This is a genomic window from Streptomyces sp. NPDC088746 (assembly GCF_044751065.1).
Classification (GTDB): Bacteria; Actinomycetota; Actinomycetes; order Streptomycetales; family Streptomycetaceae; genus Streptomyces.
The window spans coordinates 628,845-815,823 of sequence record NZ_JBIVLA010000003.1 but is presented as its reverse complement, the minus strand read 5'-3'; the positions used below and the strand labels follow the sequence as shown (position 1 = coordinate 815,823).

Here is a 186,979-nt window from a genome sequence, read left to right as displayed (position 1 = left end):
CGGCCGCCATGCCCGAGTGCAGCGCGATCCAGCCGGTGTGGCGGCCCATGACCTCGACGATCAGCACCCGCTGGTGCGACTCCGCCGTGGTCTTCAGCCGGTCCAGCGCCTCGGTCGCGACGCCGACGGCCGTGTCGAAACCGAAGGTCACGTCGGTGGAGGCGATGTCGTTGTCGATGGTCTTCGGCACACCGACGATGGGCAGACCGGCCTCGGAGAGCAGATTGGCGGCCTTCAGCGTGCCCTCGCCGCCGATCGGGATGATCGCGTCCAGGCCGAGATCCGCGACATGGCCCTTCGCCCGCTCCACGCCGTCACGCAGATGCGCGGGCTGGACACGGGAGGAGCCGAGGATCGTGCCACCACGCGCGAGGATGCCGCCGACCGCGTCGAGGTCGAGCTTGCGGTAGTCGCACTCGAGGAGGCCCTTCCACCCGTCGTGGAAGCCGATGACCTCGTCGCCGTGGTCGACGACCGCGCGGTGTACGACGGAACGGATGACGGCGTTGAGGCCGGGGCAGTCGCCACCGGAGGTGAGCACACCAATTCGCATTGCCCGGGAAACCTTTGCAACGTGGGCCGACGCCGGACCACGTCGTCCGGTTGGATCCCCGCCACCCTACCGGCGCCGGGTGGCCGGACCGAACCCACTGTCCGACTGCTGGACGTCCACCGGATGTACACCGGCCCGGCACCCGCGGACCGGCCCCCGGAGGGGCCGGCCCGTACGGGCCGCGTCAGGCGGGCTGGGTCGCCGCGGCGATCCGCTCCGCGCGCAGCGCCTCGTACCACCGGTCGTCGCTCGGCGGCAGGGCGTTGACGTCCAGGGCCAGCTTCAGCAGCAGGTCCGCGATCAGCGGGTTCCGCGCCAGGACCGGCCCGTGCATGTACGTACCGAAGACGGTGTCGTTGTACGCGCCTTCCGTGCCGTCGCCCGTGCCGTTGCCCCGGCCGAGACGCACCCGGGCGAACGGGCGCGCCGAGGGACCGAGGTGGGTGATGCCCTGGTGGTTCTCGAAACCGGTCAGCGGCGGCAGCCCGAGGTTCGGGTCGATGTCGCCGAGCACGTCACCGACGCACCGGGCGCCCTCACCACGGGTCGAGACGACGTCGAGCAGCCCGAGGCCGGGCTCGCGCTCGCCGAGGTCGTTGATGAACTCGTGGCCGAGGATCTGGTAGCCCGCGCAGACCGAGAAGATGATCGCGCCGTTCGCCGCGGCCCTGTTCAGCCCGCCGTCACGGCGCAGCCGCTCCGAGGCGAGCCGCTGCGGCCGGTCCTCACCGCCGCCGATCAGATAGATGTCGCCCGACGTCGGGATGGGCTGGTCGCTGCGCACGTCCACGCGCGCCACGTCGAGGCCGCGCTGGCGGGCCCGGCGCTCCACCACCAGGGCGTTGCCCTGGTCGCCGTAGGTGCTGAGGAGGTCGGGGTAGACCCACACCAGCCGCAGGCTGTTGTTGCTCATGCTTCGTCCTCTCCGGGGGTTGCCCGCGCGGGGGTCAGTTGCCGACACGACGGCGCAGATCCTGGAAGGCGGTGTAGTTGGCGATGACCTCGATGCGGCCGGGCGGAGCCATCTGGACGGCCTCGTCCAGGGTCTCGCAGACACGGAAGTCCAGTCCGGCCACCTCGAGCCGGACCGCGAGGTCCAGCTTGCGGTCACCGAGCACGAAGATCGGGTGACCGTAGAGCTGGGTGTAGTCCACGTCCCACAGCCAGGAGGTGTCCGTACCGTCGGCGCCACGGGCGTTCACCGAGAGGATCACCGGGGTGGGCGGCGGGTCGATCAGGGAGAACGTCTCGAGCCAGCCCGCCGGGTTCTTCGCCAGCAGGAGCCGGAGCTCACGGCCGAGGAAGGTGACGACGTCGTAGCGGCCCGCCACGGCCTGCACCTGGTACATGCGCTCCAGGGCGACCTGCGGCGGTACGCCGAAGACCGCGGCCACGGCGGCCGAGCTCGTGGCGTTGGCCTTGTTGGCCCGGCCCGGCAGCTGGAGGTGGATCGGCCACGCGGAACCGTGCGGGTCCAGGACGTAGTCGCCGTTCAGCGCCCAGCTCGGGGCGGGGCGGCGGAAGCCGCACTCGCCGCAGAACCAGTCGTCACCGGGGCGCTGCATGACACCGCCGCAGGACGGGCAGGACCAGGCGTCGTCCTTCCACGCCTGCCCCGCCGCGACCCACACGACATTGGGGGAGGAGGAAGCGGCCCAGACGATCAGCGGGTCGTCGGCGTTGGCCACGATCACGGCCTTGGAGCCCGACAGGCCCTCACGCCACTGCTCCGCCATCATCCGGGTCTCCGCGGCGCGGTCCAGCTGGTCGCGCGAGAGGTTGAGCAGCGCGATCACCTTCGGCGTCGTGTCGCGTGCCACGCCGGCGAGGTACTTCTCGTCGACCTCGATCACGCCGTACCGCGCGTCCGAGCCTCCTGCCAGCGCGGAGGTGATCCCCGCGGGCATGTTGGCTCCGAGCGCGTTCGACACGACGGGACCGGCGGCCGTGAGCGCCTCCGCGATCAGCCGGGTGGTGGTCGTCTTGCCGTTCGTCGCGGACACGAGGATCACGTCCAGGTGCTGCGCCAGCCGCCCGAGCAGGTCGGGGTCGAGCTTGAGCGCCACCCGGCCGCCGATCACCGATCCGCTGCCGCGCCCCGCAGCGCGCGACACCGCCGCCGCGGCCTTGCCCGCCGTCACGGCGAGCTTGGCCCGCGGCGACAACGGCTCCGTGTTGCCTGCCATCGTCCTAGATCCTCCTTGCGTAAGTCCGCGCCCAGCCTATCGATGTCCGGCGCGGCGGCCGCACCTCGGCACCACGGGGAACGTGGAGGTCACGTGGAACGTACGCTTCTCCCCATGCGAAACCGCCCGATCCCCGGCAGTACCGGACGCGTTCGCGCCATGACTCTGCTCGGCGCCCCGGTGCTCCACAGTCCGTGCGACGACGTCACCGAATTCGGCCCGTCGCTCGCCCGGCTGGTGGAGGACATGTTCGCCACCATGTACGCCGCGAACGGTGTGGGGCTCGCCGCGAACCAGATCGGCTTCCCCCTCAAGGTGTTCGTCTTCGACTGTCCGGACGACGACGAGGTCCGGCATCTGGGCCACGTCGTCAATCCCGTACTCGTCGAGGCGGACGGCATCACCGTACGCGGACCGGAGGGGTGCCTCTCGCTTCCGGGGCTCGAAGCCGCCACCCCGCGTTTCGACCACGCGGTGGTCGAGGGCCGGACGGTGACGGGGGAGCCGGTGCGGATCGCCGGCACCGGCTGGTTCGCCCGCTGCCTGCAGCACGAGTGCGACCACCTCGAAGGCTCGGTCTACACGGACCGGCTGACGGGGCTGCGCCGGGCCAGGGCGCTGCGCGCGGCCCGGCGGGCGCCCTGGGCGCGTACGGCGGCCGACGGCTGAGCTCCCGGGGCCCGGGAGCGGCTCAGAACCCCTGGCCGCCGGGGAGGTCGCCGGCTTCGGCGAGCCTGCCCCAGAGCAGGTCGGCGAGGCTGCGTACCAGCTGCTCCCGCGAGCACGGCCGGTCGCCCAGCCACCAGTCGCCGGCCGCGTGCATCATGCCGACGATGCCGTGACCCCAGATGCGGGCCATCTGCTCGCTGTCCGGACCGAGATCGACCCGCTCCGCGATCACCTTCCCCAGCTCCTCGCCGAGGCGGCGCAGCAAAGGCGCGGAGTGCCGGCCGACGTCGAAGCCCTGCTCGGGCGAGGGAGCCGCGTCGTCGGACGGGTGCATCAGGAAGCGGTAGACCTGGGGGCGCGCCTCGATCGCCGCGAGGTAGGTGTCCAGGGTCGCCTCGACCCGTTCACGCCGCTCGGAGGGGGCGTCGAGCGCGGCCCGCAGGGCGCTCAGCAGCGCGTCGGTGTGGCGTTTGGCGAGCGCACGGTAGAGGCCGCCCTTGTCGCCGAAGTGCCGGTAGAGGATGGGCTTGGTGATCCCGGCCTCCGCGGCGATCGCGTTCATCGACGCCTTCGGGCCGTCCCTGAGCACCACTCGGTCCGCGGCTTCGAGCAGCTCCCGGCGGCGGCGTTCGGCCGCTGTCCGCTGCCGTTCGGCCCCTCTTGTGGTCTCCATGTCGTTTCTCCCGCCCCACCCAACTGTCCTGCGATCTCGTCACGCTCGGGCAACGTAACACCCTGCGTGTGCCGTGCGCGGATCCGCAGCTGGCTGGTTGACAGAGGCTACTTGCTGGTAACAGACTGTTGTTACCGCTAGTAACGGGTTTTCCTGAAGTGCATGGAGGGAACATGGCCGAGTTCACGCTCGAGCTCAACGACGACCAGAAGCAGGTCCGTGACTGGCTGCACGGATTCGCCGCCGAGGTGATCAGGCCGGCCGCTTCGGAGTGGGACGAGCGTGAGGAAACGCCCTGGCCCGTCATCCAGGAGGCCGCCAAGGTAGGCATCTACTCCCTCGACTTCTACGCCCAGCAGTTCTTCGACCCTACGGGCCTGGGCATCCCCATGGCCATGGAGGAGCTCTTCTGGGGTGACGCGGGTATCGCCCTGTCGATCGTCGGCACCGGCCTGGCGGCCGTCGGCGTCCTCGCCAACGGCACCGAGGAGCAGATCGGCACCTGGATCCCGCAGATGTACGGGGACGCCGACGACGTGAAGGTCGCCGCCTTCTGCTCCTCCGAGCCGGACGCCGGTTCCGACGTCGCCTCGATGCGCACCCGCGCGGTGTACGACGAGGCCAAGGACGAGTGGGTCCTCAACGGCACCAAGACCTGGGCGACCAACGGTGGCATCGCCAACGTGCATGTCGTCGTCGCCGTCGTCGACCCCGAACTGGGCTCGAAGGGCCACGCCTCCTTCATCGTCCCGCCGGCCACTCCCGGCCTCTCGCAGGGCCAGAAGTTCAAGAAGCACGGCATCCGCGCCTCGCACACGGCCGAGGTCGTCCTCGAGGACGTCCGCGTCCCCGGCCACTGCCTGCTCGGCGGCAAGGAGAAGCTCGACGAGCGCCTCGCCCGGGCCCGTGAGCGCGCCAGGTCCGGCGGCGAGCGCGTGAAGAACGCGGCGATGGCGACCTTCGAGGCGTCCCGCCCGGCCGTCGGAGCCATGGCCGTCGGCACCGCCCGCGCCGCCTACGAGGTCGCCCTCGACTACGCGAAGACACGGACCCAGTTCGGCCGCCCGATCATCGACAACCAGGGCATCGCCTTCCAGCTGGCGGACATGCGTACGCAGATCGACGCGGCCCGGCTGCTCGTCTGGCGCGCCTCCTGGATGGCGAGCGCCGGCAAGCCGTTCACCGCCGCCGAGGGCTCGATGTCGAAGCTCTACGCGAGCGAGACGGCGAAGACGGTCACCGCCCAGGCCGTGCAGATCCTCGGCGGCAACGGCTTCACCCGTGAGTACCCGGTCGAGCGCATGCACCGGGACGCCGCGATCTACACCATCTTCGAGGGCACGAGCGAGATCCAGCGCCTGGTCATCGCCCGCACCCTGTCGGGCATGCCGATCCGCTAGCCGGGATCGTTCGTGATCGGCCGCCGGCTCCCGCCGGCGGCCGATCCGTCGTTGCCCGTGGTTCTGCGGCGCATGCGACCTCACTCGACGGTCACCGTTGTCCGCCACGCGCCTGGGGGCATGCCGACCCGATGGACGATGTACGCCTTGGCGGTGCGGCCGGTGGCGGCCGGTCCGCCGAGCAGCGCGTCGCCCACGGTTTGCCGCTCCACGCTGCGCCGATACCCGCAAGGTATCGGCGTGGGGGAATGGGTCTTGGACAGTCGCGGGGCCCTGGCGGTGCACTGGGAGCATGACCGGAGAAGCGAAGTGCAGCGCATCGCAGGCCGACCCCGCCGTGTCGGTGGTGGGTCCCGACGACGGCGAAACGATCGTCCTGGGCACCAGGCGCATGCGCGTCCTCGAAGACGGCATCCATACCGGGCACCGCCTCGGCATGGTGATGAGCCGCTACGCGACCGAACCCGCCTGACCTGAACTCAGGCCCGACCGGCGCCGCCGGGGTGTCCCCACCGCTCGGCTTCCGGATCACTCAGATCATGGCTCGGGTCTTCTCCACGGGCTGCCACGCGAAACAACGGGTCACCTGCGACCGGTGACCACAGACGGGAATCATGAACATCGCGTACTGGATCGTCGCCGGACTGCTCGCCCTCTTCTACGTCTACGCAGGCGCGATGAAGGTTCTCCGCAGCCGAGAGCAACTCCGCCCGATGATGGCCTGGGTCGATCGCATACCCCTGCCCGCCGTGAGGGCGCTGGGGACGGTCGAGATACTGGGCGCGACCGGGCTGATCCTGCCGCCACTGACCGGCATCGCGCCCTGGCTGGCACTGGCCGCGGCCATCGGGTTTCTGCTCCTGCAGATCGCTGCCATCCCCGTCCACCTGACCGGCGAAGACCGCCGGATCGCACTCAACGTCGGGCTCGTCGCCACTGCGGGCGTGGTCATCTGGCTGGCCGTCACCTGGCTGTGACCGAGCGCGGCCCCGACCGATGGATGCGGCTGCGGGGCCGGACCGTGCGCCGGTCCGGCCCCGCGTGTCGTCCGTTGCGGCTACCGCGGCAGCTGCGCCTCGACGGCTGCCACGACCTCGGGCGCCTCCGGCTCGGTGCGGGGGCGGATCCGTGCGACCGGCTCACCGGCCGGGGAGATCAGGAACTTCTCGAAGTTCCACTGGACGTCCCCCGCCGTGCCCTCGGCGTCGTCGAACTTCGTCAGCTCCGCGTACAGCGGGTGCCGGTTCTCGCCGTTGACGTCGATCTTCTCCAGCAGCGGGAAGCTGACCCCGTAGGTCGTCGAGCAGAACGTCTGGATCTCCTCCGCGGTGCCCGGCTCCTGGCCCGCGAACTGGTTGCAGGGCACCCCGAGCACGGTGAAACCGCGGTCCCCGTACTCCTTCTGGAGCCTCTCCAGGCCGGCGTACTGCGGAGTGAGCCCGCACTGGGAAGCGACGTTCACCAGCAGGACCGCCGAACCCTTGTAGGCGCCAAGGGTGGTCGGCTCGCCGCTGAGCGTACGGAGCGGAATGTCGTGCAGCGTCATGGGATCTCCTCTGTGGCGTGGCGTCCCCCTCATTGTGACGGCCCCTGTGCGGGAGCCTCCCTCGGGTCCAGCGCCCGGTAGTAGAACGTGGTCGCCCTGAGCGTGCCGTACGGGTCCGCCGCGTAATCCGGTACGGAGCCGCAGGGCGTCCACCCCGCCGAGCGGTAGAGCCTCTCGGCGTCGCTTCCGGTCTCGGTGTCCAGGACCAGCAGTGTCAGCCCCTCGGCGGCGGCGGACCGCTCGACCGCGGTGAGCAGGGCCCGGCCGACTCCCCGGTTCCGGGCCGACGGCCTGACCACGAGCTTCGCGACCTCCGCGCGGTGGCGGGCGTTGGGCAGGGCCGCCTTGACCAGGCCGATCGTGCCCACCAGCCGCTCGTCGTCCCGGGCGATCCAGACCTGGTGGCTCCCCGCCTCGACGGCGGCGGCCCGCTCCCGCCACCAGACGGCGGCCGCCGCGCGGTCCAGCGGGGCGAGGAAACCGACGGAGGCCCCGCCCTCCACCGCCTCGATCAGCAGGGCGGCGAGCTCATCGGCGTACGTGATCAGCTCGGGGCCGGACACGGAGACGATCTCGGTCATGAAGCGGGTCCTTTCACATTCACGGCAGGACGATCATCAGTGCGTAGCGGACGCGTTGCGGGCCCGGACAGCGGAAGTGCGAGGGGCCGTGCAGCCGGAAGCGCAGGCAGTCGCCCTCGCGCACGGTGTGCGTGGTCCCGTCGACCGTGATCTCGACCGTGCCCTCCAGCACCCAGATGTGCTGCTCCACACCGGGCACCGGTGCGTTCTCGTACGAGAGCGACGCGCCGGCGTCGAGTGTGCCCTCGATGACCTCGGCGCGCAGACCGGGGTGCGGCGGCGAGACGGAGCGGCGCACGAACCCGGACGGCTGGTCCCGCCACACCGGCTGTCGTGCGGCCGGGACCAGCTGCGGCGGCTCCGTCTCCACCTCCATCAGCAGCCGGGACATCGTGCGCCCGTAGACCGTGCACAGCTGTCCGAGCACCGCGGTGGTGGGACTCAGCTCCCCGCGCTCCAGTCGCGACAGGGTCGAGCGGCTCACACCGGCTCGCCGGGACAGCTCGTCCAGCGACCAGCCGCGTTCGGTGCGGAGCGTGCCCAACCGTGCCGCGAGGCGGTCGTCGACGCTGTCGGTCGGCACCTCGGGCTCTCTCATATGCGGGAGCATATCTCTGTTCTGAGAAGAGTGCCGATCGAGTGATGCCGTGTCAGGCTGATAAACGGAACATAAGCCGCGAAGCGACTCGATCGAGCCGCTCATCGGCTGGGAGCCGAGGAGGCCGACATGGCTGGAAGTGCTAGCGGAACGAAGGCGGGGCACGACACCGCCGGTGGGCGCGGAGCCCAGTCCGGCTGGACCGTGTTCGCGGCGGTGATGATGATCTTCGGTGGGGCCATGGCCATCCTCGAGGGGATCGCCGCCATCGCCAAGGACGACCTGTTCGTCTCGACGCGCAACTACGTGTTCCAGTTCAGCCTCACGGGCTGGGGCTGGGTGCACCTCATCCTGGGGATCGTCGTCCTCCTCGCCGGCTTCGCGCTCTTCAGCGGAGCCTTGTGGGCGCGCGCCGTCGGTGTCCTGCTCGCCGGGCTCCTGGTGGTCGCACACTTCCTGTGGCTCCCCTACTACCCGTTCTGGTCCCTGGTGCTCATCGCCATCAACATCTTCGTCATCTGGGCGCTGTGCGTGGGTCCTCAGAAGAGCGTTCGAACCTGAGCGTGAGGACGTACGACACCACCACGGAGACGATCACGAGCGGCATGACCGTGACGCCCTCGGACCCCAGCAGCAGCGTGGCGAGCAGCACCGAGGTCATCGGCAGCCTGAGCATCGCCACGCACATGGCCCCGATCCCCATCGCGAAGCCCGAGGTGGCGTTCAGGCCCGGCAGGTGCGAGAGCGCCAGCCCGCCCGCCGCGCCGAGGAACATCGACGGGAAGATGGGGCCGCCCCTGAAGGCGCTCAGCGAGGTCGAGTACGCGAGCGCCTTGCAGATGATCAGCACGAGAAGCGTTCCCACCGTGTACGTGGCGTCCTCGGCGAGCAGGCCGCCGAGGGCGTCCTGGCCCGAGTACAGCACCTCGGACGCGTTCCGCCCCGTGCTTTCGGCGTAGAGGAGCGCGAGTACACCGACCGTCAGGCCCATCACCACGGCCGCGATCACCCGCCGCCGCTCGACCCGGCCCTGCAAGGCCAGGGCGAGTCTCCTGATGCCCGTGCCCACGAGTGCGGCCGCGACCCCGAGCGCGAGGGCCCAGCCGAACTCGGCGACGGTGGGCTGGGGGGCGTGAGGGACGTGGGGGAGGGCCAGGGAGTACGTGCCCAGGCCGGTCCACGAGCCCAGACCGATGAAGATGAGCGACCCGATGCCGGAGGCGAGCAGCCCCGGCACGAGCACCAGGCCGAGCATCATTCCTGCGAGGCCGGACGCCTCCATCAGCAGGAACGCGCCGAGGAGCGGCGACCCCAGGAGGGCGCTGACCGCTGCGAAGCTCCCCGCCGCCGCCACCATCGCGGCCGCGCTCGGCTGGATGCCCGGCTTCAGCAGGCGCGCCGCGCAGACGGCCAGCCCTCCGCCGAGCGCGATGAGCGGGGCCTCGGGCCCGAGCACGGCTCCCAGGCCCAGGGACGCCAGCGCGGCGAGCGCGATCCCCGGCAGCTCCGCGGCGGTCGGCGCCCCCGTGTTCACGAACCCTTCGGCCGGCTTGTGGCCGCCCGTTCCCGGCAGGTGACGGATGGCCAGCCCCGTCAGCAGGCCCGCCACGGCGAGCAGCGGGACCGGCCACCACGACGGCGTGCTCCCGAAGCCCAGCGCGTGGGGCAGATCCTTGTAGGTCAGGGACTGGAGCTCGTGGACGAGCGCCAGGAAGCCGAACGCCGCCGCGGAGATCGGGACTCCGAGGAGCGCCACCATGACCAGCAGTACGGCGTATCCCCGGGTGCGCACCACGGTGAGAGGATCCGGGTGTTCGGTCCCGGGCGCTGCCCCGGGTTCGGCCGACATCGGCATGGTCTCCTCAGCGTCGGGTCCCTGCCGGAACACGCTGTCCCGCCGGGATCCACACGGTGATACCACGATGTGGCGTTCTGTCCGTGATGTACCCGCTGTCCACGCCCGGCGATTCGGGCCTCCGCTACCGCGCGTCCGCCCCGGCGGCGGGAAGAGCGCCCGCCGCCACCGCGTCGACCAGCGCCTGGTGATCCCGCTCGTTCCGGTCGGCGTACAGCTCGGCGAACCTCGCCAGTGCCCGGTCGAACACGTCGCCGTGCCCCAGATAGGCCGCGATGGCTATCCGGTCACCGGATCGCGCGTGGGCACGGGCCAGGGTCGTCCCGCACAGCTCGCCGAAGGCGGCCATCCCGCGCGGCACCATCAGTTCCGGTTCGGCGACGCCCTTCCAGTCGCGCAGCTGGCGTACGTAGAAGTCACGGCGCCGCCCGTCGATCCCGTCCACCCGCTCCCAGCCGAGGAAGATGTCACCGGCCGCCTGCATCAGGCGCTGGCCGGCCACCACGCGCTCGCCCTGGTTCCGGTACGCGCTCGGCCCCGCGAACGGCGCGAGTACCGAGGTGCCGGCCTCCTTGGCCTGCAGGAGGAGCGGATCGCCGCCGTCCCGGCCGAGCAGGAGGATGACCCAGCAGCGGGTTCCGACACTGCCCACCCCGACGACCTTGCGGGCCATGTCCACCGGGCGGAAGTCGGCGAGCAGGGCCCGCCGGTCCGACGGGAGGCTGCGGCCGTAGCGTCGCAGGAGTTTCCGGAACTGCCGCTCCGTGACATCGCGCTCGGCGTCCTCCAACAGGTCCGCGACCGGTACGAGCAGCGGCGGATCCGCCGAGAGCCGGAGCCGTCCGCCGGACACCTCGGTCAGCTTCTCGAACGCTTGCAGGCTGTCCCGGGTGCGGGCCTTCGCGGTCGCTCTGGCCAGGCGCTCGCGGCCTCCGGCGGCCAGTTTCCCGGCGCCCACGGCCCGGAGCCGGCCCTCGTCGATCCGCGTGTACCAGACATCGAGGTTCCGCATGCCCGCGAACCGGATCATCGACTCCCGGTACGACCGCACCGTGGCCCGTACGATGCGCTTCCGCTCGCGGTCCGTGAACCCGTTGGCCCGCCCCGCGATGACGAAGCTGGCCGCGAGGCGCTTGACGTCCCACTCCCAGGGCCCGGGCAGCGTCTCGTCGAAGTCGTTGATGTCGAACAGCAGGTGGCGCTCCGGGGAGGCCAGCAGTCTGAAGTTCAGCAGGTGGGCGTCACCGCACAGCTGGGCCCTGATCCCGGAGACCGGGGACCCCGCGAGGTCGGATGCCATGACGGCCGCGGCGCCGCGGTAGAAGCGGAACGGCGACTCCGTCATCCGCCCGTAGCGGATCGGCACGAGCTCGGGGACGCGGGCCGCCGACTGCGCCTCCAGCACCGTCAGCGGATCGGGCCGGTCCGGCGGCGGGTCGAAAGTGCCATGGCTCGAACGCGGCACCCTCCCGCGGGCCGCCCTGCCGAGAGCGGCCCGCTCCTCAGGCGTCGCTCCCGGTACGGCACGGAGTGGTGAAACGGCTTTCCGGGGCATGTCGGCCCTCCTGGCGCGAGCGGGGCCCTGCGGCCCCGCTTCCCATCATCCCGGGCCGACGGGGTTCCGGCCGCTCGGAACAGCCACTCCTCAGGTCCGCCCGCCGTACCGGGACCGGCCCAGACCCACCCTTCGCCAGATCGCGCGCTGGCACCTGAGCGCGACCGTCCCCACCACGATGAGCACCGTGATGTTGACCAGGAGCTGAATGAGGGAGCCCCGCGCCTCGGACCAGCTGCCGAAGGCCGTGGAGACGCTGATGGCCGCGGCGGCCGGGATCGTCGTCACGGAGATGAACACCCCGAGCAGGGCGCTCGTACGGGCCTCGGTGAGCGACACGATGCCCACGACGCCGGCCAGGGCGGCGACGGCGACGGAGAAGAAGTTCGGGGTGTTGATCAGATCGGACACCGGCCGCAGCCCCAGGTCGAAAGCCCTCGACTGCAGGCCGAATCCGCGGATGAGCAGGCTGAAGAGGAAAGTGACCGCGATCGTCAGCAGAAGGCCCGCGCACAGGGCGGACAGCCCCTTGCGCACCGTGGCCCGGTCCCCCCGGTCGAAGCCCAGCGCCACGGCGACGATCGCTCCGTACTCGGGACCGACGACCATCGCCCCGACGATCAGGATCTGGGAATTGGTGACGATACCGACCGAGCCGATGAGCCCCGCGACGACCAGGTACAGGTAGAAACTCGGCGCGTACCTGCCCTCGGACCTGATGCGCGCCTCCACCTGGTCCCAGACCGGAGCGTTCGCCAGCGCGCCGAGCCGGCGCGACGCACCCTCCGAGGCCCGTCCGGAGAACGCCATGTCGACCGGCTCGATGACGACGGAGCCCCGCAGGTCGATCTGGAGGTCCCGCAGGCCGCGCAGGACGTCGTTCGCCGCCCCTGTCAGCACGTCGCACGCGACGGAGTCACCGTCGGGGTTGCGCGCGGCGCCCCGCTGCACGATCAGGTTGAGGACGTAAGGATTGCCGCCCAGGAACTCCTCGGCCCGCCCGGTCAGGTCCGGCGGGCTGACGGCACGGACATGGATCATGTCCACTCGGCGCCTCCGCCCGGGCGGGAGGGCGGCCCGCCTGGGGCTGACGGGTAGTGGCATACGCGGGGGTATGCCGGATATCGGACGGTCATGGACCGATACCCTCCCATAGCGGCGCACGGTCTGGTGGGCGACCTGCAGACAGGCGCGCTGATCTCGTCGCAGGGGGCCGTCGACTGGTTCGCCGCCCGCGCTTCGACTCCCGGGCATCTTCGCCGCGCTGCTCGACCACGACCACGCCGACCGCTTCCGGCTGTCGCCCGAGGACCCCGAGAGCTCCCGCAAGCACCTCTACCACCCGGACACCGCCGTGCTGGTCACACGCTTCATGTCACCGAAGGCGTCGACGAAACGCTCGACCGGCAGCGGGACTGACCGTCAGTCCTTCGCGTCGTCCCACTCATTGCCGAGCAGCGGGCTGTCGAACGTGCGCAGCACGGCCATGAGCGCCGCACCCAGCCGCAGGTCGTACCCGGGCGCGTGCAGGTGCACCGTGTCTCCCTTCGACCTGAACTCCAGCGCGGCCCGCCCGCCCGCACGCCAGACGATGCGGCGGGGCCCCCGCGCCGCGTCACCGTCGCCGCTGAGCAGACTCGCCACGATGACCAACGTCTGCAGCGGGGAGAGCAGCCACCACACGCACCACCAGAGGATCCGGCCCTTGAAGCCCACCGCCTGCTGGCCGCCCGTCGGGGTCACCGTCCAGCGGGTACGCAGCCCCCTGCCCCGCAGCGCCTTCTCACGGACGACCGTGCCGACCAGCTCACCCCGCGCCCCGAGCACCTGGTAGGCCGCGACACCGCTCCCGGCGGACACCGTCACCAGGGTGGCCAGCCGCTCCCGGCGCTGCTCGTCCGCCCACAGGACGAAGGAGCGTGCACCGCTGCCCCGTGCCGCCCGGTAGGCGGGTATCCCGCCCGGGGGCAGTTCGCGCTCCACGTACGCCACCACGCTCTCCGGTGCCGGGCCGTCCGCGCACAGCACCTGGTGCCCCACCGGAGCGGCGCCGCTCCCGGCCGCCCCCTCGCCCCGTGGCGCGGGCACCATCCTCAGTACGCTGCTCACCGCTGTGCCCCTCCGTGGTGTGTCACACCGGCCTGAGAGGATCCGTACGTGGAACCCCCCGAGCCCTGTCCCGAACTCTTCCCCGGACCGAAGCCGGACGCCGGCCGTCGCGAAGGCCGGCGCCCGGTGAGGTGCGCCCTCTGCGGGCGGCCCCTCACCGGAGCGGAATCACGCCGCACCGGCCTGGGCCCCTCCTGCGACGCCAAGCTGCACCCGGCGGGCCCGGACATCCGGACCCGCCGCCACGAGGTCGACCAGGACCCGCTGCCCGGCACCTGACCGACCCCGTACGCAGGGTCTACGCGCCGTCGAGACGGCGGAACAGCCCCTCCTGCACCACGGACACCAGCAGCTGCCCCTGACGGTCGTAGATCCGCCCCCTTGCCAGTCCGCGGCCACCCGTGGCGATCGGCGACTCCTGGTCGTACAGGAACCACTCGTCCGCCCGGAACGGCCGGTGGAACCACATGGCGTGGTCCAGCGACGCCATGTCGAAGCCGCGCGGTCCCCACAGCGGCTCGACCGGGATCCGTACGGCGTCCAGCAGCGTCATGTCGCTCGCGTACGTCAGTGCGCACGTGTGCACGAGCGGGTCGTCGCCCAGGGGGCCGACCGCGCGCATCCACACCGCGCTGCGCGGGTCCGCGTCCCTGACCTCGTCCCGTGTCCAGCGCAGCCGGTCGACATAGCGGATGTCGAAGGGCTGGCGGCGGGCCATCCGCTCCAGCGCCTCCGGCAGACCGCCCAGGTGCTCGCGCACCTCGTCGGCGACCGTCGGCAGCTCGTCCGGACCGGGCACGACGCGGGCCGGCGGCAGCTGGTGCTCGAAACCGGCCTCCTCCGGGCGGTGGAAGGACGCCGTCAGATTGAAGATCGTCCGGCCCTGCTGCACGGCCGTGACCCGGCGCGTGGTGAAGGACCGGCCGTCCCGCACCCGCTCCACGTCGTAGACGATCGGCACGCCGGGACGGCCCGGACGCAGGAAGTAGGCGTGCAGCGAGTGGACGGGGCGGTCCCCGTCGGTCGTGCGGCCGGCCGCGACCAGCGCCTGGCCCGCGACCTGCCCGCCGAAGACCCGTTGCAGGGACTCGTCGGGGCTGCGGCCACGGAAGATGTTGACCTCGATCCGCTCCAGGTCGAGCAGATCGACCAGGCTGTCGGCGGGGTTCGTCATGCGGTTCTTCTCCACTCTCCTGGCCGGCGCGCCGTCACAGCTGGCCCACGGCCGTGACCCGGACGACCGCCCGGCCCTCCTCGTCGGAGGCCGCGAGATCGACCTCCGCACGAATTCCCCAGTCGTGGTCCCCTGCCGGGTCGGCGAAGGCCTGCCACACCCGCCAGAGACCGTGCTCCTGGTCCTCGTCGATCTTCAGCAGCTTCGGGCCGCGCGCGTCCGGGCCCGTCCCCAGCTCCTCGTGCGCTTCCCAGTAGTCGTCCATCGCCTCGCCCCAGGCGTCCTCGTCCCAGCCCGAGTCGGCGTCCAGCTCGCCCAGGTCGCGGACCCGGTCCAGCGCGGCCAGCTCGACCCGGCGGAACATCGCGTTGCGCACCAGCACACGGAAGGCACGGGCGTTGGCCGTCACCGGCTTGGCCTCGTCGGCCCGCTCCTGCGCCTGCTCGGCGGTCTCCACCTCCGGGTTGGCCAGCTGCTCCCACTCGTCCAGCAGGCTGGAGTCCACCTGGCGTACCATCTCGCCCAGCCAGGCGATCAGGTCCTCCAGGTCCTCGGACTTCAGGTCGTCGGGGATGGTGTGCTCAAGGGCCTTGTACGCGCTCGCCAGGTACCGCAGGACGATGCCCTCGGTACGGGCCAGCTCGTAGTTCGAGGTGAACTCCGTGAAGGTCATGGCCCGTTCGTACATGTCGCGGATCACCGACTTCGGCGACACGGGGTGGTCGCCGACCCACGGGTGGCTCGTGCGGTAGACGTCGTACGCGTGCCAGAGCAGCTCGCTCAGCGGCTTGGGGTACGTGACCTCCTGGAGCAGCTCCATCCGCTCCTCGTACTCGACACCGTCCGCCTTCATCCGCCCGATGGCCTCGCCCCGCGCCTTGTTCTGCTGCGCGGCCAGGATCTGCCTCGGGTCGTCCAGCGTCGACTCGACGACGGAGACCATGTCCAGGGCGTACGAGGGCGATTCGGCGTCCAGCAGGTCGAAGGCGGCCAGCGCGAAGGTGGACAGCGGCTGGTTGAGCGCGAAGTCCTGCTGGAGATCGACGGTGAGCCGTACGATCCTGCCCTCGGCGTCGGGTGTGCCGAGCTGCTCCACCACACCGCCGTCGAGCAGCGAGCGGTAGATCGCGATGGCCCGGCGGATGTGCCTCAGCTGTGCCTTGCGCGGCTCGTGGTTGTCCTCGAGCAGATGACGCATCGCCTCGAAGGCGTTGCCCGGGCGGGCGATCACCGAGAGCAGCATCGTGTGCGTGACCCGGAAGCGGGAGGTCAGCGGCTCCGGCTCGGACTGGATCAGCTTGTCGAACGTGGTCTCCGACCAGGCGACGAAACCCTCGGGGGCCTTCTTGCGGACAACCTTGCGCTTCTTCTTGGGGTCGTCGCCCGCCTTCTTGACGGCCTTCTCGTTCTCGATGACGTGCTCGGGGGCCTGCGCGACGACGAAGCCCGCCGTGTCGAACCCGGCCCGGCCGGCGCGGCCCGCGATCTGGTGGAACTCACGGGCGCGCAGTGTGCGCACCCGGGTGCCGTCGTACTTGGTGAGGGCGGTGAAGAGCACCGTGCGGATGGGCACGTTGACGCCGACGCCGAGCGTGTCCGTGCCGCAGATGACCTTCAGCAGGCCCGCCTGCGCGAGCTTCTCGACGAGTCGGCGGTACTTGGGGAGCATGCCCGCGTGGTGCACCCCGATGCCGTGGCGCACGTAGCGGGAGAGGTTCTGGCCGAACTTGGTGGTGAAGCGGAAGTTGCCGATCAGGTCGGCGATCTTCTCCTTCTCCTCCTTCGTGCACATGTTGATGCTCATCAGCGACTGCGCCCGCTCCACCGCGGCGGCCTGCGTGAAGTGCACGATGTAGACGGGCGACTGCCGGGTGTCCAGGAGCTCCGTGAGCGTCTCCGTGATCGGCGTCAGGCGGTACTCGTAGCTCAGCGGAACCGGCCGGGTCGCGGAGCGCACCACGGACGTCGGGCGGCCGGTCCGGCGGGTCAGGTCCTCCTCGAACATCTTGACGTCGCCGAGGGTGGCCGACATCAGGACGAACTGGGCCTGCGGAAGCTCCAGGATCGGGATCTGCCACGCCCAGCCGCGGTCCTGCTCCGCGTAGAAGTGGAACTCGTCCATCACGACCTGGCCGATGTCGGCGTACTTGCCGTCACGCAGCGCGATCGACGCGAGCACCTCGGCGGTGCAGCAGATGACCGGGGCGTCGGCATTGACCGAGGCGTCCCCGGTCAGCATGCCGACGTTCTCCGTGCCGAAGAGCTTGCACAGGTCGAAGAACTTCTCCGAGACCAGTGCCTTGATGGGCGCGGTGTAGAAGGTGACCTTGTCCTGGGCCAGCGCCGTGAAGTGCGCACCCGCCGCGACCAGGCTCTTTCCGGACCCCGTGGGGGTGGAGAGGATCACGTTGGCCCCGGAGACCACCTCGATCAGCGCCTCCTCCTGAGCCGGATAGAGGGTGATGCCCTGCGATTCGGTCCATGACGAGAAGGCCTCGAAGAGGGCGTCCGGGTCTGCGGTCGGGGGCAGCTGATCGATAAGGGTCACGCCCCCATCTTGCATGCCTCCGGCCCGGATGAGGGAACCGGAGGATCCGGCGAAGATCACGGACGATACGCTTCCCACTCAACTCGGCTGCCGCACACAGACGATGGCGGCCCGGCCTGGGCACACGGCCGAACCACGATGGGGGCGGGAACAGCCATGATGGGACCGGCACACTCTCTGTCAGGGGCAGCGGCCTGGCTGGGGGTGGGTGCCGCGGCCGCCGCCATGGGCCACACGATGCCCTGGCCCGTCCTGGTCGTGGGGGCCCTGATCACCGCCGGCGCCGCGCTCGCCCCGGACCTCGACCACAAGTCGGCCACCATCTCCCGGGCCTTCGGACCGATCTCCAAGGGCGTCTGCGAGATAGTCGACAAACTCTCGTACTCCGTCTACAAAGCGACCCGGGGCCCCGGCGACCCGCGCAGGAACGGCGGCCACCGCACCCTCACCCACACCTGGCTCTGGGCGGTGCTGATCGGCGCCGGAGCCTCGGCCGCCGCCGTCTTCGGCGGCCGGTGGGCGGTCCTGGGCCTCCTCTTCGTCCATCTCGTGCTCGCCGTGGAAGGCCTGCTGTGGCGTGCGGCCAGGGTCTCCAGCGACGTCCTCGTCTGGCTGCTGGGCGCGACCAGCGCCTGGATCCTCGCGGGAGTGCTCGACCAGCCGGGCAACGGCTCGGACTGGCTGTTCAACGCGCCCGGCCAGGAGTACCTCTGGCTCGGACTCCCGATCGTGCTCGGTGCCCTCGTCCATGACATCGGCGACGCCCTGACCGTCTCGGGCTGCCCGATCCTGTGGCCGATACCGCTGGACCGTAAGCGCTGGTATCCGCTCGGGCCGCCGAAGGCCATGCGGTTCCGGGCCGGCAGCTGGGTGGAGCTCAAGGTGCTGATGCCCCTCTTCATGATCCTCGGGGGAGTGGGCGGCGCGGCGGCGCTCAACGTCATCTGAAGCCCTTTCCGCCGGGCGCCGAGCCCGCCGCCGTAGCACCATGGCGGCATGCTGCTCGCCAGGCTCGCCCATGTGTCGCTGGAGGTCGCCGCGACGTCGGCCCGTACCCGGAAGACGGCCCTGCTGGCCGGACTCTTCCGGGAGGCGGGGCCGGACGACGTCCCGGTCGTCATCCCCTACCTCGCCGGGCGCCTCCCGCAGGGCCGGCTCGGTATCGGCTGGAGCGCCCTGCGCGACGACGTCACGCCCGCCGACACGCCCACCCTGACCGTCACGGAGACCGACGCGGAGCTGACGGCCATCGGAGCCCTCGGCGGCCCTGGCTCGCAGGCAGCCCGCAAGGAACGCCTCACCGGCCTCCTCGCTGCCGCCACCGCCGACGAACAACGCTTCCTGCGCGCACTGCTCACCGGTGAGGTGCGGCAGGGCGCGCTGGACGCCGTAGCCGTCGACGCCCTGGCCGACGCCGCCGGAGCACCGCCCGCCGACGTGCGGCGCGCCGTCATGCTCGCCGGGTCGCTCGGACCCGTCGCCCGTACGCTGCTCGCGGAGGGGCCCGGGGGCCTCGCGTCCTTCCGGCTCACCGTCGGCCGGCCCGTCCAGCCCATGCTCGCGCACACCGCCCGCTCGGTGACCGAAGCGATCGACCGGCTGGGGTCCTGCGCCGTCGAGGAGAAGCTGGACGGCATCCGCGTGCAGGTGCACCGCGACGGCGAGCGGGTCGGCGTCTACACCCGCACCCTCGACGACATCACCGACCGGCTCCCCGAACTCGCGGCGGCGGTGACCGGATTCCCCGCGGGCCGGTTCATCCTCGACGGCGAGGCGATCGCCCTCGGTGAGGACGGGAGGCCCCGGCCGTTCCAGGAGACCGCCGGCCGGGTCGGCTCCCGGCGTGACGTCGCCACCGCCGCGGGCGCCGTCCCTGTGGTCCCCGTCTTCTTCGACGTGCTGTCCGTCGACGGCCGCGAGCTCCTCGACCTCCCCTTCGCCGAACGCCACCGGGAACTGGCAGGGCTGGTCCCCGAGCCGATGCGCGTACGCCGCGTCGTCGTGGAGGACCCGGCGGACGAGACGCAGCGCGAGGCGGCCGTGGCGTTCTCCGAGGCCACACTGGCCCGCGGCCACGAGGGCGTCGTCGTCAAGGGCGACACCGCGGCGTACAGCGCCGGCCGCAGGGGCGCTTCCTGGCTCAAGGTGAAACCCGTGCACACCCTGGACCTCGTGGTGCTCGCCGCCGAATGGGGCCACGGGCGACGCACCGGGAAGCTCTCCAACCTGCACCTGGGGGCGCGCCGGGAGGACGGCACGTTCGCGATGCTGGGCAAGACCTTCAAGGGGCTCACGGACACCGTGCTCACGTGGCAGACCGAACGGCTCCAAGAGCTGGCCACCGGCGACGACGGGCACGTGGTGACGGTGCGCCCGGAACTGGTCGTGGAGATCGCCTACGACGGACTCCAGGCCTCCACCCGCTACCCGGCGGGCGTCACCCTGCGGTTCGCCCGTGTCCTGCGCTACCGCGAGGACAAGCGGGCCGAGGAGGCGGACACCGTCGACACGGTGCTCTCCCGCCGGACATGACACCGGCCCCGCCCCGCGGCGGGGACGGGGGCCGGGCGGGCGGTTCAGCCGCGGACGTCGGCGCCGGCCGTGTGCGCGCGGATCTCGTCCGGCGTGAGATACGCGTCCGTGTACTCGAAGTCGCGCAGGGTGGCCTGCTTCCGGGCCTGGAACCCCGTCCGCACGAAGTCGTCACCGGCGATCGCGTTGAGCAGCCAGTTGGTCATGACGCGCGTCTTCGCGACATTCGTCCGCAGTGCCGCCCAGTGGTAGCCGCGCGCCGCGGCCTGGGCCGGCAGGCCCTTCAGCTCGATACCCAGCGGTTTGGACACCGCGTCCCGGCCACCGAGGTCCACGACCAGCCCGAGGTCCTTGTGGACGTACGGCTGCAACGGGCGGCCACGCAGCGACGCGATGATGTTGTCCGCGAGCTTGCGGCCCTGGCGCATGGCGTGCTGAGCGGTGGGCGGGCAGATCGCCCCGTCGCCCTTGGCCAGGTCCGGCACCGCCGCCGCGTCGCCGAGCGCGAACACGCCGTCGCTGCCGGGCAGCGTCATCTCCGGCGTCACGGCGAGCCGGCCGCGCACCGTCTCGGCGTCGAGCGTGGCGACGAGCGGACTCGCCGCGACGCCCGCGGTCCAGATCAGCGTGCGGCAGGGGAGCACCCGGCCGTCCGTGAACGTCACCTTGTCCGGCCCGGCCTCGGCCACGGAGACACCGAGCGAGACCTCGATCCCGCGCTTGCGCAGGATCTCCAGGGCACTGAGACCGAGCTTGTCACCGAGCTCCGGCATGAGCTTCGGCGCGATGTCGATCAGATGCCACTTGATCAGCTTCGGGTCCAGCCTGGGGTAGTGCTTGACGGCGTTGGTGGTGAGCAGCTGCAGACACGCGGCCGTCTCCGTGCCCGCGTACCCGCCGCCCACCACCACGAACTGCAGCCGGGACGCCCTCTCCTCCTCGTCGTGACTGGCATCGGCCAGATCGAGCTGGGAGATGACGTGATCCCGGATGTAGGCGGCCTCGGCCAGGGTCTTCATGCCCCGGGCGTTCTCGACCAGCCCCGGGATGTCGAAGGTCCGGGTGACGCTGCCCGCGGCCAGCACGATGTAGTCGTACGGCTCGTTCACGATCTCGTCCGTGATCTTGCGGACGACACAGACTTTCGCCTTCGTGTCCACCCCGATGGCCCCGCCCGGCACGATCCGGGTGCGGTGACGCCGGCTGCGGCGCAGTGAGACGGCGACCGACTGGGGGGTGAGCACCCCGGAGGCGACCTGAGGGAGCAACGGCAGGTAGAGCTGGTACGAGAACGGGGTGACGAGCGCGATGTCCGCCTCGCCGGGCGCGAGGGTGCGCTCCAGCCGGCGCACGCACTCGACCCCGGCAAAGCCGGCGCCGACAACGAGAATCCTGGGTCGTGCCACGGTGTGCGTCCCTTCTCGGGTTTACGCGGTCATCGCTCGCCTGCCCCGTATCCGAGGCCAGTCACTCCCTCATCCTTACCGGAGGGGACCGAGTTCGCCTCTTGTGCGGCGGGGCCCTGCCGCCGGGACGGTGACGCGCGGCAGGACCCGGCCGGGACGCCGACGGCCGCCCGTGGCTCAGCCGTGCCAGGAGCGCCACAGCGACGCGTACGCACCCTCCGCGGCCACCAGCTCGTCATGGCTGCCCAGTTCGCTGATCCGGCCGTCCTCGACCACCGCGATCACATCCGCGTCGTGCGCGGTGTGCAGCCGGTGCGCGATCGCCACCACCGTACGGCCGTCCAGGACCTGCGCCAGCGACCGCTCCAGGTGCCGGGCCGCCCGCGGGTCCAGCAGCGACGTCGCCTCGTCCAGCACCAGCGTGTGCGGGTCCGCCAGGACGAGGCGGGCCAGAGCGATCTGCTGCGCCTGAGCCGGGGTGAGGGCCAGGCCGCCCGAGCCGACCTCCGTGTCCAGACCCGCGTCGAGAGCCTTCGCCCAGCCGTCCGCGTCCACCGCGGCGAGCGACGCCCACAGCTCCGCGTCCTCGGCGCCCGTACGGGCGAGCAGGAGGTTGTCCCGGAGCGAGCCCACGAACACGTGGTGCTCCTGGTTGACGAGAGCCACATGGGTCCGTACCCGCTCGGCCGTCATCCGGGACAGTTCGGCACCGCCCAGCGAGACCGAACCCGCCCGGGGCGCGTAGATCCCCGCCAGCAGCCTCCCCAGCGTGGACTTGCCCGCACCCGACGGACCGACCAGCGCCAGCCGCGTACCCGGGGCGACGTCCAGGGACACCTCGTGCAGGACGTCCACGCCCGCGCGGTAACCGAAGTGCACCTCCTGGGCCTTCACCTCCCGGCCGTCCGGCCCGACGAGATCGTCACCGGCGTCGGGCTCGATCTCCCGTACGCCGACGAGCCTGGCCAGCGACACCTGGGCGACCTGCAGCTCGTCGTACCAGCGCAGGATCAGACCGATCGGGTCCACCATCATCTGCGCCAGCAGCGCCCCCGTCGTCAGCTGACCGACGGTGAGCCAGCCCTCGATCACGAACCAGCCGCCGAGCATCAGCACCGCGCCGAGAATCGTCACGTACGTGGTGTTGATGACCGGGAAGAGCACCGAACGCAGGAACAGGGTGTACCGCTCCCACGCTGTCCACTCCGCGACCCGCCGGTCCGACAGCGCGACCCTGCGCGACCCCAGCCGGTGGGACTCGACGGTCCGCCCGGCGTCCACGGTCTCGGCGAGGGCGGACGCGACCGCCGCGTACCCGGCCGCCTCCGAGCGGTATGCCGAAGGCGCACGCCGGAAGTACCAGCGGCAGCCGACGACCAGCACCGGAAGCGCGATCAGGGCGGCGAGCGCCAGGGGCGGGGCGGTGACGGTCAGCGCGCCGAGCAGCAGCCCCGCCCAGACGACCCCGATCGCCAGCTGCGGCACGGCCTCCCGCATCGCGTTGGCGAGCCGGTCGACGTCGGTGGTGATCCTGGACAGCAGATCACCCGTACCGGCCCGTTCAAGGACACCGGGAGGCAGACCCACCGAGCGTACGAGGAAGTCCTCGCGCAGATCGGCCAGCATCTCCTCACCGAGGATCGCCCCGCGCAGCCGCATCGCCCGCGTGAAGACGGTCTGCACGACCAGCGCCAGGGCGAACACCGCGGCGGTGCGCTCCAGATGGAGGTCGGTGACACCGTTCGACAGGTCCTCGACGAGCCCGCCGAGCAGGTAGGGCCCGGTGATCGACGCGATCACCGCGACCGCGTTGGCGCCGATCAGCACCGCGAACGGTCTGCGGTGGCGCCGCAGCAGGGCACGTACATACGTCCGTACCGTCGTCGGCGTACCGACCGGCAGGGTCGTCGCCGACTGCGGTGCCGCCGGGTCGTACTCCGGTGTGGCCAGGCCGATCATGCCGTCTCCTCGATTTCCTCGGCCGCCAGGGCCGGCCGGAGGCCGCCGGTCGCGGCGATCCCGTCCCGCGCAGCGGCCTCGTCGTCGGTCTCACGGGTCACGACCGCGCGGTACCGGTGGTCGTCCCGCAGCAGTTCGCGGTGCGTCCCCGCCGCGACGACCGTGCCCCCGTGCAGGAGCACGACGCGGTCGGCGACGTCCAGCAGCAGCGGTGACGAGGCGAACGCCACCGTCGTACGGCCCCGGCGCAGCAGCTCGACACCGGCGGCGACCCTGGCCTCCGTATGGGAGTCCACGGCGGACGTCGGCTCGTCGAGCACGAGTGCCTCGGGATCGGTGACCAGCGACCGGGCCAGGGCCAGCCGCTGCCGCTGGCCGCCGGACAGGGACCTGCCGCGCTCGGTGATCCGGGTGTTCATCGGGTCTCCGTCCGCGTCGACGGACGCCTGCGCCAGCGCGTCCAGCACGTCACCGCACCGGGCGGCGTCGAGCGCGTCCTCGGCCGACACGCCGCCCGAGGACGGGACGTCCAGCAGCTCCCGCAGCGTCCCGGAGAGCAGCACGGGGTCCTTGTCCTGCACCAGCACCGCGGCGCGTGCCGTGTCGAGCGGCAGCTCGTCCAGCGGCACACCGCCGAGCAGCACCGAGGGGACCGGCCCGGAAGCGTCGTCGTCCGGCTCGGTGTGGCCGCCGAGCCGCTCCGCCAGCCGCCCCGCCTCGTCGGGATCGCCGCAGACCACAGCGGTGAACAGGCCCTGCGGTGCCATCAGTCCGGTCACCGGGTCGTACAGATCGCCCTGGGGAGCAGTGGTGTCCGCCGTCGGGGGACGGGTGGTGCGACGCAGGGACAGCACCCGGACAGCGCGCTGCGCGGACGGCCGCGAGAAGGAGTACGCCATGGCGATCTCCTCCACGTTGCGCAGAGGGAAGAGCATCAGGGTCGCCGCGCTGTACACGGTGACCAGCTGGCCGACGTCGATCCGGCCGTCCCGGGCCAGCGCCGCGCCGTACCAGACGAGCGAGATCAGCAGAACTCCCGGCAGGAACACCTGGATCGCCGAGATGAGCGCCCACATCCGCGCACTGCGGACGGCCGCCTCGCGGACCTCCTGGGACGCACGCCGGTAGCGGTCGAGGAACAGCTCCTCGCCGCCGATACCGCGCAGCACCCGCAGCCCGGCGACCGTGTCGGAGGCCAGCTCCGTGGCCCGGCCCGCCTTCTCACGCTGGAGATCCGCCCGGCGGGTGGCCCGGGGGAGCAGCGGAAGTACCGTCAGTGCGAGGACCGGGGTGGCGATCGCGACCAGCACACCGAGCGAGGGCAGGTAGAGGACCAGCCCGACGCAGATCAGCACGAGCGCGGTCGCAGCCGCCAGGAAGCGCGACAGCGCCTCGACGAACCATCCGATCTTCTCGACGTCGCCGGTGGACACGGCGACCACTTCTCCGGCCGCCACCCTCCGGGTCAGCGCCGAGCCGAGCTCGGCGGTTCGGCGCGCCAGGAGCTGCTGAACCCGCGCCGCGGCGGTGATCCAGTTGGTGACCGCCGTCCGGTGGAGCATGGTGTCGCCGAGGGCGATGAGGACGCCCAGGACGGTGAGGAGGACGCCGGCCCTCGCGAGGTCCCGGCCGGAACGGTCGATGACGGCCTCCACCGCCAGGCCGACGGCGAGCGGGAGGCCCGCGATCGCGCAGTGGTGGAGCAGTCCCCAGGCGAGGGACTTGAGCTGGCCCGCGAGCTGGTTTCGCCCGAGCCAGAAGAGGAAACGGGGGCCTGACCTTACATCGGGATCGCCGGGATCCGAGTACGGAAGATCGCGAATCTGCATGACGTCCCAAGGATCGGAAGCGGAGATCCGTGGAGGATCTCGTGGAACAGTGGGGGACCAAACCGTGCAAGGTTCGCTTCCTGACCCCGCCCGGGGCAACCGATTATTTTCGGTGCGGGGGACCGGGCCCCGGTGCCGGGGCCCGATCCGGCCTACTCGTCGGGCTGTTGGGAGTCCATGCCCGGGCGTGCTTTCCTCCACTCGCCGCGGGTGAAGTCCGGGATCTGCTGCGGGGCGCCCCCGGCCTTGATGGAGAGGTGGCTCAGCGGGACCGGCGCGGTCCAGGTGGCCGCGTCGTACACGTCGAAGTCGGGTACGAGCCCGAGGCGCATGCACTGCATCAGCCGGAACACCAGCATGTAGTCCATCCCGCCGTGACCACCGGGCGGGTCGGCGTGCTCCTTCCACAGCCAGTGGTCCCAGTCGGCGTACGCGGAGAAGTCCGCCCACTGGTCGTCGGTGTGATCGGGCTCCAGATAGATGCGGGCCGGGTAGTCCTCGAAGACGCCCTTCGTGCCTCCGAGGCTGTTGATCCGTGAGTAGGGGTGGGGCGTCGACACGTCGTGCTCCAGGCGGATCACCCGGCCCTTGGCCGTCCGGACGAGACTGATCGTCCGGTCGCTCTCGATATAGGTCTCCTTCCAGCTCGGGTCGCCCTTCGGCATGTGCTTCTCGCGGTACTCGGCGAGGCCGAGCGACGGCGAGCCGACGCTGGTGATGGACACCGCGCGGTCGCCGCGATTGACGTCCATGTAGTTGGCGACCGGCCCGAAACCGTGGTTGGGGTAGAGATCACCGCGCAGCCGGGTGTGCCACAGCCGCCGCCACGGGCCCTCGTAGTAGTCGGGGTCGAACATCAGCCCGCGCAGATCGTGGTTGTACGCGCCCGCGCCGTGCAGCAGATCACCGAAGAGGCCGGCGTGTGCCATCCGCAGCACCCGCATCTCGTTCTGGCCGTAGCAGCAGTTCTCCAGCTGCATGCAGTGCCGCCGGGTCCGCTCGGAGAGGTCGACCAGCTGCCAGAGCTGGTCGAGCCGCAGGGCGACCGGACACTCGACGCCGACGTGCTTGCCGTTGAGCATGGCGGTCTTCGCCATCTCGAAGTGGAAGTCCCAGGGCGTGGCCACGTAGACGAAGTCGATGTCGCCGCGCTTGCAGAGGTTCTCGTAGTCGTCCTCGCCGTTCGTGTACACGGCGGGCGTCGGCTGGCCCGCCGCCGTGACCTTCGCGGCGGCCCGTTCGGCCTTGTCCTTCACCGGGTCGCAGACCGCGACGACCCTTACCCCGGCCACGGCGAGGAAGAGATCGATCATGCTGCCGCCGCGATTACCGAGCCCCACGATGCCGACCCGCACGGTGGAGCGGCGGTCGAAGGGGACGCCGGCCATGGTGGCGCCCTTGCGGGCGGGGGAGGCGGCGGCCGGCACGTTCTCCTCCGCCGCCGCGGCGGTGCCGCTGCCGAGGGTTCCGAAGCCGAGTCCGACGCCGGCGATTCCGGCTGCCCCGGCTGTGGTGCGAAGCACGGAACGACGGCTCAGCGAGCCGTCGTCCGTGTTCAGAGGGTCCAGGTCCTGTGGTGCGTCGTCATTCATCGAGCCTCCAGAAAGGGCGATCCGACGGTGCGCAGACGAATCCGGGGGCCCACGACGAGGCGGGCGCCCGGACCTTGGTAAGGACCTTGAACGGTGGGGCTGTTGTTGTGCAAGGGATGCGATTGGACTCTCGCGCGTAAACCATGGACTTTGCTGCGGCCGTCAGCCAGGCGTCGGTGTGGACGGGCATGGGGGAGTGGCCGACGAGGCGGCGGCAGGCTGCCGGCTCCGCGGATCAGGGAGCGGACTGCGGGCGTGCGCCCGGGTTTCAGACGTGCGGGCGTGCGGGCGGTTCCGGCGTGCGGGCGTGCGCCCGGCGTCGGCGTGCGGGCGCGCGCCCGGCTTCAGAGGACCGGCCGTGTGGCCCGCTCCAGCTCGATCAGCGCCGAGCGGTAGGGGTGGCCGGTGGCCCGGTCCATGCCGATCTCGCACATCCGGTTGGCCGAGAGATACGCGTCGTACTCCCGGGCGCCCACCTCGGCACCCTCCTTGGCGGTCGCCGAGTCCGTGAGCTCCTTGTGCAGCATGCCGCGGTCGCCCGCGAAGGCGCAGCAGCCGGCGTCGTCGGGGACGACGACCTCCTCGGCGCACGCCTCGGCGACCGTACGCAGCTGTGCCACGTCGCCGAGATGCTGCATGGAGCAGGTCGGATGGAGTACGGCGGAGCCCGTCCTGCGGAACACGGTCAGGGCGGGAAGCAGCTCCTCGGCCGCCCAGACGAGCGAGTCGACGACGGTCAGCTCGCTGTGCAACTCCCGGTTGGCCTCACTGAGATGGTGCACCACCTCGTGCGCCAGGCCCAGGGTGCAGGAGGAGGCGTCGACCACCAGCGGCAGCCTGCCCCCGGCGGTCCAGCCCCAGGCGGCCTCCACGATGCGGTTGGCCATGACCGCGTCGGCCGCGTCGTAACCCTTGGAGTGCCAGATCGTCGCGCAGCAGGTCCCCGCGACGTCCCGGGGGATCCACACGGGCTTCCCTGCCCGCGCCGACACGGAGACCACGGCGTCGGCGAGCGACAGCGCGCCCTGGTCCTCGGGTCCGGCGAAGATGCGGTTCACGCAGGCCGGGTAGTAGACGGCACTCGCCCCCGCCCGCGAGGTCGGGGGGAGCCTGCGCGAGGCGGCGCCGGGGATCTCCGGCAACCACTCCGGCACGAGATCCGGCCGGACCGCCCGGCGGGCGAGCCTGGTCACGGCCCCGAGCGCCCGGTCACGGGCCGCTCCGGGCACGGCGTGGGCAGCGGCGACCGCGAGCCGTGCCGTGGTCTCCACCGCCGTGAAGTACTTCGCGGTGAGCACCGCGACCCGCTCCTCGCGGGCGGAGTGCCGCTGGTGGCGGAAGTCCTTCATCATCGCGCCGGTGTCGATGCCGACCGGGCAGGCCAGCTTGCACGTGGAGTCGCCCGCGCAGGTGTCCACGGCGTCGTAACCGTAGGCGTCCAGCAGGCCTGCCTCCACGGGGGAACGGTCCGGCTGGCGCATCATCTCCCGGCGCAGCACGATCCGTTGACGCGGAGTGGTCGTCAGGTCCTCGCTGGGGCACGTCGGTTCGCAGAAGCCGCACTCGATGCACGGGTCGGCGACCGGCTCGACCGAGGGGATCGTCTTGAGCCCGCGCAGATGTGCCTTCGGGTCGCGGTCCAGGACGATCCGCGGCGCCAGCACCCCCTCGGGGTCGATGACCTGCTTCGTGCGCCACATCAGCTCGGTCGCCTTCGGGCCCCACTCCAGCTCGAGGAACGGGGCGATGTTGCGGCCGGTGGCGTGCTCCGCCTTCAGCGACCCGTCGAAACGGTCGACGACCAGCGCGCAGAAGTCGTCCATGAACGCCGCGTACCGCTCGACGTCGGAGGGCTTCGCGGCGTCGAAGGCGAGCAGGAAGTGGAGATTCCCGTGTGCCGCGTGGCCGGCGACGGCGGCGTCGAAGCCGTGCACCGCCTGGAGCTCGAGCAGCGACTCGCAGGCCTCCGCGAGCCGGGACGGCGGCACGGCGAAGTCCTCCGTGATCAGCGTCGTGCCCGACGGACGGGAGCCGCCGACGGCCGTGACGAACGCCTTCCGGGCCGTCCAGTACCTCGCGATGGTCCCGGCGTCCCGGGTGAACTCGTTGGTGACGGAGACGGCCGGCACGACGAGGTCGAGACCGCTGACGACCGAGGCCGCCGCCTGCTCGCACGCCTCCAGCGCGGTCTCGTCCGGGGCGCGGAACTCCACCAGGAGCGCCGCCGTCGCCCGCGGGAGACCCGCCCAGTCCGCGGGAACGCCCTGGACCCTCACCGAGGCGCGCAGCGTGTTGCCGTCCATCAGCTCCACGGCGATCGCGCCCGCCTCGTTGAACCGGGGCACCGCTGCCGCCGCCGAGGCCAGGGAGGGGAAGAACAGCAGCGCGGAGGAGACGTGCCGGTCCAGGGGCAGGGTGTCGAAGACGACCTCGGAGATGAAGCCGAAGGTGCCCTCGGAACCGACCATCAGCCCTCGCAGGATCTCCACCGGGGTCGCTCCGTCGAGGAACGCGTCGAGGCGGTAGCCGTTGGTGTTCTTGATCTCGTACTTGGCGCGGATCCGGGCCGTGAGCGGGGCGTCCGCCTCGATCTCCGCCTTGAGAGCCATCAGCCCGTCGCACAGGCGCGGCTCCGCGTGGCGGAGCAGCTCGTCGGCATCGGGCTCGGCCGTGTCGACCACCGTGCCGCTCGGCAGGACGAAGGTGAGGGAGGAGACCGTGCGGTACGAATTGCGCGTCGTCCCCGCGGTCATCCCGGAGGCGTTGTTCGCGACGACCCCGCCGACGGTGCAGGCGATCGCGCTGGCGGGATCGGGGCCGAGTAGCCTGCCGTGCCGGGCGAGCGTGATGTTCGCCCGCATGACGGTGGTACCCGGGCGGATCCGGGCCCGTGCCCCGTCGTCCAGGACCTCGATCCCCGTCCAGTGCCGGCGTACGTCCACGAGGATGTCCTCGCCCTGCGCCTGACCGTTGAGGCTCGTGCCCGCCGCCCGGAAGACGACGTCACGGCCCTTGCCGTGCGCGTAGGAGAGGATCGCGGAGATGTCGTCGATGTCCTCGGGGACCACGACGACCTGCGGAAGGAAGCGGTAGGGGCTGGCGTCCGAGGCGTAGCGCACCAGGTCGGAGATCTTCCACAGGACCTTCTCCGCGCCGAGCAGGGCGGTCAGACCGTCCCGCAGCTCCGCCGGAGTCCCCGACGCCTTCCAGCCGGGCACCCGATCGGGGGACGGCGTGCGTGCCGTCCCAGGGCGCAGGGCTTCCGGCTCCGGCTCCAGCAGCGGCATGTCAGATCCCCTCGACGGCGCGGTGCGGTGGTCGCACCGCGTGCCTCAGCAGCGGCGGCGCTCCGGCATCCCGTCGACCAGAGCGGTGAGCAGTCCGCCGAGCACCTCACGCTGTTCGGCGGTCAATGGAGCCAGGATCTCCTCCGCGGCGGCCTTGCGCGCGTCGCGCATCGAACGGAGCACGGCGCGGCCCTCCTCGGTGATCTCGATACGGACCACCCGGCGGTTGGCCGGATCAGGGGCGCGCCGCACCCGGCCGCTCGCCTCCAGGCCGTCGACCAGAGTGGTCACGGCCCGTGGGACGACGTCCAGACGCTCTGCGAGATCGGCCATCCGTGGCGCGCCGTCGTAGTGCGCGGTCGTGCGCAGCAGGCGGAACTGGGCCGGGGTGATGCCGATCGGCTCCAGCTGCCGGCTCTGGATGCGCTGGAGGCGGCGGGTGAGCCGCAGCAGCTGCTCGGCGAGCATGCCGTCGGAGTCGGGGGAGTCCATGAGGGAACATTATCAGGACCTTGTTCATTGTGAATAGAGGTAACAATGAGCTAGGCTCTTGAAAGTTCGCCCTTCCCGTCAGCTCGGCCGGCCTCCGTGCGGGCTGACGGACGCACGGGCGTCCCCTCATTCGCACGCTCTCGAAGGAGCCCATGAAACCCGACGAACCCGTCTGGACACCTCCAGCCGCAGGCGCGGGGCAGCCGCCCGCCGAGCTGCGCCGCATCTTCCGGCTCTTCCGGCCCTACCGCGGCAGACTCGCCGTGGTCGGGCTGCTGGTCGGCGCCTCCTCCCTGGTGTCGGTCGCCTCCCCGTTCCTGCTCCGCGAGATCCTGGACACCGCGATCCCCCAGGGGCGCACGGGGCTGCTCACGCTGCTCGCGCTCGGCATGATCCTCACCGCCGTGATGAACAGCGTCTTCGGCGTCCTGCAGACCCTGATCTCCACGACGGTCGGCCAGCGCGTCATGCACGACCTGCGCACCGCCGTCTACACGCAGTTGCAGCGGATGCCGCTCGCCTTCTTCACCCGGACCCGCACGGGCGAGGTCCAGTCCCGCATCGCCAACGACATCGGCGGCATGCAGGCGACGGTCACCTCCACCGCCACCTCCCTGGTCTCCAACCTCACCTCCGTCATCGCCACCGTGGTGGCCATGCTCGCGCTGGACTGGCGGCTCACGGTCGTCTCGCTGCTCCTGCTGCCCGTGTTCGTCTGGATCAGCCGGCGAGTCGGCCGGGAGCGCAAGAAGATCACCACCCAGCGTCAGAAGCAGATGGCCGCCATGGCCGCCACGGTCACCGAATCGCTCTCGGTCAGCGGAATCCTGCTCGGCCGGACCATGGGCCGCTCGGACTCGCTCACCAAGGCCTTCTCCGAGGAATCGGAGCGCCTCGTCGACCTCGAAGTGCGCTCCAACATGGCGGGGCGCTGGCGGATGTCGACCATCGGGATCGTGATGGCCGCCATGCCCGCCGTCATCTACTGGGCAGCGGGCCTCACCCTCCAGTCGGGTGCGACGGCGGTCTCCATCGGCACCCTGGTCGCCTTCGTCTCGCTCCAGCAGGGCCTCTTCCGGCCGGCGGTGAGCCTGCTCGCCACCGGTGTCCAGATGCAGACGTCCCTCGCCCTGTTCGCGCGCATCTTCGAGTACCTCGATCTCCGGGTGGACATCACCGAGCCCGAGAAGCCCGTCCGGCTGGAGGAGATCCGCGGCGAGATCGCCTTCGAGGACGTCACCTTCAGCTACGACGAGAAGAGCGGCCCGACCCTGAGCGGCATCGATGTGACCGTGCCCGCCGGGACCGGCCTGGCAGTCGTCGGCCCCACCGGATCGGGCAAGTCCACGCTCAGCTACCTGGTGCCGCGGCTGTACGACGTCACGGGGGGTCGGGTCACCATCGACGGCGTGGACGTCCGCGACCTGGACTTCGACACCCTCGCCCGGGCCGTCGGTGTGGTCTCGCAGGAGACCTACCTCTTCCACGCCTCGGTCGCCGAGAACCTCCGCTTCGCCAAACCGGACGCCACCGACGAGGAGATCGAGGCCGCCGCCCGCGCCGCCCAGATCCACGAGCACATCGCCGGCCTGCCCGACGGCTACGACACCCTCGTAGGCGAACGTGGATACCGATTCTCCGGCGGCGAGAAGCAGCGGCTGGCGATCGCCCGCACGATTCTCCGGAACCCGCCCGTGCTGATCCTCGACGAGGCGACGAGCGCCCTCGACACCCGTACGGAACACGCAGTGCAGCAAGCCATCGACTCCCTTTCGAAGGGCCGCACCACGCTCACCATCGCGCACCGGCTCTCGACCATCAGGGACGCCGACCAGATCGTCGTGCTGGACGACGGCCGTACGGTCGAGCGCGGCACCCACGAAGAACTGCTCGCGCAGGACGGACGCTATGCCGCCCTGATCCGCCGCGACAGCCATCCGGTCCCGGCCGCCACCTGAGGGACGGGATCCGGCTGCGAAGCCGTCGGCGGGTGCGGCATGATCCCCACGCATGAGAGCACTGCTCGGGGTGGAACTCCCCGGATACCGGCCCCTGGACAGCGACGGCGGCGCCCAGGGCGAGGCCTGGATCAACGACGACGGCGATGTGCTGTCCCTGCACAACTTCGCACTGCCGCCCGACCTCCCGGCCGGCCTGGACGACGGCCCCGCGCTGCGGACCACCCTCACCCACTGGACCGCTCAGGCGGGCGGCGGACTCATCGAAGCGTCGGTGAAACAGCTCGGGGGCCTGCCCGCACTCCGGCAGATACTCAAAGTGCCACTGCCCCGGCAGCCCAGCGGGCAGGTGTTCATCGGCAGCTTCACGGTGCCCCGCCGGCAGTGCAGCACCGTGGTGAAGATCCAGGCACCCGAGCGCGGGATGACAGGGATGCGGGAAGCCGTCGTGATGGCCGAAGTCGGCCCCGACGCGTACTTCCGCCCGCACCCCTACGCACCGGATGTGCGGGGCGGCCTTCCCTTCCATGTGGCGGACCATCTCCGCTGGGACTCGAAGTTCCCCGACCACCCGCTCAGCCGGGTACGCCGTACGCTCGACGCGCTCACCGAGGCGGTCACGGTGGATCCGCGTTTCGCGGGCCTGCCCCCGTTCACCGGACCCACCGTCAGGGACCCCCGGTCCTGACGGAGCGGACACACGGAAGCGCCGCCGCTCCCGTGGGACGGGGAGCGGCGGCGCCGTGGTGCAGGAACGATCAGACGAGCCAACCCACGAAGTGGACGACGCCGGCAAGCAGGTTGGTCAGGAAGTTCATCTGGTGATTCTCCTTGTGCGTGGTGCATCTGTGGGACATGCGCGGTAGCGGTCTGCAGCCCGCTGTGTGCATGTAGTAATCGTCCGGTGTCGCGCAGTAGTTGAGCAACCAGATCCGGAACGACCACGCGTTCGAGCGAACATCCGATCCCGTGTTCGCGTGTTCTGCTCCTGGCGTGGCACCCGAGCGGGATCAGACCGGCACGCTGTCCAGGAGCCGGGTGACCGAACGGACGGCCTGCCGGCCGGCCCGGTTGGCGCCGACGGTGCTGGCGGACGGGCCGTAACCGACGAGGTGGACGCGTGGGTCCCGTACGGCCCGGGTGTCCTCGACGCGGATGCCACCGCCCGGTTCGCGGAGCTTCAGGGGTGCCAGGTGATCGACGGCCGCCCGGAAGCCGGTCGCCCAGAGGATCACATCGGCGTCGACGGTCCGGCCGTCGGGCCAGGCCACCCCGTCCGGCGTGATCCGCTCGAACATGGGGAGCCGGTCGAGCACACCCTGCTCGCGAGCGCGCCGGACCGCGTCGTTGAGCGGCAGTCCGGTCACGCTGACCACGCTCTGAGGCGGAAGCCCCCGGCGTACGCGTTCCTCCACCAGTGCCACCGCGGCCCGCCCCTCCTCCTCCCCGAACGGCCCGTCGCGGAACACCGGGGGGCGCCGCGTCACCCAGTACGTCTCCGCCGCGACCTCGGCTATCTCCATCAGGTGCTGGGTGCCCGACGCGCCGCCGCCGACCACGACGACCCGGAGGCCGGCGAACTCCTCCGGGCCCGGATAGCTCGCGGTGTGCAGCTGCCGCCCCCGGAACGTCTCCTGACCGGGATAGCGCGGCCAGAACGGGCGGTCCCAGGTGCCGGTGGCGTTGATCAGGGCCCGCGTGGCGTACGTACCCTCGGAGGTCTCGACCAGCAGCCGCCCGGCTTCACCGTCGCGCACGGCGCTCACCTCGACAGGCCGGTGCACCCGCAGGCCGAAGCGGCTCTCGTACGCGTCGAAGTACGCTCCGATCACCTCGGACGAGGGACGGCTGCCGTCGGCGCCCGTCAGCTCCATGCCGGGCAGGGAGTGCATGCCGTGCACCTTGCCGTACGTGAGCGAGGGCCAGCGGAACTGCCAGGCGCCGCCGGGCCGGGGCGCGTGATCCAGCACGACGAAGTCCTGGTCGGGGCGGAGTCCGGCACGGCGCAGATGATAGGCGGCGGACAGCCCCGCCTGCCCGGCGCCGATGACGACCACGTCCAGCTCACGTGTCCCGAAGTTGTTCACGTTTCTACCAACCCAGACCCGGACCCGGATCTTCCCGGTGGGCGCGGCCCGCCCCGACGACGAGAGAATGGGGCCATGTCCGACACCTTTGCCACACACCTGCTGAGCGTCACCACGGGACGGACCGAAACGGTCATGGACCTGACGGAAGACTGCACGCAGTTCCTGGACCGCGCCGCGCACGGACGGGACGGCCTGCTCAACGTCTTCGTCCCCCACGCCACCGCCGGGATCGCGATCCTGGAAACGGGCGCAGGCAGCGACGACGACCTCCTCGGCGCGCTGCAGACCCTGCTCCCCGCCGACGACCGCTGGCGCCACCGCCACGGAAGCCCGGGCCACGGCCGCGACCACGTGCTCCCGGCACTGGTGCCGCCGCATGCCACCTTGCCGGTGATCGGGGGGAGGCTGGAACTGGGGACGTGGCAGTCTGTGTGTCTGGTGGATACCAACATCTCTAATTACAACCGCCAGGTGCGGCTGTCGTTCCTCGGGTAGGCCGATTCAGTCGGGTAGTCGCGTCCGAGCTGAGCTGTATCAGCGGGAATGCTCCATGCGACAGCTATAGGCGACCAGTTGTGGCTCAGACGGTGTTGCCCCGTTTCCAAGCCTCGATAATCTCGATGGGGATGCGGCCGCGGTCGGGGAGGGGATGGCCGTTGGCGCGGGCCCATGCGCGGATTTCGGTCGGGTTCATGGAGTCCTGCTGGTCGGTTGGGGTGGTCGGCTCCACGATCGGGCGGGCGGGGGTGAACGTGGTCCCGTTGTCGAGGAGGTCTTCCGGAAAAGAGGGGACCCGCGTCGTGCCGCCGATGACCGCGAGGAGGAACTGGGTGAGGGTTCCGGTGAAGGTGTACCAGGGGGCGCGCAGAGCCTGGTTGACCGCGACATCCCACGCGTCTGGCTTGTCCGAGGGCTGTGTGACCCAGAAGAGGTAGTCACCGTTCCCGGTGACTCCTGTGGCGAAGAGTTGCTCCGGGGGGTGGGGCAGTGGCCACGGCAGCCGGGCGTTGTGCCTGACTTCTTCGATCTGCTGCCGAAGTCGGGCGGGCATAGGCCCGGTGAGAGCTGCCGCTTCGCGGGGGGCGTGCGGATAGTACAGAGAGAGGAAATTGCAGAACTCCCCAGGACCATATGTGGCCATGAGCTGCTTGTAGTCCTCGGGAAGCCGCATGCCGAGTTCTGTCTCGACCGGGCTCCAATCGAGGGCTGAGGGAGGTGACGCGGGGGGCGGGCAGATAGTGGTCAGCGCGGTCAGGGTGGTCATGGTGACTCCGGGGAGTATCAGGGGCCAGGTTCGTCGTGAGCTGGGTTGGCGGATGTCTTCCTGGTCGAACCGGAGCTTTCCATCTGGTCCCTTCCGGTGGCCGAAGGCCTCGAGGTGAATGCTCTCCGGCGGTGAGTCGGGGTCGTCGTTCACGTATTCCAGGTAGACGTTGTATGTGACAACGTCACCATCCGCGACAGCGTCATAGACTCTTTGTTCGAACATACTCATCCACGGCGTGTTCGTCGGGTTCTGCGAGATGGTGAACAGATTCTTCCATTCATCCCCGGAACCGCCGAGTTGATTGGCCAGCATGTGCCCGCGGGCCTGTCCCACACCCGACTGGTAGCCCGGCGGGAAGATGGTGTTCCGTGCGTCGGTGCCCTCATCGAGCATGTTTCGGGTCACGATGGCGTTCATCTCGTACGGCCGGCTGTGTTCATCAAGGGTCCACCGGACCTGTCCGCCCCATGTGGGATCCGCCGTGCAGCCGGCCAATCCCAGCGGATCAAGGAAAGCACCAGGGGGTTGGGGACGTATGCGTAGTGATTGATCGCCGGTGCGAGGCCCAGGGGATCAGGCGACAGATACCGGCCCAGATCCGGGTCGTAATAGCGGTTGAAGTTGTAGTGCAGTCCGGTCTCCGGATCGAAGTACTGGCCGGGGTACCGCAATGGTGTGTAGGCAACGCTGTCCTTGTTCCACTGCGTGGCTCCCCACACCGTGCTTCGGGCCCGCCAGGCCAGAGAGCCGTCGGTGTACACGAGTTCGGTAGGAGCGCCCACCAGGTCGGTGACGATCGCGAAGAATCGCCGATCGAGCTCGTTCTGTTCGCGGTCGAACTTGAACTCACGCTGGCACAGCGGCTGGAGCCCGGCGTAGTCCCAGACCACGGCGGTCCCGTTGGTACGTTCCTCGGCCAGCAGCGCGCCGTCCCACCGGTAGGTCGTGGTTTCGACCATGTGGTGGTCCGGGGCCGGGGCCAGGCGTTGTTTGGCCAGCCGTCGGCCCAGCGGATCGTAGAGGTAGCGCCAGTCCGATCCTTGAGGGGTACGCACATCCGTGAGGCGATCTTCTGCGTCCCACTGGAAGTGCCATACGAGGACTCTGCCGCTCAACGTTTTTGTCCTGCGCTGCGTGACTCGGCCCTGCTCGTCGTACGTGTAACGGGTACGGCCGGCTCGGGTGATACGGGTCCCCTCATAGAGCCCGATCTCCAGCGGCCGCCTGGCCTGGAGCCCGGGCGGCCAGGGCGGTCCGGGATTGGTCGCCGGCGGCGTTGTAGGCGTATTGCTCGCTCCACCCGTCCGCCTGGACTTCTTCGACTCGACTGGCGGAGTCCAACGAGAAGGTACGTTGCCCGGTCAGGCTGTCGCGGTTGAGCTTCCTGGGCTGACCAAGATCGCCTCGGGGCCGTGCCGTCGAGTCCTCGTGCCTTGCGTGCTCGAACGGAGAGAACCTTGCAAGGTACGACCCCACGTGTGCATCGGACGCCCCTACGACGGATGCGGTAAATGCCTGCTCGGAGTGCGGCCGCTGCCGCGCGTGCAGGTGGCGACATCGTCCCCTGGGCGCCGGTGGGAGAACGTGCTCACAGCCGCCGCGTCGCTGGGGCGCAACGTCGGCGACTGCGTGAACACCGGATACAAGATGCGGGCAGGGCCACCGGCCGCCGCGGTGGACGTCCTGCGCGTCGAGCACGGGGCCGGTCGCAGGAGCGGCGGCCGCTGATGCGGACCGAGTTACCGCTCGATTCCCGCGATGAGGAGTGCGGCAAGCCGGGCCAGGGCCGTTCCGGGCTTGGCGATCCTGAGGCGGGCTCCGCCGGCAACGACGTACGGCCGGGCCTTCGTCCGGGTCACTGCCACATTGAACGGGCGGAGGCCATTGTGGTGCCAGGCGTTGGCCCCAGGCTGCCGCCGCTGCCGTCCACCGTGTCGAAGACGACGACGTCAACTCCCGGCCCTGGGACCGGTGGGCCGTGTCGGCCTCCGCGAGTGGGCACCCCGCGCCTTCGTCGTCGCGCAGCGCTTCCGGGGTGGCCTCGGCCTGGACCGTACGGCGTGAGCGTGCCGGCCTCTTCACTCTGTTCGCGGTGGAGTTCCACCAGCGCTCGCGCGATGAGTGACCCGGCGGGCCGCCATGCTTTGCGGCTGCCGGTCAGGTGGGCGCGAGCCGGCTCGTTCAGACCATCGGTGTGATGAGGACGATCTCGGGGTCGTTGTCCGGCCTCTGCCACAGCATCTGGAGCCGCCTGTGAGGACGTCTCCGTACATGCGGTCGTTGCCCACGCGTATGACGGCCACACCGAAACGGTGCTGTGCGGTGCGCGTGACGCACGGCGGGTGCGCCTCGGCGTTTCGGCGCGGCTCAACAGGCTCTGGTTCGCGCCGGTGCACACGGAGCCGTACGTGTGCGTACACACGCCGCCCGGGGAACCCCGCACGCCCTACCGGTGCCCGCGGGCAATGGAAAGGATGAGCACACCGCACATGAACCAGGTGATCCGCAGTTCCCCGTCCTCCGGCCGGGCGGACTCGCGGCGGAAGGAGTTCACGGTGTTGCTTCTCATCTCCCCGGACGGCGTCGAGGAAGCGCTCGCCTGCGCGAAAGCGGCGGAGCACCTCGACATCGTCGACGTCAAGAAGCCCGATGAGGGCTCGCTCGGCGCCAACTTCCCTTGGGTCATCCGGGAGATCCGCGACGCGGTACCGGCGGACAAACCGGTGTCCGCCACCGTGGGCGACGTCCCGTACAAGCCCGGCACCGTGGCGCAGGCCGCGCTCGGGGCGGCCGTCTCCGGCGCCTCGTACATCAAGGTGGGCCTGTACGGATGCACGACTCCCGAGCAGGGCGTCGAGGTCATGCGGGCGGTTGTCCGGGCGGTGAAGGACCACCGCCCGGACGCGCTGGTCGTCGCCTCGGGCTACGCCGACGCCCATCGCGTCGGCTGTGTGAACCCGCTCGCCCTGCCCGACATCGCAGCCCGCGCCGGTGCCGACGCGGCCATGCTGGACACCGCGATCAAGGACGGGACGCGGTTGTTCGACCACGTTCCGCCGGACGTCTGCGCCGAGTTCGTCCGCCGCGCCCACGCGTCCGGTCTGCTCGCCGCCCTCGCAGGCAGCGTCAAGCAGACCGACCTCGGTCCGCTGACCCGTATCGGCACGGACATCGTGGGCGTGCGAGGAGCGGTCTGCTCGGGCGGTGACCGGAATGCCGGAAGGATCCAGCCACACCTGGTCGCCGCCTTCCGGGCCGAGATGGACCGGCAGGCCCGGGAGCACGCCGCCGACGTCCCGGCCCTCAACTGACCACCGGGATGCCGACACCGGAAGCCGGCCGCGCCCCCGGACACCGCGCTCCAGGCCTCGCTGTCATCGACCCGGCTTCCGGGGAGACCTTCGACGAAGCCCCCGACCAGAAGCCGCACGAGCTGGACGACGTGATCGACCGGGCCCGGCGCGCCTGGGCCGGATGGCGCGCCGACCCGGCCGCTCGCACCACCCTGCTGAACGCCGCCGCCGACGCCGTGGATGCTGCCGGAGACGACCTCGCTCCGTTGCTCACCCGGGAACAGGGCAAGCCTCTGGCCGAGTCGTACGCCGAGGTCGCCCGTACGGCGGCCCGGCTGCGGTACTTCGCCGCTCTGGTTCCCCGCACCCGCCGGATCGACGACGGCCGACCCGTACACAGCGAGATCCGCTGGCAGTCTCTCGGGCCCGTGGCCGCGATCGTGCCGTGGAACTTTCCCCTCCAGCTCGCGTCGGCGAAGTTCGCTCCCGCACTGGCCGCCGGCAACACCGTGGTCCTCAAACCGTCCCCGTACACCCCCCTTGCCACCCGACTGCTCGGTGCCGTCCTCGCCACAGCCCTGCCCGAGGATGTCCTGACCGTCATCACCGGCCGGGAACCCCTCGGTGCCCACCTCGCCGCCCACCCGGGTATCCGCCACGTCACCTTCACCGGCTCGGTGCCGACCGGGCGGGCCGTCGCCGCGGCTGCGGCGGCCTCCCTCGCCCGCGTCACCCTGGAACTGGGCGGCAACGACGCGGCCGTCCTCCTGGACGACGTCGACGTGGACCGGGTCGCGGACCGGCTGTTCTGGGCCGCCTTCCGCAACTGCGGGCAGGTCTGCATGGCGGTCAAACGCGTCTACGCACCGGCCCGGCTCCACGCCGAGGTCGTCGAGGCCCTCGCACACCGCGCGAAGACCGTCGTCGTCGGATCCGGCCTGGACCCGGAGATCCGGCTCGGGCCGGTCAACAACGCCCCCCAGCTGGCCCGCGTCGAGCGGGTCACACAACGGGCCCTGGCGGCCGGCGCCCGGGCGGCGGCCGGTGGTCACCGGCTCGACGGACCGGGCTACTTCTTCGCTCCCACGATCCTCACCGACGTCCCTCCCGACGACCCGGTGGTGACCATGGAACAGTTCGGGCCGGTTCTGCCGGTGCTGCCGTACCGAAACCTCGACGAAGCCGTCGAAGCGGCCAACGACACCGGCTTCGGGCTGGGCGGTTCGGTGTGGGGCACCGACCTCGACCGGGCGGCGGCGACAGCCGAGCGGCTCGAATGCGGCACGGCCTGGATCAACCACCACGCCGAACTCTCCCTTGCTCAGCCCTTCGCGGGCGTCAAGGACAGCGGCGTCGGCGTCGCGGGCGGGCCGTGGGGCCTCTACGGCAACCTCCGTCCTTTCGTCGTACACCGGCCGACGGAGGAAGGGCGATGAGGTTCCGAGCCGCCGTGCTGCGCTCTTACGAGACCCCGTTCGCGGTCGAGGACATCGTCCTGAGCACCGGCCCGGCCGCCGGTGAGATCCTCGTCGAGATCGCGGGATGCGGAATGTGCCGGACCGATCTCGCGGTCCGGCGATCAGCCGGCCGCACCCCGCTGCCGGCGGTCCTCGGCCACGAGGGGAGCGGAGTCGTGGTGGCGTCCGGCGACGGCCCGGACAGCGCGATCGGCGTCGGTGACCATGTCGTGCTGAGCTTCGACTCCTGCGGAGACTGCCTGAACTGCCGCAGCGCTGCCCCCGCCTACTGCGACTCCTTCGCCTCACTCAACCTCTTCGGGGGACGCGAGCAGGACGCGTCACGGCTCACCGACGCCGCCGGGGGAGCGCTGGCCCCCCGGTGGTTCGGCCAGTCCTCCTTCGCCGAATACGCCCTCGTCCCGTCGCGCAACGCCGTCAGGGTCGACGCCGCCCTGCCGCTCGAACTGCTCGGTCCGCTCGGCTGCGGCACCCTCACCGGGGCCGGAGCCGTGCTGAACACCTTCCGTGCCGGCCCCGGTGACACCCTCGTCGTACTCGGCGCGGGAGCGGTGGGCCTGGCCGCAGTCATGGCGGCCACCGCCGCCGGCGTACGGACCGTGGCCGTCGACCGGCATCCGGGGCGCCTGGACCTGGCCGAACGGTTCGGCGCGGTCCCGCTGCCCGCCGTGACGGCCGGACTGGCCGAGCGCATCCGCCGGCACACCGACGGCGGCGCGCAGTACGCCCTGGACACAACGGCCTCCGCCCCGCTGATCAACGACGCGCTCCGCGCGCTGCGCCCCACCGGCACCCTCGGTCTCGTGGCCCGCCTCCACACCGCACTGCCGCTCGAACCGGGCACGCTCGACGGGGGCCGCAGCATCCGGCACATCTGCGAGGGGGACGCCGTACCCGGACTGCTGATCCCCCGGCTGATCGGTCTGTGGCAGGCCGGCCGCTTCCCCTTCGACCAACTGATCCGCACCTATCCCCTGGCCGACGTCAACGAGGCCGAACGCGACTGTGACGCCGGACGCGTGATCAAGCCCGTCCTGCTGCCGGAAAGAAGAGACCGATGAGTGAAACCTCCACCACCGGAGACCCTCGCCGTCCCACCAGCGACCCTTCCGTGTACTTCGCTCCCACCGAAGGGGACACGACCACCACGGCGACGCGGCGGACCGGCACGGAAGGCGTGGACGCAGGCGTGGGACTGACCGCCCTCCTGGTCGCCGCCGCACGGGCGATCGAGACCCACCGCCACGACAGCCTGGCCCGGGACGTCTACGCGGAGCACTTCGTCCGTGCAGCCCCCGCCAGCGCGGACTGGCCGGTGAGCATCCAACAGGTCCCGGAAGGGGACGACAACCCGTTGTGGGGGAGGTTCGCCCGCTACTTCGGTCTGCGGACCAGGGTCCTCGACGACTTCCTCCACCGGTCCGTCGGTACGGGCGTACGCCAAGTGGTCCTGCTGGGGGCGGGATTGGACACCCGCGCCTTCCGGCTGGACCTGCCGTCCGACTGCGTCGTCTTCGAGATCGACAGGGCGGGCGTGCTGGCCTTCAAGGAACAGGTGCTTGACGACCTGTCGGCCGCCCCGACGGCGAAGCGGATCCCGGTACCGGTCGACCTGCGCGCCGACTGGGTCACCGCCCTGACCTCTGTCGGCTTCGACCCGGCCGCTCCAAGCGTCTGGCTGGCCGAAGGACTGCTCTTCTACCTACCGGGCCCCGCCGAGACGTACCTCATCGACACGGTGGACCGGCTCACCACCCGGGGCAGCGCCCTGGCCTTCGAGGCCAAGCTGGAGAAGGACCTGCTCGCGTACCGCGACAGCCCGATCTACACGGCGACGCGAGAGCAGATCGGCATCGATCTGCTCGACCTCTTCGACAGGGGGCCCCGCCCCGACTCCGCGGGTGACCTGGCGGCCAAGGGCTGGTCCGCCTCGGTGCACACGCCCTTCGAATTCACCCGTCAGAGGGGACGTGGTCCCCTCCCCGAACCGAACGACGCGCTGGAGGGGAACCGGTGGGTCTTCGCGCACAAGACCCGATCCTGACGTCCGCTCACGAAGACGTCCGCACGGGCCCGGCACCGCCTTGACCTCACAGGGCCGGCGCCCGCGCGCGTGGGGGCGATCCGGGGCCCGGCCCGCGCCGCCACGGAACGCTCACGTCCGGGCCGTGTCAGACGGCCCGGACAGCCACCAGTTGGTCAGCCGGAATTCCACCCATGTCCGGCGCGTAGTAGTCCTCGATGCCCCTGGCCCACGTGGTCACGGTGATGCGGTCCTCGGCGTCCGGGCCGAAGGCGTCGAAAAGCGCATGGATGTTCGCCTCCGCGAAGCCGATCGCCCTCATCAGCGATACGAAGAGCGGGCGCTCGATCAGACCGTCGCCGTCGGGATCGCCGAGTACGGCGAGCGCCTCGGCGAACTCGGTGATCGTGGGACCGAAGCGCTCGGGGTCGAGCACGAACGGACGGAACTCGTCGACGGAGATCACACCATCGCCGTTGGCGTCCAGCTCCGCGGCCAGAGTGGTCCAGTAGCGGCGGAACGCGGCTCGGATGGCCTCCCTGGCGCCGTCGTCCGATGCGACCGCCACCTCCAGAACACGTCCCGTCATGAGGTCGAAGTCCTCGGAGTCGAGGACCCCGTTGCCGTTGGCGTCGAAGAGGGAGAAGACCAGCTCGGCCCTCTCGATGGCCTCAGTTCGCATGTCCATCACTTCTCTCCTACGGTCCTTCGATCCCGGAACTCGGTTCGATGAGTGCTCCTATGTAACCGCGTAGGGGGAGAAACGTGGCGGTGAGGAGACCTCAGCTACCAGAAGGAGTGAGTGTGCCGACAACCAGTTCGTACGGTCGGGCGCTTGCGGGGTGCAGGGCGCAGAGTACGGGGACCACGCCAGTTCGACAGGAGCTCGATGATCAGCTGTGATCTTCCGGCGGCACCGAGTGCCCGGTCAGCTCCAGCGCCTCGGTGGCACGGCCATCGCGCCCGGCGGGCGGCGCGCGCCCAACACTTCGAGGCCGTAGCCGCTACGACTCCTGATCGGGCCGTCGGCAGGACGCTGTGGTTCTGCGCGCGGACCAGCCATAGTCGGCTTTCGCGTGTGTCGCCGGCCCGGTGTGCGCAGCGTCCGGTTCAGCAATGGCTCAGACAGTTGTTGCCCAGTTTCCTCCCCGAGACCACGGACCGTGACCTCGGCAAGGTATGACCGACCTCACCTGAGCTGAGCCCGAGAAGGGGCGCCCCGCCCAGCCCCACAGGTGGCGGCCCGCCCCCTCCCCTCCCCGCCCCGCGCGGTCGGGCGCCTCGGGCGGGGACGCGTCGTCGGCACGAGGTACGCCGTCATGGTCACCTGGCGTCGTCGGCGGGGGCGGGGGCGGGCCGCATCTTCCGGGCCCGGACGCGGGCTCAGTAGATGTTGGCCTCCACGGCCGGGCCGTCTCCCCGAGTGCTGTTGATCTGGGCCCGCATCGAGATCTCGTCGTAGACGCGGAACTCCCGCACGATCCGGCCCTCCTGGATCAGGAACTGGGACACCCCGAGAACGGTCACCGGCTTGTCGGTCAGCGGGCCGAAGACCGGAGTGCCCCGGTAGGTGCCGTGCATGGTCCAGGTGACGGCCACCCGCAGGCCGGCGTACCGCTCCGCGTAGTTGGTCTGTATGTCCCGTACCGCGAACCGGGCGTCGGGGAAGGCCCCGACCATGGCCAGCAGATCACTCTGGTAACGCTCCGGGCGGATGACGGTCCGGTCGCCGACCGTGTGCAGGAAGAGGTCCCGGACCATGAACTCGTCGACCCTGTGCAGCCGGCGCCGCGTCCACACCTCCTCGATGAACTCCAGCACCATCTCGCACTCCGGCCGGAAATCGTCGGGGCGCGGTCCGCTGACGCCCGCCAGCAGCACGTCCTTCGGCGGCTCCTCGGTCATCGACCCGCTGTAGCCCTGGAACCGCAGGGCGCGGGCCGCTTCGTCCGGGTCCACTCCGCGCTGCAGACAGTCCGCCAGCTCGTCACGGACCACCCACTCCTCGACCATCCGGCCGCGACGGTAGAGGCAGTTGGCGACCGTGCGTTTCCGGATGCGGATGTTCCTGCCGTCGACCAGATGCTCGTCGGCGGAGAAGACGAGGTGTGAGCTGAGGAAGGCGTCGTTCCCGCGCGCTTCCCACACCACGTCCTCCGCCTGGCCGATGTGACCGGGCGTGCTGCCCATACGCATCGTGCTGCCCTCGATCACGCCGTCGCGGCCAACCACGGTGCCCAGGCTCGTGTGGACGATCGAGTCCGGTTCGTAGTTGTCGACGATGTAGGCGATGTCGCGGCCGACCCAGATGCGGTCGGTGACTTCACGGATGAAGTCGTCCGGGTCCTTGTAGGGGAGGTAGGCGGCGGGGTCCAGCGTCATGGTTCTCACCTTTCTCGAAAAGCTTATGTATGCGTATGCAGGTGCAAGGATCTGTGGTGGGGTGTGTGTCGCGTGCCGGTCACCCGGCGAACTTGTCCGCCCCCAGGTGACTCCGGTACGTCTCCGTCATGAAGGCGCTCACGACGACCAGCGCCAGGACCGCGGCCGCGGCGAGGTAGACCCACACGGCGTAGATCGTGTCGAAGCTGCTGACGAGCAGCGCGGCGACGAACGGCGTGATGCCCATGAAGATGGAGAACGAACTGTTGTACGCGATGGCGCTCGCGCTGAACCGGGTGCGCGTCGCGAAGAGTTCGGCCGTGCAGACCGTGACGATGCCGGTCAGGAAGAACTCGGGGACGATGTAGATCAGCTGGCTCGCCACCGCCGTGCCGAAGGTGCCGCCCTCGCCGACCCGAAAGGCCAGCGGGACCAGGACGATGCACGCGACGGCGCCGGTGACCAGCATCGGTTTGCGGCCGATCCGGTCCGAGAGGATGCCGGCCAGGGGCAGCAGCGGGATGAGTACGGCGACCGAGATCGCGTTGGACGTCAGTGCCATCCAGCGTGGCAGGCCCAGCGTGCCGGTCAGGTACTCGGGATAGAACGTGACCCAGCTGTAGGACAGGATCGCGAGCATCACGGAGACACCGCAGAACACGAGCATCGGACGCCACTGCGTGCGCAGCGCCTCCCGGATCGGGGCTTTGACGACCTCGGTGCCGTTCTCCGTGGCCCGTACGAACTCGGGTGACTCCTCGATGCGCCTGCGCAGCCAGATCCCCACAGCGCTCAGCGGAAGCGCGAGCAGGAACGGGATGCGCCAGCCCCACGAGGTGAGGGAGGGGCCCTGGAACAGCCAGCTGGTGAGGGCGGCGGTGCCGGCCCCGGCGAGGATGCCGACGAAACAGCTGTTGGAGGCGTACGAGGCGTAGTAGCCACGCCTGTTCGGCTCCGCCCACTCCACGATGAAGGCCACCGCCCCGACGTACTCCCCGCCGGACACCATGCCCTGGACGACGCGCAGGAGCAGGAGGAGCAGGGGTGCGAGTACCCCGATCTGCTGGTACGTCGGCAGGGCGCCGATCAGGGCGGTCGCCACGCCCATGAGCACGATGGTCCACAGCAGCGTCTTCTTGCGGCCCACCCGGTCGCCCCAGCGGCCGACGAGTGTCCCGCCCAGCGGGCGGAAGAGGCACGCGACGGCGATGATCGCGTACGTGCTCAGTACTGCCACCGCCTGGTTGCTCTCAGGGAAGAAGGCGGGGGCCAGGACCGGCGCCATGTACCCGTAGAGGCCGTAGTCGAACTGTTCGACGAAGTTTCCGATGCTTCCCGCGCCGATGGCTCGGCGTATCGCATTCCGCTTCTCCGAGTCGGCTCCTGGGGTGCCGACGGTGGCGGTGGGCGCTACAGCGGACATGGCTTCTCCGTTCGCGCGTTGACGTGGTTATGCATACGTATGAACTTCCGCCGAACACTAAGGAGCCCGGCGAAGGTCGTCAAGAGGTGGACGGCACCCGTTCCGTGACGCTGCGGGCCGGCCGGCGGTGGCCGTGTCCGCAGGGGCGCGGCCGCGCGCCCGGCTCCCGGGAGAGGCGGGGACGGAGCCGGGCGCGGGCGTGCGGCGTCACGAGGGGCCCCCGGCCCTCTCGGCAGGTCCGGGCGCAGCGAGGGACCGGAAGGTGTCCATCAGGACCTGGGTCATGTTGTAGAGGACCAGCCGCGCCCCCGACCGCTCGGCCGCTCCGGCGGCTTCGGCGCCCGGCACGATGGTCATGACCGACCGGCCCGCCTCGCGGGTGGCGCGATGGGCCGTGGCCACCAGGCCGTCGATCACGTCCTGGCCGGGGAAGGAGCAGTCCGCCGCGAGGTCGGCAGGGCCCACCAGTACCGCGTCCACGCCCCGCGTGGCGGCGATCTCCCCTGCGGCGGCACAGGCCCGCTCCGTCTCGATCATCGCCACCACCAGGGCGTCCCGCGAGGCGGTCACGTGGTCGGCCGCCGGGACCGTACCGAAGCGGCCCGCCCTGCTGTACGTCGCGAATCCCCGCGTCCCCAGAGGCGGATAGTGGACCGAGGCCACCGCACGCCGCGCGTCCTGCGCGGAGTCGACATGCGGATGGATGAGGCCGGCGGCCCCCAGGTCCAGACAGCGCAGGGCGAGAGCGGGCTCGGACGTGCCCACGCGGACGAGGACGTCGATGCCCTGAGCCGCCGCGGCCGTCAGGTGGTGCTGGAGGACGGTCATGTCGGCCGGCCCGTGCTCGCAGTCGATGACCACGTAGTCGAGGCCCGCGACCCCCGCCATCTCCACCAGGGTCTCCGAGGGGAGCCGCAGCAGAGCGCCGTACAGCCGCTCGCCGTCCGCGAGCCGCGTCTTGAGTGAGCGGCGTTCCGCACGCGCCGCCGTCACCGTGCCACCATTCCCGCCGAGAGGTCGATGTCCGCACCGCACAGGCCGGGCATCTGGAGCATCGCGCTCACCGCGGCGCCCACCTCCTCCTCGCTGACCATCCGTCCCAGGGCCGACCGCGACACGAACGCCTCCTCGGCCTCCGCGTAACTGACGCCGGTGCGCTCCGCCTCGAGGCGGAAGTTCCGCTCCATCCGGGGGCCCGAGACGGGCCCCGGGGACAGGGAGTTGACCGTGACCCCCAGCGGACCCACCTCGCCCGCCAGGGTGGTGGTCAGGCCGATGACCGCCATCTTCGACGCGCAGTAGGGCGTACGCCGCAGAAGGGGCCGCTTCCCCGAGACCGAGGCGATGTTCACGACGTCCCCGGTGCCCCGCTCCGTCATGGGGGGAAGGAAGGCCCGGCACATCAGGAACACGCCGCGCACGTTCACGTCGAAGACCTCGTCCCAGTCACGGGCCGAGATCTCGGTCAGGGGTGCCACCGGTCCCGCGATCCCGGCGTTGTTGACGAGTACCGAGATCTCCTCGTCCGCGAGGCTCTCCGCGAGCTTCTCGACCTCGTCCGGCCGGGACACGTCGCAGACCCGGTGGACGACACCCGGGCCCAGCCGGGAGGCGGTCTCCTCCAGGGTGCGCTCGTTGCGGCCGGTGATCACCACGCGCGCTCCGTCCGACACCAGGGAGTGTGCGACGGCGGCGCCGAGCCCGCTGCCCCCTCCGCTCACGAGCGCCGTGCGCCCGGCCAGCCGGCCCGCGCCGCTCATGCGCCGGCCTCGTTCCACGGCAGCGTGCCGTCGCCGTACTTGGCGGCCCGTACGTCACCGGAGCGGGCGTGCCCCTCGAACAGCTCGACGCGTGCCGCGCGCCCGCACACCTCACCGAGCAGCGCCGACGAGGAGGTGTCCGTGACCTCCTGGTAGGTCACCGTCTTCAGGTACTTCCCCACCCACAGGCCACCGGTGTACCGCGCGGCCCCCCGGGTGGGCAGTACGTGGTTGGTTCCGATGACCTTGTCCCCGTACGAGACACAGGTGCCCTCACCGAGGAAGAGGGCGCCGTAGTCGGTCATCCGGTCCAGCGCCTGACGCGGGTTCTCGGTCAGGACCTCCACGTGCTCACTGGCGTAGGAGTCCGCGATGCCGAAGGCCTCGGCGAGCGAACCGGCCACGACGATCTCACCGTGGTCCCGCCAGGCGGGCCCGGCGAAGTCCCTCGTCGGCATGCCGGGCAGCAGCCGCTCGATGTGGCGTTCGACCTCCCGGCCCAGCTCCTCGGAGGTCGTGACGAGGACGGCGGGGGAGTCCGGGCCGTGTTCGGCCTGGGAGAGGAGGTCGACGGCGACCACGAACGGGTCGGCGTGTTCGTCGGCGATCACCAGGATCTCCGTGGGGCCCGCGAACAGGTCGATGCCGACCTCGCCGAACAGCTGGCGCTTGGCCTCGGCCACGTACGCGTTGCCGGGACCCGCGATGAGCGGCACCCGGCCGACCGTCTCGGTGCCGACGGCGAGCGCCGCCACCGCCTGGACCCCGCCCAGCAGGTAGATCTCGTCGGCGCCCGCCAGGTGCATCGCGGCGACCGTCGCAGCGGGGATCTCACCCCGGATCGGCGGCGTGCAGGCGGCGACCCTGGGCACCCCGGCCACCTTCGCGGTCACGATCGTCATGTGGGCCGACGCGGTCAGCGGGTAACGCCCACCGGGTACGTAGGCTCCGGCGCCGGCCACGGGGACGTGCCGGTGCCCGAGGAGGACCCCGGGCAGGGTCTCGATCTCGACATCGTGCATCGAGTCGCGCTGCGCCTGGGCGAAGGTACGCACCTGCCGCTGGACGAAACGGATGTCGTCCAGGACCGTCTCCGGTACGCCGGCGATGATCTTCTCGATCTGCTCCGGGCCCAGGCGGAAGGACTCGGGGCTCCAGTTGTCGAACTTCTCGGAGTACTGGCGAACGGCTTCGTCACCGCGTTCGCGGATGTCGTCGAGGATGGTGCGGACGCGCTCGGCGACATCCGCGCGGGCGGCACGTACCTGACCGGCGGGCACGGGGGACTTGAGGAAGCGAGGCATGACGGCTTTCTTTCGAGGATGCGTGTCGGACGGGGAGAGGGGACTTGGGTGTGGGCACGGGCTGAGGCGGGTGTGGAGTGCGAGCCCCGCGCGTGTGAGGCGTGGGGTGGGAGCCCGGCGCGTTCAGGGAGTGGGGGGCGCGGTGCGTGCGGACGTCCGGGACGCCGGCGGTGGCGTCTCGCGCACCCGCGCCAGCAGGTCCCGCAGCGCGGCGGAGACGGCGGACGGGCTGTGCCACGGGAGCAGGTGGCCGGCCCCGGCCACCTCCCGCAGTTCCGCGCCCGGCACGGCCCGCGCGATCGCCCGGTGGAAGTCGGGCGGGCAGAGGGCGTCCCGGGACCCGGACAGGACCACGGCCGGGCACCGGGCGGTGCGCAGCACGCCGATCGTGTCCCGGCGGGTCGTCTGCGCGGCGAGCTGGGCGCGGGCGGCCCCGGGGCCTACGGAAAAGGCCATGCGCCGGTAGCGTTCGGCCGGTTCGGCCGCCGGCCGTGGCACGGGGAACATGCCCGGCAGTGTCTGTTCGACGACGTCCGCGAACCGGCCGTCGTCGATCAGCCCGGCCATGGAGCGCCAGGCGGCGTACTGGTCGGGGCGTGGTGCCCCCGCGTTCGCCGACATGACGCACAGGCCGAGGAACCGCTCCGGGGCCCTGCGCAGCGCCTCGAAGGCGACGACGGCCCCGAGGCTGAGGCCGACCGCGACGAACGGCCCGGACACGGAGGACAACAGGTCTTCGGCCATGGCCCCGATGTCCGGCTCCGTCAGCTCCAGGTGACGGACCGGGTGGCCTTCGGGAAAGACCACATCGGACCAGAGGTCCGCGTCGCACAGCATCCCGGGCACCACCACCAGGGGCGGCGGGCTCGGCGGGCCGCCGCCGGTCACGGCGGTCACCAGCGGCGCGCGGAGCGGGGCAGCAGTGCGTACGGCGCGACATAGCCGTTGTGATCGATGCCGAGCCCCGCGTCGGCGGCGCTCTTGGCGACCTCCTCGTCCCATTCCAGGCGGACGCGGCCGTCACTCGAGTTGACGACCATGAGGTCGCCCTGCTCGTCCCCGACGTTGCGCAGGGTGCGCCAGGCGTCCTGCGGTACGGAGAGCATGTCGCGAGGTCCCAGACGGACCGAGACGGGGTCGGTGCGGTTGAGCGTGACCTCCCACAGGCCGTCCTTGACGATCAGTGTCTGCGTCTCCTGCTGCCGGTGGTACGAGACCCCCTGGCCCGGGTCGGCCCGCAGCCAGGCGACGTTGTGTCCGTGCGGATTGAAGATCCGGGGCTCCTGATGCAGGTCCCCGGTCATGCCGTAGCCGATGACGCAGCTCAGCCGCGCTCCTCCGCCGGGCAGGGTGCTGTCGAGGAAGGGCCGCTCGGACCACACCAGTTCGTCCGACGCCGCGACGCGGCGCTTCATCTCGTCGGCGCTGTAGTGACGCAGCCGGTCGATGTGCTCCTGCGCCATCGGTTCGGTCAGCTCGGTCCCGGGCGGCACCCCGTCGCCGGCGACCGTGTCGATCAGTTCGTTGTCGGCGGTGAGGTACAGGCCGTGGCCCTCCGCCTCGCGCAGGACCGAGGGGCCCCAGATGATGCCGCCCGTGTGGTCCATGCCGAGCACGGTGAACATCCAGCCGTCGTCGGGACCGGTGTTGGTGAAGCCGCGGAAGATCCAGGTGGGGATCGAGGCGATGTCCCCGGCCCTGAGCAGGAGTTCCCCCTGGGTTCCGTCGGCGCCCCAGCGCAGCAGGTACTCGCCCTCGGTGCAGACGAACACCTCGGCCGTGTAGTGGAGGTGGAGGTTGTTGGTGATGCCGTGGGGCATGGCGGCCGCACCGATGTTGTAGCCGTGCGGCAGCCGGAGATTGACGTGCTGCCCGGCGGCCTGTGAGACGCCGGGCCCGATCATGGCGTAGTTCTCCTTGCGGTCGGAGCCCGGCGTACGGCAGTCGATGAAGGCCTGGTTGCAGGAGACGAAGTCACTGCGGCGGATCGTGCGGCGCCCCAGCTCGACGGTGGACACGACGACATCGGGCATGACTGCTCCCTCGCTTGGAATACGTATGCATTCCCATGACAGGCTCTCTTGCGGGCAATGTCAAGGGGTCGTGGGCGCCCACTTCAGGCGTATGGTGCGCAGGGCTCTGCGTCGTGCGGTATCGGGAGCGGTAGGAGTTCGGCTCTGCGGCCGGGGGGGGTGTGCGCCGCTCCCAGGGGTGCGGGCCCGCTCCGTCTCGTGCCGGGTGCCGGGGCTACCGGCTCCGTCGCAGTGCAGCTACATACGTATAGTGATATGTGCCGCGCCAAGGGGTGGCGCACCGGGCGACGGGAAGAGGGCCGATGGCGATCACGAGTCACGACGTGGCGAGGCTGGCAGGCGTCTCGCAGCCCACGGTCTCCCGCGCCCTGCGTGACGACCCACGGGTGTCCGCAGCCACCCGCGAGAAGGTCAGGCGGGCCGCGGAGGCGCTGAACTACGTGCCCAGTGAGGCGGGCCGGACCCTGTCGACCCGGTCCACCCGGCGTATCGGGGTGATCGTCACCGATCTCACGAACCCCTTCTACCCCCACGTCATCGCGCCCCTGCACGACGAGCTCCAACGCCTGGGCTACCGCATGATGCTCCTCACCGAACGCTCCGACGAGGCGGTGGCCGAGGAGAAGCTCCTGGACCAGTCCCTGGACGGCGTGGTGCTCGCGACAGCGACCACCGACTCCCGGCTGCCGGCCCAGCTCGACCGCCGTGGCATGCCGTACGTCTTCCTCAACCGCGACACCGGCGGCAGCGGCGACTACGCCTCCGTGGTCGACAACGAGGGGGGCGGGCGCCTCGTCGCCGACGTACTGGTCGAGCTCGGACACCGGCGGATCGCGGGCATCTTCGGCGCGGCCAACACCACGACCGGGCGCGAGCGGGAGCTGGGCTTCCGGCTGGCCCTGGCCGACGCGGGTGTGGGACTCCCCGCGGACCGTGTGGTGCGCGGCGCCTTCGAGTACGACACGGGATACCAGGCGCTGCCCGCCCTGCTCGAGGCGGCCGAAGCGCCCACAGCCGTCTTCTGCGGCAACGACGTGGTCGCCATCGGCGTCCTGAACGCCGCTCTCGCCGCAGGGCTCAGGGTCCCCGACGACCTGACGGTGATCGGCTTCGACGACCTCCCCATGGCCGCCTGGGAGGTGTTCCGGCTGACCACCGTCCGCCACGACCTGCGGGAACTGTCGCGTCAGGCCGCACGCCTGCTGGTGCGGCGCATCGACGGCGCCGCCGACCCCGCCGGCGAACGCCTCGTCCTGCCGACCGAATTCGTACCGCGTTCCACGCACGCCCGCCTCCTCTGACCGGTCACCGCGGTGACGAGCCGACGCGAGGGGGCCGGCCGGCGGCGCCGGCTCCGGTGCCGGAAGCGGTCGGTCCGGTGCCGGGCCCGTCACCGTGCCGCCGTTGCCGAAGGACGCCGACGCCCACGAGGACCGCGGCCAGGGCGAGGGACAGCCACAGTTCGAGACGGTGGCCCGGCAGCACCGCCATGAGGACGAGCACCCCGGCGATGAAGGCGATCGTGGCGAGGGTGAGGTAGGGGAAGGCCCACATGCGCACCTCGCTCGGCTCCGCCTCCTTGCGGCGGGTGGCGTACTGCGTGATCGCGATGACCATGTACATCATCAGGGCGATCGCGCCGCTGGACGCGATGAGGTACGTGAAGACGCTTGGCAGCAGATAGTTGGCGATCACCGCGGCGACGCCGATGACCGTCGAGGCGATGACGGCGTTGCGGGGCACACCGGCCGCGGAGGTGACGGCGAGGGCGGCCGGCGCGTCCTTGCGGCGGGCGAGGGAGAACGCCATCCGGGAGGCGGTGTAGATGGCCGAGTTGAGACAGCTGCTCACCGCCACGACGAGGACCACGTCCATGATCCGTCCGGCGCCCGGGATGTTCATCCGGTCGAGGACCGCCTGGTAGGAGCCGGCCGCCAGTCCGTCGGAGTTCCACGGCACGAGGCTGACCACGACGAAGATCGAGCCGACGTAGAACAGCCCGAGGCGCCATACGACGGCGCGGACGGCCTTCTTGATGTTCTTCTTCGGCTCCTCCGACTCGGCGGCGGCGATCGTCACGATCTCGCTGCCCTGGAAGCTGAACATGGCCGTGAGCAGACCGGCCAGGACGGCGACCCCGCCCTTGGGCGCGAACCCTCCGTTGCTCCACAGGTTCGACACCCCATGGGCGTCGGAACCGGGCAGGAGGCCGAAGACGGCGAGCCCGCCGAGTACGAGGAAGGCGACGATCGCGATGACCTTCAGCAGCGCGAACCAGTACTCGAACTCACCGTAGTTGCGGACGGCGAGGAGATTGCTGCCGGCCAGCAGAGCGATCATGGCGAGGGCCGGGATCCAGCTGGGAACCGAGGTGAGCCCCGCGATGACCTCGCCCGCGGCGATCGCCTCGATGGGTATGACGAGGATGTAGAACCACCAGTAGAGCCACCCGATGGAGAAGCCGGCCCAGCGGCCCAGGGCGCGGTCCGCGTAGGTGGAGAAGGAGCCCGTGTCGGGGTTGGCGACGGCCATCTCCCCGAGCATCTGCATGACGAGCACCACCAGGGTGGCGGCCAGCAGGAAGGAGATGAGAACGGCCGGTCCGGCGGCCGCCACGGCGGTGGAGGAGCCGACGAAGAGGCCGGCTCCGATCACACCTCCGATGGAGATCATGGTGATCTGGCGTCCCTTGAGGCCCTGGGTGAGCGCGGGACCTGCCCCGCCCGACGGGGCGGGGGCGGGCGGGGAATGGTGCATGGGGACGATCCTCGCGGGAGGGGGAGCGCAGGTGCTCCTGCTGCGGGACGGTACTCACCCGTCTCGGGCGGGCGACGATACCGGCGGCCCGGGACGCAGGCCGCGGCCGTTCATGGTGGCCCGGGGCCCCCGCCCCGGCCGACGCGGAGCCGGAGGCGGGGGAGGACGGGATCAGAGCTGTTCGCGCAACGCGTCGGGGACGGAGTCGAACGCACCGGACGTACGGCCGATCCGGTCGATACGGACCGAGGCGGTCGCACCGTGGGCGGCCAGGCCCTCGAAGGCCGAGATCCGCTCGACGGCGGGCGCCAGCGCGGCCGTACCCGCCTCGGTCACCCGCTGGTACGTCAGGGGCTTGAGGAAGCGGGAGACCGACAGCCCCGCGTTGTAGCGAGCGGTCTTGCCCGTCGGCAGCACGTGGTTCGGCCCGGCGATGCCCTTGTCGGAGTACGCGACGGTGGACCAGGGTCCGAGGAAGAGCGACCCGTAGTTGGTGAGGTTCTGCAGGTAGTAGTCGTCGTCCCCGGTCTGGATCTCCAGATGCTCGGGCCCGAGGATGTCCGCCACGGCGACGGCCTCGTCCCGGTCGCGTACGACGATGACGGAGCCGAAGTCCCGCCAGGCGGGTCCGGCGATGTCCCGGGTGGCGAGCGTCTCGAGCTGACGGTCGATCTCGGCGGCGACGGCGCGCCCCGTCTTCTCGGAGGTGGTGATGAGGGCGGCGGGCGAGCTGGGACCGTGCTCGGCCTGGCCGAGCAGGTCGGCGGCGACCCAGGCCGGGTCTGCGGTGTCGTCGGCGATGACGGCCACCTCGGACGGGCCGGCCAGCAGGTCGATGCCGACCTGGCCGAAGAGCTGCCGCTTCGCCTCGGTGACGAAGGCGTTGCCGGCACCGACCAGCATGTCGACCGGGGCCTCGCCCAGCAGGCCGAAGGCCATCGCGCCGAGAGCCTGTACGCCGCCGACGGCGAAGACCCGGTCGGCCCGGGACAGGTAGGCGCCGTAGAGCACGGCCGGGTGGGCGCCGTGCTCGCCCGACGGGGGAGTGCACGCCACCACGGTGGGGACACCGGCCGTCTTGGCCACGCCCACGGTCATGAAGGCGCTGGCCAGCAGGGGAAAGCGGCCGGCCGGGAGGTAGGCGCCTACCCGGGAGACCGGGACGTAGCGCTGCCCGGCCGCCACTCCGGGGGCCACCTCGATCTCGAAGCCGGTCAGGTGCTCGCGCTGGGCGGACGCGAAGCGGTGTGTGCGTTCGTAACCCATTTCCAGGGCGGTGCGGACGTCGGCGGGCAGGGCGTCCCCCGACTTCTTCAGCTCGGCGGCCCCGATCTCCAGCTCGCCGGACCAGCCGTCGAGCTCCTGACCGTAGCCGCGGACGGCGTCCAGGCCCTTGCTCTCGATCTCCTTGAGCATCTGGGAGACGCGCTCGACCACCTTGGGGTCGCGCTGGGCGGGAGGGCCGTCGACCGCCGGCTTCTTCAGCCACTGGAAGGGTGCGAGGGACTTCTGTTCGTCGTGCGTGATCTGCATACCCGGGACGGTAGACGCGCCGCTGCCACAGGGCTAGAGGGGCAGTTCCTGCATCTCCCACAGGGTTTCCCTGTGGGCCGACCGCGGTGCCCACGGGCGGTGCCGTCAGGTCATCAGGCCGTGCCCCATCTCGCGGATGGTGTCCTCGGCGAGGCGGGCGAGTTCCCGGGTGGCGCGGGAGAGGGGGTGCCCGACGCGCCGGACGAGCGCGATGGTGTCGTACAGCGGCTCGGCGAAGGGGGCGGTGTGCAGTCCTGCGGGGAAGGCGGGGCTGGCGATCACGGCTCGGCTGGCGATCGTGTCCCCGGCGCCGGCCGCCACCAACTCCAGTGCCGCCTCCACGCGTTCGAGCTCGATGAGGGGATCGACGCGGACTCCGGCGAGCTGGGCGCGTTCGGCGATCTGCCGCCGGGTCGGGTCCTTCCAGCCGTAATGGGCGTCGTACAGCACGAGAGGTGCCCGCGCGAAGGCCTCGATGGTGACCGGGGTACGGGTGCGCTCGGCGTTCGCGCTGACGTAGTGCACCTCGTCACGCATGAGGGGAGTGACGGCGAGCCCCTCGTCGTCGATCGGCAGGACGACCAGGCCGGCCTCGATCCGCCCCGCCGAGACGGCCGTTGCGGTCTCGGCGGAGTTCTGCCCCACCAGCCGTACACGGACAGCCGGGTACCGGGCGTGGAACATCTGCACGAGGTTGGCGAGCAGGTAGTAGTCGGCGTTGCGCAGCACCCCGAACGTGGCGGTGCCGCCGCCCAGCGAACCCAGTGAGTGCACGGCGCGGGCACCGCTGTCCGCCGCCGCCACCGCCTCCTGGGCGTACGGAAGCAACTCCTGGCCGGCCGAGGTCAGGGTGAGGGTGCGGCTGCCACGGACGAACAGCTCCGCGTCCAGTTCCGCCTCCAGACGGCGGACCAGTTCCGAGGCGGACGCCTGGGCGATGTCCATGGCCTGCGCCGCGGCGGTGAACGAGCCGAGCCGCTCTGCCTCGACGAAGGCCCTCAGCTGGACGAGAGTCATGCTGCCCGGTGAAGTGGTTCTGTGCATGCCTGCACCTTAAGAACTGGTGGCGCCCACCACAGGACAGGGGCCCCGGCCGAAGGCGGCTGCCCGACATGCCGCCCGGGGCGGCGGGCACCGGCGCTCCAGATGTTCGGTGGAGCAGGCGGCAGGAAGAGTCGAGGCGCCGCATGTCGGCGAAGTTCTACGAACATGCCCTGTCAGCCCTTCAGCGGTCCCTTCGCGGTCTCGGGCAGGACCAGGTAGAAGCAAGCGGATACGAGGCACAGTCCCGCCACGTACCAGGGAAACCCTCCGGCGTGACCGGCTTCCTTGAACCAGGTGCCGACATAGGGAGCTGTGCCGCCGAAGAGGGCCACAGTCAGCGAGTAGGGAAAGCCGATCCCCGCGGCCCGTACGCGTGCGGGAAAGATCTCGGCGTTCACGGCCGCTGCCACAGAGGTGTAGCCGGTGAGCAGGACCATGCCCGCGCACTGCACCAGGAGCAGGGAGACGAACGTGTCGGTGACCGAGCCGAGGAGGGGAACGACGAGCGCCGCGAAGCCGATCGCGAAGAAGAGCAGGAGCGGCCTGCGGCCGATCCGGTCGGACAGCATGCCGCCCAGGGGCTGGAGCAGCGCGAAGAAGGCGAGGGAGATGGTGCTGACGACAAGCGCGTCCCCCTTGTCGAAGTCCGCGTTCACCTGGGCGAAGGTGGGCAGGTAAGTCGTCCACGTGTAGTAGGCGATGGTGCCGCCCGCAGTGATGCCGCAGATCAGGAGAGACTCGCGGGGGTGGAGTCGCAGGGCGTCGAAGAGACCGGGGCGTGCACCGCCCCGCTGTTCCGCGGGGCGGGTCTCGTGGGCTCCTCGGCGGATCCAGAGGCCGACGAGGCTGAAGAGCGCGCCGATCAGGAAGGGAACGCGCCAGCCCCAGTCGTTCATCCGGTCGTTGGTGAGGAGAAGCACGAGAAGAGCGGCGACGCCGGATGCGATGAGCTGGCCGATGGTGGTGGAGACGTACTGGAAGCTGGAGAAGAGCCCGCGCCTGCCAGGACCGGCCGACTCGACGAGAAAGGTCGTCGAGGCGGCGAACTCGCCGCCCACCGAAAGCCCTTGGACCAGCCGCGCGATGACGAGAACGACGGGAGCGAGGACGCCGACGGCGTGGTAGGTGGGGGTGAGGGCAACGAGAAGGCTGCCGGCCCCCATCAGCAGAATGGTCGCGGTGAGAGCAGCGCGCCGGCCATGGCGGTCGGCCACTGCTCCCATGAGCAGGCCGCCGATGGGCCGCATGAAGAAGCCGACTGCGAAGACCGCGAAGGTGGCGAGCAGAGGGACCAGAGAGTTGCTCGCGCTTCGTGGAAAGACCTGGTCAGCGATGTAGACGGCGAGGAACGAGTAGGCGTACCAGTCGTACCATTCGGCCGCGTTGCCGACGGAGGCGGCGGCCAGCTGACGGGCCGATGAGCCTGGTGGCGTCCCCGGGGGCTTGCTGTGACCGTTCGCGACATGATCGGTACTCGTCATGATCCGCTACTCCCCCGACGCGGCGGTCCACTAACCCGACACGTCGTGGACGACACGAAGCCGAAGCATGCCTTGAGTTGGCGGGGCGGCCCCGACACCGCGGCGCGTGGGCAGATCTGTTGCCGACGGATGGAGACGTGAACGAAGCCCCCCCCGGTAGCCCTCGCGGACGGCGTCGCCGATGTCCGCGCCGAGTACCGGACCATAGCGGAACCGGTGTTCTCCCTGGTCGGCTTCCGGGTCGGGGAGGAGGGGCGTGCGGCTGTGACGAGAGCGTCGCGACGGAACGCCCAGGCACCGCGTCGCGAGGGGGCCGGGCAGAGGTCAGACGGCGCGTGCCTCCTTGGCTTCGGGGCGGGACTCGGGGTCGTACCGGCGCAGGCCGACCAGGACGAGTGCGCAGGCGGCGACCACCAAGGCGGCACCGACGTAGAGCTGCGTCGCGGAGGCGCCTGTGTCCTTGAGCAGGCCGGCGACGGTCGGGGACAGGATGGCGCCGATGCGCCCCATCCCGAGCGCCCAGCCCATGCCGACGCTGCGGACGTGGGCCGGGTAGAGCGGCGGACCGACGGTGTACGCACCGGCGATGCAGCCGTTGATCAGGGCGCCGACGACGACACCGATGCCGAAACCGAGCCACAGGGTCGAGGTGCTCAGGATGAACACGATCATCATCGCGGCCGAGAGCAGGGAGAACCCGATCAGCACCACCCTCGGCGTACGCACCCGGGCGGCGACGCCGTAGAGGACCGAGCCGACCGTGCCGCCGATGGAGATCGCCATTCCGGCGGTCACCGCCGCGCTCTCCGAGAGGCCCTCCTCGACCAGGAGCGTGGGGGTCCAGCTGTTGACGAAGTAGAAGCCGAACATGATCGTGATGAAGGTGAGCCAGAGCAGGATGGTCGGGGTCATCAGCTGCTTGAGCCAGCCCGAGCCGGCCCGCTCGGTGTCCGTCCGGGTGGCGGCCGCCTGGTCGAGGTCGGTGTCGGTGACGGCCTCCATCCGCATGCGGGCCAGCGTCCGGTTGATCCGTTCCAGCGCACCGCGCGGACGGCGCTGTTCGAGAAATGCGACCGACTCGGGGAGGACGACGGCGATCACTATCAGGGCCAGCAGGGTCCCGATGCCGCCGGCGTGGAAGACGATCCGCCAGTCGCCGCCCAGGGTGGCCTTCGCCACCAGGCTCGCCGCGGTGGCACCGAGCCCGTATCCGGCGGTGTAGATACCGATGGCGAGACCACGGTTCCTGGCGTTGGAGAACTCGCTGGCGATCACGTTGGTGCTCGCCAGGATCCCGCCGACGCCGAGGCCGGTGACGAGACGGAAGACGCCCATCACCGTGGCCGACGGCGCCATCGCCGCGCCGAACATGCCGATCGTGCAGAGGGCGAGGCTGATCAGTATCAGTGGACGCCGGCCGATGACATCGGCGAAGGGCGCGAGCAGCATCGAGCCGATCGCCATTCCGATGAGGCCGACCGAGACCAGCAGCCCGAACTCCGAGCCGTTGAGCCCGAACTCCTCGGTGACCGACGGCCCGGTGAAGGCGACCGCCATGACATCGAAGCCGTCCAGGCAGTTCATGAAGGTGCAGAGCGCGACGATCAGCCATTGGTAGCCGCTCATCGGTGTCTGCGCTATGCGTGCAGCGATGCTCATGGGTGTCCAGGTGGTGAGGGATCCGGGCGTACGCGTTGCTGCACCGGGTCAGGTGAGGTGGAGGGTGAGGACGGCGGGGTCGTCCGGGCCGCTGCCGGCTGTCACTGCTCGGGAGACGCAGAGGCACAGGTGGCCCGAACGTTCCTTCTGGGGCTCGCTCAGGAAGACGTCGCGGTGGTCGATGGTGCCGGTGGAGTCGACCACCTTCGCCAGGCACAGCCCGCACTCGCCCTTGCGGCAGTCCGAGAGAGTCCCGACACCGGCCGCTTCGAGGGCATCGAGGATGGACGCGTCGCGTGCGACGGTGATCTCCCGGCCGAGCTGAGGGAGACGCACCACGAACTCCTCGGCCGGGTGCCGGCCGCTGGAACCGAAGGTCTCGAAGCGCAGGTTGGTGGCCGGCAGGCCGTGTACGGCCCAGCTCTGAGAGACGGCGTTCATGAGCCCGATCGGGCCGCACATGTAGAGCTCGGTGCCCGCCGCGGCGGGCGTCCGGGGGATCTCGGCGACGAGGTCGTCCACCACCAGCGGGGTGCCCTCGTCCACGACGTGGACACGGAGCCTTTCGCCGTGCTCCGCGACCAGTTCATCGAGGTACGCCATCACGCCGCGGCTGCGACCGGCGAACACCAGCGTGTAGTCGGCACCGCGTCGCCGTAGGGCGGAGGCCATCGCCACCAAAGCGGTGACGCCGATGCCACCGGCGACGAGTACGTAGCGGGTGGCCCCCACGGCGAGCGGGAAGTTCTGCAGCGGACCGGTGACGGTCAGCTCGTCCCCGGCCTCCAGCCGGTGCATCGCCGCCGAGCCACCGGACGAGGTGGGGGAGAGCTGCACACTGAGGGTCAGCCGGCGGCCGCCGTCCTCGGATCGCACTACGGAGTAGGAACGCACCCGGCGGGCGCCGTCCCCGGTCTCGACGTCGATGTGCGTGCCTGGCGCGGCGTGCTCGGGCTGCTCGGGGGCCAGGACGATACGGCGGACGCCGACAGCGGCGTCGGACACCTCGACGACCCGGGCCCGCTGCCGACGAAGCCGGGTCCGCACCACCACTTCAGGCCCCCTGACCGGCGGCCGGCACAGAGGTGGAACGCCCCTCGGCCGCGATCATGCGCTCGAGTATCCGGCGTACCCACATCCCTCCGGCGTCGATGTTGAGGCTGTAGAACTCGTGGTCCGGGTTGGCGTCGATGGCGCGCTGCTGGGCGCACAGCATGTCTTCGTCCTCGCCGAAGACCCCGTGCACCGCCTGGCGCAGCTGGGTGGTGATGGTCTGGCTGTCCAGGCGGTAGTTGCGCATGAACGCCCAGAAGTAATGGGAGGTGCGGTCGGTCTCGGGACTGATCGTGTTCATCACGTATCCGTTGACGCCCTGGCTGCGATCGCCCTCGGGCGCACCGGTGCCGGCCTTCGCCACACCGACGTCTATGCGGATCGTGGCCGGTGCCTCGAACTCGATGATCTGCCAGCGGTCGACCTTGCCCGAGAAGCCCGGGAACTTGTCGCGCATGTTCTTCAACCAGAACGGAGGGGCGTCGATGTCGCGCATCCATCGGGCGACGGTCACCGTGTCGCCCTCGTGCGTCACGTCGAACTCGGCCTCCGACAGCTCCTCCTGGCCGATGCTCGACGAGTGCACGAACTCCTCGTGGGTGAGGTCCATGAGGTTGTCGAGGACGAGCTGGTAGTTGCATTCGGCGTGGATCGTCCTGCCGTCGCCGGCCCACGCCGGGTCGTCCATCTGACGCATGTCGGGCACGGCGGCCGGATCGGCCAGGTCCGGATCGCCGACCCAGACCCAGAGGTACCGGTAGCGTTCGACGAGGGGGTAGGAGGGGACCACCGCGCTGGGGTTGATCGTCTCCTGCGCCGGCATTCCTGTGCAGCGGCCGGTCGAGTTGTAGCGCAGACCGTGGTACGGACACTGCAGCTCGTCGCCGAGGATCCTGCCCTTCGACAGCGGAGCGAGCCGGTGCCAGCAGGCGTCCGCGAGGGCCACGGCGCGGCCCTCCGAGTTGCGCCACAACGCCAGCGGTACGCCCGCGACCGTGCGGGCCAGCGGCTGCCGGCCGGTGACCTCGTAGTCCCAGGCGGCGACGTACCAGGCGTTGCGGGGGTAGTTGAAGATCTTCGCCGCTGCGGTGGCCGGTGGCGCGGTATCCAGCGGGGGAGAGACGGAGAGGGACATAGGAACTCCCTATGGAGAGAGGTATGTGTTGCGCGGGTCACAAACTAGCTATGGATATAGTGAGTGGCAAGGGTGTGTACCTTGATCGGTCCGGAAGGGGAGGTAGTGCCTTGTCCCTGCGTTACGCGCTGACCGCGCTGCTCACCGGTCGTCCGATGACTGGGTACGACATCTCGAAGAGCTTCAGCCGCTCGGTGGCCCACGTCTGGCACGCCCCGGACTCGCAGATCTATCCCGAGCTCAACCGGATGGAGCGCGACGGGCTGCTCACCTCGGTCGAGGTGCCCTGGGGCAAGAAGGGAACGAAGAAGGAGTACCACGTCACCGCCGCCGGCCTCGCCGACTTCCGGGCGTGGATGAGCTCCCCGTTGACGCCTCAGCGGCAGCGCGACCCGGCGTTCCTGAAGGCGGCCTACTTCGACTTCGCCGACCCCGCGTCGGTGCGTGAGCAGCTCGCTCAGCAACAGGCGTACTGGCAGGAGCAATTGAGCATGCTCGAAGGCACCCGGGCCGCGCTCGTCGACCGCACTCACCCCACCCTGGCCGCCCGTCTGGCCAAGCTGACCGAGCGGGAGGCCGAGCTAGCGGTGCGCTACAAGGTGTACGCCTACGACGGGCTCATCGCCCGCGCCCGAACCGAGCTGGCCTGGATAGCGGACGGATTCGCCCTCGTCGACGAACTCCACGGCCTCCGACCGGAATGACGTCCTTCGGGGCTGTGTGACCAGCCGATTCTTCGCGCGGCCGCACGGGCGCCCTATAGTTGGCCTCATGAGTCGCTGGACGGATTTGGCCGGGAAGGCATCCGGAGAGGACTACGCCGCACGATTCGCCACTCTGGCCCGCAGCGGCGAGAACGTACACGGCGAGGCGCAGTTCTGTGCGGCTCTCGTGCCTGTCGGAGCGAGGGTGCTGGACGCAGGTTGCGGAACCGGGCGCGTCATGATCCGGCTCGCGGAAGCCGGGTACGACTGTGTCGGGGTGGATCTGGACGCGTCGATGCTGGCGGTGGCGCGGAAGCAGGCGCCTGGACTGCCCTGGTTCCAGAGCGACCTGGCGGAGTTCGAGCCGGCCCGGCTCGGCATCGCAGGAGACTTCGACCTTGTCGTTGCCGCGGGCAACATCTTCCCTTTGCTCGCCCCCGGCACCGAGTCCACGGTGGTCGAGCACCTGTCCGCGGCGCTGCGTCCGGGCGGCCTGCTGGTCGCCGGCTTCGGCCTCGATCGAGCTCACCTGCCGGTGCCGCCCAGCCTCACGCTGTCGGACTACGACGACTGCTGTGCCGCTGCCGGGCTCACCCTCGTCGACCGGTTCGCCACCTGGGATGCCGACCCTTACGACGGCGGCGGCTATGCCGTCAGCGTCCACAGCCGATGAGGTCGTGCGGGAGTCATGGCCGAGGTGTCTGACCACGGTTGTTGCGGTGGCGCACCGGCGGGACGGGTACTTCGGCAGACCGAGGCGGTGGTGGCTTCTCCAGGTCGCTGGTGGTGGAGGCGGGTGTGCTGAGTATGCCGTCGAAGGCGTCGATGACCGGGGTGTGCTGGTAGGTCCCCTGGATACGGATGCGGTCAGGGGCGCCGAGATCCTCGGCCCGGGCCTGACGAAGATCAGCGACGGCGAGTCCGAGGCCGGCCCCGGCGAAGGCCGCTTCGATGCTTCCCGGCACGGGTGGCTCCAGCGGGGTGTCGTGGACGGTGAAGCCGAAGGGAGCGCTCTCGTCACGACGCATGTCGGCGGTGTGGCCGGTGACGCCGGTCAGGCCGAGGGCGAAGTACGCGTCACCCAGGGCGTGGTGCAGGTGCTGCCCCATGGGGAGCCCCGTGAGGTGGCCGTCGAAGGCGATCGGCTCCCTCTGGATGTGGGCGTTGTGCGCCATCAGTACGACGCGGGCGGTGGGTTCCAGCCGGTCCAGGTGCCACAGGAGTGACTCCGCCATGTAGAGGTCGCGGGCGGAGGTGTCGGCTGTGAGACCCTCTCCGGCGAAGAGGGCGGCCATGGCGCGGAAGGTGTAGTCGCCGTGACAGGCGGCCTCCAGGCACCGCAGGGCGGTGTCGTAACTGGGACGGTCTCCGCGGGAGACGTACAGCGGTTCCAGGGAACGGAACCGGATGAGCAGCCGCGCCAGGAGCGCGCTGAGGGTGTCCTGGTCGGTGGTGGCCAGACGCGCCCACGCCGGTGCGGCCACGGCTGCCGAGTCACCGGCGAACGACGCGGCGATCGTGGTCGCGCTCCGGACCGTCGGCAGGGTTTCCGGGTCGATGCGGCGGAGGTAGTCGGCGACCGGGTCCAGGGCGGGGAGCAGCGAGCCGCCGGCCGCCGGGATGTCGATCCCTGCGAAGCGGACCGGTTCCGCGGTGGTGCGGTTGTGGCGGCGGATGAAGCGCAGCGGATCCTGGAGCCCGATGGGGACCGCGGTTGCCAGGAGCGCGGAGAGGTCGTCGTCCGCTCCCGTGCCGTGGGCCCAGGTGTCGAGGGGTATGGCTTCGCAGAAGCCGTACTCGAAGGCCAGGACGGTGAAGCCGCAGCGTTCGACGAGGAACCGCAGGAGGCGTTGGCGCATCGCTGCGAACTCGTCGATGAAATGGGAGTGTTCGCCGAGGGCGACCACACGGGCGCCGTCGAGGATGTCGCGCAGCGGTTCCAGGTCGTCCAGGGGCGCTGAGGGGTCGAGGTGGCTCAGCGGGGTGGCATGGCTGCGGAGCCAGTCGGTGAAGGAGGTCCCATCGGTGGAGGCGGGCATGGTGGCGGCTCATTTCCGAGAGGTGATGGCGAGCGCGGGGGCGGTGGATCACGGGTACGGGAGGGAGTTGTGGCGGGCACGCAGGAGAAGCGAATCCAGTCGTTCGGGCTTCCTTGTCAGCGAACCTGATCGCTCTTCGGCCCGAGGTCTTTGACCCTGGCCGGAGTCCCCTCCGGTGCGAACGCCTGGTGGAAGGTGAAGGCGTCCGGGGCGGCGCCGTGGTCGTGGAGGTGCTCCAGCCTCGAAACCCCGTCCCGCCAGATGGGCGTCACGCCGTCGGAGACCCACCAGCAGACGTGGCCCGGGTGCTCTGCCCTCTCGAACCAGTCGTGGCGCCTGTTCAGTGCGTCACGGTGCAGACCGGTGTAGACGGCGTCGAAGGCGGGGCGCAGGCCGGTCCAGAGTGAGAGTGTCGCGGCCAGGGCGGTGGTTTTCACCGTACGGCCCTTGCCGTACCAGGTCGGGACGGCGAACTCTCCCCATGCGCCCCAGTCCGCCTCGAAGAGCATGCCCTGGTCACCGTCTGCCGCTTCGGCACGAGCGAGGTACCCGGGGTGCTGACTGATCTTCCCGTAGACGGCCTCACCTGTGTCGTAGAACTCGCGCGTGAGAGGTGCGGGATCGGTGAGAGGTGACTTCAGGACGCCGAACGTGTACAGCGCCAGGTGGGGCATGCGTCTCTCCTTGATCGGGGATGCCTGGTGTGGGTCCGGTTCGGTGGCTCGCACATGGGGCGAGGATTCGTGGGCCTGGCCCACTCATCCCGTCGCGGGTGGCCCAGCCCGAAGGAATCCTGCGCGACCGTGGGCGGTCGCCGAGGACCAGGTGAAGGTAGCTGCCTCTTCGCGCCGTGTCGAAGTTGCGTTTTTCTCGTCCAAGTGGCCTCGTGTACCGGTCATTTGGGGGGCTGGGGCGGTGGCCGGCAGGGCAGGCCGAGGGCTCCGCACCAACCATGATCACGTCAGCGTCCACACACTCACCCACCCTCCCGAAGGCACGGCACGTGCCGTGCCGTTCCGCCTGAAGCGTGCCGGGACGATGCAGCCCTGTCAAGCACGGCACGTGCCGTGCCGTTACTGTGGGAACATGACCAACGCCCGTCGTAGCGGCCCCGACCTGACCAGAGCCATCATGCGAACCACGCTCGATCTGGGGCAGGAACTCGGCTACGCCAAACTCAGCATCGAAGCGATCGCTGCCCGGGCCGGCGTCGGCAAGCACACCATCTATCGCCGATGGCCCTCCAAGGGCGCCCTGCTGCTCGACTCGCTGCTGTCGCTCGGCGAGTCAGCCCTGGACTACCCCGACACGGCTGATGTCGTCGCAGACCTGCGCAAGCAGATCTACGAGACCGTCGACCTCCTGGCCACGGCACCGCTCCGCCCCCTCTTCCAGGCTCTGGTCGGCGAGGCCCAATTCGATCCCGGCGTAGCCAGGGCGCTCAATGAGCGGTTCATCGCCCCACAGGCGGACAAGACCGTCGCGCGCCTCGAGGCAGCACGCGAACAGGGCCAACTGGCGCCGGACTTCGACCTGGACCTGGCGATGGCGGTCCTCTCCGGCCCCTTGTACTTCCGCCTGCTGATCACCCAGGAACCCGTGACCCACGCATACGTCGACCGAACTCTCGACGCCCTCTTCGCCGGGATGGGACCACGGCCGTGACGTGAACCAGTTACGGCGCCCGGACTCGCGGACAACCCGCGCCGGGCGATCGTAGGGACGGGCACTTCGCGGGAGCCGGACCGCCGTGGTCAGGCGCCTGCCGAACCCGGGGCTTCGGGTGGCTGGTGGTTGACGGCGGGTGCACAGTCCAGTCCGAGCACGGGGTGGACGGTGGGGGCGCTCCTCCCAAGGGGGGTGAGGTGCGTGTGCCCGGACATTCCACGGACGGACCCTGCTTCGGCGTCGGGACGCCGGCCGGACCGCATGCGTCGTCGGGGGGTGTACACCGAGGGCGGGGGTAGGTGGTGAGGAGAGCCGAGCGAGGGAGAGACGATGGCGAAGGACACGTCGCTGCGTGCGATGGGGTGGGCGCAGTCGTTTCCGGTGACGCAAGGGGTGCGGGCCGGCCGCCGGTGGACGCGGGAGCACCTGGCGTCCCTGGAGTGGACCGAGGACGCCCCCGAGACGGTGGACGCGATCCTGCTCAGCGTCTCCGAGCTGATCACCAACGCACACGTTCACGCGCACAGTGACGCCCAGCTGGTTCTCACCTGGGACAGCCACTGCCTGCACGTGAGTGTCCACGACTCCGATTCCGTGCCTCCCGCCAAGCAGCCCGAAGACCTCACGACGACCGGGGGGCGCGGAATGGCCATCATCGACGCGCTCGCCGACGGCTGGGCCACGCATCCGCAGGCATCGGGCAAGACGGTCACCGCCTGCTTCGTGCCGCCGGGCGCTCCGAAACCCCGGCACGGCGGGGACGTGAGCTGAACTCCGGGCGGCAGCGCCCCGGAACGTGAGGAACGGCGTCCTGGGCCGACCCGGCACGGCCGGCACACGGCATCGCGGAGTGAGCGCGTCGCGCTCGCGCGGGGGTCAGTGCCTGAAAGCGTCCTTCTCCTTGGCCTGGCGGGCGTCGCCCTCGGGCGGGTCGGCCCGGTCTTCGGCGGTGAGGCGTTCGTCGTCCGCCGGCGCTCCGGCCCACAGCCGCGCCGCGGTCTCCCCGCTCACCCGGCCGGGACCGGGGACCGAGGTCGATGAGAGAGTCGTACGGCGGCCGATGGACACACACCGGACTGGCCTGGCCGGGTCTGGCGCCACCCGGATGGTTCCTTCGCCGAGTGGTGAGCGCCCGGCGCTCAGGCTCCGCCGCCTCCCGCCAGCGGCCCGAGGACCTGGCCCCGGCCCTGGAAGCGGGGGCCCGCGTCCTGCATCTGACCGGCATCACCTGCGCGCTCGGCGACGGTCCTCCGGCAGCGGTGCGGTCCGCTGCCGCGTACGCCGCCGAGCGCGGCTGGACGGTTTCCCTGGACGTCGACCACCGCACGCGGCTGTGGAGCCGTGACGCCGCGGTGGCGGCGCCGGCCCTGGCCCCGAGAACCGGGCGACCGGCGAGAGCACCGGTGTGGGCCGTGCCCCGGAGAGAAGGGGGACGGCCCACGACGCCCAGGGGGCGTCAGGCGACGGCTCGAACCACGTCTGCGTGAGCGAGACCGGTTCGTCCACGTACACGCCGAAGCGGACGGTCCCGTGCCCAGCCGTCAGGCTGTGCTGTACGCCGTCCGGGAACGTGCCTCGACCGGATCGCCGTGGGTTCCGCGGGCTCACCGACGGGACAGCCCGCCGCGGGTCGCTGAGCGTGACCGCGCCGCGGCGACGGCGCCGAGCACCGCGCCGACAGCCAGGACGAGGAGCCCCCTCAGCCAGACCTCCTGCTCGATCCGGGTCGCGAGCACGACGCAGGACACAGCCCCGAGAACGGGTACGGCCGTCGGCGCCCGGAAGTGGTCGCGAGGGGCGGCATCGCGGCGCAGCACCAGGAGCGCGGTGTTGACGAGGAAGAAGACCACGAGGAGGAGCAGGACCAGGGTGGAGGCGAGGGTGGAGACATCGCCGGTCAGCGCCAGGAGCAGCGCGAGGCCGGTGGTCACGGCGATGGCGGCCCAGGGCGTTCGGCGGCCGGGCAGCACCTTCGTCAGGAAACGGGGCAGGAGACCGTCCCGCGCCATGCCGTAGGCCAGTCGTGAGGACATGATGCCCGTGAGCAGGGCCCCGTTCGCGACGGCCACCAGGGCGATGGCGCTGAAAAACTCCGTGGGGACCCCGCCGGCGGCCCGGACGACTTCGAGGAGCGGCCCGCTCGACCCGGCGAGCGTCCCGGTCGGCACGGCCGCCGCGGCGGCTGCTCCGACCAGGGCGTACACCGCGCCCGCCGTGACCAGTGCGCCGAACAGCGCCCTCGGATACGAGCGGCGGGGGTCACGGGTCTCCTCAGCCACGTTGACGGAGGTCTCGAACCCCACGAAGGAGTAGTAGGCCAGCACCGCTCCGCTCAGCAGGGCGGCCGCGGGCCCCTCGCTCGAGGTGCCCAACGCGGTCAGCCTTCCCAGGTCCCCGTCGCCGCGCAGCACGATCCAGGCACCGAGCCCGATCACGAGCAGCAGCCCGCCGACCTCGACCACCGTGGCGACGACGTTGGCCCGGGTGGACTCGCTGATCCCCCGGGCGTTCAGCAGCGCCAGCGCGACCAGGAAGACGATCGTCACCAGCGCCACGGGGAGGGAGACGAACTCGGACAGGTAGTCGCCGCCGAACCCACGGGCCAGTGCGGCCACCGACACGACTCCGGCGGCGAGCATGCAGAAACCGGCGAAGAACCCGACGAACGGTCCGTAGGCCAAGGTGGCGTAATGCGAGGCACCGCCCGCACGTGGATATTTGGTGACCAGCTCCGCGTAGGAGGCCGCTGTCAGCAGGGCCAGGCACAACGCCGCGAGCAGGGGAGCCCACACGGCGCCGCCCGATTCGGCGGCGACCTGGCCCACCAGGACATACACCCCCGCCCCGAGGACGTCCCCGAGGATGAAGAAGTAGAGCAGCGGGGTGGTCAGGGACTTCTTGAGCGTGGCCGGGGAGTCCGGCGCCGAGGGCGTCGCAGGAGGTGGTTTCACATGATCCCGTATACCCGGCCGGGTGCCCGGCAGGCGGCGGAACCCCCGGATGCTTGCGAGAGTGAGGAGGTCCGAACGGTCCGGTACGGGAGCCGGCGCATCCGACGGGGTCCGTCGGACCACCGCAGCTGTCGGCAGGACACGGCGGCGGGGCCGGGCGGACCAGGAACGTCGGGAACACATGGAGGTATCGATGCCGGACGCGGTGGTCATCGGGGCGGGGCCGAACGGCCTCGTCGCCGCGAATCTCCTCGCCGCTGCGGGATGGAGCGTGGAGGTGCTGGAGGCGCAGCAGGAGCCGGGCGGCGCGGTCCGCAGCGACCGCGGCGTCCATCCCGACTACGTGAGCGACCTCTTCAGCGCCTTCTACCCGCTGGCCGCCGCCTCCCCGGTCCTCGGCGGCCTGGAGCTCCACGAGGAAGGGCTCAGATGGAGCCGCGCCCCGCGCGTGCTGGCGCATCCGCTGCCGGACGGCCGGTGCGCGGTCCTCGAACGCGGGGCGGAGGACACAGCGGCGGGGCTGGACACGTTCGCGGCGGGCGACGGGGCAGCCTGGCTCGATCTGTACGGCACGTGGAGCCGCCTGGGTCCCGACATCCTGCGGGCCCTGTTCACCCCCTTCCCGCCGGTACGCTCCGCCCTCCGTCTCGCCGCCAGGCTCCGGGCGTCCGGCGGTCTGCGGATGGCACGGACGATGGTGCTGCCCGTGCGCCGCCTCGGGGAGGAGGAGTTCCGCGGCGAGGGGGGCAGGCTCCTCCTCGCGGGCAACGCGCTGCACGCGGACCTCGGCCCGGAGGCCGCGGGAAGCGGAGGCTACGGATGGCTCATGTCCATGCTCGGCCAGACCTACGGCTTCCCGGTGCCGGTAGGGGGAGCCGGGGCGCTCACAGCGGCCCTGGTGCGCCGGCTGGAACGGCACGGCGGCGTGGTCCGCTGCGGAGAGCGCGTGACCGAGGTCGTCGTACGCGGCGGACGCGCCGTCGGCGTACGCACCGCGGGGGGCGAAGCCGTACCGGCCTCCCGTGCCGTCCTCGCCGACGTGTCCGCGCCGGCGCTGTACGGCGAACTGGTCGGCGCACGGCACCTGCCCGGCCGGATGCTGAGCGACCTGCGCCGGTTCCAGTGGGACTTCGCAACGTTCAAGGTCGACTGGGCGCTGAACGGTCCCGTGCCCTGGACCGCCGGGGACGCGTCCACGGCGGGAACCGTCCACCTGGCCGACGGGGTCGACGGCCTCACCCGCTTCGCCGCCCAGATCGCGACAGGCCAGGTGCCCGACCGCCCCTTCCTCCTCTTCGGGCAGATGACCACCGCCGACCCCACGCGCTCGCCCGCCGGCACGGAGTCGGCTTGGGCGTACACCCACGTCCCGCACAGGATCAAGGGGGACGCGGGCGAGGACGGCCTTACGGGGCGATGGGACCGGCGCGAGCAGGAAGCCATGGCCGACCGCATGGAGAACGAGGTCGAACGCTGGGCACCCGGATTCCGCTCCCGCATCACGTCCCGGCGTCTCCTCGCGCCGCCCACCATCGAGTCCATGGACGTCAACCTGCACGGCGGCGCGATCAACGGCGGGACCGCAGCCGCGCACCAGCAACTGGTGTTCCGCCCGACGGCCGGCACCGGGCGGCCCGAGACACCGGTGAAGGGCCTGTACCTCGCGTCGGCCTCGGCCCACCCCGGCGGCGGCGTGCACGGAGCCCCCGGCGCCAACGCCGCGCGTGCGGCGCTGCGCGGAAGGAGCGGGTACGGGCTGCGCGCACCGTCAATGCCGTGGGCCGTCCGCGCGGGGCGGAACACCGGGTGACGTGTGCGGTGGACGGTCCGCCCCGGACACCACGCGCATACCGAGCCCACGTACCCGGTAGATGCATGTGTCATCGCCCCAGAGCGACGCGTCCGCCACCGCATAGGGGCCCCGCTCGTCCGTGCCGCTCTCCACGATGTCCATGTCCACCCGGATCAGTTGGTGGGCAGGCGTGATCTGGCCCCGGTACGTCCAGGCCGTGTCACGGCCGGGCAGCACCGGCTCGAACCTGGGGTACGGGATGCCGTCGCCCGCTCCCCGTTCGATGAGGTGGTACTGGAGCAGCTGGCACATGGCCTCGAGGCCCAGGGAGCCGGGCTGCACCGGATCCTGGAAGAAGTGGGCCTGGAAGAACCAGGCGTCCGGGCGGACGTCCTTCTCCGACCGCAACCGGCCGAGTCCCGCGCTCCCCCCGTCCGGCCAGTAGCCCGTGATCCGGTCCAGCATCAGCAGCATGGGACCCGGGAGGCACGGCTTCCCGGCGCAGTACCGGGCGGGCCGGGCGGTCAGATCGACCGTACGGCCGCAGGGCTCGTCGAGGCGTGCCCGGTCGTCCGCCGACGCCGCGAGACCCTGCTGGTCCTCGAAGGCCGACGGAGGGAAGTAACCGAAGGCCGTGGAGAGTTCGAGCACGGGCACGCCGTCAGCCGTGCACGACACCCGGAACGACTCGATGATCATGTCCCCGCTGCGCGAGACACGCGTCAGTTCGGCACGGGTACGGACCGTACGCGTCACCGGGGTCACCTCGCCGGTGACCGTCCCCGACCCGTCGAGGTTGCGGAAGAGCAGGTCCATGCCGGTGGTCAGCGCGCTGCCCACGTACGAGGCGAGCCACCCGCAGGGTTGCAGCGCGATCTCCATGAGCACGGCGAACGGCACGGTGTGGCCACCGCTCTGCTCGAAGTACCAGGCCTCCGCCGGTACGTCGTACTCCGCGACGACGGTGCTGCCCTCCCGCATCCCGGCCTGCGGCCCGTCCACGGAGGCGATCCGGCTCATGAAGTGGTACGGCGGTCCGGGGAGCCGGGCCACCCTGCGGGTGCCGTCGAAGGGCTCGTACATGGCGCCGAACGCCTCGCTCGGCCTGCCCCAGGCGCACGCCAGCAGCGAGGCGTAGCCGAAGGGGAATCCGTCGGCTGCCACAGCCACCGGCTTCTCCTCGCGGTGCCCGGCCAGCCCGCCGAGCCGCGGCAGCGGCACCGGGTCTCCGCCGGCCTGGACGAGGGGCGGGCCCGAGTGCCGCCACCGATCCAGCGGCCAGTCGGGTACCAGCCGCAGTGCCATGCCGCGGCCCAGGAACGCCTTCGTCCCGTCCACCGAGCCCAGCACGTCGGCGTGGAGCGTCGGTTCCGGCCCTGCCGAGACGCCGCGTACGAACACCTCGTAGACGACCCGCCGGCCCTCCGGGGTCGCCTGGCCCCTGCACATCGCCGTGTAGGGGATCCCGCTGACCGGTTCGAAGCGCCAGCCGTCCCGGTCGACGGTGAAGCCCATGGCCGTCAGATAGAACGCCATCGCCTGGAGGCCGCCCTGGAGCATCAGAGTGCCCGGCATGCAGGGGTCGTTCTTGAAGTGTCCGGCGAAGAACCAGTCGTCCGGCGACAACGCGGTCTCGGCACGCAGATAGCCCCGGCCCCACGGGCCGCCGGCCGGGTCGAAGCCGGTCACCTCGTCCAGCAGCCGCAGCCGGCCCTCGTCGAGCCTCGGCGAGCGGACATGGGCCGCCGTCGCCTCCCAGCCCGGCCCGAAGCAGTCCACCGGCCGCCCCTCCCCGAGGGCCCGCACCCGGTCCGTGCCGAAACGGGTCTGTCCGCAGCGCACGGCAGGCGGGTCGAGCGGCAGGTCGTCGCCGGGCGCGTGCTCGGAGGGATCCCACCGGACACCGCCGCTGCCGGCGAGCTCCGCGGGGGTGAAGAACCCGGCCTGGCCCTCACGGACGCTGAGCCGGAGCTCGCCGTCCACGTAACAGTCGTAATGGAAGAAGGCCAGCCGGACGCCCTCCTCCTCCGCATGACCGTCGACATGGATCTCGAAGCACAGCGTGTCCCCGGCTCGCGGCGGCTCGCCGTGGAACGTCACCTCGCAGCCCAGCAGCCGGTAGGCGCGCTCGCCCCGGTTGATGAGGTCGACACCCAGCCAGCTGAGCAGGAGCAGATCGGCCTGGCCCGCCTCGATCAGCAGACCGGCCGGCATGCGCCCCGTGGAGTCCAGGTACCAGCTGTCGGCCAGCACGTCGGTCTCCGTCCAGATCCTTCCGTCCGTGCGCACCGGATCCGGCAGGGTGAGCGCCGCGGGCACCGCGTCGATGCCGGTGACCCGGTCCGCGAACAGCATCGGCGGCCCTGGCATCCGGGTCTGCACCGCGTATCCGTCCTGCTCGGCGAAGCGCGGGCCGAACAGGGCGGAGATCTCACGGGAGGCGAGGTGCTCCAACTGGGCGCGGTCGAACGCCGGACCCGGCCTCGGGGCGGGCACGGGTGGCGGCTGGACGGCCGGGGAAGGCCCGACGGGGGCGTGACGCCGTACGGGAACGGGGTTCGGCGGCACCGCGGCCGTCAGCGCGGTCACGGCGAGCGCCGACACCTGCAGGAACCGCTGATGAGCCTCCGTGTGCCCGGCCAAGACCTCCTGGTGCAGCGCGGCGACCCGCAGACTCTGCCGGGCGACCGCGGCCCGCACTCCCACCGCCCCCCGCTCCTCCGCGCTTTCGGCAGGCGGCCGGAGCCGCTGTTCCACGGTGCCGGGGGAGGGGACGGCGAGAGCGGCCGGGGCGGTGAGGCCGCCGGAGTCCCGCGCAGGCGGGACGGCCGGTGCGGCGGAGGGCCGGGGAACACGGTCCTGCGGGGCGGCGGAGGGACGCCCGGGGCCCCCGTCCGGTACCGGGGCCAGTTCGGGGGCCCGGGGCAGGATCGTCACAACAGGCTCCACGGGCGGCGGCAGGCACGGAGACGGGATCACGGGAACGGTGACGGTGGGCCCGGGCCGCGGGAGATCGGTGGCGGCCTCGGCGAGCCGGGCGAACACCTCGTCGGCCCGCACGGGCACTCCGGCGACGACGAGTTCGGCCACCGCCAGGCACAGCTGGCGCAGTCCGGTGTCCTCCGGGGAGTCCAGCGCGACGGCCACGTGCTCCCGGTCGCCGAGCACCCGCTTGATCCAGCCGGTGCACAGCCTCCTCGGCCCGTGCTCCACGAACAGCCGGACACCGTCGGCCCACGCCTGCTCGACCGTGGCCGCGAAGTCGATCGTGCCCAGCCCCTGAGCGGTGATCGCCTCGGCGGCACGCTCGGCCGTCGGCCGGTACGCCTGCCCGGTGGCCCCGCTGTAGAACCGCACCCCGGGGACCTCGACCGTGGGCCGGCGGTGGGCTTCGCGCCACACCTCCCGGACCTCGGCCAACTCCGGTGCGTGGGCCGCCATGTCGTAGTCCAGCTCGATCGCACGGTTGGCGCCGAGCCTGGCCACGACAGCCGCGCACGCCCGGGACTCGCCACCGATGACGCAGACCCCGGGCGCGTTCACCGCCATCAGATGGACCGCGGCCTCCGTGGCGAGCTCCGCACGGACTACGTCCAGGGGGACGCTGACCAGGTAGCTCGACCACCGGGAGCCCGTGATACCCCGTCGCTGCCAGTGGCGCCGGACCGCCCGGAGCTCACCGGTCAGTTCGGTCGTGAACAGACCGCTGTCCCGGGTGGCCTCGTACAGCCCCGAGGCGTCCGGCCAGGCCCCCAGCGCGACCAGGGCGGCCGACTCGCCGGAGGAGTACCCGAGCGCGGCGTCCGGCCGCAGGCCGAGCACCTCGCGGGTGAACACGGTGTGCAGGACGGAGAGTTCGGCGGCGGCCCAGATCTGGCCGAGCACCCCCCGCTCCGGCTCCGGCCCGGACCGCAACCGCGTGCCCAGCGCCCGGTGGCCGTCCCGGACGGCCTCGCCGAGCGACGGCAGGGCGAGCGCCAGCTCATGGCCCATACCCGGATACGCGGCCGAGCCGTTGGTGTACACGAACGCGGTCCGCCCGTCGACCGGCCCGTCCCTGTACAGCACATCGGCGGGGCGGGGCCCGCCCTCCGTCAGCCAGCGGCGGGCGGCCGCCCTACGGTCCGGGAGGGCGGTGTCGCCGCCGACCACGAGGGCCAGCCGGGCCGGGCCGGCGCCGGACTCCGTACCCGAGTCCAGCGCGGCCAGCACCTCCCGGCGGTCGGCCCCGGAGAAGACGTGCAGACGCGGAGCCGGTCCCCGCAGCCACGGCCGGGGGTCACCCGTGCGCAGGCGCACGCTCGCGGCCGGCCCCTCCATCGGCGTCACCACGGCCCGCGCGGTGTGGGCGACGGCCGCGGTGTCCGCGGGCCCGCCCGGACGCGGCACCGCGCGGTGCTGGAGCGCGACCGCCGCGACCGCGACGGAGACCAGCCCGGACGCGGCGTGAGCCCGCCCGAAGGCCGACGCCGGGTCGAACGCCGCTCCGGGGGCGTCGCCGATGACCATGTCGGGCTCGTCACAGGCCCCCTCGTCCAGCAGGGCGACGACGGTGTCGCCGTCCCTGCGCGCGGCGTCCAGGGGCTTGAGGACCAGGACGACCGCCGCGTCCCCCGGATCGCCCTCACTCCCGAGCTCCCGCAGGGCCGCCCGGTGAACCGCCTCGCAGGACAGGTCGGTGGCACCGACGAGCGCCGCATCCGCCTCCCCCGACCGGACGGCCCGCGTCGCGACCTCAAGCGCCACCAGCCCGGACGCCTCCTCCGCGGACACCGCGAACGACGGTCCGGCCAGGTCCAGTTGGGTACTGATCCGGCTCGCCACGAGGTTCGGCATGCTGCCCACCACCCCCTCCGCGGTCATGGGCGGCACGAACGCGTCCCGGGACGGGCCGGCCGGCGGCACCGGCACGCCCTGCCCGGCGGCCTGCTCCAGCCAGTGCGGAACCCGCCAGCGGGCGCCCGCCCGGGCCACCTCGGGGTCCACCCCCATGCCGATGACCACCATGGTCCGCTCGCGAGGCAGGACCACCGCCCGTGCGGCCTCCCGAGCGGCCTCCAGCACCAGAAGCTGGTGGCGTACGGTCCGCTCCAGCCCCGACGGCGGGAAGCACAGGCCGGTGAGCTCCACCGCGATCTCCGTGGCGGGGCCGCGCCGTTCACCGCCCAGCACCGCCCGGCGGAAGTCCTCGACACAGGTCCCGTCGCCGACCCGGGCGCCGAGAGCGACGATCGCCACCGCCCGGCCGCCGGAAGACCCGTCGGGCCGCCGTACTGCACTCGTCCCACGGCGCGGAGGCCGCGGCACCGCGGCCGGAGGAGCGTCCTCCGCGTGGTCCACGACCAGGTGGGCGTTGGTCCCGCCGAACCCGAAGGCGCTCACCGCCGCCCTGCGCGGCCCCGCCCACTCCTCCGGAGCGGTGAGCACCCGCAACGGCGTGCCCGCCAGCGCGTCCAGCGGCCGGTCCGCGCCGAGTGTCGCCGGACGGACTCCCGCCCGCAGCGCACCGAGCACCTTGAGCAGCCCGGCCACGCCCGCCGAAGCCAGCAGGTGCCCGACGTTCGACTTCGCCGAACCGATGGGCACGTCGTCACCGGCCCCGAAGACCCGGGCCATGCCCCGCACCTCCACCGCGTCACCGACCGGCGTCCCCGTCGCATGACACTCGACGAGCGACACCGAGTCGGGAGCGACGCCCGCCATGCCGTAGGCCAGGCGCATGGCCCGTACCTGACCCTCCTCCGACGGGCTGATCAGCCCGGAACCGCGCCCGTCGTTCGACAGCCCCACACCGCGGATCACACCGAACACGGGCACGCCGGAGGCGCGGGCCTCGGACAGCCGCATCAGGGCGACGAAACCGGCGCCCTCACCGTGCACCAGCCCGTCCGCGTCCCGGTGGAAGGGGCGGCTGCGCCCCGAGCGGCTCGTCGCGGACAGGCCGCAGAACCCCACGTGCAGATAGAGGGGATCGGGCCGGCTGACCCCACCGGCCACCATCAGATCGGCGGTGCCGTCATGCAGCCGGTCGCACGCCAGCTTGATCGCGTACAACGAGGACGCGCAGGCCGCGTCGAGGGCCCACGCCCCTGCGCCGAGGCCGAGCGCACGGGCCGCGAGCCGGGCGGGCAGCCCGGAGGAGAAGCGGTTGCGCGCATCGGGGCGCGCCCGGTGTCCACCCCTCAGCAGGGCGTCACGGAGCGGGGGCCGCTGCGCGGACAGCCAGACGTGTTCGGAGAAGGCCGCCCCGGCCTGCGTGGGGTACGACAGGTTCCCCATCACCAGGCCCCCGCGCGGCACCGGCCCCACGCGGCCCGCCTCCGTCAGCGCCTGGCGCACCCCGTACAGGACCCAGTGGAAGAGCGGGTCCAGGGAGGAGAGCCGCTCCGGGGGGATCCGGAATCCGCCCGGATCGAAGACGGACTCGAACCCCTCGACGTAACCGCCGACATCGGTCCACGTGCGGTCGAGGTGGTCGTCCACCGGGCCCATGGCCCAGCGGCGCGGCAACCGCCAACGACCCGCCGGGGCAGCCGTCACCGTGCTGCGGCCGGCGGAGATGTTCTCCCAGAAGGTGTCCGGGTCGAGCGCGCCGGGCAGCACACAGCCCCGGCCGACGACGGCGATCGGTTCAAAATCCATGCGGGCACTCACTTCACGGCGGGGCGGAGTCCGGGGACGCGGTCAGGAGGGGCGGCGGACGAGCTCGACACCGATCAGTTCCAGCCGTACGGACCCGTCGGCGTCGATCAGCGCCGCGTCACAGCGCGCCCCCGTGTCGTGCGCCTTGCGTCCCCGTACGACACACCGCACGGTGCCGTCCGACGGGCCACGCCTGTGCACCCTGCACTCGGCGACGGCCATGGGCAGCGTGGCCGCCCCGAGTACGGCCTCGCCCCAGAGCAGGGCGAGCTGGAGCGCGCCGTCCACGGCGGCCGGGTCGACCGTCCAGTGCGCGCCCTGCCAGTCCAGGGCGCGCACGCCCGCGACGGTCGCATCGGCACCCTGCTCGGAGACGCCGTGCACCGCGTGCAGGGCGTGGAAACGCGGACCGTGGAAGAGGACCTTCCCGTCGTACACATCGGGTCGGCCGAGCGGCCTCAGGCCGGCCGGGGCGCCCCACGCCGCCGGGTCCGGCTCCCCGCTCCCGGCGTCCAGCACGGCCCGGAAGTGCGCCAGGCCGTCCCCGCCCCGCAGTTCCGCCTCCAGAGCCGACGGTGAACCGGGTGCGCCCCGGCTGCCCGACAGGGTGAGCCGGTGGCCCGCACCTGCCAGGTCCGGCAGGGCGCACTTCTTGTACACACGCAGATCGCGCAGGACGAGCGGTCCGGGGGCCGGCAGCCAGGCCGTAGCGGCGCTCGCGAACCAGTTCAGGACCAGGGCCACGGGCAGCACCGGGGCCTCGGCGGGAGCGTGGTCGGCCAGCTGCGGCAGGGTGTCCGAGCGGACCAGCACCTGCGCCCGGAGCGGGCCGCCGACCGGGGAGAGGGCCGCAGGGTCGTCGCCGGCCGCAAGGACGACGCGGGCCTCACCGGCGGTGCCGTCCAGCTCGGCGGTGAAGGCGGCCGCGCCCTGCTCCAGGGGGATGAGCGGGACCCCGGACCGGCCGAAATGCGCGGCCAGGGCAGGCGTGACCATGCCGCCCTGCCAGGGGCCCCAGGCGATGCACCGCACCAGGCAGCCGGGGCGGCGGGCCTGTTCGGCCGACGCGACCTGATGGAGGACCTCGTTGGCCATGGCGTAGTCGCTCTGCCCGGTGTTGCCGAACACGGCGGCCACCGAGGAGAACAGGCAGATCAAGTCCAGCGGATCGTCCGCCGTCGCGGCCAGCAGCGCCCGCAGACCGTCCACCTTGGTGGACATCACCAGCTCGGCCTGCTCGTCGCTCTTGTCGGCGATCAGCTTGTCGGCCAGGACTCCCGCACCGTGCACGATGCCGGTGACCGGCCCCCACGTGTCGCGTACGTCGCGGAGGGCGGCGGCCAGGGCGTCGGCGTCGCGGGCGTCGGCCTGGACGTACCGGACGGGGGACCCGGCGGACTCCAGCGCCGCCAGTGTCGCGCGCACCTCCCGTGCGGCCAGGATCTCCCTGGCCCGCGCCGCGATCCGGGCGGGCGAGGAGTCCGCCGCGTCCCTGCCGGAGCGCTCCGCCAGCAGCCGGGTGAGCGTCGGCTCGTCGGACGCCGAGGCCAGTTCCGCGGGTTCGGCGGCGGGGTCGGTCCTGCCCACCAGGACGATCCGTGGACCGTGGGTCCTGGCGAGGTCCAGGAGGGCGGCGGCGGTCACCCCACGCGCCCCGCCGGTGGCCACGATCACGGACTCGGAGGTGATCCGCCGCGTGTCGCCGGGCGTCACCGGCTCGGGCACCGTCCGCAGGAGCGTGCGGGTGCCGTCCGCGCGGAGACCGACCTCCATGTCGGCTCCGCCTTCGAGCAGTTCCCGCACGATCGCCCCGGCGAGCTCCTCGTCGCCCCGGCCGCCCCGCTCGCAGTCGACGATCCTGACCGAGGCGTCCGGCCACTCCTTCGCCGCGGTCCTGGCCAGCCCCGCGACACCGCCCAGCCACGCGCGGCCTGGCGCACGGCCACCGACCCCGAAGTCGCCCCCGGTGTCCTGCACGGTCACGAACAGCGCACCCCCGGCGGCGGTTCGCGCCGCCACCGTACGCGCCGCGCGGAACGCCGACCGGTGGACCTCCGTCGCCTCCTTCGGCCCGTCGCCCGCGGTCAGCCCGCCGAGATGGACGACACCGCGTGTGCCTGCGGGCACCTCCGCCTCCGCGGTGGCGTCCACGCCGCGCTCCGTCAGCTTCCGGGCGACGAGACCGGTCAGCCCGCATCCGTCCGTGCCCTCGCCTGTCACCACGACGGGGCCGTCCAGCAGTCCGGCCGTCGCCAGGCCGGAGGCCGGCGACTCCACCACGCGCGGCACCAGCCTCGTCAGCGCCGCCGTCCCACCGGCCCCGGCGCGCGTGGCGGTGCGCCCGGCGACCTCCGGGGTGCCGGAGGGGGGCCCGGGCACACCGCGGGGCTCCGGTACGGGGGCGAGCGCGTCCCCGGGGAAGCCGGCCGCGTCCTGGGGGCCCGGCGCCGGATCCCCCGAGGGGCGGGCGCCGGCGGTGAGCGCCTCGACGATCTCGCGCAGGGTGCGGAGCTTGCCGAGGTGGCCGACGTCTCCCGCCCCCAGGTCGCCCACCTGACGGCGTACGGCCGACAAGATCTCGACGCGCTTGATGGAGTCGACCCCCAGGTCCGCCTCCAGCTCCATGTCCATGTCGAGCATGTCGCTGGGGTAGCCGGTGAGCCGGGCCACCACGGAGAGCAGCAACTCCTCCAGCTCCGACGGCGAAAGGGGCACGACATCATCAGCCGGAGCCGGAGCCGGAGCCGGAGCCGTCGCGGGCGGAGGCGCTGCTCCCGCCCCGGCGTACGCGGGGGCCACGGGAGCGGCGGCAGGGACGGGCACGGCCGCCGTGACACCGGCCGCGACCGGAGCCGGTGCCACGGACACCGGCGCGCGCCCAGGTGACGAAGGCCGGGGCAGCGGCAGCGGCACGGGGGGAGCCGCCGCGTCGAGCACCTCACCCGTGCGGGGCATTCCGAGCATCGCGGCCAGAGTCGTCTCGGTCATCCGCAGAAAGGCCACATGGCTGTCCGTCAGCATGCGTTGGCAGGCCGCGTGGGCCTCCGCGGTGTGCCGCTGGACGCTCTCGACCGCCGCGTACCAGTCGGCGCCGACGGCCTCGGCGGCGTAAGGGGAGACGGCCTCGTGCACGGGCCCCGGCCCCGGTGACGGTACGACGTCGTGGGCGCTCGCCGGATCGGGTGTGGGCTCCGGTGCGGGCAGGGGGACCGCCGGGGTGCCGGAGGTGGACGCGTGCACAGGGGCGGTCCGCGGTCGGCCTTCCGGCCCACGCTCCGGTGCGTGCGACGGCTCGGCGGATGCGGCGCGGGGCTGGTGGAGCTGACCGTAGTTGGCTCCGCTGATCTTCACGGTCATTCGGGGCTCGCGTTTCTTCGCTGAGGCTCCGGGCGTGCCGTACGGCGCCCAGAGGCTGTCGAGGTCGAGGGGGACGCCGCGCACGGCGAGTTCGCCGAGCGCGGCGTGCAGGGTGCTGACCCCGGACCGGCCCGGCCGGTCCAGGGGGACGGCCGCGTGTTCGCGGTCGCCGAGGATCTGTCCGACCAGACCGGTCAGCGCGGCGCCCGCGCCGACCTCGACGAAGGTCCGGACCCCCGCCGCGTACATCGCCTCGATCTGGTCCTGGAAGAGCACCGGTGAGGCGAGATGACCGGCGATCCGGCGGCGCACCTCGTCGGGGTGCGACGGATACGGTTCCGCGTCGGCGTTGCCGTAGACCTCGATCCCGGGCTCCGTGAGCGGCACCGTGCGCAGGTACGAGGCGAGCGGCTCGGCGGCCGGGGCGACCAGCGGGCTGTGGAAGGCGGTCGACGTGGCCAGCCGACGCGTGCCCGTCCCCTCGGCCGCGAAGGCCCTCTCCGCGCGCAGTACGGCCTCCTGAGAACCCGAAAGCACCACCTGGCGCGGGGAGTTGTGGTTGGCCGACCAGATCTCGCCGAATCCGCCGCCGGCCAGCACCTCCGCCACGTGCGCGCGGTCCGCCGCCACGGCCAGCATCGCGCCCGGCGTGACCGCGTCCCGCATCAGCTCACCGCGGCGGCGGGCCAGCCCCACCAGCGCCTCCGCGTCCAGCACACCCGCACAGTGCAGAGCCACCAGCTCACCGAAGCTGTGGCCCGCCACGCAGTCCGGCCGCACGCCCAGCTCCCGCACCACCTCCAGCAGTGCGAGCGCGTGCACGGCGAGGGCGGGCTGCGCCCACTCGGTGGCGTCCAGGAGGGCCCGCCGGTCCGCGCGCTCCTCATCGGTGAAGGCGGGCGGCGGGAAGACCACCCGGTGCAGCGGCCGTCCGTCGAAGCGGGTGGAGCCGAGCCGGTCCCACACGGCCTGGGCGGCGGGCGCCAGCATGGCGAGGCCCGCTCCCATCCCGACGTACTGGGACCCCTGCCCCGGGAACAGGAAGCCGATACGGCCCGGAGCGGGCTCCCCGGACGCGTACCGGACGCCGGCGGGTGTGGAGAACGCCGTGCCGGGCCGCTGCCGGATCGACGCGACCGCCTGCGCGTATTTCTCCCGCAGGTCCTCACCGTCGGTGGCGACGACGGCCAGCCGCACCCGGTCGGTGGGTGAGAAGGAGGTGTGGCTCTCTTGTGCCAGGGAGGCCAGCGAGCGGCCGTCGTCCGTCCCCGGCGGCACCAGCTCCGACACGGAGGCGCCGCTGAAGAGGACGAGTTCGCTCGGCGCCGACCGGTGGCGCAGGGCCGCGCGGCCGCGCGCCGAGGGCACGTACTCCTCCAGCGTGACGTGGAAGTTGCTGCCGCCGAAGCCGAAGCTCGACACCGAGGCCCGGCGCGGATGCCCGGCGGGGCGTACCCACGGGCGGGTCTCCGTGTTGACGTAGAACGGGCCGTCCGGGGTGGCGGCCGCCGGATTCGGCCGGTCGACCTTGACGGTCGGCGGCAGCACCTTGTGGTGCAGGGCCATGACCGCCTTGAGCAGCCCCGCCGCACCCGCCGCGCACTTGGTGTGGCCGATCTGCGACTTGACCGAGCCGATCGCGCACCACTGCCCGTCCGGACGGCCCGCCGCTCCGAACACCTCGCCGAGGGCGGCCAGTTCGGCGGTGTCCCCGGCCTTCGTGCCCGTTCCGTGCGCCTCGACCAGCTCCACGGTCTCCGGTCCGTAACCCGCCTCCTCGTAGGCGCGACGCAGGGCGCGCGCCTGGCCGTCGGGCAGCGGGGCGTAGATCGCCGTGCTCCTGCCGTCGGACGAGGTGCCGATGCCCCGGATCACCGCGTGGATCCGGTCGCCGTCGCGCTCCGCGTCGGACAACCGCTTCAGCGCGTACATGACGACCGCTTCGCCGAGCATGGTGCCGTCGGCCGAGGCAGAGAACGGTCGGCAGTCGCCGCTGGGGGACAGCGCGGGGGTCTTGGAGAAACACAGGAACATGCCGATGTCGTTCCCGGTGTCCACCCCTCCGCTGATCACCAGGTCGGCCCGGCCGAGCGCCAGCTCACCGACGGCCGTGGACAGGGCGGCCAGTGAACTGGCGCAGGCGGCGTCGGTGGTGTGGTTGACGCCGTGCAGATCGAACCGGTTGGCGATGCGGCCCGCGACGACGTTCCCGAGCAGCCCGGGGAAGGTGGATTCCCGCCACGGTTCGAAACGGGCCGAGATGCGGTCGCACACGGCCTGCGCCTCGGCCTCCCCGAGTCCGCTCTCCCGAAGCCCCGCGAGCCACAGCGGGCGCTGGGTGCGCCCGTACATGTGCGGCAGGAGTTCCAGGGCGGCCGCGCCGAGGACGACGCCGGTCCGCTCCCGGTCCACCCCGGCCGGTCCGCCGGCGTCGGCCAGTACCTGGTCGGCGACCATCAGGGCGAGCAGCTGGGAGGTGTCCGTCGCCGGCAGGTTGGCGGGCGGCACCCCGTAAGCCATCGGGTCGAAGTCCACCTCCGGCAGGAAGGCGCCCCGACGGGCGTACGTCTTGTCGGAGGCGGCCGGGTCCGGGTCGTAGTGGTCCTCCACCCGCCAGCGGGACGGGGGCACCTCGGTCATCAGGTCCCGGCCGCCGGTCACGATCCGCCAGTAGCCGGCCGCGTCCGTCGCGCCGGGCACCACAGCGCCCACGCCGACCACGGCGACGGGAATCCGGGGGGAGGGGGAAGCGTGCACGGTCTCTCCTGGGAGTGGGGCTGTCGTCGTGCGCGCCTCCGGGGCGCCGGGCGCGCTCACGCCAGCTCGCACGGCGTGTACGTGAAAGCCTCCGGCGTCAACGGGACTCCGTAGGTGCGCAGTTGATGGGCTCTGGTCAGCACGGCGGCCCCTTCGAGCAGGTTGAGCGCGATCTGCACCACCGACCGGTTCGCCGGTTCGGCCAGCACGGTGCCCTCGGCCCACCGGTTGAACGCGCCCATCGCCGGCCCGCACCAGATCTGGTAGTCGGCCCGCCGTGACCCGTCCCCGGTGATCGCCCACCGGCTCGAACTGCCCAGGTACCAGCGGAAGACCAGGGCCATGCGGTGCTTCGGGTCGGCCTCCGCACGGGTGATCTCCGCGGGATCGCGCTGCTCCCAGAACGTGCGGGTCCGCTGCCAGATCTCGTCGAACGGGGCGCGCAGCACGTCACGTTCGATCGGGACGCGCAGTGCGGACGGGATCTCCTCGAGCGAGCCGTGCGCCCGGTACGCCGCGTGGAGCCGCGCGGCCCGCTGGGCGAACATCGTTCCCCGGGAGAGAACCTGCAGTTTCACACCTAGCTCGAACATGTCGGCCGCCGGTGCCATGGCCACATCGGCGATGTCCGCGTCGCAGAGCATGGCCTTGGCCTCGTCGGACAGGCCCGCCTCCACGGCCGTCTGGTTCACCGATCCGACGACCACGTACGACGCGCCGAGGGCGAAGGCGGCGGCCACCGCATCCGGTGTGCCGAGGCCGCCGGCCGCCCCGATGCGGACCGGCCGGCTGTAGCCGAAGCGCCGGCACAGCACGTCGCGCAGCAGGGCGATCCTGGGCAGCAGGGCCGACAGCGGCCGGTTGTCGGTGTGGCCGCCGCTGTCCGCCTCCACGGTGATGTCCTCGGCCACCGGCACCCGGGCCGCCAGCTCCGCCTCCTCCCGGGTCAGTTCGCCCTGGGCGACGAGGGAGCTCAGCAGGGCGGCCGGGGCGGGGGAGAGGAACTTCTCGGCCACCTCGGGCCGGGAGACCTTCGCGAGCACCGTCGTACGCCGGACGATGCCGCCGTCCGCGCCCCGGCGCAGCCCCCGGGCGGCGCACAACACGACGGCCGGGGTCAGGTCCATGAACGCCGACGCGGAGATCCGGGGGACGCCGCGGCGCAGCAGCAGCTCGGCGACGCGCCACTCCAGCTCCGGTTCGGCCGGTGAGTGGATGAGGTTCACGCCCCAGTTCGGGCGCGGTCCCAACTCCTGGACCAGCGTGTGCACGGCCCGCTCCACGTCGGGGTACGCCAGACCTCCCGCGCCGAAGAAGCCGAGCATGTCCGCCCGGGCCATCGCCGTCACCATCCCCGTGGTCGCGATGCCGTTCGCCATCTCGCCCGCGACATAGGGGAAGCGGACGCCGTGCGCCTCGCAGAAGGTGCGGCCGCCGAGCCACTCCGGATACAGCGGCGGCAGCGTACCGAGCACCGGTCCGCCCGGTACGGGACCGGTCGCGAGCCCCAGCTCACGGCCGTCCGGCCCGCTGACCACGTGGACGGGTGCCCGGATCCGCCGGACACAGGCCGTGATCCCTTCGGGGGAGAACACCGGCGGGGACGCGGCGGGGGAGCCGGGAGCTGCGAGGACGGACACGGAGAGGCTCCAACGGGAGAGGACGTCTGCTGGTCAGGCGTGACGGGAGGACGAGAAGGCGGTCGTGGGTGCGTCCGGCGACCCGGTGCGTGCCCGGCCGGGCGGGGCCAGACCGGACCAGAGGTAGTCGAGGCCCACGGGGGCGGACGCGGCCGAGGGCCCCAGCAGCGACCTGACCCGGGTGTCGTCGAACCGCCGCCGGTGGGCCAGATAGGCGGTCATGCCCGGGTAGAAGTCCAGCAGCGCCTCCAGCGCCGACGGGGCGTCCGGCTTGGTGGCGACCAGTTCGACCGTGAGCGGGACCAGCTGTTCGAGCAAGGTCACGACGGTGGGTACGGGCACGTCGCGGTCGTGGACGACGTGGTACGTGTCGACCCCGCCCGAGGGCGTCCGGCCGGCCAGCCGCACCATGACCTCGGCCGCGTGCTCCACCTGCAACAGGTTCAGGTGGCCGTGCGGATGCCCCACCGTGCGCACGCGGGGCCGGCCGGGGGCCTGGGGGCCCGCGGCACCTCGCGCGTCACGCAGGATCCGCTCGATGACCAGCAGCGGATGCGCGGGCAGTTCCGGGTGGGGCGGCACGTCGGAGACCAGGATGCTCGGCCGCATGACCAGGGCCGGGCGGCCGTGCTCCCTGGACCACGCGTGGACGAGCAGCTCCGCCTCGTACTTGGAGCGTTCGTAGGCGTTCTCGAAACCCCAGGCATCGTCCAGCTCGTCCTCGTACGCCACCCCTTCACGTCGTGCTCCGGCCACGAAGGCGGTGCTCACGTGGTGGACCAGGGGACGACCGCGGCCGGCGGTGGCCAGCTCCAGCAGGTGCCGGGTCCCTTCGACATTGGTCCGGCGCAGCTCGGGGAGGTCCCCCTCCAGGTTGATGGAGCCCGCGCTGTGCCAGAGCGTGCCGATGCCGTCGGCGAGCTCCTGGAACGCCCGCGCGGACAGTCCCAACCGGGGCTGTGCGAGATCGGTCTCCACCACCCGCAACCGGCCGGGGAGCCCGGCGACGAACGCCTCGGTGGCGCCCGTCAGTTCGAAGAACCGGATGATGCGGCGCAGAGCGTCTCCCGACCCCGCGTGGGCCAGGACCGTGAGCGAACTGTGCGTGTCGAGCAGGCGACGCAACAGGCGCAGTCCGAGAAATCCGGTGGCGCCGGTGAGGGCGACATGCACGACCATGGCTCCAAGGCTTCGAAAGGGACGGGCCCGCGACCGGGTGCGGAGGGGCGGGGACGTGGTGCCGCTGCTGCGGCGACCGGGAGCGGCGGAACGGGGCGCCACCGGCCGTTCCACGGCGCGGAGTGTCACCCGGCGGTCGTGGTGCGAGCGGCTCGACCCGTCCGGCCGTTCCGGTGCGGCGAGTGCTCGCCGGCCCCCCCGACGCCCCCAGCCTCGCCGGGGGCTTCTCGGGCCCTCTCGGGGCCCGATGATCTCCGGCGCACGGCACACGATGTCAGACGGTGAGCAGGGCGGGACCCCCGATTCGATCCGCTCACCCGAACGAAGTACGCCACGCCGTGACGGCCGCGACCTGCACCGATCGGAGGAATCCCGCCGCAGGCCAGGGCGCCCGGACGTACGGGAGTGAGGCGGCGGTGCGGAGGCGTGTCCCCCCTTCGAGGGATCTTGTGGGCGGGGTTCCGGGACGTTCCTCCCGAGCGCGCACCCGCCTCCGGCGGCGGGCTGCGGGCGGCAGCAGGCCAGTCACCGCACGGCGTTCGGGTGCCCCGGGAGCCTGACGGCGCCTCCGGCGGTCCACCGCGACGGGCGGGGACAGGGCTGCGGGGAGCGGGAGCGGCATTCCGGTGCCGGACGGCTCCGCCGTCGTCGGTGGTCATCCTGAATGGTCGGGCGGGTGGCCGGGCTGCCCGGTCCGGTGCTCGGCCCGCCGGTCGGCCCGCCGCGCTCCGCCCGTCCTCTTCCCGTCGGCCCGCTCGCTGTTGGCACGAATAGGAGCCCTGCCCCATGCCCGTCTCCGATCAGTCCGCCCGGTCCGCCCGGTCCGTCCCGCCGGACACGTCCGGCCGGCCCGGTCGGTCCGTTCCCTCGCCCCGCCATCCGGCCCACTCCGTCGACCGCGCCTTCCTCAACCTGGAACGCCGCCGGCCCGACGTCCGTTGGGACGCCGGCGGCGTCGCGTACCTCAGCGGCCCGGCCCCGGCCCTGGCGGACCTCCGCGCGTATGTGGGCTTCCGCCTGGGCGAACTGCCCCTGCTCACCAGCCGGGTCGAGGGCGGCCGGCGGCTCCGGTGGCAGCCGGACGCGGACTTCGCCGTCGACCGGCACGTGCACGAGGTGGTCGCCGACGGCCCCGACGGGTGGGACGCCGCCCTGCACACCGCGCTCAACGCCCCGTTCGCGCCCGGCGCGTACTGGGGTGTGTGGCTGGTCCACGGCCACGCGCCCGACGCGTACGCCGTGTGCTACCGCTTCCGCCACGCCTGCCAGGACGGTTCGGCCGCCGCCATGACCTTCCGGACGATGCTGGGCGAGGGGGAACCCTCCGCCCGCCCGGTGCCGGGCGGGGGCCGTGGGGCCGGGGTGCCACGGCGCGTGGGCGCGGCCGTCGGACTGGCCACGAAATTCGTCGCCGGCTCCCTCGTCGTCCGCCGGCACCGACCCGGAGCCGCGTTCGTGCCCTCGGGGGAGCAACGGCTGTGGCGGGGGCGCGTACCGGTGGACACCCTCCGCCGGATCGGTGCGCCGCGCGGCGGCTCGGCCCACGACGTGCATCTCGCGGCTCTCGCCGGGGCGTTGTCGGTCTGGTCGGACCGCTCCGGCGTACCGCTCCCACGGGTGACGGCCGTGCTGCCCGTCGACGCGCGCCGCACCGAAGAGGACCAGACATGGGGGAACCGATGCTTCGCCCTGCCGCTTGAGCTGCCCGTGCGGATCGCCTCACGGCGCACGGACGGGTCCCAGGACGGGGCGGCGCCCCTGCGGCGACTGGACCACGTCATGACGGCGACCCGGAAGCTGCGGGGCGAGGCGTGGCGGCAGGCCATTCAGGACCTGGTGCGCTTCATGCCGGGCCGCCCCACCGACTGGTACATGCGAAGGGTGCTCTCCCCACGCGTCACCAACGTCATGGCCACCTCCATGCCGCTCGCCGACAAGGGGAGCCTGGGGGAGACGCAGGTGACCGGCACCGCTCTGCTGCCCCTGCTCGTACCCGGGCACCTCTTCGGGGTGGGGCTGTCGTTCTTCGGTGACTGGGCCGAGGTGTCCTTCGTCGCCGACCGCGCCCTCCCGATGGGGGAACTGCTGCCGGAGCTCTGGGAGCAGGCCGTGGGGGAGCTGGAGGAGAGCTCGGCGCCGGCGTGAGCTCGGCCCTTGCCCTGTCGGGCCCGCGGACGGCGAGGATCAGGCGGCGTCGGCCGCCGGAGCGGGCCCGGCCACGCCGGGCAGCGACAGGAGCGCACCGCGTGCCCGGCGCCTGCCCGCCCGGAGTTCCCTGCGGAGGGCTCTCCGGTAGGAGCGGATGTCGATCTCGATGCCGTGACGGTAGGTGGACACGTACGTCTTCTCATGGCGGCGCCGTTCACGGGCGATCGCCTGCTCCATGTCCTCCGGTGAGGGAAGGGCGACCGTGCCCTCCAGCAGGTCGGTGATCCACTCCGCCTGCGGTTCGAGCAACGGGAAGGCCGCACCGGCGGGTTGGGCGAGCCCCATGAAGTAGAGCCCGGGGAGCCGCGGCGGGACCGTGCGCAGGTAGAGCTCGGTGCGGCCGCCCGGGGCGGCGAAGACGGAGGGGTCCAGGAAGGGGAAGGTGATGGAGTAACCGGTGGCGTACACCACGGCGTCCACGGGTTCGCGGCTGCCGTCCGTGAAGGCCGCCGTGTCCCGGCCGAAGGAGCTCACCCCGGGCTTGGGGGTGACCGCGCCACGGGCCAGTTGGACGAGGAGTTCGTCCGAGGTGGAGGGGTGGGCGGCGAGGGGGCCCCGGACCGGTTCGGGGAGCCCGTAGTGGGACGGGGCGCCACGGGTGAGCCGCAGGAGGAGCGCCATCGCCGGCCCCTTGAGGGGCTGCGGAAGGCGGGACAGCGGGCTCCACACCAGATGGTCCGCCGGCCGGCCGAGCAGCATCTTGGGGAACACATGCGCCGCGTCGCGTGCGGAGAGGTACGTCCGCGCGGCCGTACGGGAGATCTCCGCCGCGATCTCGCACGCGGAGTTGCCCATGCCGACCACCAGCACCCGCAGCCCGGCATACGGCTCGGGGGAGCGGTAGTCGTGCGAGTGGACGGCGGGCCCCTCGAACTGCTCGGCTCCGGGGACGGCCGGGTCGGGCAGACGGGGGTCCCAGTGGTGACCGTTGGCCACCACCACCTCGGTGTAACGCCGTGTCTCCGTCTCCGCGTCCGTGTCTCCGCGGGGCCGGAGGGCGACCTCCCAGCCGCCGTCGTCCAGGGGCCGCACCGAGGTGACCTCGGTGCCGGGCGTGATGTGGCGGTGCAGGCCGAAGGAGGTGGCGTAGTCCTCCAGGTAGGCGAGGACCTTGCTGTGGTGCGGAAAGACAGGATAGGTCTCCGGCATGGCCAGCGAGGAGAAGGACATGCTCTCCTTCGAGATGTTCGCGTGCAGCGACGCGTACACCCCCGACATGCCGTTGTCGTTGCCGTACCGCCAGAGGCCGCCGATCTCCGAACCGGCCTCGAAGCAGTCGAACGGGACGTTCCGGGAGGCGAGGACCTTGCTCGCTGCCAGGCCGGACGGCCCCGCACCGATCACGCACGTTCTCCGCATGACTGTCCGACCTTCCCTCGTGTGGACGTGACCGCGCCCGAGCGCGCGTGAGGGGGAGGACCGTACGACGGCGCCCGGCCGCGGCGCTCCGGCCCCGGTCACGCTAGTCACCCGCGCTCCCCCGGAGCCGGTTGACGGCGGTGAACCCGCCGCACGCGTGACGCGGCGTGCACCGCGTTGACGCCGACGTGCCTCCGGCGCCGTTTCCGCCGCGTGGCCCGCTCGTTGACCACGAGCGGACCGGTCGAGCCGCCGAGTGGCCGGCCGGACGAACTCGCCGACTGGAAGACGCGGACCGGTTCCGCGGCCATCGGGAAGACCTGGCACGACGGAGCAGCGCGATGGACGTCAGAGATGTGCACCACTCCTACCGGCAGCACGCCGTTCTCCGGGGCGTCGACCTCTCGCTGCGGCCCGGAACCCTCGCCGGGATCGTCGGGGAGAACGGCGCCGGCAAGACGACTCTGCTGAAGGCCCTCGCCGGTGAACTCAGGCCGGACCGGGGATCGGTGCACCATGCCGGCAGGTTCGGCTACTGCCCGCAGTCCGTGGTGCTGGACGACTCCTTCACCGTCCGCCAGCATCTCGACTTCTTCCGGAGCGCGTTCGGGCTCCCGGACCTGCGGCGGGCCGGAGAGGTGATGGAGACCCTGGCCTTCACCGAGTACCTCGACCGGCGGGCAGGCCAGCTCAGCGGGGGCTCACGGCAGAAGCTGAACCTGACCCTGGCGCTCATGCACGATCCGGACGTGCTGCTGCTGGACGAGCCCTACCAGGGCTTCGACTGGGAGACGTATCTGCGCTTCTGGGAGCTGGCGACGAGGCTGCGCGACGCCGGACGCTCGGTGCTCGTCGTCTCGCATCTCGCGTACGACATCGACCGGCTGGACGTGCTGTGGCGACTGGACGGCGGGCGCCTCACCCTTCAGGAACCGCGTGCGGGGGCGACGGCATGAGGCGGCACTGGTCCCTCTTCACCACGGCGTCCCGGTACGCGCTGATCGGGCATGCCCGCAACCGGTTCGCGATGCTGCTGGTGGTCGCGTACATCCCCGTGTGGATCGGCCTCGCCTATGTGACCATCCCCGACGGGCCCGCACCGTTCCGGCTGCGGGCCACGGGAGAGATCCTGTCCCCGCCGGGGAACCACCTCACCCAGATCACCGGTGCGCTGAACGCGGTCACCCTGATCGCCGGGTTCATGATGTTCGCCGCCACCTTCACGGGCGGGGCGTTCGACCGCCGCCTGGCCATGGCGGGATACCCGAGGTATCACCTCGTCCTCGCCAAGCTCTCCGCGCTCACGCTGGTCTGCGCCGCCGTCGCCGCGTACGCGACGGCCGCCGCCGGCTTCGCCTGGGCCCCCCGGCAGCCCCTCATGCTCGCCGCCGCGCTGTTCTGTGCCGCCCTCACCTACGGCGCGTTCGGCGTGGTCTTCGGATCGGTGCTCCGTCGCGAGGTGGAGGGCATGTTCGCCATCCTGATGATCAGCATCCTCGACGTCGCCCTGCAGAACCCCCTGTCCAGCTCCGGATCGGACAGCGCCGTCGTGCGCTTCCTGCCGACGTACGGAGCCGTCCAGGCGAGCATGTCCGCGGCCTTCTCCGATGCGTCGGTGCGCGAGGGCCTCGCGATCCAGGTCCTCTGGCTCGCCGGCGCCGCGTTCGCCGGATTCCTGGTCTTCCGCCGGCGCACCCGCAACGCCCTGCCACCGGAACGGAAGGCCGGCGTTCCGTCCCCCGCCGGGCCCGCTGCGGCCGAGGGCACCCAAGGGGCCCCGCCCGCAACGGCCGTGACCAAGGGAAGCCCTTGATCGTTCTGTAGCCGCGGGCGCTGACGCGGTGCCCGGACCGACACGTTCCACGTGTAAGGAGCACCACCCTCATGACCCTTTCGCGCACCGTCCAGCGCACCGTCCTCACCGCCGCTCTCCTGTCGGCCTCCGCCCTGGCCGTCCCCGCCCCCGCACAGGCCGCCCCGCTGCCGCCCGCGTGTCAGGAGGCGCTGCTCGAAACTCTCGACAAGTTCCCCGTGGTCGACTTCACGGTCCCCGACAAGGTGCAGAACACGATGCTGGCCGAGGTTCTGGGCCTGAGCGAGGCCGACCAGGCGGTTCTCACCGAGACGGCGTGCGCCGCCTGGAACACCTGGGCGACCCAGAACGGCCAGGCGGTCGCCGCGGACCTGGACACCCGCTACCGGAACGCGGCCGGGCCCGTGTGCAACAAGTTCGCCAAGTCCTCCATGGCCACGATCAAGAAGTACGCCCCGAACGTGCCCGCCGCGACGCGGGAGCTGGAGAAGCTGGCCAAGAAGGTCTGGACGAACTCCATGGAGAAGCTGGCCGCGGAGGCCACGAACGCCGACTGCCGCACCGCCTACACGGGGGTGAAGGCCGGCTGGTAGTGCGGTGTCCCGGACACGGCGAAGCCCCGCCAGGAACCTGGCGGGGCTTCGCCGCGCGAGGCGCGGGAGCAACCCGGGGGCCCCTCTTCGTCACCCGCTTTGCTCTGCCGTACTGCCCTGCGGTTAGTTTGGGTGCAGGACAGGCAGGCCCGTGGCGGCGAGGTGCACGGGGGACAGGAGGTCGGGAAGAGTGTCGCTGCGCGGAGGTGATCCAGCGGAGATCGGCGGCTATCCGCTCGAGGCACGGCTCGGCTCCGGCGGTATGGGCACGGTCTTCCTGGCCCGTACGAGTTCGGGGCGGCCCGTCGCGATCAAGCTGATCCACCAGCAGTTCGCGGGGGACGAGGAGTTCCGCATCCGGTTCCGGCAGGAGGTGGCGGCCGCGAGACGGGTGAGCGGCGCGTTCACCGCCGCCGTGGTCGACGCCGCCCCTGAGGCCGAGCAGCCGTGGATGGCGACCACCTACATCGAGGGGAACACGCTCGCTCAGCACATCGCCGCGAAGGGCCCGCTGAACGGTGCGGAGCTGAGGAGGCTCGCCATCGGGCTGGCGGAGGCGCTGCGCGACATCCACCGGGTGGGGGTCGTCCACCGTGACCTGAAGCCCTCGAACGTCGTGCTCTCGCCCGAGGGCCCGCGCGTCATCGACTTCGGCATCTCACGCGCCGCGGACCAGCAGACGCTGACGATGACAGGACGCGTCATTGGTACACCGCCCTTCATGTCGCCGGAGCAGCTTCAGGCGCCGCGCGGAGTGGGTCCGCGGTCCGACGTCTTCTCGCTGGGGACCCTGCTGGTGTACTCGGCGACGGGCCACGGGCCCTTCGACGCCGACAGTCCCTACATGACGGCGTATCAGGTGGTGCACGAGGAGCCGTCGCTGGGCGCCGTGCCGGCGGCTCTGCGCGCGGTCGTCGAGTCCTGCCTGGACAAGGAGCCGGAGGGGCGCCCCTCGGCGGACGAACTCCTCGTGCTGCTGCGTGACCTGCCGTCCGATCTCGGTGGGACCGAGGCGCCCGCGGCCGGCGCGAGCAGGACCCGCGACATGATCACCCAGCATCACTCCGGGGCGGAGGCCACGCCGCCTCCGGCCGCCCCGGCCGGTTCCGGTACGGACGGCAGCGGCGCCCCGGCCGGCCGCCGCCTGCGTCGCGGATGGCGGCCCGTGCTCGCGGCCGCGGTCGCGGTGGCAGCGATCGGCGGGGGAGTCGCCGCGATGAAGACGGGCAGCTTCGGAGGGAGCGCCGGCGACGACAAGGGCGACAGCGTCGCGGCGCCCGCCGCCGCCCTTCCGGACGGCTTCGCGCCGTGGCGTGAGACCGTGCGGGGCGGTGACGAGGGCATACCCGACGAACTGCGTTGCGTCGCGCGCGGCGACGCGCTGTTCTGCGGGGGCGGTGGTGTCGTCGCGACCCGTATCAGTGCGGTGGACGGCTCGAGGGCGTGGACGGCGAAGAGCCCGGGCGTCCCCGTCCAGGGCATGTACATGGTGGGCGCCACCGACGACACGGTGCTCGGCTATCGCTTCGCCTCCCAGGACGCCCCGCAGGGCCCTCCCAGCGAGGTGGTGGCCGTCGACGCGGACAGCGGCCGGGAGTTGTGGTCCGTCCCGTCGGGCGCCCAGTCGACGGCGGTCACGGGCCGGACCCAGGACGCCGTCGTGGCCGGCTCCGCCGTCGTGACGGTGGACGCCTCCAACTCCCGCTTCGAGGCCCGGGACGCGCACAGCGGTGAGGTGATCTGGAAGACGCCGTTCCCCGCGGGTGCGCAGTGTGCTCCCGTCCCCGCGGGACCGCTGCTCCTCGCGATGTGCGCGACGGACGCCGAGGTGGACGCCCTGGAGGTGCGCCACCCCACCCTGCAGACGCTCGACCGCGCCTCGGGGGCACTGGGCGGTCCCCTCGCGGTCGACGGGCCGGCCAGGCCGGTGGGCGTCGACAAGGGCAGTCTCGTACTCCTCCAGGAACACATGGAGGGCACGGCGCTGACCGGGTACGACGGCGTGGCGCGGGTCGACCCGGCCTCGCGGAAGGTCACGTACTCCCGACTGTCCAAGACGTACGGGGGGACGCCCGGCATGGCGGACGGCACCGTCTACGTGAGCGGACAGACGGGCCTCGTCACGGCGTTCGACCCCGCGACCGGACGGAAGAAGTGGTCGCGGCAGACGCCCGTGGAGGGGGCTTCGGGCCCGGTGGCGGGCGCCGGCGCGTTGTATTTCAGCTCGGCCACCGGCCGGGTCGTCGCGCTCTCGCCGGACGACGGCACACTCCTGTGGACGACGGATCCGCAGGCCGAGGGCCCGTCGGGCGGGGAGGGCGCGAGCCCGCGCGTGACCGTCGCGGGGCGCGTGGTGATCGTGGCCGCGTCGGACAACACCCTCTTCGCCTTCGACGCGCAGAAGCCGCCGGAGTCGGGCTGATCCCGGCGGCCGGACGTCCGCCACCTGGATGTGGCGTCTACGGCGTGATGCCCGTCCACGCTGAGGCACATACCGTCGCAGCTTTCTCGTGCGAGGGTAAACTCCGGGCGTGAGAGCCGACGCCGTACGCAACGTGGAAGCGGTCCTGACCACCGGGGCGCGCATGCTGGCCGCCGATCCGGGCGCCAGTATCGCGAGCATCGCCGCCGAGGCCGGGGTGGACCGGCGTACGGTCTACCGGCGGTTCGCCTCCCGCGAGGAACTCCTCGCGGCCGTCTACGCGGCCCGGCTGGAGGCCATCGAGCGGGCCATCGAGGACGCGCGACTGCGTGAGGCCCCGGTAGCCGTGGCACTGCACCGGTACGTCGAGAACATCATCGGCGTGAACCGGACCTGGCCCGTGGACCTGGCCCGCATGCTCGCCGACGACGAGGTCCGCGCCCGGAGGGACGCTTCGGTCCGCGAAGTCGACGCCTTCCTCCGGCGCGCCACCGACGAGGGCGTGCTCCGCTCCGACGCACCGGCGGGGTGGGTCGGCGCTCTGCTGCCCCAGCTCATGCACCTCGCGTCGCGGCAGATGCCGGACCTGTCGGCCGCCCGGGCGGCCGACCTCGTCGTCGACACGCTGCTGCGGGGGCTCGGAAGGACCTGACGTACGCGAACGCACCCGCGTACGTCCCCTCATCCCGCACGCACTCCGGTGAGGAAGCGGCCGGCCAGGTCGATCCGTTCGTCGGACGTGACGGGCGTCCGGCCGAAATCCACGAACAGTTCGTGCACGCCGTGCTCGGCCGCGACCCTCCCGTCGCGCCTCCGGCCGGGGCGAGTACGCGGTCACCCGTCCACAGGGGGCCGTAGCCCATGTCCTGCGCGGTGCGGCCGGCTCTGATGACGCCTTCCGGCTTCGCGTCCGGACCGAACGTCGGGAGGGCCGCGCCCCATCGCATACGAGTGCTCTGTGACATGGGTACGCACGCTGTCATGTGCCCGCGTGCGGAGGTGAGAGGCCGCGACCGATGCCCCAGGCAGCGCAGGAGCGTGCCATCAATCGAGTGAAGTGCTACATTGATGAGACACTTAAACGATGCCGTGGAGGCGGGAGCGAATGATCACCTACGACCGGCTCTTCATCGCGGGTTCCTGGACGGACCCGAGCGGCGCGGAGCTGCGGGAGATCCGCTCCCCGCACGACCGGACCGTGATCGGCCGTGCGGCGCAGGCACTGCCCGCCGATGTGGACCGGGCGGTGGCAGCGGCGCGCGCAGCGTTCGACGCGGGGGTGTGGCAGGGGGTGGCGCCTGCTGAACGGATCGCCGTACTCCGCGAGTTCAACGCCCTGCGCGAAGCGAACGCCGAGAGGATCGCCGCGCTGATCTCCGCGGAGAACGGGTCCGCGACGTGGTTCACGCTGGCCGGTCAGCCGGGCCTCACGCGTCAGGCGAACGCGTACCTGAAGGCGGCGGAGGAGTTCGGATGGGAGGAGACCGTGGAGCCCTCCGACCCGGCTTCGCCGGTGCGCAGCGTGGTGCGCCGGGAGGCGGTGGGCGTGGTGGCCGCGGTGATTCCGTGGAACTCACCGTTCTCGTCGGCGACGGCGAAGATCATTCCGGCCCTGCTGGCGGGAAACTCGGTGGTGCTGAAGGTCTCGCCGGAGAACTCGCTGAGCATGGGACTGCTGGCAGAACTGCTGGAGCAGGCAGGTCTGCCGGAGGGCGTGATCAGCGTCCTGCCCGCGGACAGGGAGACCAGTGAGTACCTGGTGTCGCACCCGGGAGTCGACAAGATCGCGTTCACCGGATCGACGCGGGCGGGACGCCGGATCGCCTCGATCGCGGGTGAACAGCTGAAGCGGGTCAGCCTGGAGCTGGGCGGCAAGTCGGCGGCAGTGATCCTTCCGGACGCCGACGTGGCCGAGGCCGTTCAAGGGCTGAAGTTCAGCTCGCTGCTCAACAACGGCGAGTCCTGCATCGCCCAGACCCGCATCCTCGTACCGCGCTCCCGTCAGGAGGAGATCGTGGCCGCCCTGAAGGAGCTCGTGGAGTCCCTGAAGGTGGGGGACCCCGAGGAGCCGGACACCTTCATCGGCCCGATGATCCGCCGGGACCAGCAGCAGCGGGTGCGCGACTACATCGCGCTGGGCATCGAGGAAGGTGCCCGCCTGGTGACCGGAGGCCCGCAGGTCCCCGAGGGCCTGGAAGGGGGCAACTACGTCACCCCGACCCTGTTCGCCGACGTCGACAACTCCATGAGGATCGCGCAGGAGGAGATCTTCGGCCCCGTCCTGGTCGTCATCGCCTACGACGACGAGGACGACGCCGTACGCATCGCCAACGACTCCGAGTACGGCCTCTCCGGCGGCGTGTGGTCCTCCGACGAGGCCCGCGCCCTCGCTGTGGCGCGCCGGATCCGCACCGGGACCGTGACCGTCAACGGCGCTTCCGTCGGCTTCGACGGTCCGTTCGGAGGCTTCAAGGCCAGTGGCATCGGTCGCGAGTACGGGGCTGCCGGCCTCTCGCAGTACACCGAGTACAAGACGATCACGGTCTGAACGGCTCAGTGCGCCGCGAGCGCGCCTCGCCGAGCGGTCTCCTCGGTTCCGTGCCAGTCCAGTATGAGGACGGTCGCGTCGTCCTTGAGATTGCCCCGGCAGGCCCCCAGCACCGCTGTGGTCAGGGTGCGCACGGCCTCCCTGGGATGCGAGGCGCGGGTCTCGCCCACGAGAGCAGCCAGATCGACCGCCGCGGCCCCTCGTTCCTGCATGCCGTCGGTGAGCAGGACGAGGCGGTCGCCGGGGTTCAGCTGCAGCGTCTGGAGCTGGTAGGAGGTGGGCGCCGCGACGCCGAACGGCAGGTTGACGGCGAGCTGGACCTCCTCGGCCTCCGTGGCGCCCTCCCGCAGGCGAAGGGGCCAGGGGTGGCCCGCGTTGACCAGTTCGCAGGTGCCCGTCTCGAGTCGGACGCACAGCAGTTGTCCGGTCGCCAGCCCACGACTGTGGCTCAGCAGGGCCTCGTGAGCGCGATGGGCCTGGTGCAGCGCGTCGCAGCCCGTACGGCGGGCGCCGCGCAGCGCGCCCGTGACCAATGTGGCCAGCAGCGCGGAGTCGGTGTCGTGGCCCATGGCGTCGGTGATGGACAGGTGGAGCGTGTCCTGATCGAGGGTGTAGTCGTAGGTGTCGCCGCCGATGTCGTCGGCCGGGACAAGACCTGCGGCGAGAGTGAACTGGGGAGCCTCGCAGCAGGAGGCCGAAGGAAGCAGCTGATGTTGGATCTCGGCGGCCAGACTGGTCCGGGTGGTGCGCCGGCCGGCGTGGTACAGGTCGGTGAAACGGCGGTCCGTGACGATGATGTACGCCAGTGCGTGGGCTGCGTCGCTGATCTGCCCGAGCACCGCCTCGTCGGCGTACTGCAGTGTCACCTCCAGCACACCGATGCAGTCGCCCCTGTTGGTCACCGGCGAGATCACGCGCCGTCCGCCCTGGCCGTCCGTCCCCACGTGCTGGCGCTGGCTGCGGAGCACCGTGTCGTAGATGCTGCCCTGCAGACCGATCCGCTCGGGAACATCCGTCATGGCACCCTCGGCGGGCGCGGTCAGGCGTAGCAGCCGTTCCCCCATGAGGTCGACGAACAGGAACGACACACTCTCCGCCCCGAAGCGCTTGCGCAGATCGTGCGCGACCACGCCGACGGACGCCCCGGGCGGCGCGGACTCCGCGGCAGCCAGAAGCTCGCCAAGTTCCAGATCTCTGCCATCCATGGCAACCTCCCATCGTCTGTCGCCCCCTTGTTCCCCGGGATTCGCCAACCTCACCTCGTAACCCTTCGACAGCCCCGGGTCGCCGGGGTTGCCGGCCTGGTACGAAGGGGCGAGAGGGGCGCGATCGATCGGGGAATCCGCCCAGGTCAGGAGTGGATGTCCATGTACATGAACGCCAGTCGCCTGCGTTTACGTACAAGGCGGAGCAGTGCGGCCCTGGTCGGGCAGGAGGAGCGGCCGGGGCGCCTATCCGGCGGGCTTCGCCCCCGGGGTGTCCCCGGCCACCGACGTTTCGCCGTAGGCGAGTTCGCTCGCCAGGAGCGCGGCTCCCACCACCCCCGCGCGAGGGCCGAGTTCGGACATGACGATCGGCAGGTTCCCGGTGGCCAGGGGGAGCGAGCGTTTGTACACGACGCTTCGGATCTCGGCGAGCAGAGGGTAGCCCAGCCCGCTCAGACCTCCGCCGATCACGATCATCGACGGGTTCATGAAGCTGACCAGCGTGGCGAGGACCTGTCCTACCCGGTGGCCCCCGGCCCGGACCAGGCCGACGCTCGTGCTGTCGCCGCCGTCCGCGCACTCCCCGACGTCCAGGGCGGTCAGGACCCCCCGCTCGGCCAGCCGTTCGGCAAGGGCGGGTGACTGCCCGGACCTCGCGGCCTCCGTCGCGTCCCTGGACAGGGCCACCCCGCCGAAGTACGCCTCAAGACAACCGGTGTTCCCGCAGGAGCAGACAGGCCCGTCGGCCTCGGCCTCGACCTGGACGTGCCCGATGTCGCCGGCACACCCCTCCGCGCCCCGGTAGATGCGGCCGTGGTGCTGCATGCCGGAGCCGATACCACTGCCGATCTTCACGAAGAGCAGGTGGTCGACGGTCCTCGCGACCCCGCTGTGCTGCTCTCCGAGGGACATCACGTTGACGTCGTTGTCGACCACCACGGGACAGCCGTGCGCGCGGGCGAGGGTGTCGCGTACCGGGAAGCGGTTCCAGCCCACCATGATCGGCGGCGAGACGGGTATGCCCTCGCGGAAGCTGACCGGCCCCGGCAGTCCGATGCCGATCGCGTCGAGTCGCGTGTAGTGCCCTTCGTCGGCCAGCGCACGCAGGAGTTCGCTGACCCGCCCGAGCACGGCGACCGGCCCGGAGCGGATGTCCGCCGGCTCGGAGCAGGAGGCCACCGGCGCCAGCGCGCCGTCGGTGATCTCGATGTCGATGGAGCTGGCGCCCAGATCGACGGCGGCGAAGCGCACCCCGGGATCGAGCTGGACGAGGGTGGAGCGCCGCCCGCCGCGCGACGCGGCGGGGCCGGCCTCGCAGACGCGCCCGGCCGCGACCATGCGGTCGAGTTCGCCGAGCAGCCGCGGGCGCGGGACCTCCAGCCGGTCCGCGAGTTGGGCGCGGGACAGCGGTCCGTTGTCACGCAACAGACTCAACACGCGGTACTGAAGGTTCACGGACTCACTTCCTCTGAACGCCCTCGGAGAGCGTGGGGAGTTGTCGCGGAGGTGGCACGGAGCCCCGGCAACGTGACGCCCGGCGGGGCCCGCGCTCGCGCGCCGCAGGGCGAGGCGCGGGCGACTTCCGGCAACTTTTTCACAGGACGCGGAAAGTTGCCGCACTGTTGACGGAACTCCCGGCCCCGCCACCTGCGAGCACCCGTCTCCCGCGGGGTCCGGGCACAGAACTGCCCCGCCGGTGACAGCGGGGCAGCTCCGTCCCTCCCGGCGTCAGCCGGTGGCGCCTCCCTTCAGCGCTCGCGCGCTCCGGGCCAGTGCCGCGCCGGCCTCGCTGTCCGGCACCAGGGCGGTGTCGGACGCGTAGCCGGCGAACGACTCCAGTACGGCCGCGGCCTGACCGGTGCGGCCCGCGTCGGCGTGCGCCTCCGCCTGGGCGAGCCGTACGGTGAGCCGCTGCTGTCCCTGCGCCGTGATCAGGCCGTCGGCCCGCATCCTGGTGACCAGCCCGCGGATGTCCGCGTAGGACGTACGGGTCGTGAAGGTCACGGTCTTCGTGGCCGTGTTACCGGCCTTGTCCCGGGCCCTGACCGTGAGGTCATGGCTCCCCAGTGGCAGCCGCCACAGCTCCAGCACCTGGCCCGAGGTGACGGGTCTGCCGTCCAGTGTGCCCGTCGCGGTGGCCCCGCCGGACACCGTGTCCTGTAGCGAGAAGACCGGCGTGGGCCTTCCGGAATCCCCGTACACGCCGCCCGCGTCGAGACCGGTCACCGCCACCGTCGGGCCGGTGCGGTCGATCCGTACGGTGAGCGAACCCACCTCGGAGACGTTGCCGCCGTTGTCCGTCGCCCGGTAGCGGACGGTCGTGGCGCCCTCGGTGGACAGGGTGACGGCCGCGTTGGCCGACTGCCACGTCGTCCCCCCGTCGACCGAGTACTGGCGGCTCGCGACCGTCCCGTTGTCGGTCGCCGAGACGGCGAGCGACACGTTGCCGGTGTACCAGCCGTCGTCACCGTTGGGCCGGGGCGGGTTGAGGGTGGCGGTGACCTTGGGCGCGGTCCGGTCCGCGACACCCGCGCCCTGGAAGGTCAGCGAGTCCAGCTCGACACCGCCCGAGCTGGTGACGAAGACCTCGCCGCTCCCCGAAGGCGCTCCGGACAGGGCGGTGGTGACGGTCTTCCAGCCCTCACCGGCCGGAACCGGCACCGTGGCGAACGGCTCCGCGTCGGCCGCGCCCCAGCGCAGCGCCAGAGTGCCGGCGCCACCGGCACGTGTCTGCACCCCGGTGATCCCGGCGAACGACACCGGGTCGTACGCGATCCAGTCACCCGCGTCGAAGGAGGTCAGCTTGCGCTGCCCCGACGCCGTGGTGTCGTCCGTGACCGTGACTCCCTCCGCCGAGTCGTAGTGCTCGGCCTGCATGAGGGCCGGGTTGAGCACCACCTGGGCGTCGCCGGTGGCCGGCGGAACGCCGCCCGCGCCCTTGTCGGTGTAGGTGATTCCGAGAACGCCGAAGACGTTCTCGGTGTCGCCGTGCCCCGCGTCGGTCGGGGTGACGACGCCGCCCGCGCAACCGGTGCCGCTGTTGACCGGGTGCCCGTGCTGGTTGTGCCCGAGACCGAAGGTCCAGGCCGCCTTGGCGCAGTCCGGCGTGGTGCCGTCCTCCGGGTCCTCGACGGCGATGCCGTACGGCACGGCGTCGCCCCAGTTGAAGAACCCGCCGTCGGGCGGCGAGGTGATCCGTACCGTCGGCGCCGTGTTGCCCACGGTGATCTGACGGCTCGACAGGCCGGACTTGCCCTGAGGGTCGGAGACCTTCAGCCGCGCCTGGAACTGCCCGTTCTCCGGATACGTACGGGTGGCCTTGGGCCCGGTGGCGTCGAACGTGCCGTCGCCGTCGAGGTCCCACTGGTAGGTGAGGTCGCCGTTCTCCGGGTCACTGGAGCCCGTGGCGTCGAACGAGACCTCCAGCGGGGCCTGGCCGGACGTCCTGTCGGCCCTGATCACGGCGGTGGGTGCCTTGTTGCCCTCGGCGTAGTCGATCCGGTAGAGGCCGGCGTCGGGGTTCTGCCGGAAGAATCCGTCGCCGTAGTCGAGGACGTAGAGCGCGCCGTCCGGGCCGAACTCCAGGTCCATCGGGTTGTCCCACTGCGGGATGCCGTTCTGCGAACGCTCACTGTTGGGCAGGAGGTTCTCCAGCTTGCTCACCGGGCCGTCCGGCCCGTCGAGCGTGAGCGCGGCGACGTAGTCCTGGGAGAACTCCGCGAAGAACGCCTTGCCGTCCCAGTACTCCGGGAACTTGCCGGGGGAGGGGTTGTCCGCGTCGTAGTGGTAGACCGGGCCGCCCATCGGGGCCTGCCCACCAGGGCCGCCGGGACCGCGGAAGGCGGTCAGCTCGGGCCAGGGCTGGTCGCTGTCCCGGTCGCCGTACCAGAGCGTGGCCGGCGCGGACGCGGGCAGCTCGGTCAGGCCGGTGTTCCAGCGGGAGTCGTTGACCGGCGCCGCGCAGTCGAAGGCGGGGCCGGGTGTGAGGGTGGCGAAGTCGAAGTCCCGGTAGGGCTTGCTGTTGTCACCCGTGCAGTACGGCCAGCCGCTGTTCATGGCCTTGGTCGTGGTCTGCCACTCGACGTATCCCATCGGCCCGCGATTCGGGTCGGCGGTCCCGGCGTCCGGGCCGTAGTCGCCCCACATCACGGCGTCGGTCTCGGGGTCCACCGCCAGCCGGAAGGGATTGCGCAGGCCCATCACGAAGATCTCGGGACGGGTCCTGTCCGTGCCGGGCTCGAAGAGGTTCCCTTCAGGGACGGTGTAACTGCCGTCCTCCTGCACGTGGATGCGCAGGATCTTGCCCCGCAGGTCGTTGGTGTTGCCCGACCCGCGGCGCTCGTCGAGCCCGGGGTTGTAGCCGGCCGCGTCGTTGATCGGCGTGTAGCCGTTGACGTTCGGACCCGACGCCGGGGTGTTGCCACCGGTCGCGAGGTAGAGGTTTCCCTCCCCGTCGAAGTCCACGTCACCGGCCACGTGACAGCACTGGCCGCGGTTGCTGTCGACCCGGATGATCTCCTGCGCGGTGGAGAGGTCGAGCTTGTCCCCGGTCCACTTGAAGCGGGTCAGGGTGTCGTACCCCTCCCACTGCTTCCAGTACGAGTCGTCCTGCCCGGCGGGCAGTTGGAGCGGCGCGGAGCCGGCCGGGGTGTTCAGCGGCGGTGAGTAGTAGAGATAGACCCACTTGTTGGCGGCGAAGTCCGGGTCGAGCGTGACGGTCTGAAGCCCCATCTCGGAGTTCTGGTACACGTCGACGTGGTTGACGACCTTCGTGACGCCGGTGCCGGGGTCGGTGAGCCGTACGTCGCCGTTGCGGGCCGTGTGCAGCACGCGGTTGTCGGGCAGCACGGCGAGGTCGATCGGCTCGCCGGTGTCCTTCGTCAGGGTGACCTTCTCGTAGTTCGACCAGTCCAGGGCGTGTTCATGGCCCGGGTGCGCCTGGGCGGCGGGCGCGAGCGCCACACCGCCCAGCGCGGGGAGTGCCATGAGCAGGACCCCTGTGATCAGGCGTCTCAGAGTGCGGTGCACGGTGATGCGTCTCCTTGATCGCTGGCGGTAGGGAGCGGGCACGGAGGCGCCTCACGTGGAGGCGCCTCCCCTGCCGTGGGCGCTGTTCAGGCGAGGAGCCCTTCGAGCGCGGTGAAGCTGCGCTCCGCCGCACCGAGCGAACCGGGCGGATTGGGCTGGGTGCTGGGCGCGGTGTCCTGCTCCCAGATGCCGACGTGCGAGGCGCGGGGTCCGATGTCGCGGATGAACCTCTCGTACGGGAGGTCGCCGGCGCCGAACTCGACGATGTCGAAGCCGTTGGCGTTCGCCGCGTTGGCGTCGCCGTCCTTCATGTGGAACAGCGGGTAGCGGTAGGGCTGGTTGCGCACGTACGCGGCGGGGTCGAATCCGGGCCAGCGGTACTGGCCCACGTAGGCCCAGTAGATGTCCAGCTCCAGGTAGACGTGGCGCGGGTCGGTGTTCTTGAGGAACACGTCGTACAGCCGGACCGACGGCTGGTCGGTGGCGAACGCGAACTCGCCCGCGTGGTTGTGCTGGTAGAGCTTCAGACCGCGCGCGGTCGCCGCCGCGCCCCAGACGTTGAACTCGTCGGCGGCGGCGCGGTAACCCGCGACGGTGTTGATGTTCGAGGGCGCGTTGGCGGTGCCCACGTGCGGCATCCCGAGTATCTGCGCGGCGTCCAGTTCGGCCTGCAGGTTGGTCCGCAGACTGCCGATGCCGACGTGGCTGCCGACCGCGCGCAGTCCGTGGTCGTCGAGCAGCGTGCGGATCTCCGGGAGAGTGATCTGCCGGCCCAGGATCGAGGTGGACTGGGTGTATCCGGCGAACTCGATCTCCTTGTAGCCGATCCGGGCCAGTTCGGGGAGGACGACGGCGAAGCCGAGCGCACTGACCTTGTCGCGGATGCTGTAGAGCTGGATGCCGATCCGGTCCTTGGGGATGGTCAGACCGCTCGGTGCTGCGGCGGCCGAGGTCGCTGCGGCCCCGGTGACGGAGGCCGCGGCGAGGGCCACGGTGGTGCCGACGGTGGCGCGCAGGAAGTCCCTGCGGTCGAAGGACTTGCGGATATGACTCACGGTCACTCCTGGGTACTGAGGAGAAGGACGTACGGGGGCGGGGCGCATGGGCCGCTCGGCGGTTCGCGCCCGGCGACGTGGTTCCCGGGGGCGACTGGGGACCGGGCGTGTGCGACGGCGGGAGGGGAGCCGAGGCGCTGTGCGGAGGTACGGCGACGGGGGCGGGCCGCCCGTCACCAGCCGGTGCCGCCGGGCGGACCATCACGCGGGGCGCCGGCTGTACCGCTCGGCGTCAGAGGCTGGACCTGCCTGCCCCGTGGGCTTCGGCCCGTGCCTCGGCGGCGCGGGCGGCGGCCTTCTCGGCGAGCTCGGCACCCCGGTCTTCCGGCGCCGCCTCCTTCGCCGAGCGGGAGGACGAGGCGGTGGCGGAGGCGGTCTCGCCGGTGACAGTGCCCCGGACACGTGCCAGTTCGCCCACGACCAGGACGGGGTCGTTTCCGGTCGCGGTGAGCCCGCCGCGCACGATCGCGTTGTCGAGCACGGCCTTCGCGGTGTTGTCGGTGACCGCGAGGTTGCCGCCGAAGTACGAGGCGCCCGCACAGGAGCCGAGGAGGCCCTCGCCACCGAGCTGGAGGTTGTCCGCGTTGCCCGCGTACTTCGCGGCGCCGTACACCTCGCTGGCGCAGAACACGCCGCCGAGGGTGTTTCCGTCGACGGTGAGCGCGCCCTTGACGGTGGAGTCGTACACATCGCTGTACTGGTTGCCGTCGCCCGTCAGTGAGCCGCTGAGCGTGCTCCCGGAGACGTACAGCTCGCCGGCACCGGTTCTGACGTTCCCGCCGAGCGTCGAATCGACCACGTAGACGAATCCCTCGGTGGCGTCGACCGCCTTGAGGTTGCTCTTCTCCAGGTGCGCGCCGAAGGCGGACTCGGTGGTCAGCGCGCCCTTCACGGTGGTGTCGGTGAGATCGAGGTAGGCGTTCTCCTCGACGGTCACCGCGCCGTTGAAGGTGGCACCCGCCGCCACGAGGTCGGCTCCGGCCTCGACCGTCACCGAGCCCTTGACCTTCGTGCCGGTCAGGGTGCAGGACTTCCCGGCCGGCACGACGAGGTCGTTGCTGACGGTCACGGCCCCGCCGTCACCCACACAGGTGGTGTAGAGCGCGGCCTGGGCCGAGCCGGAGAAGGCCACCAGGGTCCCGGATGCCACCAGTGAGGCCGTCGCGATGAACGTGCGAATCTTCATGTCGCTTCCCTTCCACTGCGTTCACGGCGGGGTCGGAGACCCGGCCGGTTTCCCCGTTCCGACGGGGGTGCTGAGACGGTGCGTGCGCGACGACCGCTTGCCTGCGATCGCGCGGTGCCTCGTGACGGGCGGGGCCCGGCCGTGGGGGGAGAGACGTGGAGAGATTCGTGAGGTGAGGAGCGCTCGGGGGAATGCCGATCGGCTGTGGTGTTACCTGGGCGAAACGTATGTCTCGATGCGCCGAGAGATTAGGGCGCGGCCCGGGGGACTGTCCAGAGGTTCGGTACGAATCTCCTGAACTTTCTGATGATTCATCAAAAGATGTGGACCACCGGTGAAAAGGGAGGGCGGGGCGGCCGGAGATCGGAGGCGAGGGTGCGCGCCGGGCACCGTGTTCAGGCGCGGACGCCCGGGCCTGGGCCGATTCCGCCTACGGTCGTCTCACAGCCAGGGGTGACAGGTCCGTCGAGCCGGCGCCGGTCGTGCCCCCGGTCGTTACGGCTGAGGGGCGGGCCCGCCGGTCAGTCTCCTCTCCCAGAACACTTCGTCACGCCATGCGCCGTCGGCGTGGAAATGCTCGTGGGCGATGCCCCAGGGGCTGAATCCGTGCTTGCGGAGAATCGCCTGGGACGCGAGGTTCTCCATCTGGGTGTGTGCCTCCAGCCGATGCAGACTCAGCTCGTCCGCGGCGATCCGCAGTGCGAGGCCGACGGCACGGCTCGTGTGACCGAGGCCATGGTGGAGCGAAGAGACCCAGTAGCCGAGGAGCCCTTCTGGAACGGGCCGCGCAGGATCGAGCTGATGGTCACCTGTCCGACGACGGCGCCGTCGGAGACCACGACGCCGGGCCATGCGAGCCCCTGGTCATGGAAGGCCAGAAGGGATTCGATGACCTGGGCCTGCCCCTCGGGCGTGTAGAACCCCACGGGCCTCGCGGGCAGCCAGCGCGCGTAAGCCTGCCGGTCCCGGGCGAGCAGCCCGGCGAGCACGGCGCCGTCGGAGGGCTCGATCAGGCGGATCAGCGTGGAGCTCACGGGTGTCCTGCTGCCTTGTCAGCGGTGGAAGCCGACCGGTCGCGCGGCAGTCCTACGGCGGCGCGGCCCGATCTTCGGTCTCAGAGGACCGCCTCGCCGTCCGCCGCCGGTGGGCGTCACCGCGCGCGGCAGCCGTGCCGTGCTTCCCTCGTATGGCTCCGGGAGCCCGGGCCGACCGCTTGATCGCGCCGGGGCGGGGTAGCGAAATGGCATGGCCACTGACACCACACCCACCGACCCGAGCGGTTACGTGCAGCCCGAGATCGACGTCCAAGCGCTGACCGAGGTGCTCGACGGCGAGTACGCCGAGATCCGCGACCTCGTCCGCACCAACCTGGTGACGTACGCCTCCGTCCTCGAGGAGGCCGACGAGCTCGGCTTCGACGCGTTTCGCGAGCGGGTGCGTGAGCTCGTGGTCGAGATGGCCGCGACGGGCCAGACCGGCATGGGCTTCCCGGGCAAGTACGGCGGGGGCGGCGACATCGGCGCCTCGATCGCCGCGTTCGAGACGCTTGCCTTCGGTGACCTCTCGGTGCTGGTGAAGGTCGGCGTGCAGTTCGGCCTCTTCGGCGGAGCGATCCTGCAGCTGGGCACCGAACGCCACCACGACGCCTATCTGCCGGACCTGATCACCGGGAAGCTGATGGGATGCTTCGCGATGACCGAGACCGGGCACGGCTCCAACGTCCAGGCGCTGGGCACCCGCGCGACGTACGACGCCGCCCGCCAGGAGTTCGTCATCACCACCGGCGGCGACCATGCCCGCAAGGACTACATCGGCAACGCGGCGCGCCACGCCGAGCTGGCGGTCGTCTTCGCCCAGCTGGAGGTCGGCGGGGAGTCCCGGGGGGTGCACGCGTTCGTCGTGCCGGTCCGGTCCGGCGGCGAGGTGGCGCCCGGCGTCCGGATCGAGGACGACGGCCGCAAGATGGGCCTCAACGGCGTGGACAACGGACGCATCTGGTTCGACGGCGTACGGGTGCCGCGTGAGGCGCTGCTCAACCGGTTCGCGGATGTCACCGCCGAGGGTGTCTACGAGAGCCCGATCGAGAACCCCGACCGCCGCTTCTTCACCATGCTCGGCACGCTGGTGCAGGGCCGCGTCAGCGTGGGCGGCGCCGGGGTCAACGCGTCCAAGGTCGCCCTCGCGATCGCCACGAAGTACGCCGTGCGGCGCCGGCAGTTCGAAGCGGCCTCGGACGCGGAGGAGCAACTGCTCCTCGACTACGGTCTGCATCAGCGCCGTCTGCTGCCGCTCATCGCGCGTACGTACGCGCTGCACTTCGCGCAGGACGTCGTGCGCACGCAACTGCACGAGGTCTTCTCCGGCATCAAGGACGACGCGCAGGCGCGGCGCCGACTGGAGGCACGGGCCGCCGGCACCAAGGCGCTCGGCACCTGGCACGCCACCCGGGTCGTCCAGGAGTGCCGCGAGGCGTGCGGCGGCGCCGGCTATCTCACCGTCAACCGGTTCGCCGCACTCAAGGCCGACAGCGACATCTTCACCACCTTCGAGGGCGACAACCACGTCCTGCTGCAGCTCGTGGCCCAGGGCCTGCTCACCCATTACGCTGCCGAGTTCGAGGACCTGGACCAGCTCGGCATGGTCCGCTACGTCACCGGCCTCGCCGTCGAGACGGTCATCGAGAAGACCTCGGCCCACAAGCTGCTCGAGCGGGTCCGTGACCTGCTGCCCGGCGGCGACGAGTGGGACCAGGAAGCCGGCCTGCTCGACTCGGAGTACCACCTCGCGATGCTCCGCTACCGCGAGGAGCACATGCTCGCCGGCGTGGCCCGCCGGCTCAAGCGCGGGGTCGACCAGAAGCGCCACCCCGGCGTCGTCTTCTCGCAGGTGCAGGACCACGTCATCGCGGTCGCCCACGCACACGTCGAACGCCTGGTGCTGGAGGCGTTCGTCGACAAGGTGCGCACCCTGCCGGAGGGCGGCAACAAGGTCGCGCTGGGCCTGCTGTGCGACCTGTTCGCCCTGTCCACGATCGAGGCGGACCGGGCCTGGTTCATGGAGCACGGCCGGCTGACCGTCCAGCGCTCCAAGGCGATCAGCCGTGAGGTGAACGACCTCTGCCGCAAGGTCCGCCCCCTGGCGACCGGCTTCGTCGACGCCTGGGGCATCCCGCCGGAGATGCTGCGCGCGCCGGACCTGGTGGGCTGAGCCGGCCGCCCGATAATCAGCTGCGGCAGGTCCGTGGGCGCTCCCATACTGAGCGGGCTCACTCTCCCGCGTCCCGAAGGAAAACCTCCGCGTGCAGGCTGCCGTCACGGTCACCCCCGCCCAGATCCCCGACCTGCTGCTCGGGCTCGCCACCGTGCGGCCCGTGTTCCTCTGGGGAGCGCCGGGCATCGGCAAGTCGTCGCTCGTACGCGGCTTCGCCGAGTCGCTGGGACTGGAGTGCGTCAGCCTCCTCGGGACGCAGCTCGCACCCGAGGACCTGATCGGCGTGCCGCAGATCCGCGACGGGCGGTCCGTGTTCTGCCCGCCGGAGAGCATCGCGCGCGACGAACCGTACTGCCTCTTCCTCGACGAGCTGAACGCCGCCACCCCCGATGTCCAGAAGGCGTTCTACTCGCTGATCCTGGACCGGCGGATCGGATCGTACGAGCTCCCCGCCGGCTCGATCGTCATCGGAGCCGGCAACCGCGCCACGGACAACGCGCTGGCCAGACCGATCGCGTCCGCCCTGGTCAACCGGCTCACCCACGTCCATCTGCGGGCCTCGGCCGGTGACTGGCTGGTGTGGGCGGGGGAGAACGGCATCCACCCCTGGGTGACGGACTACGTCACCGACCGCCCCGACCACCTGTGGTCGCAGCCGCCCAAGACCGAGGAACCCTTCTCCACACCTCGTTCCTGGCACATGCTCTCCGACGCCCTGCACTCCTTCGGCCCGGGTATCGGCGAGGACACGCTGAAGGTGATCGTGCACGGCACGCTGACGCCCGCACACGCCGTCTCCTTCTGCGGCTACGCGAAGATCGTGCGCCACACCTTCGGCATCGAGGCGATCCTCAAGGGCGACGCGTCCTGGCCGGCCCGGATCGAGGACCGCGACCTCCTCTACTACCTGGCCGAGGCGTTCCGCGGACGGCTGGTGAAGGAACTCCCGCGGCAGAAGGAGCACGTCTCCGAGTCGATGCGGCAGACCTCCTACCGGGCCAAGTCGCTGCTCGTGCGGCTCGCCGAGATCTCGGTCGAGGTCGCGCAGACCGTCATCGCGGACGACGCCGACGGACAGCCGGTGCTGCCCGCCTGGTTCCTCGTCGAGGCGGCACGCGACATGCCCCGGCTGGTCGAGGCCCGGCGATGAACGCCCCGGCGGGCGGGAGCACGGGCCGGAACGGGAAGAAAAGCAAGGGCGACAAGCCCGACCCGGCCGCCGAGGCGTTCGCGGCGGGCCTCGTGCTCCTCAACCGGAACCCGGCCTTCCGGGCGGTCGGCTTCTCCGTCTGCCGGAAGGCCACGTGTGAGCTGACACCGGCCGGGGGACTGGCCGCCGTCACCTCCGGCGGCGTCGTCCACGCACATCCCAGGAAGCGGGCGGAGCCGGCGGAATGGGCCTGGGTCCTCGCCCACTGCGCGCTGCATCTGGGCTTCGGCCATGTGCCCGCCTCCAAGGACGATCCGCGCGTGCAGCCCGACCGGTACGAGCTCGCGGCCCGCTGTACGGTCGTCAACCGCTTCCTGCTCACCGTCCCCGTGGGCCGTCCGCCCGACCACCTGCCGGCTGCCTACCCGGGGGGCGACGAGGAGCAGCTCGCGGCCCGCTGGCGACGCGACGGCATCCCCGCCGCCTACGAGGAGTGCGGCACAGCCGGCGGGCACCCCGACCAGGTCCTCACGACCTGGAACGCGTGGAACACCGCTGTCCCCGACTGGGAGACCGCCTTCGCCCGCGCGCTCACCCGCAGCGTCTCCACCGCCATGGACGCGGCGGGCGGCCGTCTCGACCGGGAGACCGGAGCGCGCACACCGCAGCAGCCCTGGGACAGAGCCCTGAACTGGTTCGTTTCCTCGTATCCGCTGCTCGGCGGGCTCGCCGCCGGGCTCTCCGTCGTGGCCGACGCCGAACTCGCCCGTGCGCAGGACATCGCGATCGCCGCGGTGAGCCCGGCAGCCGGCGAGATCTACGTCAACCCGCTGCGGAAGCTCACCGACGACGAATGGCGCTTCGTCCTCGCCCACGAGATGCTGCACGCCGCCCTGCGCCACGGTGAACGCCGAGGTGGCCGCGACCCGTTCCTCTTCAACGTCGCGGCCGACTACGTCGTCAACGACTGGCTCGTCCAGATGCGCGTGGGCGAGATGCCCGAAGGACTGCTGTACGACCCGGAGCTGCGAGGCCTGTCGTCGGAGGAGGTGTACGACCGGATCGTGGGCGACCTGCGCCGCCGTCGCCGGCTCGCGACCCTGCGGGGGAGGGGCGCCGGCGACATCCTCGGCGAGCCGCTGCCGCACGCCGGCGCCCGCCCGTACACCGACCTGGACGACTTCTACCGGCGGGGTCTCGTCCAGGGCTTCGACCTGCACCAGTACGGCGAGCGAGGGCTGTTGCCCGCCGGACTGATCCAGGAGATCCGGGCGCTGGCCCACCCGCCCGTGCCGTGGGACGCGCAACTCGCCCGCTGGTTCGACGAGTACGTGCCCCGGCCGGAGCCCGTACGCTCCTACGCCCGCCCCGCCCGGCGGCAGGCGTCGACCCCGGACATCCCCCGCGCCGGCCGGTCCTTCCCTCCCGAGGAGACGGCCCGCTGCACCTTCGGAGTCGTACTCGACACATCCGGCTCGATGAACAGCACACTGCTCGGCAAGGCGCTCGGGGCGATCGCCTCGTACGCGGAGGCGCGCGACGTGCCGGCGGCGCGTGTGGTGTTCTGCGACGCGGCGGCGTACGACGCGGGGTACCTGCCCCCGGCCGAGATCGCGGGCCGGGTGCGGGTGCGCGGTCGCGGCGGCACCGAACTGCAGCCGGGCATCGACCTGTTGCGGAGGGCCGGCGACTTCCCGCCGACGGCCCCGGTACTCGTCATCACCGACGGCTGGTGCGACACACTGCGGATCCGGCGCGATCACGCCTTTCTGATCCCGCAGGGTGCCACTCTGCCGTTCACTCCGCGCGGCCCGGTGTTCCGGCTGGCCTGAGGGGCCGGCGCCACGGTCCGAGCGAAGCGGACACGCGCGGTGGACAGCCGGCCGAGCCGGCATGGGGATGAAGCCGCGCCGATGTCCACTTCGTCCTCTAAAGGATGAACCACGAACGGATACCCGTATGCCGTGGTCAACGACTCTTCACGCTGCTGCTGTGCACAAGACGAGCAATGATCAGGACAGGCGCCGCCGGCCCGGGACCGCCAGGGTGGGAAAGCAACGGCAAGGTCAGGCCGCCCCCACGGCCCCGGCGGGCCCCGCCGCGGGCGTGCCCCGCCGGGCAGCGCTGAGGGAGCAGGCGCGGTACTGGTTCGACAACACGCTCGCAGGTGGTGCGGCGGCCCTCATCGGTTGGCTCGCCGTCGCGTGTCTGGTCATCGTCGTCCCGGCCAGCGCGATCCTGGTGTGGACGGACGACCAGGCGCCCGACGACCGGTGGGCGAAGGCCGCTGCGGTGTGGCGGAGCGTCGGACAGACCCTGCGGCTGGGCGGAGAGCCCGGATCGCCCCTGCGTGTCGTCCTGTCGGTCTTCCTCGCCCTGGTCGCCCTCTTCTACGTGTCCACCCTCGTCAGCCTGATCACCGCCGCGATCACCGAGAAGCTCCTGGACCTCCGGCGAGGCCACTCCACCGTCCTGGAGGACGGCCACACCGTCGTACTCGGGTGGTCCGACCAGATCGTCACGGTCGTGGCCGAGATCGTGGAGGCCAACGCCAACCAGGGGCGGAGAGCCATCGCCGTCCTGGCCGACCGGGACAAGACGGACATGGAGGAGGAGTTGCGTACCGAAGTGGGTGACACAGGGGGCACCCGGATCATCTGCCGCAACGGGCGCCCGACCGACCCGGCCGCGCTCGAACGGGTCAGCCCGGCCACGGCGGACGTCGTCCTGGTGCTGCCGCGCGACGAACCCGACGAGGACGCCGAGATCGTCAAGAACCTGCTGTCCCTCCGGGCGGCGATCGACGACGACTGCCGCGCCCGGATCCTGGCTGTGGTCCGGGACGGCCGCTACCGGCTGGCCGCCACTCTCGCCGCCGGGCCGGGCGCGGTCGTGCTGGAGATCGACGACATCACCGCACGGCTCGTGGCGCAGTGCGCCCGGCAGCCCGGACTGTCGACCGTGTACCAGGAGTTGCTCGACTTCGCCGGCGACGAGTTCTACGTGGTCGAGGCGCCGGCACAGGCCGGCCGCACGTTCGCCGAAATCCTGACGGCCCATTCGGCCTCGACGGTGGTCGGCATCGTGCGGGCGGGCGGGGAACTGCGGCTCAACCCGTCACCCGACTCGCTCCTTCGTACCGGCGACCGGATCGTCGTGATCGCGGAGGACGACGACACCACGACGGAGGCCCCTGAGCCCGCGCCCGTCGACGTGTCGGTGATCGTGTCCCGGCCACCGGCAGCGGCGCGGTCCGAACGGCTGCTCCTGCTGGGGTGGAACCGCCGCGCACGCCGCATCGTCCGCCATCTGTCCGACCACGTCGGCCCCGGCGCGGTCCTCCACGTGGTGGCAGACGGCGGGGAGCCCACCGCCGCGGAGGTGCGCGCCGCGGAGGCGGAGGTCACCGGCCGCCTCACGGTCGTCCTGCGCCCCGGAGATCCCACCTTGCCCGGGACGGTGAACGGCCTGGACCTCGCCGCGTACGACGGCGTCATCGTCCTCGGCCCCGACCGCGGGACCTGTAACGGTGCGCCGGACGACCGCACGCTGGTCACCCTGCTGCTCCTGCGCGATCTGGAACGCACATCGGGGAGCCCGGTCGCGGTGGTCACCGAGATGACCGACGACCGCAACAGGGCCATCGCGCCGGTCGGCCCCGGAGCCGACTTCGTCGTCAGCGGCAAACTGGTCGGCCTTCTGGTCTCGCAGATCTCGCAGAACTGGCATCTCGCCGACCTGTTCGAGGAACTCCTCGCTGCCGGCGGCAACACGATCCAGCTCAAGCCGGCCGGCCACTATGTGAGGGCGGGGTGCCGCGCCTCCTTCGCCACCGTGGTCGAGTCGGCTTCGCGCCGGGGGGAGTGCGCCATCGGATACCGGTGCAGTGACCGCGCGACGACGGGGCCCGGCTACGGGGTGCGGGTCAACCCCCGCAAGACCGAGGTCCGGCGCTGGAACGAGAGCGACGATGTCATCGTGATCACCCGGGACTGACACGGTCCTCCTCCGCGTCACGGACCAGGAGGGCGATCCGCACCCGGTTCCCGGCCGCCGGCTCGGCGAACAGGGCGCCGGTGCGCGCCTTGACGCTCGCGACGGAGATGTCCGGCCTTCGCGCGACATCGGTGAGGACATCATGCGCACGCTCGCGGCGGACCACGATCCCGCCGTGCGCCGGGCACTCGCGCACCACCCGTGCCTGCCTCTCCACCTGCTCGGCGGAATGACGGGGCGCGTCAAGATCGGCCGACGCTGCTGCCGCGCATCGCCGACGCGTCCCCTTCCGACGTCGCACGGCTCGCCGCGTCCCCGGATCCGGTGATCCGGTCACTCGTGGCGGCGCGCCGTGACCTCCCGCCCGACCTGCGCGACGCACTGGCCGCCGATCATGACGCCGAGGTGGTCAAGGCCGTCGCCTCGCACTCCGGCCTCACCGAGGCGCAGGGCTTCTCGCCGACGACGACCAGCAAGTGGTCGAGGCCGCGGCGTCCGATCCGCCGCTGCCGGTGGGGAGATGGAGAAGCGCATCCGGTGATCCTTCCCGCTCCGGAACGCGTGCCAGCCTCCGTATCTCGGAGATGCGTCTCACCATGTGGCACAGACGTTTGACATTAGATGAGCTTATGGACAATAAAGGTGATGCTTTGGCCATATATTCACGTCCTGCTGTCCAGAGGCTGTGAGGGCTGCTCCACCTAGACGAATGAGTAACGCCGTGTCCCATGCCGCCCCCGACCGCGCATCCATCGACCCCGCGGAGGAATGGGACGCCTGGCGTGCCGAGCGCCACCGCGCGCTCACGTCCCCGACCGGCAATCTCGCCCTGGTCGAGACCCGCTGGGCTCCGGCGGGCGAGGTCCCGGACGTGGCGGACGCGCGCGCGGGTCTGCCGGACACCGTGACCGTCACCACACTCCGGCGCACCGACCGGGTCAGCGGCGAGGACGAGCACGGTCTGCGGTTCTGGGACGCCGACGCGCCCGCCATCCGCCACTTCGACCGGGTGGACGCCTTCCCCTACGACCCCGCCTGGGTCCTGGAAGCCTCGTACACGCCCGTCCCCGGCGCCCGGCGCATCGCTTTCGAGCACATCCGGGACAACGGCGGCAGCCGCGACCTGGTCGTCCCCGGAGACATCACGCTCACCGTCGACGGACGCGCGTACACGCTCAGCGCCTTCGACGACGACGGCACGCTGCTGCTCGTCTTCGGCGACCCGACCAACGGTGACATCACCTACGGGGCCGGCCGCTTCCTCTTCGTACGGCGTACGGACGACGAGACCCGGGTCGTCCTCGACTTCAACCGGGCCTTCGTGCCGCCCTGCGGATTCTCCGATCAGTACAACTGTCCGATGCCGCCGCGGCAGAACCGCTTCCACCTGCCCGTCGAGGCCGGCGAGAAGCTCCCTGTCTTCCGTGACGGCTTCGACGCCCAGCACTGATCACCCCGCAGCTCCCCGCACCGAAAGAGCCCTCACCCCATGAGCACCAAGAAGAACGCCCTCTACGGCACCGCCTCCGCCGCCGCCCTCGCCCTGACCCTGACCGCCTGCGGCGGCTCCGGCGGGTCCAGCGCCTCGGGCGGCACCTGGGACAAGGACGCGGTCGTCAACATCGGCTCCCTCTACGAGCCGCAGAACCTCGACAACACCGCGGGTGGCGGCCAGGGAGTCACCGAGGCGCTCAACGGCAACGTCTACGAGGGTCTGTTCAGGCTGACCGACGACGGCAAGGTCGACGAGCTCCTCGCCCAGGACCACGAGACCAGCGCCGACGGCCTCACCTACACCTTCACCCTCCGCGACGGTGTGAAGTTCCACAGCGGCAAGGAACTCACCAGCCAGGACGTCAAGTACAGCCTGGAGAAGGTGCTCGCGGACGACTCGCAGTCCGCCCGCAAGAGCAATCTCGAGGTCGTCAAGGACATCGCCACCCCGGACGCGCGGACCGTGAAGATCACGCTGTCCAAGAAGTCGATCTCCTTCGTCTACAACCTCTCCTACGTCTGGATCATCAACTCCCAGGCGAAGAACCTGAAGACGACCGAGGACGGCACCGGCCCGTACACCCTGAACAAGTGGACCCGTGGCTCCGCGCTGAGCCTGAACCGCTTCGCCGGTTACTGGGGCGACGCCGCCGCCAACAAGCAGGTCGTCTTCCACTACTACAAGGACGCGACGGCGCTGAACAACGCGCTGCTGACGAACGCCGTCGACGTGGTCACGAGCGAGCAGTCGCCCGACGCCCTGGAGCAGTTCAAGAGCAACGGCGACTACAAGGTGAACGACGGCGACTCCACCACCAAGCTGCTGCTGGCGTTCAACGACAAGGCCAAGCCCTTCACCGACGTCAAGGTGCGCCGGGCCGTGTCCGCCGCCATCGACGACAAGAAGCTCCTGGAGTCCGTCTGGGGCGGCTACGGCAAGCAGATCGGCTCGATGGTGCCGCCCACCGACCCCTGGTACGAGGACCTCACCGACGTCGACGCCCACGACGTGACGAAGGCCAGGAAGCTGCTCGCCGAGGCCGGTTACGCCAAGGGCTTCAGCTTCACCCTCGACACCCCCAACTACGACCCCCACCCGACGGCGGCGACCTTCATCAAGTCCCAGCTCGCCAAGGTCGGCATCACGGTCGAGATCAACACGATCACGCCGGACGAGTGGTACACGAAGGTCTACAAGAACCACGACTTCACGGCCACGCTCCAGGAACACGTCAACGACCGCGACCTGGTCTGGTACGGCAACCCCGACTTCTACTGGGGCTACGACAACCCGCAGGTCAGCAAGTGGGTTGAGCAGGCTGAGGAAGCCTCCACCACCGCCGAGCAGACCGAGCTGCTCAAGAAGGTCAACCGGCAGACCGCCGAGGACGCCGCCAGCGACTGGCTGTACCTCTACCCGCAGATCGTCGTCGCGAACAACACGCTCTCCGGCTACCCGCTCAACGGTCTGAACTCCCAGTTCTTCGCCTACGACATCAAGAAGACGGGCTGATGGCTCGCTATCTGCTGCGCCGGCTCGCCTTCCTCGCCGTATCGCTGGCCCTGGCGAGCGTGGTGCTGTTCGTGCTGCTGCGCATGCTGCCCGGCGACCCGGCCAACGCGCTCACCGCGGTGGGCGCCGGCCCCGAGCAGATAGCCGCGGCCCGGCACTCCATCGGTTCCGACCGCCCGCTGCCCGAACAGTTCACCCACTGGCTCGGGCAGTTGGCGAGCGGCGACCTCGGTACCTCGTTCGTCAGCTCGCTGCCCGTGGGACCCGAGGTCACCACCCGGCTGGACGTCACCGTGCCGCTCACCCTGGCCGCGTTCGTCCTCGCCGTCCTGGTCGCCGTACCCGCGGGGTTCGTCGCCGCGTACAAGCGGCACACCTGGTACGGCGCGCTGCTCAGCGGCGTGTCCCAACTGGGCATCGCGATACCCGTGTTCTGGCTCGGCATGATCCTGATCGCGGTGTTCGCGCTGAACGCGGGCTGGCTGCCGTCCGGCGGGTTCCCTCAGGACGGCTGGTCCGACCCCGCAGAGGCGTTCCGCGCCCTCGTCCTGCCGGTCGTGACCATCGCCCTCGTGATGAGCGCGTCCCTGATCCGCTACGTCCGCTCCGCCACCCTCGACGTCCTCGGCAGCGACTACCTGCGGACCGCCCGCGCCCTCGGCTCGTCCTTCGGGCGCGCCATGTGGCGGCACGGTCTGCGCAACGGCGCCGTGCCGGTGATCTCCGTCCTCGGCATCGAACTCGCCTCGACGCTGCTCGGCGCCGTCGTCGTGGAGTCGGTGTACGCGCTGCCGGGCCTCGGCTCGCTGCTCGCCACCGGCATCGCGCAGCACGACTACCCGGTCATCCAGGGCGTGCTGTTCGTCTCCACCCTCGCGGTGCTGGTGATCGGCTTCGTGGCCGACCTGGTCCAGCGGATCATCGATCCGCGGCTGCGCGGCCGACTCTCGGGAGGTGCCCGATGACCGGCACGGACCTGCTCACCCCCACGAAGCCGCCCATGAGGCCCTCCGCGAAGCCGCGCTCACGGCGCTCCGCCACCCTCACCGTCGGGTGCGTACTGGCCGGTCTGATCGTCCTGCTGGCCGTGGTGTCGTTCTTCTGGCTGCCCTACGACGCCGAGGACACCTCCGGCGGACGGCTCGCCGGGCCCGGCGGCGGTCACCTGCTGGGCACCGACAAGCTCGGGCGCGACCTGTTCACCCAGGTGATGACCGGCTCCCGCATCGCCGTCGAGGCGGGGCTCGGTTCGGTGACGGTCGCCGCCGCCATCGGGGTCACCCTGGGAGTGCTCGCGGCGTTCGCACAGGGCTGGATCGACGACACGCTCTCGGCGTTCCTCGACATCCTCATCGCCTTCCCGACGCTGCTGCTGGCGATGCTCATCGTCGCCGCACGGTCGGCGACGCTCGGCTCGGCGGTCCTTGCGATCGGCCTGGCGCAGAGCGCGGTCGTGGCGCGGCTGGTGCGCATCCTGGTCAAGCGGGTCCTGGCCCAGGACTACATCACCGCCGCCCGTACCTCCGGCACCTCCTGGCCGCGCACGGTCCTCTCCCACGTCCTGCCCAACATCTGGCCCACACTGGTGGTCAACCTCGCCCTGCAGTTCGGCCTCGCCGTGCTCGCCGAGGCCGGGCTCTCCTACCTGGGACTCGGAGCGCCGCCGCCCAACGCGTCCTGGGGCCGCATGCTCCAGGAGGCCCAGGCCACCTTCACGACGGCGCCGGCCGGCGCGCTCGCGCCCGGCATCCTGCTCGTACTGCTCGTCATCGGTGTGAACCTCGTCGCCGACGGCCTGCGTGACACCCTCGACCCGGCCACCCGGCGGAGGCGCACGTGACTCTCCTCGACGTACGCGGACTGACCGTCCACGCCCCCGACGGGCGGACCCTGGTCGACGACCTGTCCTTCGCGGTGGCCGGGGGTGAACGGCTCGGTCTCATCGGCGAATCCGGCTCCGGCAAGTCTCTGACCACGCTCGCCGTGCTCGGGCTGCTGCCCGACGGCATGACCTCGGCCGGCAGCGTGGAACTGGCCGGGACGCAGACCGTGGGCGCCGCCGAGAAGCGGCTCACCGCCGTACGCGGGCGGGACGCGGCCGTGGTCTTCCAGGAGCCGCTGACCGCACTGGACCCGCTGATGCGGCTGGGCCGCCAGATCGCCGAACCGCTCGCCCGCCGCACGGGCCTCAAGGGAAAGCAGCTCCGCGGGGCCGTGCACGCCGCCCTCGAACAGGTACGGCTGCCCGAACCCGACCGCATCGCCCGCGCCTTCGCGCACGAGATCTCCGGCGGCCAGCGTCAGCGCGTCGCTCTCGCGATGGCGCTGGCCTGCGAGCCGAGGCTGCTCATAGCCGACGAGCCCACCACCGCCCTGGACGTGTCCGTGCAGGCGGAGATGCTGGAGCTGATCGACGGCCTGGTGCGGGAACGGGAGATGGCCGTGCTGTTCGTCAGCCACGACCTCGCCGTCGTGGCCAGGGTCACCGACCGGGTGCTGGTCATGAAGGACGGCCGGGCCGTCGAGCAGGGCGCGGTCCACGACATCGTGCGCGCGCCACGCGAGGAGTACACCAGGGCTCTGGTCGCCAGTGCCCGGAAGCTGGAGTCCGCCCTGGACCTGAGGAGCCCGCGATGACACCGGTGCTGGAGCTGAAGGACGCCGCGGTGCGCTACCGGGGGGCCGCCTCCGACGTGGTGCGGGACGTGTCCCTCGCCGTCGAGGCGGGCGAGAGCCTCGCACTGGTCGGCGAGTCCGGCGCGGGCAAGACCACGCTGCTGCGCCTGTTGCTGGGGCTGGCCCGCCCCACGGCCGGTACGGTCCGATTCGACGGCGCCGACCTGAACCCGCGCGACCGCGAGCAGATGCGCCGTTTCCGGCGCAGCGTGCAGTGCGTCTTCCAGGACCCCTACTCCTCGCTCGACCCCAGCCGGAAGGTCGGCGCGATCGTCGCGGAACCGCTGCGCTCCCTCGGGCTCGCCACCCGCTCCGCTGCGGCGCCCCAGGTGGCCACGGCGCTGGAGCGCGTAGGCCTCGAGGCGGACGCCGTCGACCGCTACCCGCACGAGTTCTCAGGCGGCCAGCGCCAGCGCATCGCCATCGCCCGCGCCACGGTCTGCGATCCGCGCGTCCTGCTGGCCGACGAACCGGTCAGCGCGCTGGACGTCACCACCCGGGTGAAGGTCGTCGACCTGCTGGCCGAGCTGAAGGAGGAGCGGGGGCTGACGCTGGTGATGGTCTCCCACGACCTGTCGGTCGTGGCCTCCTTGTGCGAGCGCACCGCCGTGCTGGAACGTGGCCGTGTCGTCGAGCAGGGAGCCACCTCCCAGGTGCTCGGTGAACCCGCGCACTCCTACACCCGCCGGCTGATCGAGAGCGTGCCGCGACTGCCGGCGGTGTGACCGGCCCGCTCACACCGCTCAGGTCAGGAGCCGGCGTGGCCGGGCTGACGTCGCTTCCGTCCTGGACGTGATCTCCCCGCGTGATCGCCGCGGGGCACGGGGCCGGCTCCGGGGGGCAGTCGGCGCGTCCGCCGACTGCCCTGCCGACTCATCGCATTCCCGGCCCGCGGCTTCCGGCTCGGTCCTTCGCGATGTTTTGTATCTTCTTGGTGCTGCCCGACTCGGCGAGCAGGGCCAGTACCGCCGGTGACGTCGACTCCGTGGCGAGGACGCGCTGCATCCAGTCCGTGACCTTCGCCAACTCGGCCGGCGTCGACACGTGACCGTCCTTGACGGACAGGTAGAACAGCCAGTCGTCCATGCGGCGGCGGATGAAGTCGCGATACCCCTCAGCCCTGAGCCGGCCGATCTCCGGTAGCAGTCCGGCCGACCACCGCCGGAACTCCGCGGGGCCGGTCACCTTCATCGCGATCCGGTCCACGAGCTCGACCACCGCGGTCTTGGACACCATCTCGACGGGATCGCGCAGGATCGTGGCCACCACCTCGCGGTCCCGGTCGCGGCTCCGTGAGGCAGCGGTCACCGAGACGACGCGTCGGTACGCGGGCGATCGGACGTGCTCGTCCGCGACGGCGTCATCGACGTCCACGTCGATGACGCCGGCCCCCGCCAGCAACTCGGCGACATCGGAGCGCCATGTCAGCGGTCCACCAATGGTCACAGGGGTGGTTCCCGGCGCCCTGGCGCCGCTCCCGCCGGCTGTGCTCCTGGCAGGCCGAGGAGACCCCGTGCCACGACCTCCACGGGCTCGTCGCGCTCCCTGGCCAGAGCGATCACGGCCCGGCAGGCGAGCTCGTTGATCCCGAAGGCCAAGGCGTCGGGCGCGACCCAGCCCGCCGCGTCGTCGAGGCGGTCCGTGTCCTCCTCGGCGCTCGCGGTCACGTACGTCGCGGCGGCTTCGAAGACGTTGTGCCGCGGCCGGGCCGGGTCCCGTGGCGGGACGGGGACGGGCGGGTGGGCGGTGAAGAGTTTACGGAGAGGGGCGAGCGCACGACGAACGGCGATCACGTGAAGCCACCTTCCCTGAGCCGGTGCGGCCGGCGTCGTAAATGCCGCGTGCACACCAAGTGTGCCATCGGGCGAAGGAGTTCGGACAGATTCACGGCGACGCCGGACGCCAGGTCGCCGGCCCGGGCTTTCCGGTCCACCGCATTCACTATTCGTGCGATCGTCGATACTTTGCGTGATGACAGTGGGTCGTTGCAGACACGGCCCGCGGTATCGGAAGGAACGACGCGCATGAAGAGACACAGGGCGACAAGCCTGGGGGTGTTCGCGGCCGCCGCGGCGCTGGCCTTCACGCTCCAGGGTTCCGCATACGCGGCCGAAGGTGTACTGGTCATCAACGGTGGTGAGTACAAGGACCCGTCCGGCTGCTACTCGGTCAAGTGGTATCCGTCGTCGGTGACCAACCACACCGACGCGATCGCCGAGGTGCACTCAGGTCCCGACTGCACCGGACTGGTGGAGGAGCTCGTCCACCCGGGCGTGACGTACCACTCCGAAACCGCGGGAAGCGTCTTCATCCTCTGACGTCTTCATCCTCTGACGTCCGGACGGCCACCCGTCGGCCTCGTGGTGTCCACGGCCCGCCGTGTGCCGACGGGTGGTCCGTGAGGGGGGTGTGTGCCCCCGGCCTTCGGCTGCCCCGCTCACGGTGTCAGCTGTCTTCGTACGCCGTCGGTGGACTCCCGTGCTTCCAGCCGGTGCGGGGCCATGTGCACCTCGAACGGCAGCGGGGCCTCCGAACGGATGCGTGTCGCCAGGCACTTCACCGCCAAGGCTGCGATCGCGGCCTTGTCCGGTACCACCGAGGTGAGGGACGGCGTGCTGTAGAGCGCCTCCTCCGAGCCGTCGATGCTCGCCACCGCGACGTCCCCGGGGACGCTCATCCCCGCTTCGTACAAGGCCCGCTGTGCTCCGACCGCCAGCGGATCGCTGAAGCAGAACACGGCGTCGGGCCGCACGCCGGCCGGCAGGGAGGTGAGCGCGCGCGTGGCCAGCAGGCCGTTGCGCCGGTCGAACTCCCTCACCGGGGGTGCCAACCGGGGATCGAAGGTCAATCCCGAGTCGTGCAATGCCTGTTGGAACCCTTCGAGGCGCTGCCGACTGGTCGCTGACCCCTGGGCGTCCACGCCCACGGCGGCGATCCGGGTCCGTCCCAGGCCGGCGAGGTGCGCGGTCGCCTCACGGGCCGCCGCGACGTTGTCGATCAGGACGTGGTCCGCCACGATCCGGTCGCCCCCGTAGTTTCGCTCGCCCAGCAGTACCAGGGGGAACTCGCTGGCGACCGGGGCCAGCTCACCGAGCGACACATGCAGCGGTGACAGGATCATCCCGTCCAGGAGCGAGGCACCGACCCCCGTCGCCAGGCGCAGCTCCTCCGTCGCGTCCCCCAGGGTCTCCTCGATCAGGACCGTGAGCTCCGACGCCGCGGCCTCCGCCCTGACGTGGTGGGCCAGCTCCGCGAAATAGGGCGTCGCGAGATCCGGGACGGCGAGCCCGATCAGGCCGCTGCGTCCCGTCCGGAGGCGGCGCGCCGTCGGGTTCGGGCGGTAGCCGAGGTCGCCCACGGCGCGCATCACCCGTTCCCGGGTGGCTCCGGACACCCGGGGGGCGCCACGTACAACGTTGGACACGGTCTTGATCGACACCCCCGCGCGCTCCGCCACGTCCTTGAGCGTCACCGCTGCCACCGACCGGCCTCCCTCGTCGTCATTCACCGGATTATGCAGGGGCTGTCGCGCGGTGTCAGGGCTCGGAGCGGATCTCGAGCCCGTTGTGTCCGATGGGTTGACCTCGGAGACTCACAGCGGTTACAACGTTGGAACACGTCGGCGACGGCCATGACAGCAAACGCTTTCTATCGGTCCGCCGTACGGCTGCGGCGCGCGGTCGGCCGCCCTCACCAGGGCCGCTGCCCGGGCCGGCTCGTCACTACGGCCCAAGGCCCGTAGTGCTCCGCCCACCCGCCTCACGAGAGGGTCTGTATGTCCCCGCACCGTTCGAGCGCCCCGCTGCGCACAGCCGTGGTCGGCACGGGAGGGATCGCGCGCTCCACTCATCTGCCCGCCCTTCGGGCCCTGGCCGCAGAGGGCGAGGTGGAGGTCGTCGCCGCGGTCGACGTCGACGGGAACACCGTCCGGCTGCTCGCGGACGAGGCCGGAATCCCGTACGCCGGCACGGACCTCGGCGCCATGCTCGCCGAAGTGCGTCCGGATCTCGTGGTGCTGTGCACGCCGCCGGCCGTACACCGGGAGCAGTCCGTCGCGGCGCTGAAGGCCGGCGCCTGGGTGTGGTGCGAGAAGCCGCCGTGCCCCTCCCTCGCCGACTTCGACGCGATCGAGGCGGCGGAGAAGGGCGGTGACGCGGACCCGTACGCGGCCATCGTCTTCCAGCACCGCTTCGGTTCCGGTGCGCGTCACGTCCGGCGGCTGCTGCGCGGCGGTGCGTTCGGCCGGCCGCTCGTGGCGCACTGCCAGACCACCTGGTACCGGGACGCGGCGTACTACGCGGTTCCGTGGCGCGGCCGCTGGGCCACCGAGGGCGGCGGCCCCGCCATGGGGCACGGCATCCACCAGACCGACCTGCTGCTCGATCTGATGGGGCCCTGGGCCGAGGTGCGCGGCATGGCGGCACGACTCGTGCACGACGTGGAGACCGAGGACGTGTCCACCGCGCAGATCCGCTTCGAGGGCGGAGCCGTCGCCACCGTCGTCAACAGCGTGCTCAGCCCCGACGAGGTCAGCCGGATCCGCATCGACTGCGAGAAGGCCACGATCGAGCTCACCCACCTGTACGGCTACCGCAACGCGGACTGGCGCATCACCCCGGCGCCCGGAGTCCCCGAGGAGACCGCTGCGGCCTGGCAGGACTTCGGCGCCGACGAGCCCAGTTCGCACGTCGCCCAGCTGCGTGCCCTGGTCGCCGACATCAGGGGCGGACGGCGTCACCCCACGAGCGGCGCAGGCGGCCGTCAGACGCTCGAATTCATCACCGCCCTGTACAAGTCCGCGTTCACCGGCACACCCGTGCGCGCGGGGGACATCGGCCCCGGCGACCCCTACTACACCGAGCTGCACGGCGGTGCCCCCGGCTGGGCGCCGGCCACCGCCCGTAAGGAAGAGGACCACGTATGACGCTCTCGCTGACCCACGCCCACGGGGACCGGATCACCGTCGCGCACGAGGCGACCGGCACCGAGCTGTTCGCCTACGTGTACCGCCCCGAGGCCCCATGGGAGGCGCCCAAGCCCTACCTGCACCCGGTCAGGACCCTCTCCGGCGGACTCGTCACGGACTACCGGCCCAACGACCACCGGTGGCACAAGGGGCTGCAGCTGACGGCCTCCCACCTGTCGGGGCAGAACCTCTGGGGCGGCAACACCTATGTGCACGGCGAGGGATACCTCGCACTGCCGGAGAGGATCGGCTCGATGGCCCACGTGGCCTTCGGCGAGGTCTCCGCGGCGGGTGACCGGGCCGTCATCGCCGAGCGGCTGACCTGGCACCCGCACGACGGCGAGCTGTGGGCCGAGGAGGAGCGCCGCATCGAGGTGTGCGACGTCGACGCGGAGGCCGGCAGCTGGACGCTCGGCTGGACCTCGTCGGTCACCAACCGGCGCGAGGAGCCGCTGCGTTTCGGCAGCCCCACCACCCACGGCCGGCCCGCCGCCGGATACACCGGACTCTTCTGGCGCGGCCCCCGCGCCTTCCGCGACGGCAAGGTCTTCACCGCCGAGCGGGACGGCGAAGACCTGATGGGGAGTCAGGCGCCCTGGCTGGCCTACGTCGGTGAGCACGACGGCCGTGACGGCCACGCCACCGTCGTCTTCGAGCACGCGCCCGCCAACGACCACGCGGGCGACAAGGGGACCCACCCGGCTCACTGGTTCGTGCGCAGCGCCCCGTTCGCAGCGGTCGCGCCGTCCTGGGCGTTCCACGAGGAGCTGGTCCTCGCCCCCGGCGACACGCTCGACCGGAGCTACCGCGTGCTCGTGGCCGACGGCGCATGGGACCGCGAACAGATCGCCGCACACCTGGAGGCGCAGACGTGGTGAGCGCGACGTACGACGGGTTCCCGGCGGCGGTCGGGGTGTCACGGCTGACCGTCTACGACTGGCCCACCGTCGAGGGCCTGCCCGGCGGCGGCACCCCCCATCTGCACCTCACCTGCAGCGAGGGTTACGTGGTCACCGCCGGCCGGGGCGCCGTGCAGACGCTCACCACCACCGGCTTCCAGGAGACGCCCCTGGAGGCGGGCTCCGTCGCCTGGTTCACGCCCGGCACGATCCACCGCCTGGTCAACGAGGGCGGTCTGGAGATCGTCGTGGTGATGCAGAACAGCGGTCTGCCGGAAGCGGGGGACGCCGTCCTCACGCTGCCGCAGGACCGCCTCACCGACCCCGGCACCTACGCCGACGCGGTCCGTATCCCGGCCGACGTCTCCGAGGCCGAGCAGGCGGACGCCGCCCGTGCCCGCCGGGATCTGGCCACCCGCCGCTTCCTGGAGCTGCGCGAGGCCACCGAGGGCGGCGACCCGGAACCGCTCGCGGCCTTCCAGCGGGCGGCCGCCGAGCTGGTGCGGCCCCGCCTCGACGGCTGGGAACAGCGCTGGCGGGACGGGGCGCACGCCGCCGCGGCGGCCACCGGGGCCCAGTTCGGCGCCCTGCGCGGCGGGGACGGGCGGTACCTGGCAGACGCACGGGTCACCTCGACCGGCCCCACCGCACGCGGACGCTTCGGCATGTGCGGCCGCCTGGACGTCTACCCGGGCATCTGACGGAACCCCGTCGCCCGGACCGGGGCCCGGCAGCACGCCCGGGCCCCTCCTCCACCCGTGTCCCACCCCTGGAAGGCCCCCATGCCCGAGCCCCGAAGCGGCCGGCACCCGAGCCGCCGGGCCGTCCTGGCCGCGGCCGGCGCCGGTCTCGGCACCGCACTGATGGCCTCGCTCACCGCGTGTTCCGCCGGGAGCGGCGGCAGCTCGGAAGGAATCACCCTCACGTTCTCCTGGTGGGGCAACGACGACCGTGCCTCCCGCACCGTGCGGGCCGTGCGGCTCTTCGAGAAGGAACATCCCGGCGTCACCGTGCGGACCTCCAACGGCGACTTCGGCTCGTACATGCAGAAGCTGGCCACGCAGGCGGCCGGGGGCGGGATCCCCGACGTCGCCCAGCTCGACTACCGCCAGATCTCCCAGTACGCGGGCGGCGGCGCACTCCTCCCGCTGGGCGACGCCATCCGGGGCAGCACGATCCGCATCGCCGAGATGGACCCGGAGTTCGTGCGTACGGGCACCTACGAGGGCGAGCAGTACGCCCTGCCCGCGGGCCGCGGCATCACCGGATACGCCTACGACTCCGCCGTCTTCGAGAAGGCCGGCGTCCCCGCCCCCCGGCCGGACCGGACCTGGGAGGAGTGGGCCGAGACGAACAGGCGCATCGCCGCCCTCGGCCTGAAGTCCCCCGACGGCCGCCCCTTCGTGGGCACCAACGACGGCGGGGTCAACGAGGACGTGTTCGAGACGTGGCTGCGCAGCCGCGGCGGGAAGCTGTACGCCGGCCGGACCGAGCTCGGCTTCACCGAGGACGAGCTCACCGACTTCTGGACCCTCTGCGACGAACTGCGCCGGGAGGGCGCCGCCGCCCAGGCCAAGGACACCGTGCAGGCCAACACCACCGAGACCAGCCCCATCGGCCGCGGTCTCGCGGCCTCCGACTTCACCTGGGACGCGCCGTTCCCCGGCTACCCGGCCCTCCTCGGTGACCGGATCCGCTTCGGGCCGACCCCGTCGACCGACGGCCGCCAGGGCTCGTACTTCAAGCCCTCCATGCTCTTCGGCGTCGGATCGGGCACCGAACACCCCAAGGAAGCAGCCCAGTTGGTCGACTTCCTGCTCAACGACCGGCGGGCGGGGGACATCCTCGGCTTCACCCGGTCCACTCCGCCCAACAGGGTGGTCGCGGGCCGTGTCGCCAAGACCCTCAAGGGCGCGGAGCTGGAGATCTACCGGTACGCGCAGGAGATGGAGAAGTACGGCCTGGACGCCCCGCCGGCCGCACCGCCGCGGGGCGACATCGCGATCCAGAACGCCTTCAAGCGCCAGTACCAGCGCGTGGCATACGGGCTCGCCACACCCCGGGAGGCCGCGCGTGAACTCATCGACGAGGCGAACAGGGAGCTGAGGTCATGAGCGCCGTCTCGACCGACACGCCCGCGTCCACCGACCGGACGACGCCCCCGGAACCGCCGGAGAAGCGGCGCCGCCAGGTACGCGAGAAGCAGTGGCCCGCCTATGTGTTCCTCTCGCCGTGGATGATCGGCGCGGGCATCCTGACCCTCGTGCCGATGGCCGTTTCCCTGTACCTCTCCTTCACCGACTACAACCTCTTCGACGCGCCGCGATGGGTCGGCCTGCGCAACTACACCGAGATGCTCACCGAAGACCCGCGGTACTGGCGTTCGGTGGGAACCACCCTGCTGTACGTCGTGGTCGCCGTCCCGCTGAAACTGGCCCTGGCCCTCGGGGTGGCCATGCTGCTGAAGAACCTCGGCCGGGGCCGTGCCTTCTACCGCTCCGCGTTCTACGCGCCGTCCCTGCTCGGGGCGAGCATGTCCATCGCCCTGGTGTGGAAGGCGCTGTTCAACGACGGCGGCTCGGTCGACGGCGTGCTGGGCGCGATCGGCATCGACCTCGGCGGCTGGGTCGGCAACCCCGACCTGGCGGTGTTCGCCGTCGTGCTGCTCACCGTGTGGCAGTTCGGCGCACCCATGGTGATCTTCCTGGCCGGTCTGCAGCAGATCTCACCCGACCTCTACGAGGCGGCGGCGCTCGACGGCGCAGGCCGGTGGCGGCAGTTCGTCTCCATCACCGTGCCGATGCTCTCCCCGGTCGTCTTCTTCAACCTGGTCCTGGAGACCATCCAGTCCTTCCAGGTCTTCACGCCCGCCTTCGCCATCAGCGGCGGCGACGGCGGACCGGCGGACTCGACCATGTTCTACACGCTCTACCTGTACGAGCGCGGCTTCACCGCCTCCCACATGGGCTACGCATCGGCCATGGCCTGGCTGCTGCTCATCGCCATCGGCCTGGTCACCCTGATCCTGTTCCGGACCTCCCGGTCCTGGGTCTTCTACGCGGACGAGGAGGGACGATGAACATCGCCACGAAGCGGTGGCTGCCGCACACGGCCGCGGCAGTGAGCCTTCTCGTCCTGCTGTATCCCCTGGCCTGGCTGCTCGCCACGTCGCTCAAGCCGGTCGACGAGGTGGTCACCAGCCTCGACCTGTGGCCGAGCCATCTCGAGTGGTCCAACTACACGACCGCCCTCGAAGGTGTGGCGGGCGTCTCCGTCACCAGGCTGCTCGGCAACACCCTGATGATCGCGGGCGGCGCCGTCCTCGGCAACGTCCTGTCCTGCTCGCTGGCCGCCTACGCCTTCGCCCGGATGCGCTTCCGTATGCGCAAGGGGATGTTCGCCTTCATGGTGGCGACGCTGATGCTGCCGCACCACGTCGTGCTGATCCCGCAGTACATCGTCTTCAACCAGCTCGGCCTGGTGGACACCTACTGGCCGCTGATCCTGCCCAAGTTCCTGGCCACCGAGGCGTTCTTCGTCTTCCTCATCGTGCAGTTCATGCGCGGGCTTCCCCGCGAGCTGGAGGAGTCCGCCCGCATCGACGGGTGCGGGCCCTTCCGCACCTTCTGGTCGATCACTCTGCCGCTGAGCCGGCCCGCGCTGATCACCACGGCCATCTTCACGTTCATCTGGACGTGGAACGACTTCTTCACCCAGATGATCTACCTGTTCGCGCCGGAGAAATTCACCATCACCCTGGCCCTGCGCAGCTTCGTCGACCAGTCCAGCACGTCCGCGTACGGGCCGATGTTCGCCATGTCGGTGATCTCCGTGCTCCCGATCGTGCTGTTCTTCTTCGTGTTCCAGCGCTACCTGGTGCAGGGCATGGCCACCTCCGGGCTGAAGGGCTGAACCCCCGTGCCCCATGCACGCATCGTGCCGCACCGTGACCGCCGGGAGCCCGGTGAGGTCTTCGGATCCGGCTTCAGCCTCTTCGCCGACATGCTGCTCACCGGACTGCTCACGAGCCTCGCCTGCCTGCCGGTCGTCACCGCCCCGGCCGCGTTCGCCGCGGCGTCGGGAAGCCTCCGCCGGACCGCGCACGACGGCCTTCCGGTCGGTTTCGGGGCGTACGCCGGACGGCTCCGGGCGCACCTGTCCCTCCGCACGCTGGCCGCCGGACTGCTGGTGCCCGTACTCGTCCTGCTCCTGCTGGTCGACGCCGCCCTGCTCCGCGGCGAGCTGCCCGGGGCGCCCGTCATGGCGCCCGCCCTGGCCCTGCTCGCCCTCGCGGCCGCCGTCGTCGGGCTGCGCGCCACCGCGCTCCAGGCCCCGCACCGGCTGTCCGTACGCGAGGGACTAGTCCGCTCAGCCGCCGACCCGGGCGGCGCCCTCCTGCTGGCCGCAGCCGTGCTGCTCGCCGCGCTCCTCGCGTGGTCGATGCCCCTGCTGATCCCACTGCTGCCCGGCCCGCTGGCATTCGCCGCCACCGTGGTGGACGTCCGCTCCACCGCCGCCGCTCCGCAAGAAGGCTGAAGCGCCTTCCCCCCGACGTGGTCAGGGCGGAGCCGTGAAGGGCGTCGCGGCTCCGACGGCCGGCCGGTACGGGGCCGGGCTGTGAGTCGGCCCATAGGTTCCAGGTCACATACGAGGCGCCGTAGTAGGAGCCCGTTCCCAGGTCGCGGGGTTCGAGCGCCCAGGCCACTGGGGGCTCGTCTACGTAGGGGCCTAGTAGGGCGGGTCGTTGCCGCCGCCGCGACATGCCGCTAACCATGGTTCGAGCCCCGGGAGCTGACGCTCCGGACCGGTGGGGAGCGGCATTCCGCCGCGCCCTGCCGCTCCGGCTCCGGCCCCCGGGACGTCCCTGACATCAGCGCAAGGAGAGTGTTTTATCCGTACGTCCGCTCAGTCCCTGGCCCCCACCGCCCGTACCGCCCGGACCCGCAGGTTCGCGGTCTCCGGACTGTGCGCGGCAGGAGCCGCAGCAGCCGCTCTGACCCTCGCCCCGTCCCCCGCGCACGCCTCCGAGCCGGCCTCGCACAGTGCGGCCGTGTCGGCCGGGGTCTCGGCCGCCGGAGTCGCCGCGCAGGCGGACGCTCTCGGTGAGAAGGCCGGCAAGGCCGCCGACACGGACAATCTGGACAGCTGGATCCGGGAGTCCCTCAAGATCATGGACGCCAAGGGGATCCCGGGCAGCTACGAGGGCCTGCACAGCAACATCATGCGTGAGTCCGGCGGCGACCCCGAAGCATCCAACGACTGGGACGTCAACGCGCAGAACGGCACGCCCTCCAAGGGCCTGCTGCAGGTCATCCAGCCGACCTTCGACGCCTATCACGTCTCGGGCACCCCGAAGGACCTGACCGACCCGGTCGCCAACATCACCGCGGCCGCCAACTACGCGGCCGACAAGTACGGCTCCATCGACAACGTCGACTCCGCCTACTGAGGCACCGGCCACACACGGCGCGGCCACGCCCCACCCGGGGGCGTGGCCGCGCCGCTCGTCATCTGCCGGGCGTCACCAGGGTGACTGGCCCGAAAGATCGCCGTCCAGGCCGTCGAGCAGCGAGATCTGTACGCGCACCCGCTTGCCCACGGGCTCGCGGCGCACCTCGAAGCTCTGGCAGACCGCGAGCACGATCTCCAGACCGTGCTGCCCCGCACGTGAGGGGTCGCCCTGCACCGCGCTGGGGAGCACGGAGCCCGAGTCCCACATCGTGATGGTCAGCATGCTGCCGTCCACCTCGAGATCCAGCAGGCACGGGCCCGGCGCGTACTTGCAGACATTCGTGGCGAGCTCGCTCACCACCAGCTGCGAGACCTCCATGGCCCGCGCGGGGACGTCCACACCTCGCAGGGACCGCGCGTCGGACAGGAACTCCCGAACGAAACCGCGAGCACGGGAAATGTCCCCGGACTCCATGTCGTACGCTGCGCTACCCGCCACGACGCCCGCGTCGCCCTGCGGCCTGTCCTGCTCGGTCCCGCACCTCGTCGCCAGCCGTTCCATGCCAGTTCCCCCGTTCGTCAGCTGCACCACGCAGCTCAGTACACCGCCCGTCTACCCCCCGTCACGGATTTCAGGCCCGGAGAAATTACGGGAGCCGGAACCGGTGTCAGTCGGTGAGTCCCAGCGCGCCCGCCGCCTGGATCGCCAGCCAGACCTCGGCCAGGGCGCCCGTCGACGTCAGATCTCGTCGTGAGAGAGCGCCGAAGCGGCGCAGCCGGTACGCAAGGGTGTTCGGGTGGATGTGCAGCGCCGCCGCGGCCGTCTCCGTACGGCGGTCACGCTCCATCCAGGTGCGGGCCGAGACCAGCAGATGCGAGTCGTGGACCTCGTCGTAGCGCAGGACCTCGCCGAGCACATGCTCGACCAGGGCGGTCAGGACAGCGGGGTCGTCGGGCAGCCACCGGCCCGTCGAGTCGTCGCCGTACCGGACGACCGGGCGGCCCGACTCCACGGCCTTCGAGACGGCCCAGAGCGCCTCACGCTCGGCGACCTTCAGTGCGACGCCCGGCGCGAAGGGACGGCTCATCCCGGCCGCCACGGCCGGCAGCCCGCCGACGGCCTCCGCCAGGTCCGGTGCCCCCAGGACGTAGCGGTCCTCGCCCCAGGTGAGCAGCAGATGGGGGTGACCCTCCAGGCAGTTCAGCAGCGCCTCGTCCGTGGCGCGGCGGACCACGAGCAGCACGGCGTCGCCCTCGATCGCATGCCGGGCGAGCCGACGGCGGGCCGCCTCCGGGTCCAGGACCTCCTGCAACAGCTCGGCCAGCGTCTCCGCCCCCTCGCGGCGCAGCACCTCGCGCTCGTTGCGCACCATGGCCAGCCGCAGCGCCGCCACCGTGGCGATGTGCTGGACCACGGCGAGGCCCGCCGGCTGGGCGCCCTGGCGCTCGTACGCGACGAGGAAGCCCGCCGGCCCGCCGGGCGCGGGCACCGGGATGACGAAGCCGCCGGGCATCGTGGGCGGGGCGTCGACGGAGGCGGGCAGGACACCGGGGTCCGGGGTGGGAACGCCCGGCAGGAGCGGGCGGCCCTGCGGCGTGCAGAGGAAGATGTCGTAGCCCGACAGGCCTTCGAGACGGCGCAGGAGCGCCGGGGTGTCGAGGTCCTCGGCGACCAGCCAGCGCAGGGAGCCGAAGACCTGGAGCTGCGCCCCCAGCCGGTGCCGGGCGTCCTCCTGGACCGAGGCCGCGATCTCCTGCGCGACAGCGATGAAGGGGACGGCGAGCGGGACTTCGAGGACCGGGAAGCCGCGCTCCTCGGCCGCCTCGAAGAGCGCGTCGTGGAGGGGCGGCATGTGCAGCTGGGCCGAGAGCGCGAGAGCGGACACGCCCGCGTCGTCCAGCCGCTCCAGATAGGCACGCTGCCCGGCCGCACCGCGGGGGACCGCCAGACCGGCCGTCATGATCACCTCGGCGCCCAGCAGCCAGGGTGTCGGATCGGCGAGCTCGCTCGCGTGCGCCCATGACACGGACCGGCCCAGGCCGCCGCTGCCGGCCTTCACCGAGAGCTGGAGCGCCGGGAAGGAGAGCAGATCCTCGACGGTGAGTTTGTTGCCGACCACAGCTGGGAGCCTACATCTTTGTGGTCAGCACAGTTGTCGCTGATCATCCGCGGGCCACAGACTGCGGGGACGCCCCGACGCATCAAGGGAAGGTGGAGCGTCCGTGACGACCTCGATCACCGAAATCGAGACCTATGGTGTCGAGCGGATCCCGGACGCGGACCGCACGGCCCGCCCGGTCGATCTGTTCCGGCTCGCCTTCGGCGGCGCCAACACCTTCGCGACCTGTGTGCTGGGCGCCTTCCCGATCCTCTTCGGCCTCTCCTTCTGGCAGGGCCTCGCCGCGACCGTCCTCGGCCTCGTCGCGGGTGCGCTGCTGCTCGCCCCGATGGCGCTGTTCGGACCGGCCAACGGCACCAACAACGCCGTGTCCTCCTCCGCGCACCTGGGCGTGCACGGCCGGGTCGTCGGCTCGTTCCTCTCCCTGCTCACGGCGATCGCCTTCTTCTCGATCTCGGTGTGGTCCTCGGGGGACGCGCTCGTCGGAGGCGCGCACCGTCTCGTCGGCCTCCCCGAATCGGATCTCACGTACGGCGTCGCGTACGCGGTCTTCGCCGGACTCGTGCTGGTCGTCTGTGTCTACGGCTTCCGTTTCATGCTGCTGGTCAACAAGATCGCGGTGCTGGCCGCGTCGTCCCTCTTCGTCCTCGGCGCGTTCGCCTTCGCGGGCGACTTCGACCCCGGTTACGCGGGAGCCTTCGCCTCGACCGCCGACCCGCTGTTCTGGCCGTCGTTCATCGGCGCCGCGCTGATCGTGCTCTCCAACCCGGTCTCCTTCGGCGCGTTCCTCGGCGACTGGTCCCGCTACATCCCGGCCGGGGCTCCTCGTCGCCGGGTGATGGGGGCCGCCTTCCTCGCCCAGATCGCCACCCTGCTGCCGTTCCTCTTCGGCCTGGCCACCGCGTCGATCATCGCGTCGAAGGCCGCCAAGTACATCGACCCGGCGGCCCCCAACTACGTGGGCGGGCTGCTCGCGATCTCGCCCGGCTGGTACTTCCTGCCGCTCTGCCTGATCGCGCTGATCGGCGGCCTCTCCACCGGTACGACGGCCCTCTACGGCACGGGCCTCGACTTCTCCAGCGTCTTCACGCGCTTCAGCCGGGTCCAGGCCACCTTCTTCATCGGCGCCCTGTCCATCGCGTTCATCTTCGTCGGCCGCTTCGCGCTCAATCTCGCGCAGTCCATCTCCACCTTCGCGACGCTGATCATCACCTGCACCGCACCGTGGATGATCGTGATGGCGCTGGGCTACGTCACCCGCCGTGGCTGGTACGACGCCGAAGCGCTCCAGGTCTTCAACCGCCGCCGGCGCGGTGGCCGTTACTGGTTCACGCACGGCTGGAACTGGCGTGGCCTGTCCACCTGGCTCGTCTCGGCCGTCGTGGCGCTGCTCTTCACCAACCTGCCCGGCCAGTTCGTCGGCCCGCTCGGTGACCTCGCCAACGGCACGGACATCTCCCTGCCGGTGGGCCTCGCCCTCGCCGCCGTCCTTTACCTCGCACTGCTCGCCCTGTTCCCCGAACCGCGCGCCGTGTACGGACCGGACGGACCGCGCTTCGTCCGGGCCTCGGACTCCCCGGTGCCTCCGATCACCGGCGGCTCGGAGGGCCCCGTCACCGAACCCGTGACGGCCCACTGAGTCCTCCGCCCGGACGCGCCCCCGTCCTCGCCCGCGCCGAGGACGGTCGCCGGACCGCCGTCCACGCACACCTTTCCGCCCGCACCACCGCCTGACCGGGAGAGACCTCCATGAGCACCACGTTCCGCAACTACATCGACGGTGCGTTCGCCGACGCCTCGGACGGCCGCACGCTCGATGTGGTGGACCCCACCACGGGTGACGTCTACGCGACCTCCCCGCTCTCGGGGACGGCCGACGTCGACGCGGCGATGGCGGCCGCGGCCGCCGCGTTCCCCGTCTGGCGCGACACCACCCCGTCCGTGCGCCAGCGCGCGCTGCTGAAGATCGCCGACGCGATGGAGGCACGGGCGGACGACCTGGTCGCCGCGGAGAGCCGGGACACCGGCAAGCCGCTCCACCTCACCGGCAGCGAGGAGGTCGCCCCCGCCATCGACCAGGTGCGCTTCTTCGCCGGCGCGGCGCGGATGCTCGAAGGCCGTTCGGCCGGCGAGTACATGGAGGGCCTCACCTCCATCATCCGCCGTGAGCCGGTGGGCGTCTGCGCCCAGGTCGCGCCCTGGAACTACCCCCTGCTGATGGCGGTGTGGAAGTTCGCGCCCGCGCTCGCCGCGGGCAACGCGGTGGTCCTCAAGCCCTCGGACACCACCCCGGCGTCCACGGTGCTGCTGGCCGAGATCATCGGCGGTGTCCTGACGGAGCTGGAGCTCCCCGCCGGGATCTTCAACGTGGTCTGCGGCGACCGTGACACCGGCCGGCTGATGGTGGAGCACCCGACCCCGGCGATGGCCTCCATCACCGGATCGGTGCGGGCCGGCATCCAGGTCGCCCAGAGCGCGTCCAAGGACGTCAAGCGCGTCCACCTGGAGCTCGGCGGCAAGGCTCCCGCCGTGGTCTTCGAGGACGCCGACCTGGCGAAGGCGGTCGAGGACCTGGTGGTCGGCGGCTTCTTCAACGCCGGTCAGGACTGCACGGCCGCGACCCGCGTCCTCGTCCACGAGTCCGTCCACGACGAGTTCGTCACCGCCCTCGCCAAGGCCGCGGCCGGCACGAGGACCGGTCTCCCGGACGACGAGGACGTGCTGTACGGACCCCTCAACAACGCGGGTCAGCTCGCCCAGGTCAGCGGCTTCGTCGAGCGCCTGCCCGAGCACGCCAGGATCGAGGCGGGCGGTCACCGGGTCGGCGACAAGGGCTACTTCTACGCCCCGACCGTCGTCTCGGGCCTCCGGCAGGACGACGAGATCGTCCAGCAGGAGGTCTTCGGACCGGTCATGACCGTCCAGTCGTTCACGGACGAGGCCCAGGCCGTCGCGTACGCCAACGGTGTGGATTACGCCCTGGCCTCCTCGGTGTGGACCAAGGACCACGCGCGGGCGATGCGCATGTCGAAGAACCTCGACTTCGGCTGTGTGTGGATCAACACCCACATGGCACTCGTCGCCGAGATGCCGCACGGCGGGTTCAAGAAGTCCGGCTACGGCAAGGACCTCTCCGCGTACGGCTTCGAGGACTACACCCGGATCAAGCACGTCATGACGTCGCTCTGACCTCCGGAAGCCTGCCGCCCGGAACGGTACGACCGAGCCGGGCGGCGGGACGGGGGCCGGACCGCAGGCTCTTCCCCCTCACTCCCGGATCCACCGCCTCAGCGCATCGACCGTGGTCTCCGGCGAGGTGTTGAAGCACAGCCGGATCCCGGGTGCCGCCTCGGCCAGGACGTTGACCAGCCGCTCGAACAGCAGGGTGTTCTCCGGCGCCATGCGTACACCGCCGCCGATCATCGCCAAGCCGAACGCATCTTCCCGCAGACGCTCCCGGACGGTCGCCTCGGCGCGGTCCGGAGAGGTGTCGATCAGGCACGGGACGGCATCGAACCCCGCCTCACGCAGCGCCGCGTTCCCGGCCGCGATCCGGGCGGTGAGCGCCGCCTCGTCGAGACCGTCGGGCATCCGGGTGTAGTCGAGCGCACTCGGATGCAGCCCGATGGACAGCACCTTCGTGCTCCTCGGCAGGGGTGCTGGCGTCGTCGGCCGTCCCATGGGCGGTGCCCTCTCTGCTCGCGTCGCGGTGAACTCGCCCTCGCATCACGTAAGTACACATCAACCTCGTCCCCATGTGCCCGAACACCCCCTCGGCCGCACCGGGTGGTTCTACGATCGGGGTCCATGACGGCTCCCGACTGCTACGCGTGCGGCAGAGAAGCACAGTTCGGCGAACTCCCACCACGCGAGCACGTCGCGTCCGACGAGCACTGGCGGGTGGCCCACGCCTTCGACACGGCGGTGCCCGGCTGGCTGGTGCTCCTGCCCCGCCGCCATGTCACCGCCGTCCACGACCTCACCGACGCCGAGGCGGCCGCCCTGGGGACATGGCAGGTCAGGCTGTCCCGGGCTCTCCGGAGCGTGACCGGCTGCGCCAAGACCTATGTCGTCCAGTTCGCCGAAGCCGAAGGTTTCGCGCACGCGCACTTCCACATCGTGCCGCGCATGACGGACCTGCCTCCCGGGCAACGGGGGCCGGGCGTCTTCCGGCTGCTCGGCCGGCCGGAGCCCGAGCGGGTAACGGCTGACCAGGCCGACGACGTGGCCCGGGCCCTCCGAGCCCGGCTCGGGAGGGCCCGCGAGAGCCACAGTGAGGCCGGTGGGCACCCGCGCCCGGACGGCGAACGTCCTTGTAGTCCCTCGCGGCACTGCACTAGCGTTGCCGGTGTGGATCTCTTCTCACGCTCGTGGACGGCATTGCGCACGGCGGTCGCCGAACTCCCGGACGAGGATTTCTCACAGCCGTCCGGCTGCGCGGGGTGGCTCGTGCGGGACCTGGTCTGCCATCTGGTCATCGACGCCCAGGACGTCCTGATCACGCTCGCGACCCCTGCCGCGACGGAGCCGACCCGGGACGCGGTCACCTACTGGGAGGTCACCGGGACTCCGCCGAGCGGCGAGGACCCGCTCGACGCGCTGACCGTACGGCTGGCCGCCGCGTACGAGCAGCCCTCGCTGCTGAAGTTCCACCTGGACGACGTGGGAGCCGCAGCCGGCCGTGCCGCCGGACTCGCCGCCCCCGGCCTCCGGGTCGGCACCCGCGGGGAGGTCATGAGCGTGGGCGACTACCTCACCACGTACGTCCTGGAGTGGACGCTGCACCACCTCGATCTCGCCGCGCACCTGCCCGATGTCCCGGAAGCACCCGAGGAAGGGCTCGCCCGCTCCCGCCAGTTGCTGGAGGAGATCGCCGGTACCGCGTTTCCCGCCTCACTCTCCGACAAGGACGCGTTGCTGGTCGGTACGGGACGGCGTCCTCCGACCGACGCGGAGAAGGCCGGCCTGGGCGAACTCGCCGCACGACTCCCGTTCGTCCTCGGCTGACCGTCCGGCCGCCCACCCTCCTTCACCTCACGGCCGACGGGCAGCAGGCGGCCCGAGGCGTGCCACCCGCCGCGGCGGCCTCGTGGTTCCGGGTTTCGGGCTGCCGGCAGGGCATGCTGGTGGCCGTGGCCGCGGCGTTTCCCGTGGGCCTGCCGCGGTGCCGGACCAGGGACGCGCGACGTCCGCCGTCCCGTGACGTACGAGGGAAACCACATGGCGGACGAACGGCTGTCAGGACTGCCGCCCGAGCAGGCCGCGGGTACGACGGCGGACCGGCTCAAGGAGCGCATCTACGCGACGATCACGATGATCGCCGTGGTGGTCGGCCTGTCCCTGGGCGAAATCGGCACCACAGGTGCCCTGGCCACGGTGCTGACGACCGCTCTGGGGCTGTGGCTCGCGGCGTTCGTCGCCGACCAGCAGGCGCACCGCACGGTCCACCGCCACCTCGCGACCGGCCACGACCTGCGGCGCATGCTGTACGTCAGCAGCCCGCTGCTGTCCTGCGCGGTCGGCCCGGCTGTGATGATCACCCTCGCGGCGCTGGACGTCCTGTCCCTGTCCACCGCCCTGACGACGGCCGCCGGAGTGGGCATCGCCTCACTCTTCGCCTGGGGCTGCGCGGGAGGGCTGCGCATGGGAGGCGGCGTTCTGCCGGCGGTGCTGGCGGGTCTGGCCGACGCGGCGATCGGTGTCGCGGTCGCGCTGGTGAAGGCGGCCGCCGGGCACTGACAGGGCCGGTGACGGCGCTGACGCGCCCTCGCGCTCGCTAGAGCCGCATGTCGTGGCCGATACGGCCGGCCTCCCGCGACTCCGGCACGTACAGGAACTCCGCGTGCGGGGCGTGGGACGTCGCCGCGACGATGAGCGTGTGGCTCCCCGACCGGAGCCCGTCGACGCGGTACCGGCCCGACCGCACCGGCCCTGCCGCGACCCGCTTCCCCCGCGCGTCGATCACGGTGATCCATCCCTCACACCCCGTGGGATGCGCCGCGCACCGGACGGTGCCCGCGACGGTCACTCCGGACGTCTCGGCGCCGGCCGACGGGCCCGGCCCCGGGTCCGTCCGTGGTGCGGCCGTGGCCGTGGCGGTGCGAGTGGCGTTCCCCGGAGCGCCCGCCGCCCGGGCCGTCGGCCGCAGGGACCACTCCGCCACGAGCGCCCGAGTGCGGCGTTCCATCGGTGAACTCGCCGTGGACTCGGGAGCGTTGTCGTGCACGGCGAGTCCGCACCGCTCCGCGTAGCCGGCGAGCGTCTCGTCGAGTGCGGAGAGCTCGCGCAGTGTCGTGCGGACGCGCGACGCCCGTGGCCCGGGCGGCGCCTTGTCCAGGTCCGCCCTCAACTGCCGTACCAGCGGGCCCACCCGCTGCCAGCCCCCCTCGGGCTCACCGGTCGTCAGCGACCGGTCGAGAGCACGCAGTGAACAGCTCAGCGTCGTGGTGATGCGGGCGAACCGTGCGGCCGGCCCGGGGGCCAGGTCGATGTCGATGTCAGCCGCCGCCGCGAGGGCGCGGGCGTGGCCTGTCGCCGTGGTGAGCAGCGCGGTGCGGTTGTCCGCGTCACGCCCCCGCAGACCGCGGGGCATCCGTACCAGCGGACGGGCCAGGCTGAGGACCTCGAACAGGGCGGAGTCCACCCCACGGGCGGCTCCACGGAGCCGTACGGGGGCGTCGGGGTCCTCCCAGCGCAGGGCGAGCTGGGAGACGAGCGTGTCGACGGCGGACACGTAGCCGCGCTCCGCCTCCCGTGTGACCCTGCGGCTCGACAGCGGGAAGATCAGTGCGGCACACGCGGTCGCGACGAGTATCCCGAGGCCGTTGTCCAGCAGTCGCTCGCCGAGCAGGTGGTCCATGCCGCCGTAGGGCGTCGTCAGTCCGTACAACTGCACCAGCGCGACGACGAGTCCGACGACCCAGAGGGCGTAGGCGCGCTGCATCCCCCAGGCCCCGAGGGTGAGGCCCGCCACGATGACGGTGAGCGTCCCGTAGACGTGGCCGTGGCCCAGGAGATGGAGCAGGGCGATGCCGAGCACGGCGCCGATCACCGTGCCCGCCATGCGGTGGCCGAACTTGCGCAGCCGCTCGTGCGTCGTGTTCGTGCCGAAGAGGGTGATCATCACGCCGACGAGACCCCAGTAGAAGCGCTGCGGGTCGATCGCGTCGGTGATCGGGCAGACGATGGCGGCGGCGACCCCGGCGTGCAGCGGTGCGCGCACGAAGGGGACGGCGCGCCGCCAGCTCTTCTCCGTGCGCGCGGCGAGCACGCGCTGTGTCGCGCCGGCCGACCCGGCGGGACGGTTGCGCTCCAGGGCCACGGTCGGCTGGAAGGGGACCTGCGCGGGGGACTCCGGGGAGCTCCAGCCCAGCGCGAGCCAGTGGGAGAGCGACCCGGCCAGCGAGTCGAGGAGATGGGCCACGCGACGGGCGAGCTCGACGGTCTCCGCCCGGCTGTCGCCCGCCTCGGGGTGCTCGCGCACGTGGTCCGCCTGGCGGCGGATGCGTTCGGCGGCCGGACGCAGGCCCTGCGCGCTGCCGAGGGGCGTGTCCCGTGCGATGACGAGGCCGACGGCCATCGCCTCGCGCAGATGCGGCGGTACGTCGAGGCGGGCCAGGTCCTGCACGGCCCGGCCGATACCGCGCAGGGCCAGTTCGGCGTCGAAGAGGTGACGGTGCAGCAGCTCGGCCGTGCCGGGGTCCGCGGCGACCTCCGGCTGGGCGAGTCGGCCGTCGATGGTGACGGTGGTGACGTTGAGGTGGTGCAGGGCGCGGGCCATACGGCGCACGGCCCGCTCCTGGTCGGCGTCGGGGTCCAGCGTCTCGACGGCCGCGTCGGCCACCCGGCGTGCCTCCACGACGAAGGCGCGCTGGGTGCGCAGCAGGTCCTCGCGCGGCATCGGGTAGCAGAACAGCAGCCGTGTCAGGAGCACCGCTCCGGCGGAGACCAGGGCGACGGCGAACGCCTTGCCCCACATCGCGGAGGGGATGTCCGCCATCATGCCGACCATCAGGCCGTTGAACAGCATCATGCCCGTGAGCAGCGACAGCTGCCCGAAGCGGGCGAGGAAGAAGGTCAGGGCGAGCGCCACGACCATCAGGCTGATCTCCAGGCCGCGGTCGTCGTGCAGCTCGGTGGCCGCCCACAGGACGGCGGCGTACGGGAACGGCATCCACAGGATGGCGCGGGTGAGCCGCTGCCAGGTGTTCTCGGCGACGGCGAAGGCGCTCATCAGGCCCATCATCCCGCCGACGATCATGCCGATCATGGCCGGGACGTCCAGGGCCCGGGCCATCCCGTAGCCGACCGCGAGCGAGGTCACCATCGCGACGAGGGTGCGCCAGCCCGCCTGGAGCTGCCCGAGGCCGGGGTCCGCCGCGAGAATCCAGTCCCATCCCCGCCGTGGCCCGCCCACGCGGTGCGGTGCGACGGCGGGCGCGGGGGCGCGGGTGGCAGGTGCGGGGGGTGCGACTTCCGGCGCCGTGTCCGACGGCGCGGTACCTGGGCTGATCAACTGGGCTCCGAATCCATCGCGTCGAGCAGGGTGGTGAGGGCGTTCCGTGCGGCGCCCACGGCGCGCTCGGAGTCGTCGACGCCCGCGTCGAGGCCTCGCAGGAGCGCTGCGGCCATCCGCCGGCGCCCCCGGTCGAGCAGGTCCCGTCCGGCGGGAGTCAGGGAGGCCTCCACGACACGTCGGTCGGCGGCGCGGCGTGCGCGCGTGGCCAGGCCGCGCTCCTCGACGCTCTGCAGGACCACGGTCACGCGGGGCTGGGACATGCCCGTGTACGCGGCGAGAGCGGTCACCCGCCGGTGGCCGTCCTCCAGTGCGTCGAGGACGGCCACCTGACTGCGGCTGAGCCCGAAGTCCCCGGTGCGGAAGAGCGTCTGCGAGAGCCGTCCGATGCCTCTGAGGAGGCCCCGGGCAGCGCTTTCGATGCGCTGCTCGTCGGTGGGGTCTGCCAGGGACGACGATTGATGCATATAGCAATTATATAGATGTCAAGAGTGGGCGCGGAACCATGTGCGGGCAAAATGCCCGGCCTCGTCCAGAGGTGCGCCGTCCCGCCCCGGTGTGCCGCCCCGCCCCGGTGGGTCGGACCCACCGGGGCGGGGCCGGTCACCCGGCCGCCTGCGTGAGCCGGCGCAACGCGCGCACCAGCGCCTCGACGCCCGTGACTGCCTTGGACCGGGGGCATCCGACGTTGAGCCGGAGCCACCCCGGGGAGCCGTAAGCCGCTCCCGGCATGATGGCCACCTTCTCCACCTCGACGAGCTCGCGTTGCAGCGCGTCGTCGTCGACGCCGAGCGGCCGCAGGTCGATCCAGGCGAGGTACCCCGCCTCCGGGGGCTCCCAGCCGAGCTGCGGGAACTCCTCGCGGAGGCGGTCGGCGACCATCGCGAGGTTTCCAGCGAGGTACGTACGCAAGGCGTCCAGCCAGGGTGCCCCCTCCCTGTACGCGGCGATGTGCCCGACCAGTGACAGCACGGCGGGGGAGGAGAGGCCGTCGGCCTCCTTGAGCTGCCGCAGATAGGCGTCGCGCGACACGGGGTCGCCGATGATCCCGTAACTCCCTGTCAAAGCAGGGATGTTGAACGATTTCGACGCCGAGGTGATCACGGCCCAGCGGCCCTCTCCGCCGAGTCCGGACCAGGGCCGGTGGACGTGCGGGGGATGGGCCAGGTCGGCGTGGATCTCGTCGCTGATGACGGCCACTCCGTGCTCGGCGCACAGCCGCGCCATCCGGTCCAGTTCGTCGGCGGACCAGACCTTGCCCGTCGGGTTGTGCGGCGAGCACAGCAACAGCACGGAGGTGTCGGGCAACGCCAGGAGCCGCTCCAGCTCCGCCCGGTCGTCGAGCGGACACTCCCGGAGCTGCCGCCCGTGGGCCGCCACGGTCTTGGGGAACGCGTCGTACATGGGGGTGTGGGCGACCACGCCGTCCCCGGGGCGTGACCACAGCCGGAGCAGCTGTGACAGCTGGTAGACGACGGACGGCGCGTAGACGATCGACTCGGGGTCGACGGCTGTCGCGTGCCGCGTCGCGTACCAGTGGACGATCGCGGAGAGGAAGTCGTCCTGCCGCCACCGCGAGTAACCCAGCACGGCGTGGTCCAGCCGGCCGTGGAGTGCGGCCATGACCTCCGGGGCGGTCTCGAAGTCCATGTCGGAAATCGTGAACGGCAGCAGGTCCGGCACGCCGAAGCGGTCCTCGACGTAGTCCCACTGTGTGCACCAGGTGCCGTGCCGGTCCACGACGGTGCCGAAGCCGTACGGATCCTGCGGGGCGGGGGAGGGGGAAGCCATGGTCAGCCCACCGGGATCATGGTGGCGATGGCGTCCTTCACCGACTGGACCTGCGGCCCGATGATGACCTGCACGTTGTGGCCGTCGAGCTTGATCACGCCCACGGCGCCGAGCTTCTTCAGCCGCGCCTCGTCCACCTGCGCCGCGTCCCCCACCGTCATGCGCAGGCGGGTGATGCAGTTGTCCAGGGACCGGATGTTGTCGGCGCCGCCGATCGCGTCGAGGATGGCGACGGCGTCGTACTTGCCCGCGACCAGCTCGCGCGCGGGCTTCTCCGACGCGTCCGGAGCGACGGGCTCACCGTCCGCGTCGTCCTTTTCCTCCTCGTCCTTTTCCTCCTCGCGCCCGGGGGTCTTGAGGTCGAAGCGGTTGATCGCCCAGCGGAACAGGAAGTAGTACACGGCGAACCACACCGCCGCGATCACCGGCACCAGGTACCACTTGGTGGTCGATCCCTGGAGGACGCCGAAGACCAGCCAGTCGATGACGTTGCCGTCCGTGTTCCCGATGAAGACGCCGAGCAGGGCGGCCGTCAGGAAGCCGAGCCCCACCAGGACCGCGTGGATGGCGTACAGCCACGGCGCGACGAAGAGGAACAGGAACTCCAGCGGCTCCGTGATGCCGCCGACCGCGCAGGCCACCACGCCGGACACGAGCAGTGCCTTGATCTCCGGCCGCATCTTCCTGTTCGCGCAGTGGTACATCGCGAGCGCGGCGCCCGGCAGACCGCCGAGGTAGGACGCCATCTTGCCCTGGGAGAGGAAGTGCGTCGCGTCGGTGACGGCCGCGCTCGGCGCTCCCGCGCAGTCCAGGTGCGCGTAGAACATGTTCAGGGCCCCGGAGACGTTGTCCCCGCACACGGCGCCCGAACCGCCGACGTCGGTGAACCGGAACATGGCCACCAGGATGTGGTGCAGGCCGATGGGGCGCAGCAGCACCTCTCCCATGCCGAAGAAGAACGGTCCGAACACACCGGTGTGCCCGATGCCGCGACCCACCGCGGTGATCCAGCCGTTGAAGGTCGGCCACACCAGGGGGATGAGGAGACCGAGCACGCTCAGGACGAGAGCGGAGATGATCGGGACGAAGCGCAGGCCGCCGAAGAAGGCCAGAGCGTCAGGCATCCGCTGCGTACGAAAGCGCTGGTGGAGGAGGCTGACAACGATGCCAACGGCCACGGCTCCGAGGAGTCCCGTATCGATGGACTGCACACCGAGCACATCGGCTATGCCGTAGTGCTCGACGGCGGCGTCGTCCTCGAAGTCGACACCCTTGGCGGTGAGGTAGAAGTTCACCGCGAGATTCATGGCGGCGAAGCCGACGAAACCCGAGAACGCCGCCACGCCCTTGTCCTCACGGGCGAGGCCGAGGGGAATCGCCATCGCGAAGAGGACGGGCAGGAAGGTGAAGGCCACCAGACCCGTGTTGGCCATCCAGGTGAAGACGAGGTGGAAGCCCTCGGCCTTCAGGAAGGGCAGATTGTCGGTGACGGCCTCGCTGGAGAGCGAGGAGCCGATGCCCAGCATGATGCCGCAGAACGCGAGCAGGGCCACGGGGAGCATGAACGTCTTGCCGAGCCCCTGGAGGAATTCCCAGAGTGCGGCTTTGGTCTTCTGCATGTGTACGGAACTTTCGAGCCTGGGGGGACGGACCCGGGCGCTCGCCGTGGCGATGCGGGGACCCACGGGTGATCGAGCGTCGGCGGATATGGACGAGGGGCCCGGGCCGCCTTCGCGCGGCGCACCTGAGGATCGCCCGGTGAGCAGCGCCAGACGGGGCCGTTCCGCCGCACGGATCACATCACAGCGGGTCGGCGGCTGTCCATGGAGGCCGGAGCGCCGGCCGGGCCCCTGCACAGAGGGCTCGACGGGGGGTGAACCGGTTGTCGCGCGCCGTGACGTACGCCACCTGTCCGGATCACCGTCGGGTGTTTGCCGACGCGTCGGTGGGTAAGGGGCTCATTGGCCGCCGGATCCGACAATCCGGTGGATAGTGTGCGAAAACTATTGATCCAGGAGGTTCGATGTCCTCGAAGCGACGTCGCAAGAAGAAGGCCCGCCGCAAGAACGGCGCGAACCACGGCAGCCGTCCGCAGACCTGAGGACGCGCCGACATGGCCGGGGGGTGGCGCATGCCACCCCCCGGACGCGTTCCTGACGGATCCTTGGGCGACTTCGACTTCGACTTCGACTTCGACACAGCGACGGCGACGCGGTACCTCGGTCCGAGGCTCCGGGGCGGCCCAACTCAGGGCCTTGATTTGGGGGGAAGTAGCTCGTGCCGCAGGCTGGAGACCGTCCGCCGGACCATGGTGTCAGAGGCTCGCCATAAGGTCCCGGCAGGAATTTCCCGTCTCCCGGAGTCCTCGTGCCGCAGCTTGCCCGACTCGTGAGCGCGATCGCCGCCCCTCCGGCCTTCTCCGGAGCCGATGACGCCCCGCACCTGGAGCGCCGACCCGGAGAGCGGTTGCCTGTACAGCGTGGTGACACGGAGCCATGGGAGGTGCGGCACCGCTGCTGGGCGGGGTGCGCGGGGCACGAGGAGTCCACCGACCATCCGCCCGAGGTCAGGTCAGCAGCTGGTTCCGGTGGGACGCGCGACGCGCGGCCGCCAGCAGGGCGTGGATCTGAGGACCGGCCTGGTCGAGCCGGGCCACGGGCTTCGCGAACGGCAGGCGCACATCGCGGTGGGTGCCCGTGTACTCCAGACGCAGGGTCACGCCGTAGCGGTCCATCGCCAGCGGGAGGACGCGCGTCGCGCCCTTCACCGGCTGCGGCTGCACCAGGCGCAGGAGGAGGGGGACGAGTTCCCCGTGATCGTCCACGAGGTGGGTCAGCATCCCGGCCTCGCTCGTCGCGATCGGATCGGGGTCGGTGTCCTGCAACGTGTCCAGCGTGACGAACGTGCGGCCCCTGTGGTCCTCGAAGACCGCCTGACCGAACTCCATGCAGGTGCTCTCCGCGGCGTCCGTGCTGTACGGGGCCGCCAGCAGCCCGGTCACCGTGACACGGGCGCGCGTGCGGTCCCGTACGGGTGTGGGCGCGATGTCGGTGAACTCCAGCCGGACGGGGATGCGTGGCCCGGGGTGCGGGGAGCCGGCCTCCGACGGTTCGTGCAGGTGGATGTGGCCCATCGCGGCCGTACCGTCGAGGCGGTGCACCTCGACGGGGTCGAGCCCGTCGCTCACCACTGTCATCGAATGGGCCGCGGTCAGGATGGACAGCACGCGTTCGGCGGGGGTGGGCTGGGTGACGCGGGAGTTGAAAGGACGCATCCAAGTTCTCCAGAGGAGCGGGCGGGGAGACCTCATTGCAGTTACTTAGGTATGCCTAACCTAACCCATGATCGGGTGTTCGGGTAGCGGCGCCACCCCCGCAGCCGCGCCGCAGTGGCCGGAAGGCGACGCAGGGGCCGGTCACTTGCCGGAGCCGGCGTACGGGAGAAGCGCCATCTCCCGCGCGTTCTTGACCGCGGCGGCCACCCGGCGCTGCTGTTGCGCCGTGATGCGGCTGACCCGTCGGCTGCGGATCTTCCCGCGGTCCGAGATGAACTTCCGCAGCAGTTCCGTGTCCTTGTAGTCGACGTACGTGATCCCTGCGGCGTCGAGCGGGTTCGGGCGGCTCTTGAGGGGCTTTCGGGCTTCCTGGCGGCGTGCCATGGCTCTCCTTCGTGTCGTGGGGCGGCGGTCAGTGGGTCGGGTCCAGGAGGGGCCCGAACGCGGTGGGCAGCCTCTTCCACGCCTCCCGGCCGGCCTCGTACTCGGCGTCGCTGAGCAGGCAGGAGTCGAGCAGCGCGGTGATGCCGTCCCGGTCCAGGCCGGGGGAGACGAACACCAGGTGCTGGCAGCGGTCGCCGAGGAAGGGATGCCAGTCGAGTGCGGCGGCTGCGCGGCGGAACGGAGGGATCAGGTCCCAGGCCGCGTCCGGCAGGGAGGCGAGCCAGGGGCCGGTGTTCTCGACACAGAGCGCGCCGCCCGTCGCGTCCCAGGACAGCAGGGTGTCCGGGCGGTCCGCGAGCCAGAAGCGGCCGCGGCTGCGGGCGGCGGCACAGCTCAGATCCTCCAGCGCCTCGAACAGGCGCTCGGGGTGGAAAGGGCGGTGTCTGTGCCAGACCAGCGTGCCGACGCCGGCCTCCTCCGCTTCCTGGGGGAGGAGGGCAGACGAGGGGTGTTGGGCCGCGCCCGCCGTCTCCACGTCGAAGCCCGCGAGAGCCAGTTCCGCCAGTGCGTCCGACGCTGCGGGGACCTGCGGCGCTGTCGGGTGCAACTGCCCGATGAGCGCCAGGTCCTGGGCGTCCGCCTCCTGGCTGTCGACGAGGGCGATGACGGACGCGTACTCCAACTGCCGGGCCCAGGTGTCGCCGACCGTACGCTGATCCGCCGGCGCCGCTGCCAGCCCCGCCTCCGCCAGGTCGTCGCCATTGGTGAGACAGGGCAGGACGAGGGCCGGATCGACCGCGGTGATCACGCCGGTCACCTCGGCCCACTCCCGCCCGTGTACGGCGATGACCTCCGCCATCCCCTTCGGCTCGACGGAGTCCCAGAGTTCGACGACGGCGAGCCCGGTCACCCCTCCGGCCGCGACCCGCTCCAGCTCGGGGAGGAGGTCCTCCCTCAGTGCGCAGCACGCGCAGTCGTTCACGAGGGGGGCTTCGCCGTGCGACAGCTCGCCGGAGGCGTCACGGACCGTGCGGTGGACGGTTCCCCGGTCCGCGGTGGTCAGGTCGTGGTGCAGCGCGACACTTCGAGGCACCCTGCTGAGCAGCCGTTCCACCACTTCGCGGCGGGCGTCCGAGTGCAGTCCGCCGACGAGGACCACGGGCAGCCTGCGGCCGTCCGTCATCATCGCTCCTCCCTGCGGCCGTAGCGGCGTTCGAACCGCTCCACGCGTCCGGCCGTGTCCAGGACGCGTGCGGTGCCGGTGTAGAAGGGGTGACTCGCCGAGGAGATCTCGACGTCGACGACCGGGTAGGTCCGGCCGTCCTCCCACTCGACGGTGTGCTCGGGGGTCAGGGTGGAGCGCGTGAGGAAGGCGTAACCGGCCGCCTTGTCGCGGAACACGACGGGGCCGTACGCGGGGTGAATGCCCGGCTTCATGGTGAGGTCCTCCGGATCGGGGTCGCGTGGGAGAGGTGCGGTTCAGCGGTCTTCGCGGAAGTCGACATGGCGGCGTACGACCGGGTCGAACTTGCGCAGCACCAGGCGGTCGGGGTCGTTCCGCCGGTTCTTGCGGGTGACGTAGGTGTAGCCCGTTCCTGCGGTGGAGCGGAGCTTGATGATCGGGCGTAGTTCGTTGCGAGCCATGGCGCTACTATATGGCAATGGTTTCCATTTTCAATACGGGGGCCGAAGTCGAGCGAGAGGCAGGTAGTCCCATGTCCGCCCACTGCCAACTGACCGGCTCCCGACCGGGATTCGGCAACAAGATCTCCCATTCGCACCGGCGCACCTCGCGCCGGTTCGACCCCAATGTCCAGCGCAAGCGCTACTGGTTGGCGAGCGAGGGGCGGCGTGTGCGCCTGACGCTCAGCGCCAAGGCGATCAGGACCGTGGACACGATCGGCATCGAGGCCGCGGTGGCCCGCATCAGGTCGCGAGGCGGCAAGGTCTGATGGCGAAGAAGAGCAAGATCGCGCAGAACGAGAAGCGCAGGGCGATCGTCGGGCGGCATGCGGCCCGTCGGGCCGAGCTGAAAGAGATCATCCGTGACCCGGCCAAGCCGGAGGCGGCCCGGAGGGCGGCCGTCGAGGAGCTGCGGCGCCAGCCGCGTGACGCCAGCGCCACCCGCGTCCGCAACAGGGACAGCGTGGACGGACGGCCCCGTGGGCACCTGCGGAAGTTCGGGCTGTCCCGGGTCCGGATGCGGGAGCAGGCGCATGCCGGATTTCTGCCGGGAGTGACCAAGTCGTCGTGGTGACGCCTGCTCCCTGAACCGTGGCGGGTGGCGCCGTGCCACCCGCCACGGGCGCCTACTTCGCGACCGGGGGGACGGTGCCCGGTGCGGCGAGGGCCTCGTAGTGGCCCGCGAGCGCGTGGAACGCTTCCTTCGGTTCCCAGCGCATGTCGGGGTAGGCGCGTGAGGGGGCGGGGAGGCCGTGGTCCTCGTCGAGCAGCTTGACGATGCTGTAGGAGGCCATGTCGAGGTCCGGGCCGCTGTCCGGCCGGTGGGGAGCGCGGCCGTCGGCGAAGCTGAACCAGAAGACGGAGTCGACACCCTCCTCCTCGAAGACGGGCATGAGGTCGTCCATGTAGCGGACCTGCTCGCCTTCGTCGCGCACCAGGTCGGACTTGAGTGTGACGCCGTCCGGCTCCATGGCCACGTACCATCCGGCGCCGCCGTAGTCGCCGGCCCCGCGGAAGGTGCAGCAGCCGACCTCCAGGATCGCCACCGGTTTGCCGTGGGCGAACTCCCGGCGCAGGTCGTCGCGGTAGGTGGCGGCGTTGCGCAGGCCGCGGAAGGCGTCGAGGCCGACGATGTCGAACGGGCTCCAGTCCACGCCGTCCAAGGGGTTGGAGGCGTAGGTGACAGGTCCGCCGAAGACGGGCCGCACGGCGTCGACGACCTCGCCGAGGAAGGCGTTGACCCGGTCGGGGATGCCCTGGAGGGCGGACTCCCGGTCCGGGCCGGCGAGGACCGGGATGCGGGCCGCGAAGGTGTCGCCGGGCAGGTACCCCCGGGCGAACAGGCTCAGCTCGCAGCCCGTGACGAGGATGACGTCCGCGCCGTCGAGGCGCAGCCGCTCGGCCCGCTCGGCGCAGTCGGTGAAGTACGGCAGCATCTGCTCGTTCGTCATCTCGCAGGGGAAGGGCGAGTACCAGACCTGGAGCCCCGCGGCCGCCGCGTACCGTGCCGCCACGTCGATGCGGTCGGGGTCGTCGCCGATGACGCGGATCGCGTTGCAGTGCAGGTCCTCCGCGATGACGCGTATCTCCCGCTCGACGACAAGGGGGTCGAAGGACGGTCCGGTGTGTTTGCCGAGGACGTGCATGCCGGTGTCGTAGTGGATGCCTCTGCCGCGCATTCCGACGCCTCCAATAAGAGTCGCTGTGTATCTTACGGATTCACTTAAGATACACGACGTGTCTGAAGAGCCTGCGCGCAAGCGTCGCCGGGGGGCCGAGCTGGAAGCGGCGCTCCTCGAAGCGGCCTGGGAGGAACTGACCGCCGCCGGCTACGAACGGCTGACCTACGAAGCGGTCGCGGGCCGCGCCGGCACCAGTCGCGCCGTCCTCTACCGCCGCTGGCCGACGAAACGGGAGCTCGTCCTTGCCGCCCTGCGCAGCAAGGCGCCGCCCGTCCCGGATGGGCCGCCGGACACGGGAAATCTGCGTGGTGACGTGCTCGCCCTGCTCCGCTTCGTCGTCGGGCAGACGGCCGGCCTGGCCCATGTGCGACAGGCGCTCGCCGCGGAGCAGGGGCAGGACACGGAGCTGTCCGCGTACCTGACCTCGCGTAACCGCAGCCCTGGCGGTGACTGGATGCGTACGGTCCTGGAGCGTGCCGCCCGCCGTGGTGAGACCGATCCCGCGGTTCCGCTTCCCGACCGGCTGACCGCGCTCCCGGTGGTCCTGGTCCTCTATGACCTCCTCATGGCCCGCCGCACCCCCTCCGAGGCGGACCTGGAGGAAATCGTGGACCTGCTGTTCCTCCCCCTCGTCGCGCTCCGGCGGAACCGGCGCGGTTGAGGGTCTGCCGCCCGGAAGTGCAGGGGAGGCGGCCCCGGTGTGAGGACCGTTGACAAAAGTGCGGCCTGCTAGAAACCTGTCACCTCGGCACCGCAAAATATTGACTGGTTCACTCAAAAATCAAGGCAATGCGCGCGAGTTTCCGGCAGGTGGCCTGCTCCCTCTCCTGTCGGCGTCCCTGATCGCCCCCTCGTCGGTGTGCCGGCAGCCCGCACCTGCCCGTCCTCGACCGCCGGTGCCGTACGCATCGCGCGGTCGGTGAGGCGTCACCGTGCCCTCCCGGTCCCGCAGCCGCACGGAACAGAGGACAGCATGAGATGGAAGCAATTCGGATGGCGGTTCGTCATTGGCGCGCTGGCAGCCGCGCTGATGACCGTCGGACTCCTGCCCGTCGCCGCCACGGCGGCCGACCGGAGCTCCGACCTGGCCCTCGGTAAGCAGGTGACGGCCAGCGGGTCGCACGGCGCCTACCCCGCGTCGAACGTCACCGACGGCAGCCAGCAGACGTACTGGGAGAGCCCCGGCGGCTTCCCGCAGTGGGTCCGGATCGACCTCGGCGGCTCCTTCGACGTCGACCAGGTGGTGCTGAAGCTCCCGGCCACCTGGGAGGCCCGGACCCAGACGCTCGGCGTCCAGGGCAGCACGGACGGGAGCAGCTTCAGCACCCTGTCGGCTTCGGCCGCCCGCGAGTTCACCCCGTCGGCGGGCAACACCGTCACGGTCGGTTTCACCGCGAAGCAGGTGCGGTACATCCGGGTCCAGGTGACCGCCAACACCGGCTGGAACGCCGCACAGCTCTCCCAGGTCGAGGTCCACGGCGAGAACGGCTCCGGTCCGCCTCCCGTCGACGGCTCCAACCTGGCGCTGAACAAGCCGATCGAGGCGTCGTCGTACACGCAGACCTATGTGGCGGCCAACGCCAATGACGACAAGCTCGGTACGTACTGGGAGGCCAACGGCCATCCCTCGACGCTGACGGTGAAGCTCGGCGCCGACGCGGACATCCAGGCCGTCGTCGTCAAGCTCTCCCCGGACCAGGCGTGGGCCACCCGGACGCAGAGTCTTCAGGTGCTCGGCCGCGCCCAGTCGGCCACCGGCTTCACCTCGCTGAAGGACCGCGCCGATCATGTGTTCAACCCCTCGGGGAACCAGAACACGGTGACCATCCCGGTCAGCGGCAGGTATGCGGACGTGCAGCTCAAGTTCTTCGCCAACACCGGCGCCCCCGGGGCCCAGGTCGCCGAGATCCAGGTCGCCGGCACCGCGGCTCCCAACCCCGACCTGACCGTCACCGGACTGACCTGGTCACCCACCACGCCGTCCGAGACGGACGACGTCACCGTGAACGCCACCGTACGCAACACGGGTACGTCCGCCGCCGCCGCGACGGCCGTCGACGTGAGCCTGGCAGGTGTGGTCGCCGGGAGCGCGGCGGTGAACGGCCTCGCCGCCGGAGCCTCGGCCACCGTGCCGGTCCGCGTGGGCAGGCAGCCGATGGGCACGTACAGCGTCTCGGCCGTGGTCGATCCCACCGACACGGTCGTCGAGCAGGACAACAGCAACAACAGCCTCACCGCCACGTCGAAGCTGGTCGTCGGCCAGAGTCCCGGCCCCGACCTGGAGGTGCTCGGCATCACCTCCAGCCCGTCGAACCCCGCTGTGGGCGCGGCCGTCAGCTTCACCGTGTCCCTCCACAACCGTGGTACGACTGCCGTGAGTTCGTCCACGGTGACCCGCCTCCTGGTGGAGAGCACCACACTGAACGGGACGACGGGGGCGGTTCCCGCCGGATCCACCGTCACCGTGCCCATCAGCGGGAGCTGGACCGCCAGGAGCGGCGGGGCCAACCTCACCGCCACCGCGGACGCGACCGGTGTGGTCACCGAGACCGACGAGAACAACAACGTCTTCTCGCGCGCCGTCGTGGTCGGCCGCGGCGCCGCGGTCCCGTACACCGAGTACGAGGCCGAACAGGGCGCGTACAAGGGCACGTTGCTGAAGTCCGACCAGAAGCGCACCTTCGGGCACACCAACTTCGCCACCGAGTCCTCGGGCCGTGAGTCCGTGCGGCTGAACACCACCGGTGAGTACGTCGAGGTCACCTCGACCGTGCCGACGAACTCGATCGTGGTCCGCAACTCCATCCCCGACGCCCCCGGCGGCGGCGGGACCGAGGCGACGATCAGCCTGTACGCCGACGGCACCTTCGCCCGGAAGCTGAACCTCTCCTCCAAGCACAGCTGGCTCTACGGTGACACCGACAGCCCGGAGGGGCTGACCAACCAGCCGCAGGCCGACGCCCGCAGGCTCTTCGACGAGTCCAACGCCCTGCTCGGGCGTACCTATCCCGCAGGGACGAAGTTCCGCCTCCAGCGGGACGCGGGCGACACGGCGTCCTTCTACATCATCGACCTCGTCGACCTGGAGCAGGTGGCGCCGGCGGCGAGCCAGCCGGCCGGATGTACCCCGATCACCACCTACGGCGCCGTTCCGAACGACGGGATCGACGACACGGACGCCATTCAGCGGGCGGTGACGGCCGATCAGAACGGAGACATCGACTGCGTGTGGATCCCGCCGGGGCAGTGGCGGCAGGAGCAGAAGATCCTGACCGACGACCCGCTGAACCGGGGGCAGTTCAACCAGGTCGGCATCAGGGACGTCACGATCCGCGGCGCGGGCATGTGGCACTCCCAGCTCTACACCCTCACCCAGCCGCAGGACGCGGGCGGTATCAACCACCCGCACGAGGGGAACTTCGGCTTCGACATCGACGACAACACCAAGATCTCGGATCTGGCGATCTTCGGCTCCGGCACCATCCGCGGAGGGGACGGGAACGCCGAGGGCGGAGTGGGCCTGAACGGACGCTTCGGCGACGACACCAAGATCACCAACGTCTGGCTGGAACACGCGAACGTGGGGGTCTGGGTCGGCCGCGACTACGACAACATCCCGGATCTCTGGGGGCCCGGTGACGGCGTCGAGTTCACGGGGATGCGGATTCGCAACACCTACGCGGACGGCATCAACTTCGCCAACGGGACGCGCAATTCCACGGTGTTCAACTCCTCCTTCAGGAACACCGGGGACGACTCGCTGGCCGTGTGGTCGAGCAAGTACGTGAAGAACCCGTCGGTGGACGTCGGCCACGACAACCACTTCCGCAACAACACGATCCAGCTGCCGTGGAGGGCCAACGGCATCGCGGTCTACGGCGGTTACGGCAACACCATCGAGAACAACATCATCTCCGACACGATGAACTACCCCGGCATCATGCTGGCGACGGACCACGACCCGCTGCCCTTCTCGGGGGAGACACTGATCGCCAACAACGCGCTCCACCGCACGGGCGGGGCGTTCTGGGGGGAGGCCCAGGAGTTCGGCGCGATCACGCTGTTCGCCGCCGGCCAGGACATTCCCGGTGTCACGATCCGCGACACCGACATCCATGACTCGACCTACGACGGGATCCAGTTCAAGTCGGGCGGCGGGTCCGTGCCCGGAGCGAAGATCTCGAACGTCCGCATCGACAACTCCGTCAACGGGTCCGGGATCCTGGCCCACGGAGGCGCACGGGGCAGCGCCACCCTGACCGATGTGACCATCACCGGTTCGGCGGACGGCGACGTCGAGGTCGAACCCGGATCGCAGTTCGTCATCAACGGCGGCGCCGGCACGGCGTCCACCCGGAAGTAGATCCGGCCGGTCCCTGGACCGCGCACCGCACGGCCCCCGGCCGGTCCGCCATGGCGAACCGGCCGGGGGAGCGGTGTCCGTGGGCGAGGCGGCACGCCTCAGCGCAAGGGCGACCCGGAACCTGCCCGTGACGAGGTCGCGCCCTTCTCCGGGCCGCCGAGGGCGCATCCCGCGCTGGGTGCGCGCCCGGACCCTGTGTGCGTAACACCGCGGTCTTTCGGCGGCTCCGCCACCGCGCAGCCGCTCTCCTGCGCGGCCCGGGAGGTGAACGCGGCGACGGCGTCGGAGGCCCCACCGGCGCCGCGAGCGGCCGGGGGTGCCCGGTACGCGACGGCTGCGACGCGGCCGTCGAAGTCCGGCCCGCGCAGGGGCGATCCGGCCGAGTGTCCCGCTCCCTGGTACGTCACCTTCGGCCGCAGAACCGGATCTCCGCGAGGCGGCCGGTCTCCCGACCTGCCAAGCCATGCCGGGCGGTCCCCCGACCTGCCAAGCCTCGCCGGCCGGTCAACTGCTCAACCGTGTGGAGTCTCCACCACGTCGGCCCTCTCCGAGCCTTCACGGCCCATACGCTCGACCCCCCAGGCCCCGAGCGGTTCGAGCGCCTTGTTGAGCGTGTGCCCGTGCTCGGTCAGGGAGTACTCCACGCGGGGCGGCACCTCGGCGTAGACCTTCCGGTGCACGAGGCCGTCCGCCTCCATCTCTCGCAGGTGCTGGGTGAGCATCTTCTCGCTCACTCCCGGCAGCCCGCGGCGGAGTTCGGCGAACCGGCGTACGCGATGGGCGTCGAGCTCCCAGAGGATCAGTCCCTTCCACTTGCCGCTCACCACGTCGAACGCGGCGTCGATACCGCAGATGTAGGGTCCGCGTCTCGGTGCCTTGGCCATCAGTGGCTCCCCTTACTAAAAGGTAAGTACCGCAGTAAATAGTGGGTACTTCCGAGAGTAGTGGCGCTCTCCGACGATGAAGGGGTGAACGAACAGACCCGTAACACCGGACAAGACGACGCTGTCACCGTGATCGGGCTCGGCCCGATGGGCCGGGCGATGACACGCACCCTCCTCACCGCAGGCCGCCCCGTCACCGTATGGAACCGCACCGCCGCCCGCGCCGACGGCGTCGTCGCCGAGGGAGCGACGCGCGCGGCGACACCGCGCGAGGCCGTCGAGGCGAGCGGCCTCGTGATCCTCAGCCTCACGGACTACCGGGCGATGTACGACATCCTCGGCAGCGCCACCGGTTCGCTGGCCGGCCGGACGCTGGTGAACCTGAGTTCCGACACCCCCGATCGCACCCGCGAGGCTGCCACCTGGGCGGAGGGCCACGGGGCCGCCTTCCTCACCGGCGGGGTCATGGCCCCGGCGCCGATGGTCGGCACGGAAGCGTCCTACGTCTACTACAGCGGCCCGGGCGAAGTGATGGACAGTCACCGAGCGGCTCTGGCGCCGCTCGGGACACCCAGGTACCTGGGTGAGGATGCGGGCCTCGCCCAGATGATGTACCAGGCCCAGCTCACGGTGTTCCTCACCACTCTCTCCGCGTTGATGCACGCCACAGCGATGCTGGGGACCGCCGGGATGAAGGCCGAGGAGACGCTCCCGGAGCTGCTCTCCGCCGCCGACACGATCAGCGACATCCTGAGGGCCGGCGATGAGCGCCCCGGCGCCGCGCTCGATGCCGGCGAGCATCCCGGCGATCTCAGCACGGTCACCATGATGGGTGCGACGGCGGACCACATCGTCGAGACCAGCGCTTCACTCGGACTCGATCCCGCGCTTCCGCTGGCCGTGCAGGCCCACTACCGGCACGCGATCGAGGACGGGCACGGCAGCGACAACTGGACGCGCATCATCGACAGGATCCGGGCACCACGCTGACCGCACGCCCGTGCTTCTTCCGACTGTGCGGAGAAAGGTGACCGTCGCACTTGCATTCGGTTTCGATCGGCGGGAAAAATTGGGGCAAGGCGGACAGGTGCAGCTCTTAGGAGTCGCTCCGGCCGGCCGGACGGAAGGATCTGTGGTGCACAGGTCCGGCGGTATCGAGAGGTGATCTCATGGGCAAGATGGTTTCCGCGCTCAAGCTGCTGCGAGGGCGGAAGATGGAAGCGGACGGCAAGGCCCTTCAGGACCAGCGGCTGCGGGACGAGGGCCGTCGCCTGCAGGACCAGGTGCACGGACAGCGGTAGCGGCCCGTCCCCACCTGCCTCCCCTGGCTCAGGCGCCGGCCCCGTACACGCCCTTCTCCGGCAGCCCCGTCGATTCGAAGGTGTGCACCGAGAGCCCGCGCGCGGTCGTCCTGTGGCTGACGAGCCGCAGGCCGGCCGGGGCGCCGCCGTCCGGGAAGAGCCTCCGGCCCCGGCCCACCACGACCGGGGCGATCACCAGGCGCAGCTCGTCGACCAGGCCCGCGGCCAGCAAGGACTGGGCCAGCCGGGCGCTGCCGTGGATCTGCAGGTCCCGGCCGGGCAGGGCCTTCACCGCGGCGACCTGGGCGGGGACATCCCCGTCCAGGACCGTTGTCGGGTTCCACGCGGCCGTGGTGAGGCTGTGGGAGGCGACGTACTTGGGCAGGCCGTTCATGAGGGGCGCGAAAGGATGGTCGGTCATCGCCGGCCAGTCCCGGGCGAAGTTCTCGTAGGTGCGGCGGCCGAACAGCAGCGCGTCCGCTGTGCCGAGCCAGGCGGCAGCCACCTCCTCGAACTCCTCGTCCAGGTGCGGTACGAACCAGCCACCCTGGTCGAAGCCGTCACTCCGGTCCTCGTCCGGGGCCCCGGGGCCCTGGGAGACACCGTCGAGGGACAGGAACTCCTGTACGACAAGCCTCATCGCGCACCACTCACTTCCGCCGACGTCACGGCCGCTGCGGCCTCCGGTCCACGGGAGACGACTGTGCCACCCCCGGGTCACCGGGGTGGGCAGGAACACGTTCGTCGTCCTCATCGAGCAGCGCGGTGAGGACGGCCAGGGGAGTCGCCGCCGCCCAGGCCTGCGGTGAACAGGAGTGGGGGTACGGAACAGGCCGAGGGTGCTGGGCGCGCGAGTAGCCCGCCATGACCTCGGGCAGCCGGTGACCGTGGTGGGCCGACGCCTCCAGCAGACCGAGGGCGACCGTGCGCGCCTCGTCCCGCAGGCCGCACCGTGCCAGACCGAGCAGGATGACCGCGTTGTCGTGCGGCCAGCACGTGCCCCGGTGGTACGAGAGCGGGTGGTACCCCGGCTGGCCGGACGCCAGCGTACGGACGGCCCAGCCCGAGAAGAAGTCGGGTTCCAGCAGACGCCGCCCCACGCGCCGCGCGTGCCGGTCGTCCAGGATGCCGGACCACAGCAGGTGCCCGGCGTCCGAGGCCAGCGAGTCGACCTGCCTGCCCCGGCCGTCCAGGGCGAGCGCCGGGAAGTCGGGGCCGGGCATCCAGAAGTCCCGCAGGAACCGGGCCCGCAGACCGGCGGCGGCGCTGTCGAGCCGGTCGGCGTACGCGTCGTCGTCCCACACCGAGCGGGCCAGCCGCGCGGTGCGCACCAGTGCGTCGTAGGCGTAGCCCTGTGCCTCCGCGACCGCGATCGGCCCCTCGGCCTGGGTGCCGTCGAGGAAGCAGACGGCGCCGTCGGAGTCCTTCCAGTTCTGGTTCACCAGGCCCTGCGGGTCGGGCGAGTAGACCAGGTAGCCGCCGTCGTCCAGGCCGCCGTCGCGGAACATCCAGTCCACGGCCGCCCGGGCGTGGTCCTCCAGACGGGCGGCCAGGGCACGGTCGCCCGTGGCTTCGGTGAAGCTCTCCAGGAGTACGAGGAAGAGCGGGGTGGCATCGACCGAGCCGTAGTAGCGGCCGTACGGCACCTGGCGGAAGTGAGCCAGTTCGCCGTGCCGGATCTCGTGGACGATGCGCCCGGGCTGCTCGCCGCGGCCGGTGTCGTACTCCGTGCCCTGGGTGGCGGCGAGGGCACGCAGGGTGCCCTCCGCCAGCTCCGGCCGGTACGGAAGCGCGAAGAGCGAGGTGAACAGCGAGTCACGCCCGAAGAGCGTGAGGAACCAGGGGATCCCCGCCGCCGGTACGCGTACGCGCTCACCGTCCGGGCCGATGGCGGGGACCCGCAGGGCCGCCAGGTCGCTCAGCCCACGGGCACAGGCGGCGGCCAGACCCTCGGGCGCACCGGCCGGAACGGGCAGCGGCACGCCCGTGAACGCCGACGTGTCCGCCGCGCGCTCCGCGACCGCCTCGGCCGGTGTGCCGACGAGGGCCGGCGCGGGCGCGCCGTGCGCGTACGCCGTGACGGTGATCAGGAGTTCGGCGGTGCCGTGGGCGGGCAGTTCCAGGTGCCAGTCCAGCCGGTGGGCCGTGTCCGGTTCGCCGACGGGCCGGACGGCGTCCGGGGCGGGCGTGGAGCACACCGCCGTACGGGACAGCCATTTGCCGCGCTCGTAGGTGAAGGTGACCCCCTCGGCGTGGGCGCTCGCCGTGCGCAGGGCGCCGGCCTTCTCGTACCGCCGCTTGTCGGAGCGCAGTTCGAACTGGTCGGCGAAGTCGGCGTCGGCGGTGAGGGAGAGGATCGCGGTGACGGGCGTCGGACGGTTGTTCACCAGCCGCAGACACTCCGTCAGGACACCCGCGTCGACAGCCTGTTCACGGAAGACGGTGTAGCCCGCCGGTTCGTCCCGGGTGCCCGGGGGTGTGAGCACGCACCGGGCGGACGCCTCGCCGTCCGACGGCACCAGCACGGCCGGCTCGGTGCCGTCGACGGTCAGGGTCCACCGGCTCAGATGCCGGGCGTCGCGATGGAACAGTCCGTCGGGGGAGGTGCCGCGACGGCCGCTCACACCGCCGTCGGCCCCGAGGACCGCGAAGGTGCCCGCCCGGACCAGCGTGGTCTCCGCCGTGCCGTTCACGTGTGCGCTCCGATCGGGGTGGGGTGAGGGGCACCGCCGTCGGCCGGCCGCGTGGCGGCCAGCAGATCGAGGGTGAGGGCGGCCGTCCAGCCGAAGGAGCGGGTGCCGCGGGCCTCGGCCGTGAACGGGTCCACGTACTCGGCGAAGGAACTGGCTCCGGCGGCGTCGAGCATGGCCGCGCGCAGGGAATCGGCGGCCTGCGCGTGTCCGCACCGGCGCAGACCGCGCTCCAGCAGCCAGTTGGTGTTGAACCAGGCGGGACCGCGCCAGTAGCGGGAGGGGTCGAAGGCGTGCCCGGTGATGTCGTACGACGGAGCCATCGGGACCTCGCCGAGGCGGAAACCGGTGCCGGTCGCCGTGCCGAGCAGGGCGTCCACGATGTCCTGGGGGAGGCCGGGCACCACGAGCGGGACGAGCCCGGCGACGCTGCGCTCGGGGATCAGCTCGCCACCGACCAGGTCACGGCAGAGGAACATGCCGTCGGCGGGCGACCAGAGGCGCTCCACCAGGGCCGCGGTGAGACGCGCCGCCCGCACCTCGTGGGGGGCGGGGTCCGCCCCCGTCTCGGCGGCGATCCGGGCCAGCGCGTGCTCGGAGACGATCAGCAGCGCGTTGACGCAGGGGTCCTCGACCGCGAAGGCGTGCCCGCCCGGCACGTCCGCGTAACCGCTGTCGCGGTAGTCGGCGGCGAGCCGCACATAGCGTCCGTAGTCCAGGTCGGTGGGCCGTTCCGAGGCCTGCCCGTGGTCGAGGTCGGCGCGCCGGTACGAACCGGGGGCGGCCGGCTCGACACGTCCCAACGGGCCGTCCCAGCACGGGCTGTTGTCCATGCCGGGTTCCCACGGGTGCACCATGGCCGACAGCCCGCCGCCGCCGAGGTCGCGGGGGCCCGTGAGGTAGTCGTGCCAGGCCACGAGCCGGTCGTACACACGGGGCAGGAAACCGCGGCTGCGCGAGGTCTCCGGGTCCGCCTGGTGGACGAGCCAGGCCGCGAGCGCGTGCACCGGGGGCTGCACGATGCCGGAGGTCTCGGTGCCGGCCGGGGCGCCTGCCGTGGCGCCGTCCGTGGAGGAGCGCCAGAAGTCGGGGCTGGGGAAGTACGCGTCGAGGGGCACGGCGGGGCTGAACACGATGTGGGGGACGCGCCCGTCGGCCCACTGCGCGCCCAGCAGGCTCTCCAGCTCACGCTGGGCCCGGCGCACCGACAGATGGCGCAGACCGATCGCGATGAAGGCCGAGTCCCAGCTCCACTGGTGCGGATACAGACCGCGCGACGGGACGGTGGAGGACCCCGTCCAGTTGGTGAGGAGTACCCGTGCCGCGCCGCGCCGAAGCGTCAGGTGATCGGCGGCGGCGGGCACGGGGGTTTCGAGCAGCGACGTCACGCGCCGGACCTCCGGAGGAACGCCGGGACGGAGCGCACGGCCGCGACGGGGTCGCCGGTCAGCCGGCACTCGGCGGCGAGGTAACCGTCGTAGCCGATGCTGTGCAGCGCGCCGATCCAGGCGGGCCAGTCGAGGTGGCCGGCTCCCGGCTGGAAGCGGTTCGAGTCGCTGACCTGGGCGTGGCCGATGTAGGGGGCCGCCGCCAGGATCGAGGCCGAGGGGTCGGCCTCCTCGATGTTCATGTGATAGCTGTCGATACCGATGCGGACGGAGTCCAGGCCCACCGTACGGATCAGGTCGACGGCCTGCTCCAGCCGGTTGACCATGTGGTCCTCGTACCGGTTGAGCGGCTCCAGGTAGAGGGTCACGCCCTCGCGGCGCGCGTGCTCGCCCAGCTCGGAGAGGCCGGACAGCAGCACCTCGCGGTCCTGCTCCTCGGTGCGCGGCGGCTCGAACGGGGGGAGCCTGCGCGAGAACATCCCGTAGGACGCGGGGGTCTGGACGCCGAGCGCTCCGATCTCGGCGGCGACGGAGAGCTGGGACTTCATCTGCTCCAGGGCGTCGCGGCGCAGGCCGTCGTCGAACGCGGCGAAGAAGTGCAGCATGTCGACGCAGACGGTCGGCATGACCACGCCGTCGGCGAGGGCCTGCTTGAGCTCGGGCAGGCGGTCACGGAAGTGGAAGTCCCCCTTCGACCGCAGCTCCACGGCGTCGTAGCCGGCGTCCTGGGCGAAGGCCCACTTCTCCTGGAGTGTGTCGCCGGGGAGGAGCTGTTCCTGGCAGGCGGTTTTCAGCATGGGGTGCCTTTCGGCGCCGTCGGAGGGCGCTCGGGAGTTCCGGTGGATGGATCGGTCCTGGCCGCGGGGGCTCAGAACTCCAGGACGACCTGGAGGGCGTCGGCGGGCGTCTCGTCGAGCAGCACATACGCGTCGGCGGCTTCCGCCACCGGCACGACGTGGCTGACCAGGGACTTCACGTCGACCTGGCCTTCGGCGACCAGCGAGAGGAAGGTCTGCTGGAGCCGCTCGACGGTCCAGCGCCCCGCCAGCTGCGGGGGCACTCCGCCGATCTGGGAGCAGATCAGCTGCACCCGGTTGTGGTGGAACTCGTCGCCGAGGCGGAGACCCGCGCCGTCGCCCTGGTAGAAGCCGGACGCCACGACCCGGCCGCCGACGGTGACGGAGCGCACGGCCTCGTGGAGGGCCGGGTACACACCGCTGATCTCGATCGCGACATCGGCGCCCGCCCCGCCGGTGGCGGCCCGGATGCTTTCGGCGACGGTGCCGGTACGGGCGTTGAGGGTGTGCCGTGCCCCGTACTCACGGGCCGTCGCGAGCCGGCCGTCGAGTGCGTCGACCGCGGTGACGCGTGCGCCGTTGAGCTGGGCGAGACGGGTGGTGAGCAGCCCGATGACGCCCTGGCCGAAGACGGCCACGTCCTCGCCCAGGTGGATGTCGGCGGCGAGGATCGCGTTGTACGCGATGGCGCCGACCCGGGCGAAGGCCCCGGCGAGCGGTTCCAGGCCCGCGGGCAGGGTGTGGCCGACCATGCGCTCGGCCGGGACGATGCCCTCGCTGCGGTGCCCCCAGATGCCCCAGACCAGATCGCCCTCGACCGGCATACCGGGCGTGCCGACGAGCTCGGGCGAGACCTCGGTGACCTCGCCGACCTCGGAGTAGCCCCAGCCGGCCACCGGGTACTCGATCCCGGCCGCCCCGTCGCGGAAGATCCGGGCCTCGGCGTCCCAGGTGCGTGTCAGGTACGGATTTGTCCCCCGGTAGGCGGTGAGTTCGGTTCCTGCCGAAATGCCGGAGTAGCGGGTGCGGACCCGCAGGTGTCCTGCGGGAAGCGGAGCGCTTTCGTGCTCGGCGACTTCGACCTGACGGGGGCCGGTGAACTGGACGACGCGTTCCACGGGGGGCTCCGGTAGTGCTTGGAGGGGTGTTGCTCGCTGACTTCAGTCGAAGATATCTCAGAGTTATGTCTTGTCAACAAGCAAAAGTAATGCTGAGATGCGTCAGGAAAGTGCGTAAGTGGCGTGAGGACACAGCATGGTGATGAAGACCCGACGGTCGAGGGTGACCCTGTTCGGGCTCGCCGCGACCCTGGCCGGGGGCCTCCTGGCCGGCTGCTCCGGCAGCTCCGGCGCAGAGAAGCCCGACAACAGGATCACGGTGTGGTCGCAGGAGAACCTGCCGCCGAGGATGGCGGCGACCAGGAAGGTCATCAGCCGCTTCGAGAAGGAGAGCGGCGTCGAGGTCGACCTCGTCGGCGTGGACGAGGCCCAGCTGCCGCAGCTGATCATGTCCGCCGCCGCGGCCGGCAAGCTCCCGGATGTGATCGGGGCGGTCCCGATGGGCCAGGTCTGGCAGATGTACGGCAACGGCCTGCTGAACACCGAGGTCGCGGACCGCATCGTGAAGGACCTGCGGCCGGACACGTTCAACAGCAACGCGCTCGAGCTCACCTCGGACCGGGGCACCAGGCTGGGCGTCCCCTCCGACGCCTGGCTCCAGATCCTCGTCTACCGCAAGGACCTGTTCGCGAAGGCCGGACTCGACGCACCGGAGGACTACCCGAGCGCCCTGAAGGCCGCCGCCGCCCTCGACAAGGGCGGCCGGGACGGCATCTCGCTGGCCACCGACCCCTCGGACGTCTTCACCCAGCAGAGCTTCGAGGACCTCGCCCTGGCCAACGGTTGCCAGCTGGTCGACGAGGCGGGCGAGCCCGCACTCGACTCCCCGGCGTGCCGCAACGCCTTCGCCGCGTACGACGACCTCGCCCGCGAGCACGGAGCGCCCGGCACCCAGAGCGTGGACTCCACCCGCGCCACCTACTTCGCCGGGCAGTCGTCGATGATGGTCTGGTCGTCCTTCCTCCTGGACGAGCTCGCGGGACTGCGGTCCGACGCGCTGCCCAGCTGCCCGGAGTGCAAGAAGGACCCGAAGTTCCTCGCCCGTAACACCGGCGTCGTCACCTCCCTGAAGGGCCCCGACGGCAAGGAACCCGCCCAGTTCGGAGAGATCACGTCCTGGGCCGTCACGCGGTCCGCCGAGACGGACGCCTCCCAGAAGTTCATCGAGTACATGATGGGCAAGGGTTACGCGGACTGGTTCGGCATGGCCCCCGAGGGCAAGATCCCCGTCCGTACCGGCACGGCGGAGAAGCCCGGCTCCTTCGAGCAGGCGTGGCGCGCCAGCGTCATGGGCGTCGACCGCCGCGAATCCATGCAGAAGGCCTACCCCTCCGCGCTCCTCGACCGGCTCGTCACCGGTGTCGGAGGCATGAAGCGGTGGGGCCTGACCCAGGGGCAGGGCGCCCTCGTCGGCGCCACGAACGGCGAACTCCCCGTCGCCAAGGCCATCGGGGCGATGACCAGCGGCCAGCTCTCGCCCGACGAGGCCGCCGAGGAGGCCAACGACGAAGTGGCCGCCCTCCAGAAGTCCCTCCAGTAGCCGCCCGCCGCTCCCTCACGAGGTAACCGACCCATGAGCACAATCACGAGCGGCGCGAAGAAGCGCCGCGTACCGCCGCAGAGTACGAGCAGGCGGGAGAACCGCGCGGGCCTCGCCTTCGTGACCCCCACCTTCCTGGTGGTCCTGGTCGTGGTGATCCTGCCGATCCTCTGGACCGTCCTGCTCGCCTTCCAGAACGCCAAGCTGGTCGACATCCAGGAGAACGGCCTCTTCGGCCGCTGGACCCTGGACAACTTCTCCCAGGTCTTCGGCTCGCCCGGCTTCTGGAGCAGCCTCGGCACCACGCTCCTCTACACCGTCGGCGCCACCGCCGGCTCCGTCGCCCTCGGCCTGATCGCCGCCCTCGCCCTGCGCAAGCCCTTCCGCGGAAGGGGCGCACTGCGCGCCGCCATGCTCCTGCCGTACGTCGCCCCCGTGGTCGCGGTCTCCTTCGTGTGGGAGGTCGCACTCAGCCCGCAGTACGGCATCGTGAACGAATGGGGCCGGAAGCTCTTCGGATGGGACGACCCCATCGCCTTCCTCTCCACCCGGTCCTACGAAGTCGGTGTGCTCGGGGTCCACTTCGACATCCCGCTGGCGCTCCTCACCGTCATCGCCTTCGAGACCTGGCGCTACTTCCCGTTCGCCTTCCTCTTCATGCTCGCCCGCCTCCAGGCGGTCCCCGCGGGCCTGGAGGAGGCCGCCGAGGTCGACGGTGCCACGCTGTCCCAGCGCTTCCGGCACATCCTGCTGCCGCAGCTGATGCCCGTCATCGCCCTGCTGTCCGTCCTCCGCTTCATCATGACGTTCAACAAGTTCGACGACATCTACCTGCTCACCGGCGGCGGTTCAGGCACGGACGTCGTGGCCGTCCGCGTCTACGACTTCCTCACCTCGCGCTTCGACGTCGGAGCCGCCTCCGCGCAGGCCCTCGTCCTCGCCGTGGTGCTCATGGCCCTCCTGGGCGTCTACTTCAAGTTCTTCGGCAAGAAGATGCAGGAGGAGTCGGCATGACCTCCACACCGACCATGACCCGTGACCAGGCGGAGCGCACCACCCGCCAGCTGCCGGCGCCGCGGCGCCCCCGGCTCACCCGCGCCCAGTTCGAGGAGCGGTTCTTCGGAGTCCTGCGCTGGGTGGTGATCGCCTTCCTCGCGGCGATCACGATCGTGCCCTTCTACTACATGCTGATGCTGTCGGTGAAGCCCATCGACGCACTCCTCCTGGACCCGGGCAACCTCTGGGTCTCGGCGAAGGACTTCACGCTCGACACGTACGAGAGCGTCCTCAAGTCCTCGGAGGACGGGGGCCAGGGCTTCCTCGGCATGCTGGTCAACTCGGCACTCGTCGCCATCGCCACCGTCCTGCTCACGCTGGCCGCCGCGGTACCGGGCGCGTACGCCGTCAGCCGGCTGAAGTTCTTCGGCAACCGCCAGATCAGCGCGGTCTTCCTGGCCGTCTACCTGTTCCCGGCCACGCTGCTGGCCGTCCCGCTCTTCGTCATGTTCGCGAAGATGGGGCTGTCGGGGAGCCTCGTGGGGCTCGCCATCGTCTACATCGCGCAGACCGTGCCCGTCTCGATCTACATGCTGAAGAACTACTTCGTCACCATCCCGTTCAGCATCGAGGAGGCGGCGGCGATCGACGGCGCGTCACGGCTGCAGACCGTACGCAAGATCATCCTGCCGCTCGCCCTGCCGACCCTCATGGCCACCGGGCTGTACGTCTTCATGATCGCCTGGAACGAGTTCCTGTTCGCCCTCCTCTTCCTGGCGGCCGACCCCGAACGGTGGACCGTCTCCCTCGGTCTCCAGCAACTGGCCAACGGCATCGAGGTGTCCAAGACGGTGCTGATGGCCGGGTCGGTCGTCCTCACCATCCCTGTGGTACTCCTTTTCTTCTCCGCCGAACGGCTCCTCACCGAGGGCCTGACCAGCGGTGCGGACAAGGGCTGACGCCGGATCCGGGAGGCCGGCGGGGAGAGACCGAACGTCCCCTCGGGGCGGGCACGGACGCGACAGACAGGGCGAGGACGGCGGGGATGGCAGGAAACCAGGCCAGCGCGGGGCATCTGCTTCAGCTCATTCGCAGCGGCGAAGCCACCACGCGCGGCGAGCTCCAGCAGGCGACCGGCCTGTCCCGCTCCACGGTGGGACACCGGCTCGACCAGCTCTTCGGAGCGGGCTGGCTGCGCGGCGCAACCGGCACCTCCACCGGCGGACGTCCCTCCGCCCGGCTGGAGTTCGACCCGGGGCACGCCGTGGTGCTCGTCGCGGACCTGGAGACCCGGCACGCCCGCGTCGCCGCGCTCGACCTCTCCGGCACCGTACTCGCCGAGCACACCGGGGCCCTCGTCATCGCCGACGGCCCCGACCGCGCCCTGGACCAACTCGCGCGCTGGTTCGGCCCGCTGCTTGCCGAGGCGGGGGTGGGGGCCGAGCGTGTCTGCGGTATCGGGCTCTCCGTTCCGGGGCCGGTGGACTGGGAGTCGGCCCAGATCGTGCAGCCACCGATCATGCCCGGCTGGGACCGCTTCCCCGTACGGGAACGACTGCGCGAGGCCTGGGCCGAGCACGTCGGTCCGATGCCGGCCGCCGGACCCCTGCCCGTCTTCGTCGACAACGACGCCAACCTGATGGCCCTGGCCGAGCAGCGGGCCGGTCACCCGGACTGCAGCGCCTTCGTCCTGATCAAGGCGTCCACGGGGATCGGCGCCGGCGTCGTCGTCGGAGGCGAGGTCTACCGGGGCATCGACGGCGGAGCGGGCGACATCGGCCACATCCGCCTGCACGACCGCCCCGACGCACTGTGCATGTGCGGGTCCTACGGGTGCCTCGCCGCCGTCGCCAGCGGCCGGTCGATCGCCGGGCAGCTCACCGCGGCCGGTGTCCCCACCGCGTCGGGCTCCGACGTACGCGAGCATCTCGCCGCGGGCCAGCCGGACGCCGTCAGGCTCGCCCGCGAGGCGGGGCAGCGCGTCGGCGAGGTCCTCGTCACGGTCGTGACGCTGCTCAACCCCGGCGTGCTGATGCTCAGCGGCGACCTGGCCGGCACCCCGTTCCTCACCGGCGTCCGCGAACTCATCTATCAGCGCGCCATGCCGCGCACCACCGCCCACCTCCAGGTCGTCACCTCCGAACTGGGCGACCGCGCGGCCCTGGTCGGAGCCGCCCGCATGGTCATCGACCACCTGTACGCACCCGAACGCGCCGACGCCCGCCTCGCGGCACTCGCCCGTACCGGCGCCTGAGCACACCGCCCCACAGCAGAACGACGGAGAGCACCATGTCCACCGCACCCCTCCCGGACAGCCGCCCCCACGAACCGGTCCGCGTCGGCCTCGTGGGCGCCGGCCCCTGGGCCCGGGCCATGCACGCCCGCATGCTCGCGGCCGGGCCGGAAACCTCACTGGCGGCGGTCTGGGCGCGCCGCCCCGAGGCCGCGGCCGAGGTCGCCGAGCCCTACGGCGCACCGGTCGCCGCCTCCTTCGAGGAGCTCCTCGACCGCTGCGAGGCGGTCGCGTTCGCCGTACCGCCCGCCGTGCAGGCCGCCCTCGCACCCCGTGCCGCGGCCGCGGGCCGCGCCCTCCTGCTGGAGAAGCCGCTCGGCGCCGATCTCGACGCGGCCCGCGCCGTGGCGGACGCCGTCCGCGACCACGGAGTGGTCTCCCAGCTCGTCCTCACGAAGCGGTACCACCCGGCCACCCGCGCCTTCCTCGCCGAGGCGGCCACCCGCGAGGTCACGGGAGCCCGCTCCTGCTATCTGCACGGGGCCTTCCTCGGCGGGGAGTTCGCCACGTCCTGGCGGCTGGAACACGGCGCGCTGCTCGACCTCGGTCCCCACCTCCTGGACCTCCTCGACACCGCGGTCGCGCCCATCGTCTCCGTACGGGCGACCGGGGACCCGCGCCGCTGGGTCGAGCTGACCTGCGAGCACGAGAACGGCGCGGTCAGCCAGGCGTCCCTCTCGGGCTGCGTGCGGCTTCCGCAGGCCAGGACCAGGATCGAACTGTTCGGCGCGGGGGAGGAGTTGGTCTACGACACGGCGGGCATCGACCACGAGGAATGCTGGCCGGTCCTCCGGCGCGAGTTCGCCACCGCGGTCAGGACCGGCCGGGGAACCGGCATCGACGCCGCCCACGGCCTGCACATACAGGAACTGCTCGACATGGCGGCCCGCACGGCCGGCTGAGCCGTGCAAGGGCGCGGAACAGCGCGGATTCCAGATCCAGCCCACCCAACGCCTCGACGGGATCAGGCGGTGACCGGTGCCGGGTCGCCGTCGCGGAGTGAGGTCACCGACGGGCGGCCAGCACCGCGGCGAGGCCCTCTTGCAGATCTTTGACGAAGTATTCGGGGACCTCCAGCGACGGGAAATGGCCCCCGGCTTCGGGCGTCCTCCAGTGCACGATCCGTCGGTACCGCTCCTGCGCCCAGGGGCGCGGACACTTCTCGACGTCCCGGGGATACATGGTGAGTGCCGCCGGGACGCCGACCCGAAGTTCGGGGTCCAGCGAGTTGTGGCTTTCGTAGTAGATGCGGGCCGCCGATGCGCCGGTCCGCGTCAGCCAGTACAGGGTGACGTCGTCGAGAACGCGGTCCATCGAGATCGTCTCGAACGGGCTGTCCTCGGTGTCCGACCACTCGGCGAACTTGTCGAGTATCCAGGCAAGAAGCCCGACCGGTGAGTCGACGAGCGAGTAGCCGATGGTCTGCGGCCGGGTCGCCTGCTGCTTCGCGTACGCGGCGCGGTGACGCCAGAAATCACGGGTTTCCTCGGTCCACTCGCGCTCGACCGCCGTCAGCCCCTCCGTAGTCAGCCCGGGCGGTCCCTCCGCGAACGTGGTGTGGATGCCGAGGACGTGCGCCGGGAACCTGCCGCCGAGAACCGTGGTGATATTGCCTCCCCAGTCGCCGCCGTGGGCCACGAACGTGTCGTAGCCGAGCCTTCCCATCAGCTCCACCCATGCGGCCGCGATCTTCTCGGTTCCCCACCCGGTGGTCTCCGGCTTGTCGCTGTAACCGAAGCCTGGCAGCGACGGGACCACGACGTGGAACGCCGGCATGTCCGCATCCTTCGGATCTGCCAGCTCGTCCACTACGTCGATGAACCGAACGACGCTGTCCGGCCAGCCGTGCGTCAGGAGCAGAGCAGTGGCATCCGTGCGCGGGGACCGGCGGTGCAGGAAGTGGATTCCCAGGTCATCGATGGTCGTGCGGAACTGGCCGATCTGGTTGAGGCGCTCCTCGAACGACCGCCAGTTGTACGCGGTGCGCCAGTAGTTCACGACGTCGACGAGGTCGGCGAGAGGGACGCCCTGCTCCCATCGGCGAGGGCCGGGCGCGGCGCGATGGACCGTCTCGGCCTCCGGCAGCCGCGCCGAGGCCAGTCGCGCACGCAGATCGTCGAGATCGGCGTCAGTGGCACGGGCTTCAAACGCTTGCACGTCGCTGGTCGGACGGGGCATGAGACCTCCTGGCCGTCGTGGAGCCGGCTTCGGCCCTATGGGAACCGGCTAAGACGGTTCTAACAGGTCTCCGCGCCCAGCTGCAACCGGCTATGGTGGTTCCATGTGTGCTGCGTTCCCTGACTTCCGCCTCGGCAAGGTGCTCGCGATGAGCTTCACGGGGACTCTGTCGGAGCGGCGTGGCGACGCTGTGGAGCGCATTCCCACGCCTCAGCGGCTTATCGACTGGCTGGCGGTGAGCGGCCTCGACGTGGACTCCTGCACCACCGCCCAGCTCGAACACGCCCGGGAACTGAGGGAGTCGATTCACGCCGCCGCGACAGCGGCCGCGGTCCAGGACGCTCTCCCCGTATCCGCTGTCCACGTCATCAACGACTGCAGCGCTCAAGGCCGGGCCGCGGCGATCCTGACGCCCGAGGGCGAGCGGCGATGGCGGCTCAGTTCGGCTGCCCGCGTGGAGGATGCCCTCAGCGTGATCGCCGCCGACGCGATCAGCGTCATCGCAGGCGAGCGAGACGGGCAATTGGCCTTGTGCGCGTCACCGACCTGCCAAGCCGCTTTCTTCGACACCAGCCGGAGTCGCACCCGAAAATGGTGCGATATGAACACGTGCGGGAATCGTCAGAAGAAGGCGCGATTCCATGCCAACCAGCGCAGAAGCCTGAGACCGGCGGAGTGATGGTCACCCACGTTCGCTGATCTCCCGGACGTCCGGCACGGCCTGACCCATGCCCGCCCGGTACCGGCGGACACGGGCCGAGGTCACCTGTGGCCCTTGCCGCACAGCGCGGCGTCCACTGCGCCCTGGAGATGCTTCAGACTGTCGCCCTCGGCGGCCCACGTCGTCGTGTAGACGGTCACCGTGCCCCGGCCGCCCGTGGCCCTACCGCCGCCCACCGAGCCGCCGGGCAGGTCGCCGCCGTGGCCCCAGTAGACGCCGCCGCAGCTGAGCGGGATCGAGGCGACGCCGTAGCCGTAGCGGCTGCCCGCGGGGTAGACGTCCCTGCCCCCGATGCCGGTGGTGTCCCGCGTCATCAGCCGCAGCGCCCGGTCGGGCAGGAGCCGGCCGCCGAACAGGCCGTCCCAGAAGGCGTTGAGATCCTCGGGTGTGGAGACGAGTCCGCCTGACGCGCCGAACTCGTAGCCCGGAAGCTCGGTCACGTCCACGACGCCTGCCTCCGGGGACGCGGGGTGCACGCCGTAGTTGCGGGCGTGCGGGCCGCGCAGGGTCAGCTCGCCCGGGGCCGGCCAGTAGGTGTCCTCCAGGTGCAGCGGGCGAAGGATCGTACGCTCGACGTAGGTGCGGAAGCCGACGCCCGAGGCCTTGTCGATCACCATGCCGAGCACCAGGTAGTTGGTGTTCGAGTAGCCCCAGTCCTCCCCGGGCTCGAAGACGGGCTCCGCGTCGAGCGCCAGTGCCAGATACTCCTCCGATGTGCCGGCCTCGGACCAGTCGACCAGTGCGGAGTACTCCGGCAGCCCGCTGGTCTGCTTCAGCAACTGACGTACGGTGATGGCGCTTCCGGAGAGCTGGGGCACATAGGTTCCGGCGCGGTCGTCGAGGCGTATCCTCCCGTCCGCGACCAGGCGCATGACGGCGGTCGCGGTGAACGCCTTGGTGTCGCTGGCCAGCCGGAACCTGCCCTGGGCGCCGGGCATGTGACGGCCGGACACCAGATCCGCGACCCCGGCGGTCCGGATGGCCCTGCCGTCGTACGCGAGCGCGCCGGGAACACCGTCCCTGTCCACGAGCAGGTCCAACTGCCGCTGCACCGGGTCCGACGGACGGGCGGCGGCCACGGGGGCGAGCGCCCCGGTCAGTGTGGCGGCGATCAGGACGGCTGCGGCGAGGTGCCTGCGGTGCATGGGTGTTCCCCCTGGGTCGTGGCCCGGATCACGCGGGCCGGTCGGTCGCTCACCGATGACCCTGCCAGGCGCCGGCCGGAAGATCAGTGCGTCCTGGCCCCGGATCGAAGGTGTCCCCAACCCCCCTTGCCGGGACGCACGTCGTATGCCTCAGGCCGGTTCGGAGGTGTCCCTGACGGGCGTGTCCTCGATGCGGGAGCCGGGCGCTCCGCGGTTGTCGGCGGCCGGGCTGTGCGCAAGCCGCGCCGGTGCCTCGTCGGGGCCGGCGCCGACGCCCGCCGCCGGGATGCGCAGGACCAGCAGGGCGACGTCGTCTCCGCTGGGGTCGATGCGGACCAGCAGTTCGTCGAGGAAGTCCTCGACGTCGCGACGGGCCAGGGCCGCGGCATGCCGGCGCAGCGTGGCGAGACCGGCTTCGATGTCGCGGGTGCGGCTCTCGACGAGCCCGTCCGTGTACAGCAGCAGCGTCGACCGGGGCGGGAGGTCCACACGGGCGTCGGGCCACCCCAGCCCCATGTGCAGGGCCGAGCTGAGACCGAGGAGGGGGCCGTGACCGCCTTCGAGGAAGCGGGTGTGCCCGTCGGCGGTGATCAGGAGCGGCGGCGGATGGCCGGCGTTGACCCAGTGGAGCTGCCAGGGCCCGCCCTCCTCGCCTTCGATCCGGGCGAAGACGCAGGTGGCCATGGGGGCATCGCTCGTATGGGTCATGGCCTCGTCCAGACGGCGCATGATCAGGCTGGGGGGTTCCGTCCGGTCCCAGGCCAGGGCGCGCAGCATGTTGCGGACCTCGGCCATGTGGGCCGCGGCCTTGAGATCGTGGCCGACGACGTCCCCGATGACCATCGTCAGGACGCCGTCGCCCAGGAGGAAGGAGTCGTACCAGTCCCCGCCGATCTCGGCGGCGCTCTCGGCGGGCCGGTAGCGGGCCGCCATCGCGAGGTGGTCGACCTGCGGCAGGGGAGTGAGGAGCTGGCGCTGCATGGTCTCGGCGACGTGCCGCTGCTGCTCGAACAGTACGGAGGCCTCCATGACCAGGCCGGCGCGGCGCGCGATGTCGGCCAGTACGAAGACCTCGGCCTCGCTGTAGGAGGATCCGGGGTCCACCCGCGCCACGGTCAGCGCGCCGAAGACCTGCCGCCGGGTGTGCAGGGGCACCACGACGGCGCAGCTACCTCCCAGCCGGTCGAACAGTTCCCGGTGGGCGCGCGCGAGCGGGCTGTCCGGCAGTTCCGCGAGGGCGTCCGCGTCGAGTACGACGGGCTCGGCGCTCCGCATGGCCTGGACCACGGCTGAACGGGTGGACTCGGGCAGGGGAGGCAGCGGGCCCTTGAGCGCCTCCGCGGCCCGGTGGTCGCGAGGGGCGCGGACGGCGACGCGCTGCATCTCGCCCGCCTGCCTTGCCGTGTGCACGTCGATCGCCGCCCAGTCACCCATGTCCGGCACGAGCAGTCCGGCCAGTCTGTCCAGCATCTCGGGCGTCTCCAGGGCGGAGATCAGGACCGTCGACACCTCCGCCACCATCGTCAGCCGGGCGGTGAGCCCCTCCAGGGCCGCGAGATACGCCGCGGTCTGCTCGGCCGCGTCGCGGTGCAGGCTGAAATCGTGGAAGACGACCACCGAGCCTTGCGCGTGCCCCTCGTGCCGCAACGGTGTGGCCGCCCAGATGATCGGCACCAGGGTGCCGTCCCCGCGCAGGAAGAGCTCCTCGCTGCCCTCGGCGGGCCGACCGCTCCCCAGAACGGCCAGCATGACGCACTCGTCCCGCGGGGGCGTGGCGCCGTCCGGTCCGCGGTGCAGCAGGTCGTGCATGTCGTGACCGAGCATCTGCTTCTGCGGACGGCGGAGGATCTGCTGCGCGCGGGGGTTGCACGCGGTGAGCCGGCCGGTGTTGTCGGTGACGAACACCCCGGTCCCCAGGCTGTCGAACACCGTGCGCATGAAGCCGATCTCCAGCAGCCCCTCCGCGGACCTCATCGAGCGGCCCTCGCCGTGAACGGACGGGCCTCTCCGCCCGTGCTCGCCGTCCTCACGCCTTCCGGACCGCCCGGCGGCGGCAGCCGCACGGGCGGGATCGTGTCCGCCGCCGGAATCGCGGTCTGGGAGGTCATGCCGTCCATCATTCATCCGGCAGGCCCGTTCCGCCGCTCGGGAGGAGCCGCCCCCGCAGCCCCGGGCTACCTCTCCAGCACCAGTGCGGAGCCCTGGCCCACGCCGATGCAGAGTGTCGCCACGCCGGTCCCGGACCCGGCGGCCCTCAGCTGGTGCGCGACGGACCCGGCGAGGCGGGCTCCCGAGGCGCCGAGCGGGTGGCCGATCGCGATCGCCCCACCACGAGGGTTGAGGACGGACGGGTCGAGGTCGGGCCACTCGGCGGCGCAGCCCAGCACCTGGGCGGCGAACGCCTCGTTGAGTTCGAGGGCGGCGAGGTCGGCGAAGCTCCTGCCCGCCCGGTCCAGTGCCCTGTTCACGGCCTCGACGGGGGCGAGCCCGAAGTAGTGCGGTTCGTTGGCCGCCACGGCGGAAGCCGTGATCCGGGCCAGCGGTTCGCGGCCGGTGGCGCGCAGGCCTTCCTCGTCAGCCAGCAGCAGGGCCGCCGCACCGTCGTTCAGCGGGGAGGAGTTGCCCGCGGTGACGGTGCCGCCTTCCGTACGGAAGGACGGGCGGAGCTTGGCCATGGCCTCCAGCGAGGCGTCGTCCCTGATGCACTCGTCCCGGTCGACGACGAGCGGATCGCCCTTGCGACGCGGGATGGTCAGGGGCACGATCTCCCCGTCGAACAACCCCGCAGCCCGTGCCGCCGACGCCTTCCGGTGGGAGGCGAGAGCGAACTCGTCCTGCTGTTCCCGGCTGATGGCGTGCTTGTCGGCGATCAGCTCGGCACTCTCGCCGAGCGGCACCGTCCACTGCGGATCCATCCGCGGGTTGACCATGCGCCAGCCGAGGGTGGTCGAGTACATCTCGGTGTGCCCGGCGGGGAAGGCACGGTCGCTCTTGGGCAGGACGTACGGGGCGCGGGTCATCGACTCGACGCCGCCGGCCACGACGAGCGAGTGGTCCCCGAGCGCCACCGCACGGGCGGCGTGCACGACGGCTTCGAGGCCGGAGGCGCAGAGGCGGTTGACGGTCACGCCGGGGACGGAGACCGGCAGTCCGGCGAGGAGCGCGGCCATCCTGCCGACGTTGCGGTTCTCCTCACCCGCGCCGTTGGCGTTTCCCAGCACCACGTCACCGATGCGCGCCGGGTCGAGGTCAGGGGTGCGGTCGAGCAGCGCGCGGATGGTGTGGGCGGCGAGGTCGTCGGGCCGTACCTGCGCGAGTGCCCCGTTGTACCTGCCGATCGGGGTGCGGACGGCGTCGACGACGTACACGTCGCGGGGGCGGAAGCTCATGAGGCGGTCCTTTCGGGGGTGAGGACCGGGGCGGCCGTCCTCGCCAGGACCTCGGCGGCGGTCACCCCGGGTGCGGTCTCCACCAGGACCAGGCCGTCGTCGGTGACGTCGAGCACGGCGAGATCCGTGATGATGCGGTGGACGCACGCCTTGCCGGTCAGCGGCAGGGTGCACTCCTCGACGATCTTCGGGCTGCCGTCCTTGGAGGTGTGCGTCATGGTCACGATGACGCGGCGGGCCCCGTGCACGAGGTCCATGGCCCCGCCGATGCCGGTCACCATCTTCCCCGGCACCGCCCAGTTGGCGAGGTCGCCCCGGGCCGAGACCTCCATGGCCCCGAGGACGGCTGTGTCGATGTGACCGCCCCGGATCATCCCGAAGGAGAGCGCCGAGTCGAAGAACGAGGCTCCGGGACGCACGGTCACCGTCTCCTTGCCCGCGTTGATCAGATCGGGGTCGACCTCCTCGTCGTACGGGAAGGCGCCGGTGCCCAGGATGCCGTTCTCGGACTCCAGGACGACGTGCACACCCTCGGGCAGGTGGTTCGGGATCAGCGTCGGCAGTCCGATGCCGAGGTTGACGTATTCGCCGTCGCGCAGCTCCGCGGCCGCCCTGGCGGCCATCTCGTTCCGGTTCCAGGCCATCAGCCCTGTGCCCCCCGCTCCGTGATCGTCCGCTTCTCGACCTTCTTGTCCACGGCCTGCTCGGGTGTCAGCGCGACCACCCGCTGCACGAAGATGCCGGGCAGGTGCACGTGGTCCGGGTCGATCTCGCCCGGTTCGACCAGCTCCTCGACCTCCGCCACGGTGATGCGGCCGGCCATGGCGGCGAGCGGGTTGAAGTTGCGCGCGGACTTGTTGAAGACCAGATTGCCGTGCCGGTCGCCCCTCGCCGCCCTGACGAGGGCGAAGTCGGTGCGGATGCTGTGCTCCAGGACGTACTCGGTGCCGCCGAAGTCGCGTACCTCCTTGGCCGGGGAGGCCACGGCCACTCCGCCGTCGCCGTCGTAGCGCCAGGGGAGCCCGCCGTCGGCGACCTGCGTGCCCACGCCGGCGGGGGTGTAGAACGCGGGTATCCCCGCCCCGCCCGCCCGGAGCCTCTCGGCGAGGGTGCCCTGGGGGATCAGCTCCAGCTCCAGCTCACCGCCGAGGTACTGTCGGGCGAACTCCTTGTTCCCGCCGATGTACGAGCCGGTCACCCGGGTGATCCGGCCCGCGGAGAGCAGCACCGCGAGCCCCGAGTCCATCGCCCCGCAGTTGTTGGACACGACACCGAGTCCGCTGACGCCGCTCGCGTACAGAGCGTCGATCAACACGTTCGGCACACCGCTGAGACCGAAGCCTCCCACCGCCACCGAAGCGCCGTCCGGCACGTCGGCGACGGCCAGCGCCGCTGACGCGACCACCTTGTCCATGGGACCGTCCATCCAATAGTGTTCGCATAGTGAAGTTTCCTTCACTATGATGATGTGAGTCTGCCGCCAGAGCCGGAGCCCTGTCAACGGTCCCGGCATCGGCCGCCCCCACCCGACGGAGGACAGATGGCACCGACCGGCACGTCACGGCCGGGCGAGGAGACGCCCGCGGAGGCGGTGGCCCCGCTGATGCGCGGCATAGCCGTCCTGCGCCGGCTGACCGACGCCGACGGCTCCCTCGGCCTCAGTGATCTGGAGCGCGCCACCGGGCTGGCCCGCTCGACCGTCGACCGGATCACGCTCACGCTCGCCCGCACGGGATACGTCCGCCTCGACGGCAAGGTCGTCACCCTCGCGCCGCGCCTGATGGAGCTGGGCAACGCCTATCTCTCCTCGGTCCGCCTTCCCGGCCTCCTCGGCGGCCGGGTGGACGCCCTCGCGGAGGAGCTCGACGAGTCCGTCTCCCTCGCCGTTCCCGACGGCGGCGGCATCCGCTTCGTGCACCAGACCACCCGCCGGCGCGCGATGTCCCTGCGCTTCCGCATCGGTGACCTGCTGCCGGCCGAACGCACCGCCCCGGGCACGCTGTTCGCCACCCGATGGGGAGCGCAGGAGTGGCGGGCCTGGCGGGAGCGGCGGGCTTCGGACCCGGACGGGGCGCACTTCCCGTCCCTGCCTCCGGGGCCCCGGCCGGCGGACGACCTGTTCGAGGGGCGGGTGGAAGCGGCGCGCGCGGACGGCTGGGCGGTGGACGATCAGCTGATCGAACCCGGCCTCCTCGCCCTCGCCGTGCCCGTGCGGGATCACGCCGGAGGGTTCGCGTGCGCGCTCAGTGTGGTCAGTCACACCAGCAGGCACACCGTGCGGGGCCTCCGCGAGGACCTCCTGCCCCGGCTGCTCGACGCCGCCTCGGCGATGGAGCGCCGACTGCGTGACGAGCCCCCCGCGAACCACACCCCGGCCCCGGGCGCCCTCGCCTCCTGGACCACGGCCTCGAAGCAGGAGCTCGGCCGGGAGTTCATCGAGTCCCTCGCCCGGGGCCTGACGGTCATCACCGCCTTCGGGGAGGACGGCGCCGCCCTGACCCTCAGCGCCGTCGCACGCGCCACCGGTCTCTCACGCGCCTCCGCCCGCCGCGCCCTGATCACCCTCGAACACCTCGGATACGTCACGGCCGACGGCCGTGACCACCGGCTGACACCACGCGTCCTGGCCCTCGGCTACGCACCGCTCTCCCGCACGACCCTGGCGCGGATCGCCGATCCGCACCTCGCCGCGCTGGCGGCACGGATCCAGGATTCCGCCTCCCTCGCCGTCCTCGTCGACGACTCCGTGCAGTACGTGGCGCGCGCCGCCACCCACCGCATCATGACCGTCGACATCACCGTCGGCACACGCTTCCCCGCCTACGCCACCTCTCTGGGCCGCGCCCTGCTGGCCGGACTGCCCGAGGATGAGCTCGGGCCACTCCTCGACCATGCGGAGCTGCGCCCCCTGGCGCCCCACACCCTCACCCACCGCACCGAACTCGAAGCCGCCCTGGAGCGTGTGAGCAACGAGGGGTACGCCCTGGTCGACGAGGAGCTGGAGGCGGGCCTGCGCTCGGTCGCCGTACCCGTACGGGACCGGGCGGGCGCGGCGGTCGCGTCCATCAACGTCGCCATGCACAGCAGCAGCCGGACGATCGGCGAATGCCTGGAGCAGGTACTGCCCGAACTGCGCCGCACCGCGGGGGACATCGAGTCCGAACTGCACACGGCGGCCCGCTTCGCGGACGTGGCGGTGATGTGAGCCGGTTCCGCTGGGCCGGCCCCGCCCGGGGCGTGCCCGGTGGGCCGCGGCGTCGCCGCACCCGTGTTCCTATGCCGCGTGAGAGGTGAACATATCGATGAGCAGCTGCGGTGCCCGGTCGTCGAACAGGGTCTCCTGGCCCCGCGCGGACTCCAGAGCGGTCTGCTCGCTCCGGGCGAACAGGACCGCCTCGTAGGCCGACAGTGCGGCCTCGGTGTCCCCCTGGTGTGCGGCGACGGCCTGCCCCAGGTCGGCTCCGTCGATCATGGCGAGGTTGGCGCCCTCACCCGCGAACGGGGACATCAGGTGCGCGGCGTCGCCGAGCAGGGTGACACCGGGAAGGTGCTGCCAGCGGTGCCCGGTGGGCAGCGCGTGGATGAGCCGGGGAGTCAGTGGGCCGTCCGCCTCGGTGATCAGCCGGCGCAGGCCGGGCGCCCAGGTGGTGAAGTGCGCCAGCAGTGCGGTCTTCGCGGCCTCGGTGTCGGCGAAGTCGATGGTGGACAGCCAGTCCTCGGCTGCGCGCAGAGCGGCGTAGACGTGCAGACTTCCGTCCGTCTCGCGGTGGGCGAGGAACCCCTTGTTCTCGCCGAGGCCGAAGAACATCCCGCCCCCGATCAGCTCGGCGCACTCGGGGTGGCGGGCATCGGCGTCGTGCAGGTCGAGCTCGACGAAGGAGATGCCGGTGTACGCGGGCCGGGCACCGGACAGCAGTGGCCGGATCCTCGACCACGCGCCGTCCGCCCCGATGAGCAGGCCGGTGGTGAAGGTGGTGCCGTCCGCGAGCGTCACCGTGTGGCGCCCGTCGCCGAGCGGCTCCGCCCCCATGACCTTGGCGCCCCAGTGGACGGTGTCCCCGGGGAGCGCGTCGAGCAGGAGATCGCGCAGATCACCCCGGTCGATCTCGGGCCGGTCACCGGTGCCGTCGTCCTTGTGGTCCAGCAGCACGCGGCCCTGCTTGTCGACCACGCGCGCGGCTTCGCCGCCGGGATGCACCCGGGCCCGGAACGCCTCGTACAGTCCCGCGGCGCGCATCGCCGCCTGGCCGGTCTCCCCGTGGATGTCGAGCATGCCGCCCTGGGTGCGGGCGTGCCGATCGGCGTCCAGGTCGAAGACGGCGGCCTCGATGCCGTGCACGTGAAGGACCCTGGCGAGGACCAGGCCGCCGATGCCGGCACCGACGATGGTTATGGGGTGGTGCGGGGTGGTGTTCATGGTCATGCCTTCGCTTTCCTTCGTACGGGTACGGGCGCTTCCGGCGAGCTCAGCGGGGCGTGCCGGCCGCCCCGTTGACGACCGCACGGAAGATCCAGGCCAGCCTCTGCTGCGGGGTGCCCGAGGCGAGGTCGCTGCCGAGCGCGGCGATACGTGGATGGGTCCGGGGGGATGCCTGCCGCAATGTCTCGACGAGCGCGTCGTGCTCGGCCTCGGCGTCGGGATCACCCGCGCGCCCGGACTGCTCGGCCGCGGTGGCGGTGGCCACCTGGAGGAGCACGTCCACTCCCCAGGCGGCCTGCGCGTCGGGTACGTCGCCCTGGTGCAGGATCGCGAGGACCGTCTCGACGAGTGCCAGGTAGTGCGGCCCGGCGGGCCGGGCGAGCAGCGCGGAGTGGGCGAGGCCGGGGTGGTCGAACAGGACGCGGGTGTACGACAGGAGTACCTGTGCCAGCCGGTCACGCCAGTCGCCGTCGCCGGCGGCCGGAGTGAGGTCGACCTCCCCGAGAAGTTCCTCGAGGATCGCGGCGTGCAGTTCCGCCGTGCCGGCGACGTACACGTACAGGGACGCGGGCCCGGTGTCGAGCTCCTGGGCCAGTCGGCGCATGGTGACGCGCTGCAGTCCTTCGGCGGCCATGAGCCGGACGGCGGCAGCGACGATGGTTTCGTGGGTGAGGGCGGGCTTGGCCGGCCGCTCGCGGCGGCTACGGGGTTCCGGGGATCGCGGGGTCACTCCTCAACCGTAACGAACATGTTCGTAACGAACAAGTTCGTCGTGCCTGTCGGGGGCCGCAGAGGGTAGGTGACCGGACGGCGGGGCCTTTCCCGTCGCCACTCCGGGTGCGGAGGGCGGCGGGAAAACGGAGGATGCGAGAGGTGGCGAGCCGCACCGACCGGCCCCGTCGTACCGAGAAGCGACGTCCGAGGGAGACAACACCATGGCGCCCGAGCGATCCTCTTCCGGCCTCACGGCATCACGAGACCCCGGCCTCGCCCGGCCACTGGCCGAGCGGGCGGGGTGGAGCGACGTGGACCTGCGCGCGGTGGACACCGTACGGGTGCTCGCCGCCGATGCCGTGCAGAAGACGGGCAACGGCCACCCCGGTACGGCGATGAGCCTGGCCCCGCTCGCCTACCTGCTGTTCCAGCAGGTCATGCGGCACGACCCCGCCGACGACCAATGGCTGGGCAGGGACCGCTTCGTCCTCTCGTGCGGCCACACCAGCCTCACCCTGTACATCCAGCTCTACCTGGCCGGCTACGGCCTGGAGATGGACGACCTGAAGGCGCTGCGGACGTGGGGGTCGGCGACCCCCGGCCATCCGGAGTACCGGCACACCCGCGGCGTCGAGATCACCACGGGTCCGCTGGGCCAGGGCATGGGCGCCTCCGTCGGGATGGCGATGGCCGCACGCCGGGAGCGGGGCCTGCTCGACCCGGACGCCGCACCGGGCACCAGCCCGTTCGACCACCACGTCTACGTGCTCGCGTCCGACGGCGACATGATGGAGGGCGTCGCCTCCGAGGCCGCGTCGCTGGCCGGACACCAGCGACTGGGCAACCTCATCACCTTCTACGACTCCAACCACATCTCCATCGAGGACGACACCGACATCTCGTTCAGCGAGGACGTCCCGGCCCGCTTCGCCGCGTACGGCTGGCACGTGCAGACCGTGGACTGGACCCGAACGGGCGACTACGTCGAGGACGTCGACGCGCTCCTCGCCGCGATCGAGGCGGCGAAGGCGGAGCGGTCCCGGCCCTCACTGATCATGCTGCGCACGATCATCGGATGGCCCGCGCCGACGAAGAAGAACACCGGCAAGGCGCACGGGGCGGCCCTGGGGGACGACGAGGTCGCCGGCACCAAGCGGCTCCTCGGCTTCGACCCCGAGGAGTACTTCCCCATGGAGGACGAGGTCCTCGCCCACACCCGGGCCGTGGGGGAGCGGGGCAGGGACGCCCGGAAGCGCTGGGAGCGGAGCTACGAGGACTGGCGGGCGGCCGGTCCGGAGCGGGCGGCCCTGCTGGACCGGCTGCGCGAGCAGGAGCTCCCGGAGGGCTGGACCGACGCCCTGCCGGAGTTCCCGGCCGACCCCAAGGGCATGGCCACCCGCAAGGCGTCCGGCAAGGTGCTCACCGCGCTCGCACCGGTCCTGCCCGAGCTGTGGGGCGGCTCCGCGGACCTCGCGGGCAGCAACAACACCACCATGGACGGCGAGCCCTCCTTCATCCCGGCCGACCGGCAGACGGCCGAGTTCGCGGGAGACCCCTACGGGCGCACCCTGCACTTCGGCATCCGCGAGCACGCCATGGGCGCGGTGCTCAACGGCATCGCGCTGCAGAGCCTGACCCGCCCCTACGGCGGCACGTTCCTCACGTTCAGCGACTACATGCGCCCCGCGGTCCGCCTCGGCGCCCTGATGAAGCTCCCCGCCACCTACGTGTGGACCCACGACTCGATCGGACTCGGCGAGGACGGCCCCACCCATCAGCCCGTCGAGCACCTGGCCGCGCTGCGCGCGATCCCCGGGCTCGACGTCGTACGCCCCGGGGACGCCAACGAGACCACCGCCTGCTGGCGGACGATCCTGGAGCACACCGACCGGCCCGCCGGTCTCGTCCTGACCCGCCAGAACCTGCCGGTGCTCGACCGGGCCGACGGGGTCCACGCCCCCGCCGAGGGAGCCGCGCGGGGCGCCTACATCCTCGTGGAGGCCTCCGGCACCGCCCTCGACGTCATCCTCGTGGCGACGGGGTCGGAGGTCCAGATCGCTCTCGACGCCCGCAAACTGCTCGTCGACGAAGGCCTGGCCGTCCGTGTGGTCTCGATGCCCTGCCGCGAGTGGTTCGCCGAGCAGCCGCTGTCCTACCAGGACGAGGTGCTGCCGCCGGACGTGCGCGCACGCGTGAGTGTCGAGGCCGCCGTAGGCCAGGGCTGGCGCGAGGTGGTCGGCGACGCCGGCCGGATCGTCAGCCTGGAGCACTACGGCGCCTCCGCCGACTACCAGCGGCTGTACGACGAGTTCGGCATCACCGCCGAGGCCGTCGCCGCGGCGGCCCGCGCCAGCATCCGCGACGCGGTGGAGCCCCCCGTGCCGGGCGGGCGCCGGCCGTAGCCGTGACCGGACCGCCCGTGTCCCGTACCTTCTCCCGGGACGCGGGCGGGTGATGCCTCAGTGCTCGATCAGCCCGCCCACCGCGACGCGAGCGACGTGGCCGGTCGCCGGAACGCTCCGGGCCAGGGCAAGGCCGATGTCGACCAGCGATGACCGGCGGAGGTGAGCGGCCTCGGGGAGGGGCGTCCAGACCGACTCGGCGATCTCGCCGTTCGGCTCAGGGCGGAGGCTGCCGCCGGTGATACGGACCTGGTAGAAGACGCCGACGTTCTGGTGCACGACCCCCGCATGCGTGTCGGCTGCGGGAATCACCCTCGAGTCCACACCGAGCAGACGTTCGACCACCGCGTCGCAGCCGGTCTCCTCGGCGACCTCCCGGATCACCGTGTCGAAGGGATCCTCCGCGTGCTCGACCCTGCCGCCCGGAAGAGTCCAGCTGCCCGACGCGTGACGGCCGAGCAGCACCCGTCCGTCCTCGATGCACACGGCGTACGCCGCCAGCCGGAAACTGCCCTGCTTCAGCTCGCCCGTACCGTCCGTCTCTCGACTCATCGGGCCATCATGGCCTGCCGACCGGTGAAGTCCCAGGGCGCCTGCGAGCGGGCCCGAGGATTTCCCTAGCTCATCTGACGCCGCACCAGTTCGTGGAGCTGCCCGTCCGTGTCCGCGAGGAGCTCGGCGGGCGGCCCCTCCTGGACGACACGGCCGTCCGCCATGACGATCACCCGGTCGGCGTCCATGACCGTGGACAGCCGGTGCGCGATCACCACCCGGGTGGCCCGCAGGGACCTCGTGCTCTCGATCACCGTGCGCTGGGTCTCGTTGTCCAGCGCGCTGGTCGCCTCGTCGAAGAACAGGATGCGGGGGCGCCGGACGAGCGCCTGGGCGATCATCAGCCGCTGGCGCTGCCCCCCGGAGATCGCGCCGCCACCGGAGATCATCGTCTGCAGTCCCATCGGCATCCGCTTGATGTCCTCGGCCAGCCCCGCCATCGCCGCGGCCTCCCACGCCTCCTCCTGGGTGAAGACCTCGGCGCCGCAGATGCAGTCCAGGATCGACCCGGACAGCGGCTGGGCGTTCTGCAGGACGACCCCGCACTGACGGCGCACCGCCGCCTGGTCGAGCGCCGTCAGGTCCTGGCCGTCGTAGAGGACACTGCCCGAGACCGGCTTGTCGAAGCCGATGAGCAGCCTCAGCAGGGTCGACTTGCCGCATCCGCTCGGGCCGACCACCGCGACGAACTCGCCCGGGCGCACGGTCAGCGACACGTCGTCGAGGACGACCGGGCCGTCGTCGGAGTAACGGAAGGACACACCCCTGGCCTCGATCTCCCCGGACAGCTCGCCCGGCTGGGTGCTGGCGCCGCGTACCTCGGGTGCCTCGTCGAGCACCGGCTTGATCTGCTCGAACATCGGCAGTACGGCGGCGGCCGACACGAAGGCCCCGGTGAGCTGGGTGACGGCCGTCAGCAGCATCGTCACGGACGTGTTGAAGGTCAGGAACTCGGCGGCCGTGAGTGATCCGCGCGCCGGGCCCGCCAGCAGGACGAAGATGACGAGTGAACACAGGGGCAGATAGACCGCGTTCAGGACCGTCGTCAGATTCTTGATCCGGCCCGCCCGCTTCTGCAGCTCGCGGCTGCGGGCGAACTCCGCCGCCCACGCCCCGTACGCGAAGCTCTCGGCCGCCGCGACCCGCAGCTTGGGCAGCCCTCGCAGCGTCTGGAACGCCTGGTTGTTGAGCTTGTTGCCCAGCACGACCAGACGGCGCTGCCAACGGAGCTCCCACATGCCCATGGTGAGGAACACCCCGGCGATGACCACCAGCATCGCGACGGCGGTGAGCGCCAGCGGCACACTGAACCAGAGCAGCAGGCCCAGATTCATCGCCCCGAGTGTGCCCGCCTGCACCACCACCGGACCGGTGCCGGACAGCACCCTGCGGATGGAGCTGACTCCCATCGCCGCACTCGCCAGTTCGCCCGTGGAACGCTCGGTGAAGAACTTCGTCGGCAGCCGCAGCAGCCGGTCCCAGACCGCCGGCTGGAGCGTGCTCTCGATACGCCCCTCCATCCGCAGGATCGTGAGGTTCTGCAGCAGCATGAAGGCCGCCGAGACCACGCCGGAGATGATGACGGCCAGCGACACCTGCACGATGAGGGCGTTCTGCGCGTTGGGCACGTACACGCCGAGCACCTTGCCGGTCGCGATCGGTACCAGCGCACCCAGAGCCACCGTCACCAGCCCCGCCAGCACCAGTCTCCGAAGGTCGCCCCTGGTGCCGAACAGGCCGAACCGCAGCAGCTGCCTCTTGCTCAAGGGCTGCTCCGGCAGCGGCCGGTAGAACATCACGGCTCGTTCGTCGAACTCCTGCGCGGAGGAGCTGTCGACACGGCTGCGCCGGCCCGTCAGCGGGTTCACCGCCTCGTAGCGGCCACGGCGCCAGAGCAGGGCGACCGGTGCGCCGGAAGCGGCCCGACGGCCCACCAGCGGCCCGGAGTTCTCCCGCCACCAGCGTCCGTCGAGCCGTACCGCCCGGGTGCGGACCCGCGAGGCCACCGCGACCCGCTCCACCGGGTCGATCCGGTCGCTCACCGCCCCGCCCGCCGCGGGCTCACCGAGGACGATCCCGGAGTCCCGCGCCACCAGGCGGCAGGCCGCGTACACCGCGTCGTCCGAAGCCCCCGTCGCGGGCGAGGAACCCCTCCGGGACCGCCCGATCGACGTCAGCAGCGCCTGGTCGGCCTCCTTGCGGACGGCCTCGCCCGCCTTCATACCCGCCGCGGTCCGGTCCTCGTGCGCGCGCTCCAGCTGTTCGATCCAGCGGTCAAGCGCCGACAGCAGGCGGTACTGCTGATTGACCATCCCCTGCCACATCGCCGGGTCGACGAGCAGGTCACCCGCCGCCTCGGCGCTGAACGCGGCGCCGTACTGCACACTGCCGGGCGACACCGGAAGCCACAGGATGTCGTCGTCGCCCACCGCCTCGTCGAAGGCGGTCCGCCCGTCCAGCGGGGCCTCGAACAGCACCCGCTGGCTCCGGCCCACGCCGAGCGAGAAGGCGTGCTCCAGCAGGCTCAGCGTCGCGTCCCCGGTGTCGTAACGGCTGCGGTACTGCGCCTCGTACGCCCCCTGGTCGGCGTACTCCGGCCGGTACAGCTCACGCAACGGGATCCGGCGCAGCACGCACTCCTGGAGCGGCCGCCCGACCAGGGTGTGCTGCGGACCCTCGACCGGGCCCAGCACGAGCGTTCCCGGTTCGAGCCGGCCCAGGAAGTGCCAGTGCCCCTGCTCCACCGCGTCCACGGCGAACAGGTCGAGGGCGCCGCCCACGACGAGCCACAGCACCTGGGGGCCCTCCAGCGACAGACTCCGCAGCCCGGCGCAGTCCACCGGCTCGCCGAGAGCACCCAGCGCGCCGATGACAGGGTCCAGCCCGGGAGCCTCCGTGCCGGCGAGAGGATGTACGGATGC

Annotated in this window: 152 protein-coding genes and 3 pseudogenes (1 of these 155 running past the window's edge); 68 read left to right on the top strand and 87 right to left on the bottom strand. The window is 71.4% G+C overall.

Features of this window, described 5'->3' with window-relative positions; translation table 11 throughout:
• The 3 genes from ACIP63_RS18030 to ACIP63_RS18020 form a co-directional block, all read right to left on the bottom strand.
• Positions 1–553: ATP-dependent 6-phosphofructokinase (locus tag ACIP63_RS18030; RefSeq protein ID WP_401516633.1), on the bottom strand; the 553-nt coding region annotated here is incomplete at its 3' end.
• A gap of 184 nt (positions 554–737) precedes the next feature.
• Positions 738–1,466: a glutamine amidotransferase gene (locus ACIP63_RS18025; protein WP_356714945.1), complete on the bottom strand. Its 729-nt coding sequence runs from the start codon at positions 1,464–1,466 to the stop codon at positions 738–740.
• A gap of 34 nt (positions 1,467–1,500) precedes the next feature.
• Entirely contained in the window at positions 1,501–2,739 is a 1,239-nt protein-coding gene (locus ACIP63_RS18020) for a MurT ligase domain-containing protein (RefSeq protein WP_401516631.1), read from the bottom strand.
• 114 nt (positions 2,740–2,853) lie between these two features.
• Between ACIP63_RS18020 and def the strand changes: the two genes are divergently transcribed.
• A complete protein-coding gene (gene def / locus ACIP63_RS18015) occupies positions 2,854–3,408 on the top strand; it encodes a peptide deformylase (protein WP_401516629.1) in 555 nt (184 codons plus the stop codon).
• 22 nt (positions 3,409–3,430) lie between these two features.
• On the opposite strand, the gene ACIP63_RS18010 is transcribed toward def, so the two are convergent.
• Complete coding sequence (locus ACIP63_RS18010) at positions 3,431–4,081, bottom strand: TetR family transcriptional regulator (protein ID WP_401516627.1); 651 nt, start codon at positions 4,079–4,081, stop codon at positions 3,431–3,433.
• A gap of 173 nt (positions 4,082–4,254) precedes the next feature.
• Between ACIP63_RS18010 and ACIP63_RS18005 the strand changes: the two genes are divergently transcribed.
• Complete coding sequence (locus tag ACIP63_RS18005; RefSeq protein ID WP_329226239.1) at positions 4,255–5,481, top strand: acyl-CoA dehydrogenase family protein; 1,227 nt, start codon at positions 4,255–4,257, stop codon at positions 5,479–5,481.
• 80 nt (positions 5,482–5,561) lie between these two features.
• Here the strand turns inward: ACIP63_RS18005 and ACIP63_RS18000 are convergent, their stop codons facing one another.
• Entirely contained in the window at positions 5,562–5,693 is a 132-nt protein-coding gene (locus ACIP63_RS18000) for a hypothetical protein (protein WP_401516625.1), read from the bottom strand.
• A gap of 80 nt (positions 5,694–5,773) precedes the next feature.
• Here ACIP63_RS18000 and ACIP63_RS17995 point away from each other — a divergent pair.
• Positions 5,774–5,929: pseudogene (locus ACIP63_RS17995) on the top strand (cupin domain-containing protein); the annotation flags it as partial.
• A 166-nt stretch (positions 5,930–6,095) separates the two neighbouring features.
• Positions 6,096–6,458, top strand: coding sequence for a DoxX family protein (locus ACIP63_RS17990; protein ID WP_401516623.1), 363 nt, complete (start codon positions 6,096–6,098; stop codon positions 6,456–6,458).
• 80 nt (positions 6,459–6,538) lie between these two features.
• On the opposite strand, the gene ACIP63_RS17985 is transcribed toward ACIP63_RS17990, so the two are convergent.
• Genes ACIP63_RS17985 through ACIP63_RS17975 form a run of 3 tightly spaced genes read right to left on the bottom strand, consistent with a single transcriptional unit; the run spans position 6,539 to position 8,206 of the window.
• On the bottom strand, positions 6,539–7,027 hold the full coding sequence (locus ACIP63_RS17985; RefSeq protein WP_401516622.1) for a glutathione peroxidase: 489 nt from the start codon (positions 7,025–7,027) through the stop codon (positions 6,539–6,541).
• A 29-nt stretch (positions 7,028–7,056) separates the two neighbouring features.
• Positions 7,057–7,608: a GNAT family N-acetyltransferase gene (locus tag ACIP63_RS17980; RefSeq protein ID WP_401516620.1), complete on the bottom strand. Its 552-nt coding sequence runs from the start codon at positions 7,606–7,608 to the stop codon at positions 7,057–7,059.
• A gap of 19 nt (positions 7,609–7,627) precedes the next feature.
• Positions 7,628–8,206 (bottom strand): helix-turn-helix domain-containing protein, encoded by a 579-nt coding sequence (locus ACIP63_RS17975; protein ID WP_401516618.1) that lies wholly within the window; start codon positions 8,204–8,206, stop codon positions 7,628–7,630.
• A gap of 129 nt (positions 8,207–8,335) precedes the next feature.
• Here ACIP63_RS17975 and ACIP63_RS17970 point away from each other — a divergent pair, with 129 nt between their 5' ends.
• On the top strand, positions 8,336–8,767 hold the full coding sequence (locus ACIP63_RS17970) for a hypothetical protein (protein WP_401516616.1): 432 nt from the start codon (positions 8,336–8,338) through the stop codon (positions 8,765–8,767).
• On the opposite strand, the gene ACIP63_RS17965 is transcribed toward ACIP63_RS17970, so the two are convergent.
• The 4 genes from ACIP63_RS17965 to ACIP63_RS17950 all read right to left on the bottom strand — a co-directional run bounded on the left by ACIP63_RS17965 (position 8,721) and on the right by ACIP63_RS17950 (position 13,725).
• Positions 8,721–10,055, bottom strand: a complete 1,335-nt coding sequence (locus tag ACIP63_RS17965; RefSeq protein WP_401516614.1) for a chloride channel protein — start codon at positions 10,053–10,055, stop codon at positions 8,721–8,723. The genes ACIP63_RS17970 and ACIP63_RS17965 overlap by 47 nt on opposite strands.
• A gap of 130 nt (positions 10,056–10,185) precedes the next feature.
• On the bottom strand, positions 10,186–11,616 hold the full coding sequence (locus ACIP63_RS17960) for a DUF2252 domain-containing protein (protein ID WP_401516613.1): 1,431 nt from the start codon (positions 11,614–11,616) through the stop codon (positions 10,186–10,188).
• A 90-nt stretch (positions 11,617–11,706) separates the two neighbouring features.
• Complete coding sequence (locus ACIP63_RS17955) at positions 11,707–12,663, bottom strand: DUF389 domain-containing protein (RefSeq protein WP_401516611.1); 957 nt, start codon at positions 12,661–12,663, stop codon at positions 11,707–11,709.
• A 375-nt stretch (positions 12,664–13,038) separates the two neighbouring features.
• Positions 13,039–13,725, bottom strand: a complete 687-nt coding sequence (locus ACIP63_RS17950) for a hypothetical protein (RefSeq protein ID WP_401516609.1) — start codon at positions 13,723–13,725, stop codon at positions 13,039–13,041.
• A 48-nt stretch (positions 13,726–13,773) separates the two neighbouring features.
• On the opposite strand from ACIP63_RS17950, the gene ACIP63_RS17945 reads away from it, so the two are divergent.
• The gene (locus ACIP63_RS17945) at positions 13,774–14,004 is read left to right on the top strand and encodes a DUF6011 domain-containing protein (RefSeq protein WP_401516608.1); all 231 of its coding nucleotides are present in this window, start codon (positions 13,774–13,776) and stop codon (positions 14,002–14,004) included.
• A 19-nt stretch (positions 14,005–14,023) separates the two neighbouring features.
• Here ACIP63_RS17945 and ACIP63_RS17940 read toward each other — a convergent pair whose 3' ends face one another.
• Together ACIP63_RS17940 and ACIP63_RS17935 are read right to left on the bottom strand one after the other, a co-directional pair.
• Positions 14,024–14,899 carry an acyl-CoA thioesterase II gene (locus tag ACIP63_RS17940; protein WP_362927736.1) on the bottom strand — a complete coding sequence of 292 codons (876 nt, stop codon included), beginning with the start codon at positions 14,897–14,899 and terminating at the stop codon, positions 14,024–14,026.
• Between the two features lie 34 nt (positions 14,900–14,933).
• On the bottom strand, positions 14,934–17,447 hold the full coding sequence (locus ACIP63_RS17935; protein WP_401516606.1) for a DEAD/DEAH box helicase: 2,514 nt from the start codon (positions 17,445–17,447) through the stop codon (positions 14,934–14,936).
• Between the two features lie 156 nt (positions 17,448–17,603).
• Between ACIP63_RS17935 and ACIP63_RS17930 the strand changes: the two genes are divergently transcribed.
• On the top strand, positions 17,604–18,395 hold the full coding sequence (locus tag ACIP63_RS17930; RefSeq protein WP_401516605.1) for a metal-dependent hydrolase: 792 nt from the start codon (positions 17,604–17,606) through the stop codon (positions 18,393–18,395).
• 48 nt (positions 18,396–18,443) lie between these two features.
• Positions 18,444–19,979: an ATP-dependent DNA ligase gene (locus ACIP63_RS17925; RefSeq protein ID WP_401516603.1), complete on the top strand. Its 1,536-nt coding sequence runs from the start codon at positions 18,444–18,446 to the stop codon at positions 19,977–19,979.
• A 44-nt stretch (positions 19,980–20,023) separates the two neighbouring features.
• Here the strand turns inward: ACIP63_RS17925 and ACIP63_RS17920 are convergent, their stop codons facing one another.
• The 6 genes from ACIP63_RS17920 to ACIP63_RS17895 all read right to left on the bottom strand — a co-directional run bounded on the left by ACIP63_RS17920 (position 20,024) and on the right by ACIP63_RS17895 (position 30,544).
• Complete coding sequence (locus ACIP63_RS17920; protein WP_401516602.1) at positions 20,024–21,385, bottom strand: NAD(P)/FAD-dependent oxidoreductase; 1,362 nt, start codon at positions 21,383–21,385, stop codon at positions 20,024–20,026.
• Between the two features lie 177 nt (positions 21,386–21,562).
• A complete protein-coding gene (locus ACIP63_RS17915; RefSeq protein WP_401516600.1) occupies positions 21,563–23,344 on the bottom strand; it encodes an ABC transporter ATP-binding protein in 1,782 nt (593 codons plus the stop codon).
• A complete protein-coding gene (locus ACIP63_RS17910; protein ID WP_401516598.1) occupies positions 23,341–25,173 on the bottom strand; it encodes an ABC transporter transmembrane domain-containing protein in 1,833 nt (610 codons plus the stop codon). Before ACIP63_RS17910 ends, ACIP63_RS17915 begins: the two co-directional genes overlap by 4 nt.
• A gap of 152 nt (positions 25,174–25,325) precedes the next feature.
• Positions 25,326–26,765 (bottom strand): Gfo/Idh/MocA family protein, encoded by a 1,440-nt coding sequence (locus ACIP63_RS17905; RefSeq protein ID WP_401516596.1) that lies wholly within the window; start codon positions 26,763–26,765, stop codon positions 25,326–25,328.
• Between the two features lie 344 nt (positions 26,766–27,109).
• Positions 27,110–30,052 (bottom strand): FAD-binding and (Fe-S)-binding domain-containing protein, encoded by a 2,943-nt coding sequence (locus ACIP63_RS17900; protein WP_401516594.1) that lies wholly within the window; start codon positions 30,050–30,052, stop codon positions 27,110–27,112.
• A gap of 45 nt (positions 30,053–30,097) precedes the next feature.
• Positions 30,098–30,544, bottom strand: a complete 447-nt coding sequence (locus tag ACIP63_RS17895; RefSeq protein ID WP_104790661.1) for a MarR family winged helix-turn-helix transcriptional regulator — start codon at positions 30,542–30,544, stop codon at positions 30,098–30,100.
• A 152-nt stretch (positions 30,545–30,696) separates the two neighbouring features.
• Between ACIP63_RS17895 and ACIP63_RS17890 the strand changes: the two genes are divergently transcribed.
• Positions 30,697–32,502: an ABC transporter ATP-binding protein gene (locus ACIP63_RS17890; protein WP_401516593.1), complete on the top strand. Its 1,806-nt coding sequence runs from the start codon at positions 30,697–30,699 to the stop codon at positions 32,500–32,502.
• Between the two features lie 52 nt (positions 32,503–32,554).
• Positions 32,555–33,190: a hypothetical protein gene (locus tag ACIP63_RS17885; protein ID WP_401516592.1), complete on the top strand. Its 636-nt coding sequence runs from the start codon at positions 32,555–32,557 to the stop codon at positions 33,188–33,190.
• A 322-nt stretch (positions 33,191–33,512) separates the two neighbouring features.
• Here the strand turns inward: ACIP63_RS17885 and ACIP63_RS17880 are convergent, their stop codons facing one another.
• Positions 33,513–34,589: an FAD-dependent oxidoreductase gene (locus tag ACIP63_RS17880; RefSeq protein ID WP_401516591.1), complete on the bottom strand. Its 1,077-nt coding sequence runs from the start codon at positions 34,587–34,589 to the stop codon at positions 33,513–33,515.
• 75 nt (positions 34,590–34,664) lie between these two features.
• Between ACIP63_RS17880 and ACIP63_RS17875 the strand changes: the two genes are divergently transcribed.
• Entirely contained in the window at positions 34,665–35,087 is a 423-nt protein-coding gene (locus ACIP63_RS17875) for a secondary thiamine-phosphate synthase enzyme YjbQ (RefSeq protein WP_401516589.1), read from the top strand.
• Positions 35,088–35,172: 85 nt separating this feature from the next.
• Here the strand turns inward: ACIP63_RS17875 and ACIP63_RS17870 are convergent, their stop codons facing one another.
• Both ACIP63_RS17870 and ACIP63_RS17865 read right to left on the bottom strand, forming a co-directional pair.
• The gene (locus ACIP63_RS17870) at positions 35,173–36,276 is read right to left on the bottom strand and encodes a histone-like nucleoid-structuring protein Lsr2 (RefSeq protein WP_401516588.1); all 1,104 of its coding nucleotides are present in this window, start codon (positions 36,274–36,276) and stop codon (positions 35,173–35,175) included.
• Complete coding sequence (locus ACIP63_RS17865) at positions 36,273–36,974, bottom strand: RHS repeat-associated core domain-containing protein (RefSeq protein WP_401516586.1); 702 nt, start codon at positions 36,972–36,974, stop codon at positions 36,273–36,275. Before ACIP63_RS17865 ends, ACIP63_RS17870 begins: the two co-directional genes overlap by 4 nt.
• A 361-nt stretch (positions 36,975–37,335) precedes the next feature.
• Here ACIP63_RS17865 and ACIP63_RS17860 point away from each other — a divergent pair, with 361 nt between their 5' ends.
• The 5 genes from ACIP63_RS17860 (at position 37,336) to ACIP63_RS17840 (ending at position 42,674) form a co-directional block, all read left to right on the top strand.
• Complete coding sequence (locus ACIP63_RS17860) at positions 37,336–37,587, top strand: hypothetical protein (RefSeq protein WP_401516585.1); 252 nt, start codon at positions 37,336–37,338, stop codon at positions 37,585–37,587.
• 827 nt (positions 37,588–38,414) lie between these two features.
• Entirely contained in the window at positions 38,415–39,170 is a 756-nt protein-coding gene (locus ACIP63_RS17855; protein ID WP_401516940.1) for a (5-formylfuran-3-yl)methyl phosphate synthase, read from the top strand.
• Between the two features lie 8 nt (positions 39,171–39,178).
• A complete protein-coding gene (locus ACIP63_RS17850; protein ID WP_401516583.1) occupies positions 39,179–40,588 on the top strand; it encodes an aldehyde dehydrogenase family protein in 1,410 nt (469 codons plus the stop codon).
• Positions 40,585–41,691: an NAD(P)-dependent alcohol dehydrogenase gene (locus ACIP63_RS17845; RefSeq protein WP_401516581.1), complete on the top strand. Its 1,107-nt coding sequence runs from the start codon at positions 40,585–40,587 to the stop codon at positions 41,689–41,691. The genes ACIP63_RS17850 and ACIP63_RS17845 overlap by 4 nt, the downstream gene beginning before the upstream one ends.
• Positions 41,688–42,674, top strand: a complete 987-nt coding sequence (locus ACIP63_RS17840; RefSeq protein ID WP_401516579.1) for a class I SAM-dependent methyltransferase — start codon at positions 41,688–41,690, stop codon at positions 42,672–42,674. The genes ACIP63_RS17845 and ACIP63_RS17840 overlap by 4 nt, the downstream gene beginning before the upstream one ends.
• 127 nt (positions 42,675–42,801) lie before the next feature.
• Here the strand turns inward: ACIP63_RS17840 and ACIP63_RS17835 are convergent, their stop codons facing one another.
• The 8 genes from ACIP63_RS17835 to ACIP63_RS17800 all read right to left on the bottom strand — a co-directional run bounded on the left by ACIP63_RS17835 (position 42,802) and on the right by ACIP63_RS17800 (position 51,555).
• Positions 42,802–43,335 carry an EF-hand domain-containing protein gene (locus ACIP63_RS17835; RefSeq protein ID WP_401516939.1) on the bottom strand — a complete coding sequence of 178 codons (534 nt, stop codon included), beginning with the start codon at positions 43,333–43,335 and terminating at the stop codon, positions 42,802–42,804.
• Positions 43,336–44,036: 701 nt separating this feature from the next.
• Entirely contained in the window at positions 44,037–45,035 is a 999-nt protein-coding gene (locus ACIP63_RS17830; protein ID WP_401516577.1) for an ester cyclase, read from the bottom strand.
• A 79-nt stretch (positions 45,036–45,114) separates the two neighbouring features.
• Positions 45,115–46,458 (bottom strand): MFS transporter, encoded by a 1,344-nt coding sequence (locus ACIP63_RS17825; protein ID WP_401516575.1) that lies wholly within the window; start codon positions 46,456–46,458, stop codon positions 45,115–45,117.
• 207 nt (positions 46,459–46,665) lie between these two features.
• The gene (locus ACIP63_RS17820; protein ID WP_401516573.1) at positions 46,666–47,451 is read right to left on the bottom strand and encodes an HpcH/HpaI aldolase/citrate lyase family protein; all 786 of its coding nucleotides are present in this window, start codon (positions 47,449–47,451) and stop codon (positions 46,666–46,668) included.
• A complete protein-coding gene (locus tag ACIP63_RS17815; protein ID WP_401516571.1) occupies positions 47,448–48,218 on the bottom strand; it encodes an SDR family NAD(P)-dependent oxidoreductase in 771 nt (256 codons plus the stop codon). Before ACIP63_RS17815 ends, ACIP63_RS17820 begins: the two co-directional genes overlap by 4 nt.
• Positions 48,215–49,522, bottom strand: coding sequence for a histidinol dehydrogenase (gene hisD / locus ACIP63_RS17810; RefSeq protein ID WP_401516569.1), 1,308 nt, complete (start codon positions 49,520–49,522; stop codon positions 48,215–48,217). The genes ACIP63_RS17815 and hisD (ACIP63_RS17810) overlap by 4 nt, the downstream gene beginning before the upstream one ends.
• A gap of 123 nt (positions 49,523–49,645) precedes the next feature.
• Positions 49,646–50,419 carry an alpha/beta fold hydrolase gene (locus tag ACIP63_RS17805; protein WP_401516568.1) on the bottom strand — a complete coding sequence of 258 codons (774 nt, stop codon included), beginning with the start codon at positions 50,417–50,419 and terminating at the stop codon, positions 49,646–49,648.
• Positions 50,416–51,555 carry a hypothetical protein gene (locus ACIP63_RS17800; RefSeq protein ID WP_401516566.1) on the bottom strand — a complete coding sequence of 380 codons (1,140 nt, stop codon included), beginning with the start codon at positions 51,553–51,555 and terminating at the stop codon, positions 50,416–50,418. The genes ACIP63_RS17805 and ACIP63_RS17800 overlap by 4 nt, the downstream gene beginning before the upstream one ends.
• A gap of 302 nt (positions 51,556–51,857) precedes the next feature.
• Between ACIP63_RS17800 and ACIP63_RS17795 the strand changes: the two genes are divergently transcribed.
• Positions 51,858–52,856, top strand: a complete 999-nt coding sequence (locus ACIP63_RS17795) for a LacI family DNA-binding transcriptional regulator (RefSeq protein ID WP_401516565.1) — start codon at positions 51,858–51,860, stop codon at positions 52,854–52,856.
• Between the two features lie 4 nt (positions 52,857–52,860).
• On the opposite strand, the gene ACIP63_RS17790 is transcribed toward ACIP63_RS17795, so the two are convergent.
• From ACIP63_RS17790 to ACIP63_RS17760, 7 genes are all read right to left on the bottom strand, one after another.
• Complete coding sequence (locus tag ACIP63_RS17790; protein WP_401516563.1) at positions 52,861–54,312, bottom strand: amino acid permease; 1,452 nt, start codon at positions 54,310–54,312, stop codon at positions 52,861–52,863.
• A gap of 171 nt (positions 54,313–54,483) precedes the next feature.
• Positions 54,484–55,845 (bottom strand): histidinol dehydrogenase, encoded by a 1,362-nt coding sequence (gene hisD, locus ACIP63_RS17785; protein ID WP_401516561.1) that lies wholly within the window; start codon positions 55,843–55,845, stop codon positions 54,484–54,486.
• 105 nt (positions 55,846–55,950) lie between these two features.
• Positions 55,951–56,889 (bottom strand): LysR family transcriptional regulator, encoded by a 939-nt coding sequence (locus ACIP63_RS17780; RefSeq protein WP_401516559.1) that lies wholly within the window; start codon positions 56,887–56,889, stop codon positions 55,951–55,953.
• A 173-nt stretch (positions 56,890–57,062) separates the two neighbouring features.
• The gene (locus tag ACIP63_RS17775) at positions 57,063–58,370 is read right to left on the bottom strand and encodes an MFS transporter (RefSeq protein ID WP_401516557.1); all 1,308 of its coding nucleotides are present in this window, start codon (positions 58,368–58,370) and stop codon (positions 57,063–57,065) included.
• Between the two features lie 324 nt (positions 58,371–58,694).
• Positions 58,695–60,029 (bottom strand): MFS transporter, encoded by a 1,335-nt coding sequence (locus tag ACIP63_RS17770; RefSeq protein WP_401516555.1) that lies wholly within the window; start codon positions 60,027–60,029, stop codon positions 58,695–58,697.
• A 48-nt stretch (positions 60,030–60,077) separates the two neighbouring features.
• A complete protein-coding gene (locus ACIP63_RS17765; RefSeq protein ID WP_401516554.1) occupies positions 60,078–61,082 on the bottom strand; it encodes a PDR/VanB family oxidoreductase in 1,005 nt (334 codons plus the stop codon).
• Between the two features lies 1 nt (position 61,083).
• Entirely contained in the window at positions 61,084–62,217 is a 1,134-nt protein-coding gene (locus tag ACIP63_RS17760) for a Rieske 2Fe-2S domain-containing protein (protein WP_401516552.1), read from the bottom strand.
• Positions 62,218–62,327: 110 nt separating this feature from the next.
• On the opposite strand from ACIP63_RS17760, the gene ACIP63_RS17755 reads away from it, so the two are divergent.
• Positions 62,328–62,921, top strand: a complete 594-nt coding sequence (locus ACIP63_RS17755) for a PadR family transcriptional regulator (protein WP_401516550.1) — start codon at positions 62,328–62,330, stop codon at positions 62,919–62,921.
• Positions 62,922–62,988: 67 nt separating this feature from the next.
• Positions 62,989–63,594: a class I SAM-dependent methyltransferase gene (locus tag ACIP63_RS17750; RefSeq protein WP_401516548.1), complete on the top strand. Its 606-nt coding sequence runs from the start codon at positions 62,989–62,991 to the stop codon at positions 63,592–63,594.
• Between the two features lie 13 nt (positions 63,595–63,607).
• On the opposite strand, the gene ACIP63_RS17745 is transcribed toward ACIP63_RS17750, so the two are convergent.
• A complete protein-coding gene (locus ACIP63_RS17745; RefSeq protein WP_401516546.1) occupies positions 63,608–64,960 on the bottom strand; it encodes an erythromycin esterase family protein in 1,353 nt (450 codons plus the stop codon).
• 116 nt (positions 64,961–65,076) lie between these two features.
• Positions 65,077–65,634, bottom strand: a complete 558-nt coding sequence (locus tag ACIP63_RS17740; protein ID WP_401516545.1) for a DUF3291 domain-containing protein — start codon at positions 65,632–65,634, stop codon at positions 65,077–65,079.
• 412 nt (positions 65,635–66,046) lie between these two features.
• Between ACIP63_RS17740 and ACIP63_RS17735 the strand changes: the two genes are divergently transcribed.
• A complete protein-coding gene (locus ACIP63_RS17735) occupies positions 66,047–66,625 on the top strand; it encodes a TetR/AcrR family transcriptional regulator (RefSeq protein ID WP_401516544.1) in 579 nt (192 codons plus the stop codon).
• A gap of 333 nt (positions 66,626–66,958) precedes the next feature.
• Entirely contained in the window at positions 66,959–67,399 is a 441-nt protein-coding gene (locus ACIP63_RS17730; RefSeq protein WP_401516542.1) for an ATP-binding protein, read from the top strand.
• A gap of 105 nt (positions 67,400–67,504) precedes the next feature.
• On the opposite strand, the gene ACIP63_RS17725 is transcribed toward ACIP63_RS17730, so the two are convergent.
• Together ACIP63_RS17725 and ACIP63_RS17720 are read right to left on the bottom strand one after the other, a co-directional pair.
• Positions 67,505–67,696, bottom strand: a complete 192-nt coding sequence (locus ACIP63_RS17725) for a hypothetical protein (RefSeq protein WP_401516955.1) — start codon at positions 67,694–67,696, stop codon at positions 67,505–67,507.
• A 536-nt stretch (positions 67,697–68,232) separates the two neighbouring features.
• Entirely contained in the window at positions 68,233–69,579 is a 1,347-nt protein-coding gene (locus ACIP63_RS17720) for an APC family permease (protein WP_401516541.1), read from the bottom strand.
• A gap of 193 nt (positions 69,580–69,772) precedes the next feature.
• Between ACIP63_RS17720 and ACIP63_RS17715 the strand changes: the two genes are divergently transcribed.
• Entirely contained in the window at positions 69,773–71,389 is a 1,617-nt protein-coding gene (locus ACIP63_RS17715) for a phytoene desaturase family protein (RefSeq protein ID WP_401516937.1), read from the top strand.
• Here ACIP63_RS17715 and ACIP63_RS17710 read toward each other — a convergent pair.
• From ACIP63_RS17710 to ACIP63_RS17695, 4 genes are read right to left on the bottom strand one after another with little or no spacing between them, the layout of a single operon-like run.
• On the bottom strand, positions 71,348–78,013 hold the full coding sequence (locus tag ACIP63_RS17710; RefSeq protein WP_401516539.1) for a beta-ketoacyl synthase N-terminal-like domain-containing protein: 6,666 nt from the start codon (positions 78,011–78,013) through the stop codon (positions 71,348–71,350). The genes ACIP63_RS17715 and ACIP63_RS17710 overlap by 42 nt on opposite strands.
• A gap of 42 nt (positions 78,014–78,055) precedes the next feature.
• On the bottom strand, positions 78,056–84,127 hold the full coding sequence (locus ACIP63_RS17705) for an SDR family NAD(P)-dependent oxidoreductase (RefSeq protein ID WP_401516537.1): 6,072 nt from the start codon (positions 84,125–84,127) through the stop codon (positions 78,056–78,058).
• Positions 84,128–84,183: 56 nt separating this feature from the next.
• Positions 84,184–85,767, bottom strand: a complete 1,584-nt coding sequence (locus ACIP63_RS17700; protein WP_401516535.1) for a PfaD family polyunsaturated fatty acid/polyketide biosynthesis protein — start codon at positions 85,765–85,767, stop codon at positions 84,184–84,186.
• 33 nt (positions 85,768–85,800) lie between these two features.
• On the bottom strand, positions 85,801–86,946 hold the full coding sequence (locus ACIP63_RS17695) for an SDR family oxidoreductase (RefSeq protein WP_401516534.1): 1,146 nt from the start codon (positions 86,944–86,946) through the stop codon (positions 85,801–85,803).
• A gap of 786 nt (positions 86,947–87,732) precedes the next feature.
• On the opposite strand from ACIP63_RS17695, the gene ACIP63_RS17690 reads away from it, so the two are divergent.
• Positions 87,733–89,091, top strand: a complete 1,359-nt coding sequence (locus ACIP63_RS17690) for a hypothetical protein (protein WP_401516532.1) — start codon at positions 87,733–87,735, stop codon at positions 89,089–89,091.
• A gap of 39 nt (positions 89,092–89,130) precedes the next feature.
• On the opposite strand, the gene ACIP63_RS17685 is transcribed toward ACIP63_RS17690, so the two are convergent.
• Positions 89,131–90,513, bottom strand: a complete 1,383-nt coding sequence (locus ACIP63_RS17685) for a flavin-containing monooxygenase (protein ID WP_401516530.1) — start codon at positions 90,511–90,513, stop codon at positions 89,131–89,133.
• A gap of 341 nt (positions 90,514–90,854) precedes the next feature.
• On the opposite strand from ACIP63_RS17685, the gene ACIP63_RS17680 reads away from it, so the two are divergent.
• The 6 genes from ACIP63_RS17680 to ACIP63_RS17655 all read left to right on the top strand — a co-directional run bounded on the left by ACIP63_RS17680 (position 90,855) and on the right by ACIP63_RS17655 (position 97,889).
• On the top strand, positions 90,855–91,469 hold the full coding sequence (locus tag ACIP63_RS17680) for an ABC transporter ATP-binding protein (RefSeq protein WP_401516528.1): 615 nt from the start codon (positions 90,855–90,857) through the stop codon (positions 91,467–91,469).
• Positions 91,466–92,326, top strand: a complete 861-nt coding sequence (locus ACIP63_RS17675; protein ID WP_401516526.1) for an ABC transporter permease — start codon at positions 91,466–91,468, stop codon at positions 92,324–92,326. Before ACIP63_RS17680 ends, ACIP63_RS17675 begins: the two co-directional genes overlap by 4 nt.
• A gap of 71 nt (positions 92,327–92,397) precedes the next feature.
• Complete coding sequence (locus ACIP63_RS17670) at positions 92,398–92,919, top strand: hypothetical protein (protein WP_401516524.1); 522 nt, start codon at positions 92,398–92,400, stop codon at positions 92,917–92,919.
• 190 nt (positions 92,920–93,109) lie between these two features.
• Positions 93,110–95,341 (top strand): PQQ-binding-like beta-propeller repeat protein, encoded by a 2,232-nt coding sequence (locus tag ACIP63_RS17665; RefSeq protein WP_401516523.1) that lies wholly within the window; start codon positions 93,110–93,112, stop codon positions 95,339–95,341.
• 163 nt (positions 95,342–95,504) lie between these two features.
• Complete coding sequence (locus ACIP63_RS17660; protein ID WP_401516935.1) at positions 95,505–95,993, top strand: TetR/AcrR family transcriptional regulator; 489 nt, start codon at positions 95,505–95,507, stop codon at positions 95,991–95,993.
• Between the two features lie 453 nt (positions 95,994–96,446).
• Positions 96,447–97,889 carry an aldehyde dehydrogenase gene (locus tag ACIP63_RS17655; protein WP_401516521.1) on the top strand — a complete coding sequence of 481 codons (1,443 nt, stop codon included), beginning with the start codon at positions 96,447–96,449 and terminating at the stop codon, positions 97,887–97,889.
• Between the two features lie 5 nt (positions 97,890–97,894).
• Here the strand turns inward: ACIP63_RS17655 and ACIP63_RS17650 are convergent, their stop codons facing one another.
• The 7 genes and pseudogenes from ACIP63_RS17650 to ACIP63_RS17620 all read right to left on the bottom strand — a co-directional run.
• Positions 97,895–99,094: a PP2C family protein-serine/threonine phosphatase gene (locus tag ACIP63_RS17650; protein ID WP_401516520.1), complete on the bottom strand. Its 1,200-nt coding sequence runs from the start codon at positions 99,092–99,094 to the stop codon at positions 97,895–97,897.
• A gap of 246 nt (positions 99,095–99,340) precedes the next feature.
• Complete coding sequence (locus ACIP63_RS17645) at positions 99,341–100,549, bottom strand: ROK family protein (protein ID WP_401516518.1); 1,209 nt, start codon at positions 100,547–100,549, stop codon at positions 99,341–99,343.
• Positions 100,550–100,822: 273 nt separating this feature from the next.
• On the bottom strand, positions 100,823–104,122 hold the full coding sequence (locus ACIP63_RS17640; RefSeq protein ID WP_401516516.1) for a PQQ-dependent sugar dehydrogenase: 3,300 nt from the start codon (positions 104,120–104,122) through the stop codon (positions 100,823–100,825).
• Positions 104,123–104,208: 86 nt separating this feature from the next.
• Positions 104,209–105,177 carry a sugar phosphate isomerase/epimerase family protein gene (locus ACIP63_RS17635; protein ID WP_401516514.1) on the bottom strand — a complete coding sequence of 323 codons (969 nt, stop codon included), beginning with the start codon at positions 105,175–105,177 and terminating at the stop codon, positions 104,209–104,211.
• 232 nt (positions 105,178–105,409) lie between these two features.
• Complete coding sequence (locus tag ACIP63_RS17630) at positions 105,410–106,363, bottom strand: hypothetical protein (protein ID WP_401516512.1); 954 nt, start codon at positions 106,361–106,363, stop codon at positions 105,410–105,412.
• A gap of 495 nt (positions 106,364–106,858) precedes the next feature.
• A complete protein-coding gene (locus ACIP63_RS17625; protein ID WP_401516954.1) occupies positions 106,859–107,008 on the bottom strand; it encodes a GNAT family N-acetyltransferase in 150 nt (49 codons plus the stop codon).
• 15 nt (positions 107,009–107,023) lie between these two features.
• Positions 107,024–107,215 (bottom strand): annotated as a pseudogene (locus tag ACIP63_RS17620) (hypothetical protein); the annotation flags it as partial.
• 393 nt (positions 107,216–107,608) lie between these two features.
• On the opposite strand from ACIP63_RS17620, the gene ACIP63_RS17615 reads away from it, so the two are divergent.
• The 4 genes from ACIP63_RS17615 (at position 107,609) to ACIP63_RS17600 (ending at position 114,719) form a co-directional block, all read left to right on the top strand.
• Positions 107,609–109,570, top strand: a complete 1,962-nt coding sequence (locus ACIP63_RS17615) for an acyl-CoA dehydrogenase (RefSeq protein WP_401516511.1) — start codon at positions 107,609–107,611, stop codon at positions 109,568–109,570.
• 91 nt (positions 109,571–109,661) lie between these two features.
• Entirely contained in the window at positions 109,662–110,723 is a 1,062-nt protein-coding gene (locus ACIP63_RS17610; protein WP_401516509.1) for an ATP-binding protein, read from the top strand.
• On the top strand, positions 110,720–112,555 hold the full coding sequence (locus ACIP63_RS17605) for a hypothetical protein (RefSeq protein WP_401516507.1): 1,836 nt from the start codon (positions 110,720–110,722) through the stop codon (positions 112,553–112,555). The genes ACIP63_RS17610 and ACIP63_RS17605 overlap by 4 nt, the downstream gene beginning before the upstream one ends.
• Positions 112,556–112,769: 214 nt before the next feature.
• Complete coding sequence (locus ACIP63_RS17600; RefSeq protein WP_401516505.1) at positions 112,770–114,719, top strand: NAD-binding lipoprotein; 1,950 nt, start codon at positions 112,770–112,772, stop codon at positions 114,717–114,719.
• Here the strand turns inward: ACIP63_RS17600 and ACIP63_RS17595 are convergent.
• Complete coding sequence (locus ACIP63_RS17595; RefSeq protein WP_401516952.1) at positions 114,706–114,936, bottom strand: hypothetical protein; 231 nt, start codon at positions 114,934–114,936, stop codon at positions 114,706–114,708. The genes ACIP63_RS17600 and ACIP63_RS17595 overlap by 14 nt on opposite strands.
• Positions 114,937–115,428: 492 nt before the next feature.
• Here ACIP63_RS17595 and ACIP63_RS17590 point away from each other — a divergent pair, with 492 nt between their 5' ends.
• The 6 genes from ACIP63_RS17590 to ACIP63_RS17565 are packed head-to-tail and all read left to right on the top strand — an operon-like array spanning position 115,429 to position 121,127.
• Positions 115,429–116,169 carry a DUF1684 domain-containing protein gene (locus tag ACIP63_RS17590; protein ID WP_401516504.1) on the top strand — a complete coding sequence of 247 codons (741 nt, stop codon included), beginning with the start codon at positions 115,429–115,431 and terminating at the stop codon, positions 116,167–116,169.
• Between the two features lie 39 nt (positions 116,170–116,208).
• Positions 116,209–117,726: an ABC transporter substrate-binding protein gene (locus tag ACIP63_RS17585; RefSeq protein WP_401516502.1), complete on the top strand. Its 1,518-nt coding sequence runs from the start codon at positions 116,209–116,211 to the stop codon at positions 117,724–117,726.
• The gene (locus ACIP63_RS17580) at positions 117,726–118,691 is read left to right on the top strand and encodes an ABC transporter permease (RefSeq protein ID WP_401516500.1); all 966 of its coding nucleotides are present in this window, start codon (positions 117,726–117,728) and stop codon (positions 118,689–118,691) included. Before ACIP63_RS17585 ends, ACIP63_RS17580 begins: the two co-directional genes overlap by 1 nt.
• Positions 118,688–119,566: an ABC transporter permease gene (locus ACIP63_RS17575; RefSeq protein ID WP_401516498.1), complete on the top strand. Its 879-nt coding sequence runs from the start codon at positions 118,688–118,690 to the stop codon at positions 119,564–119,566. Before ACIP63_RS17580 ends, ACIP63_RS17575 begins: the two co-directional genes overlap by 4 nt.
• A complete protein-coding gene (locus ACIP63_RS17570) occupies positions 119,563–120,363 on the top strand; it encodes an ATP-binding cassette domain-containing protein (protein ID WP_401516496.1) in 801 nt (266 codons plus the stop codon). Before ACIP63_RS17575 ends, ACIP63_RS17570 begins: the two co-directional genes overlap by 4 nt.
• A complete protein-coding gene (locus ACIP63_RS17565) occupies positions 120,360–121,127 on the top strand; it encodes an ABC transporter ATP-binding protein (RefSeq protein WP_401516494.1) in 768 nt (255 codons plus the stop codon). The genes ACIP63_RS17570 and ACIP63_RS17565 overlap by 4 nt, the downstream gene beginning before the upstream one ends.
• A 148-nt stretch (positions 121,128–121,275) precedes the next feature.
• Here ACIP63_RS17565 and ACIP63_RS17560 read toward each other — a convergent pair whose 3' ends face one another.
• Positions 121,276–121,848 carry a hypothetical protein gene (locus ACIP63_RS17560; RefSeq protein ID WP_401516493.1) on the bottom strand — a complete coding sequence of 191 codons (573 nt, stop codon included), beginning with the start codon at positions 121,846–121,848 and terminating at the stop codon, positions 121,276–121,278.
• Positions 121,845–122,195 carry a hypothetical protein gene (locus tag ACIP63_RS17555; protein WP_401516491.1) on the bottom strand — a complete coding sequence of 117 codons (351 nt, stop codon included), beginning with the start codon at positions 122,193–122,195 and terminating at the stop codon, positions 121,845–121,847. The genes ACIP63_RS17560 and ACIP63_RS17555 overlap by 4 nt, the downstream gene beginning before the upstream one ends.
• 231 nt (positions 122,196–122,426) lie before the next feature.
• Here ACIP63_RS17555 and ACIP63_RS17550 point away from each other — a divergent pair, with 231 nt between their 5' ends.
• Positions 122,427–122,720 carry a hypothetical protein gene (locus tag ACIP63_RS17550; protein WP_401516490.1) on the top strand — a complete coding sequence of 98 codons (294 nt, stop codon included), beginning with the start codon at positions 122,427–122,429 and terminating at the stop codon, positions 122,718–122,720.
• A 119-nt stretch (positions 122,721–122,839) separates the two neighbouring features.
• On the opposite strand, the gene ACIP63_RS17545 is transcribed toward ACIP63_RS17550, so the two are convergent.
• A complete protein-coding gene (locus tag ACIP63_RS17545; protein WP_401516933.1) occupies positions 122,840–123,883 on the bottom strand; it encodes a LacI family DNA-binding transcriptional regulator in 1,044 nt (347 codons plus the stop codon).
• A gap of 294 nt (positions 123,884–124,177) precedes the next feature.
• On the opposite strand from ACIP63_RS17545, the gene ACIP63_RS17540 reads away from it, so the two are divergent.
• The 8 genes from ACIP63_RS17540 to ACIP63_RS17505 all read left to right on the top strand — a co-directional run bounded on the left by ACIP63_RS17540 (position 124,178) and on the right by ACIP63_RS17505 (position 131,716).
• Entirely contained in the window at positions 124,178–125,326 is a 1,149-nt protein-coding gene (locus ACIP63_RS17540; protein WP_401516488.1) for a Gfo/Idh/MocA family protein, read from the top strand.
• The gene (locus ACIP63_RS17535; RefSeq protein ID WP_401516486.1) at positions 125,323–126,246 is read left to right on the top strand and encodes a PmoA family protein; all 924 of its coding nucleotides are present in this window, start codon (positions 125,323–125,325) and stop codon (positions 126,244–126,246) included. Before ACIP63_RS17540 ends, ACIP63_RS17535 begins: the two co-directional genes overlap by 4 nt.
• Positions 126,198–126,968, top strand: coding sequence for a cupin domain-containing protein (locus ACIP63_RS17530; protein WP_401516484.1), 771 nt, complete (start codon positions 126,198–126,200; stop codon positions 126,966–126,968). Before ACIP63_RS17535 ends, ACIP63_RS17530 begins: the two co-directional genes overlap by 49 nt.
• An 81-nt stretch (positions 126,969–127,049) precedes the next feature.
• Entirely contained in the window at positions 127,050–128,381 is a 1,332-nt protein-coding gene (locus ACIP63_RS17525; protein ID WP_401516482.1) for an ABC transporter substrate-binding protein, read from the top strand.
• Positions 128,378–129,346, top strand: coding sequence for a carbohydrate ABC transporter permease (locus ACIP63_RS17520; protein ID WP_401516480.1), 969 nt, complete (start codon positions 128,378–128,380; stop codon positions 129,344–129,346). The genes ACIP63_RS17525 and ACIP63_RS17520 overlap by 4 nt, the downstream gene beginning before the upstream one ends.
• Positions 129,343–130,179 carry a carbohydrate ABC transporter permease gene (locus ACIP63_RS17515; RefSeq protein ID WP_401516478.1) on the top strand — a complete coding sequence of 279 codons (837 nt, stop codon included), beginning with the start codon at positions 129,343–129,345 and terminating at the stop codon, positions 130,177–130,179. The genes ACIP63_RS17520 and ACIP63_RS17515 overlap by 4 nt, the downstream gene beginning before the upstream one ends.
• 6 nt (positions 130,180–130,185) lie before the next feature.
• Positions 130,186–130,803 (top strand): hypothetical protein, encoded by a 618-nt coding sequence (locus ACIP63_RS17510; RefSeq protein WP_401516476.1) that lies wholly within the window; start codon positions 130,186–130,188, stop codon positions 130,801–130,803.
• A gap of 376 nt (positions 130,804–131,179) precedes the next feature.
• Complete coding sequence (locus tag ACIP63_RS17505; RefSeq protein WP_401516931.1) at positions 131,180–131,716, top strand: transglycosylase SLT domain-containing protein; 537 nt, start codon at positions 131,180–131,182, stop codon at positions 131,714–131,716.
• Between the two features lie 72 nt (positions 131,717–131,788).
• On the opposite strand, the gene ACIP63_RS17500 is transcribed toward ACIP63_RS17505, so the two are convergent.
• Positions 131,789–132,280 (bottom strand): ATP-binding protein, encoded by a 492-nt coding sequence (locus tag ACIP63_RS17500; RefSeq protein ID WP_401516474.1) that lies wholly within the window; start codon positions 132,278–132,280, stop codon positions 131,789–131,791.
• Positions 132,281–132,386: 106 nt separating this feature from the next.
• Positions 132,387–133,838, bottom strand: a complete 1,452-nt coding sequence (locus ACIP63_RS17495; RefSeq protein ID WP_401516473.1) for a PucR family transcriptional regulator — start codon at positions 133,836–133,838, stop codon at positions 132,387–132,389.
• Positions 133,839–133,941: 103 nt separating this feature from the next.
• On the opposite strand from ACIP63_RS17495, the gene ACIP63_RS17490 reads away from it, so the two are divergent.
• Together ACIP63_RS17490 and ACIP63_RS17485 are read left to right on the top strand one after the other, a co-directional pair.
• Positions 133,942–135,477: a purine-cytosine permease family protein gene (locus tag ACIP63_RS17490; protein WP_401516471.1), complete on the top strand. Its 1,536-nt coding sequence runs from the start codon at positions 133,942–133,944 to the stop codon at positions 135,475–135,477.
• Positions 135,478–135,587: 110 nt separating this feature from the next.
• Positions 135,588–137,027, top strand: coding sequence for a gamma-aminobutyraldehyde dehydrogenase (locus ACIP63_RS17485; RefSeq protein ID WP_401516470.1), 1,440 nt, complete (start codon positions 135,588–135,590; stop codon positions 137,025–137,027).
• 78 nt (positions 137,028–137,105) lie between these two features.
• Here the strand turns inward: ACIP63_RS17485 and ACIP63_RS17480 are convergent, their stop codons facing one another.
• The gene (locus ACIP63_RS17480) at positions 137,106–137,474 is read right to left on the bottom strand and encodes a hypothetical protein (RefSeq protein ID WP_401516468.1); all 369 of its coding nucleotides are present in this window, start codon (positions 137,472–137,474) and stop codon (positions 137,106–137,108) included.
• Between ACIP63_RS17480 and ACIP63_RS17475 the strand changes: the two are divergent.
• From ACIP63_RS17475 to ACIP63_RS17465, 3 genes and pseudogenes are all read left to right on the top strand, one after another.
• A pseudogene (locus ACIP63_RS17475) lies at positions 137,454–137,957 on the top strand (HIT family protein); the annotation flags it as partial. The gene ACIP63_RS17480 and the pseudogene ACIP63_RS17475 overlap by 21 nt on opposite strands.
• 231 nt (positions 137,958–138,188) lie before the next feature.
• Complete coding sequence (locus ACIP63_RS17470) at positions 138,189–138,845, top strand: maleylpyruvate isomerase N-terminal domain-containing protein (RefSeq protein ID WP_401516929.1); 657 nt, start codon at positions 138,189–138,191, stop codon at positions 138,843–138,845.
• Positions 138,846–139,058: 213 nt separating this feature from the next.
• The gene (locus ACIP63_RS17465) at positions 139,059–139,577 is read left to right on the top strand and encodes a hypothetical protein (RefSeq protein WP_401516467.1); all 519 of its coding nucleotides are present in this window, start codon (positions 139,059–139,061) and stop codon (positions 139,575–139,577) included.
• Positions 139,578–139,614: 37 nt separating this feature from the next.
• On the opposite strand, the gene ACIP63_RS17460 is transcribed toward ACIP63_RS17465, so the two are convergent.
• The 4 genes from ACIP63_RS17460 to malX all read right to left on the bottom strand — a co-directional run bounded on the left by ACIP63_RS17460 (position 139,615) and on the right by malX (position 145,763).
• A complete protein-coding gene (locus ACIP63_RS17460; RefSeq protein WP_401516465.1) occupies positions 139,615–142,353 on the bottom strand; it encodes an FUSC family protein in 2,739 nt (912 codons plus the stop codon).
• The gene (locus tag ACIP63_RS17455; protein WP_401516463.1) at positions 142,350–142,820 is read right to left on the bottom strand and encodes a MarR family transcriptional regulator; all 471 of its coding nucleotides are present in this window, start codon (positions 142,818–142,820) and stop codon (positions 142,350–142,352) included. The genes ACIP63_RS17460 and ACIP63_RS17455 overlap by 4 nt, the downstream gene beginning before the upstream one ends.
• 136 nt (positions 142,821–142,956) lie before the next feature.
• Positions 142,957–144,144: a MalY/PatB family protein gene (locus ACIP63_RS17450; RefSeq protein ID WP_401516461.1), complete on the bottom strand. Its 1,188-nt coding sequence runs from the start codon at positions 144,142–144,144 to the stop codon at positions 142,957–142,959.
• Between the two features lie 2 nt (positions 144,145–144,146).
• Entirely contained in the window at positions 144,147–145,763 is a 1,617-nt protein-coding gene (gene malX, locus ACIP63_RS17445; RefSeq protein WP_401516460.1) for a maltose/glucose-specific PTS transporter subunit IIBC, read from the bottom strand.
• A gap of 404 nt (positions 145,764–146,167) precedes the next feature.
• Here malX and ACIP63_RS17440 point away from each other — a divergent pair, with 404 nt between their 5' ends.
• Entirely contained in the window at positions 146,168–146,245 is a 78-nt protein-coding gene (locus ACIP63_RS17440) for a 50S ribosomal protein bL37 (RefSeq protein ID WP_371604899.1), read from the top strand.
• A gap of 465 nt (positions 146,246–146,710) precedes the next feature.
• Here ACIP63_RS17440 and ACIP63_RS17435 read toward each other — a convergent pair whose 3' ends face one another.
• The 5 genes from ACIP63_RS17435 to rpmG all read right to left on the bottom strand — a co-directional run bounded on the left by ACIP63_RS17435 (position 146,711) and on the right by rpmG (position 149,446).
• Positions 146,711–147,418, bottom strand: coding sequence for a DUF2470 domain-containing protein (locus tag ACIP63_RS17435; protein WP_401516459.1), 708 nt, complete (start codon positions 147,416–147,418; stop codon positions 146,711–146,713).
• Between the two features lie 141 nt (positions 147,419–147,559).
• A complete protein-coding gene (gene rpsR, locus ACIP63_RS17430) occupies positions 147,560–147,802 on the bottom strand; it encodes a 30S ribosomal protein S18 (RefSeq protein ID WP_401516458.1) in 243 nt (80 codons plus the stop codon).
• A gap of 28 nt (positions 147,803–147,830) precedes the next feature.
• Positions 147,831–148,988 (bottom strand): CobW family GTP-binding protein, encoded by a 1,158-nt coding sequence (locus ACIP63_RS17425; RefSeq protein WP_401516456.1) that lies wholly within the window; start codon positions 148,986–148,988, stop codon positions 147,831–147,833.
• Positions 148,985–149,239, bottom strand: a complete 255-nt coding sequence (locus ACIP63_RS17420) for a type B 50S ribosomal protein L31 (protein ID WP_401516455.1) — start codon at positions 149,237–149,239, stop codon at positions 148,985–148,987. Before ACIP63_RS17420 ends, ACIP63_RS17425 begins: the two co-directional genes overlap by 4 nt.
• 42 nt (positions 149,240–149,281) lie before the next feature.
• Positions 149,282–149,446: a 50S ribosomal protein L33 gene (rpmG, locus tag ACIP63_RS17415; RefSeq protein ID WP_104790754.1), complete on the bottom strand. Its 165-nt coding sequence runs from the start codon at positions 149,444–149,446 to the stop codon at positions 149,282–149,284.
• 71 nt (positions 149,447–149,517) lie between these two features.
• Here rpmG and rpmB point away from each other — a divergent pair, with 71 nt between their 5' ends.
• Both rpmB and rpsN read left to right on the top strand, forming a co-directional pair.
• Positions 149,518–149,754 (top strand): 50S ribosomal protein L28, encoded by a 237-nt coding sequence (rpmB, locus tag ACIP63_RS17410; RefSeq protein ID WP_401516453.1) that lies wholly within the window; start codon positions 149,518–149,520, stop codon positions 149,752–149,754.
• Positions 149,754–150,059, top strand: a complete 306-nt coding sequence (gene rpsN, locus ACIP63_RS17405) for a 30S ribosomal protein S14 (RefSeq protein WP_401516452.1) — start codon at positions 149,754–149,756, stop codon at positions 150,057–150,059. The genes rpmB and rpsN overlap by 1 nt, the downstream gene beginning before the upstream one ends.
• A 52-nt stretch (positions 150,060–150,111) precedes the next feature.
• On the opposite strand, the gene ACIP63_RS17400 is transcribed toward rpsN, so the two are convergent.
• Positions 150,112–151,164: a hypothetical protein gene (locus tag ACIP63_RS17400; protein ID WP_401516450.1), complete on the bottom strand. Its 1,053-nt coding sequence runs from the start codon at positions 151,162–151,164 to the stop codon at positions 150,112–150,114.
• A 58-nt stretch (positions 151,165–151,222) separates the two neighbouring features.
• Here ACIP63_RS17400 and ACIP63_RS17395 point away from each other — a divergent pair, with 58 nt between their 5' ends.
• Positions 151,223–151,828: a TetR/AcrR family transcriptional regulator gene (locus ACIP63_RS17395; RefSeq protein WP_401516448.1), complete on the top strand. Its 606-nt coding sequence runs from the start codon at positions 151,223–151,225 to the stop codon at positions 151,826–151,828.
• 312 nt (positions 151,829–152,140) lie between these two features.
• A complete protein-coding gene (locus ACIP63_RS17390; protein WP_401516446.1) occupies positions 152,141–155,530 on the top strand; it encodes a CARDB domain-containing protein in 3,390 nt (1,129 codons plus the stop codon).
• Between the two features lie 512 nt (positions 155,531–156,042).
• On the opposite strand, the gene ACIP63_RS17385 is transcribed toward ACIP63_RS17390, so the two are convergent.
• Positions 156,043–156,414 carry a winged helix-turn-helix transcriptional regulator gene (locus ACIP63_RS17385; RefSeq protein ID WP_401516445.1) on the bottom strand — a complete coding sequence of 124 codons (372 nt, stop codon included), beginning with the start codon at positions 156,412–156,414 and terminating at the stop codon, positions 156,043–156,045.
• Positions 156,415–156,498: 84 nt separating this feature from the next.
• Here ACIP63_RS17385 and ACIP63_RS17380 point away from each other — a divergent pair, with 84 nt between their 5' ends.
• Both ACIP63_RS17380 and ACIP63_RS17375 read left to right on the top strand, forming a co-directional pair.
• Entirely contained in the window at positions 156,499–157,404 is a 906-nt protein-coding gene (locus ACIP63_RS17380) for an NAD(P)-dependent oxidoreductase (RefSeq protein WP_401516443.1), read from the top strand.
• Between the two features lie 179 nt (positions 157,405–157,583).
• Positions 157,584–157,715: a hypothetical protein gene (locus tag ACIP63_RS17375; protein ID WP_393756663.1), complete on the top strand. Its 132-nt coding sequence runs from the start codon at positions 157,584–157,586 to the stop codon at positions 157,713–157,715.
• Positions 157,716–157,743: 28 nt separating this feature from the next.
• Here ACIP63_RS17375 and ACIP63_RS17370 read toward each other — a convergent pair whose 3' ends face one another.
• From ACIP63_RS17370 to ACIP63_RS17350, 5 genes are all read right to left on the bottom strand, one after another.
• Positions 157,744–158,355: a dihydrofolate reductase family protein gene (locus tag ACIP63_RS17370; protein WP_401516442.1), complete on the bottom strand. Its 612-nt coding sequence runs from the start codon at positions 158,353–158,355 to the stop codon at positions 157,744–157,746.
• 25 nt (positions 158,356–158,380) lie between these two features.
• Positions 158,381–160,408 (bottom strand): glycogen debranching N-terminal domain-containing protein, encoded by a 2,028-nt coding sequence (locus tag ACIP63_RS17365; protein WP_401516441.1) that lies wholly within the window; start codon positions 160,406–160,408, stop codon positions 158,381–158,383.
• Positions 160,405–161,793 (bottom strand): MGH1-like glycoside hydrolase domain-containing protein, encoded by a 1,389-nt coding sequence (locus ACIP63_RS17360; RefSeq protein ID WP_401516439.1) that lies wholly within the window; start codon positions 161,791–161,793, stop codon positions 160,405–160,407. The genes ACIP63_RS17365 and ACIP63_RS17360 overlap by 4 nt, the downstream gene beginning before the upstream one ends.
• Entirely contained in the window at positions 161,790–162,590 is an 801-nt protein-coding gene (locus tag ACIP63_RS17355) for a TIM barrel protein (RefSeq protein ID WP_401516438.1), read from the bottom strand. The genes ACIP63_RS17360 and ACIP63_RS17355 overlap by 4 nt, the downstream gene beginning before the upstream one ends.
• A gap of 71 nt (positions 162,591–162,661) precedes the next feature.
• On the bottom strand, positions 162,662–163,708 hold the full coding sequence (locus ACIP63_RS17350; RefSeq protein WP_401516436.1) for a zinc-binding alcohol dehydrogenase: 1,047 nt from the start codon (positions 163,706–163,708) through the stop codon (positions 162,662–162,664).
• 136 nt (positions 163,709–163,844) lie between these two features.
• Between ACIP63_RS17350 and ACIP63_RS17345 the strand changes: the two genes are divergently transcribed.
• The 5 genes from ACIP63_RS17345 (at position 163,845) to ACIP63_RS17325 (ending at position 169,439) form a co-directional block, all read left to right on the top strand.
• Positions 163,845–165,248, top strand: a complete 1,404-nt coding sequence (locus ACIP63_RS17345) for an ABC transporter substrate-binding protein (protein ID WP_401516434.1) — start codon at positions 163,845–163,847, stop codon at positions 165,246–165,248.
• Positions 165,249–165,281: 33 nt separating this feature from the next.
• The gene (locus ACIP63_RS17340) at positions 165,282–166,262 is read left to right on the top strand and encodes a carbohydrate ABC transporter permease (RefSeq protein ID WP_401516433.1); all 981 of its coding nucleotides are present in this window, start codon (positions 165,282–165,284) and stop codon (positions 166,260–166,262) included.
• A gap of 14 nt (positions 166,263–166,276) precedes the next feature.
• The gene (locus tag ACIP63_RS17335; RefSeq protein WP_401516927.1) at positions 166,277–167,203 is read left to right on the top strand and encodes a carbohydrate ABC transporter permease; all 927 of its coding nucleotides are present in this window, start codon (positions 166,277–166,279) and stop codon (positions 167,201–167,203) included.
• 86 nt (positions 167,204–167,289) lie between these two features.
• Complete coding sequence (locus ACIP63_RS17330; RefSeq protein WP_401516431.1) at positions 167,290–168,498, top strand: ROK family transcriptional regulator; 1,209 nt, start codon at positions 167,290–167,292, stop codon at positions 168,496–168,498.
• Positions 168,499–168,533: 35 nt separating this feature from the next.
• Positions 168,534–169,439 carry a Gfo/Idh/MocA family protein gene (locus ACIP63_RS17325; RefSeq protein WP_401516429.1) on the top strand — a complete coding sequence of 302 codons (906 nt, stop codon included), beginning with the start codon at positions 168,534–168,536 and terminating at the stop codon, positions 169,437–169,439.
• Positions 169,440–169,542: 103 nt separating this feature from the next.
• Here the strand turns inward: ACIP63_RS17325 and ACIP63_RS17320 are convergent, their stop codons facing one another.
• Positions 169,543–170,715: an epoxide hydrolase family protein gene (locus ACIP63_RS17320; RefSeq protein ID WP_401516428.1), complete on the bottom strand. Its 1,173-nt coding sequence runs from the start codon at positions 170,713–170,715 to the stop codon at positions 169,543–169,545.
• Between the two features lie 103 nt (positions 170,716–170,818).
• Between ACIP63_RS17320 and ACIP63_RS17315 the strand changes: the two genes are divergently transcribed.
• Entirely contained in the window at positions 170,819–171,394 is a 576-nt protein-coding gene (locus tag ACIP63_RS17315; RefSeq protein ID WP_401516426.1) for a CGNR zinc finger domain-containing protein, read from the top strand.
• Positions 171,395–171,477: 83 nt separating this feature from the next.
• Here the strand turns inward: ACIP63_RS17315 and ACIP63_RS17310 are convergent, their stop codons facing one another.
• The 5 genes from ACIP63_RS17310 to ACIP63_RS17290 form a co-directional block, all read right to left on the bottom strand.
• A complete protein-coding gene (locus ACIP63_RS17310; protein WP_401516425.1) occupies positions 171,478–172,581 on the bottom strand; it encodes a serine hydrolase domain-containing protein in 1,104 nt (367 codons plus the stop codon).
• Between the two features lie 150 nt (positions 172,582–172,731).
• Entirely contained in the window at positions 172,732–174,555 is a 1,824-nt protein-coding gene (locus ACIP63_RS17305; RefSeq protein ID WP_401516424.1) for a SpoIIE family protein phosphatase, read from the bottom strand.
• Positions 174,556–174,755: 200 nt separating this feature from the next.
• Entirely contained in the window at positions 174,756–175,970 is a 1,215-nt protein-coding gene (locus ACIP63_RS17300; protein WP_401516422.1) for a thiolase family protein, read from the bottom strand.
• The gene (locus ACIP63_RS17295; protein WP_401516421.1) at positions 175,967–176,614 is read right to left on the bottom strand and encodes a CoA transferase subunit B; all 648 of its coding nucleotides are present in this window, start codon (positions 176,612–176,614) and stop codon (positions 175,967–175,969) included. Before ACIP63_RS17295 ends, ACIP63_RS17300 begins: the two co-directional genes overlap by 4 nt.
• Entirely contained in the window at positions 176,614–177,384 is a 771-nt protein-coding gene (locus ACIP63_RS17290) for a CoA transferase subunit A (RefSeq protein ID WP_401516419.1), read from the bottom strand. The genes ACIP63_RS17295 and ACIP63_RS17290 overlap by 1 nt, the downstream gene beginning before the upstream one ends.
• A 126-nt stretch (positions 177,385–177,510) precedes the next feature.
• Here ACIP63_RS17290 and ACIP63_RS17285 point away from each other — a divergent pair, with 126 nt between their 5' ends.
• On the top strand, positions 177,511–179,175 hold the full coding sequence (locus ACIP63_RS17285; protein ID WP_401516417.1) for an IclR family transcriptional regulator C-terminal domain-containing protein: 1,665 nt from the start codon (positions 177,511–177,513) through the stop codon (positions 179,173–179,175).
• Between the two features lie 69 nt (positions 179,176–179,244).
• Here the strand turns inward: ACIP63_RS17285 and ACIP63_RS17280 are convergent, their stop codons facing one another.
• Both ACIP63_RS17280 and ACIP63_RS17275 read right to left on the bottom strand, forming a co-directional pair.
• The gene (locus tag ACIP63_RS17280) at positions 179,245–180,393 is read right to left on the bottom strand and encodes an FAD-dependent oxidoreductase (RefSeq protein WP_401516415.1); all 1,149 of its coding nucleotides are present in this window, start codon (positions 180,391–180,393) and stop codon (positions 179,245–179,247) included.
• 43 nt (positions 180,394–180,436) lie between these two features.
• Positions 180,437–181,120 (bottom strand): TetR/AcrR family transcriptional regulator, encoded by a 684-nt coding sequence (locus ACIP63_RS17275; protein ID WP_401516414.1) that lies wholly within the window; start codon positions 181,118–181,120, stop codon positions 180,437–180,439.
• A gap of 205 nt (positions 181,121–181,325) precedes the next feature.
• Between ACIP63_RS17275 and tkt the strand changes: the two genes are divergently transcribed.
• A complete protein-coding gene (gene tkt, locus ACIP63_RS17270) occupies positions 181,326–183,506 on the top strand; it encodes a transketolase (protein WP_401516413.1) in 2,181 nt (726 codons plus the stop codon).
• Between the two features lie 57 nt (positions 183,507–183,563).
• Here tkt and ACIP63_RS17265 read toward each other — a convergent pair whose 3' ends face one another.
• Positions 183,564–184,058, bottom strand: a complete 495-nt coding sequence (locus tag ACIP63_RS17265) for an NUDIX hydrolase (RefSeq protein WP_401516411.1) — start codon at positions 184,056–184,058, stop codon at positions 183,564–183,566.
• Between the two features lie 65 nt (positions 184,059–184,123).
• Positions 184,124–186,979 carry the 3' portion of an NHLP bacteriocin export ABC transporter permease/ATPase subunit gene (locus tag ACIP63_RS17260; protein ID WP_401516409.1) on the bottom strand. The gene runs 3 nt beyond the window's last position, so the window shows 2,856 of its 2,859 coding nt (coding positions 4–2,859); its start codon lies off the right edge, out of view; it ends in the stop codon at positions 184,124–184,126.

Bases quoted from the DNA above. Each gene is read 5' to 3' on its own strand.
- ACIP63_RS18025 (WP_356714945.1), bottom strand. From the start codon at position 1,466: ATGAGCAACAACAGCCTGCGGCTGGTGTGGGTCTACCCCGACCTCCTC.
- ACIP63_RS18020 (WP_401516631.1), bottom strand. From the start codon at position 2,739: ATGGCAGGCAACACGGAGCCGTTGTCGCCGCGGGCCAAGCTCGCCGTG.
- def (WP_401516629.1), top strand. From the start codon at position 2,854: ATGCGAAACCGCCCGATCCCCGGCAGTACCGGACGCGTTCGCGCCATG.
- ACIP63_RS18010 (WP_401516627.1), bottom strand. From the start codon at position 4,081: ATGGAGACCACAAGAGGGGCCGAACGGCAGCGGACAGCGGCCGAACGC.
- ACIP63_RS18005 (WP_329226239.1), top strand. From the start codon at position 4,255: ATGGCCGAGTTCACGCTCGAGCTCAACGACGACCAGAAGCAGGTCCGT.
- ACIP63_RS17990 (WP_401516623.1), top strand. From the start codon at position 6,096: ATGAACATCGCGTACTGGATCGTCGCCGGACTGCTCGCCCTCTTCTAC.
- ACIP63_RS17985 (WP_401516622.1), bottom strand. From the start codon at position 7,027: ATGACGCTGCACGACATTCCGCTCCGTACGCTCAGCGGCGAGCCGACC.
- ACIP63_RS17980 (WP_401516620.1), bottom strand. From the start codon at position 7,608: ATGACCGAGATCGTCTCCGTGTCCGGCCCCGAGCTGATCACGTACGCC.
- ACIP63_RS17975 (WP_401516618.1), bottom strand. From the start codon at position 8,206: ATGAGAGAGCCCGAGGTGCCGACCGACAGCGTCGACGACCGCCTCGCG.
- ACIP63_RS17970 (WP_401516616.1), top strand. From the start codon at position 8,336: ATGGCTGGAAGTGCTAGCGGAACGAAGGCGGGGCACGACACCGCCGGT.
- ACIP63_RS17965 (WP_401516614.1), bottom strand. From the start codon at position 10,055: ATGTCGGCCGAACCCGGGGCAGCGCCCGGGACCGAACACCCGGATCCT.
- ACIP63_RS17960 (WP_401516613.1), bottom strand. From the start codon at position 11,616: ATGCCCCGGAAAGCCGTTTCACCACTCCGTGCCGTACCGGGAGCGACG.
- ACIP63_RS17940 (WP_362927736.1), bottom strand. From the start codon at position 14,899: ATGACGAACCCCGCCGACAGCCTGGTCGATCTGCTCGACCTGGAGCGG.
- ACIP63_RS17930 (WP_401516605.1), top strand. From the start codon at position 17,604: ATGATGGGACCGGCACACTCTCTGTCAGGGGCAGCGGCCTGGCTGGGG.
- ACIP63_RS17925 (WP_401516603.1), top strand. From the start codon at position 18,444: ATGCTGCTCGCCAGGCTCGCCCATGTGTCGCTGGAGGTCGCCGCGACG.
- ACIP63_RS17915 (WP_401516600.1), bottom strand. From the start codon at position 23,344: ATGATCGGCCTGGCCACACCGGAGTACGACCCGGCGGCACCGCAGTCG.
- ACIP63_RS17910 (WP_401516598.1), bottom strand. From the start codon at position 25,173: ATGCAGATTCGCGATCTTCCGTACTCGGATCCCGGCGATCCCGATGTA.
- ACIP63_RS17905 (WP_401516596.1), bottom strand. From the start codon at position 26,765: ATGAATGACGACGCACCACAGGACCTGGACCCTCTGAACACGGACGAC.
- ACIP63_RS17900 (WP_401516594.1), bottom strand. From the start codon at position 30,052: ATGCCGCTGCTGGAGCCGGAGCCGGAAGCCCTGCGCCCTGGGACGGCA.
- ACIP63_RS17895 (WP_104790661.1), bottom strand. From the start codon at position 30,544: ATGGACTCCCCCGACTCCGACGGCATGCTCGCCGAGCAGCTGCTGCGG.
- ACIP63_RS17890 (WP_401516593.1), top strand. From the start codon at position 30,697: ATGAAACCCGACGAACCCGTCTGGACACCTCCAGCCGCAGGCGCGGGG.
- ACIP63_RS17885 (WP_401516592.1), top strand. From the start codon at position 32,555: ATGAGAGCACTGCTCGGGGTGGAACTCCCCGGATACCGGCCCCTGGAC.
- ACIP63_RS17875 (WP_401516589.1), top strand. From the start codon at position 34,665: ATGTCCGACACCTTTGCCACACACCTGCTGAGCGTCACCACGGGACGG.
- ACIP63_RS17870 (WP_401516588.1), bottom strand. From the start codon at position 36,276: ATGAACGCCATCGTGACCCGAAACATGCTCGATGAGGGCACCGACGCA.
- ACIP63_RS17850 (WP_401516583.1), top strand. From the start codon at position 39,179: ATGCCGACACCGGAAGCCGGCCGCGCCCCCGGACACCGCGCTCCAGGC.
- ACIP63_RS17845 (WP_401516581.1), top strand. From the start codon at position 40,585: ATGAGGTTCCGAGCCGCCGTGCTGCGCTCTTACGAGACCCCGTTCGCG.
- ACIP63_RS17840 (WP_401516579.1), top strand. From the start codon at position 41,688: ATGAGTGAAACCTCCACCACCGGAGACCCTCGCCGTCCCACCAGCGAC.
- ACIP63_RS17835 (WP_401516939.1), bottom strand. From the start codon at position 43,335: ATGCGAACTGAGGCCATCGAGAGGGCCGAGCTGGTCTTCTCCCTCTTC.
- ACIP63_RS17830 (WP_401516577.1), bottom strand. From the start codon at position 45,035: ATGACGCTGGACCCCGCCGCCTACCTCCCCTACAAGGACCCGGACGAC.
- ACIP63_RS17825 (WP_401516575.1), bottom strand. From the start codon at position 46,458: ATGTCCGCTGTAGCGCCCACCGCCACCGTCGGCACCCCAGGAGCCGAC.
- ACIP63_RS17815 (WP_401516571.1), bottom strand. From the start codon at position 48,218: ATGAGCGGCGCGGGCCGGCTGGCCGGGCGCACGGCGCTCGTGAGCGGA.
- hisD (WP_401516569.1), bottom strand. From the start codon at position 49,522: ATGCCTCGCTTCCTCAAGTCCCCCGTGCCCGCCGGTCAGGTACGTGCC.
- ACIP63_RS17800 (WP_401516566.1), bottom strand. From the start codon at position 51,555: ATGCCCGATGTCGTCGTGTCCACCGTCGAGCTGGGGCGCCGCACGATC.
- ACIP63_RS17795 (WP_401516565.1), top strand. From the start codon at position 51,858: ATGGCGATCACGAGTCACGACGTGGCGAGGCTGGCAGGCGTCTCGCAG.
- ACIP63_RS17790 (WP_401516563.1), bottom strand. From the start codon at position 54,312: ATGCACCATTCCCCGCCCGCCCCCGCCCCGTCGGGCGGGGCAGGTCCC.
- hisD (WP_401516561.1), bottom strand. From the start codon at position 55,845: ATGCAGATCACGCACGACGAACAGAAGTCCCTCGCACCCTTCCAGTGG.
- ACIP63_RS17780 (WP_401516559.1), bottom strand. From the start codon at position 56,889: ATGCACAGAACCACTTCACCGGGCAGCATGACTCTCGTCCAGCTGAGG.
- ACIP63_RS17775 (WP_401516557.1), bottom strand. From the start codon at position 58,370: ATGACGAGTACCGATCATGTCGCGAACGGTCACAGCAAGCCCCCGGGG.
- ACIP63_RS17770 (WP_401516555.1), bottom strand. From the start codon at position 60,029: ATGAGCATCGCTGCACGCATAGCGCAGACACCGATGAGCGGCTACCAA.
- ACIP63_RS17760 (WP_401516552.1), bottom strand. From the start codon at position 62,217: ATGTCCCTCTCCGTCTCTCCCCCGCTGGATACCGCGCCACCGGCCACC.
- ACIP63_RS17750 (WP_401516548.1), top strand. From the start codon at position 62,989: ATGAGTCGCTGGACGGATTTGGCCGGGAAGGCATCCGGAGAGGACTAC.
- ACIP63_RS17745 (WP_401516546.1), bottom strand. From the start codon at position 64,960: ATGCCCGCCTCCACCGATGGGACCTCCTTCACCGACTGGCTCCGCAGC.
- ACIP63_RS17740 (WP_401516545.1), bottom strand. From the start codon at position 65,634: ATGCCCCACCTGGCGCTGTACACGTTCGGCGTCCTGAAGTCACCTCTC.
- ACIP63_RS17735 (WP_401516544.1), top strand. From the start codon at position 66,047: ATGACCAACGCCCGTCGTAGCGGCCCCGACCTGACCAGAGCCATCATG.
- ACIP63_RS17730 (WP_401516542.1), top strand. From the start codon at position 66,959: ATGGCGAAGGACACGTCGCTGCGTGCGATGGGGTGGGCGCAGTCGTTT.
- ACIP63_RS17715 (WP_401516937.1), top strand. From the start codon at position 69,773: ATGCCGGACGCGGTGGTCATCGGGGCGGGGCCGAACGGCCTCGTCGCC.
- ACIP63_RS17710 (WP_401516539.1), bottom strand. From the start codon at position 78,013: ATGGATTTTGAACCGATCGCCGTCGTCGGCCGGGGCTGTGTGCTGCCC.
- ACIP63_RS17695 (WP_401516534.1), bottom strand. From the start codon at position 86,946: ATGGTCGTGCATGTCGCCCTCACCGGCGCCACCGGATTTCTCGGACTG.
- ACIP63_RS17690 (WP_401516532.1), top strand. From the start codon at position 87,733: ATGCCCGTCTCCGATCAGTCCGCCCGGTCCGCCCGGTCCGTCCCGCCG.
- ACIP63_RS17685 (WP_401516530.1), bottom strand. From the start codon at position 90,513: ATGCGGAGAACGTGCGTGATCGGTGCGGGGCCGTCCGGCCTGGCAGCG.
- ACIP63_RS17680 (WP_401516528.1), top strand. From the start codon at position 90,855: ATGGACGTCAGAGATGTGCACCACTCCTACCGGCAGCACGCCGTTCTC.
- ACIP63_RS17675 (WP_401516526.1), top strand. From the start codon at position 91,466: ATGAGGCGGCACTGGTCCCTCTTCACCACGGCGTCCCGGTACGCGCTG.
- ACIP63_RS17670 (WP_401516524.1), top strand. From the start codon at position 92,398: ATGACCCTTTCGCGCACCGTCCAGCGCACCGTCCTCACCGCCGCTCTC.
- ACIP63_RS17660 (WP_401516935.1), top strand. From the start codon at position 95,505: ATGCTGGCCGCCGATCCGGGCGCCAGTATCGCGAGCATCGCCGCCGAG.
- ACIP63_RS17655 (WP_401516521.1), top strand. From the start codon at position 96,447: ATGATCACCTACGACCGGCTCTTCATCGCGGGTTCCTGGACGGACCCG.
- ACIP63_RS17650 (WP_401516520.1), bottom strand. From the start codon at position 99,094: ATGGATGGCAGAGATCTGGAACTTGGCGAGCTTCTGGCTGCCGCGGAG.
- ACIP63_RS17630 (WP_401516512.1), bottom strand. From the start codon at position 106,363: ATGAAGATTCGCACGTTCATCGCGACGGCCTCACTGGTGGCATCCGGG.
- ACIP63_RS17625 (WP_401516954.1), bottom strand. From the start codon at position 107,008: ATGGAGAACCTCGCGTCCCAGGCGATTCTCCGCAAGCACGGATTCAGC.
- ACIP63_RS17615 (WP_401516511.1), top strand. From the start codon at position 107,609: ATGGCCACTGACACCACACCCACCGACCCGAGCGGTTACGTGCAGCCC.
- ACIP63_RS17605 (WP_401516507.1), top strand. From the start codon at position 110,720: ATGAACGCCCCGGCGGGCGGGAGCACGGGCCGGAACGGGAAGAAAAGC.
- ACIP63_RS17590 (WP_401516504.1), top strand. From the start codon at position 115,429: ATGAGTAACGCCGTGTCCCATGCCGCCCCCGACCGCGCATCCATCGAC.
- ACIP63_RS17585 (WP_401516502.1), top strand. From the start codon at position 116,209: ATGAGCACCAAGAAGAACGCCCTCTACGGCACCGCCTCCGCCGCCGCC.
- ACIP63_RS17580 (WP_401516500.1), top strand. From the start codon at position 117,726: ATGGCTCGCTATCTGCTGCGCCGGCTCGCCTTCCTCGCCGTATCGCTG.
- ACIP63_RS17575 (WP_401516498.1), top strand. From the start codon at position 118,688: ATGACCGGCACGGACCTGCTCACCCCCACGAAGCCGCCCATGAGGCCC.
- ACIP63_RS17565 (WP_401516494.1), top strand. From the start codon at position 120,360: ATGACACCGGTGCTGGAGCTGAAGGACGCCGCGGTGCGCTACCGGGGG.
- ACIP63_RS17550 (WP_401516490.1), top strand. From the start codon at position 122,427: ATGAAGAGACACAGGGCGACAAGCCTGGGGGTGTTCGCGGCCGCCGCG.
- ACIP63_RS17540 (WP_401516488.1), top strand. From the start codon at position 124,178: ATGTCCCCGCACCGTTCGAGCGCCCCGCTGCGCACAGCCGTGGTCGGC.
- ACIP63_RS17535 (WP_401516486.1), top strand. From the start codon at position 125,323: ATGACGCTCTCGCTGACCCACGCCCACGGGGACCGGATCACCGTCGCG.
- ACIP63_RS17530 (WP_401516484.1), top strand. From the start codon at position 126,198: ATGGGACCGCGAACAGATCGCCGCACACCTGGAGGCGCAGACGTGGTG.
- ACIP63_RS17525 (WP_401516482.1), top strand. From the start codon at position 127,050: ATGCCCGAGCCCCGAAGCGGCCGGCACCCGAGCCGCCGGGCCGTCCTG.
- ACIP63_RS17520 (WP_401516480.1), top strand. From the start codon at position 128,378: ATGAGCGCCGTCTCGACCGACACGCCCGCGTCCACCGACCGGACGACG.
- ACIP63_RS17515 (WP_401516478.1), top strand. From the start codon at position 129,343: ATGAACATCGCCACGAAGCGGTGGCTGCCGCACACGGCCGCGGCAGTG.
- ACIP63_RS17500 (WP_401516474.1), bottom strand. From the start codon at position 132,280: ATGGAACGGCTGGCGACGAGGTGCGGGACCGAGCAGGACAGGCCGCAG.
- ACIP63_RS17485 (WP_401516470.1), top strand. From the start codon at position 135,588: ATGAGCACCACGTTCCGCAACTACATCGACGGTGCGTTCGCCGACGCC.
- ACIP63_RS17465 (WP_401516467.1), top strand. From the start codon at position 139,059: ATGGCGGACGAACGGCTGTCAGGACTGCCGCCCGAGCAGGCCGCGGGT.
- ACIP63_RS17455 (WP_401516463.1), bottom strand. From the start codon at position 142,820: ATGCATCAATCGTCGTCCCTGGCAGACCCCACCGACGAGCAGCGCATC.
- ACIP63_RS17450 (WP_401516461.1), bottom strand. From the start codon at position 144,144: ATGGCTTCCCCCTCCCCCGCCCCGCAGGATCCGTACGGCTTCGGCACC.
- malX (WP_401516460.1), bottom strand. From the start codon at position 145,763: ATGCAGAAGACCAAAGCCGCACTCTGGGAATTCCTCCAGGGGCTCGGC.
- ACIP63_RS17440 (WP_371604899.1), top strand. From the start codon at position 146,168: ATGTCCTCGAAGCGACGTCGCAAGAAGAAGGCCCGCCGCAAGAACGGC.
- ACIP63_RS17435 (WP_401516459.1), bottom strand. From the start codon at position 147,418: ATGCGTCCTTTCAACTCCCGCGTCACCCAGCCCACCCCCGCCGAACGC.
- rpsR (WP_401516458.1), bottom strand. From the start codon at position 147,802: ATGGCACGCCGCCAGGAAGCCCGAAAGCCCCTCAAGAGCCGCCCGAAC.
- ACIP63_RS17425 (WP_401516456.1), bottom strand. From the start codon at position 148,988: ATGATGACGGACGGCCGCAGGCTGCCCGTGGTCCTCGTCGGCGGACTG.
- ACIP63_RS17420 (WP_401516455.1), bottom strand. From the start codon at position 149,239: ATGAAGCCGGGCATTCACCCCGCGTACGGCCCCGTCGTGTTCCGCGAC.
- rpmG (WP_104790754.1), bottom strand. From the start codon at position 149,446: ATGGCTCGCAACGAACTACGCCCGATCATCAAGCTCCGCTCCACCGCA.
- rpmB (WP_401516453.1), top strand. From the start codon at position 149,518: ATGTCCGCCCACTGCCAACTGACCGGCTCCCGACCGGGATTCGGCAAC.
- rpsN (WP_401516452.1), top strand. From the start codon at position 149,754: ATGGCGAAGAAGAGCAAGATCGCGCAGAACGAGAAGCGCAGGGCGATC.
- ACIP63_RS17400 (WP_401516450.1), bottom strand. From the start codon at position 151,164: ATGCGCGGCAGAGGCATCCACTACGACACCGGCATGCACGTCCTCGGC.
- ACIP63_RS17390 (WP_401516446.1), top strand. From the start codon at position 152,141: ATGAGATGGAAGCAATTCGGATGGCGGTTCGTCATTGGCGCGCTGGCA.
- ACIP63_RS17385 (WP_401516445.1), bottom strand. From the start codon at position 156,414: ATGGCCAAGGCACCGAGACGCGGACCCTACATCTGCGGTATCGACGCC.
- ACIP63_RS17375 (WP_393756663.1), top strand. From the start codon at position 157,584: ATGGGCAAGATGGTTTCCGCGCTCAAGCTGCTGCGAGGGCGGAAGATG.
- ACIP63_RS17370 (WP_401516442.1), bottom strand. From the start codon at position 158,355: ATGAGGCTTGTCGTACAGGAGTTCCTGTCCCTCGACGGTGTCTCCCAG.
- ACIP63_RS17355 (WP_401516438.1), bottom strand. From the start codon at position 162,590: ATGCTGAAAACCGCCTGCCAGGAACAGCTCCTCCCCGGCGACACACTC.
- ACIP63_RS17345 (WP_401516434.1), top strand. From the start codon at position 163,845: ATGGTGATGAAGACCCGACGGTCGAGGGTGACCCTGTTCGGGCTCGCC.
- ACIP63_RS17340 (WP_401516433.1), top strand. From the start codon at position 165,282: ATGAGCACAATCACGAGCGGCGCGAAGAAGCGCCGCGTACCGCCGCAG.
- ACIP63_RS17335 (WP_401516927.1), top strand. From the start codon at position 166,277: ATGACCCGTGACCAGGCGGAGCGCACCACCCGCCAGCTGCCGGCGCCG.
- ACIP63_RS17330 (WP_401516431.1), top strand. From the start codon at position 167,290: ATGGCAGGAAACCAGGCCAGCGCGGGGCATCTGCTTCAGCTCATTCGC.
- ACIP63_RS17325 (WP_401516429.1), top strand. From the start codon at position 168,534: ATGTCCACCGCACCCCTCCCGGACAGCCGCCCCCACGAACCGGTCCGC.
- ACIP63_RS17320 (WP_401516428.1), bottom strand. From the start codon at position 170,715: ATGCCCCGTCCGACCAGCGACGTGCAAGCGTTTGAAGCCCGTGCCACT.
- ACIP63_RS17315 (WP_401516426.1), top strand. From the start codon at position 170,819: ATGTGTGCTGCGTTCCCTGACTTCCGCCTCGGCAAGGTGCTCGCGATG.
- ACIP63_RS17310 (WP_401516425.1), bottom strand. From the start codon at position 172,581: ATGCACCGCAGGCACCTCGCCGCAGCCGTCCTGATCGCCGCCACACTG.
- ACIP63_RS17305 (WP_401516424.1), bottom strand. From the start codon at position 174,555: ATGAGGTCCGCGGAGGGGCTGCTGGAGATCGGCTTCATGCGCACGGTG.
- ACIP63_RS17300 (WP_401516422.1), bottom strand. From the start codon at position 175,970: ATGAGCTTCCGCCCCCGCGACGTGTACGTCGTCGACGCCGTCCGCACC.
- ACIP63_RS17295 (WP_401516421.1), bottom strand. From the start codon at position 176,614: ATGGCCTGGAACCGGAACGAGATGGCCGCCAGGGCGGCCGCGGAGCTG.
- ACIP63_RS17290 (WP_401516419.1), bottom strand. From the start codon at position 177,384: ATGGACAAGGTGGTCGCGTCAGCGGCGCTGGCCGTCGCCGACGTGCCG.
- ACIP63_RS17285 (WP_401516417.1), top strand. From the start codon at position 177,511: ATGGCACCGACCGGCACGTCACGGCCGGGCGAGGAGACGCCCGCGGAG.
- ACIP63_RS17280 (WP_401516415.1), bottom strand. From the start codon at position 180,393: ATGACCATGAACACCACCCCGCACCACCCCATAACCATCGTCGGTGCC.
- tkt (WP_401516413.1), top strand. From the start codon at position 181,326: ATGGCGCCCGAGCGATCCTCTTCCGGCCTCACGGCATCACGAGACCCC.
- ACIP63_RS17265 (WP_401516411.1), bottom strand. From the start codon at position 184,058: ATGAGTCGAGAGACGGACGGTACGGGCGAGCTGAAGCAGGGCAGTTTC.